This window comes from Luteibacter sp. SG786, assembly GCF_011759605.1.
In the GTDB taxonomy this organism is placed as follows: Bacteria; Pseudomonadota; Gammaproteobacteria; order Xanthomonadales; family Rhodanobacteraceae; genus Luteibacter.
Map to the genome: position 1 here is coordinate 1726957 of NZ_JAAOYX010000001.1, position 186008 is coordinate 1912964.

Below are 186008 nucleotides of genomic sequence, written 5' to 3' on the forward strand. Positions count from 1 at the left end.
CCGCCGGCGAAGAAGCGCAGTTGCGGCGGCAGCGCGCTGAAGTCGTTTGTCCAGATCTTGCCCGCGCTGCCGCGCAGGATCAGGCGGTTGCTGCCCCAGAACGAGCGAATCCATTTCACGTCGCCGATGAGCTGCGAGAAGCTCGCATCGGAGAGGAGGGGCCCCGCCGTCGTACGACCCGTGAGCGTGAGCGACCAGCCCCTGCGTACGAACGTGGGGTTGTCGCCGCTTTTCCGCGCCAGCGTGATTTCCGGATAGAGCAGCGTGCTGCGTCCGCGCTCCAGCCCTTCGGCGTTATCGCCTTCGCCGCCGCGCTTGCCCACCGTGAAGGTGCCGGACAGCGCATTGATGCCGATGGTGCGTTGCCAGCCATGCCACAGCCGCGTCTCGTTGGCGACGAGCTGCAGGGTGCGCGACTTGGACGTGACTGTATTGGCGTCGCGGAAGTTCGCGCCGAAGTTGAAGCTGCGCTGGTTCGGCCCCGGCATGGGAATCTGGTACAGCGTGGACAGCGTCTTCAGGCGTTGCGCCGCCACCAGTTCGTTCTTCCACTTGTGGCCGCGGTCGTTGACCCAGCGTTTTTCGATGCCGCCACGCAGGCCGGCACCGGTGTCGGTGCCGAAGAAGGGGCCACCGGTGTAGATCGTGCGTTTCGCCGGCGCCAGTTCCACATCGATGTCGATCGTGCCTTCCTTCGCGTTGTCGGTGTCGGGGATGACGTTGACCACGGCGAAGTAGTCGGCGCCATTCAACGCCTGCTGCAGTTCCAGCAGCTGGCCTTGCGAGAAATAGTCGCCGCTCTTGAAAGGCACGTAGCGGTCGAGGAAGCCGTCGCGGAACTGGGAGTTCTTGAAGCGTACATGCCCGTAGCGATAGCGTTGGCCCGCCTCCCATTTCAGTTTCACCGCCGCGCTGCGTTCCGCGCGGTTCACTTCCACGGTGTGCGTGACCAGGCGTGCGTCGAGGAATCCTGTGGCGGTAAGGGCGCCACTCACGGCGTCGCGCGCGGTGTCATACGCGCCGTCGTTCATCGGCTTGTCTTTCAGGTTCTCCACGCCGCGGATCGTGCGGCGCACGGCAGGCACCTTGGCGGCGTCGTCGGTCACTTCGACCTGCACCGACGTCACCTTCACGGGAATGCCCGGCACCACGTGCAAGGTCACTTCCCAGTTGGTGCCGACCTGCTTCATGTCGCCCGTGGCGGTGGCTTCGTAGTAGCCGTAGGGCCGCAGCGCGGATTGCACCTCGTCGGGTGCCTTTTCATAGAGGCGGCGAACCTGTGCGGCCGTGACGTCCCGCTGTGCGTACTGGCCCAGTTCCACACCGGCGACGACCGCGTTCCTCAGGTTCTCGTCCACGCCATCGACACGCAGCACGATGCCCGCGTGGGCGATCGAGGGAAGGAGGAACCACGGCAGAAGCAGCAGTCCATGGCGTCTGAGTCGGCGCATGAGCGTCCTGTTCCGTTCGTCATCCAAGGCCGGACGGAAGGCGTAGACAGCCTCACGCGTCAGGTCTTGGCTAACTTACCGCGCGCGGCGCGGAAGGTCGATACACGAATGTGAACGACCAGCCAGCTTCGTACCTACGTTCAGCCTGCCTCGTCGCCGGAGCGGTGCGCGATCCAGGCGCCAATCAGAGCAGAGACGTACGGAATCGACTGCGCCGCGAGGATGAACATCCACAGTTCGCTCTCGACGTAGCTCGTGCCGTAGTGCAGCGCCATGCCCACGATGGCACAGAGCAGCGCGATGGCCATGAGACCTTCCTCACGCACGGGCGCGAACGCGGCGAAACTGCTGCCGCCCATGCGGCGACTCTTGGCCGTCACCACGAACGCCGTCTTTTCCCGGGTCAGGCCGTGCAGGATGCCGCGCGCGATGGCGTGGGAAAGCCCCATGCTGGCCACCGACGCCATGATGGTGTCGTACCAGCCGCATGGAACACGCGCCCGGTACAGCACCACGCCGAAGATGGCCTTCGCGAAGAAGAAGCCGATGACGGGAATCAGGAACAGCTGCATGGGCAGGTTGAAATATTCCGGCGCATAGATCATGCCGGCGGTCCACAGCAGACCCATCATCGTGAAGATGAAGTGCAGGGCGTCGGCGAACCAGCTGAACCAGCCCGTGAGGAAGTGGAAGCGCTGGCCTGCCGAAAGCGGGCCTTTGCGCGTCATCCAGCTCCAGCGCCCCTTGAGGATCTGCATGGCACCGAACGCCCAGCGGTAGCGCTGGCTCTTGTACGCCTTGAAATCGGCCGGGGTGAGTCCCTTGCCCATGAGTTCGTCGACGTAAACCAGTTCGTAGCCCGCATGCATCAGCCGCAGGCCGAGCTCGGCATCCTCGCAGATGGTCCATTCCGACCAGCCGCCGGTGCCTTCCAGCGCCGACCGCCGCACCATGGTCATGGTGCCGTGCTGGATGATTGCGTTCCGTTCGTTGCGATGGTGCATGCCGATGCGGAAGAAGCCGTCGTACTCCCAGGCCGTCATGCGGCGGAAGCGATTCTTCTCGAAGTCGCGGTGCGCCTGCGGGCACTGCACCACGGCCACCTTCGCATCGTGGAAGTACCCCGTGAGCGCGGAGAGCCAGTCTTCGCGCACCACGTAGTCGGCGTCGATGACCGCCACGACCTCGGCGCGTTCGTCTGTGGCCGTGAGGCCGAAGTTCAGCGCGCCGGCCTTGTAGCCCGGCCAGGGTTCCAGGTGGAAGAAGCGGAACTTCGGACCCAGCTGCTTGCAGTATTCCTCCACCGGCTTCCACACCGCCGGGTCCTTGGTGTTGTTGTCCAGCACCAGGACCTCGAAGTTTTCGTAATCGAGGGCCGCCAGCGAGTCCAGGGTGATCTGCACCATCTCCGGCGGCTCGTTGTGGCACGCCAGGTGGATGGACACGAACGGCTGTTTCTCCACCGGGTCCGGCGGCAACATGCCCGCGTATCGCACCCAGCTGCGCCGCCAGAGCACCTCGGTGAACTCGAATCCGTTGATCAGCAGGATGCCGAGGATGGCGATCTGCGCAGGGAACAGCAGGATCAGCATCGCCCAGTCGAAGGGGCCGAGGTAGAAATTGAAGGGCAGGGTGGCCGACCAGACGATCAGGCCGCAGGCGAGCTGGATGAGCGCCATGAAGAACAGGCGGCCCGTCAGCTTGAAGCGGCTGAAGCGGATGCCGAACCACAGCATGGGGAAGAAGGCCAGCAGCGAGGCGGCGAACGCCTTCCAGGGCCAGCCCACGTCTTCCGTCACCGGGCCCGTGAAGGGGAACTTCAGCTGGCGATCTGCGTTGAACATGCCCCAGTAGGCACCTGTGCGGCCCTCGCCCAGGTTTTCCTTCCAGGGCTGGTCGATGGCCTCGAGGACGTAATAGTCGTCGATACCGTTGGCCTTGGCCTGGTTGAAGAAAGTGCGCAGGAAGATCGCCTCGTTCGAGACGCTGGGGTAGGCGTACTTGTAGCGATCGCCGTTCGAGGGCCAGCCGATCTCGCCGATGGCCACGTGCATGCCGGGGAACTGCGCCTTCAGGGCCTTGTAGCTCTGGACGGAGTCGTTGACGCCGGCGCGCGCCTCGATGCCGTTCCAGTAGGGGAACAGGTGGACCGTGATGAAATCGACGTGCTCGGCCAGCTCCGGGTTCTGCAGCCAGATGTGGAACGGCTCGGCGATGGACACGGGCTGGTGCACGGCGGCGCGCACGCGGTCCAGGTAGGCCATCATCTGTTCGGGCTTCAGGTCTCCGCGGAAGAGAACCTCGTTACCCACGATCACACGGCTGATGGTCTTCGGGTAGCGGTGGGCCTGCGCGATCAGCGCGGCGATCTCGCGTTCGTTGTTCTCGAGCCGCGTGTCGATCTGGGCGCCGGCCATCACGTCGAGGCCTTCCTTGTCGGCAAGGCGGATGACCTGGGGGTTCTCCAGGATCGAATAGGTGCGGATGCGCGGCGAATAGCGCTTGATCAGGCGCAGGTCGCTATCGATCTCCGGATCCGTGGAGACGTCGCCCTTGATCGGGTTCTGGTAGCGCTGGTAGGCGGTGAACGCGAAACCGGGCACGGGCCCGTGCCAATCGTCCGGGCCGTTGGGCAGGTTGGCGACGAGCCAGAGCCCGAAATTCAGCGCCGCCACGAGGATCGCGAGGATCAACGCGGCGAGGATCGGATGGCTTCGTTCGGTCGTGGCGGCAGCGCTCAAAACAGTCCCCGGACCGATCGGCCCCCGAGTGGTATCGATGAGGTAACCCGGGGAGCTTAACGAACGGGGAGAAACTGCTCAACGCAGACGAGACGGGCCGGTCAGGCTGAACTCAGCGTGGAGGGGGGAAGGGCGCCCTATGGGAGCCGCTTCAGCGGCGATGGCGGCTTGGGCCAACCGACCCGCGGCCGCGGGATCGCCGGCACAGCCGGCTCCCACAGGAATCGCTTATTTCAGGAGCGAACGCAGCATCCAGGCCGTCTTCTCGTGATCCTTCAGGCGGCCCGTGACCATGTCCGCGGTGCCCTCGTCACCCACGGCTTCGGCGGCCTTGATGGTGTCGCGCGACGTGGCGGCGGCGATTTCGTGGCCTTCCACCAGCTGGGCGACCATCTCCTTCCACTCCGGCACGCCCGCTTCTTCCTTGATCGAGGTGAGCTTGGCGAACTGGCTGTAGGAACCCGGCGCGAAGACGTCCAGGATACGGATGCGCTCGGCCACTTCGTCGGCGGCGAGCCACAGGGCGTTGTACTGGGTCTCGAACATCGTGTGCAGGCTGTTGAACTGCGGGCCGGTGACGTTCCAGTGGAAGTTGTGCGTCTTCAGGTACAGGGAGTAGGTGTCCGCGAGAAGGCGGGCAAGCTGTTTGGCGACGGCTTCCCTGTCTTTCTTGGCGATACCGATGTCGATGGCCATGGGGTGTCTCCTGTCTTCTGTCTAGGAATGAAATTCTAACGAGGCGTACGAAGGTCGTGAAATGGAACCTTCTGATGCCGTCGATAGGCACACGCTATTATTGGGGTCCCCATGAGTACCTCCACAAGCCCCTCGCGACCCGCCGCTCCCGACCCGCGCCTCCGTGAACTGCGCGACGCACTGGCGCGGGTCGCCAGCCGCGATTTCGGGCGCCTCCTCGGCCGCTGGCGCACGCTATCGCGCAAGCCGGATGCCGCCAGGCTGGCGACCCTGGCCGCGGACATCGCGGCGTCGGCCGCCCGGCGCGCCGCGCGCGTCGCCGCCAAACCGGTTGTCGCCGTCGATGCCTCATTGCCCATCGCGGCCCGGGCCGACGACATCGTGAAGCTCATCCGCGAGCACCAGGTGGTGGTGATCGCCGGCGAAACGGGTTCGGGCAAGACCACGCAGCTGCCCAAGCTCTGTCTGGCGGCAGGGCGCGGCGAGGCGGGCATGATCGGTTGCACCCAGCCGCGCCGCCTCGCCGCGCGTTCGGTGGCCACCCGTGTGGCCGAGGAACTGGGCACGCCCCTCGGCGAGAAGGTGGGTTTCCAGGTGCGTTTCACCGAGAAGGTGTCCGACCAGGCCCTGGTGAAATTCATGACCGACGGCATCCTGCTGGCGGAGACCCAGTCCGATCCCTGGCTTTCGTCCTACGACACGATCATCATCGACGAGGCGCACGAACGCAGCCTCAACATCGATTTCCTCCTGGGTTACCTGAAGCGCCTCGCGGCGCGCCGGCCGGAGCTGAAGATCGTGGTCACGTCGGCCACCATCGACACCGAGCGATTCGCCGCGCATTTCGGCGGAGCGCCCGTGGTCGCCGTCGAGGGCCGTACGTACCCGGTCGAGGTTCGCTATCGGCCGCCCGGCGAGCGCGTCGAAGGCAACGTCGCCCAGCAGGTGGCGGACACCATGGACGAGATCACGCGCGAAGACCCACGCGGCGACGTGCTGGTTTTCCTGCCCGGCGAGCGCGAGATTCGCGACGCGCACCTGCTGCTTTCGCGCCGGCAGTACCGCGAGACGGAAGTGCTTGCCCTCTACGCGCGTCTGTCGGCGGCCGAACAGGACCGCGTGTTCCGTCCGGGGCCGAAGCGACGCATCGTGCTCGCCACCAATGTGGCCGAAACCTCCCTTACTGTGCCGCGCATCCGCTACGTGGTCGATTCGGGCACGGCACGCGTGAAGCGCTACAGCCAGCGCAGCCAGCTCGAACGTCTGCACATCGAGCCGATTTCGCAGGCCGCCGCCAACCAGCGCAAGGGCCGCTGCGGCCGCGTGGGGCCGGGCATCTGCTACCGGCTCTACGAGGAGTCCGATTTCGCGTTGCGGCCGGAATACACCGATCCCGAACTGCTGCGCTCGTCGCTCGCCAACGTGATCCTGCGCATGCTGGCGCTCGACCTCGGCGAGGTCGAGGATTTTCCGTTCCTCGAGGCACCGGACCCACGCGTGGTCGCCGACGGATACCGGCGCCTGGCCGAGATCGGCGCCATCGATGACGGGCGCCGTCTCACGGACATCGGCCGCACCGTCGCGCGGCTGCCCATCGACGTGCAGTTGGCACGCATGCTGGTCGAGGCGCGGCGAATCGGCAGCCTCGGCGAGCTCATCACCATCGTCGCCTTCCTCAGCATCCAGGACCCCCGCGAGCGGCCGCCGGATGCCCGCGGGCAGGCCGATGCGGCGCATGCCCAGTTCGCCGACCCGAAATCCGACTTCGTCGGCGTGCTGAACCTGTGGCGCGCCTATCTCTCGGCGGCGGAAGAGCTCACCTCCTCGAAACTGCGCGACTGGTGCTCGCGGCACTTCCTCAGCTTCATGCGCATGCGCGAATGGCGCGAACTGCACAGGCAACTGGTGCTCGTGGCGAGGGACATCGGCTGGGAAGCATTCTCCCGCGCCGAAGCGGCGCCCGCAGGCGCGCGCCCTGCGCGAGACGGCAACGATGCGCTGTTCGAGGCCATCCACCGCAGCCTGCTGGCCGGATTGCCGACCCAGGTCGGGCACAAGGACGAGAAAGGCGTCTACCGGGGCACCCGCGAGCGACGCTTCCAGGTCTTTCCGGGCTCGGCGCTGGCGAAGGCTCCGCCGGCATGGGTGTTCGCGGCCCAGATCCTCGATATCGGCGGCCGCATCTGGGCCATGATGTGCGCCCGAGTGGAGCCCGCGTGGATCGAAAGCCAGGCCAGCCATCTCGTCCGCGCCACGGCGCGTGACGCGCACTGGTCGCGCAAGCGCGGCACCGTGGTGGCCTACGAGCAGGTCACCCTGTTCGGTCTGGTGCTGGTGGAGCGCCGCCCTGTCACGTTCCAGCGCCAGGACCCGAAGCTGGCCCACGAGATCTTCGTGCGCGAGGCCCTGGTGCGAGCCGATCTCGACAGCCGTGCCGATTTCGTGCGCGCCAATGCGCGCGTGCTCGAACAGGCGCACGATATCGAGGCCAAGCAACGCCGGGCGGGCCTGCTTCGGTCCGACGAAGACCTTGCCGCGTTCTTCGATGGAAAGCTTCCCGAGAGCATCGCCGATACCCGGGCCCTGGATGCGTGGTACCGCAAGGCGGCGCCCGCGGAGCAGGCGGCGCTGCGCTGGACGCTGGCGGATGTGATGGACACCGGGGCCGGCCTCGATCCCAAGGCCTTCCCCGCCTCGCTCGAGATCGGGCAGCACCGCTACCGCCTCGAATACCGTTTCGTGCCTGGCGACCCCGCCGACGGCGTCACGATCCACGTGCCGCTGGCCTTCCTCAACGCGCTGCCCGCCGCCCGAGGCGAATGGCTCGTCGGTGGCCTCCTGGCCGACAAGGTGGCCGAACTCATCCGCGCGTTGCCGAAGGCCCTACGCCGCAACTTCGTACCGGCGCCCGACTTTGCGCGGGCTTTCGTGGAAGCGGAGGCACCGCGCGACCAGCCCCTCGCGGCCGCGTTGGCTGCGTTCCTGAAGCGCACCACCGGCGTCGACGTGGACGCTGCGGCCTTTGCCGATGCGGAACTGCCAGCACACCTGCTCATGCGCTACCGGGTGCATGACGAAAACGGCCGCACGGTAGCCGAGGGACGCGACCTCCCCTCGATCCGCACGCAGTGGGAAGGCAAGGCGCGCGAGGCGTTCTCGCGCAAGACCGACGTCGAACTCACCCGCGAAGGCATCGTGGCGTGGGATTTCGAATCCATTCCTCGCGAGGTGCGGTCGGAGGGCGGCCTCACCGCTTACCCGGCACTGGTGGACCTCGGCGAGGCCGTGGCCCTGCGCGTCTTCGAGCGCGCCGACGAGGCCGCGGATGCGCACGTAGGAGGTGTCGAACGCCTGCTTCGGCAAGCCCTCGCGCCGGAATTCAAGCGCGCGCGGCGCCAATTGCCGATCGGGAACGCGCTCTCGCTGAAGTACGCACCGCTGGGGAGCATCGACGGGCTTCGCGCCGACCTCGTGGAAGCCGGCTTTGCCGACCTCCTGCTCGATCGCCGGTTGGATGCGCGTACCCAGGCCGACTTCGAGGCCCTGCGCACCGACCTCGCGCGTGAACTGTTCGGCGCGGCCATGGCACGGCAGAAGCTTGCCGAACCGATCATCGAGGCCCAGGCCGAACTCAAGCCGTGGATGGAGCCGCCGCTGATCGGATTCGCGAAGGCCAGCTACGACGACCTGCGCGAACAACTCGCGGCTCTGCTGCAGCCGGGCTTCCTGCGCGAATTGCCGCGTGACCGGCTGGCGCACTATCCGCGATACCTCCGCGCCATGCGCCTGCGTGCCGAACGCCTGCGGCAGGACCCCGCACGCGACCAGTCGCGCATGCTCCAGGTGCTGCCCTACTGGCGTGCCTTGCTCAACGCGAACGGCACCGCGCTCGACAACACGGTGTGGCAGGAACTGCGGTGGCTGCTTGAGGAATGGCGCGTGTCGCTGTTCGCCCAGGAACTGAAGACGGCCGAGCCGGTGTCGGCCAAACGGCTGGCGCGGGCCCTCGAAATCGCGCAGGCGGAGGACAGCCGATGAGCGAACCGCGCGTGGCCGATGCGAAGCCGCAGCCGATGCCGCTGACCGAGCGCGCGCGCGAGGCGTGCGTGCGGTTGCCCGTGGCGGCGCGCGCCGAGGGCGAGACGATCATCGAACTCTTGCGGCTGTTGGGCTGCGACGACGAAACCTGCGCCTCGGCCCTCTGGTTTTCGCTCGAGCGTGGCCTGCCCGGTGCGACCGCAGAGGCCGCCAAGACCTGGAAACCCTCACTGCGCCGGCTGATCGACGGGCAGGGCGAAGCCGAGAAAGTTTGGGCCCTGCACGCGCAGCGTGGCCCTGGCAGCGGCGCTGAAGGGCTGCGCAGGCTGCTGCTGGCGATCATTCGCGACCTGCGCGTCGTTTTCGTCTTGCTTGCGCGGCAACTCGCGGCGATGCGTACGGCGATGGCGCTGCCCGACCACGAGCGGCGCGAACTGGCCCAGCTCACTTCCGATATCCACGCTCCGCTGGCCAACCGCCTCGGTATCTGGCAGCTGAAGTGGGAATTGGAGGATCTGGCATTCCGCTACCTGGAGCCGGACACCTATCGCCGCATCGCGCGCCTGCTGGACGAACGGCGTGCCGACCGCGAGCGCTTCATCGCCACCAGCCTTGCCGAGTTGCGCGCGGTGCTCGACGGCGCCGGCATTCGCGCCGACCTGGCAGGCCGCCCGAAGCACATCTTCTCCATCTGGAAAAAGATGAAGAAGAAAGGCCTGGAATTCTCCGATCTCTACGATATCCGCGCCGTGCGCATCCTGGTCGACAACGTGGCCGACTGCTACGCGGCCCTGGGCCTCGTGCACAGCCTCTGGCCGCACCTGCCGGGCGAATTCGACGACTACGTGGCGCGGCCCAAGGGCAACGGTTACCGATCGCTGCACACGGCGGTGATCGGGCCGGAAGGAAAGGTCCTCGAAGTGCAGATCCGCACGCACGAGATGCACCGTGCGAACGAGCTGGGCGTGGCTGCGCACTGGCGATACAAGGAGGGTGGCGGCGCCGATGCGGAGTTCGAGGCGAAGATCGCCTGGATGCGCAAGCTGCTGGAGCCGCGCGGCGAAGACGAGGCCGAACTGGCTGCGGGCTTCGAGACCGAACTCATGGAAGACCGCGTGTACGTGCTCTCGCCGAAGGGCGAGGTCATCGACATGCCGCGTGGGGCCACGGTGCTCGATTTCGCGTACCACATCCACACCGAGGTGGGCCATCGCTGCCGCGGCGCAAAGGTGAACGGGCGCATCGTGCCGCTGACCACGCAGCCGCGCAGCGGCGATCGCGTGGAGATTCTCACCGCGAAGGTGTCGGAGCCCAGCCGCGACTGGCTCTCCACCCACCATGGATACCTGTACACGTCGCGGGCGCGGGAAAAGGTGCGCGCGTGGTTCCGGCGCGAGGCGCACGAGGCAAACATCCTGGCGGGCAAGGCGTCGCTGGAAAAGGAACTGCGACGGCTGGCTCTGGACGACGTGGATCTGACCAAGCTGGCCACGCACTTCCGCCTGAAGAACGTGGACGAACTCTACGTGACCGTGGCGCTGGGCGAGGTCTCGCTCGGGCAGATCGCCCGCGCGTTGCAGGAGCCCGCTGAGCCCGAGATCACGCAATCGGGCAATCCCGTGGCGTCGCGCGCTGCGCAGCACGACCGCGGGGCGTTATCGATCGAGGGCGTGGGCAACCTGCTCACGACCTTGGCGCGTTGCTGCCAGCCGCTTCCGGGCGATCCGGTGCGCGGTTTCATCACCCGCGGTCGTGGCGTGTCGGTGCACCGCGCGGACTGCGCATCGCTGGCCCGCCTGGCCCGGCGCGATCCCGACCGAGTGATAGAGGTCGGCTGGGGCAGGGTGGACGTGCAGAGTTACGAAGTGGACGTGGAACTGCGCGGTTACGACCGAAAGGGCCTGCAGAAGGACGTGGCCACCACGATCAACAACGTGGGGCCGCACATCGTGGCCTCGTCCAGCCGCGTGCATGTGCGCACGGGCGAGGTGGAGATGCGTTTCACCCTACGTGTGAAGGACTACGAGCAGCTGTCGACCCTGCTGGGGCGGCTGAGTGCACTGCCGAATGTGACGGATGCGCGGCGGCTGGGCGGAAGGTGACCTGAGACCATTGTGGGAGCCGCTTCAGCGGCGATCCCGCGGCAGCGGGCAAGCGTGCCGCGAGCACCTTATCGCCGCTGAAGCGGCTCCCACACAGACCATTCAGGCCCCGAGGAGAAGCCGCATGCCCCAGTCCGACAAGGGCTGCACGATAAGGATGCGCGCAAGGAAGAGGCCGAGCAGCACCGCGGTGGGCGAGAAATCGAGTCCGCCGATCGTGAGCCTGCCGCGCAGCGGCCGCACCAGCGGCTCCGCCAGGCTGGAGACCAGCCGCGCCACGGGGTGGTAGCGGTCGGTGGAAAGCATGCTCATCAGCGACCAGACGAAGACCAGCACGATCCAGGTCAGCAGGAAGAAGTCGAGGGTTTCGGCGATGCCGGCCACCAGGATGCCCAGTGGCGACGGAGCCACGCCCGCCAGCGCCGCCAACAGCAGCATCTTCAGGCACTCGAGTGCCAGCACGATCAGCAGCGCGGCCGTGTTCACCCGGCGGATGTTGGGCAAGGCCTTGCGCAGCGGACGTACCACCGGGTTGGTGAACCGGTAGAGGAACTGGCAGATCGGGTTATGGAAATCCGCGCGGCAAGCCTCGGCCAGCAGGCGCAGGACGAACAGGGTGACGATGGCTCCGAAAGCGAACTGGAGGATCAGTGCGCCGGCATTGGTCAGATAATTCACGTCTTGGATTCCATGTCTTCGGAAAGTTCGATTCCGCGCCGCCGGGCGGCGTCGACGGCGCGTGCGACGATCTCGTTGAAATGATCGCCGCGAAAACTGTCCAGCGCCGCCTGCGTGGTGCCGTGCGGCGAGGTAACCCGCTGCCGCAGGGTGGCGGCCGATTCGCCGCTTTCCACCAGCATGTGGCCGGCGCCGAAGGCGGTCTGCACGGCGAGGGCGCGGGCTGTTTCTCGGGACAGACCATGCGAAAACGCGGCGTTTTCCAGCGCTTCCACCATGAGGAAAAAGTAGGCGGGACCGGAGCCGGACAACGCGGTGACCACGTCGAGCTGTTCTTCTTCCGGCACCCAGACGGTGAGGCCGGCGGCATCGAGTACGTGCTGGGCCTCCGCCCGCTGCGGTGCGCTGACCCGCGCGTTGGCGTAGAGGGCGGTGGCGCCGGCCCCATACATGGCCGGCGTGTTGGGCATGCAGCGCACCACGGGCAGGGTGGTGTCCAGCCAGCGCTCGATCTGGTGGACGCGGATGCCCGCGGCGATGGATATCACCAGGGGGCGGTATTTCTGCACGGCAGGCCGGAGCCCGCGGCACACCTCGGCCAGCATCTGTGGCTTCACGGCCAGGACGAGGATGGAGGCGCCCTTGGCGGCGTCCAGGTTGTCCGTGTAGGTGGCCACCCCATATTCGCGCGAAAGCTCGTGCAGGGCTTCCGCACGCGGCTCCGCCACGGCGATGCCACCCGGCTGCGCGCCGTGGCGGATCAGCCCGGCGATCAGCGCGGTGGCCATGTTGCCTCCGCCGATGAAGGCGATCCGGTTCATGGGGTAACTCCGTAGGCGACTTCGTTCACAACGCGCAAAGCATATATGGAGATGCGCCTTGCCGCCGCCCCCCGGGCATGGTTACCTATGCCCACCAAGAAAGGGGACCCCAATGGATATCGCCGAACTCCTTGCCTTCTCCGTGAAGAACAAGGCCTCCGACCTGCACCTTTCCGCGGGTCTGCCGCCGATGATCCGCGTCGACGGCGACGTCCGGCGCATCAATATCCCGCCCCTCGAGCACAAGCAGGTGCACGCGCTGATCTACGACATCATGTCGGACAAGCAGCGGCGCGATTATGAGGAATTCCTCGAAGTCGACTTCTCCTTCGAGATTCCCGGCCTGGCCCGCTTCCGTGTCAACGCGTTCAACCACAACCGCGGCGCCGGCGGCGTGTTCCGTACCATTCCCTCGGAAGTGCTGACCCTGGAAGACCTGGGCGCGCCGAAGATCTTCCGCGAGCTGATCGAGCAGCCGCAGGGCCTGATCCTGGTCACGGGCCCCACGGGTTCCGGCAAGTCGACCACGCTGGCGGCCATGGTCGACCACGTGAACAAGAACGAATACGGGCACATCCTCACGGTCGAGGACCCGATCGAATTCGTGCACACGTCGCAGAAGTGCCTAGTGAACCAGCGCGAGGTCCATCGCGATACGCATGGCTTCAACGAGGCGTTGCGCTCGGCCCTGCGCGAAGATCCCGATTACATCCTGGTGGGCGAGCTTCGCGACCTGGAAACCATTCGCCTCGCGCTCACCGCCGCGGAAACCGGCCACCTGGTTTTCGGCACCCTGCATACCTCGTCGGCGGCTAAAACCATCGACCGCATCATCGACGTCTTTCCGGCAGGCGAGAAGCCCATGGTCCGTTCCATGCTCTCCGAATCGCTCCGTGCCGTCATCTCGCAGTCGCTGCTCAAGAAAGTTGGCGGCGGTCGTACGGCGGCACACGAGATCATGGTGGGCATCCCCGCCATCCGTAACCTGATCCGCGAAGACAAGGTGGCGCAGATGTACTCGGCCATCCAGACCGGCCAGCAGTACGGCATGCAGACCCTCGACCAGAACCTCGCCGACCTGGTGAAGCGCGGCCTCATCACCCGGCAGGAAGCCTCCACCTATGCCAAGAACAAGGAAGGGTTCCGGTAGAGGCGTGAGTCGGCCCTTCTTGCCCGTGAGTCGGCCCTTTCGGGCCTGTAAGTCGCGGCCGGTGGCCGCTGGAAAGAGTAAGCTGCGATCGGGGGAAAAGGGTTAGCGGCTTTGCTTACGGTTCACGCTTCACGCCGCCCCGGCGTAGCCGGGGCCCACTTACGCCACTTACGGTTCACGCTTCACGATAGCCCCGGCGCAGCCGGGGCCAACTTACGGACCCTCTCATGAGCGACTTCGATTTCACCTCATTTCTCAAGCTGATGGTGCACAAGCAGGCCTCCGACCTGTTCATCACCGCCGGCGTCGCGCCGTCCATGAAGGTGCAGGGGCGTATCGTGCCCATCACGCAAAGCCCGCTGTCGGCGCAGCAGTCGCGCGACATGGTGCTGAACGTGATGACGCCCGCCCAGCGCGAGGAGTTCGAGAAAACCCACGAGTGCCAGTTCGCGATCAGTGCCTCGGGCATCGGGCGGTTCCGCGTGTCGTGCTTCTACCAGCGCAACTGCGTGGGCATGGTGCTGCGCCGGATCGAATCGAAGATTCCCACGCCGGAAGAATTGAGCCTGCCGCCGATCATCAAGCAGCTGGCGATGACCAAGCGCGGCATCATCATCTTCGTCGGCGGCACGGGTACCGGTAAGTCGACCTCGCTGGCGTCGATGATCGGCTACCGCAACCAGAACTCCACGGGCCACATCATCACCATCGAGGACCCGATCGAGTACGTGCACAAGCACGAAGGTTGCATCATCACCCAGCGCGAACTCGGCATCGATACCGACAGCTGGGAAAACGCCTTGAAGAACACCCTGCGCCAAGCGCCGGACGTGATCATGATCGGCGAAGTGCGCACGCGCGAAACGATGGAACATGCCATCAACTTCTCGGAGACGGGTCACCTCTGTCTGTGCACGCTGCATGCGAACAACGCCAACCAGGCACTGGACCGCATCCTGCACTTCTTCCCCGAAGACCGCCGCCAGCAGCTCTTCATGGACCTCTCCCTCAATCTGAAGGGCATCGTGGCGCAGCAGCTCATTCCCACGCCGGACGGCAAGGCCCGGCGCGTGGCGGTGGAAGTCCTGCTCGGCACGCCGCTTGCGCAGGACTACATCCGCCAGGGCGAGATCCACAAGCTGAAGGAACTGATGCGGGACTCGAACCAGCTCGGCATGCGCACGTTCGACCAAAGCCTGGTGGAGCTCTACCACGCAGGCGAGATTTCCTATGAGGACGCATTGCGCCACGCGGACAGTTCCAACGAGGTCCGGCTGCGCATCAAGCTGGCCCAGGGCGGCGACGCGCATACGCTGTCGCAGGGTCTGGAAGGCGTGGAGATCGACAAGAGCAACGACCGCGATTCCTTCGGCGGCATGCTGCATCGTTGAAGCGGCTCCCACAAAAAAGAAAAAAAAGGGAGCCGTGAGGCTCCCTTTTCGTTCGCACTTCGAAAGTGCTTAGTTGGCAGCCGACGACACCGTCAGGCCGCTGGCGTCGACGCTCTTCACGCCCTTGACTTTCTTTGCAATGGCTTCGGCATGGCTCTTTTCCTTGGCGGTCGCCACGGTGCCCGTCAGGGTGACGACACCATCGGTAGTGCTCACCGAAATGTCCGTGGCCTTCACGCTCTTGTTGGCCGCGAATTCCGACTTGACCTTCGTGGTGATCCAGGCGTCGTCCGCCTTGCCGGCGACGGTCTGGTTGTCGCCCTTGGAGCTGGCCGCCGCGGAGTCCTGCGCATACACCTGAGCGAAGGGAACCGTGCCGAGACCGGCAACGAGAGCGGCAGCGAACAGGGCCTTACGGAGGTTGGCGTGGTTCATGGGTGACTCCTTGTTTTCGCACTGAATGGGTCTGGCGATGGCGCCACGCACTGTGGCTGCCGGTTCGCGGGGCTCATGGAAACAGTGCACCCGTGAACGATTCGTGCCGGAAAATCCGGGCCGTTCAGGATCGTCAAGGAACCTCCACAAAAACGAAGTGGGAAGCGCACTTGCATGCGAAGGGGCGCATGCTGGATGGCCCTTCGCGCGCTAGCGCGCTTCCCACATGGTGTCGCTATGAAGCCGCTTACTTGTATTCGACAGCGCCGGACATCACGAGGCCTTTCTCGTCCACGTGCGCCTCGCCCGAAACCTGCACGATGCGGGCCGCCTGTGCCTTCATGGCTTCGAACTGCATCTTCGAACGCTCGGCGGCCGATGCCTGCGCGCCCTGGTCGTCCGGTGCGCCGTCGGCGCCTGCGGCTTCCGCCATGGAACTCGCGTAGGTCTGCGCCTTGTCCGCCATGACGTCGACCCATGCGCGATACATGTCGCCATTGAGGTGCAGGCGACTGATGCGGCCGGCGTCGCCGGTGGCGCCCATGAGCATTTCGTCCAGCTTGCCGTCCTCACCCTGGCCGAGGCCCACCGCGATGGCCTGGCCGTTCATGGCCGCCCAGCCGGGCATGCCGAGCATGGTGGTGATGTTCTGCGGCAGCGGGGCGGGCTTGCCGTCGCCGGCGAGCTTGAAGTCGCCACCGAGCATGGCCTGGCCCATCGCGAGCAGGCCGGCGGGGTTGCGCGTGGCGAGCAGCACGCGGCCCGTGATGGCGGGCATCTGCTGACCGGCGGCGGCCGGCGTGAAGGAGTCCAGCACGATGCGCACGCCACGAACGTCGCCGAGCGGCGGAATGGCTGCCTGCTGCATCGTGGAGCCCAGCTTGGCGAAGCTGTCGTTCATGCCGACGAAGGCCGGGCATTCGAACGGCTTGGCAGCGACGGCATCGGCTTGCGCCGTGAAGAACGTACGGATCTGCTCGACCGGCAGCGCGAGGCTGATGTCGAACGGACCGTTGGCGTCGTTGCCCAGGCCCGGAACCTCGACCTTGAGCCCGGAGAACGCCTTGACGATATCGTCGGCCAGCGCGACGTCGACCCGCTGTTCCTGATGGTGCATGTCGAGGCGGGTGTAGCCGAAGCTGAGCGAAGGAACGCGGGAAGCGATGCGGGTGGCTTCCGGCACGCAGCTCGGTGCCGGAACCGGCACGGGCTCGCCCGTCTTGGCGGACTGCTGCTTCAGGTACGCGGCGAACAAGGGGTCCTTGCCCGTGGCGACGAGGGGCAGCAGACGGGTGAGGTCGACCTGACCCACCGCGTAATCCTTGTAACCCTTGTCCTTGGCCAGGTCGGCAAGGCGGCCGTCGTCCTGGAGGCTCTTCTCCGGCCGGTCGGCGCCGAGCGCCTGACGGATGGACGGCTGCGCGGCATCTGCCGGCAGGAGCGACACCACCGCCTGTTTGCCCACGGTGGCGATAATCAGCTGGACGCCCGAATCCGCGAGCGTGACATGGCGATAGGCCTGGCCGCCGGCGTCGCCGGTGTCCAGCTTCTTGCCGTAGGCGGCTTCGAGACGGCCCACGAAGGCGTCCCAGGCGGCGGGATCGGCGAGCGCCACACGGACGACGGGGCTGAGGCCCAGGCCGTAGATGGCCGAACCCGTCTTCACGTCGAGGCCCATGTTCTTCAGGGCCGCCTCGGCCGTCTTGCCCTCGAATTCGGCGGCGAAGGCCTTGAGCAGGCGGGCTGCCTCGGCGTTGCCCTTGCCCTCGAGGTCTTGCGCAAGGGACTTCATCTGGGCGACTTCACCCGGAAGTTCCGCATTGGCCTGCGTCAACAGCGCCTCGTAGGCGTCGTCGTCGAGCTTGTCGAGGTTCGCCAGAACGTATGGCGTGTCGGCCGGCACGAAGGCCAGCGGGGCGTCCTTGTCCTTGTGGCCGCAGGCCGCCAGCAAAACGCTGGCGAGGCCGAGCGCGATGAGTCGCTTCGTCGGTCGCATTGTGTATCCCATTGTCTGGTTTGGTCCCTTGGTCCGGCCATTATGCCGGAAGCGCGGCGCCCGCAGGCGCCGGCGCGGTGGTCTGAACGCAAGTTCCTGCGATGGCGGACGAGTCGCCGCCTAGCGGCCCATGACCTCGGCCAGCACCGCCATGCGCACGAAGACGCCGTTGCCTACCTGCTCGAGGATGCGGGACTGGGCGCCGTCCGCCACGTCCGAGGCGATCTCGATACCGCGGTTGATCGGGCCGGGGTGCATCACGAGGCAACCCTTGGCGGCCCTGGCAAGGCGCCGGCAGTCCAGGCCGTAGCGTTCGAAGTAGGCCGCTTCGTCGGGGAGATCGGTGGCCGCCATGCGCTCTTTCTGGAGGCGCAGCATGATGACCGCATGGGCCCCCTCGATCGCCTCGTCGAAGTCCTCGTGGAAGGTGACGCCGCTCAGTTCCGACTCCGCGGGCAGCAAGGCGGCCGGCCCCACGATGCGCACGTCGCGGGCGCCGAGTGCGGTGAACGCATGCACGTCGGAGCGGGCCACGCGCGAATGGCGCACGTCGCCGCAGATGACGATGCGCAGTTTGCGGAAGTCCGGGTGGTGGTTGCGAATGGTGAGCGCGTCCAGCAGGCCCTGGGTGGGGTGGGCGCGATTGCCGTCGCCGGCATTCACCACGGAGACGCCGCTCATGGCATGGCGAACCAGCGACTCGGGCGTGCCGGATTCCTTGTGCCGCACGACGATCGTGTCCAGGTGCATCGCTTCCAGCGTGTGCAGCGTGTCGAACAGTTCCTCGCCCTTGGCGGTGGAGGAAAATCCGATGTCGAAATTGACGACGTCCGCGCCAAGCCGGCGTGCGGCCAGTTCGAACGAGGTGCGTGTGCGGGTGGACGGCTCGAAGAAGAGGTTGAGCACCGTGCGGCCGGCCAGCAGGTCGAGCTTGCGGGTGCCGTGCGCCGTGGCCTCGCGCATGCTGTTCGCCCGGTCGAGGAGGCGTTCGATGGCTTCGCGGGGCAGGTTCTCGAGGGTGGTCAGGTGGCGCAGGCGTTGTGACATGACGTCCTCAGGACGAAGGAGGTGGCGAAATGGAGCAAGGCGTATCTGCCGGCATGGTACTGGCGGTGGGGTTTTCGGTCATGCCTGCACGAGATAGGACTCGAGAATGACGGCCGCCGCTTCCGCGTCGATCGACTTCGCATCGGAACGCTTGCGCGTGCCGGCGGCGCGGCCGGCGGCGAAACGGCGGGCGGCTTCCTGCGAACTCATGCGCTCGTCGGTGAGGGCGACGGGGAGGGCGTAGCGTTCGGCGACGCGCTCCGCGAAACGCCGCGCCGTACGTGTCATCGGCTGCTCTTTTCCGTCGTTGTCGAGCGGGAGGCCCACGACCAGTTCCGCAGGTAGCCATTCGCGGCGGAGCGCGTCCAGGGTTTGCCAGTCGGGTTCGCCATCGCGCACCGGCACGGCGGCAAGAGCCCGCGCGGTGCCGGTCAGGCGGTTGCCGACGGCGACGCCGACCACCTTGGTGCCGACGTCGAATCCGAACAGGCAGCTCATCGCGTGGAGGCGATCAGGCGTGGCCGGCGTAGCCGGTCAGCTGGGACGGGTCGTGCACGCCAAGCTTGCGAGCCGCGGCCAGCCAGCGCTCGTCGATGGGGGTGTCGAACACGATGTGTTCGTCCGCGCGCGTGGTGAGCCAGGCGTTGTCCATCACTTCCTGTTCGAGTTGCCCAGCGTCCCAGCCGGCATAGCCCAGCGTGACCACGGCACGACGCGGACCTTCGCCGGCGGCCATGGCCACCAGGATGTCGCGCGAGGTGGTGACGGACCAGTCGTCGTTGACGCGATAGCTGGAGTCCCAGTTGCCGGGCTCGCGATGGAGCACGAATCCGCGTTCCTGCTGCACCGGCCCGCCGATGAGCACAGGGTAGTCGGCGATCTCCGGGTCGTCGCAGGTGAGCTTCATCTGTGCGAGCACGTCGCCCAGGCGGTATTCGGAAATCTGGTTGATCAGGAGGCCGACGGCTCCGTCGTCCCCGTGCTGGCACAGGAACGCCACCCCGCGCGCAAAGGGCGATTCGGCCAGCGAGGGCATCGCGATGAGGAATTGCCCGGCGAATGAGTTGGCGGTCGTCATGGCCGCATTGTAGCCGCTACGACGATGAGTCGTGTGCGAACGTTCAGTGCACCGCCGGTAACTTCTGCACGGTTACCAGGAGGAGCGACTTATGCGCAACATGATGTTTACGAAGGTTTTTATCCTGGCCGGGGTGGCTTGCGCGACCACCGCCGGGGCGTCCACGCCGGATGCATGGAAGGACTATGACCAACGGCTGACGAAAGCCTGCATTGCCGCCAGCGGATTGAAGGACGCGAAGCCGGTTGGCGGCCCGATCCAATACGACGATCGGGTGCCGGTCACCGCGCTGGTGCTCGCCGGCCGCTATCCGCAGAAGCACATGAAGAACCGGCCGGGCCGGGAGCTGTGCGTGTGGGACCGCAAGGCCCAAAAAGCGTACGTGAGCGAGGCGGATCAGCTGCTGCCAAAGTGAGTGCTTTTGCCTTGTGTGGGAGCCGCTTCAGCGGCGATTGGTGCTCACGGCGAGGCTGCCGCTGGCGCAGAATCGCCGGCAAAGCCGGCTCCCACACATCAGGAGCCGCTCCGAGGATATTCCTCGAAGATCAGTAATTCCGCAGCACGTCCCCCGGCAGGAACTGCCAGGTGCGCGTGATGTAAAGCTCGTCCACCCGGTTCTTGTCGGCGGGGAGGGCCGGGAAGGGTGCCGCGAGGCGGACGATGCGCTGGGCGGCGTCGTCCAGTACCTTCTGCCCCGAACTCTTGATGACGTCCATGCTCTTGATGCTGCCGTCCCGGTTCAGGCCCACCGTGAGCACCAGTTCGCCGTGCAGGCCCCGGCGCCGTGCCTCGTCCGGATAGTTGAGGTTGCCCACGCGTTCCACGCGCCCGACCCAGCCCTTCATGTACGCCGCGTACGCATATTCCCGCGTGTTGGACGATATGAACTTCTTCTTCGGACGCTTGGCGTAGGCCTGCGATTGTTCCCGCACCTCGGCGGCCAGGCGGGCCATTTCCATCCGGCGCTGCACCTCTTCGTCGGATTCCGGCAGCGGCCGCGGCTTCCGCTCGGTTTGTTCGTGCGTGGTGTCCACGGCAAAGGCCGTCTCGCCGGAGGTGGTGAGGAGTTGGCTGGGGGTGGCTTCGCGTGGGGCGGGGGCCTGGGCATCCTTGGCTTCCGCGGCGAGGCTGTGCTGCGGCGTGGGAAGGAGTCCCGAGGCCTGTTCCGACGGGCGCGCCGCCTTGTCCTTGTCGCCGCCGCCGGCATTGCTGGCCTGTGCGAGGAAGTCGGCCTTGTCCGGCTGCTCGCGGTTGGCGACGTCCACGAGGGTGACGTCGAGCGTGGGCACGCTCGGGCGCGGCTTTTCCACCTCGAAGGTGATGCCGAGGATGACGATACCGTGCAGCAGCAGCGAGAACAGCAGTGTCGCGCCGAACAGGTCGGTGCCGGTGGTGCGGGTCGTCATCGGGCCTCGATCGCGTCGAACAGCAGCCCGGCGATGTTAATGCCGAAGCGGGCATCCAGTTCACGGACGCCGGTCGGAGATGTGACGTTGATCTCGGTCAGGTAGTCGCCGATCACGTCGAGGCCAACGAAGCGGAGCCCGCGCCGGACCAGTTCGGGGCCGACCTGCGAGGCGATCCAGCGGTCGCGATCGGAGAGCGGGATGCCCTCGCCATGGCCGCCGGCGGCGAGGTTGCCGCGGAATTCGTCGCCTTGCGGAATGCGGGCGAGAGCGTATGGCACCGGCTCGCCGTCGATCAGCAGGATGCGCTTGTCCCCGGCCGATATCTCGGGAATGAATTTCTGCGCGATGGTGAACCGGCGGCCGCCGTCGAGCAGCGTCTCCAGCATCGAGTTGACGTTGCTGTCGCCGGCCGAGACCTTGAAGATGCCCTGGCCGCCCATGCCGTCGAGCGGTTTGAGGATGGCCTCACGGTGCTCCGCCAGGAACGCCTTGAGTTCGCCCCGGTCGCGGGAAATCAGCGTGGGCACGATGCACTGCGGGAAGTCGAGCGAGAACACCTTCTCGTTGCAGTCGCGCAGCGCGCGCGGATCGTTCACCACCTTGCAGCCGGCCCGCTGGGCGCGCTCCAGGACCATGGTGTCGTAGATGAACTGCGCATCCACCGGTGGGTCTTTCCGGGCCAGCACGACGTCCACTTCCGCGAGGGGCCGCCATTGCGGCTCGCCGAGGGTGAACCAGCCGCTGGGGTCTTCCCTGACGGTGAGGGGGCGCAGCCGGGCCCAGGCCTGTCCGTCGCGCAGGGCCAGGTCGCCCTGTTCCATGTAGAGGAGGGCGTGACCGCGGCGGGAAGCTTCCAGCAGCATCGCGAAGGTGGTGTCCTTGGCGATCTTGATGGCGCGGATGGGGTCCATCAGGACGGCAACGGAGAGGGGCATGGAGGATTTCCGCAGGCAGGAAAGGTGCCAAGTTTAGTGAAGGCCGCCCGGCAAAGGGGCGGTCGGGGCGTGGGAACGCCCCCCTTTAAGAAGAATTCATCTTGACGGCGCTCCAGCCAACCATTAAACAGCGGTCGGGAGGAACGCCGAAGAGCGGACCGCCGGAGCGTTAAGTTCCGGACAACGACCTGGCGCACGGAATAGTCGGCCGAAATCCGGCTATCCTGCTCGGGTATTTGCGGTTTTTTTCGTGGTACGGGGGCGCAGTGAACGAAAACGGACGCGGGAACGACCTGAGCGGCTTGCGGGTCATGGTCATCGACGATTCGAAAACCATCCGACGCACGGCCGAAACCCTGCTGAAGAAGGAAGGCTGCGACGTCCTCACCGCCGTCGACGGTTTCGAGGCGCTGGCGAAAATATCCGACCAGAAGCCGAACATCATCTTCGTCGACATCATGATGCCCCGTCTGGACGGCTACCAGACCTGCGCACTCATCAAGAACAACGCCCAGTTCCGCGGAACACCGGTGATCATGCTTTCGTCGAAGGACGGCCTGTTCGACAAGGCGCGCGGCCGCATCGTCGGCGCTGAGCAATACCTCACCAAGCCATTTACCCGCGACGAGCTCCTCGGCGCGATCCACCGGTACGCGAAGGCGAGCTGACCCAACTCCACGCAAGACAACGTCCAGGGGGACGTGTGGCAAACATTCTCATCATCGACGACTCGCCCACCGACGTCCGCGTGTTTACCACGCTGCTCGAGAAGGCGGGTTTTTCCGTTTCCAGCGTCGACAACGCCGAGGCTGGCCTGGACCGTATCCGCGCGAACAAGCCGGATCTGGTGATCATGGACGTGATCATGCCGGGCATGAACGGTTTCCAGGCCACGCGCACGCTGAGCCGCGACCCGAACACGGCCGACGTGCCGGTGGTGATGATCACCACCAAGTCCATGGAGACGGACCGTGTGTGGGGCCTGCGCCAGGGAGCGAAAGCGTTCATCACCAAGCCGGTGAACGAGAAGGAACTGCTCTCGACCATCGCCAGCCTCCTGCCGAACACGACGCATTGAGGACGCCATGAGCGAGAACGCGGCACTCACGCCATTCGAACTGCTCGCCCATTACGAGCGTGCCTGCCTCGCGCACACGGCCGACGCGCCGGAGCAGGTGGAGTCGCTGGGTCTGTGGCGCGGCATCGGTTTTCGAGTGGGGCGCCGGGCTTTCGTCAGCGGCATCGAGGAGATCAACGAACTTCTCGCCGTGCCGACCCTGACCAACGTACCCGGCACCCAGCCCTGGCTGATGGGCGTGGCCAACGTGCGCGGCAACCTCGTGCCGGCGATCGACCTCGGCCGGTTCCTGTTCGATGAGCGCACGCCGGCGTCGGAGCGTGCCCGCCTGCTGCTGGTGCGCCAGCACGGCGGTACGGTGGGGCTGCTGGTGGACGAGGTCTTCGGCCAGCGTACGATGGACGACGCCCAGCGCGATTCGGGCGAGGAAGAACACGATCCGCGGCTGGCGCGTTTCGTCGCACAGAACGTTCAGATCGGCGAGCAGACGTTCGGACTTTTCAGCATGAGTCGTCTGGTTCGTGCGCCGGATTTCCGGCAGGCGGCGCTGTAGGCGCCTCCAATGGGGGAGGGGGACGGCCGGGTGGCCGGCCCCCACAGGATGAGCGGGACCGGTTCGACCGGTTTCGCGATGGGAACGGAGGGGCGGTCCTCGGGCCGCTTCGTCATGCCGGTGGCCATCGAGGCCCCGGCGGCTAGCTTTGCCAGGTTTGGGTGAGGTGGATATGAGCACGACAGCAGGCGGCGCAGGCCGGGAACGTGGCTACACGATCGTCATCGTGTTCCTGCTCCTGGCGATCGGTTTGGCGTCGGTCGACTTCTGGTGGCTGAACAACAAGAACGGCGAGGATCGCGAGGCCATCGCGCTGACGACCCAGGTGCAGGTGCTGTCGCAGCAGACCGCGAAGTACGCCCTGGAAGCGTCGGACGGCAACCGCGATTCGTTCCGTGAACTCGCTGCCACGAGGAACACGATCGACTCGGCCGTGCAGCGCCTGGTGAAGGGCGACGAGAAGACGGGCATGCCGGCCTACGCCGACGAGAACAAGACGCAGGCCGGCCGCGCCATCGGCGCGCTGTCCAACGCGTGGCACCAGCTGGACGCGGACATCGGCAAGATCCTCTCCAACAAGGATCTCGTGCTGTCCTCCGGCGAGCGCGCCGACCTCTTCGCCAAGCAGATGCCGCTGCTGAACGCCCGCACCGATGAGGTGCTGAATATCGTGCAGCAGAAGAATGCCTCGGTGGAGCAGACCTTCACGCTGGCGCGCTGGATGCTCATGGCCGACCGCATGATCCGTCGCGTGCAGGAGATCCTGCAGGGCGGCGACGGAGCACAGTCCGCGGCCGACGGCCTGTCGCGCGACGCGCAGTTGTACGGCGCGGTGCTGAAGGGACTGATCGACGGCAATCCGGACGGCGGCGTGCGCGCCATCAGCGACGGCAACGCTCGGAAGATCCTCGAAGGCATGCAGACCTCCTGGGGCGATCTGGTGGACCCGGTGAACCAGCTCGTGACCGCGTCGCCCAACCTGCAGGACGTGAAGCGCGCCGGTAACCAGGCCTCGCTCGACTCGCAGACGGTGCTGCTGCGCGCGAACGAATCCGCCGACCAGATCGCGAAGCTGCCGCTGACGCGCCTGTTCCCGAACGTGTGGTGGGGCCTGCTCGGCGCCATCGGCGCGGTGCTGTTCGCGCTGCTGCTCGTGTACAACCTCGTGCGCGATCAGCGCCGCCGCTTCGAGACCACGTCCGAACTCAACCAGCGCAACCAGACCGCGATCATGCGGTTGCTGGACGAGATGGGTACGCTCGCCGAAGGCGACCTCACCATCAAGGCCACGGTGACCGAGGACATCACCGGCGCCATCGCGGACGCCATGAACTCCGCCGTGGACGAGATGCGCAACCTCGTCACCACCATCAACGAGACCGCGGTGCGTGTCTCCGCGGCGGCGCAGGAAACCCAGGCCACCGCCATGCACCTCGCCGACGCGGCGGAGCAGCAGGCGCAGCAGATCACCTCGGCTACCTCCGCGATCAACCAGATCGCCACCTCGATGGATACGGTGTCGAAGGACTCCGCGGAATCGGCGGACGTGGCGCAGCGCTCGGTGCAGATCGCCTCGCGCGGCGCGGAAGTGGTGCGTGAGACCATTCAGGGCATGGACTCCATTCGCGACCAGATTCAGGAAACCTCCAAGCGCATCAAGCGCCTGGGCGAATCCTCGCAGGAAATCGGCTCGATCGTGGAACTCATCAACGACATTGCCGAGCAGACCAATATCCTCGCCTTGAACGCGGCCATCCAGGCGGCCTCGGCCGGCGAGGCGGGCCGAGGCTTCGCGGTGGTGGCGGACGAAGTGCAGCGCCTCGCCGAACGTTCGGCGAGCGCCACCAAGCGAATCGAAACGCTGGTCCAGACGATTCAGTCCGATACCAACGAAGCGGTGAGCTCGATGGAACAGACCACCGCGGAAGTGGTGGCCGGTGCCCGCCTGGCGGAGGACGCCGGTACGGCACTGGGCGACATCGAACGCGTTTCGAACGACCTCTCGGCGCTGATTCAAAACATCTCCGCCGCGGCACGCCAGCAGTCCGCCGCGGCGACCGATACCTCGGCCACGATGAACGTCATCCAGGAGATCACCTCGCAGACATCGCTCGGCGCCAGCCAGACGGCCGAGTCGATCGGTAACCTCGCCCAGCTCGCGAACGACCTGCGCCTGTCCGTCGCGAACTTCAAGCTGCCGGGCTAACGCAGTGAGACTTCAAGACCATACCGATTTCACCACGCTGCACTGGGTCAAGGCCGAGCTCGACGACGCCTTGTCCAAGGCGCGCCAGGCCCTCGAATCCTATGTGGAGGATTCGCGGGACGCCTATGTCATGCACACCTGCGCCGCGGACCTGCACCAGGTCCATGGCACGCTGCGTATGGTCGAGCTCTACGGCGCCGCGATGGTCGTCGGCGAGATGGAGCAACTCGTCGCCGCACTGATCGACAACCGTGTTGCACAGCGCGACGACGCCTATGCCGCGCTCATGCGCGGCATGATGCAGATGCCGGACTACCTCGAGCGCCTGCAGAGCGGCCATCGCGACGTGCCGATCGTGCTGCTGCCGTTGCTCAACGACCTGCGCGCCAGCCGCGGGGAACAGTCGCTGCACGAGTCCGCGCTGTTCACGCCGAACCTCGACACCATGTTGCCGGCCACGGCGCCGGGCGCGAGCGATCCCGCCGCGGCCGAGGCCCAGCGCGGCGAACTTGCCGAATTGCGCCTGCGCTTCCAGCAGCAGTTGCTGGCATGGTTCCGCGGCCAGGCCAGCGAACGCCAGCTGCTCGGCATGCGCGCCACGCTGGACAGCATCGCCGCCCGCTCCTACACGATCGCGGGTCGCCGCCTGTGGTGGATCGCCGCCGGAGTGCTGGAAGGTCTCGAGCGGGGTGTGCTGCGCGCGCACGAAAAAGACGTGCGCCAGTTGATCGGCCGCGTGGATCGCTCCATCCGCGAGCTCGTGGAGGGCGGCGAGGAAGCCATGCTGGGCGGCGACGCCGACGAGCTGTCGCGCAAGCTGCTTTATTACGTGGCCCAGGCAAAACCGGGCAGCGAACGCATCGAGGAACTGCGCCAGACCTACCGCCTGGAAGGCCTGCTGCCGCAAGCGTCCGAGGTGGAACATGCACGGGGCTCGATGTCGGGCCACAACCGTGCGCTGCTCGACACCGTGTCGGCGGCCATCAAGGACGACCTGCTGCGGGTGAAGGAAGCGCTCGATCTTTTCCTGCGTCGTCCTGACGGCGATCCGGCCCAGCTTGGCCAGCAGACCGAAGTACTGGACCGCGTGGGCGACACGCTGGGCATGCTGGCCCTGGGTGTACCGCGACGCGTCGTGGGCGAACAGCGCCGCATCCTCGGCGAGATCGCCACGGGTGCGCGCGAACCAGACGAGGAAGCCCTGCTCGACGTGGCTGGCGCGCTGCTCTATGTGGAAGCCTCGCTGGACGACCACATCGAAAGGCTGGGCGCCGACGGCGAGGCCCCGGCGCCTGCCGACCTCGGCCCGTCGCCGCTGCCGCGCAGCGAGGCTCGCCACATCCTTTCCACGCTGATGCGTGAGGCCACCGCCAACACCGCGAAGGTGAAGGACGCCATCGTCGGCTTCGTCGAATCGTCCTGGGACCACGACCAACTGGCCGGTGCGCCCGAGTTGATGGCCGAGATCGGGGGGGCCATGCGCATGCTGGGCGCGAACCGCCCGGCGGAACTCGCCGATGGCATCGGCCTGTTCATCCATCGCGAATTGCTCGGCGACCGCCGCGTGCCGAATGGTACGCAGATGGACCGCCTCGCCGATGCGCTGGCCGCGCTGGAGTACTACCTCGAGGCCGCACGCGAGCATCGCGGCGGCCTGGAACACATTCTTGACGTCACCCAGCAGAGCCTCGCCGAACTCGGCTACTGGCCCGTGCCGGTGGAACCGGAACAGGAATCGGAAGAAGAAAGCGACCTCCTCGGCGAAGCCGCCATCGAAGACATCGAGGCGGCGGCGATCGAACACATCGCCGTGCCCGCGACCAGCGCCGATCCGGGCGCGACGGTCGCGAGTTTCGCCGACAGCTTCGACCTGGTGGACGAGCCGCCGGCGGACGTCGAGAACGCGTCCGAAACATCCGTCGCCGCCGAGGGTGTGCCTGCCGCACCGGCGGGCGAGGAAGACTGGGTCGAGATCGAAGAAGAGATCGAGCAGGAAGTCGGTGGCCTCGGCATGGCCGAGTTCGCAGGTTTCCAGATCACCGTCGACGGCATTGACGACGAGATTCGCGAGATATTCCTCGAGGAAACCGAGGAAGAAATCGGCAACCTGCGTGCCGCCCTCGGCCATTGGCTGGCCGAACCGGAGCGCAGCGACGCGCTCGTGCCGATCCGTCGCTCGTTCCATACGCTGAAGGGTTCGGGCCGTCTTGTGGGTGCGCGCCTGCTGGGCGAGTTCTCCTGGAAGGTGGAGAACATGCTCAACCGCGTGCTGGACGGCACCATCGGTCCGCACGAAGGCGTGCAGGCCCTGGTGCGTCATGCCGTGGATGCCCTGCCGCAACTCAAGGCGGCGCTGGAAGGCGACGCCACCCCGGCGGCGCCGATCGCCGCGATCATGGAAACCGCCGACCGCCTGGCGATGGGAGACACGGCCTTCGTCGAAGACGTGGCGCGCCACTCCATCCATCGTGTACGCAGCAAGGTCAAGCGGCGCGTTCCGCGCGACACCATCGCGGCCGTGCCCACGGCCGCGTTTGCGGCCTACGGGCAGCCTCCGGCGGAGACGCCGGAAGCATCTGTACCCGTGGATGCGACAGCCGAAGAAACCGTCGCTCCGATGGAGGGCGAAGCCGCATACGCCGCACCGCCGCTGCCCCCGGTGGACGCGGTGCTGCTCGACATCCTGCGTGCCGAAGTGGCGCAGTACCTCACCGTGATCCGGGCGAACCTCGCGCGGGCCGGTGGCGACGAGCTGCCGGTGGACGATGCCTTGCTGCGTGCCGTGCATACCCTGCACGGCGCCATCGGCATGGTGGACATCCCCGTGCTGATCCAGGTGCTCGCACCGCTGGAAGGCTTGATCAAGCGTGTGCGCGCCAGCGGCCAGCCGCTGCGGCAGGAAGGCGTGCAGGCGCTCACGGACGCGGCCGACCTGGTCGACCACGTCATGGACCAGTTCGATGCGCCCGATCCGCGCGTGCCGGACGTGTCGGGGCTTGCCGCGCGCATCGCCGTGCTTCGCGACGAACAGCCGGAAGCGACGGTGGCGCACATCCTGTACGAACCCGATCCGCTGCCGCTGGACGACGAACTCGAGCTCGGCCTCGATCTGGCGGACGACACAACCGTGGCCGGGCACGAGGATGCGGAGTCCTTCCTGCCCGAACAGCCGGTGGAACCGAGTGTCCCCTCGCTGGACGAACAGCTGCTGGCGGACGAACTCGCGGACGAAGGCGGCCTCCCGGACCTGGAGCCGGTGCCGCTGGAGCCGGTCGCATCGAGCGACGAATTCAGTACGGACCTGCTGGCCTCTTTCGAAGGTTTCGACATCGAGAAGGTGGACGTCGAAAAGCCCGAAGGCGAGGTCCGTCCCATCATGGCCTACGATGCCGAAGAGGACGCCGCGTGGCGCAAGCTCCTCGGCGAGATCGAAGACGCCGCGTCGCCGGGCACCGCCGAAGAAGAGCCGTTGCCCCAACCGATGTCGCACGACGGCGAGGTGTTGCACCTCGACGATGGGCTGGCCGAGGTCGTCGCGGATGAGCCGTATGCCGCGCCGACACCGGCGGACGACGCTTCCGAGGACGTGCCAGTCGCGTCCGAGATGCTTCCGGAAGCGGAGGGCGTGGCTGCCAACGACGCGCCGGCCGACGAGCCCGTGCACATCGAGGACCAGTCGCACGAACCGCTGGCTCCGCCGGTGCACACGCCGGCCGCCGAGCCGGCGCCCGCCCTGGTACCCGAGCTTTCGCCTTACGCGGATATCGACCCCGACCTGCTCGAAGTCTTCGTGGAGGAGGGACGCGAGATCCTGGATCACGCGGACGCCGCCCTCGCGGCGTGGCGAGCGGAGCCGGAGCAGCCCGAGCACGTGGCGGCCCTGCAGCGCGACCTGCACACGTTGAAGGGCAGCGCACGCATGGCCGGCATCGCCGCCGTGGGTGATCTTTCGCACGCGATGGAAGCGCTGCTCGACGCGGTGGCCGGTGGCCAGCGCGAGAGCGACCGCCCCGCCATCGAAGCGACGGAAACGGGGTTCGATCGCCTGCACGGCATGATCCAGTCCATTGCCTTGGGCAAGCCGATCGCACTGACCGACGCCGATATCGAGCCGTTCGCCCGGTTGGCGGGTTCGCCGATCGGTCCGGACACGCTCACGGCGGAGGCCTACCGCGAAGAACGCGAGGCCGCGATCATCGAACACGCGCCCGTGTTCGAACCGCTGCCCGAACCCGAGTTGCCGCCCGAGCCTGTCTTCGATCGCGAACTTCCCGAACTGCTGCCCGAGTTCGAGGAAGAGGAACTCCAGCGCGCGTCGCAGGAGCAGATCCGCGTACGCGCGGACATGCTCGACACGCTGGTGAACCATGCCGGCGAAGTGTCGATCTATCGCTCGCGCCTGGAGCAGCAGACAGCCAGCTTCCGCTCCGCGCTGACCGAGCACGAGCAGACGGTCAGCCGCCTGCGCAGCCAGCTGCGCATGCTGGAAATCGAAACCGAAGCCCAGATCATCGCGCGCTATCACCAGGAGCACCGCGACACCGGCCTGTCGAACTTCGATCCGCTGGAACTCGACCGCTTCTCGCAGCTGCAGCAGTACTCGCGAGCCCTGGCCGAGTCGGTATCCGACCTTGTCTCGCTGCAAACCATCCTGGACGAACTGACCCGGCAGTCCGAGAACCTGCTGCTGCAACAGCAGCGGGTGAACGCGGAGCTGCAGGAAGGCCTGATGCAGACGCGCATGCTGCCGTTCGATGCGATGGTGCCGAACCTGCGGCGTACGCTGCGCCAGGCAGCCTCCGACGTCGGCAAGCGAGCGCAGCTCGTGGTGGAGGGCGCCAACGGCGAAATGGACCGCAACATGCTCGACCGCATCAAGGCGCCGTTCGAGCACATGCTGCGCAACGCCGTGGCGCACGGTATCGAGGCACCGCAAGTGCGCGAGGCCGCCGGAAAGAACCCGGAAGGCACCGTCCGCATCCAGGTGGCCCGCGAAGCCACCGAAATCGTGGTGCGCCTGTCCGACGACGGCGGCGGCATGGACCGCGACGCGATCCGCGCCAAGGCGATCGAGCGCGGCCTGCTGCGTCCCGACGCGCGCGTGTCCGACGACCAGATCTTCCAGCTGACCCAGGTGCCGGGTTTCTCCACCGCGGAGAAGGTCACCCAGGTGGCCGGACGCGGCGTGGGCATGGACGTGGTGGCCAACGAGATCAAGCAGCTTGGCGGCACGCTCGGTATCGAATCGGAGAAGGGTCGCGGCACCACCTTCGTGATGCGCCTGCCGTTCACGCTCGCCGTTACGCAGGCACTGATCGTGCGGATCGGCGAAACCAACTTCGCCATTCCGATGACCTCGGTGCACGGCGTGGCGCGCATGGCGCCGAACGAGCTTGCCCACCGCATGGCCGATGCCTCGCCCGCGTTCGACTACCTGGGCGAGGAATACGGTATCCACGATCTGCCGCAACTGCTCGGCGTGCACGTGGTGTCGTCGCCGGACGAAGGCGATATCCCGCTGCTCCTCGCCCGTTCGGGTGACCTGCGTGCCGCGATCCGCGTCGATGCCGTGCTCGGTTCGCGCGAAATCGTGGTCAAGCCGGTAGGCCCGCAGGTGAGCTCCGTGCCGGGTATCCTCGGCGCCACGATCATGGGCGACGGCTCGGTGCTCATGATTCTCGACCTCGCGCCGCTGGTCCGCCATGGCGTGGCGCGCCGCGCCTTCGAAGCGGAAGCACTGGTGCCGCATGCGCCGCGCGCGCAGGACGAGATTCGCGTGAAGCCGCTGGTGATGGTGGTGGACGATTCCATCACCATGCGCAAGGTCACCGGCCGCGTGCTGGAGCGCCACGAGTTCGAGGTGATGACGGCGAAGGACGGCATCGACGCCCTGGAGAAACTCAACGAGCGCGTGCCCGACCTGATGCTGCTCGATATCGAGATGCCGCGCATGGACGGCTACGAGTTGGCGACACAGATGAAGGCCGACGAGCGGCTGGCCGGCGTGCCGATCATCATGATCACGTCGCGCACCGGCGACAAGCATCGCCAGCGTGCCTTCGACATCGGCGTCGACCGGTACATCGGCAAGCCGTATCAGGAGAACGACCTCATCGTGCAGATCAACGACGTGCTCGGAGCCCACCATGGCTGACCGCGAGACGACGGTCGCGCTGCTGTTCGACGACGCCAGTCTCTCCGCGCACCTGCGTGAGGCACTTGTCGCCCAGGGCGCGCGGATCGTGTACGAGTCCGACCTGCATTCGTTCGCGGCGGCCGAACTCGTCGGCTCGTCGGCGGACGTGGTGGTGGTCGATCTGGACAACCCCGGCGACGACGATCTGGATCGTCTCTACGACACGGTGGAAGGTGGACATCCGCGCCTGGTGTTCAACGACGCCGACGCGAGCCGCAAGCTCGAGGGCTGGGATCGCGCCCGCTGGGCCCGGCACCTGGCCGCCAAGCTGGTGGGCGAGATGGCTCTCGATCCACCCAGGCCCGAGGACGCGCGCGCGATAGAACCGAGGGTCGCCGCGTTGGCGAGCATGGCTGCGCCGGCCGAAGAGCGCTTCGAAGAAGCACTGGTCGACGACCTCGCGATCACCGGCAGCCATGGCTACCCCGAAACGCCGATGCCCGCTTCCGATACCGCGGTGTTCGACGAAGCGCCGGCCATGGCGGATGACGTTGCCGACGAACTGAATTTCTCCACCCCGCTGTCCGAAGAGGGCGGGGAAGGCGAGGGCGTGACGTCGTCGGAACTGGCGGCCGAACTCGAGGCACTTCTCGCCGACTCGGGCCCGCTCGTCGAAGACGACCTCGAATCGCTGCCGTCCGCACCGCTGGAACTGACCGAGCTGGCGACGCTCGACCTGTCCGGATTTGAGGTTGTGGAGGAAGCGGTCGTTGCCGACGCAGTGCCGGAAGAACCGGCCCGCGGCAGCACGCTGAGTCTCGCGTCGCTCGACGACGACTCATCGGCCGGCGGCCAGGAGACGATGCGGTCGGTCGAGATCGAATCGCGCGCCACCGAATATGTTCCCCCGCCGGTACCGGAATGGGACCTGGTGGACCACGACGCCGTCGTGGTCGAACCGGTGCCGCGTCCCGCGCCGGCCGAGTTCGGCATCGAAACCATCAGTGCCGCGGAATACCTGGCGCAGGACGTCGTGGACGACGGCACGCACGGAGTGGAACCGGGGTTCACGCTCGAACTGGTGTCGATGGAAGAAGCCGTCGCACCGCGCACCGACGGCGATTTCGCGCACGAGATGTTCCTCGACGCCGCACCGCGCGCGGTGCGTCGTGTGATCGCCCTCAGCGGCACGCACGAGAGCGAGGCTTCCATCGCCGCGTTCCTCTCCGCGCTGCCCGAGCGCGTTCCCGGGGTGCTGCTGGTGGTCGCGCATCATGACGACACGGAAGGTTTCGCGGCGAGCCTGGGTGCACGGGTGGCGACCGACGGTGCGTATGCGGCGCACGGCGATCGCCTGGTCGTGCCGCGCGGCGCACACGTGCAAATCCGCCGCGACGGTAGCGTAGCGGTACGCGAGGACGGCAGCTCGGCGAACGTGGGCGGCCCGTCGATCGACGGCGTGCTGAGCACGCTCGCCGGCGGCTTCGGTGCCGATGCCCTGGCGGTCGTATTCGCCGGTCGTGGCAACGACGCGGTCGCAGGCGCGCAGGCGGTCTACGATGCCGGCGGTCGTGTCTGGGTCGAGACGGTGCCGCCGGAGACGGAAGCAGGACACATGGTGGCCGGTATTCGCGAGGAGCGGGTGGCCGACTACGCCGGCGACGTGGGCGCGCTGGCACGGAAACTGATCGAGGAATTCCCATGAGCGAGCCGTTACCGCGCGAAATCCGTTGCGTCCTGATCCCGAGCGGTGGCGTCCGCCTTTTGCTGCCCAACGCTGCAGTGGCGGAAGTGATCACGCTGGCGGGTGTCGAGCCGGTGGCCGACGCGCCGGAGTGGCTCCTGGGCCGGATCGCCTGGCGCGGCTGGAGCATTCCGTTGCTGAGCTTCGACCATGTCGCAAGCCTCCCCGAAGACGCACCGCCGCAGGCCGCCCGCGTGGCGGTGTTGAAAGCGGTGGGCCATCACCCCGCGATGCCTTACCTCGCCGTGCTCACACACGGCTTCCCGCGCCTGACCACGTTGAACGCCGAACTCCTGCTGCCCACACACGACGGACACGATCTGCCGTTTGGCGTGCGCGCCCGCGTGCTGGTGCGCGACGACACGGCGGTGATTCCGGATCTGGAGCAGTTGGAAGGTACGCTGGTGGAGATGCTGGCGGCGGCCTGAAATCGCTGCCACAGGGCGGCCCCAAGTCGAAGACGACCGTTCCGGCTGCGCACTCTGTGTGAACCCGGTCCCGTCAGGCGGCCTGCTTGAGCCAGGTTTTTGCCAGGCCGACCCTCTCGACGAACGGTAGCTCATCGATGTCGAGACCAGCACTATCGCAGATTTCCGGAAGCGCCAATTGAAAGCTTTCGTAAGCTGCAATGACTAGCTTTGGACCTGGGATGGACTTGCGGCGAGATTCTGTCAGAAGCCAATTACGGACGCTTCGGATGACATTGACCGCACTTCCGCCATGTGCCTGAAGATCCTGACCGGCAATGTCGGAGAGGCAACGCTGTGACGTGAAGCGGTCCCGTTCCAACACAAGAAATGAATGACGAGACTGAGCGCCTTTTTTTAAGCCGATGGCAAGTCCGAGTTCAAAGGGCATGTTGAATCGGGGGAGCGAATTGATCGCGTCGAGCTCCACGGCGGACAGGTCATGAACGCTGTACGAGGACTCCTGAATAATCCGCATGATCTTGTCGACGCGTACGTCTCCGCTGTTGCCAGCTTCGAGCGCTGACCGAGGTCGGAATCCGCACGCGAGCACCGTAAACACCATCGCATCCATCAGGGGACGGTAGTCCGCAGTGAAAGGGCAGTTGATGAAAACGCCTTTGGGGCTGGAGCCGGTCCCTGCGGCCATGCAAAGTTACTTTCCTTTGCGCAATTTCGCTGGGACTACCAGCGAAGCAGCGGATTTCTTACCTGCGGCCTTGCTCGTCATGGCAGAGGCCAGGGCGCTACGAACCAGCGCGTTACGCTGCGTTTGTTTGAGGACCCCACCGCGAATCGGGAAGTCCGGAACGGGGAATTTCGGCTTGATGGTCGTCATGTACCGAGTATAGGTCTTCAGAGTCGGAGAGCGGCCTGCGGTCTTGGAGCGGTTTTGCCTACTTGTCGGGTCAGTGCATCGGTGCGTCAGGTGCCGAGTCACGTCGACGCGAGGGGCCCCGCCCCCGCCGAAACCGGTGCGTCGCGGCAAACGGCACGGACACTTGACTTGCAAACGAGAATCATTATCATCAACTCCGCACCCTAACGCGGAGTCCAGACCATGCTGCTTCGATCGCTTCCTCTCACCGACAACGGCGGCCGTGATCGGGTCGTGCCGCTTCGCGCCGCCCCGGTGGCTGCCCGCCGTGTGGAAAGCAAGAACCTGCTCGACGGTTCGCGTGAACTCGTCATCGAGCACCAGGGCAGCGAATACCACCTGCGCCTGACGCGGAACGACAAGTTGATCCTCACGAAGTAAGCGTTACCTCTCTCCCCGACGCCAAGCCACGCGGGTCTCCCCAGGCCGCCCAGCCAGGCATCCTTCGACCGTCTTCTGTCCAGGGACACGCCATGTTCGGCTGGCTCGCCACCTTCGGCGTGCAATCGCGCGCCCGCTCGTCCGCCACCACACGCTGGATGGCCCTTTCGCCGCGTACGCTGTTCGAAGGCCTGGGCCAGCTGGGAGGCGTGCTTTACCTGGCGCCCGGCCATGCCGCTGCGCCTGCACTCGGTGAGCCACACGATTGCCTGGTGGAGACTGCGGAACTGGCCTCGCTCCTGGGCACGCGCTACGTGGCGGTAACCTGCACCGTCACCGCGGAGGGTCCGCGGGAGTGGATCGATTGCGTGGACGGGCAGGGCGACACGTTGGGTCGCATCTATCTCCTGCCGGACACGGACTATCTTGCCTGGGACGGCTTGTTCGCCGATGCGTCGCCTGCTCCGGCTCCGGCTCCGTCGCGGCGTGCGCCTGATCGTGGCTGGCTGCGTGCTTCCCGTCCCCGCGTACTTTGCTTCACGCGTCGGCGGATCTGCGGCTTCACGGTGCTGGGCGTCCGCGAGGCGCCGATCTCGTCGCTGGGCCGTGGCGTGGCCCGCGACATTGCCATGTCGGAATCCCTGACGACCTTCGGCTGACGCCAGGGCACACCATGCGCCTGTGGGAGCCGGCCCGCCCTGTGGGAGCCGGCTGTGCCGGCGATCCCGTGCCAGCGGGCAGGCTTGCCACGAGCACCCATCGCCGCTGAAGCGGCTCCCACACACGTCCGTCGGGTGTCCGCGACCTGGGCCTGTCCGGACACTTTGTCCGCGGACACATGTCGTTGCGCCCAAGCGCAACGGTAAACTATTGAATTAAAACGATTCCATGGCTTGGCATGGCGCTTGCTGGATATCCACGCAAGCAAGCCAGGGAATCCACCATGATCCGTGACACCTCCGCCCAGGACCGCCTCGTCGAAGTCCGTCCGAACCGCAAGCGCAAGTTCGTCCTCATCGGGGCGGGGGTCGCGGCGGCCGTGCTCGTTGCCCTTGCCGCGCCACGCATCGGAACGATGTTCTCGGCCGATACCTCGGTCAGCGCTTCCCGCTTGAGCTTCGGCACCGTGACGCGTGGCCCGTTCGTGCGCGATATCGCCGCGGAGGGCAAGGTGGTGGCGGCCGTGAGTCCCACCATGTACGCCACCTCGGCCGGCGCGGTCGTGCTCAAGGTGCACGCCGGCGACGTCGTGAAGAAGGGCCAGGTGCTGGCCGTGATCACCAGCCCCGAACTGACCAGCAAGCTGGCTCAGGAGAAATCGGCCGCCGACGGCATGGAAGTGGATTACCTGCGTGCGCAGATCGACGCCAAGAAGAAGCGCTCGGAACTGCAGAAGGCATTCGACAACGCGGTGATCGACCAGACCGCCGCGGAGCGCGACCTGAATCGCTACGAGAGCGCCTACGGCAAGGGCGCCGTGCCGCAGTCGGACGTCGACAAGGCGAAGTCGACGCTGGACAAGGCGCAGATCACCGCGAAGCACGCGAAGACCGATCTTTCCATGGACAACGACAGCCTCACCTTCGACGTGCAGGCGAAAAAGCTTGCCCACGATCGCCAGGTGTACCTGGTGCAGGACCTGGAGCGCCAGGTCGAAGACCTCAACGTGAAATCGCCCGTCGACGGTCAGGTGGGCCAGCTCTTCATCGCCGAACGCGCCACGGTCGCGAAGGACGCACAGTTGCTCAGCGTCATCGACCTGTCCGCGCTGGAAGTGGAGATGAAGGTGCCGGAAAGCTTCGCGCGCGACCTCGCCATCGGCATGCCCGGCGAGATCAGCGGCAACGGCAAGACCTGGAACGGCAAGGTCAGCGCGGTGTCGCCGGAAGTGGTGAACGGCGAAGTCGCGGCCCGCTTGCGTTTCGACGGCGAAACGCCGAAGCAACTGCGCCAGAGCCAGCGCCTGTCCGTGCGCATCCTGCTCGACAAGCGCGACAACGTACTGACGGTGCAGCGCGGCTCGTTCGTGGACGAAAGCGCAGGGCGCTACGCCTACGTGGTAAACGAGGGCATGGCCGATCGCCGCGATATCCGTGTCGGTGCGAGCAGCATCGACAAGGTCGAGATACTGGATGGCCTGAAGGAGGGCGACAAGATCGTCATCTCCGGTGCCGACACCTTCGGCGACGCCAAACACGTCGCCATCAGCCGCTGACAGAGGGAAAAACCATGCTCAAGATGACCCATCTCGCCAAGGTCTACCGCACGGAAGTCGTCGAGACCTACGCCTTGCGCGACTTCAACATCGACGTGAAGGAAGGCGAGTTCGTCGCCGTGACCGGTCCCTCGGGTTCGGGCAAGACCACCTTCCTCACCATCGCCGGCCTTCTGGAAACCTTCACCGGTGGCCACTACCACCTCGACGGGGTGGAAGTGAGCCAGCTGGACGACAACGCCCGTTCGCGCATCCGCAACGAGAAGATCGGCTTCATCTTCCAGGCCTTCAACCTCATTCCCGATCTCAACGTCTTCGACAACGTCGAGGTGCCGCTGCGTTACCGCGGCATGAAGGCCGCCGAACGCAAGCAGCGGATCATGGATGCGCTGGAGCGCGTGGGCCTGGCCTCGCGCGCGAAGCACTATCCGGCGGAACTGTCGGGCGGCCAGCAGCAGCGCGTGGCCATCGCCCGTGCGCTTGCAGGTTCCCCCCGCCTGCTCCTCGCGGACGAACCTACCGGCAACCTCGACACGCAGATGGCCCGTGGGGTGATGGAACTCCTGGAAGAGATCCATCGCGAGGGTGCCACCATCGTCATGGTCACCCATGATCCGGAACTGGCAGCACGCGCGCAGCGCAACGTGCACGTGATCGACGGCCAGGTGGTGGACCTGGCGGAAGAGCCGCGCTTCCACGCGCATGCGCATACCGCGCATTCCTGATCGAAGCTGATCCATCCTCGGGGGCTCCCATGTTCAGTTACTACCTTCAACTCGGCCTGCGCAGCCTGCGGCGCAACCCGATGCTCACCGCACTCATGGTGATGGCCATCGGCTTCGGCGTGGCGGCATCGATGACCACCTATTCGGTCTTCCGCGCCACGTCGCGCGATCCGATCCCGCAGAAGTCCGACGTGCTGTACAACGTGCAGCTCGACAATTGGGGGCCGGAGAACACCAAGGAGGGCGAGCCTCCGCCGGCACTGAGCTACAAGGACGCGACGGCGCTGCTGCGCGCGCACAAGGCGAAGCGTCAGACGGTCACCTACCCGATCGGCGTGTCGGTCATCCCCGAGGATCCTTCGCGCCTGCCCGTGCGCCAGGGGGCCTACGCCACCGGTGCGGATTTCTTCCCGATGTTCGATGTGCCCTTCCTGCAAGGGCGGGCCTGGAGCCTTGACGACGACGAGAAGCATGCCGATGTGGCCGTCATCAGCAAGTCGCTCAACGACAAGCTGTTCAACGGTGGCCAGAGCGTGGGCAAGCAGATCAACCTCGACGGGCACCTGTTCCGGATCACCGGCGTCATCGAGGACTGGGCGCCGCAGCCGCTGTTCTTCGACGTGCCGAACACCTCCGGATTCGACGAGGGGGCCTCGGTGTACGTACCCTTCAACCGGGCGGTGGACCTGAGGTTGCCGAACAACGGCAACAACAACTGCGTCAAGGATCCGGGCGAGGGTTGGGATAACTACCTGCGCTCCGAGTGCATCTGGCTGTCGTTGTGGACGGAGCTGCCCAGCAAGTCCGAGGCGCAGTCCTACCGCGAATACCTAAGCGGTTATGCGGCGGAGATGCAGCGCTCCGGTCGCTTCAGCTGGGCACCGAACGTTCGCCTGCGCAACGTCATGGACTGGTTGTCGGTGCAGAAGGTCGTGCCCCGCGAGTCACAGGTTTCGCTTCTGGTATCGCTCGGCTTCCTCGTCATCTGCCTGGTCAACACCATTGGCCTGCTGCTGGCCAAGTTCATGCGCCGCGCACCGGAAATCGGCGTGCGCCGCGCGCTGGGTGCCTCGCGTCTCGACATCTATGCACAGTTCCTCATCGAGGCGGGAACGATCGGTATCGCGGGCGGTGTGTTGGGATTGCTGCTGACCGGCCTTGGCGTCCTGGGTGTGGGGCTCGTGTTCCCCGAGGATATCGCACGGCTCGCCACGCTGGATCCGACCCTGATGCTGCTCACCCTGGTGGTGGCGATCACTGCCTCGGTCGTGGCCGCGTTCTATCCCACGTGGCGCGCCGCCCAGGTGCAGCCGGCGTGGCAGCTGAAATCAAACTGAGGGTAGCGCCATGCAAATCAGACCCATCCTCGCAGCGCTCCGCCGGCACAAGGCGGGTACCATCCTTATCGCGTTGCAGATCGCGCTGACGCTCGCCATCGTTTGCAATGCGCTGTTCATCGTGCACGAGCGCGTCGAGCGCGTGCGCCGCACCACCGGCATGAACGAGGCCAACGTCATTGCCGTACAGAACCTCTACGTAGGCTCGCCGGGCACCTATCTGCCGCTGATGAAGACCGATCTTCAGGCGCTTCGCTCCATGCCCGGCGTGGAAGACGCCTATGTGACCAATTCGTTTCCGCTTCGCCGGGGCGGCTGGTCGACGACCGCCCAACGGAATGCCGACGACGGAAAGAACGGCGTGCAGAGTGCTCTCTACTTCGGCGATGAGCATGCGCTGGCGACCCTGGGTGTGAAGCTGATTGCCGGACGCAATTTCACTCCCGGCGAGATCACGTCGTTCACTCGCGACCAGCAGCCCGCGCCACCGCAGGTCATCGTCACCAAGGCCTTCGCGGACAAGATGTTTCCGGACGGCAATGCACTCGGCAAGACCGTGTATTACATCAAGGGGCGCCCCTCCACGATCATCGGCATCGTTGAGAAGCTCACCGTCCCCTGGATCGATACAGACTTCATCGACAACGTGACCATCATGCCCCTGCTGTTCGACAGCAGCTACCAGCATTTCGTCCTGCGCACCAAGCCGGGCCAGCAGGACGCCGTGTTCAAATCCGTCGCCAGCACGCTTTACGGAGTGAACCGCATGCGCGTGCTGCCGGAGAAGAACGGCGTGCGCACGTTCGGGATGGTGCGCTCCGCCGCCTACGAGGCAGACCGGGGCATGGCCGTGCTGATGAGCATCGTCTGCGGCGTGCTGCTTGCGATCACGGCCGCCGGCATCGTGGGCCTGTCGAGTTTCTGGGTGGGCCAGCGTCGCAAGCAGATCGGCGTACGGCGTGCCCTCGGCGCCCGCAAGAGCGACATCCTCGGTTATTTCATGACCGAGAACTTCCTGATTGCGCTGGCGGGTGTCGTGGTGGGGGTGATCCTGGCGCTGGGCATGAACCAGTGGATGCTCACGCAGTTCGAGATGCAGCGTCTGTCCTTCACTTACGTGCTCGTCGGCGTGGTCGTGCTCCTGGGTTTGGGGCAGGCCGCGGTATTCGCGCCGGCCCTGCGTGCCTCGAGAGTTTCCCCCGTCGAAGCCACCCGAAGTGTCTGACGGCGGCAGTTGAGGAATCTGGATGTTCGGTTACTACGTGGAACTCGCCGTGCGGAGCCTGCGGCGAAGCAAGGCGCTCACGGCGCTCATGATTCTCGCCGTGGCGCTTGGCATTGGAGCGAGCATCACCACGCTCACCGTCTTGCACGTACTCTCGGGCGATCCGCTGCCCGGTCGCAGCGCATCGGTGTTCATGCCGCAGATGGACCCGCGCGACAAGGAACGTGACGATCATCCAGACGAATTGCCGACCCAGGTCACGTGGGCGGACGGCATGAACCTGCTTCATGCCGCACGCGCCCGCAGGCAGGCGTTGATGGCGGCGGGATCCACGCCGGTGCAGTCCGACGACCTCGCCATCGATCCGTTCATCGTGCCTGCCAGGTACACAACGGCCGACTTCTTTGCGATGTTCGGCGTGCCCTTCCGTTACGGCCAGGGCTGGACGGCGGCCGACGACGAGTCGCGTACGCGCGTGGCGGTCATCGGTGCCGAACTCAACGATCGCCTTTTCCGCGGCGAGAACAGCGTCGGGCGAACCTTGCATGTCGACGACGTGGATCTGCGCGTCGTCGGCGTGCTGGCGCCGTGGCGTGCGGTGCCGCATTTCTACGATCTGAACTCGGGCAACTACAGCGTGGGCGAAGAGGTATACGTTCCGCTGGGCACCGCTCGCGCCGCGAAGCTCAAGCGCAACGGCAGCATCGAGTGCTGGGGAAACAAGTCGTCCGACGAGGCGAACATGGAAACGGCCAACTGCGTCTGGTTGCAATTCTGGGTGCAATTGGACGATCCGGCCGCCGTCGCGTCGTATCGACGGTTCCTGGACGGCTACGTGCACCAGCAGGTGGCGCTCGGCCGCTTCGAGCGGCCGGCGGTTTCCGCGTTGCCGAACGTCATGCAGTTCCTCGACCAGCAGCGCGTGGTGCCGAGCGACGTCAAGCTCCAGGTGTGGCTTGCGTTGGGGTTCTTCGCGGTCTGCCTCGTCAACACCGTGGGCCTGATGCTGGCGAAATTCATGCGTCGCGCAGGCGAGGTGGGCGTGCGTCGTGCCCTGGGCGCGTCGCGACGCAGCGTGTTCGCGCAGTTGCTCGTCGAGGCCGCCGTCATTGGCCTGGCGGGCGGCATCGGCGGGTTGGGCCTGGCCGTGCTCGGGCTCGCGATGGTACGCATGCAGCCAGGCGCTTCGGCCGAGCTTGCGCACCTCGACCTCACCATGCTCGGTACCACTTTCGTCATTTCCATTGCCGCGGCCATCGCCGCGGGCCTGATTCCGGCCTGGCGCACCTGTCGCATCGCGCCGGCGCTGCAATTGAAGAGCCAGTGACATGCTGACAGACGTTCGTCCCATCGTTTCGACGCTGCGCAGGCATCGGCTTACCGCCACGTTGCTGGTCCTCCAGATCGCGCTGACGTGCGCCATCGTCTGCAACGCCGTCTTCCTGATCGGCGACCGCGTGAGTTGGATGCTGACACCCAGCGGCATCGCCGAGGGCGATCTGATGCGGATCATCGTGTCTGACATCGGGCCGCGCCGCGACCTGCATGCCCGGGTGGAGGCGGACCTGGCGGCGCTGCGCGCCATTCCGGGCGCGCAGGCGGTCACTGTGGGCAATTCGCTGCCGTTCGGCGGCAACGCGTGGAATTCAGGGCTGAAGCTGGACAGGTCGCAACAGTCGCCCAGCGCGACCGTGGCGATGTTCTACGGCGAATCGCTCGTGGAAACCCTGGGTACCCGTCTCGTGGGGGGGCGGCTGTTCCGCCCGCAGGAATACGCGTGGGTGGACGACCTCGTTGCCGGGAAGGCGACGAGCAGCCACGTGGCGATGATGACCAGCGACCTGGCGAACCGGCTGTTCCCGGGCGAGTCGGCGATAGGCAAGGAAGTGTTCGTCGGCGGGGAACCGGTGCGGGTCGTGGGCGTCCTGGAGCGCCTGCCGGCCGCGCGGGTGGGCGCGCGCGAGGACGTGAACAACACCCTGATGATGCCGTGGCGGATGGTTCCGGCCTATGGCGGCGGCTACTTCGTGCGCGCACGGCACGGCGAGGCGGCCCATGTGCTCAAGGACGCCGTTGCCGCGCTAAAGAGGGTGGAACCCCGGCGCGTGATCGTGGAGGCACGGCTGTATTCGGACATCCGCGGCCGTTACTTCGCCAACGACCGCGCGATGACGGTGCTGCTCGCGGCGGTGTCGGTGGCCCTGCTGGTGGTGACCGCTTTGGGCATCGTGGGATTGGCGAGCTTCTGGGTTGCCCAGCGCCGTCGCCAGATCGGCGTGCGCCGGGCCCTCGGGGCGAGCCGGACGGCGATCCTGCGCTACTTCCAGACCGAGAACTTCCTGCTGGCCAGCATGGGTATCGCCCTGGGCATGGCGCTGGCCTATGGGATCAACGTGCTGCTGATGCGCCAGTACGAATTGCCCAGGCTCCCGTGGACCTACCTGCCGGTGGGGGCGATCGTGCTTTGGGGTTTGGGGCAGGCGGCGGTGCTGGCCCCCGCCCTGCGGGCGGCCTCGGTGCCGCCTGTCGTAGCCACGCGCGGATAAATGTTCGAAGTGTCCCTAGAATGGGACGAGGTGCCGGCGGGATAGCAACCTTTTCGCCGGGGGAGGCATCCATGGCTGCATGCGAAGAAACCAGATGCGCTGCGTACTGATCATCGACGACAACCCCGCGGTGGGTGAAGCCCTTTCGCTCGCCCTGAGCCTGCGCGACATCCACCCGTTGGTGGCGCTCACGCCGGATGACGGCCTGGCGACGTTGGCCCGAGAGCGGGTGGATGTCGTCATCCAGGATATGAACTTCACCGCCGACACCACCTCCGGGGAGGAGGGCGCGGCCCTGTTCAAGGCGATCCGGGCGCGGTATTCCGACCTTCCCGTGATCCTCCTCACCGCGTGGACGCACCTCGAGGCGGCTGTGGAACTGGTGAAGGCGGGGGCGGCCGATTACCTGGCCAAACCGTGGGACGACACCAAGCTGCTTGCCACGGTGGAAAACCTGCTCGAACTCTCCGAATCCACCCGCGAGGTGACTCGCGCCCGCGTGGAGCGCCGCCGCCGCAAGGAGGCGCTGGAAAGTCGCTACGACCTCGACGGCCTGGTGTTCGCCTCCGAAGCCATGAGCCGCACGATCGAACTGGCCTGCCAGGTGGCGCGCTCGGATGTGCCCGTGCTCATCACGGGGCCGAACGGAGCCGGCAAGGAGCGCATCGCCGCCATCGTGCATGCGAACTCCGCCGTTCGGCGCGGTCCTTTCGTGGCGGTGAATTGCGGTGCCTTACCGGGCGAACTGATCGAAGCGGAGCTGTTCGGTGCCGAGGCCGGTGCCTATACCGGGGCCAACAAGGCGCGGGAAGGCCGCTTCGAAATGGCCGACGGCGGCACGCTGTTCCTGGACGAGATCGGCAACCTGCCTCTGCCGGGCCAGATGAAACTGCTGCGCGTGCTGGAAACCGGCCAGTTCGAACGCCTGGGGTCGGGGCGCACGCGCCAGGCCAAGGTGCGCGTCGTCAGCGCCACCAATGCCGATCTCAAGGCGATGATCGCCGCGGGCACCTTCCGCGAAGACCTCTATTACCGCCTCAACGTGATCGACGTGAACCTGCCGCCGCTCTCGGAGCGTACGGACGACATCCTGCCGTTGGCCGAATTCTTCCTCGACGGGAAGGCCACGCTTTCCGAAGACGCGCGCGAGGCCCTGCTGGCCCATTCCTGGCCGGGCAACGTGCGGGAACTGAAGAACGCCATCGCGCGTGCCGCGTTGCTCGCCGGCGATGGGCGCATCGAGCCGGCACACCTCGCCCTGCCGCCTCCCGCACCGCATGTAGCAAGGAACCTCGACGAACCCAGCCGCGAATCGGTCGAAGCCGCCCTCGCTTCCGCCGGTGGCGTGGTGAGCCGGGCGGCCAGCACCCTGGGCCTTTCACGACAGGCGCTTTACAGGCGCATGGAGCGCTACGGCCTGGCGGTCTGATACGTTCGGCGCCATGAAGACTCTCTCGCTCGAAGGACGGATGACCCTGATCGTCGCCTGTTCTGCCATCGTCGGCGCCCTGGTGTTCGCCGGCGTGTCGATCTGGCCGTTCCCGCAGTTGCTCGTCTGGATACGCACCGTGCCGGACAAAGCCGGGAAGCTTCCGCCGGCCCCACCGCTGGAGACTTTCGACGCAGGCACCGCCATGGTGATCTGCCTCATCGTGCTGCTGCCCCTGTCGGCATGGGTGGCGCACGCCCTGGTGGAGCCGCTGCGACGGCTGATGCGGGCTCTGGAGAGCGCGGTGGCCAGTTACCGCGACGGCGACTTCAGCATGTCCATCGGCACTACGCGGCGGGACGAACTAGGCGACCTGATCCGCATGCACAACGCCCTGGGCCAGACTCTGCGCGACCAGCGGCAGCACATCGCCCAGCGCGAACTGCTGCTGGACACCGTAGTGCAGAACACGCCCGTGGCGCTGGTCCTCACCGATCGTGCGGGCAAGGTCACCTACGCCAACATTGCCGCGCGCCACCTGTTCAACGAGGGCCGCACGCTGGCCGGGCTGGACTTCGACGAGGTGCTTGGCGACATGCCGGAAAGCCTGCGCGAGGCCGCGAAGAGTGGGGAAGACGCCCTTTTCTCGGTGGAAATGGAGGGCAGCGAGGAAACCTTCCACCTCTCCCAACGGGGGTTCCGGCTTCAGGGCAAGCCGCACCGCTTGCAGTTGTACCGGCGCATGACGCGCGAACTCTCGCGCCAGGAAGTGCATACCTGGAAGCGCGTTATCCGCGTGATCAGCCACGAACTGAACAATTCGCTGGCGCCCATCTCTTCCCTTTCCCATTCCGGCGCGGAACTGGCGCGGCGAGGCGACCTCGAACGCCTGCCGGGCGTGTTCGCCTCGATTGGCGACCGGGCGAAGCACCTGCACAGTTTCATCTCCGGCTATGCCAGCTTCGCCAAGCTACCTGCACCGCAGGCCCGGGCGATCGACTGGGAGTCCTTCCTCGATGCACTGGCGTTGCATGCCAGTTTCCGCCTCGCGGCACCGCTGCCGAAGCAGCAAGGGTGGTTCGATCCGACCCAGGTGGAGCAGGTGCTGATCAACCTGATCAAGAACGCGCACGAAGCCGGCGGCGATCCGGACGAAGTGACTCTCGCCGTGCACCACGTGGGCCGCGACATGCTGATCGAGGTGGCCGACCGCGGCCCGGGCATGAGCGAGACCGTGCTGGCCCAGGCACTGCTGCCTTTCTACTCCACCAAGCGATCGGGCACGGGCCTGGGCTTGGCCCTGGCACGCGAAATTTCGGAAGCGCATGGAGGGCGCATCGCGCTGTCCAACCGCGATGGCGGCGGCCTGCGCGTGACCCTGGTCCTCCCTGTCGTTTCGGCCTGAGCTCCATCGCCTATACTCCGGGAATCACACCGGGAGAGGGAAGCCAGCCATGGGAAGCATCGTTGCACTGGTGGTGGTCGTCGTCGCCGTCATCGTACTCGCCAAGCTCATTCGCATCGTGCCGCAAGGCTACGAATGGACGGTCGAGATGTTCGGCAAGTACACGGGCACGCTCACGCCCGGGCTGCACTTCCTCATTCCGTTCGTTTATGCGATCGGTCGCAAGATGAACATGATGGAGCAGGTGCTCGACGTCCCCTCGCAGGACGTCATCACCAAGGACAACGCGGTGGTCCGCGTCGACGGCGTGGTGTTCTACCAGGTACTCGACGCCGCCAAGGCCGCCTACGAGGTCGCGAACCTCGAGGCCGCGGCGCTCGCGCTCATCATGACGAACATCCGCACCGTCCTCGGCTCCATGGACCTCGACGAAAGCCTGAGCCAGCGCGACGCCATCAATGCGAAGCTGCTGGGCGTGGTGGACGAGGCCACGCATCCCTGGGGCGTCAAGGTCACCCGCATCGAAATCAAGGACATCTCGCCGCCGCGCGACCTCGTCGACGCCATGGCCCGGCAGATGAAAGCCGAGCGTGAGAAACGCGCGAACATCCTGGATGCCGAAGGCTTCCGCCAGGCGGCCATCCTCAAGGCCGACGGCGAGAAACAGTCCGCCATCCTCGAGGCCGAGGGCAAGAAAGAAGCCGCATTCCGCGAGGCGGAGGCACGTGAGCGCCTCGCCGAGGCCGAAGCCAAGGCCACCACCATGGTGTCGCAGGCCATCGCGGGCGGCGACGTCAACGCGTTGAACTACTTCGTCGCCAACAATTACGTGGAGGCGCTGAAGGAAATGGCGAAGTCGCCGAACCAGAAAATGCTGATGTTGCCGATGGAAGCTTCCGGCATCCTCGGCTCGCTTGCCGGCATCGCCGAACTCGCAAAGGATTCGTTCGCCGCCCAGCAGCGGCCGTCGCCCGATGCGGCTCCTTCCCGCACGCCGCCACTTCCGCGCTGACATGGAACAGGTGGCCACTCACTATCTCTGGTGGATCGTCGCGCTGCTGCTCATCGGCGGCGAAGTGATCCTGCCCGGCTACTTCATGTTGTGGATCGGCATCGCGGCCGCCGCCATGGGTGTCGTGCTCCTCATCGTGCCCGACATGGGCTCGCTGGCGCAGGCGATCGTCTTCGCCGCGTTCGCCTTCGTGTCCTGCTTTGCCTACTGGAAACTGGTGCGGCCGCGGCTGGACCGTGTGCCGCCCGGGAACGAGCGTCTCAACCGACGCGGCGAGCAATTGATCGGGCAGCGCTACGTGCTGTGCGAAGCCATCCAGAACGGCCGCGGCAAGGCGAAGGTCGGCGACGGCACCTGGCTCGTCACCGGCCCCGACCTTCCACTCGGGGCCACCGTGGAGGTCGTGGGCATCGACGGCACCACGCTGCGCGTGAAGGCGGCGGACATTGGCTGAACCCGCGCCGCTGACGGTACCGGTGAGTTTCGCCACCACGGCGATCAACACCCGTATCGCGTTCCTCACCGAGCTTGCCCGCCGGTTGCACCAGTACGGCACCACGGCGCCCCGCCTGGAAACCGCGATCGGGCGTTCAGCGCAACGGCTTGGCCTGTCCGCGGACGTATGGTCGAGCCCCACGGCCATCATCGTGTCCTTCGCCGATCTGGGGCAGGGCGAAGAGAGCGTGGCGCAGGTCACGCAGGTGATGCGCCTGCCTCCGGGCGACGTGAACCTCGCACGCCTTTGCGAAGCCGACCGCATTGCCGATGCCGTCATCGACGGCCAGATGGAACTCCGCGAAGGTTTCCACCTCCTCCGTAAGCTCGGCGCGCCGGATACGTTCCGCGCCCAGTTGGGCGTCATCGCAAGTTACGGGCTTTGCGCGGCGAGTGTCGTCGCACTGCTGCTGCACAGCGCGTGGCCCGACCTGGTTACCGCCGGCGTCATCGGTGTCGTCATCGGCCTCATCACGGTGGCATCCGCCAGCCGCCCGCAGCTGTCCGCCGCAAGTGAGGCCATCAGTGCCATGGTAGCGACCGTCATCGCCACGGTGGTCAGTGCGTACATCGTGCCGTTGGCGTTGAAGTCGGTGATCCTCGGCAGCCTCATCGTGCTCTTGCCGGGCATGGCGCTTACTACGGCGGTGCGCGAGATTTCCAGCCAGCACCTCGTCTCGGGCGTGGCTCGCATGGGGGGCGCCATTGCCACGTTGCTCAAGCTCACGTTCGGTACCGTGGCGGCAAGCCAGCTTTGCGAGGCCCTCGGGGTGGTGGCGCACAACTACGCGCTGCCGCCGTTGCCGTCGTGGGCCGACTGGCCGTCGTTGATCCTCGGCGCGTTTTCGTTCGCCATCCTGTTCCGCGCGGCTCCACGCACATGGCCGGTGGTGATGGCGTCGGTGGTGCTGGGTTACCTTGCCACCGCGTGGGGCGGCAGCATTTCGGGCTCCCTGCCGGGCGCGCCGTTCGGCGTGTTCGTTGGTGGGCTGCTGCTGAGTTCGCTGAGCAATGTCTATGCGCGTTACGCACACATGCCCGGGGCAGTGGTGCGGGAGCCGGGCATCATCCTGCTGGTGCCTGGCTCGGTAAGTTTCCGCAGCGTGTCCTACCTGCTCGACCGCGACGCATCGCTCGGCATGGACACCGGCTTGCTGGGCATCACACTGCTGGTGTCGCTCGTAGCGGGTTTGCTATTCGGCGACCTCATCGTGGCTCCGCGACGTTCCCTGTGAATGTGGGAGCCGCTGAAACGGCTCCCACAGAAACAGATCAGGCCAGCAGGTCTTTTTCTTTCTTGCCGGCCTTCAATGCATCGTTGAACCAGTTTGGGCGCTTGCCGCGGCCAGACCAGGTCTGCTCGGGATTGGCGGGATTACGGTACTTGGCGGCGAGCGCCGTGCCGCCGGTACCGACGCGGCGCGCTTTCGGCGCGCGGTTACCGAATACATCGTCGAGTGTGACGCCTTCTGCCTTGAGCAGCGCGTTGATTTTTTCGCGAACCTTGGAGACTTTCTCCTTGCGCAGTTCGTTCTGCCGGGCCTGCGCCTTGGCGATCAACTCGTTCAGTTGATTCTGGTTGAGGTTCTTGATATCGACTGCCATTGGCCACTCCGCGTGTTTCGGTAGTAATAAAATGGGTCACATCGACCCATGACTCGCTTCGTGTGAGCGAGTAGCGATTGTGCCTAATTAATCCCATTATGTCAGCCGGAAATACGCTGGTGTCGGCAATCTCCCAGCGTTGGCTATTGCCTACATTTATATAGATATTTACTTACAGGGATTAACTCGGGCACCTATTGCAATGCGTCGTTCTTCGGGATGTTGGTGACCAAACTCAATGCGGTGTGCCCGCCACTGGCGGCTACCGGGACTGAAGAAAAACCTACGCCCAACGCTACGTCGACCTCTCCAAAGGGCCGCATGAGCGGCTCAGAAGTTGGACGGATTTTTCAGATTTTTCGCGTGGATTGCGTGGCTTTCAACGTGGCACTCTCCTCAAGCGACCGTCAGTACATTGAGACGCTACGCGTCAGATCTGACTGAATCGGGTGGCACAAGTCGTCGATCTTGCGACGGCATCGAACTGCTTATAACCACATGAAGGGAGAGTCATGAGACATGTATTTTGTGCCGATGGAGAGGACGGGCGCCGGCGCCTCTGGGAGGCGCGCAAGCGTCTCGCGATGGTGATAGCGAGTGGTGTCATGGGCGTAGTCTCTGCGAGCGCCGTCGCGATGGAAGAGCGATACGCTTTCGAACCAGACGACCACCGTACAGCGCTCGGAACTTCAACGACTTCTTTGGCAAGTGCCGATTCCACGTTACGTTCTTGCCATGCCATCGCTCTCGATGGACTGGCAGCTTCTGAGGCATGTACCTATGCTGTCAGTCCATCCCAGGAGGAAATCTCTCCTGAATTCATGGAGGGAATGCCGATGGATACGCGAAAAGATGCCGGTAGCCCGGACCCTAGGTTTGGAGATAACGGTCACGTCAGGTTGTTCGTCGAAGATCACTTCAACGGTTCCTCGCAATTGCTTTCCGATGGAAAGATCCTGTCGATCGGAAGCGGCGGCTCCGCCACCGTATCACTCGTAAGACATTTGCCTGACGGTGCGCTGGATGTCGCTTTTGGCGAAAGTGGAATAAAGCGAACGGATCTTGGTGTGGATCGCGAGTGGGTCCTTCGCGATCATCTGGTACTGAGGGATGACAGGTTGCTGCTGGCGGGCGATGCGACGGGGCCCGACGGCACCAGTACGCTGATATACGCCCGCCTTCTTCCGAATGGAGACCTCGATTCTACATTCGGCAACGATGGCGTCGTCGAGATCGACCTCCCGCTGACTTCTTTCGATCAGACAAGGCGCATGGCCGTTCAGCCGGATGGAAAGATCGTTGCCGCCATCAGATCAAGCTATGGCCCCGGTAGCATGCAGTCTGATAACGGCCTGCTGCGTTTGCGGCTTGACGGCTCGTTGGACAAGACATTCGGTTCTGGTGGCGTGTCCTACGAGTTTCCGCCCGGATCGTCACTTGGGAATGTGACGGTGCTTGCCGATGGCAAGTTGTTGTTGAGTGGCCTTGGCCGCAACGGAGCCATGCTGTCGCGTTACGAGCCGAACGGTAACCCGGATCCCAGCTTTGGCGTAGGGGGGCATTTTTACTTCATGTTGCCCAGTGACCCCGATGGCAATCAGGTAAACAAGATCGGCGTGCAGGACGACGGAAAGATCGTCCTGGTCGGCTCGGTAGGGTTGATCGGCTCGCAGGTCGGACTGATTGCGCGCGTTGAGCCGGATGGTTCCGGGTTTGACATGTCTTTCAACGATGGCAAGCCTCTTCTCCTTCCGTATGAGGGGAGGGCGAACTCTGAGCAAAACGTTGCCATTCAAAAGACGGACGGGAAGATTGTATCGTTGGGAACGGTGTTCGGAACCCAAGCCCCGATCACCTTAAGGCGATTCAACGCAGATGGAACGCCTGATCGAAGCTTCGGCGAGGAAGGCCTCGTGACGGAAATGAAACCGGAAGGTGTTATCGAGATTCTGACGGGCCTCCAGATAGATGAGGATGGGCGATACCTCTTGTCTGGAAGCATTTTTGAGTTTTCCGAAGCGAGCCGGGTAGCTCTAGGTTCGAATCTCGGGGACATTGTCTGGCAGCCCGAAAATGCCATGTCAGGGGTTCACCAAGGACCCACCGTGTCGCAGTTGATCGGAATCTCCCGCTATTTGGCAAGGTGATTCCGTAGTGCTTCCCCCCACCACTTCCGAGCTTGCCGGAAGTGGTGGGGGGATCAGCCCAAGCGGGGTCAGCCCAGCAGGGCGAACAGTTCTTCGCGGGTCACGTTGCGTGCTTCGGCGTCCGTGCGGGCGCGGTATTCGAACGTGCCGGCCTCGAGGCCGCGGCTGCTCACCACAACGCGATGCGGAATGCCGATCAGCTCCATGTCCGCGAACATCGGGCCGGGGCGGAGACCACGATCGTCCAGCACCGTGTCGATTCCCGCCTGAGACAGGGCCTGGTAAAGCGATTCGGCTGCTTCGGACACCGCCGCGTCGTTCTTCGGATTGATCATGCACACAGCCACGCGCCAGGGCGCCATGGCTTCGGGCCACACGATGCCGGCATCGTCGTGGCGTTGCTCGATGGCCGCCGCGACGATACGGCTGACGCCAATGCCGTAGCAGCCCATGTACATCGTGCGCATCTTGCCCTGGTCGTCGAGTACGCCCGCACCCATGGCCTCGGCATACTTCTGGCCGAGCTGGAAAATGTGGCCCACCTCGATACCGCGGCCGAGGCGAATGGTGCCCTTGCCGTCGGGCGAGGCGTCGCCGTCCACTACCTTGCGGATATCCGCAACACGCGTGATCCGCGCGTCGCGCTGCCAGTTCGCGCCGGTGTAGTGCGTGCCGTCCTGATTGCCGCCGCACACGAAGTCCGCCAGCACCGCGGCGCTGCGGTCGACGATGACGGGAATCGATTCAGGTAAGCCCACAGGGCCGATGAAGCCGGGTCGCGTGCCGGTGGCGGCGAGGATGTCGGCTTCGCTGGCCAGTTCGGACTCGTCGGGCATCTCGGGAAGATGGGCGACCTTCACTTCGTTGATCTCGTGGTCGCCGCGCACGCAAAGCGCGACGAGGCCTTCGCGGCCGCGGACGAGGATCGTCTTCACCACCTGCGTGGCGGGCACGCCCAGGAAGGCGCTGACTTCCTCGATCGTGCGCTGCGTGGGCGTGTCGACACGGGTCAGGGCCGCCGTGGGCGCGGGACGCTCGATGGCCGGCGCAAGCGCCTCCGCCTTCTCGATGTTCGCCGCGTAGGGCGAGGCGTCGGAAAAGGCGAGGGCGTCTTCGCCCGCGTCCGCCAGCACCTGGAACTCGTGGCTGGCGCTGCCGCCGATCGCACCGGTGTCCGCATCCACCGCGCGGAATTCCAGCCCCAGACGGGTGAAGATGCGCGAATACGCCGCGTACATCACCTCATAGGTCTCGCCGAGCGATTCCGGCGTGAGGTGGAATGAGTAGGCGTCCTTCATGAGGAACTCGCGCGCGCGCATCACGCCGAAACGGGGGCGGATCTCGTCGCGGAACTTGGTCTGGATCTGGAACACGTTGAGCGGCAGCTGCTTGTAGCTTTTCAGCTCGTTGCGCGCGAAGTCGGTCACGACCTCCTCGTGCGTGGGGCCATAGCAGTAATCCTGCTCCTTGCGGTCCTTCATCTTCAGCAGTTGTCCGCCGAATTTTTCCCAGCGACCGGTTTCTTCCCATAGTTCGCGCGGCTGCACCGACGGCATCAGCATTTCCACCGCGCCGGCGCGAACCATTTCCTCGCGGACCACGTTTTCGACCTTGCGCATCACGCGCAGGCCGAGCGGTGTCCACGTGTAGAGGCCGGAGGCGAGCTTGCGGATCATGCCGGCCCGCAGCATCAGCTGGTGGCTGGCGATTTCCGCGTCGGCGGGGACTTCCTTGACGGTGGCGAGGTGGAACTTGCTGAGGCGCATCGGCGAGCGGTCCGTACGGTAAAGGCGGGATTATAGGTGGTTTTCCCCAGCCGCCCCGGTACCGAAGGAACCTATTTGCAGTACAGGGTCATCTGGGCCTGTGTGGTTTCGATCTGGCGCTTGCGGCCGGCGTCGTCGAGTGGGACCTGGCCCCCTTTGCCGTCGTCCACCGAAACCTGTTGCGGCTTCGCAAGGGTTTCCATGTTGGACTTCAGCGTGGCGCAGAGTTTGGCCCTGTTTTCCGGTGTGTCGGCGGTGGGCCCGGCAGACGCCTTTTCCGGCTCCGGCTTGGCGGGCGGCGGCGGTGGCGGGGTCTGGCCGGCCGGCGCGACGACGCTGCCGGTGGTTTTCACCTTGTCGTATTTGGTTCCCGCGGGTGGCGGCGAGTCGGCGTAATGCGTGACGCCCTGGGCGTCCTTCCACTTGTAGGCCTGGGCAAAAGCCAGCGGGCAGGCCGCGAGCAGGACGGCAAGGGTGACGATTCGGCGCATGCGAGGGCCATCCGGCGGAAGGTGTGTCGCAAACAAGTATCACCCGGCACCGGGCCGCGCAAGCGACACACGTCCCGGTTCCGCGCCGGGGGCCAGACTGACGCTTCACCGCGGCTGGGCTACACTGGCGGCCCATGTCACGGAATGGCCCATGAGCGATCCGATCCAAGTCCGGGCGCCGCGTCATCGCGGCATCTACCTGCTTCCGAACCTGTTCACGACGGGCGCGATGTTCGCCGGTTTCTACGCGATCGTCTCCGCCATCGGGGGGCATTACGCGGTGGCCGCGCTGGCGGTGTTCGTGGCGGGCATCCTCGACGGCATGGACGGACGCGTCGCGCGGCTCACGAATACCCAGAGCGAATTCGGTGTGCAGTACGACTCGCTTTCCGATCTGGTCAGCTTCGGTCTGGCGCCGGCGCTCGTCATGTACACCTGGGCCCTTTCCTCGCTGGCCGCCTACGGGCCGGTGTGGGGGAAGATCGGCTGGGCGGCGGCCTTCATCTACGCCGTTTGCGCCGCGCTGCGCCTGGCGCGCTTCAACACGCAGGTGGGCGTGGCCGACAAGCGCTATTTCCAGGGTCTGGCAAGTCCGGCGGCAGCCGGTCTTTGCATGTCGTTCGTCTGGACGATGGAAAAATTCGACATTCCCGGCCCTTCCGTGGCGTTCTTCGCCATGCCGCTGGCGGTGATCGCCGGCCTGCTGATGGTCAGCAACATACGCTACTTCAGCTTCAAGGCCTGGCCGAAGGGCGATCGCGTTCCCTTCATCTGGCTCATTGCCGCCGTGCTGATCGTGGTGTTGCTGCTCGTCGACACGGCGCGCGTGCTGTTCGCGGTGGCGGTCATCTACACGGTGTCGGGCCCCGTCATGACCCTTTGGGGGCGGGCCACACGGCGTCGCCGCGCCCGCCGCGCAAGAGTGCCGGAGTAACCCTCGTGGCTGCCGCTCCCGACCGACGCCAGCGCCTGCTCAAGGTCATGGGCATCACGCCCTGGCGGTTGCGCACCGGGCCGGTGGCGTCCGGAACGGAATCCGTTCCGGCAAACGACGCGGCGGTTACGGTACAGACTGCCTGCGTGGTGGTGCTTCCCGCGGGAGCCAGCGCGCGGGAACTGGATCTCGTGGGGCGCGCGTTGCGTGCCTATGGTCCGGTCACCGGCCGCGCCGCACGGCTGGAAGCCGGCGAACGTGGACTGGGCGACATTCCTGTGGCCAAGGCGTACATCGTCTTCGGCGAGGCGCAGGCGAAGGCGCTGGGCCGGGACCTTCCCGCAGCGGTGATGAGTGCCGCGCAGATCCTGCTGGTCGACACGCCGGCCGCGATTCTCACGGACCCGGCGGCGAAGCGCCGCCTGTGGAACGGACTGCGTACCCTCGGGCCCACCCTGCGCGGAGTCTGACCCGATGGTCGCCGTGGCACGCCCGTCCACCGAGATTCGCGCCATGCGTCGCGACGATCTCGACGCTGTGGTCGCCCTCGAACACGCCTCGTACGAATTTCCCTGGAGCGCCGGCATTTTCCGCGACTGCCTCCAGGCAGGCCATAACTGCTGGGTCATCCTGCACGAGGGCGAGATCGCTGGTTACGGCATTCTTTCGGTGGCGGCCGGCGAGGCGCACGTGCTCAACGTGTGCATCGGCAACGCCCATCGCGGATTGGGCTACGGCCGCCGCATGATGCGCCGCCTCATCGATCTTGCCCGTTGGTATGGCGCGGAGCGCATCTTCCTGGAGGTGCGCCCGTCGAATCCCGTCGCCAAGACGCTCTATGACTCGCTCGGTTTCACCGAGATCGGGCGTCGTCCCTCGTACTACCCGGCAAAGGGAGGCCGCGAGGACGCGATCGTGATGTCGCTGGAAATGCGTGCCGACGGCGCCAGCTGACTGTCCTGCGAGCCGATTCAGAGGCGCCATGTGGTCGCGGGAGTGCCCGCTGCCGCGGGATCGCCGGCATAGCCGGCTCCCACAGGGCGCGATTCTCATCCCTCGCGCAGCAATGCCATCGGCGAGGTGCGTACCACCTTACGTGTGCCGAAGAGTCCTATCGCCATGACCACGAACGCGGCCAACGCTGCGGCGCCGAGAAGCGGCCACAGGGGCGGCACGAAGTTCTCGATGCGGAACACCGCGTTGCCCAGCCACAGGCCGGCACCCAGGGCGCCAAGCGCCGCGGTCAGGCCGGCGACAAGGCCGAGCAAGGCGAATTCGCACGCGGCCGCGGCGCGAAGTTGCGCCCGCGTAGCGCCCAGCGTACGCAGCAGCGCGGCTTCCTTGCGTCGCTCCTGCGCGCTCGCCGCCAGGGCTGCGGCGAGCACGAGCGCACCCGCGAGCAGGCTGAAGCCGAGCACCCAACGAACGGCACCGCCGACGCGATCGACGATCTCGCGTACTCGGTCGAGCAGCGCGTCGACGTCGATCAGGCTCAGGTTGCCGAAGTCGCGCGACACCTTCGCCAGTTGGTCGCCGCGCCCGCGCGGAAGGTAGAAGCTCGTAAGCCAGGTGTGCGGCAACTGATCCGCATGCGCGGGATCGAGCATGAGGAAGAAGTTCACGCGGAACGAACTCCAGTCCACCTTGCGTACGCTGCTTACCTTCGCGTCCAACGTGCCTTCGCCCACTTCGAAGCTGAGCGTGTCGCCGATCTTCAACTGGTAGCGGTCGCGCCACGAGGTATCGACGGAGACCTCCGCCTGGGAAGGCGCCGGGCCCGCCCAGGTTCCCTCCACCACCTGGTTCGAAGGCGGCAACTCGGCGGCCCACGACAGGCGTAGCTGGCGGTCCGCCGAATCCTTCGCGTCATCGTTGGCAAAGGCGATGCTGTCGATGGGTTTGCCGTTGATGGCGGTGAGCTTGCCCACGGCGAGGGGCATCATGTTGGTGCGGGTGGCCCCCATCTTGCCCAGTGCCGTGGTGAATGCCTCACGCTGGTCGTCCTGCAGGTTCAGCGCGAACCAATTGGGCGTGTCGGCAGGGAGTTCGCGCCGCCAGCCTTCGAGCAGGGAAGGCGCGACGACGGCCAGGAGGAGCAGGGCGCACAACCCCAGCGAGAGCGCGGTTGCCTGCACCAGCGAAAGACCGCGCCGGCGGGCGAGGGCCGCGAGGCCGAGACGGAGCGCAGGATGCGCGCCGGGCGCCACGCGGCGCGCGATGACCAGCAGCAGCGCGGAGAGGAGTGCTGCCACCACCGCCACGCCGGCGAGCGTGGCGGCGAGAATGCCCGCCAGCTTCGCCGAATCGCTCTGCACCCACACCAGCAGCACGGCGGTGACCAGCGGCACGAGGTAGAGGGCATCGAACCGGCGCACGCGCCGCTGCATGGATTCGCGGAACACGGCCACCGGCGGCACCTCCGCGAGGCGCACGAGGGGCGGGAGGGCGAAACCGGCCAACACGGCCAGGCCCATGGCGGCCGCTGCAAATGCGGGCCCGAGCGGGAGGGTGGTGGGAATGTTGTCGAACAGCTGACGGGCGAAGTACCACGCGCCTTGCGCCAGGCCCAGCGCGATGGCCATGCCCAGCGCGGCGGCGGGCAACGCCAGTGCTGCCAGGGTCGTGACCAGCAGTGCCGCCACGCGACGGCGGGGCGTGCCCAAGGCGCGCAGCAGCGCGACTTCGCCGGCCTTGCGGCGAGCGTAGCGCGCGGCGGCAAGGGCGATGGCCACGCCGGCCAGCAAGGCGGAAAGCAGCGCGGTGAGACGGAGGAAGGCGCTGGCGCGATCGAACGCGGTACGCATCCGCTCCTGCATCTTTTCGGGCGTGATGAGTTCGGCGCCCGCGGGCAGGTCGCTGCCTTCGAGGTCGCTACGCCACGCGGTGACCGCGGCCGGCGGGCCCGATACCAGCAGGCGGTGGCGTGCGCGGCTACCCACGGACAGCAAGCCGGCGTCGTTGGCGTCGTCGAGGTTCATGAGGGCGCGCGGTGCGAGCGCGAACAACTCCCCGCCGTCGGGCTGGCGCAGGAGCTCCGCGGCCACCGCGAGATCGCGTCCGCCGATCTGGACGGTCTGGCCGGGGCGGATGCCCAGCCCCACCATGGCGCGATGGTCCAGGAACACCTGCCCCCGCGGCGGCCCGTGCGCCACGCGGTCGCGCCCGTCAGCCCCTCGCACTTCCAGCGTGCCCCTCAGGGGATAGACGCCGTCCGTGGCGAGCACGTCGAGCAGTTGGCTGTGCTCTCCGACGAAAGCCACGCTGCGGAATGCGGCGCCCCGGGTGGCCGTCAGTCCGTCGGCTTGTGCCGAGCGCAGCATGGCATCCGGCAGCGGCGCCGGGGCGCTCACACCGAGGTCGCCGCCAATGAGTTCGGCGGCGCTGGCGAGGATGCCGCGTTCGATGCGCGTGGAGAGGGTGGCGACGACGCCGAGGGCGATGACCGCCAGTACGAGCGAAGCGGCCAGGGTGCGCAGTTCGACCAGATGCCATTCGCGGCGCAGCGTACGGAGAGCGAGCCGGAGGACGTTCACGCGGGCACCCCGAGGCGTCCTTCATGCAATTCGGCTGAACGGGCGCAACGTGCCGCCAGACGGGCGTCGTGGGTCACGAGGATGAGGGTGGTCGCGTGCTGCCGGTTCATCTCGAACAGCAGGTCGCCCACGTGTTCGCCCGTGTGCTGGTCGAGGTTGCCGGTGGGCTCGTCGGCGAAAAGGATGCGTGGGCGATGCACGAACGCCCGTGCCAGCGCCACGCGTTGCTGCTCGCCGCCGGAGAGCTGGGCGGGGTAATGTCTGCGGCGGGCGCCGAGGCCCACCGCATCCAGCGCCGCGTGAGCTCGCTCGCGCGCCGTGTCGTCGCCCTCCAGCTCCATCGGCAGCATCACGTTTTCCTCCGCCGTCAGCGCCGGGAGGAGGTGGAAGGACTGGAATACGAAGCCCACCAGGCGGCGCCGTACCGCGGCCCGGGCTTCCTCGTCCATGCTCTCCAGGGCCTGCCCGTCGAGCCGGATGCTGCCGGCGGTGGGAACGTCGAGCCCGGCAAGCAATCCCAACAAGGTGGTCTTCCCCGAGCCGGAAGCGCCGACGATGGCGAAGCTCTCGCCGGCCGCCACCTGCAGGTTCACCCCGGACAGGATGTCCAGTTGCCCCTCCGGTCCGAAAACCGACTTGCTAACATCCGCCACTTCAAGAAGAACACTGGAAGAATCGCTCATGCGTCGTTGCCTGGTCCTGTTGCTGTTCGTCTGGTGCGCCATCGCCTCCGCGGCGGAGGCGCCGCGCAAGGTGCTGGTGCTCGGGGACTCGTTGTCGGCGGCGCACAACATTCCGGTGGAAGCCGGCTGGGTGCGTCTGCTGGACGCGCGCACCTCGAAGATGGCGACGCCATGGACGATGGTCAATGCCAGCATCAGCGGGGAAACCTCCCTAAGCGGCAGGAACCGCCTGCCGGCTCTGCTGGCGAAGCAGCGGCCGGGCGTCGTGGTGATCGAACTGGGGGCCAACGACGGTCTCCAGGGCCTGCCCCTGACTCAGCTGGCCGCCAACCTCGACGCCATGGTCGAGGCGGCCAAGGCCGCGGGGGCGAAGGTTCTCCTCCTGGGCATCGAGTTGCCGGTGAACTACGGGCCGCAATACCGCGACGGCCTGCGCAAGGTTTACGCGGATGCCGCGAAGAAGCACGGGGCGTCGCTCGTGCCGTTCCTGCTCGACGGCGTTGCGCTCGATGCCGCGCTCATGCAGGACGACGGCCTGCATCCGAAGGCCGCAGGCGAACCCCGGGTGGCGGAGAATGTGTGGAAAGCGCTTAGTCCGATGCTCCATTAAACGACGCTTCGTCCACGTATTCGTCCGCACAATGAATATTGTTTTCGGTCTTCACGCTGCTCTCACCGGCCCGGCCGTTAACTCTTCACATTTGTGAATCACCAGAGGAGTGGAGCAGATGAGCACACGCGACGAACAGGCTGGACTGATCCTTCTCGTCGAGGACAATCGCCAGATCGCCGAAATGGTCGGCGAATTCCTGGAGCGCCGGGGCTATTCGGTGGATTACGCCGCCGACGGCGTCAGTGGCCTGCACCTCGCCGTTTCAAACAGCTATGACGTCATCGTCCTCGATCTCATGCTTCCGGGCATGGACGGCCTGGACGTCTGCCGGAAGCTGCGCAAGGACGGCAAGAAGTCCACGCCGGTGCTCATGCTCACCGCGCGGGACACCCTGGAAGACAAGCTGGTGGGCCTGGAGGCCGGTGCCGACGACTACCTCGTGAAGCCTTTCGAAGTGCGCGAGCTGGAAGCCCGCCTGCGCGCGCTGATCCGCCGCGATCGCCGCCAGGTTTCCTCGGAAGTGCTGAACGTCGGCGACATGACCCTCGACACGGCTACCCTGCGCCTGACCCGCGGTGGCCAGGAACTTACGGTGTCGCCGATCGGCCTGAAGCTGCTCGCCATCCTCATGCGCGAATCGCCGCGGGTCGTCAGCCGCCGCGACATCGAGCGGGAGATCTGGGGCGACACGCTTCCCGACTCCGACACACTGCGCTCGCACCTGTACAACCTGCGCCGCGTAATCGACAAGCCGTTCGACCGCCCCCTGCTGCACACCATCCACTCCGCTGGATACCGTTTGGCAGACCTCGATTCCGAAGTCGCCGCGTCGCAGACGGCATGAAGCGGGAGCAGCATCGGGTCTGATCGATGGAAGGAAGGTCATCGCAGGGGTCACGGCGTCGGCGCGGTTCGTTCCGCGTACGCGTCGCCGTTGTCTTCGCTCTCCAGACGATCGTCATGATCACCGCGTCGCTCATGGCCGCAAACAATGTCGCGCCCATCGGCGCGGCGATTGCGATCATGCTTTGTTCGGGCTCGCTCGCCTGGATCGCCGTGTCGCGCGAGTGGGTCCCCGTGGCGGCGCTGGCGCGGCTCCTGGACGCATGGGACCCGGAAAAGCCGGACATGGCCGGCCTGGACCGGGAGGGCGGGAAGCATTCCGACGGCGACGTGTCGTCGCTGATCCGCGGATTGCACGGGCTGGCCAGCCGCATCGAAGGTTACAGCGAGCGCGAGCGCAACTTCACCCGCGACGCGAGCCACGAACTGCGGAGTCCGCTGACCGTCATCAAGATGTCCTCGGACATGTTGGCCGACGAGACGGAACTCTCCGACGTGGGCTATCGGTCGCTGGAGCGTATCCGCCGGTCCACACGCGAACTCGAGGCGCTGGTAGAGGCTTTCCTCATCCTCTCGCGCGAATCCGATCAGGGCCTTGCGGAAGAAGACTTCGTGGTGAACACGGTGCTTCGCCAGGAAGTGGATTACGCGCGGGAACTGATCGTGGGCCGTCCGGTCGAGCTGGTGCTCGACGAGCCGGCGAGCTTCGCCCTGCATGCGTCGCCCCGTGTGTTCGCCGTGCTTTGCGGGCAGCTGATCCGGCACGCGCTACAGCAGACCGACCAGGGCACGATCATGGTCACTGTCATGCCGGGTAGCGTCAGTGTGATCAATCCGGCGCTCGACGTGCCGGAGGCGGGCAGCCGCCGGCATGCGTCCGTGGATCGGCACGGCTTCGACCTTGCCATCGCGCGCCGCCTGTCAGACCGCTTCCAATGGCCGCTCGAACTGCGCTCGCTGCCGGGCGCGAACCGCGTCGCAAGCGTGCGTTTCCCGCATCCGCAGCCCGTCGAAGGTTAGCGCGACGGGCTTTCGCACATTCCCGTGTGGAATGAATCGCCTGATGGGCTAAGTCCGAATCGACCTATCGATAGTCCGGCGCGCCGGCGTCGCGATGACGCCGTTGGGTAATACGATCACCTCCGCACATTCACAAGGAGGTGATCCATGTCTGGTCGCATAGTGATTTCACCTACGGCTCGAGACAGCGCCCCGAAGTCCTCGCAAGCCCGCACATCGCAAGATCTGCCATTGCCGTCCATCGACGATGCCGTCAACGGCAGGGTTCCATGGTCCGTGTTGCAGCAAGGCCTCACGCTACGCGTGCCACGGGCCAATTTCAGCGAAGGTGACCGAATCCATGTATTCCTGGAATCGGAGTGGGAAGGCAGCGGATTCGGTCAAGCGACGACCTTCACCGGCTCGGGCGACGATGCGGAAGATGCAACCGTACTCGTGCCGACGGAACGGGCAATCTCGATGAGAGCGAGCCGCGTTTTTCTCTACTACCTTTGGCTCGCCGAAGGTGTGCAGTCCGGTAGGGTGGAGTATTTCGTGGAATCGCCAATCTATCCGGCGGAGGTGGTTGAAGCGGTAAATGGCGAGATACCCATCGAGGCAGCCGAGCAGGGCGTGACGGTTCGAATTCCACCCTATGAAGGTATGAGAGCTGGCGACGTCGTGTCGCTCTACTGGCTGGGCAGCATGCCAGCATGTGACTACATCGTATACCGGACCATAGGGGCGGGAGAGGTCGATAGGGACATCGAAGAGTTCATCGATTCGAGACTCGTTGCACCCTTCAAGTCTGATGAGATCGTTGTCGTTTACCGCGTCAGCCGTCTTGGGCTCCTCGACAAGACCGTCGGTCCGCCCAGGGTCGTTCGGGTAGCGGTCGAAATGTCACCGCCGACGGGCGTATATGTTTATTCCAACGAGTCTCTCCCGACTGAGTCCTGGTGGCCGGACTATGAGACTGGCGACGAAACCGGTTACCCCATGGAACTTGAACTTCCCCCCGACATAGCCGTCAACGATGTGGTGACCTGTGTAGCATGCAACACTTATTATTTAGACGGTTGCCTGATATTTCAGAAGACGTTCGACGGCACGTCGCCGGTCATGCGGTTTTATCTCCCTCTCGGGGAGGAACAAAGAAGCGGCGTGCGGCGAACCTTCATTCTGGTCGAGCGGAACGAACGGTTGCTGATGGCATCGCGGCTCAAGCGGATCCGCCTTGCCTGACCCGGCTTGCCTTCGTTCAGTGCAGGAGTTTCTCCATGCGCGCCGCGTCCAGCGCACCGCTGTACGCCCTGCGCGTACCGTCAGCCTTGATCACGAGCGTTCGCGGCGTTTCGCCGCCCCAGGCCGGGTCGATCAGGAAGTTGAGCCGGTCCGGCGTCGACTCGGCATAGGTGCGGGAAGGCACATCGTCCAGTTTGGCGGCCCTCAAGCGCGCTTCGAGGGCAGCGGACTGGCTCACCGGGTCGGTGGCGACGAAGACAAGGTCTACGTCGGCATGGTTGCGCTGGTAAGCGCGTAGCGTGGAAAGGTTCTGTTCGCAGTACGCGCAGTCCAGCGACCAGATGGCGACGAGCCGCACGCCTTTCGCCGGCACGGCCAGCAGCGCCGCGACGTCTTCCGTGCCGAGGGCTTGCGGCGTCCCTGCGAAGGAGGGCATGGCCGCTATCGCCAGCGAGAGCGCGCAGGTGATGGCGAAGCGTCGCATCACAGTGCCTCCGTCGGCACAAGCCGGAATTGGCCGTTCGGATTCCATGCGACGAAGGCGCGATGCTGCCAGAGCACCAGCTTCGGCCAGCCCGATGCGTCGTTCGTGTGTGCGATGGCCCGGGGTTCGCCGAAGCTGTCACCGCCATCGGTGGACTCGCGCAGCATGAGATCGAGGCCTTTCGCGGAAACCTGGTGGTAGGCGATCCACACCCGCTTGCCGTCCGCGATCAGGTCGGCATGCGATGCGCCGGCGCCCGCCACTTTCGCAAGGTGCGCGGGTTCGCGGCCGGGCTGGAGCTGTCCGTACCAGATGGTGGCATTCCCACCGGCCGCGCTGAACCATACCGCGTGACGCACGCCGGAGCCGTCGATGGCCAGCGATGGTCCATGATGCGGGCAGCCCTCGATATGCCATTGGGTGAACGTCGCACGCTGCACGTTCGGTGTGGCGCCGCCGACGGGCAAGGCGGCATAGGCGTGGTCGCGGATGTTGTCGCCGTAAATCGCGCGGAAGAAGGCATCGATGCGGCCGTCCGGTGCGCGTGCCAGCGCGATGCGGCAGCACTCGCAGCTCTGGTCGACGATCTTGCGCTCGGGTGCGAACGTCGCGCCGCGGTCGGTCGACCAGGTGTAGTAGGTGGCAGCCCCGAGATAGGGCTTGCCTTTGGCTTTCGCCGCTTCGAGGTCGCGCTTGTCGATCCATGCAACCAGGACGTCGCCCTTGCCGTCGACGGCAAGCGAATCGAAACGGTGGGTGATTTCCGCGGTGTCCCGATGCACCGTCTTCGGTTCGTCGAAGTGTGCGCCGCCGTCGAGCGAGCGGGAGAAACGGACGAATCCGGTCCACGGCAGCTTGCGCGGCTGCGACCAGCTCACGTAAAGCTCGCCCTTGGGGCCCAGCGCGATCTTCGGCCGGTTCTCGCCTTCGGCGTAAATCGGTTCGCCCACGGGATTGACGATGGTCGACGTGGCGAAGCTGCGGCCCATGTCGTCGGACCGACGCGCACGCACGTGCTCGCCCACTGTGTCCACCACCCACAGGTGTCCCTGCGCGTCCATGGCGGCGTCGAAGCCGAGCGGCGCCTCATGCCCCGCCATGCCGGACATGCCGTCGTGGGCCTGCGCGCCTGCCGAGGCGGCAAGCAGGGCGGCGAAGAGGAAGGGTTTGCGCAGGGTCATCGGTCGTCGGTTCGTTCGCGCACGGGGTGCTTGCTCAGCTTGCGCTGCAGGGTACGGCGATGCATGCCAAGGCGGCGTGCGGTCTCCGAAATGTTGCCTTCGCATTCGGTGAGCACGCGTTGGATGTGTTCCCACTCCAGCCTGCGCAACGGCAGGGGGGCGTCGGGGGCGTCCACGAGGTCGTCGAGGTCGCCGGGACCGCTGTCGCCGTCGAGCAGCGCCCGGACCACGGCGTCGGCGTCCACGGGCTTCGCTAGGTAATCGTGCGCGCCGCGCTTGATCGCTTCCACCGCCGTGGCGATGGAGGCGTAGCCGGTGAGCAGGAGCACCCGCATGTCGGGGACGAGGGCCTGCAGTTCCGGTATCAGCCGCAGGCCGTTCTCGTCGCCCAGCTTGAGGTCGAGCACGCAGTAGCGCGGCTGGTGCCGCCTCGCCAGTGCGCGGGCGTCGTCGGCATTGTCGCTGCTGATGACCTCGAAGCCGCGTGAGGTGAGCGCCCGGCCGAGAACGCGGGCGAACGTGGCATCGTCGTCAACGATCAGAAGGGGGCGTCCCGACGGTGGGGCGAGGTCGTTCATGCGTAGTCTCCAATGACCCTGAGGGGCAAGCGCAGGCGCATCTCGGCGCCGTGCCCGGTGTTGCTCGCGGCAAGTTCGCCGTCCAGCCGTTCCGCGGTGGCCTCGGCCAGCGCGAGACCCAGTCCCAGGCCCGTGGCCTTCTGCGACAGGCCAAGCGTACCAAGCTCGTCGAATTCGTCGAATCCGGGACCTTCGTCGGTGACCGTGAGCTCCAGCCACTGCTCCACCACGCCGATGCGCAGATGGACCGCCGTGCTCTCGTTCAGGGCCGACGCGTCGGCGGCGTTGTTGAGCAGGTTGATGAGGGCGTGGCGCAGTCCCGGCGGCGAACGCAGCGCGATGCGCCCGGCGCCCGGTTCGAGGGTGACGGTGACGTCCGCTTCGGGCCGCAGCAACTGGAAGCGCTCGAGGCACACGTGCACGAACTCGTCGAGCGTGAGGCGCTCCGGTACCTGCGAGAGCTGTGCCTGGCCGAAGGCCACCATCTCGCGCAGGATGGTGCGGCAGCGCTCCACCTGGCCTTCGAGCAGGTCCAGGTCTTCGCCCAGTGCGTTGTCCGTCGCATGTTCGCGGCGAATCTCCGGGAGCAGCGTGCGCATGGTGGAAAGGGGGGTGTTCAATTCGTGCGCGGCACCGGCCGCCTGCGTGGCGATGGCCAGGATGCCTTCGTCGCGCAGGGCGCGTTCGCGTACACGCTGCACCTCTCCCTGCTGGACGCGGATGGCCTTCGCCAGGTTGCTGATGAAGACGCCGAGGAGGATCGCCATGATGACGAAGTTGACGCCCATGCCCGCCACATAGAGATCGAAATCCTGGCTCTTGTCGCCCAGGGTCGGCAGGGGGAGGTGGTACGGCACCAGCAACACGTAGGCCACGCCGGTGAGGATCGCCACGAGCGACACGCCGGGTACGGAAAGCGCCGCCGCGGACAGGGCGATGGGTACCAGCAGCAGCGTCACGAAAGGGTTGGCGGCGCCGCCTGTGCAGTAGAGCAGGTAACCCAGCACCAGCGTATCGGCGGCGATGTGCACGATGGCTTCGCCTTCGCTCACCTTCCAGGGCATGCCCAGGCGGAAGGAGGCAGCGGCTGCGAACACGGCGAGTACGCAGACGCCGATCATGAGCGGCAGCAGCGGTACGTCCAGCTTGAGCAGCGTGACGCAGGTGAGGATCGCCACGCTCTGGCCGGCGATGGCGCAAAGGCGCAGCCAGGCGAGGGTACGGGCAAGGGCGAAGGGACCGGAGCGGGACGATGGCATATGCAGGGTGTCGCTCACGGTGGTCTCGTCGTGGCGTGAGGGCCGCGCCTCGCGGCGCGGCCCTCAGCCGTCACAGGTCTTCGTTGTGCACGGGCGGTATCGGCGGCAAGGTCGACAGCGCGTGGTTGGCGGAAAGCTTCTTCATCAGCGGCAGCATCGCCACGGCGATGACCGTGCAGCCCACGCCCACGAAGCCGAGCTTGTTGAACAGGCTGGTGTAGATCGCCAGCGATTGCAGGGGGTCGGTGATGTTGTCGGGAATGGCCGCGAAGTTGGCCACCACGCTGCCCATGTACTGGGCCACGCCGGAGGCCACGTAGTAGGCGCCCATCATGAAGCCGCCCATGCGCGCCGGCACGTAGCGGGCGATCATGGCCAGGCCCAGGCCGCTCACCAGCACTTCGCCCAGCGAGTAGAGGCCGTAACCCCACACCATGTACCAGGACGAGATCGCGCCGTTCACGGCGGTGGTGGCGCCCAGGCCATACATGAAGAAGCCGGCGGCCACGGCGGCGAAGCCGAGGGCGAACTTGGCGGCAACCGGGAAATCCTTGCCGTGCCTGCCGAGCGAGTTGTAGATCCAGACCAGGATCGGCGAGAGGATCACGATCCAGATGGCGTTGAGCGACTGGAACTGCTCCGGAATCCACCGGAAGATCTCGAAGCCGAAGATGCCGAAGGAGAGGTCGACGTTGCGCTGCGCGAACAGGTTCAGCGAGGTCGACATCTGCTGGTAGAAGATGAAGAAGAAGATGGTCTGGATCGTGAGCACCAGCGCCGCGATGAGGCCCGCGCGCTCGCCCGGTTCGCTGGAGCGGATCAGGTGCACGAAGATGCCGAGGATCACCACGCCGGCGGCGTAGACGCAAAGCTGCGCCACGCCCTGGTTCTGCAGGATGTACGCCGAGACGGCGATGATGGCGATGCCGCCGGCGATCACGCCGAGGATGTTCTTCGCCTTCGCCGGCTGGTAGTCCGGCTCCGAGCCGATATGCGCCAGGGTGCGGCGCATGAAGTAGTAATTGATCAGGCCGAGGATCAGGCCGATGGAGCAGACGCCGAACGCGGTGTGCCAGCCCAGCGCATCGCCGTAATGTTCGCCCACGTAATCGCGGATCCAGGGCGTGAGCAGCATCGAGATCGTCGAACCGACGTTCACCGCCATGTAGTAGATGGTGAACGCGCTGTCGATCTTGACCTCGTCGCCTTCGTAGATCTTGCGCACAAGGTTGCCGGCGTTGGGCTTGAACAGGCCGTTGCCGAGGATGATCACGCCAAGCGCGAGATACAGCGCATAGGCGTTGTTGGTCGGGATCCAGAGCAGGGCATAGCCCATCATCAGCACCACGGCGCCGCTGAGCATGGTGCGGCGCGAACCGAGGAATTTGTCGCCTATCCAGCCGCCGATGGCGGGAGTGGCGTAGATCAGCGCAGAAGCCGCGCCCCAGACGAGGTTGGCGTCGACGTCGGCGAAGCCGAGCTTCTTCACCATGTAGGTGACCATCAGCACCTGCATGCCGTAGAAGCCGAAGCGCTCCCACATCTCGATGAGGAAGACCGTGCTGAAGGACTTGGTCTGTGAAACGGGCGGGTTCTGGATTGCCATGTATTTTCCGGACATTTGGAAACAGCGAGCACGGACTGAGCCGGCTCCCGTCGCCGTGACCCTGAACGGAGTCACAACCGTTCAAGCGTAATACAAATGGTCGGCCCGGTTGTGCTGCGCCGCCAGAGGGGCGCGGCGATACGCCACGCCGGGGGCTCTAAGCCGGATAGAAGGCGGCCTGTGGCATCATATCCGGCCGTTCACGACCTCCCGGCCCGCCCCGATGCCGCAGCGCAACCTTTCCACCCGTCAACTCGCCGCCGGCCCGGTCCCGGCGCGGGCGGCCTGAGCGACATGGCATCCACCGAGCGGCGGGGGCCGCGGCAGATCTACGCGGCCTTCCAGTGGTCGATGCAGGGCCTCAAGGCGTGTTTCCGGCACGAGGCCTCGTTCCGGCTCGAGGTGCTGCTGGCCGTGGTCGTGGTGCCTCTCGGCCTGTGGCTGGGCAACGGGCCCATCGAGAAGATCCTGCTGATCACCTTCCCGGTGCTGGTCCTGTCGGCCGAACTGCTGAACTCGGCCATCGAGGCCGTCGTGGACAAGGTCAGCCCGGAGTTCCACGAACTGGCGGGCCGGGCCAAGGACATGGGTTCCGCGGCCGTCTTTTTGCTGTTGGTGATGGTGGTGGTGACCTGGGGCCTGATCCTCCTGCCGCGTTTTCTGTAGGAGCGCGGTTTAGGGTAAGTTGTTGCGGCACATTCCACGGAACCCGCCGCCATGAAGACCCTCGTCCGCACGTTCGCCCTCGTCCTGCTTGCCGCGTTCCTTTCCGGCTGCGGCTACAACGCCATCCAGCGCGAAGACGAAGCGGTGAAGGCCGCCTGGTCCGAGGTGCTGAACCAGTACCAGCGCCGCGCCGACCTCGTGCCCAACCTGGTCAACACCGTGAAGGGCTATGCGCAGCACGAAGAACGAGTGCTCACCGAAGTCACCAATGCCCGTGCCCGCGTCGGCCAGACGCAGATCACTCCGGAATTGCTCAACGACCCGGAAGCTCTCGCCAAGTTCCAGGCGGCCCAGGGGCAGCTCACCAGCGCGCTGTCCCGCCTGATGGTGGTCAGCGAGAACTATCCGCAGCTCAAGGCCGATGGGTCGTTCCGCGACCTCCAGGCCCAGCTCGAGGGCACCGAGAATCGCATCACGGTGGCGCGTAACCGTTATGTGGCCGCGGTGCAGAGCTACAACACCCTCATCCGCTCCTTCCCCAACAACCTCACGGCGAAGGTCATGGGTTACAAGGTGAAGCCGAATTTCAGCGTCGAGAACGAGAAGGCGATCTCCACGGCGCCCACCGTCGACTTCGGCTCCACCCCGGCACCGGCTTCCTCGGCCGGCCACTGATGCGCGGATTCGCGGCAGCGCTGCTCCTTGCCGTCGCGCTGCTCGTGCCGCCCCTCGCGGCACGGGCCGACGCGCCCGTGCCGAAGCTGACGCGCCATGTCACCGACCTCACCGGCACCCTGACCGGCGACCAGATTGCGCGCCTGGATGCGCGGCTTGTCGATCTGGAAAAGACGAAGGGCGCGCAGGTCGTCGTGCTGATGGTGCCGACCACCCAGCCCGACGATCTCGAAAGCTATTCGCTCAAGGTGGCGGAAACGAACAAGGTCGGCAGGGAAGGGCCCGACGACGGGTTGTTGCTGCTCCTTGCCAAGAACGACCGACGCGTGCGCATCGAGGTCGGCTATGGTCTGGAGGGCGCGCTGCCTGACGCCATCGCCTCACGCATCATTCGCGAATACATGGCTCCGAAACTGCGGGCCAACGACTATTACGGCGGCATCGACGAGGCCCTGAACGCGATCACGCAGATCGTGCAGGGCGAGGCGCTGCCACCACCGGTCGCGCCCGACGAAAGCCACGAGCGCCGCGGCGGCGGTCACCTGCTGGTGCCGCTCCTTTTCGCGGCCATCTTCCTGCGCGGCATTCTCGGCAGGGCACCGCTCGGCGTGCGCATGCCGCTGGGGGGTGTGATCGCCGGCGGCTTCGGCTGGCTGTTCCTGCATTCGATCCTGGGTGGCCTGCTCGGTCTCGTCGCCGGTGCCTTGTTCATGGCCATTCCACTCGGCGCTGGCCGTTCCATCGGTGGTGGCGGATGGGGCGGGTTCGGTGGCTGGGGCGGCGGAGGCGGCTTCGGTGGCGGTGGGTTCGGTGGAGGCGGTGGCGGCGGCTTCAGCGGAGGCGGCGGCAGTTTCGGTGGCGGCGGCGCGTCGGGGAACTGGTGATGGATATCGGACGAATCGCAACCAACCTGTTCGGTGCCTGGTTCCAGATGGGCAGGCAGTTTCCGCCTGCCACGCTCGATGCCATCGCGAAAACGGTGGCGGAAGGCGAGGGCCGGCATCGCGGCGAACTCCGGGTGGCCATCGAGTCGCGGCTGCCGTTCTCGGCCGTGGCAGCGGGCGCCACCGCGCGCGACCGCGCGGCCATGCTGTTTTCCCATATGCGGGTGTGGGATACCGAGGAAAACTGCGGCGTGCTGCTCTACGTGCTGCTCTCGGAACATCGCATAGAGATCGTCGCCGACCGCGGCATCGCAAAAGTTGTGGCGCCCCTCGAGTGGGAAGCCATTACCACGCACATGCGCGACCAGTTCGCGCAAGGCCGCTTCCGTGAAGCGGTGCAGACGGGCGTGGCGGAAGCCGGTGCACTTCTCGCACGGCATTTCCCCTCCAACGGCGATTCACGAAGCAACGAACTGCCCGATCGACCTTTGGTTCTCTGATAACGGGGCCGCCCTCCGGGTGGCCCCGTTTCGTCAGCCGCGTTACAGCGTGAAGTCGTATTGCACCATCAGACGCAGGGAGCGTGGGGTCTGATAGTTCTTCGGTACGCGGTATGTCGTGCCGTAGTACGTCTGGTCGGCACCGTTCTCCGCCACCTCGGAGAGGTAGGTCGGCTTCGCATTGTTGAACGCATTGAGCACATCGAGCTGCATGGTGAGGCCCTTCGCGAAGGCCGGCGTGTAGACGACGTTCGGACTCAGCGTCCAGGTCCACGGAAGGCGCTTGCCGCGTCCGCGTCCGGAGATTTTCCCTTCGCAGTAGAAGAACTCCGAGTTATAGCTCGGGATGCCGGCGACGGTTCGATCGCCGCCACCGAAGCAACTGGTCGGGCGACCCGATTCGAGCAACCCGTTCACCCCCACGGACCATTCCGGCGACAGGCTGTAGCCGCCATAGACCTTGAAGCTGTGCCGCCGATCGTTCGGAAGGTAGCCGTTGGCACCGATCATCAGCTCCGGATGGTCGAACGCACTGGTGGTACCGGTGTCGTCCTGGCCGTTGTCGGACCTCACCAGGCCCTCCGTGTTGCCGCGGTTCTTCGACCACGTATAGGACGCGTTGACGTACAGGCGCTCGCTTGTCTTTTCCGCCGAGAGCGTCACTGCCTGGTAGGTGCGCTTGGCCTTGGGCCCGAACAGGCTGCCCGGAAGGGTCACGTTGTGCAGGGTGCCGCTGCCGTCGAGATCCACGTCCACGGAAACCTTGCTGCCCGGGTTGTAGATGAAGCAGCCGGGAGTGCTGGGCGGCGGCGAGAAGCGATCGCCGTTGGTGTCCATGTCCAGGCCGATGGACTTGCCGTAGTCGTAGAACGGGCGCCAGTCGCAGGTGTCGTCGATGGCGTTGTTGAGCCTGCGATAGGTGGCCTTGGCGCCAACCACCCAGTCGTTGAGGAACGCGTTGTCGCTGACGATGCGGTGCTGGAACCCAAGGATGTACTCGTCCTGCGAATAGGGCTTGAGTCCCTTCGACGCGACCGAGCTCGGATTCGGTGTGCTGCCATTCGCACCATTGACGATGACCCGGTCGCCCGTGGCGTCGCCCAGCGTCGGCGCGCCGGTCGTCGGATCGATGCCCGAATACGAGAAGTTCTGCATCGTGTAATACGAGGCGGTGGCCGCACGCAGCGCCACGTTGGCCGCGATGGGCAGCGAATAGCGGCCGGCGGTGCCGAATACCTTCGTGGCGGAGTCGCCGAACACATCCCATGCGAAGCCCAGGCGCGGCTGCCAGATGTTGCCCTGGCGCACGAAGCGTTGCCCGGCACCGTTCTTGTTCTCGAACGAGTCGTTGCGTACGCCGATGTAGGCAAGCACGTTGTCGGTGACCTGCCAGTTGTCCTGCAGGTACCAGGATTTCTGGTCGACGGACACCGAGCCACCGGTGCGGAAGTTGTAACGGGTGACATAGTCCTCACCCGCCGAGTTCGTGCGGTAGAAGTAGAGGACGCCGCCGGCGTAGCTCTTCCCGGCTTCCGAATTCCATTTCTCGCGCGAGTAACCGCCCGCGAGGCTGTGATCGCCGATTCGCCAGTCGAGATCGATGCGATAGGCCGTACGCTGGTCTTCGCCGTCGAAGCGATCGACCTGGCTGCTGAGGTAGCAGGAGCGAATCGGGCTGGTGGCCCCCGAGAGCGTGCTGGAGCGGCGATCGATGATGTACGGACAGCCGGAGTTCCCGCCTTCGATGTTCCCGTCGTACCTCGTGACGGTGCCGTCGGCGCTGATGTATTCGGATGAGTTCTTGCTCTTCATCTTGCCCCACTGCGCGGACAAGGTGAGGTCGTCGCTGATGTAACCGGTGTACTTGAAGATGTTGGTGGCCCCGCCGGTTTTCCGTTGGCGGCGCCCCAGATAATCGTTGGTGGAGGGCTTGCCGTTCGCATCGATCGACGGGGCGAAGTAACGATTCGTCGTGTGTTGCGTGTTGTTCATCGACGTCCATTCCAGAACGTTCGCATCGTCGATGTTCCAGTCCACCTTGATCAGATGGAACGGGTTGTCACGCGTGTTGCGCTGCGCGGCGGCTGAGGACGTGGCGATGGGATAAGTAGTTTCCGTCCGGCGTTCGGACTGGAAGATGCCGTAGAAGAACAGCTTGTCCTTCACCAGCGCCCCGCCGAGCCATGCCGTATAGACGTTCCGGTTATCGCTGTCTTTCTGGTACGTACGATAGAGGTTGCCGTCTTTCGTGTGCGTGGTGGGCGACTGTTCCCGCCCCCATGCCGGTGTGTAGACCCAGCTGGCGCCGCCTTTCCATTCGTTCGTGCCGCGCTTGGTGATCACGGAGGTCACACCGCCCGTGGAGAAACCGTACTGCGCGCCATAGCCGCCGGTCTGCACGTCGAGCTGCTGGATCGCCTGGAAGGGCACTTCGGCGAACGACAGATTGTTGTAGAGGTTGGTAACGTTGAACCCGTTGACGTAGTAGCTGTTCTCCGCGACGGACGCACCGCCGAACGAGGGCAGGTTTCCGAAGGTCTCGTCGCCCTTCACGGTGCCCGGCGTCAGTGCGGCCACGTCCACCACGTTGCGCGGCACGGGCAGCCGGTTGAGCTGGTCGGCCGTGAAGCTGGTGCGCGATTCGACGGATGCCACGTCGATAGCCGCCAGGGCGGTGGCCGACACCGTGACGGTGTCCAGGGCCTGCGCGTCGCTCTGGTCCGCAGGCGCGATGAAGTTCACCTGCGCGGACTGGCCGGCCACAACGTTGATGTCGCGGCTGGCGACGGTCCGGCCGTCTTGCCGTACGTTCACGCGATAGCTGCCGACGGGCAGGGACGTGGCGCGGTAGCGCCCATCCTCGCCCACGGTCAAGGTGCGCTTCGCACCGGTGCCGAGGTTGTGGATTTCGATGCCCTGGGACGCGTCGGCGCTGCCGTAGATATCGCCGACGGTACTTTGCGCGTGAGTGGCGGTGGCGAAGAGGCCGGCGGCGAAGGCCGTGGCGAGCGCGGTTCGCTTCAACATGCTTGTCATAGGTAAAACTCTCCCTGACCCTGTTTCACAACAGGGCTGTACAGCTTCTTGGTAGCGCCAGTGGGCGCGGGGTGGGTGTGGGTCCGGGTGTGGGGACACCCGCGTCGCAATGACCCGGCGCGTGAACGCGACGTGATCGGACAGTACAGCGAAGGTTTCCCTGACGCAAGAAATCAGAGCAAAATCATAGACTTTGCGAAATTACTCAGAATCGCTGCTGATAGCCAACGTAGTAGTAGCGGTCGATGTCGAACGCCGGGTTGTAGGGCGGGCTGCCGCCGCCGGCGCTGGTGACGTTGTAGTAAAGCGGTCCCTTGCGGCCGAATACGTTGTTCACGCCGACACGGAAGTTTCCGTTCCACGGCGCCTGCCAGCGCAGTTGCAGGTCGTGGAACGCGACGCCGCCCTTGCGGCTGACGCCGGCGACACCGGTCAATGCGTTGAGTTCGTCCGGGCGATTGCATTCGACATCGCTGGACCAGCAGGAATCTTTCAGGCCGGAGAAGTAACGCGTGGTCCATGTGGCGCCGAAGCGGCGCCACGACCAATCGAGCGAGAGATTGGAGCGCACCCGATAGAGGCCCTGCACACCGTTCATGTAACCGGCAAGGTGGCGCGGGGCCGCCCCCGGCGAGCTGACCTGCGTGTAGTCCTTGAGATAAGTGCTATCCGAGAGCACGGCGAATTCGCCGTACCTGGTTTCGGGAAAACGATAATGCAGGCCGAGGTCGTAACCCTCGGTGCGCAGCGAGCCGAGGTTGGCGAGGCTTTCGTCCAGCGACGCGATACGACCGTTAGCGCCGCGCACAAAGCGTCCGCACCAGGAAGGATCGTTGCGTACGTAGCAGAAGTTGAGAATGTCGCCGGCGACGATCGGCGTGATGACGTCGGCGATGTCGACCTTGTAGTAGTCGAGCGTGAGATCGAGCCCGTCGGCGAAATACGGGCTGTACACGAGCCCCGCGGTCCGTGTGATCGACGTTTCCGGCTTCAGCGCCGGATTCGCGCCCGTCCGGAAGGCGGTCGGGTTCTGGCCGCCGGTGGCCGAGGCGATCTGCGCTCCCGATTGATCCACCTGTCGGTAGTTCCCCGGAACGCCCGCGGCGGTGCAGCGCGAGCGTACGGCGGCATCGCTCGCTGCGGCGCCATAGACGCTGTCGCACGGGTCGAGGAAGCTCTCGAAGGTTTCGCTCGATCCCGCGTAGAGATCCGCGACCGTCGGTGCGCGGAAGCCTTCGGCATACGTGGCGCGCAGCAGCAGGTCGTCGAACGGCTTCCAACGGAGGCTGTACTTGTCGTTGGTACGCCCGCCGAAGGCCGTGTAATGCGAATAGCGGGTGGACGCGTTCACCGCCAGTTCGTGCGCGAGCGGGAGGTCCGCGAGCAAGGGCACGTCGAATTCGAGGTAGGCCTCGTTGGCGATGTATCCGCCATCGGTCGGGTCGCTGGCCAGTTGCGTGGTGAGCCCCGCGGAATCCGCGGGATCCGGCTGGTAACGTCCGTGGTCGTTGCGGTGCTCGATGCCGCCGGCCACGCGCAGCGTGCCGGCCGGAAGGTCGAGCAGCCCGCCGGTGAGGTTCGCGATGATGTCGTTCGTGCGCGTGGTCTGTCGTGACGTGGTAGTAGAGCCTACGTACGACCATACGGCGTCGGGTGTGCCGCCCGGGCCGGCGAGTATGTTCCAGGGAACGCATCCCGCGGCGCGGTCCGCTGCATTCGCGCAGACGGTCCGGCCGTCGATCACCGTCGTCGGTCCGAGTGCCTTCCTCGCGGCGACGAGGCCGATGTTGCCGCTGGTGGTGCGGCTGGCCCGTGTTTCGGAATACGCGTAAGTGACGTCCCAGGTCCACGTGTGGTCGGCCCAGGAAAACGTCCCCTCGGCGCCCACGTCGCCGTGCAGCACCTTGCTCTTCGCCCATGTCATGCGCGGCATTTCGGTGGTGCGCCGGAAGAAGGGCGTGGCGTAGCCGGGAAAGGGGTTGTATGCGTTTGCCGGGTCGATGAACAGCCCGTCCGCGCGACCGGACCCGCTCTGCAGGGGGTATCCCGCGCTCTGGCTGCGCGTGTCGCGCACAGCGTAGGTGGCCATGCCGCGCAGGGCGATATCGTCGGTGAGGTTGTAACGTCCGGTGCCGAAGAGGCTGCGCAGCTTCGTGCCCGAGCGGAAGCTCATGTCTTGTGAGGTGGCGTATTTGTCGGCGTTGCTGTCGACGTCGTAAGGGTGATAGTTCGCGAGGTTCGCCGTGTCGCCCGCGACACCGCCGGGGTGGTTCACCACGTAACGGTTGGCGGACCAGCTGCCGTCCGGTGCGTAGCTGCCCGCGCCGGGTGTGCCGGGCGCGCGAGGGTCGACCACGCCGCCGTACGGCCCCATGCCGAATCCGGCGTCCGGATGTCGCGGACCATACGGGCTGCGCGTCAACGACCGCTTGCTGTCGCGCAGTTCGTCGCCGTCCTCGTACGCCGCGCCGAGGATGATCGAACTTTTCTCGTTGCTTCGGCCCCAGGTGAACGTGCCGTTCTTCTGCGTGCCGTCGCCCCGGCCGTTCACGCCGTACAGGACGTCGGCGGACGCCCCTTCGAAGCGATCGGTGGTGACGATGTTCACCACGCCGCCGATCGCGTCGGATCCATAAATCGACGAGGCCCCGTCCTTGAGCACCTCGATGCGTTCCACGATGGACAGCGGAATGGTCGAAAGGTCGGTAAGGCCGCCCAGGCTGCTCGTCCAGCGGCGTCCGTTCACGAGCACGAGGGTGCGCACGGCGCCCAGGTTGCGCAGGTTGGCGTAGCGGCCGCCCGCGTCGTTGCTGGACGAAAGCGTGTCCTGCGGGGTCACTTCGGGCGTAGCGGCCGAGGGCAGGCGGGCGAGGATGTCGCCAAGCCCGGTGAGCCCGGTGGCGCGAATCGCCTGGCGATCCATGGTGAACACGGGCTGCGCCGTCTCCACGTCGGTGCCGCGGATGCGCGAACCGGTGACCGTCACGTTCACCGGAGCGAGCATCTCTGCGGAAGGTGCGGTCTGCTGCCCATACACGGCGGTGCCGGTCAGGGCGGCCGCGAGCGCGGCCGCCAGCGCCACGCGTCGCCGCGCGACGTGGCGTCTCTGCCCCGAACTGACGTGCATACCCTGAAGCCTCCCAAGCCCCGCCATACCCCACCCGGGCCCGACGATCACGCGACCATAACGCCTGTACCCGTGGTGCGCAAGCGTCGGTATTTTCCCAAGGCAATGCCTGATTGCCGCGGGATTCTCAGAACATTCTCGCAGGAAATTAGGAGTAGGCCTCATAGCCCGAGGATCGTGCCCCTGCTTACCCTGCAGACGCCGGAGGGCACGAATTTAACAGGCAGGGAGAATCACATGTCTTTTCAACCACGCCGGATCATTCGTCCGGCTTGCGCTTTGCTTGCGCTGGCACTTGCGCCATCCGCCTTCGCTCTCGAGTACGATCCCGCATCCACTTACACAGCGAGCTGTGTCGTCAGCTGGAGGGGCGATGTCTTCCGGGCGAAATGGTGGGCCGGCCCGGGACAAGGACCGGACGAAGTCGACACCGTTGCGAATCCCTGGGACAGCCCCTGGGAGCGCGCACCGGCGGGAACCCCGACGGGACGCCCTGACCAGGAGAATCCGGGCGAGCCGGGTAACCCGGGCGAGCCCGGCAATCCCGGTACCCCTGGCACCGTTCTTCTCAGCCACTTGCTCGCCGAAGAAGAACGATTGACGTCGGCACCTTTGATGCAGCAGGTACGTTCGTCCATTCGCACGCTGGACAATGCCTGTGTCGAGGCTGTCGCTCCGTTGCGTCCGCAGAATCCGGTCAATGTGAAGCGCGTGGAATCCATCGTGGACGAGGCGCGGTTCGAGTACCTGTTCCCACTGCGGGCGCCCGAGTACTCGTATCGCGGTTTCCTCCAGGCCGTCGCCAAGTTTCCCGCCGTGTGTGGCGACTATGCCGACGGGCGCGATGCCGAGGCCATCTGTCGCAAGACATTGGCCACGATGTTCGCGCACTTTGCGCAGGAAACGGGTGCGCATGAATCCTGGCGGCCGGAAGAAGAGTACCGCCAGGCACTCTTTCACGTGCGGGAGATGGGGTGGAAGGAAGGCGACCGCAACGGTTATAACGGCGAGTGCCAGGGCAGCGGATGGATCGCCGAAACCTGGCCGTGCGGCAAGTTCTCCGATGGGAGCTTCAAGAGCTATTTTGGCCGGGGTGCGAAGCAACTCTCCTATAACTACAACTACGGTCCGTTCTCCGCAGCGATGTATGGAGACGTACGCACGCTTCTCGATGCGCCGGAACGGGTTGCGGATACCTGGCTGAATCTGGCCAGCGCCACCTTCTTCTTTACTTATCCACAACCGCCGAAGCCTTCGATGCTCCATGTCATCGACGGCACGTGGCAGCCGAACGACGCGGATCGCGCGGATGGCCTCGTTCCGGGATTCGGCGTGACCACGCTGATCATCAACGGGGGCGTGGAATGTGGCGGAGATGCGGAGCACGCCCAGTCGGCGAATCGCATGACCTACTATCGTGCTTTCGCGGCGACGCTTGGCGTGCCCGTCCCGGCGGACGAGGTCCTGGGTTGCAAGGGCATGAAGCAGTTCGGTGAAAGCGGTGCGGGTGCCCTCCCGATCTACTGGGAGAACAACTGGACCGAACAGCCCGGCTGTAAACTCGTCGGCTACCAGACGGCATTCTCGGCCCTGAAGCCGGGCGACTACGTGGGCTGCGTGCGCGTTGCGTTCCCCAACGTAGAGATCGTGGACGACACTAAGGGCTGAAGCTGACGATTGCGCCGCAGCGGCTCCGGCAAGGTGCGCAACCCTTGCCGGAGCCGTTGCATCAGCGCGCGGCGTCGCCGATGTGCTTGTCCAGGAACGCCTGCAGTCGGTTATAGAACTCCTCGACGTTTTCCGGCTTCACGAAACCGTGCCGTTCGTCCGGCTTGGTCAGCGTCTCGTAGGGCTTGTGGGCGGCATCCAGCGCGGCGCGCATGGCCTTGAACTGAGCGAAGGGTGCGCGCTGGTCGTCCTCGCCGTGAACCAGGAACACAGGCACATCGATCTTGTCGGCCAGGCGGTCCGGCGAATTGGCGGCCAGATCCGCGTCGTCCTTGCCGATTACCGTGGTCAGGTAGCTGCGGCCGCTCTTGCGATCCTTGATGTCGCCCTTGTTGTACATCATGTCGAGGTCGTAGATGCCGTCGTAGCCTACCGCGCACTTGAACATGCCCGGCGCGCGGACAGGTGTCATCATGGCGGAGTAACCGCCGAAGCTCGCGCCGAACACGCAGACGCGGTTGGCATCGGCATAGTGTTCGGCGATGGCCCACTTCACGCCGTCGATGAGGTCTTCCTGGATGCGCGTTCCCCACTTGAGGTAGCCCGCACGCTCGAAGTCGCTGCCGCGACCGCCGGATCCGCGGAAGTTCACCTGCAGCACGAGGTAGCCGCGGTTGGCCAGGAACTGGGCGTCGCCGTCGTAGAACCAGTCGTCGGCGATACCGTGTGGGCCGCCGTGCGGCATGAGCACCATCGGAAGGTTGGTTTCCGGCTTGCCCTTGGGGAATGTGAGGATGGCCTCGAGTTCCTGGCCGTCGCTTGCCTTGAAGCGCAGCGGCCGGCGCTCGGACATCTTTGCCGGATCGATCCAGGGCACCGCGTCGAACAGCTTGGTAACCTTGTATGTCTTGGTGTCGATCAGCATGTAGCGGCCGGGCTCGCGGTCGCCGGCCACCTTGAACATCAGCTGGCCTCCGTCTTCGCTGAAATCGACGAAGCTTACGAAATTACCCGGGAATTTCTGCGACAGCGCCATGTGCAGCTTCGAGATGGGCGCCTGCGGATCGATGTACGTCGCCTGGGGAATGCCCGTGGAAGACACCGTGCCGAAAGGCCGCAGCGGGGCGGGCGTCCACAGGCCGGAGGAATTCACCTCACTGAAGTCGTCCTTGCGGATCACCCGGAGGTTGCCGCCGTCTTCGTCCTGCTCGACGAACTCGCCGCCTGTGCCGTTCGGACTGAAGGTCGCGTAGATGCGGTTACTGCCCGCGACGGCGGCGATCGGAACGAAGGTTTGACGCTCCTTGTTCTCGGGAAGCTTGCTCCAGCCGCTTCCCTCGCGATGGAACACCACCCACTTGAAGTCGTCGTCGGTTCCGAAGGCGAACCGCGCGTTGCCCTGCGGATCGATCATGAAGCTCATGCCGCCAAGGCCGATGTCGGCCATCAGCTTGCGCGCGCTGGTCTTCGCGTCCACGTCGTAGAGCGTGCTCTTGTCCTGTGCGTTCCAGTCGATGGCGCGCATGTAGAAGTGGCCGTTGCTCTGCACAGGCCGGCCTTCGATGGTGCCCCAGCCGCGGTCGAGGGCACGCGTGGCCGCGCGCTTGCCGTAGCCTTCGAAACCGTAGAGGTAATCCGGATTCTTGCCGTCCACATCGATGGCCATCAGCTCGCCGGTATACCGGGCCTGGCCGATCGAGCCGTCGATCTTGCCGCGGGCCACCACGAGGCGGGTGGAACTGGCCCAGACCATGTCCGCCGGCATCTCGTAGGGCGGCATCTTGATCAAGGTCACGGGTTTGCTCATGTCGCCGACGCGATAGATCGCCAGCCCGTGGTTCTTCCCGTCGGGGTCGTGGTAGGCCATCGACACGTACTGTCCGTCCGGCGACAGGCGCGGGCCGGTCAGTGGCATGCGGCGAGCGAAATCGCTCACCGGAATGAGGTCGGCGGCCGTGGCGGCGGTCGAAGCAAGGCACAGCACGGCCAGCATGGGCCGTACGAAGCGGTGACTCATTTTATTCCCCTGTAGATCGATGGATCCGTATCGCCGTCCCCCCGGACGGTTTCCAGACGCCGATATAGCCGATCCGGGCCTTCGCCACAAGGCGACCTGCGCCATGGCGGGCGGTACACTTGGCGCCTGCTCTCGATCCAGGCACCTGCATGGCCACTCCGTTCGTCGTCGATATCGATCCCGTCGCGTTTTCCTTAGGGCCCATCCAGGTCCACTGGTACGGTCTGATGTACCTGGGAGGATTCCTGGGAGGCTGGGCGCTGGGCGAGTATCGCCGGCGCCAGGGCCGCCTGCCGGTTTCCGCCGACCGCTTCGGCGACCTCATGTTCTACGCCATGATGGGCGTCGTGCTCGGCGGCCGCGTGGGTTACATGCTGTTCTACACGGCCATCGACTGGATCTGGACCGACCCCCTCGCCATCTTCCGCGTATGGGACGGCGGCATGTCCTTCCACGGCGGCCTGCTCGGCGTGCTGGTCGCGGGGCTATGGTGGTCACGCCGCAACGGCGTGAAGTTCTTCGACACCGTCGACTTCGTGGCCCCGCTGGTGCCGCTGGGCCTGGGCCTGGGGCGCCTCGGCAATTTCATCAACGGCGAACTGTGGGGCAAGCCCACCGACCTGCCCATCGGCATGATCTTTCCGCACGCGCCAGACGCGCTGCCGCGCCACCCGAATCCGCTTTACGAGTTCGCCCTCGAAGGCGTGGTGCTGTTCGCGGTGCTGTGGGTCTTCTCGATGAAGCCGCGCCCGCGTTATGCCGTGTCCGGCCTGTTCGGGCTGCTGTACGGCCTGTTCCGCTTCACCATCGAGTTCGTCCGCGTGCCCGATCCGCAGCTCGGTTACCTCGCCTTCGGCTGGGTCACGATGGGGCAGATCCTGTCCCTGCCGCTGATCGCCGTGGGCATCGTCTTGCTCGCGATGTCACGCCGCGCTCCCTACGCTCCGGTCGCGCCTGCCGCGGCCGCCACCTGAGATCGTCCACTCGTCATGCGGCATCCCGAATTCCAGTACCTCGATCTCATGACGCGCGTCCTCGAACAGGGGGACAAGCGTATCGACCGCACCGGCGTCGGCACCCTGTCGGTCTTCGGCGCATACGCGCGCTTCGACATCGGCCGTGGCGAGTTTCCGGTACTCACGACGAAACGCGTGCACTGGAAGCTTGCCGTCAAGGAAATGCTCTGGTTCCTGAGCGGCGGAACCAATATCCGCCCGCTGCTCCTCGAAGGAGTCCGTATCTGGAGCGACTGGCCGCTGGCCAGGTTTCGCAGGGAAACCGGCGAAGAGGTCTCGCAGGAAGAGTTCGAACGCCGGGTCATCGAGGACGAGCGCTTCGCGGCCGCCTGGGGCGATCTGGGCCCCGTGTATGGAAAGCAGTGGCGACGCTGGCAGGGCGTGGACGGCGTGGTGTACGACCAGATCCAGACCCTGATCGAGACATTGCGCACGAATCCCTTCAGCAGGCGCATGCTGTTCCACGCGTGGAACGTGGCCGAGATTTCGAGCATGGCCCTCCCGCCGTGCCACATGGTCTACCAGTTCCATGTCGATACGAACGGCCGCCTGAGCCTGATGCTGTATCAGCGTAGTTGCGATCTCCTGCTGGGCGCTCCTTTCAATTGGGTAGGGGCTGTGGCGCTCATGCAGATGATCGCGCAACAGGCAGGGCTCCAGCTCGGCGACTTCGTCTGGGTCGGGGGCGATGTGCACCTGTATCTCAATCATCTCGACCAGGCCCGCTTGCAGCTTTCCCGCGAACCCCGCGCGGTTCCCACCCTGAAGCTGGTGGGGCAGGCCGAGTCCATCGACGGCTATCGCATCGACGATTTCGAGATGGTCGGTTATGCGCCGCATCCCGCGATCAAGGCGGATGTCGCCGTCTGAAGGCAGGCCGGTGAGGTGTCATGCCTGCCGTTGCCAGGCCGTCATTCTTTGACGGCATTTTGCGCCGCTTGACGCCCCCCTGTGCCGGGGACGGTGATAGCGTGTTGCGTGAAGCCTCCGCGACGTCTGCACCGGAAACGCACCCATGGCACTGAAAGACCTCCTCACCGATCCGCTCGGTTTTGGCACGGCTCCGCTGGGAAACATGTTCCGGGACATTCCGGAGGATGAAGCGAAAGCGACCGTGGAAGCCGCCTGGAACCATGGCATCCGTTATTTCGACACCGCGCCACTTTATGGCGCGGGCCTCGCCGAAATCCGCCTGGGCCGGGCGCTTCAGGGGCATGCCCGCGAGGATTACGTCATCAGCACGAAGGTGGGGCGTATCGTGCTGGACGAAGTGGAAGATGTGGAAAAACGCGATCTGGGCGAGAAGGGAGACGTGTTCCGCTACGGTCTGCCGAACAAGGTGGTGAACGACTACTCCGAAGATGCGACCCTGCGTTCCATCGAAGACAGCCTTGGCCGGCTGGGCGTCGACACCATCGAGATCGCCTGGGTGCACGATGTGGCACAGGACTTTTACGGCGACGAGTGGCTCGCCATGTTCGAGAGCGCACGGAAAGGGGCGTTTCGTGCGCTGGACCGCCTGCGCGACGAGGGCGTGATCAAGGCCTGGGGCCTTGGCGTCAACCGCGTGGAACCGATCGAGCTTCTGCTCGAACTGGACGCGCCTCGTCCGGATGGCTTCCTCCTGGCGGGCCGCTATTCATTGCTGGATCATGCCAAGGCGCTCCAGCGAGTCATGCCCGCGGTGGAGCGGGAAGGCCTCGGCATCGTTGTCGGCGGCCCGTACAGCTCCGGCGCGCTGGTCGGCGGCAAGCATTTCGAGTACGCCCCGGCAAGCGCGGAGATCCTGCACAAGGTCGCGCGTATTCGTGCGATTGCCGACGCGCACGGCATCAGCATGAAGGCTGCGGGCCTGCAGTTCTGTCTCGCGCATCCGGCCGTCGTGGCCGTCATCCCCGGTGCCAGCCATCCGGGTCGAATCGCCGAGGACAAGGAGGCCCTGCGTGAGCAGGTTCCCCGTTCGTTCTGGCTTGAGTTGCGCGAGCAGCGTCTTGTCGATCCGGGTGCGCCGCTGCCTGGCGACGACTGACGCCTGGGAACCCTAGAGCTTCAGGAAGCCGCGTTGCATGGCGAGTATCACCGCATGCGTGCGGTCGCTGGCGCCGAGTTTCCCGAGGATATTGCGCATGCGTGACTTCACCGTCTCCTCCGAGACGAAAAGCTCCGCGGCGATCATCTTGTTCCCGTGCCCCTGCGCCACGAGTTGCAGTACGGCGATCTCCCTCGGGGTCAGCATCTCGGTGCCGGCATAGGCCGCGAGGTCGTGCGCGACGTCGGGATCCACCACGTGACGGCCGGAGATGGATGCGCGGATCGTACGGATGATTTCCTCGAGCGTGGACGACTTCAGCAGGTAGGAGGTCGCGCCCAGCATCAGCGCGCGCATGATCCGTGCATCGCCCGGGAAGCTGGTAAGCACGATGATGTTGGCGTCGGGGAATTCGCCGCGGATCGCCTCGATGGCGTCAAGGCCGTCGACATCGGGCATCTGCAGGTCCATCAGCACGACCCCGGGACGGAGTTCGCGAAACTTCCGGATCGCCTCGCGGCCGTTCTCCGCCTCGCCGACCAGAACCATGTCCGCTTGCGTGGATATGGCCGCGCGCAGGCCGTGCCGCATCACCGGATGGTCGTCGCTCACCAGCACGCGAATCAGGCCGCCTGCGTTGTTCGCGTCTTCCGTCATGGCTATCCCTGGGCGTGATGACCGCCACCCTGCAACGGCGGCGATGCGCGGTCAATACCCATCGGAGTGAACGTGCTCCCCTCGTCGATGGGGAGCAGATCCGTCCCGAAAGGGGTGGGACAGCGGCATGAGGCGGCCTACGTTGTCCCAAGGAAAGCCCATGGAGCACCGCCATGCACGCCACGTCTCTCTTTGGTCCTTTTCGTCTCGAACCCGCATCGCGCACCCTGTACCGTGACGGCGAGGTGGTGAAGCTGGGAAGCCGCGCCTTCGACATCCTGGTGGTGCTCGTCGAACGGCGAGGCGACGTCGTGACACCTCGCGAGCTGATGTCGGTCGCGTGGCAAGGCCTGGTCGTCGGCGAATCGAACGTGCGCGTGCAGATTGCCAACCTGCGGCAGGCGCTAGGGAGCTACGGCGAGGGTGCCCGCTACATTGCCAGCATCCCGGGCCGTGGCTATGCCTTCCTCGCCAGCGTCGTCCGGGTCGACGAGGCAGCGCTGTCCATGAGCACCCGGCCCGTGTGGTGCGCCGGCACGTGGTCGTGGCGCTGGAACGGCACCTGATCAGCCCGGCAGTGCCCTGGCGAACCGTGGCACCAGGGGCAGGGACAGGCAGAACACCAGCAGCCCGAGCAAGGTGAACACGAAGCCAGCCCACGCGGCAGCGAGCAGGCCCATACCGGCGGCGATGACCAGGCCGCCACCCCATGCACCGATTGCATTGGCGACGTTCAGCGCCGCCAGGTTCATCGCCCCCATCAGGGTAGGAGCCTCCGGTGCGAATCGCGTGAGGCGCACCTGTACGGTCGGTATGGCGATCATCATCGTGGTGCCCACACCGAACAGCGCGACCATCAAGACCCATACGTTATTGCCCGCGGTCGCGAGCGTTGCCAGCACCAGTAATGCCGCACCATAACCCACCACCAACCCCCGGCTAGGGTAACGATCGGCCAGTTCGCCGCCTAACACGTTGCCCACGGTCATGCCGATTCCGAACAGGGCAAGGGCCAGGGGAATCCACGCACGGTCCAGGGAAACCACGTCGGTGACGAAGGCGCCGATGAACGTGTACACCGCGAAGATGCTGGCCACGCCAAGCGCAGCGACGAGCATGGTGACCCACACCGAGCCCTTGCGTAGCGCGCTCAGTTCCTGCACTACCGGCGCGCCGCGCAGGGCATCGGTGTGCGGTACCCAGGCCAGCAAGGCGAGGAAGGCGAGGCATCCGAGGCCGGCGACGGCGAGATAGGTGTTCCGCCAACCAACGTGCTGGCCGAGAAAAGTGGCGAGAGGCGCCCCCACAATGGTTGCCGCAGTGAGACCGGTCATGACGATGGCGAAGGCCTTTCCTCCCTTGCCGGGACCGACGACATAGGAAGCCACGACGGCGCCCGCTCCGAAGTAGGCGCCCTGCGGCAGGCCGGTTATGAAGCGGGCGGCAGCGAACATCCCGAGGTTGGCCGCCTGCGAGGACAGCACGTTGCCCAGCACGAACAGCACCATGAGACAAAGCAGCAAGGTTCGCCGGTTCAGCCTGGCGGCGGCCAGGGTGACCGCGGGTGCGCCGAAGACGACGCCGAAGGCGTACGCGGTGATGGCGTTGGTCGCCGTGGGCAGGCTGATGCCGAGCGACGCGGCGAACAATTGCAGCACGCCCATGCTGGCGAACTCGGACGTACCGATGCAAAAGCTGCCGAGCGCCAGGGCGAACAGGGTCAAGGAACGACGCCGGCCGTCGTTGCGTTCGTCGCAATGAACCTGCACCGACCGGCACTGTGCCTCGAATGCTTTCTCATGCATGGGGATATCGCCTCAGATCGTGTCGACCGCATCCAGGGGAATGGCATGGCGTGTGGCGAGTTCGTTGATTCGCCCGAGGTAACGCTGGTAATGCGGGCTGGCCCGGTGCGCCGCTGCGGCTTCTGCGTCGGCATACAACTCGTCGATGACGAATTCGCCGTGGCGCTCCCGCGCGCGCCAGAGGTTGTAATGGAGGTTGCCTGGTTCGGCGCGGGATGGACCGGTCATGCTCCGCAGGAGCTTTTCCAGTTCGTGTTCCTTGCCCTCTCTTGCCGTGATGACAGCCATCACCTTTACGTGTGTCGAAGCCATGCGGATGTTCCTTCAGTGGGAGGCCTCGGGATCATTCCACCTTCGCCAGCGCTTCGGCGATGGCTTTCCCGACGAGCGTGCCCGAGGCCGGGTTCTGTCCGGTGATCAGGCGCCCGTCCACGACGAGGTGGGGCTGCCATGGATCGGCGCAGCTGTACTGCGCACCTGCTTCGCGTAGCACGCCTTCGAGGTCGAACGACACGTCGCGCGCGGCATAGCCATCTTCTTCTGCTTTCGAGAAGGACGTGAGCTTGTGGCCCTTGACGAATGGCGTGCCGTCACCGAGCCGTGCGCCGAGGAACGCGACGGGGCCGTGGCATACGGCTGAAACGATTTTCCCGCCGGCCCAGGCCTGGAGCACCGCCTGTTTCACGTAGCGGTCTCTTGAAATGTCTTCCATCGGTCCGAGTCCGCCCGGAAAGAAGATGGCGTCGTAGTCGCGAACGTCCACCTCGGACAACTTGCGACTGTGCTGCAGGCGGCGGTATGCCGCGCTGTCGCGAAATTTCTTCTGAACCTGGTCGCTGGGGTCGTAGCCGTCCTCGGGAACGATGCCGCCCAGTGGCGAAGCGAACTCGACGGCGACGCCCGCTTCCTCCAACACCTCGAAAGGATGCGCAATCTCCGGAAAGAAGAACCCGACGGTTCGTTCATACGGGCCCATGACGGCCGTGTTCGTGGCGATACAGAGCACATGTTTTACGCGCATGGCGATGACTCCTAGGCTGGTTCGATGGTGGACGGATCAGAACGTCATGACCGCGCGACCCACGATGTCGCCCTTGCGCAGCAGGTCGACGTAGGTATTCAGTTCCTCGAAGGCGATGGTCTTGATGGTGTGGCGGATCTTGTCCTGCGCAGCCAGCGCCATGACTTCCATGAGATCGGCGTTGTTGCCCCAGAACGAGCCATGGAAGCTCTGTTCGCGCGACACGCGAGGGAACAGGGGAATGTCGATGCGGTCGCCGACCAGGCCGACGTCGACATAGTGGCCGCTGGTGGAGAGAAGGCTCATGCCCAACTGGATCATGGCCGGAGCGCCTGTGCAGTCGATGATGGCGTCGAGGTCGCCCTGCCCGAAAGCCTGGGTCAGGTCCTTCTTGATGTCCGCTTCCGACTTGTCCTTGACGGCGATGGTGTGGTCGACACCGTAATCGCGCGCGACTGCGAGTTTCTCTTCGCTTCGCGCCAGGGCGACCACTCGCGCTCCGCCGCCGAGCAGGCGCGCGTATTGCACCGCGTACGCTCCGAGGCCGCCCACGCCGAGCACGCCGATCACCCGGTCCGGGCCGAGTGCGCCGGCATCGCGCAGCTTGCGGATGCCGCGATAGGTGGTGAGACCTGCATCGGTGAGCGGCGCCAGTTCCGCGAACGCGAGTTGTTTGCCGACCTTGATCACATAGCGAACGGGCACCGGGATGTACTCCGCGAATCCGCCCACCGGACCGAAGCCGGGCCAGCGCACGTTCGGGCATATCTGTGTGTCGCCCACCTGGCAGTGGCGGCAGATGCCATCGCCCCAGCCCGGTGCCACTACGACGTGGTCGCCTTCGACGATGCCTGCGCCCTTCGGGACGAGCGATCCCATCTTCGCGATGACTCCGGTGATCTCATGCCCCAGGGTCAAGGGTGGCTTCAGGTCGCCATACGGGCGGAAATAGCCGTCGATCAGCTGTACGTCGGAGCGGCACATGCCGCACGCCTTGACCTGCACCAGCACCTCGTCTTCGGCGATGTCCGGAATCGGAATGTCCTCCAGGACGAGTGGTTTGCCGTACTCATGCATGCGTGCCGCTTTCATGGTCGTGTACCTCGGGATTGGGGGAGGGGGCTATGGGAGGGCCGCGATCGCCGCCTCTGCGACGGCGATGTCCTGCTCGACGGTGCCGGCGCTGGCTCCCACGGCGCCAATCACCTGGTTTTCCCGCACGACGGGAATGCCACCGCCAAAAATGACCACGTCCCCCTCGCGACTGTTCTGGATGCCATAGAGCTGGCTGCCCGGTTGAGCAAGGCCGCCGAGAAAGGCGGTGGTCTTGTCGAAGATGCGCGCGGTGAAAGCTTTATGAATCGAAAGCTCGATACTGCCGATGAGCGCACCGTCCTGACGGACAAAGGCAATCAACCGGCCACCCACGTCGACAACGGCGATGTTGTACGCGATGCCCAGCGCCGTAGCCTTCGCCTCCGCAGCGGCAAGCATGGTTTTCGCGTCGTCGAGAGTGAGTGTCTGTAGCGAACGTGGCATGGCCGCCAGTCCTCGCACGGGGTTTGTCTGGTGTAACACGGGCCCTCGACAGGTGCTCGTAAAGTGCGGTGAAGCCACGCACAAAGGCGCTTAGCGCAGTGTGTCCGAAGGGTGCGGCTGGTGTGTCGGCGTGGTCCAGGGAACAGGCCGGGGTCGCTTGAAATTCGCCAGGCCCGCCGTTGCCCAGTCGATGCCCTCGAGCTCGCGTGCGAAGCGCTCGGCATCGCGTCGTCTTACCAGGTCGGCGATAGCCTCGGCCTCGGTGGGCGTGGCGCCGAGCTGCACCAGCGCCATGCTGCCGAAGCGCAACGCGGATTCGAACGTTTCGCGTACATGCACAGGGACCCCCTGCGCGACCATGCGCAGCGCATGCTCGCGATCGTAGGTGCGGACCATCAGCGTCGCGTTTGGGAAGCTCTCCTTGCCGATATCGACGATGGTGTCGGCAACGCTGCGCGAGTCCACGCAGATGGCGATAACCTGCGCCTTGTCGGCGCCCGCCGCCTCCAGGACATCGAGTCGCGTGCCGTCGCCGTAATAGATCTTGAAGCCGAAATCCGACGCGGCCTGCACCATCTCGACATCGGTATCGATCACCGTGACGTCGATGTCCCTGGCGAGCAACGACTGGCTCACCACCTGCCCGAAGCGCCCGAAGCCGATCATCAAGATGCTGCCCGTCAGACATGGGGGCACATCGGCCGGCAGGACCGGCCTTGCCGCCTTCGGTATCAGACGATGGACCGCGGCGCTCAGCAACGGTGCCAGTGCCATGGAGAGCACGACGATCGCGGTGAAGCGGGCGTTGTCCTCCTGGCTCATCAGCCCGGAAGCCGCGGCGCCCGCGTAGAGAACGAAGGCGAATTCGCCGCCCATGGGCATCAGAAGCGCGCGATCCATGGCATCGGCGTGGCTGTCGCCAAGCGCTCGGCCGACGGCGTAGATCGCCAGCGCCTTGGCGAGCATCATCGCCACGACCCCGAGCAGCACGAACAGCAGATGTTCGCGCACCATGTGCAGGTCCAGCGCCATGCCGATGCCGAGGAAGAACAGGCCGAGAAGGAGGCCCCGGAAAGGTTCGATGTCCGCTTCGAGCTGGTGGCGGAAGCTGGATTGCGACAGCAGCACGCCGGCGAGGAATGCGCCGAGCGCCATCGACAGGCCGCCCAGTTGCATCAGCAACGCCGCGCCCAGCACCACCAGCAACGCCCCTGCGGACAGCACTTCGCGAACCCTGGACCGGGCGAGCACCCGGAACAGCGGTTCGAGCAACCAGCGGCCGGCCGCCAGCAAGGCGAGAAGGCATCCCAGTCCCGTGATGGCTGCAAGCCAGGGGATGCCGGTGGCCGAGCTCTCATGAGCCGGTGCCATCCAGGCGACCAAAGCAAGCAGCGGCACGATGATCAGGTCCTCCAGCAGGAGGATGGCCACCACCTTCTGCCCGGCCGGCCGGCTCAATTCGCCCGATTCGGACAGGAGCTGCATGACGATCGCCGTGGAGGTGAGCACGAAGCCCATGGCGCCGACGAACGCGACCCTCGGCGCGGCGCCGAGTGCCCAGGCCACGGCCGTGAGTGCGGCGCCGCAGGCCACGAGCTGGCAGAGTCCCAGCCCGTAGATGGTGCCTCGCAGTGCCCACAGGTGCGCCGGACGCATCTCCAGGCCGATGACGAACAGGAACATGACCACGCCTAGTTCGGCGAGTCCGAGGATGGCTTCGGGGTCGGTGAACCAGCCGAGTACGAACGGGCCGACCAGCACCCCGGCAAACAGATACCCGAGCACGGCTCCGAGCTTCAGAGCCCGGAATACGGGTACCACCAGCACGGCCGCACCGAGCAGGGCCACGGCCTGCAGGAGTTGGCTATTGGCGATGGCGGTCATTCCCCGATGCTAGGCTCGCGTGCGGCGGGGCTGGCGCAAAACGTCGGGAAGGCGTGTTAAGTCTTGCGCGGAATTGCGTGGACGCTCACGCTTGGGCCTCCGGCTCCTGCCACACGGGTGAGGCCTTGCCATGCGCAGCGCGAAGGTCATGGGTTTGCTGTTGCTCGTGACCAGCGGCGTGCGCGCGAACGACGAATACGTGAACCCGAGGTTCTGCTACCGCGTGATACAGCCGGCCGATGTGTCCCGGGTTGTTCCCCGCGCCGACGGTACCGGCATCGCCATGGAACTGGACGGCCCGTGTCCGGGCCCGGCGTGCATCGCCATCGATATTGGCGCGGGCTACCCGCGCCGTGCCGACGTCCTGCCCCACACGCATCGCTATTACCAGGCCTTGGGCTGGAAAGCGGGCAAGCCGGTGCGACGCACGGTTGCGGGGACGACCTGGACGGCCTATCCGATGGCCAGGCAAGGCGTGGCCATGGACGTGCACGAACACGTCCGTCGGCACGGCGAGGCGATGTACGTCATCGTGGCGCAGTACCCGCGCGAAGCCAGGCAACGTGTGCGTAGGGAAGTGACGAAATTGCTCGCATCCTGGCGCTGGATAAGCGCCTGCATCTAGGGGCGGCCGCGATGATCGTTACGGCGGCGCAGGCGGTTCAGCGGCACCGCGAGCGACACGGTCGTTCCCCGGCCCGGCGAACCGATGCAGAGGGTGGCGCCCATCGCCGCGGCGCGTTCGCGCATGCCGGACAGACCCCATTGCTCGCTCCCCGACACATCGTCGCCCGGGCCGGCCGGCATGCCCTTGCCATCGTCCGCGACGGTCAGCTCCAGGTTCCGGCGCGTGGTGACGAGCCGCACGTCGACATGCTGCGCGCCGGCATGGCGGAACACGTTGACGAGGGCCTCGCGGCATATCGCGAGAATGTCTTCGCCCACGGCCGGATCCATCTCCTGATCGTCCACGCGAACATCTGTCGTCATGACGATCGGGGAAGCCTTTTGCATGAGGCGCGCAAGCTCGTCGATGGTCGAGCCCAGCTTGCGTAGCGAAGTGATGTTCGTGCGCAGCTCGCGTACCTTGTCGCGGCCTTCGACGATGAAGTCGTTCGCCACCTTCAGCGTGCCCTCGATGCCTTCCTTCATCGGGTCGTCCTTGGGTATGGCGGAAGCGACGGCCTGGAAGCGAAGCATGATCCCGTAGATGGCCTGCAGCAACGTGTCGTGCAGTTCGCGCGCGATGCGCTCGCGTTCTTCGTGCCGTGCCTCCGAACGCAGGCGCACGCTTCGCGATACGCTGCGGATGCGCCAGGCATACACCGCGCCGGCCAGTGCAAGCACGATGAGCCCTTCGAGCGTCATGAACCACCACGACTGGTAGAAGCGTGGCGGGATGTCGATGGTGACGGATGCGCCGCGTTCGTTCCAGACGTCGTCCTCGTTCGAGGCGATGACGGTGAAGCGGTACGTGCCCGGCGCAAGGCTCGTGTAATACGCCTGGCGGCGCGTGCCCGCATCGACCCAATTCTGGTTTGCACCGTCCATGCGATAGCGGAAGCGCACACGCGAGGGCGAGGTCAGGCTTACCGCGGTGTAATCGATCTGCAGGGAATCGTCGCCCGGCTGCAGGCGAACTGGCCCGGCGGGGTCGAACAGCCGGCCGTCCGCATGCACGGCAGTCACGTAGACCGGCGGAACGCGCATGTTCCGGCGCTGCACCGATGCGTCCAGCCAGTAGAGCCCCTCGTTCGTCACGAACCAGATCCTGCCGCTGCCGTCGCGTTGCATGCTTGGAACAGGCTGTCCTTGCCGTGCGATGCCCTGGACGCCGTCGCGGAAATCGAAAGGCCCGACCTGGGGGCGGTAGCGACGGTCGGAGAACGCATTCTCCAGCTCGCCGGCGGAGAATCGGATCGCGCCATGGCCGCCGTTCATCCACACGTCGCCGTTGGCGACCTCGACCATGCCGGTGATTCCCACGAGTGCCGGGAAATCGCGATCGGTCAGGGATCGCATGACCCCGTCGGCGTGGCGGGCAACGCCGGTGCTCCCGCCGAACAACATGCCCCGGGCGCTCGGGAACATCGTCGCGAGACTGCCGATATCCAGACCGTTGTGCTGGTCGAAAACGGTTTCGCGACCGTCCTTGTCCACACGCAGCACTTCGCCGCCCGCGTAGCCGAGCCAGAGCGTCGCATCGGCGTCCATGGCGCCCGTGGTCGGGTAGCCCTTCACACGGGTCGACCTCGGTTTCCACGCTTCCCAACGGTCGTTGCGAAACCGGTACACACCCATGCCCTCGATCGATCCCCACAACTCACCCGGCTTTCCGGGGGAGAGGAATTTCAGCCTCGATGCGTAGAGACCATTCGGCAAGGCGACGGTTTCGAGCTGGTTGTCGTGGTAACGGTAAAGGTCGTGGAACCCGGCCACCCAGAGTGTCCCGTCGGCGTCGAAAAGAATGCTCAGAATGTCCGGCAGACCGTCGAGCACCGTGACGAGATGCTCGCCGTCCAGCCGGTAGACGGTGCCAAGCTTCGACAGCCAGAGTCTCCCCTGTGGATCGCGCGCCACGCTCGTGCGCAGGCGTGTGTCCGGACCGAAATTGCGCACCGTTCCCACCGGCCCATGGTGGTAACTGTCGATACCCGATGCCGTGCCCACCCAGGCATTGCCTTCGCGGTCGACGGTGACGGGCGTGGCGCTGTTCGAGGTGAGCCCCTGGGGCGCCGAGAAAATGGTCCCTACCGCATCGTCGGTGACGATGTCGGATGCGCCGATCTGCTCCGGGGAGGGCACATGGAACACCTTCCCGGTGCCGAGCCCGGTCGCCCACAACCCCCCGTCCCGGTCGAAGGCCATCCGCAGCGCGCCGTGCGCATCGGTGACGGGCAGGGTAGCTGCACCGTCGATCCTGGGATGTTCTGCCGTGAGGCCGCGCAACGGGCGCGTGCCATGCAGCCGGTCGGAGGCCCATAACGTGCCCGTCGGATCGACGGCGAGCGTGGCACCCGGCGCGAGCGCCACGTTCGTGGCCTTGAAATGCGTCGCGCTTTGCGGCAGGTACAGCAACTGGTTGATCGCCGCGACCCACAACGTGCCGCTCGCGTCGGACAGCACCCAGTCCGCACGATCCGCGGTATATCCCCAGTCGGTGCCCACCTTCACCCAGCGCGCACCGTCGAAGCGGCCGAGCCCCTGGCTGGTCGCCGCCCAGATGCTGCGGTCTGGTCTCTCCGCGAAGGCAAGCACCCATCCCGGGGGAAACCCGTCGCCCACCTCATACGCACGCAGCTTTCCATCCTCTATGCATGCGGCCCCTCCATCGTAGAAGCCCACCCACAGCGCGCCCCCTGTCGTGAACTTCAGCGCGGTGATATTGGCCGATGGCAGGTGCTTCCCGGGAGGAGGCTGGTAGCGCGAGAAGGTCACCCCGTCGAAGCGATACAGACCCGTGCCGGTGCCAAGCCACAGATATCCGTCGGGAGCCTGGGCTAGCGAGATAGTGGCCGGCGGAGCGCCTTCCCGCGTAGTCCACGCCTGGTGCACGAAGTTGCCCGGTTGCAGGGCGCTTCCATTCTCGGCACCGGCCACGAAGGAGCAGGCCAGAGCGAACGCCGCCAGCAGCAGGGGCCAGACGCGGGAGTTTGCGGACGCAAGCATCCACGGCAGTCTAGCGGCCCCGCCATGAAAAACCTTGGTGAATCTTTTCCGCCGTCAGCCCGCGCGGAAGACGATCATCTTCCGCGAGGTCATCTCTTCCATCGTGTACGGAATGCCTCCGACGCCGTGCCCGGAGACGCGCCGCCCGGCGAAGGGCATCCAGTCGACGCGGAACGCCGTGTGATCGTTGACCATCACCGCCGAGGCATCCAGCCGTTCCGCCGCGCGGAACGCTGACGACAGGTCGTTGGTGAAGATGCTCGACTGGAAGGCTTCCGGCAGCGCGTTGGCTTCCTGGAAGGCCTGGTCGAGCGTGTCGAAGCCATAGACGCAGGTAAGCGGTCCGAACACCTCCTGCGTGGATACCTTCGCATCCTTCGGCGGGTTCAACAGGACAGTCGGGTAAAGCGTCGTTTCGCTCAGCCGTCCGCCGCCGATGGGGCGAGCCCCTGCGGCCACCGCTTCATCGATCCACGCCTGCACTCGGTCGGCCTCCTTCGGTGTGATGAGCGGGCCGACCTCGGTCTCGGCCAGCAGCGGGTCGCCGGTGCGGAGGGCCTGGACGCGACGAGCGAACCGCTCGGAAAACTCCGTCTGCAGGCTTGCGTGCACATAGATCCGCTGCACCGAAACGCAGACCTGGCCGGCATGGTAGTAGCCGCCCTTGGCCATGGGCTCGATCAACCGGTCCAGGTCGGCGCTCCGGTCGACAATCACCGGGGCGACGCCTCCGTGTTCGAGGGCGCAACGCGCGCCGGGGGCGAGCTTCGAACGCAAGCGCCAGCCGACGCTCGCCGAGCCGATGAAGCTCAGGAAGGACACGCGCGGGTCCGTCACGAAGGCTTCGGCCAGTTCGCGCGATTCGGGGAGGAACGACTGCACCCAGCCTTCCGGCAGGCCGGCTTCATGCACCATCTGTACGAGGTCCAGGCAGCTCAACGGGGTTGCCGTGGCCGGCTTGATGACGATCGGGCATCCCGTGGCAACGGCTGGGGCGACCTGGTGCACGATCAGATTGAGCGGATGATTGAAGGCCGAGATGGCCGCGACCACGCCGATGGGTTCGTTGACGGTCCACGCGCGGCGGTTCTCGCTCGATGGCGTGATACCCATCGGGATCTCCTGCCCCGCGCGCGTGCGCAAGGTCTCGGCGGCGATGCGCACGCCGTCGATCGCACGTGCCGTCTCCACCATGGCGTCGGTGTACGGCTTGCCGCCTTCGCGTGCGATCTGCCGGGCAAGGTGTTCCCGTCTGCTTTCCATCAGTGTGGCAAGCGCGTGCAGCACCGCGATCCGCTGGTGGGGCTTCAGCCAGGTGGCGCGCTCGCGCGAGAGACGGTACGCCGTCGCCAGCTTTCGCTCGAGCGCCGCGGCATCGTCCGTGGGCAGCTCCGCGATGGGTTGGCGGTCGAACGCTTGCACGACGGTGAGCATGGCGAATCCCTCCGCGGCTGCGACGACAGCCGGTGGCAGAAGCTGAGGTTAGCCACACGCGAGCACGCCCTGTTGTTAAAGATCGTCAGTCCCGGCAAAGCCGGGACAATCGTGTGCGCTTAGTGGCCGTCGCCTGCCATCGCGCTCGAGCCGGAACCGCCCGGCAGCTTCTTCGCCATCTCCAGGTGCTCCTTGAGCGTCGGGAGGGTCTTCGTGGCGAAGGCCTTCAATTCCGGATCCTTGCCGCTGGTCGATTCCTTGGTGAACAACGCCACGGCCTTCTGGTGGTCGGCCACCATCTTCTTGGCGAACGCCTTGTCGAAGGCATCGCCCGACTTCTTGCTCATCGCGTCGGCCGCTTCCTTGTCGGCCGGCATCGGGGCGGGGGAGACGGTCAGGTTCTTTCCGCTGGCGATGGTCTTCAGTTCGTCATTGGCCGCGGTATGGTCTTTGACCATCTGCTCTCCGAAGGACTTGGTGGCGGCCGAGCTGCCCTGCGACGCGCCGAGCTGGCCGAGCGCCACTTCGGCCAGGCCCGAGGCGCTGGCCTTGCGCACGAACTCGGTGTCGGCAGAGGCCGCGATCTTGGACGATCCGGCAGCGGCGGAGTCCTGCGCGAGCGCGGCGGCAGGGGAGAGGACGGCAGCCGCGAGGGCGGCGACAAGGAAACGGCGATGCATGCGATTCATGGGGCACTCCGTGGTAGCCGCGCGATGCGCGTGGTCGCCAAGATGTCGCACCACGAGGATGAATGGGGCGTGCAGCGGGGATCAAGACGCCTGGGCGATGCATGGGGCCATTTATCTGACGAGCACAGGCAACCGTGTCAGGAAGTCACCCAGCGTCAGCACGATCATGATCGTGAGCCAGGCCACGCCGAAGCAGGCCGCGAAGTGAATGGCCGGCTTGCTTCGGCGTAGTTTCATGAAGAAGAACACCACGATGGCCGCCTTGGCCGCGGCGATGCCTGGGCCGGCCACGGTATTCCACGTGCCCAGGTGGATGCGCGACACGACGATGCTGAGCAGCAAGAGCAGCGCGAGCGAGGCCAGCGCGGCGACGTGCGCGAGCAGCGACGGCGGCCTTTCGCTCATGCGCGGCCCACCTGGTAATACAGCGGGAACACGAAGATCCACACGATGTCCACGAGGTGCCAGTAGAGGGCGGATGTCTCCAGCGGCGTATGGTATTCGGGTCCGAACTCAGCCCGGTGCGTGCGAACCGCCATGATGAGCAGCAACACCACGCCAATACCGACGTGCAGTCCGTGGAAGCCGGTCGTGACGTAATAGAGGAAAAAGAAAAGGCGCTCCTGCGCGGCGAGGCCGCCGACTTCTTCGTAGCGGATGCCCGGGATCACGGCCGCCTTGTAATCGTCGTAGTACTCGAGGCCATGAATCGCGAGGAACGCCAGGCCGAGCACGGCAGTACCGCAGAGCAGCGCCGCGGCCAGACGCCTTCCGCCAAGCTGCACGTCGCGAACGGCAAGGGCTACGGTGAAACTGCTGGTGAGCAGCACTGCGGTTTCGATGCCGCCCAGCGTGAGGTCGGTGTGGCGGCTGGCGGACGCGAAGGCATCGGGCCAGAGCACGCGGCAGACGGTGTATGCCGCGAACAGCACGCCGAAGAACAGCACTTCGGTGGACAGGAACGCCCACATGCCTAGCGTTGCCGCGTCGCGCTGCTGGGCGGCGTCGTCGAATTGCTCGGCGGTGTGGGTGGCGTGAGCGTTCATGGGTGCGTGTACGCGTAGGGCCCTTCGGTCACGACGGGCGGCTCCTCGAAATTGTGCGTCGGCGGAGGCGAAGAGGTTGTCCATTCCAGGCCCTCGGCGCCCCACGGGTCATTCCCCGCGCGCTCGCCGAAACGCAGCGACCAGAGGAAGTACCCGATCGGCAGGAGGTACGACGCCGCGAGCAGCACCGCCCCGGCTGAGGACAGCACGTTCAGCAGGCCGTACTCGGCAGGATACTGGTGATAGCGCCTCGGCATGCCTTCCGCGCCGGCGAGGAACTGGGGAAAGAAGGTGAGGTTGAAGCCGAGGAACATGAGGATGGCCGCGAACCGCGCCCAGGCTTCCGAAAACATGCGGCCGGTGATCTTGGGCCACCAGAAGTGGATGCCACCGAGGTAGGCCATCACCGAGCCGCCGACCATGATGTAGTGGAAGTGGGCCACCACGAAGTAGGTGTCGGTGAGGTTCACATCGAGCGCTGTCGCCGCAAGGAAAAGCCCGGTAAGGCCGCCGAGCATGAACAGGCCGACGAAGCCGAGGGCGTAGATCATGGGTGCGCCGAAGGCGATGTCGCCCTTGTAGAGGGTGGCCGTCCAGTTGAACACCTTGATGGCCGATGGCACGGCGATGATGAAGCTCAGGATCGAGAAAACGATGCTCGCGTACATCGACTGCCCGGCCACGAACATGTGGTGGCCCCACACCAGGAACCCGATGACCGCGATGCCGATGATCGAATAGACCATAAAGCGGTAGCCGAAGATCCTGCGCCGTACGCCGGCCGTGATCAACTCGCTGACGACGCCCATGGCCGGAAGCACCATGATGTACACCGCGGGGTGCGAGTAGAACCAGAAAAAGTGTTGGAACAGCAACGGATCGCCACCCAGTGCCGGATCGAAGATGCCCACGCCGAGCAGGCGTTCCGCCGCGATCAGGGCCAGGGTCATGGCCAGCACCGGCGTCGCCAGCAGCATGACCAGCGACACCCCGTACATCGACCACACGAAAAGCGGCAGGCGGAACCACGTCATGCCGGTGGTGCGCATGGTGTGGATCGTGACGATGAAGTTGAGTCCGGTAAGGATGGACGAGAAGCCGACGATAAAGACGCCCACCACGGTCAACATCACGTTCGAGTTCGAGAACATCGTGGAGAACGGCGTGTAGAAGGTCCATCCGGTATCCACGCCGCCGAGAAGGAGGCAGGCCACGGTGAAGATGCCGCCCGCCATGTACAGGTACCAGCTGAAGAGGTTGAGGCGGGGGAACGCGACATCGCGCGCGCCGATCATGAGGGGCAGGAGGAAGTTGCCGAGGGTGGTCGGAATCGACGGGATCAGGAAGAACCAGACCATCACCACGCCGTGGAAGGTGAAGGTCTTGTTGTATGTGTCCGCGCTCATCACATCGCCCGCGGGCGTGGCCAGTTCCAGCCGGATCAGCGCGGCCGCGATACCGCCGAGGAAAAAGAAGAACGTGATGGAGACCGCATAGAGAATCGCGATGCGCTTGTGGTCGTGCGTCACCAGCCAGGACCGGAGCGTGTTGCCGTCCGTGAGGTAACTGGGTGCGGCGTGTTCAGCGGGAAGCATGCGGGGTCTCCCGGTCCGTGCCACGGACCTTGAGGTAGGCGACGAGCGCGAGGATGTCGGCTTCGTCGATGCGGTCCTTGTAACTGGGCATCACGGGCGCGTAGCCGGCGGCGACCTCGCTTCCCGGCAAGGTGATGGCGTCGTGCAGGTAGCGCTCGTCGGCCAGCACCTGCCGGCCGTCCGCCAGGGGTACGGTGCTGCCGTAGAGGCCATCCAGCCGCGGAGCGTGCACCGACGAGCCGGCGTCGTGGCAACCGGCGCAGCCGTAACGGGTGAAAAGGGCGCGGCCCTGCTCGGCCAGCGACCCGCCGGCGTGGCTCGCGAGCCACCTGGCGTGTTCCGGCGGCGTCTGCACGACGGCCACGCCGCCCATGCGCGAGTGGTCGGTGCCGCAGTACTCGGCGCAGAAAAGGTCGTAGGTGCCGGGCCGGGTCGGCGTGAACCACATCTGGGTATAGCGGCCGGGCAGCACGTCCTGCTTCACGCGGAACGCGGGTATGGAAACGTCGTGGATCACGTCTTGAGAGATCATGACCAGCCGCACGGGCTGTCCGGTGGCGAGGTGCAACGTGTCGATCTCGCGCTGGCCGTCGGGATGTTCGAATTCCCACATCCATTGCTTTCCGACGACATGGATCGTCGTGGCATCGCCCGGCGGTGTGCGCATGTCGATCCAGAGGCGGATGCTCCATACGAAGATGCCGACGAACAGCGCGAAGGGAATGAGGGTCCAGGTCAGTTCGATACCGAGGTCGCGATGCGATTCCCCGCTGCGGTCCACGTTCCTGCCACGGCGGAAGCGTATGGCGAACACCAGCATCGTGGTGAACACGGCCACGACGACAAGGGCCGACAGGCCAAGCATCGCGTAGAACAGACCGTCGATTCGCGGGGCGAATCCGGACGCTTCGGGCAGGAAGGTCATGGCGTCCTCCGGCGCAGCCACAGGGCACCGAGGGCCATGGCGAGCAGGAAGGCGCAGCCCAGCGCGATCATGATGCGCGACACGAGCAGGCTGTAACGCCCGGTGGAAGGGTCGTAGCCGCAACACAGAAGCACCAGGCGGTCGATGACGGTCCCGAGGCGCCCCTTCGACGCATCGATCAGCGCGAGCCTCAGGGCGTGCGTGTCGTAATCCACGCCGAAGAAGTACTGCGTCACGCGTCCGTCCGGCGATACGATGACGATGCCGGCGGGATGCACGTATTGCCCGTCGCGTGGGTCCTTGAAGTACCGGAATCCGGTGGCGCGAGTGAGCGCCGCGACCGACTTCGGTCCGGCCGTCGTCCAGTGCCAATCCTTCGCGTGCCCACGCGGCGACATGCGTACGAGCATCTCGCGGGCTTCCCGCGCATCGTCTGTCGTTTCTTCCGTCGCGATGCTCACGAAGGTCACGGCGTAGTCGTGGCCGGCGCGCAACGGCAGAGCGGCCGCGGCCGAGGCGATGGCGTGCAGGGTGAGGTCGCAGAGATTGGGGCATCGGTAGTAACCGAATGCCAGGAGCAGCGGCTTGCCGTTCGTGATGGCCGCGAGCGAAGTCGCGCGGCCGTTCGCATCGGTCAGCGGTGCGTTCATCGGCACCGCTGCGCCGATGTGCTGCTCGAAACCGGCACGTGCATCGAGGTCTGGCGGCGGTGGGACGCCGGCATGCACCTGCGCGCAGGCGAAGACAGCGAGTACCGCGAGGAGGGCGACGGCGCGCAGGCGCCTTTCGCGGCCGGGGCCACTTCCTATGTTCTCGATCGCGAGCCATCCGTTCACGGCGTCTGTCTCCCTTCCTTGGCCATCAGCTGCATGGCTCGCTCCACCGGAATCCTTGCGATGCCATGCTCGCGATCCACCCAGCCCCACTGGTCCGCGTTCCTCTGCTCGCGGCGGAAGCGCTCCAGATCGCTCCGTGGTTGCGCCTGCAGGTTGGGCTCGCCCGGTCGATGCGCGGGCAGGGGCGCCGTAACCCACATCCGCCAGAGGAAGAAACAGACGACGAGCACGATCGCTGTCGACCCTGCGAGGATCGCCGCGATCCGTGCCAGGCGGCCGCTAGCCAGGTTCTGCGCCTCGTGGTTCATGGCATCACCATCCAGGCCACGTGACAGGCTTGGCCCAGGACGACGGAAGCCGCGGCCGCTCGTAGCACTCTGGGCATCGCCTTCGCGCGCTGCGTGAGGAGCAGCACGAAGGGAACGATCCCTTGCGCCGTGATCGCCGCGAGCGCGAGCGTGGCGGGGAGACCTTCGGTACGCGGCAGGTACCAGGCCGTTTCATAGGGAAGGTCGGCCATCCACGCCGTGAGGTAGTCGATACCGACGAGGTATAACCACCCAAGGCATATTGCGAAGAGCAGCGACGACTGATCGCGCCGCGTGCGCTCTTGAGCAGCCGGCGACCCGAGGGGCATGCGCATGAGCAGCGGCACGGCAAGTCCCAGTGACAACTGGCCGACCGCAACGACAAGCCCCATCGCCGACGAACGCCATTCGGGCGTGAGCGACACGATCCAGTCGGTCGCGAAGATGCCGCACGTGAAAAGCCACACGATCAGGCTCGCGGCCGCCGCCCGGGGTATCAGCCACCACGCCAGGGACCATGCGAGGAAGCAGCCAACGGTGCGCCAGACGAGGAATGCGTGGCTGAAATACCAAAGCCGTGCTTCTTCCACCGGCTCGTCTATCCATGGGAAAAGGTGGTGGCCGTCCAACAGCAGCGGTACCGCGGCGAGCGCCGCCAGAGGCAGCAGGGAGCACAAGCGCTTCCACCGGCTCGTGAGGTCGTCGCCCCAGGCGCCTCCGGTCAAACGATGGATGGCCTGCCAGGCGATGCCGCCGACGCTTGCACCGGTGAGCAACAACCACGCCGCAAGATAAGCGTGCAGGATCATCGGCGGCCCCCGGCATCGGAAAGATCGCGCAGTCGCGCAAGATCTTCGGGCTCGAGACGATCCACCGGCGCATGGCGGCTGAACTGCAACACGCGGATATAAGCGACGATCGCTTGCCTGTCGGCGGGCGAGACTCGGTCCGCGTACGGATACATGACGCCCCAGCCATGGGTAATGACATCGTAGATGTGGCGGTCGTCGGCATCGCGCAGTCGCTGCTCGTGGTAGCTGGGCGGCCGCGGAAAGCCCCGCCTCACCACCATGCCGTCCCCGTCGCCGCCCGCACCATGGCACGGGGCGCAGTAGATGGTGTAGCGGTCGCGCCCGCGCTCGAGCAAGGCTTCCGTGAGGGGCGGTGGCGCCGGCATCGCCTCCGGTCCCGTCGTGGCCACGCTGCCGTCGGGCGGGGTGCGGGCGGCGACCCCGTTGGCAAACAGCGGCGCTTCGTCACCCCGCTCGTAGCGTGGCTGGTCGTACATCTGGTGCATGCCGCGCTCGCATCCCGCCAGCAGGCAGAGCGACGCAAGGAGCATGTGCCCTCTCATGCAGGCACCTCCGCGTGGCGCATCGGTTCGAGGCCAGCGACGTCCTCGGCGACCCTGTGAGAATCCCAGCGAGGATCGTCGGCGCGGATCAGCAGGAGGAATCCGTCACGGCTGGCTTCCTCGAACCACTCGACATTGAATTCCGGTCGGTAGAGTGCGGGCAGGCGGCTGCTCGCGAGATAGGCCACGTATCCCGCGAGCACGGCCAGGAGGATCGTCACCTCGATCGCCGACGGCACGAAGGCTGGCCAGCTCGCGACGGGCCGGCCGCCGACGTTCAACGGGTAGTCGACGGTGGCCGCGTAGTACTGGAGCCACAGCATGCCAACGCCGCCGATGAGTCCCCCCAACAGGGCCGCGAGGGGAATGTGCCCGGGCGGTGGCCCGAGCTTTTCCACCAGTCCTTCCACGGCATAGGGCGAGAAGGCTTCGAGGCGGGTATAGCCGAGCGCATGTAGCGCGTCGACCGCCGCCGCGAGCGCATGCGCATCGCGCACCTGCAGGAGGCGTCCGTACACGCTCATGGCCGGTTGTCCACGCGCTCGGCCGCATGCCTACGCAACTCGGCGATCGACAGCACCGGCACCACGCGCACGAAGAGGAGGAACAACAGCGCGAACAGGCCGATCGAGCCGGCAAGGAAGGCGGCGTCCCAAAGGGTGGGATAGAACATGCCCCAGCTCGAAGGAAGGAAATCGCGGTAAAGGCTGGTGACGATGAGCATGAAGCGCTCCAGCCACATGCCGATCAGCACCAGCAGGGAGATGACAGCCAGCGCGGCCGGATTCGTGCGTACGCGCGACCACCATAGCGCCTGTATCGAGAGGCTGTTGCATGCGATGGTGGCCCAGAACAGCCACGCGTATGCACCTTGCTGGCGATGCCGCTGCATCGCCACCTCGTAGGGATCGCCGCCGTAATAGGCCGTGAAGATCTCCGCGACGTAGCCGTAGGTCACTACCCAGCCCACGGCGAGCATCATCTTCGCCAGCTTGTCCAGGTGCTCGTCGGTGATGAACCCGTGCAGCGCATAGGCGCGGCGCAGGAGCACGGCCAGCAGGATGACCATGGCGGCACCCGAGAACAGCGCGCCGGCCACGAAGAACGGGGGGAAGATCGTCGAGTGCCAGCCCGGCAGCAGTCCCTCGGAAAAATCCAGCGCCACCATGCTGTGCACCGAGAACACGAGTGGCACGGCCAGGCCCGCAAGGATCCTTGCCAGCGTGGCATGCCGCTCCCATTCCAACGCTTCGCCGCGCCAGCCGATGGCGAGCACGCCATAGATCAGCTGCCGGCCATGCGACCTCGCGCGATCGCGAACGGCGGCGAAGTCCGGCACGAGCCCGACGTAGAAATAGATCACCGAAACGATCACGTACGCACCGATGGCGAAGAAATCCCACACCAGTGCGCTGCGCCACTGCGGCCAGAGCCCCATGCGGTCGGGATAAGGCGCCAGCCAGTAGGCGAACCAGGGACGGCCCAGGTGCAGCACCGGGAAGATGCCGGAGACCGCCAGGGCGAACACCGTCATGGCCTCGGCGAACCGGTTGAGCGCCGAGCGCCATCCTTGCCGCGTGAGGTACAGGGCCGCCGAGATGAAGGTTCCGGCCATGCCGATGCCGATCCACCAGACATAGTTGGCGATGGCGAAGCCCCACGCCACCGGCATCGTGATGCCCCAGATACCCACGCCACGTGCCAGCAAGACGACGATGGCAGCTACGAGCAAGGCTGTAAGCAACGAAGCGATACCGGTCGCGATCTTCCACATGCGACCGCTGGGGCGCGCCAATACGAGCGCCGTCACGAGGTCGGTCACCTCCGCCGGCGTGGCGCCATGCGCGGGTTCGCGATCGCTCATGCGTCCCTCCACGCGGGGTTCGGATTTCTCAAGGCGCCGAGGTAGGCAGTGCGCGGCCGTGTGTTCAGTTCTTCGAGCAATACGTAGCGGCGCGGCGAACGATGCGCCCTGGCCACGTCACTGGCGTCGTCGCCCAGGTCGCCGAATACGATGGCGCGCGTGGGGCAGGCGTCCTGGCAGGCCGTCGTCACCTCGCCGGTGCCGATGCGCCGCCCCTCGCGATCGGCGTCGATGTGGGCGCGCTCGATGCGCTGCACGCAGTAGGTGCATTTCTCCATGACGCCACGGGACCGCACGGTGACCTCGGGATTGCGCATGGCCTTGAGGCTTTCGCTGGCCAGGTCGGCGTATTGCAGGAAGTTGAAGCGGCGCACCTTGTAGGGGCAATTGTTGGAGCAGAAGCGCGTACCGACGCAGCGGTTGTACACCTGAAGATTCAGGCCCTCGCTGTCGTGCACCGTCGCCTCGACGGGACAAACGACTTCGCAGGGGGCATGTTCGCAGTGCATGCAGGGCACCGGCTGGTGGTACGTGCGTGGCGCGGCAGCCGGGCCTTCGTGATAGCGGTCCACGCGTATCCAGTGCATGCGCCGCCCGCGCGCCACTTCTTCCTTGCCCACTACAGGGATGTTGTTCTCTGCCTGGCAGGCGATCGTGCAGGCATTGCAGCCGATGCAGGCATTGAGGTCGATGCCCATTCCCCAGCGGTACTCGCCGCGTGGCGCATCGGGATAGAAACTTGCCGGAGTCTTGTCACTCCCGTGCGGCGGATGCGCCGGCGTGCCTGCACGCACGATGTCGCGGCGGCCCATGTCCTGGTGGGTCTGCGTCCAGGCGAGCGTCGTTCGCCGGCCGAGCGGGGTCAGCTCCACACTGTGGACGTGCCAGGTGTCGTCACGTTCCCGCAACGCGTATGCGTCATAGCCGAGTCCGTCGGCGATACCGCTGCGCCGTCCGTAACCGAAGGTGACGGTGATGCTGTTGGCGGCCTGTCCCGGCACGACGAGCACGGGTGCCTCCACGTGGCGCCCGTCGATGGCGAGGCGAACCATGTCGCCGTCGCGGAGGCGGCGTTGTTCGGCAAGAGCAGGGGAGATCCAGGCGGCGTTGCCCCAGGTGAGCGACGTGACCGGGCGCGGCAGTTCCTGGAGCCACGCGTTGCCCGCGTGGCGTCCGTCCCACAGGAATTCGTCGGGGCGGAATACCAGTTCCAACGCATCCTTCCCTGTAGGAGCCGCCATGGCGGCGAGGGGCGTGGAACCGGGGCGAGATTTCCTCGCCGCCATGGCGGCTCCTACAGCGTCTGCGGGCCGTGCAACCACGCCGTCGCGCAGGGCCGCTGTCCAGGCTTCGTCGTCGAGGTCCGGCCACGTCGCACGCACACGCTTCAGCGGATCGTCCGTCATGGCTCCCGTGAGCAGGTCGAGCACGTCATGCACGGAACGGGCGTCCGCAAGAGGGGCGAGCACGGGCTGGACGATGCTCGCCACGCCATCCAACGTGCGCAGGTCGGACCACGTTTCGAAGGGGTGGAGTGCGGGAAGATGCCAATGCGCGGCTTCCGCGGTTTCGTCGCGATAGCGTCCCAGATGCACCGACCGCGGCACGGTGCGCATGGCATCCGCGAAACCGGGTGCCGTGTACACAGGGTTGGTTTCCAGGAGCACCAGGGTTTCGACGTGGCCGGCACGCATGTCTTCGAGAAGTTCGCCAAGGGGCCGGCCCGTGTCGTGGCTCGGCACATCGTGGATCGTCGTTCCCTCGTTGCCGAGCACGGCGTTCATGGCCCGAACGAGGTCGTGCACTGCGGACGGCTGGAATGGGCCCGCCAGAACGAGCGACGCGCCTGCATTCGTGTGCAGGTCCTCGGCGATCGTGGCGATCCGTTCGCGGGTGAGGGCATCGAGATCCGGCACATCGGCAGGCACGCCGAGAGCGGATGCCAGGCCGGCGGCGATCGCAGGCAGCGCGCTGGCTGCAACGGGCCATGCGTGATCGGCGTTCCGGCCCGTGAGGGATGGCGCGGGTTCGATCGCGTAAAGGCGTGGCATCGCGTTCGTGTCGCCGCGCATGGCCGCGAAGTCGCGCGCGTGGCGTACGTGGCCCGGAAAACCGCCGAGCGGATCCGCATCCAAGGCCACGATAGTCCGGGCCTTCGACAGGTCCGGCCAGACATCGGCCGGCCGGCCCCGCAACGGATCGTGCACGTGCCAGCGGGCCGCCGGATAGCGTGCAAGGAGCGCATCGCGCTGACGCGCGAGAGTGGGTGACACGACGGCACCGCTCAGGATACGCAGGCCTTCGCCGCGTTCGCCGAACTGCCTTCGCAGCGCCGCTGCGTCGTCTTCGAAGGCGGCCCAGCTCGATGGCGTGCCATTGCGGCGCGGTGCATCGGAGCGCGCCGGGTCCCACAGATCCAGCACTGCCGCCTGCATGCATGCGTCGCTGCCGCCGAGCGTGGCCGGGTGGCGCGGATTGCCGTCGACTTTCACCGGGCGTCCATCTTGCAGCGTTACGACGACCCCTACCACGTCGGCGCCCGTCGCCATGGCCGTGGCGTAACGCGCCGAACGCGGAGCCGTGCGGCCGTTGCGCCCTACCTGCGGAACGATGTGCTCGGGTGGCGGGCCCGAACAGGCCGCCAGGCCCGCGAAGGCGAGCGACGCGCCGAGCAGGCGCAGGAATCCCCGGCGGTCGAGAGCGGGCTCCAGCTCGGCAAGCGACGGCCACGCCGCAGCCAGAAGGCCGCGGCCGGCCGGATCTGCCGCAAGTTCGTCGAGCGCGCGCCAGAACCTGGGCGAACCGGGCGGCGGCAACGCGTCGCGCAAGGCGGCCTCCGGCTTCATCGGTGACATACCGAACAGTCCGTGAGGCGGCGCCGATCGATGCGATAGGCATCCACGAGGTGCATGCCGAGCGTGTCGTCGCTGCCGGGCTCGCGGTCGTCCATGGCGAACACTTCGTCGCGCGCTCGCACGAAGCGTTCCGGGTGGCGATGACAATCCAGGCACCACTCCATCGACAGCGGCGCGACCCGGCGCATCAATGGCATGCGGTCCACGCGCCCGTGGCACGACACGCAGCCAACGCCCTTCGCCACGTGGATGGAATGATCGAAATAGACGAAACCGGGAAGATCGTGCACACGCTTCCAGTGCAGGGGTATCCCGGTCCGCCAACTCTCGACGAGCGGTGCGAGCGGGGGCTGATCCGTAAAAAGTTGCGAATGGCAGGTCATGCACGTCGAGATCGGCGGCATGCTGGCAAAGGCATCGGTCTCCACGCTGGCATGGCAATAGCGGCAGTCGATGCCTACCTCGCCCACGTGGTGCTGGTGGCTGAAAGGTACCGGCTGTTCCACGGCCTCGTTTTCGCTGTCCGGTTCGGCGGTGACGCTACGCCAGGCGAACACCGCGGCCGCGATGGCCACCGCGAGTCCCAGCATCGCCAGCTTCGCGTAGAGCCCGGAACGCGGGTGGAATATCTGTGCCATCTCCCTCGGGTCCCGGCGTAACGTGTTCACGCTAGTGGTGTTCCCGTGCGCGCTTCGTGAAGTCTCGCAACGCGCGTCTTACACACGACGTGGCCGCCGGGGCGCCCAGGCTTCGCGTTGGAATGATCGAAGGAGGGCGTCATGTCCGCGCCATCGCACACCATCGTCGTCGACGGTGTTCCCCGTCTCGTTCGCGAAGGCGAACGCCTCGTCGATGCCCTCGTCCGTCACGGTATCGAGGTGCCTCGCGTCTGCTACAGCGAAGCGCTGGGGCCCATTCGAACATGCGACACGTGCTGGGTGGAAGTGGACGGCGAACTGGTGCGGAGTTGCGAGCATCCCGCGACGGGCGGGACGACGGTCGAGACGGAAGGCGCCCGGTCGCTCGCGGCGCGCGAGGAGGGCATGGACCGGCTGCTGGCCAAGCACGAGCTTTACTGCACGGTCTGCGAGCACAATCTGGGCGACTGCACGCTGCACAACACTGTTGCCGCGATGGACATGCCCATCCAGCGCTATCCCTTCGTGCGCAAACCCTACGCGAAAGACACCAGCAACCCGTTCTACACGTACGATCCCGACCAGTGCATCCTCTGCGGCCGCTGCGTCGAGGCGTGCCAGAACGTCGAGGTCAACGAAACCCTGAGCATCGACTACACGGCGGAACATCCGCGCGTGTTGTGGGACGGCGGCCGGCCCATCGACCATTCCAGCTGCGTGTCCTGTGGCCACTGCGTCACGGTGTGCCCCTGCAACGCGCTCATGGAAAAGACCATGCGGCCGGACGCAGGCCCGTTCACCGCCATGGAAGAACGCGTCAAGCGCCCGCTGATCGACCTGGTGAAAGCGCTGGAAAACACCACCGGCGCGCGACCGGTGACGGCGCTTTCCGAGATCGATGCCGCCATGCGGCAGGCCGAGATCCGTCGTACCAAGACCGTGTGCACGTATTGCGGCGTGGGCTGCTCGTTCGAGATGGTGACAAGGGACCGGCACATCCTGAAAGTGCAGCCGGTGGCCGATGCGCCGGCCAATGGCATTTCCACCTGTGTGAAGGGCAAGTTCGGCTGGGATTTCGTGAACAGTCCCGACCGCCTTACCCATCCCTTGATCCGGGAGAACGGCGCCTTCCGCGAGGCGACCTGGGACGAGGCGCTGGACCTCGTGGCGAACCGGCTTCGCGAAGTGCACGCGCAGCACGGACCGAAGGCGCTGGGGTTCATCGGATCGAGCAAGGCGAGCAACGAGGAAGCCTACCTGACGCAGAAGATCGCCCGGCTGATCTTCGGGACCAACAGCGTGGACAACTCGTCCCGCTATTGCCAGAACCCCGCCACCATGGGGCTCTTCCGCACCGTGGGGTATGGCGGCGACGCAGGGTCGATCAAGGATATCGAGAAGGCCGACCTCGTGGTGCTGGTGGGATCGAACACCGCGGAATGTCATCCCGTGATCGCCTCGCGCATCAAGCGTTCGCACAAGCTGCACGGGCAGAAGCTGCTCGTCGTCGATCCACGGCGGCACGAGATGGCAGAGCGCGCCGACATGTACCTGCCGGTGAAGTCGAGCTCCGACCTGGTATGGGCAAGCGCGACGGCACGCTACATTCTGGACGAAGGCCTTGCCGACACGGCGTTCCTCGATCGACGGGTGAATGGACTGGACGAATATCGGCGCTCCCTGGAGCCCTTCACGATGGAACTGGCCGAGTCGGTGACCGGCGTGCCGCGCGAACGGCTGGTGGAAGCGGCGCGGATGCTCGCGGGAGCAGGCAGCGTGTGCCTTCTCTGGGCCATGGGCATCACCCAGCACACGCAGGGATCGGACACGAGCACGGCCCTGTCGAACCTGTTGCTGATCACGGGCAACTACGGACGCCCAGGGACCGGCGGCTATCCCATGCGCGGGCACAACAACGTGCAGGGAGCGAGCGATTTCGGGTGCCTGAAAGACGTTTATCCCGGCTACGAGAAGGTGACCGACGAGGCCATGCGCGCGAAGTGGGCGAAGGCATGGGGCGTCCCGGCGGAGCGGCTGTCGAACGAGCCGGGCCTGGACAACTTTGGCATGGTCGTGGAAGCGGGGAAGGGCAACGTCAAGGCGATGTGGGTCATCGGCGAGGAGACGGCCATATCCGATGCGGACACCGCGAACGTCGAGAAGGCTTTCTCAAGTATCGAGTTCTTCGTCGTGCAGGACATGTTCCTGGGCCGCACGGCGCAGTTCGCCGACGTGGTGCTGCCCGCCTGCCCGAGCGTGGAGAAAGAGGGCACCTTCACGAATACGGAGCGCCGGATCCAGCGCTTCCACCAGGTGATGCCGCCGCTGGGGCAGAGCCGGCCGGATTGGTGGATCTTGAACGAGGTGGCCAAACGTCTCGGATACAACTGGGGCTATAAGGGGCCGGCGGACGTGATGCACGAATGCGCGGGCATCGCGGAGATGTTCGCCGGCGTGACCTACGAGCGGCTGGAGGGATGGCAATCGCTGCAGTGGCCGGTGGCCGCCGACGGCAAGGACACGCCGCTCCTGTACACGGAGACGTTCAAGTTCCCCGACGGCAAGGCGAAGCTCTACCCATTGGAATGGAAGGCACCGGGCGAGGCGCCTGACGAGACCTTCGACCTCATGCTGGACAATGGTCGCCTGCTGGAGCACTTCCAGTCCCGCAATCAGACGGGGCGCGGTGGCCGCATCGACCACTTGTCGCCGGACTGGTTCGTCGAGATCGGTGCCGACCTCGCGCGCGAACGGGGCATCGAGGACGGCACCTGGCTCAAGGTGACATCGCGACGCGCCAGCATCGAAGTGCGTGCCGTGGTCACGGACCGGGTGCAGGGCAACACGCTGTTCCTTCCGATCCATCATTCCAAGCCCGGTGTGAACACCCTGACCGGCGAACACCACGATCCCGACGTGAACGCACCCGGGTACAAGGAACTGGCGGTGCGCATCGAGAAGCTGGCACGACCGAAAGGCGAGCCCGCCCTGCCTTATCGCAATTTCCGCTACGGGCGACGCACGCCGAATCACGGGCCGGATGCCGAGGCCAAGTGGCGGCAGCCGGAATACGATGAGCCGCCGCGACACATCGAGCATCCGGAGACGCTGTAATGGCCGAGCCCCTGGACTTCAAGCCCACACCCGTGCGCACCGATACGACGGCGCAGGAGGAATGGGAGAAACTGCTGGAAACACTCCATCGCCATGGCGTGTTGCGCTTGGCGAACGACCTCGTCGCGAGGAACCAGGACGTTGCTGCCATCGTGGTCAAGGGCCTGCAGACCGAAGGTGCGCGCAACGTCATGCAGAACGTGTCGGCTCTGGCGATGGTGCTGGGAAAGGTGCCGCCGGGGGCCGTGTACAAGTTTGCGGAAGCGGTCCGCGAAGCCGCGGCTGTTCTCGACGAGACCCGTCGCGGTGCCGACGACGCCGCGCCCGGTGTGCGCGGCGTCTATCGTTTGCTCAACGACGACGAACTCTGGCGGACGCTCACGCCGCTCGCCCGCGCCGTGGGCACCTTCGGCCGGGCAATGTCGCAGCCGGCACCGGAGAAGCCGATCGTCGCGCACAGCGGCAAGCCTAGCGATGCCTGAGATGACCGCGGCATGCGGTTACGGACGGACCTGCTTGAACGAGGCACGCAATTCCGCGACGAACGCATCGGGCTGCTCCCAGGCCGCGAAGTGGCCGCCCTTCGGAAGCCGGTTGTAATGGATCAGCTTCGGGAAAGCCTTCTCCGCCCAGGTCTTCGGCGCGGCGTAGATCTCGTCGGGGAAGACGCTGACGGCGACCGGAATCTTCAGGTGCTTCGGCTCGAAAAAGGCCAGCTTGTTCTCCCAGTACAAACGCGCGGAGGACACCGCCGTGTTCGTGAACCAGTACAGCGTCACGTTGTCGAGCACGTCGTCGCGCGAGAGCCCTTCCTTCTTTCCGTCGAACACGCGGGCGATGAGTTCGTAGCTGCGGATGTCGTGGTCCAGCATCCAGGCCGCGAGCCCGATCGGCGAATCCTCCAGCGCGTAGAGCGTCTGTGGCTTGTTGGTCATCTCCTGGGCGTAGCCCAGCCCGTGCTTGTAGAAGAAGTCGAGCTGCTCGTAGGCGTTTCGTTCGTCGGGGGAAAGGCCTGCCGGCGCCGGTTGGCCAGCCGATAGCGCCTTTGCGATGTCGTCGGGTACGGTGGCCGGCATGTTCGTGTGGATCGCCAGCAGTTCGGGCGGAGCGATTACCGCCATCTGTTCCGATACGGCGTCGCCCCAGTCGCCGCCCTGTGCGACGAAGTGTTTGTAGCCGAGCCGCTTCATCAACACGATCCATGCCCGCGCGATGTGCACGGGGTCCCACCCCGTGGTGGTCGGCTTGCCCGAATACCCGTAGCCGGGCAGCGAGGGAATCACCACGTCGAACGCGTCGGCGGCCGAACCTCCGTGCGCGGTGGGATCGCTCAAGGGCTCGATGACCTTCAGCTGTTCCACGATCGAGCCGGGCCAACCGTGGGTGATGATGAGCGGAAGCGCGTTCCTGTTCTTCGAGCGCACGTGGATGAAATGAATGTCCACGCCGTCGATGGTTGTCACGAACTGCGGCAAGGCGTTGAGGCGCGCCTCGACCTTGCGCCAGTCGTAGCTCGACTGCCAGTACTCCGCCAGCTTGCGCATCGTGGACAGCTGCACGCCTTGCGACGTGTCGTCCACCGTTTCCTTCGAAGGCCATCGCGTCGCGGCGATGCGCCGCCTAAGGTCGGCGATGGCATCGTCGGAGACGTGAACCTTCGGGAATGGCCGTATCGAGGTGTCGTCGCTCGGCGCGGAGGCCGGTGCGGCGGCCGCCGGTAACGGCGCGGAGGCGCGTGGCTCACCTGCACCGACGGATGGTGAACTGGCTGGTGCGGGAGGCGCCGCGGCATGAACCGGCAGGGGGAGCATGACCGCGACGGCAGCGGCCAGTGCGGTGGTTGCAGCGAAAGGCCAGCGATTCGCTGGCGCGAAGTCTGACGGCATGGCGTCGCCCTCGGTAGGAATGAAATCCTGCACACACGGTTTCGTTTTTCGTCCCTGCGCGAATCAAACCCGCAAAACCTTTCGACGTCTTGGAAGATACGATCCCGCCGATGACTCCCCTTCGACGTTGCCGCGGGCATCATCGACCCGACACCGTGGGAGACCGATGCATGACACCGGAGAGCCTGTATTTTTCGCCACACGACTGGGTACCGAACCATCCGCGTCTGCCGGTGCTGCTGTATCGCGACGTGCGATCGCAAGGCGACGTGGCATCGGCGTTCGAGACGTTGTTCGCCGGCAACGGTTGGGTGCCGCGTTGGCGCGATGGGGTGTACGACTACCACCACTACCATTCGTCCGCACACGAGGTGCTCGGGTGCAGCAGGGGCTCCGCCACCCTCGTGCTCGGCGGTCCCGGCGGGCAGGAAATAACGGTAAGTCGGGGCGATGTGGTGCTGCTGCCGGCCGGAACGGGGCATCGCAGCCTGGCGGCCTCCGACGACTTCCAGATGGTGGGCGCCTATCCCGACGGACAGGAATGGGACATCTGCCGCGACGCGCCGGACACGGCCATGCTGGAGCGTATCGCCAGCCTGCCTTTTCCCGACACCGACCCGGTGACCGGCTCGGAGCCGCCGCTTACCCGGCTCTGGCCCCGCGGCTGACCCTCGCCAAACCGCAGGGAATCGCGATCCGGGCGGCCCCCGCTCGGTTTCGTCCCTGCACGCAGAGGACTACTATCTCCACCGCGGGCCCCGGGGCCCCGATTGTGCCAACTCAACGCGAAGGAAGTTCCATGGCTGTTCACCTGGTTGCCGCGCTCGACGAAAACTTTGCCATCGGCAAAAAGGGCGGCTTGCCCTGGCATCTTCCCGACGACCTGCGTTACTTCAAGAAGCTCACCAAGGACAGGGCGGTGCTGATGGGCCGCAAGACCGCCGAGTCCATCGGCAAGCCCCTTCCGGACCGCGACAACTACGTGCTCACGCGAAAGGGCGAGGCGCCGTACCCCGGCCAGGTTACCGTGCGCTCCATCCAGGAGGCGCAGGCCAGTTGCGGACATACGGGCCTGATGGTGATCGGTGGAGGCGAGGTGTTCCGCGAAGCCCTGCCGCTTGCCAGCACGCTGTACCTGACATGGGTGTATGCGGCCGTCGACGGCGCCGACGTGTTCTTCCCCGGCATCGACTTCAAGGACTGGACCGAAGTGTCCCGCGTGCGCCACAAGGCGGACAGCGAGCATCCCTACGCATTCGACATGGTCGAATACGTACGGAACCACGCTGTGGAGCGGGAACACCCCCACCCGAGCCTGGCCGGCGATTCGCATCGGACACCTTGATGCACGTGGTCGCCGGCGTCCTCGTCGACGCCAGCGGGCGCATCCTCATCGCGCAACGCCCGCCGGGCAAGCACTTGGCGGGCATGTGGGAGTTTCCCGGCGGGAAGCTTGAGCCCGGCGAAAGCGCAGGGGCGGCGCTTGTGCGCGAACTGGATGAGGAGCTCGGCATTGCGGTCGATCGGGCTGCATTCGAAGCGCTGATCCGGGTGCCGTGGCGCTACGGCGACCGCGACATGCTGCTCGAGGCTGTGCTCGTGCGCGGCTGGAAGGGCGAGCCGCAGGCGCTCGATGCGGCGGCCATTGCCTGGCGTGAACCGGTCTCCGTCGATGCGGCCCTGCTGGCACCGGCCGACCGGCCGATCCTCGCCGCGCTGCGGTTGCCGCGGCATTACGCGGTCAGCCCTGCGCAGGCCTCGCCGGACGAGGCGGCCGCCTGGGTGCATGCGGCGCTGGAGCGGGGCGAGCGCCTCCTGCAATTGCGCCTCACGGCGCAGTCTTTCGAGACGGTGCGCGGCGTGGCCGAGGCGGTCCTGCCGGACGTGCGGCGGCATGGCGCGCAGCTGTTGTTGAATCGCGACGTGGCCGGGGCGCAGGCACTCGGTATCGGCGTGCACCTGGCCTCCGGGCAATGGCGTGAGTGGGCGGAGCGGCCGCTGCCGCTGTCCGTTCCCGTTGGCGCGTCGTGCCACGACGCCGCGGAACTTGAACTGGCCTCGCGCCTCGGCTGCGACTTCGCCACGCTGTCGCCCGTGCTCGCGACGACGAGCCACCCTGGCGTGGAACCGCTTGGCTGGCCGCGCTTCGGCCGGCTGGCGGAAGCCGCCTCGCTGCCTGTCTACGCGCTGGGCGGCGTCGGCCGGAAGGACTTGCCGGAAGCGCGGCTGCATGCCGCCCAAGGCGTCGCAGGCATCACCGCCTTCCTGTAGGAGTACGGGGTTACTTCGATTTCAGCCGGGCGACGAGCGCTTTCATCACCGTTTGTGTTTCGTCGCCGAAGAAGTCGTCGATGAAGCCCGGATCGAGCAGGTCGGTGGTGTCGCCCCAGACGGCGGTCAGATCGGCACGGGCGATGGCGCGCGTGCGCAGCATGGCCTTCGTCGGCAGCTTCAGCAGGTCGTCGAGCCACTGCACGGAGCGCGTCACCACCTGTTCCACGGCGGCAAGCTCGTCGACCAGCCCGATGGCATGCGCTTGCTCCGCGTCGACCATCGCACCTGCCACGAGCAGGCGCTCGGCGCGGTAGGCGCCCACGATGCGGCGCATGGCGAACTGGATGGGCTCCGGCACCGACAGGCCCACCTGCACTTCGTTGAGTCCGATCTTGTAGACGCCGTGCGCCATCACCCGGTAATCGCAGAACAGCGAAACCACGGCGCCGCCCGCGGGGCTGTGCCCGGTGACGGCGGCGACCGTGGGCACGCTCGACGTGGCGATGGCACCGCAGAGGGCGAAGAACGCGTCCCAGAACTCCTTCACGCCGGCGCGATCGCGCTGGATCAGCGCCGGGACGTCCACGCCCGCGGAAAACATACCCTGGGCGCCGGAAAGCACGATGCCGCGGGCACCGTTGGACGGCGCGTCGACGATGGCCTCGCGCAGTGCCTGCACCAGCCCAAGGTCGAACGCGTTCACGGGTGCCCGCGCCATGCGGATCTCGTGGATGCCGCCGTCGTGAGGAAGGATGTCGAGCATGATCTTGGTCCTTGGGTGGGTTCGTCCGATTATGGTCTACCGCGTGAGGTCGGCGTCCACCCAGGTGTACTGCACCGCGTAATCCAGCGTGGCGCTGCCGTTCGCCGGCACGTCCACCTTGAACTCCAGCAGTTCGGGCGAAAACTTGGTGGGCTTCACCGACGACGACGTGAGTTTCCAGGCGCGCCAGCGGTTCGGATGCTCGTGCACGGTGACGGTGCGCGGCGTATCGCCGGCATTGGACAGGACGATGCGGAAGCCCTCGTCCATGCGGTGCGCAGCCTGGTCCACGGTGAACGTGGTCTGCTCGCGCGCGGCGGTGAGGTCGAACGCATTGCCCAGGGACACCGTGCTGTCCTGGTTCTTCGGCGTATCGTCGATGCGCCCTTCGCCCAGCAATTCGGCGTTGCCGTCGCGGTCTGTGGTGAGCACGCGCACGTATCCCGCGGGCAAACTGTCGAACGCCTTGAAGCGCAGGTTCGAGACCACTGGGACGCCGTTGGCGGGAGGCACGGTTTCTTTCTCGACGTTCGGGCGCGGCGGGAACCAGCCGCCCGCCTGCGAGTCGTAAAGCGCCTGCCGTTCGCAATCGAGCGTGCGGCGGTCGTACAGCGGGGTTTGCGTGACGCTGCCGTCCGGGAGGTCTACGGCGGCGGGGAGCGTATAGGTGCGAAGATCGCCGAGAGTCGCCTGGGAGGGCGCAGCTTCCGGTGCAGCGGCAGCCTTGAACGCGAACATGCGGTCCTGGACCTGCGGCCGCGGCGGCGCCTTCGCGCGGCGCGCCTCGCCGGCGATGAGCTTCAGTGTCACGTCCTTCCAGTCGCGGCCGCTGCGGTTGGCGATGCTGGCCGCCGAGTCGAAGGTCATGCGGCAGGCATTGCCCGGCTGGATCGTGGCCACATAGGCGCCGCGCCAGCCAAGACCGGAGGTGGGGTAGTCGAGCTGGGCGTTCGCCTTGCCGGCGTTGCCGCCGGTCACGCGCACCTGCAATGTCGAGCCGCGGGCGAAGTCGGTGCTGTCGGCTGCGCGCAGCGCGGCGTACTGGCGCACGAGGGTGGCCTGGCCGTTCGCTTCGCGCACCACGAGGGCGTCGCCGCCACGAACCAGCGTGCCGCTGGCGATGGGCTGGCCGCTTTCGCCGATCACGCTGACGTTGCGGCCGACGAGACCGGCCACCGCGCCGTCGAAGCCCTGGCCGAGCAGCAGGCGCTGCGAGACGACACGGGTTTCCTTGCCGGGAAAGCGCAGTGACAGCGCTTCGCTGTCGAGCGCGGCGGGAAGGCCGTCGATCGTCAGGTCCTGCGTGCCGCCCTTGAGGTCGAACGCGCGCCGCTCGTGCACGACGGCATAACCGTCGCCCGAGACGGCGTCACCGCCCGTGGAAAACAGCTGGTCGCCATCGGCGCGGTAGAGCGTGAGCGCGGTGCGCTCGTCCGCAGCGAAGGCGGGTAGGGCGACGGCGCAGGCGATCGCGAGGACGAGGGTGCGTTGCAGCATGATGCTCTCCATGTAGGCCCTCGCGGATCATACTGGTGGCACATGAACGAGGCGAAAGTTTTTGTGGGAGCCGGCTATGCCGGCGATTCCGTAGCAGCGGCAAGGTTGCGGCGAGCGTCCATCGCCGCTGAAGCGGCTCCCACACACAGCCAGGGCCTTTTTCGAAGCCCCGATTCCTTTCGGATTTTCAGCCCCGCTCCGCTTCCGCCACCGCGTCGCGCACTGCCTGCGGCAGCGGCACCGGACGTCCGCTGCGGGTATCGATCCACACCATGGTGATGCTGCCGTCGCAATGGATGCGCGTGGGATCGTTGCTGTCCAGGATGCGATGGCCGATGGTCATCGAGCTGTTGCCCATGCGATTGACGAAGAGCTCGATCTGGATATCCGCAGGCCACTCGATCGGCAGGCGGTAATTCAGTTCGCTATGGGCCATCACCGGTGCCGCGGCCGGGCTGTACCAGTCACCCGGAATATCCTTCAGCCACTTGAGACGTGCTTCCTGCAGGTAGACCAGGTAATTGGCGTTGTTGACATGGTTGTACGCGTCCAGGTCCTGCCAGCGCACGTCCATCGGCGTGATGAACAGCGGAACGGGCGCGGGGTTCAGGGAGGCTTCGGTGCTCATGCGGTCCTTTTCTTCTTCGCAGCGGCCGGCTTCGCGGCGGTCTTCTTGGTGGAGGCCTTGGCTGAGACCTTGGCCGGCGTCTTGGCCGCGGCCTTTGCAGCCGGGCGTGCCGGTTTCAGGTGGGGCAACAGGAATCGTCCGGTGTGCGACGCCTTCGTGGCGGCCACGGTTTCGGGTGTGCCGCTGACCAGGATACGGCCGCCGCCGGCACCACCTTCCGGGCCGAGGTCGATCAGCCAGTCCGCCGTCTTGATCACGTCGAGGTTGTGCTCGATCACGACCACGGTGTTGCCGTGTTCCACCAGCTGGTGCAGCACGTCGAGCAGTTGCTCGATGTCGTGGAAGTGCAGGCCGGTGGTCGGTTCGTCGAGGATGTAGAGCGTGCTGCCGGTGTCGCGCTTGGAGAGTTCCTTCGACAGCTTCACGCGCTGCGCCTCGCCACCGGAAAGCGTGGTGGCGCTCTGTCCGAGCTTGATGTAATCGAGACCCACCGCGCGAAGGGTTTCGAGCTTGCGCGCGATCACCGGCACGTTCTCGAACAGCTTGAACGCATCTTCCACCGTCATGTCGAGCACGTCGGCGATGGTGTGGCCCTTGTACATGACCTCCAGCGTTTCGCGGTTGTAGCGCTTGCCGTGGCACACGTCGCAGGGCACGTACACGTCGGGGAGGAAGTGCATCTCCACCTTGATCATGCCGTCGCCTTCGCAGGCCTCGCAGCGGCCGCCGCGCACATTGAAGCTGAAACGGCCGGGGGTATAGCCGCGCTGACGCGATTCCGGCACCTGCGCGTACAGCTCGCGCAGCGGTGTGAAGAGGCCGGTGTAGGTGGCCGGGTTCGAACGCGGGGTGCGGCCGATGGGCGACTGGTCGATGTCCACCACCTTGTCGAACAGTTCCAGTCCCTCGATGGATTCGTAGGGTGCCGGTTGCTCGCCCGCGCCGTTCAATTCCATCGCGGCGAGGCGATAGAAGGTGTCGTTGATGAGCGTGGACTTGCCAGAACCGGACACGCCGGTGACACAGGTGAATGTGCCGACCGGAATGCGGACGTCGACATCCTTCAGGTTGTTGCCGCTGGCACCCTTGAGTTCGATCCACTGGTCGTCGCGGGCCTGACGGCGCTTCGCGGGCACCTGGATGCCGCGTTCCCCGCTCAGGTATTTCGCCGTGACCGAGGCAGGCGAGGCGAGCACCTGTTCCAGCGTGCCTTCGGCCACCACGTGGCCGCCGTGCACGCCGGCGCCGGGGCCGATGTCGAGGATGTGGTCGGCCGCGCGGATCGCGTCCTCGTCGTGTTCCACCACGATGACCGTGTTGCCGAGGTCGCGCAGGCGGGTGAGCGTGCCGAGCAGGCGCTCGTTGTCGCGCTGGTGCAGGCCAATGGACGGCTCGTCCAGCACGTACATCACACCGACGAGGCCGGCGCCGATCTGACTGGCCAGACGGATGCGCTGCGCCTCGCCGCCGGAAAGCGAATCCGCCTGGCGGTCGAGCGTGAGGTAATTGAGGCCGACGTCGTTGAGGAAGGTGAGGCGCTCGCGGATCTCCTTCACGATCTTCACCGCGATCTCGCCGCGCCAGCCCGGGAGTTTCAGCTTCTCGAAGAAGCCGAGCGCCGAGTCGATCGCCAGCGAGGTGATCTCCGGAATCGCACGGTCGGCCACGAACACATTGCGCGCCGACGGATTCAGCCGCTGTCCTTCGCAGTCGGGGCAGGGATGGTCCGCGATGTAGCGCGACAGTTCCTCGCGTACGGCAGCCGATTCGGTCTCGCGATAGCGGCGCTCCAGGTTCGGCAGGATGCCCTCGAACTTGTGTTCGCGGGTGACCTTGCCGCCACGTTCGGTGATGTAGCGGAACGGAATCAGCTCACGGCCCGAACCGTTGAGCACGGCGTTCTGCACCGACTTCGGCAATTCGCGCCAGGGCGTTTCCGGATCGAATCCGTAATGCTTGCCCAGCGACACGATCATCTGGTGGTAGTACGGGTTGCGGCGGTCCCAGCCGCGGATGGCGCCGCCGGCGAGGCTCAGTTCCGGGTGGCCGACCACGCGCGCGGGATCGAACACCTGGGTGATGCCCAGGCCGTCGCAGGTGGGGCAGGCGCCCACGGGGGAGTTGAACGAGAACAGGCGCGGTTCCAGCTCCGGCAGCGAGTAGTCGCACATGGGGCAGGAATAGCGCGAGGAGAACAGTTGCTCCTGCGCCTTGGCATCGTCCATGTCCACGAGGATCACGATGCCGTCGCCGAGGCGCAGCGCCGTTTCGAACGATTCGGCCAGGCGCTGCTTGATGTCCTCGCGCGGACGGAAGCGGTCGATCACCGCCTCGATGGTGTGTTTCTGGCGCAGGGTGAGCGGCGGAACGGCGTCGAGGTCGTATACCTCGCCGTCCACGCGCGCACGCACGAAGCCCTGCGCGCGCAGCTGGTCGAACACCTGCACGTGCTCGCCCTTGCGCTCCCGGATCACCGGCGCCAGGAGCATCCAGCGCTTGTCGGCGTCCAGCGCCAGCGCGGTGTCCACCATCTGGCTGACGGTCTGCGCTTCGAGCGGAATGCCGTGGTTCGGGCAGCGCGGGGTGCCGACGCGCGCATAGAGCAGGCGCAGGTAGTCGTACACCTCGGTGATCGTGCCGACGGTGGAGCGGGGGTTGTGCGACGTGGACTTCTGCTCGATCGAGATGGCGGGCGAGAGCCCTTCGATCGTGTCCACGTCCGGTTTTTCCATCATCGAGAGGAACTGCCGGGCATAAGCCGACAGCGACTCGACGTAGCGCCGCTGGCCTTCGGCATAGATAGTGTCGAAGGCCAGCGACGATTTGCCGGACCCGGACAGGCCCGTGATCACGATCAGGCGATCGCGGGGCAGGTCGAGGTCGATATTCTTGAGATTGTGCGTGCGGGCGCCGCGGATGCGAATGCTGTCCATGTGCCGACGTAAATGGGGGAAGTCGGCGACTATACCAAGGGTTTTCGGCCTTCATGCCGTGTCGACTTTTGACGGTTCATCACATTTGTTATGAGGCGCCGGCAGTCGGCCGGCAAGGGTGCCCATGAACCGGCGGCGGGGCTACCATGGCCCGATCCCGGGGAGGGATCAGAGCCAATCATCCAAAGAGGAAGACACGCATGCGTAAGTGGACAGGGATCGCCGCCGGCCTGGTGCTGGCGGGTTGTGCGGGCCAGGCGCTGGCAGCCGTGCCCTCGGAGCAGCAGGTGCGGCAGCTGATGGACGCGGTGGGCATGGGGCGGATGCTCAGCCAGATGAACAGCCAGATGGCCGGCGTGATGCAGAACGCGCTGCCCTGTGTGCCGGCCAGCTACTGGCAGGGTTTCGTGGACGCCAATGCCACCAACCAGTTGATCGGCCGCATGGTGCCGGTTTACCAGAAGCATTTCACGGCCGAGGACATCGACGGCCTGCTCAAGTTCTACCGCTCGCCGCTGGGCCAGAAGGTGATCACACAGATGCCCGCGACGATGGCCGAGGGCATGCAGATCGGCAAGCAGTGGGGCCAGGAGCGGGGCAAGCAGATGATCGCCCAGTTGCAGAGCCAGGGCACCCTGAACCCGCAGGGCCAGTGCCCCGCCACGGGCGCGGCCGCCAAGCCGGCGCCGGCAGCGGCGCCGAAGAAGTAGGCCACCCACTGTGGGAGCCGACTGTGTCGGCGATCCCGCGGCGGCGGGCAAGCTTGCCGCGAGCCCCCTTCGCCGCTGAAGCGGCTCCCACAGTGTCTCGCCCGGGCCATCGTCATAAGTGATTGATTGCTAATGGATATACGGGCGCCCGGGCTACGGGGAGAATCAGGGCGCCGCTCTTAACCACCTGATTGACCTTGCCTTTTGCGTCCCGCTATAATTCTCGATTCGCAGTACCCGCAACACCCCAAAAAGAACTACATAAACAGCAACAGGAAACTCCCATGAGCTACGCAGTCATCAAGACCGGTGGCAAGCAGTATCGCGTGATGGCAGGCGAAGTCCTGCGCGTCGAGCTGCTGAACGCCGAAGTCGATTCCACCATCCAGTTCGACCAGGTTCTCCTCGTCGGCGAAGGTGAGTCGATCACCGTTGGCGCCCCGCTGGTCGCCGGTGCCACCGTCAGCGCGAAGGTTCGCGCCCACGGCCGCGCCGATAAGATCCGCATCGTCAAGTTCCGTCGTCGCAAGCACTACAAGCGCACGCAGGGACATCGTCAGCATTACACCGAAATCGAGATCACGGGCATCAACGCCTGAGTCGCCGGAGGATATAAGTCATGGCACATAAAAAAGGCGTAGGTTCCAGCCGTAACGGCCGCGATTCGAACCCGAAGTACCTCGGCGTGAAGATCTACGGTGGCCAGGCTGTCGAAGCCGGTAACATCATCGTTCGCCAGCGTGGCACCAAGTTCCACGCCGGCGTGGGCGTCGGCCTCGGCCGCGACCACACCCTGTTCGCGCTGGTCGACGGCACCGTGTCGTTCAAGACCCGCGGCGACAAGGGCCGCAAGTTCGTCGACGTCGTCCAGGCGTAAGCCTCCCGCGACGCGATAGCGAAGGCCCCGCCATAGGCGGGGCTTTTCGTTTTTGCGTAATGCGCGAACAGTGAATCGTGAACAGTAAGAGCTAGCGCCGGTAGGTTGCGGCATTCCTCGGTTCGCTTTTCACTGTTCACTGTTCACTCTTAACGGTTCACTCCCCATGAAATTCGTCGACGAAGCGCAAATCAGGGTCTCGGCCGGTGACGGCGGCAACGGCTGCGTGAGCTTCCGGCGCGAGAAGTTCATTCCCTTCGGCGGCCCGGACGGCGGCGACGGCGGAAGCGGGGGTTCCGTGTGGCTGGTGGCCGACGAAGGCCTCAACACCCTCGTCGATTTCCGTCACATGCGCTCGTTCAAGGCCCCGCGCGGGCAGGGCGGCATGGGCAGCCAGATGTACGGCAAGGGTGGCGAGGACATCGAGGTTCGCGTGCCGGTGGGCACCGTGGTTACCAACGTCGACACCGACGAGGTGATCGGCGACCTCACCGCGCACGGCCAGCGCCTGAAGGTGGCGCAGGGCGGTCGCGGCGGCCTCGGCAACATCCATTTCAAGAGCTCCGTGAACCGCGCGCCGCGCAAGTCCACCCCCGGCACGCCGGGCGAGGTGCGCGACCTCAAGCTCGAACTGCGCCTGCTGGCAGACGTGGGCCTGCTGGGCTTCCCCAACGCGGGCAAGAGCACGTTCATTCGCGCCGTTTCGGCGGCGACGCCGCGCGTGGCCGATTACCCGTTCACCACGCTGCACCCGAACTTGGGCGTGGTGCGCATCGGCACCGACCAGAGCTTCGTGATCGCCGATATCCCGGGCATCATCGAGGGTGCCGCGGAAGGCGCCGGCCTGGGCATCCAGTTCTTGCGCCATGTGTCGCGCACCAGCCTGTTGCTGCATGTGGTCGACATCCGTCCCATCGACGGTTCCGATCCGGTGGAGCAGGTGAAGGCGATCGAGCACGAGTTGCAGCAGTTCGACACCGAACTGGTCGACCGCCCCCGCTGGCTCGTGATCAACAAGTCCGACGTGATCGACGACGAGGATGAGCTGAAGCGCGTGGTCGACGATATCGTGGCGCGCCTGGAGTGGACCGCGCCGTGGTTCGTCGTCTCCGCCGCCGGCCAGGTCGGTACCTGGGACGTCTGCCTGAAAGTGCAGCAATTCTTCGACGCGGAGCGCGCGGCGCGACGCGAACGGAACGAGGCGGCGGACGACGTCCGCATGCGGGGCGAATAAGCCGCGCCCTTCACCGGGAGACCGGCTCTGTGTAGGAGCCGGCTACGCCGGCGATCCCGCGGCAGCGGGCATGCTACGGCGAGCGCCCATCGCCGCTGAAGCGGCTCCCACACAAAGCCTGTATAGGTGCAAAAAAGCCGGCTTTCGTCAGCCTGCTTTTCATAGGCGCAAAAAAGCCGGCTTTCGTCAGCCTGCTTTTCATGGGCGCAAAAAAGCCGGCTTTCGCCGGCCCGCTTTTCATAGGTGCAAAAAAAAGCCGGCTTTCGCCGGCTTTTTCCGTGAACAACGATGTCGCGCAGGCTTACGCCAGGTCGCGGATCTTCGCGTTCAGGCGGCTCTTGTGACGAGCGGCCTTGTTCTTGTGGATGAGGCCACGGGCAGCGTAACGGTCCATCACCGGCACGGCGACGGCGTAGGCGCTGACGGCGCCGGCCTTATCCTTGGCGTCGATCGCCTTGACGACCTTCTTCAGTGCGGAACGCACCATGGAACGCGCGCTGACGTTGCGCAGACGGCGCTGCTCCGACTGACGCGCACGCTTCTTCGCGGACTTGATGTTGGCCAAGGTAAAGCTCCAGAGTTCGGTTGGTTTTAAAAAAGACGCCCATTTTGCGGCCAAAGGCGGGTCGCGTCAATAGCTTAGGGCCGCTTCCCCTGTGGGAGCCGCTTCAGCGGCGATGGGTGCTTGCGGGAACCTTGCCCGCTGCCGCGGGATCGCCGGCGTAGCCGGCCCCCACAGGGGCTTCTCGCCGCCATGGCAGCTCCTACAGCCAGGCAGCCCGGGCCGCCACGGCCCGGGAATTGCCAGGAGGCGGACTGTCCTCCGGCCCACCGTGGCTGTCAAACTAGGGGTTTGCGGCAGTCTTTTTCTCCCGGATGAAAACCCCCAGTCTCCTACGCGGCGTGCTCAGCTTCAGCGGCATGACCATGGTTTCGCGCGTGCTCGGGCTGGTGCGCGACATGGCGATCAACGCCTCCTTCGGCGCCAATGCGGCGACCGACGCGTTCTGGGTGGCGTTCCGCATACCCAACTTCATGCGCCGCCTGTTCGCCGAAGGCTCGTTCTCCACCGCCTTCGTGCCGGTATTCACCGAAGTGAAGGAAACCCGGCCGCATGCCGACCTGAAACGACTGATGTCGCTCACCTCGGGCACGCTCGGCGGCGTGCTCCTGGTGGTGGTGGCGCTGGGGGTGATCTTCGCGCCGCAGGTCACGGCGCTGTTCTCGCCGGGTGCCATCGAGGCGCCCGACAAGTTCGAACTCACCGTGGACCTGCTGCGGCTGACTTTCCCGTTCCTTCTGTTCGTGTCGCTTACCGCGCTGTCGGGCGGGGCGCTCAACAGCTTCCACCGTTTCGGTCTTCCCGCCCTGACGCCCGTCATCCTCAACCTTTGCATGATCGCCGGTGCCCTGTGGCTCGCGCCGCGGCTGCATACGCCGATCATGGCCATGGGCTGGGCGATCCTGTTGGCCGGTGCCCTGCAACTGGCCTTCCAACTGCCCACGTTGCGCAGCCTCGATCTCCTGGCATTGCCGCGCTGGGGTTGGAGTTCGCCCGACGTGCGCCGGATCATGACGCTGATGGTGCCGACGCTGTTCGGCTCGTCGGTGGCCCAGATCAACCTGTTGCTGGACACGGTGATCGCCTCGCTGCTGATCGCCGGCTCGCAGAGCTGGCTGTCGCAGGCCGACCGTTTCCTCGAACTGCCCCTGGGCGTGTTCGGCGTGGCCCTGGGCACGGTGATCCTGCCGTCGCTGTCGCGCCACCACGTGGCCACGGACAAGGAGGGCTTCTCGCGGGCGCTCGACTGGGGCCTGCGTACCACGTTGCTGATCGCCGTGCCGGCGATGTTCGCCCTGATGATCCTGTCCGTGCCGCTGGTTGCCACGATCTTTCAGCACGGCCGCTTCACCGCCTTCGACACGAAGATGGCATCGCTGTCCATCTCGGCACTGAGCTTCGGCCTGCCGGCGTTCGCGCTGGTGAAGGTCGTGCTGCCTGCGTTCTATGCGCGCAAGGACACCCGGACGCCGGTGCGTGCCGGCGTGGCATCGCTGGTGGCGAACATGGTGTTCAACGTGGCCTTCCTGGCGCTGCTGTTCTTCCTCTGGGCCACCCCTGCGCAGAAGGCGGGTTCGTGGATGGAGGCGCTGGCCACGATCCCGGGCCTGCACATGGCCCTGGGCATGGCCAGTGCGCTGGCGAGTTACCTCAACCTGCTGCTGCTCTGGCGCTGGCTGGGCAAGGCGGGCGTGTATTCGCGCCAGCCGGGGTGGGGCAAGCATCTCGTTCGCCTCGCCGTCGCCTGTGGCGTGATGGTGGCGGTGCTCGTCGCCGGGTTGTACGTGTGGCCGGACTGGAGCGGCGTGGAGAAATGGGAGCGGGTGTGGCGCCTGGCGGTGCTGGTGTGTGCCGGTGGCGGCGCTTATCTCGCCACCCTGTTCGCGCTCGGCTTCCGCCTACGCGATCTGCGCGCCCACTGACGGTCCGCAGCGGGCACAGGGGCCGCTATACTGGCCCGATGGCTTTCAATCTGCATCGACTCCAGGGCGCCCCGGCATGACGTTGCGACTCCATCGCGACGTCGACGGACCTTGCCTCACGCCCGGCGGCGGCATTGTCGCCATCGGCGCTTTCGACGGGCTGCACCTGGGGCATCAGGCGATCCTTTCCGAGGTACGCCGCCGCGCCGAGGCGGCCGGGCTGGTGCCCGCGGTGATCAGCTTCGATCCGCTTCCCCGCGCCTATTTCTCGAAGGAGCCGGTCCCGCGGCTTTCCGGCATGCGCGAGAAGGCCGAGGGCATGGCGGCGGCGGGCATTCACGAACTGCTGTCGCTGCGCTTCGACCGCGCGCTCACCGAGATGTCCGCGGAAGACTTCGTGCGCAAGGTGATCGTCGGGCGCATGGCCGCCCGCGAGGTGTGGGTGGGCGAGGATTTCCGCTTCGGCCATCGTCGCGGCGGCGATTTCGCGCTGCTGCAGACGATGGGCCCCGAACTGGGCTTCACCGCCCACGCGGTACCGCCCGTGATCGTCGACGGCGAGCGTGTATCGTCGTCCCGGGTGCGCACCTTGTTGGCCGAAGGCGATTTCGCCGGCGCCACGCGCCTGCTGGGCCGGCCCTTCGTCATCGACGGCCACGTCGAGCGCGGCAAGCAGCTTGGCCGCACGCTGGGTTACCCCACGGCCAACGTGCACCTCGGCGATCGCGTCAGTCCGATCCTGGGCATCTTCGCGGTGCGGATCGGCATCGGCGACGGCCCCTGCAGCTGGCCGGGTGTGGCGAGCCTCGGCTTCCGCCCCACGGTGAACGAGGTGCGCGAGCCGCTGCTGGAAGCGCACCTGTTCGATTTTTCCGGCGATCTTTACGGCCAGCGCATCGGCGTGGAGTTCGTTCGGAAGCTGCGCAATGAAGAAAAATTCGACGGCCTCGACGCCCTGACCGCACAGATGCGCCAGGACGAGATCGCCGCCCGACAGGCCCTTGGGATGAACCCCATACTTGTCGAGTACCCCTAAGAGCCCACGGTTCCGAGCGATGACCCAGGATTACAAGAACACCATCAACCTGCCGCAGACGGATTTCCCGATGCGTGGCGACCTGCCCAAGCGCGAGCCGGGCTGGCTGGCCACGTGGGAGCGCGTGGGCCGCTATGCGCAGATCCAGGAACGCACCGCCGGGCGCGACAAGGTTTTCGTGCTGCACGACGGCCCGCCCTACGCGAACGGCGCGATCCACCTCGGCCATGCGGTCAACAAGGTGCTGAAGGACGTGGTGGTCAAGTCGAAGCTGATGGCAGGCTACCGCGCGCCTTACGTGCCGGGCTGGGATTGCCACGGCCTGCCCATCGAGATCGCCATCGAGAAGAAGTTCGGCAAGGCGGGCGACAAGCTCAATGCCGCGGAATTCCGGCAGAAGTGCCGCGAATACGCCATGGCGCAGATCGACCTCCAGCGTGCCGACTTCAAGCGCCTGGGCGTGCTCGGCGATTGGGAAAAGCCGTATCGCACGCTCGACTTCACCTATGAGGCCGACATGATCCGCGCGCTGGCGCGCATCGTGGCGAATGGCCACGTGGTGCGCGGCGCCAAGCCCGTCTACTGGTGCTTCGACTGCGGCTCGGCGCTCGCCGAGGCGGAGATCGAATACGCCGACAAGACCTCGCCGGCCGTGGATGTGGCATACGACGCCGTCGATCCGGTGTCCTTCGGGGCGCTGTTCGGCATCGCCGCCGGCGACGCGGCCATCGCCGTGCCCATCTGGACCACCACGCCGTGGACGCTGCCGTCCAGCCAGGCCGTGTCGCTCGGCGGCGAGATCGAATACGTCCTCGTGGAAGGCCCGTCGCGCAACGGCAAGCCGCTGCTGCTGGTGATCGCCGCGGCGCTCGCGGAAAAGGCGCTGGCGCGTTACGGCGTGGATGCGGTGAACGTGCTCGGCCGCGTGCAGGGCGCAGTGCTGGAGAACCAGCAACTGCGTCATCCGTTCTATGACAAGCACGTGCCCATCATCCTTGGCGACCACGTGTCGGACGAGGACGGTACCGGTGCCGTGCATACCGCGCCCGATCACGGCGCGGAAGACTTCGCCGTGGGCCAGAATTACGGTATCGGCACGCTCAATTACGTGGACGGCCGAGGTGTCTATCGCGCCGACCTGCCGCTGGCGGGCGATGTCTCCTTCGCCGGCATGCACATCTGGAAGGCCAACGACCAGATCGTCGACCTGCTCCGCGACCGCGGCGTGCTGCTCGCCTCGGCGAAGCTCACGCACAGCTATCCGCACTGCTGGCGGCACAAGACGCCGGTGATCTTCCGCGCCACGCCGCAGTGGTTCATCGGCATGGAGCAGGCCGACCTGCGCCGCACCGCGCTCACCTCGATCAAGGCCGTGCGTTGGGTGCCGGGCTGGGGCGAGGAGCGCATCGCCGGCATGGTCGAAGGCCGTCCCGACTGGTGCATCTCGCGTCAGCGCACCTGGGGCGTGCCCATCACCCTGTTCATCGACAAGGACACGCACGAGCCACATCCGGACAGCGTCGAGCTGATGGAGAAGGTGGCGCGGAAGGTGGCCCTCGAAGGCATCGACTGCTGGTTCACCCTCGATCCGCGCGAACTCCTCGGCGACGATGCCGACCGCTACGAAAAGGTGACCGACGTCCTCGACGTCTGGTTCGACTCGGGCGTCAGCCACTTTGCGGTGGTGGGCGCGCGTCCGGAGCTGCAGGCCGGCAACGCCGGCGAATACAAGGTGATGTACCTGGAAGGTTCGGACCAGCATCGCGGCTGGTTCCAGTCCTCGCTGCTCACGTCGGCCGCCATCCACGGCCGGGCGCCGTACGACCACGTGCTGACCCACGGATTCACCGTGGACGCGCAGGGCCGCAAGATGTCCAAGTCGCTGGGCAACGGCATCGAGCCGCAGGACATCATGAAGACCCTCGGCGCGGACATCCTGCGTCTGTGGATCTGCTCCACCGATTACCGCAACGAGATGTCGCTCTCGGACGAGATCCTGAAGCGCGTGGCGGATACCTACCGGCGCATCCGCAACACCACGCGTTTCCTGCTCGGCAACCTGGACGGTTTCGATCCGGACAAGCACCTGATCGCCACCGACGCCTGCCTCGACCTCGACCGCTGGGCCGTGCAGCAGGCCGCCGATGTACAGGCCGCCATCGTCGCGGCGTACGAGCGTTACGACTTCCCCGAGATCGTGCAGCGCGTGCAGAACTTCTGCACGAACGAACTGGGCGCGTTGTACCTCGACATCACGAAAGACCGCCTCTACACGATGCCGACCGACAGCCTGGGCCGGCGCAGCGCGCAGAGCGCGATGTACCGCATCCTCGAAGCGCTGCTGCGCTGGCTGGCGCCCATCGTCAGCTTCACCGCCGAGGAAGCCTGGGCGGCCATGCCGGGCCGGCGCGACGAGTCGGTGCTGTTCGAGACCTTCTACGAAGGCCTTGACGTGCGCCAGGACGGCGACACGCGTGGCTGGTGGGGCACCTTGCTCGCCATTCGCGAGACGGCATCCCGCGTGCTCGAGGGCATGCGCAAGGCGGGCCAGATCGGCGCGTCGCTCGACGCCACGCTCACCATCCACGCCGATACCGCCACCCAGGCGGCCCTGGCCGAGTCCGCTCCGGAACTGCGTTTCTTCTTCATCACGTCCGACGTGACGCTCGCGCCGCTGGACGGCCGTCCGGCCACGGCGGAGCGCGTGGAGCTCGACGGGGCGGAGGTCTACGTGTCCGCGGCGGTGAGCGAGGCGGTGAAGTGCGTGCGTTGCTGGCACCATCGCCCAGACGTCGGCGTGGACCCGGCGCATCCGGAGATCTGCGGCCGCTGCGTGGAAAACGTGACGGGGCAGGGCGAAGACCGCCGCTACTTCTGACCGGCCGATATCCGCAAGCACCCGTGCCGTTGATGGCACGGGTTTTTCGTCACCCATGGCTTTCCGAATGACCGCACGCCTGAAACCGAACGCACTCTCCTGGCTCTGGCTCGCCGCCGCCATGATCGCCCTCGACCAGCTGACCAAGTGGTGGGCGCTCACGGCCCTGCAGCCGGCGGAGACGCCGCATCCGGTGATCCCGGGCATCCTCAACTGGACACTCACCTTCAATACCGGCGCGGCCTTCAGCTTCCTCGCCGACAGTGCCGGGTGGCAGCGCTGGTTCTTCGTGCTGCTGGCCGTGGGCGTGAGCGCCACGCTCGGCGTGTGGCTGTCGCGTACCCCGCGCGCCGACTGGCGCACCGCCGCGCCCCTGGCGCTCATCCTGGGCGGCGCCCTGGGCAACGTGATCGACCGGCTGCACGCGGCCAAGGTCACCGATTTCATTCAGGTGTTCCTGGGCAGCTATCCCTTCCCGGTGTTCAACGTCGCCGATTCGGCGATCAGCGTGGGCGCCGTGGCGCTGGTGGTGTTCAGCATGTTCGGCGGCCACAAGTCCGACGCCTGATCGCTGCTGCGCGGAGTGGATGGCCGCGGCTCGTTGTGGGAGCCGGCTTTGCCGGCGATCCCGCGGCAGCGGGCACCCTCGCGACCACATATCGCCGCTGAAGCGGCTCCCACAGGCCCCGGCCGGCAGGTCGTGCGATAATCGCCCTGTTCCGCGCCCACAGGCGCCCAGCCCGCTATCACGGCCCCCAGCGGCCCCGAGGTTCCCCTTGGACATCATCCTCGCCAACCCCCGCGGATTCTGCGCCGGCGTCGACCGCGCCATCGCCATCGTGGAGCGGGCGCTCGAGTCGTACGGCGCGCCCATCTACGTGCGCCACGAAGTGGTGCACAACCGCTACGTCGTGGAGCGCCTGCGCGCCGACGGTGCGGTATTCGTCGAGGAACTGCACGAAGTGCCCGACGGCTCCACCGTGATCTTCAGCGCGCACGGCGTGCCCAAGGCCGTGCGCGAGGAGGCCGACCGCCGTGGCCTCAACGTGTTCGACGCCACCTGCCCGCTGGTGACCAAGGTGCACATGGAAGTCGCGCGCCTCGGCCGCGCCGGCCACGACGTGGTGCTGATAGGCCACGCCGGTCATCCGGAAGTGGAAGGCACCATGGGCCAGTGGAACCCCGCCAACAGCGGCAGCATCTACCTCGTGGAATCGGTGGAGGACGTCGCGGCCCTGGAGCCGAAGCAGCCCGGCAAGCTGGCCTTCGTGACCCAGACCACGCTCTCGGTGGACGACACCATCGCCATCATCGGCGCGCTGCGGACGAAGTTCGCCACTATCGAGGGGCCGCGCAAGGACGACATCTGCTACGCCACGCAGAACCGCCAGGACGCCGTGCGCCGCCTCGCCGATGCGGTGGACCTGGTGCTCGTCGTCGGTTCGGTCAACAGCTCCAACTCGAACCGTCTGAAGGAACTGGCCGAGAAGCAGGGCGTCACCTCCTACCTCATCGACGGCGCCGAGCACATCGAGCGCAGCTGGCTCGAAGGCAAGTCCCGCATCGGCGTGACCGCCGGCGCTTCCGCACCCGAGAAGCTGGTGCAGGAGGTCATCGCCCGCCTGCAATCCTGGGGCTCCGGCACCGTCCGCGAGCTGGACGGCGAGGCCGAGAACATCACCTTCGCGCTGCCGAAGGAACTGCGCATGGCCGGCTGAGGCTTGCACGCCGCCCCGGGGTTCCCCTAGAATTCCGCTTCTCGCCGGAATAGCTCAGTTGGTAGAGCGCGTCATTCGTAATGATGAGGTCGTAGGTTCGATTCCTATTTCCGGCACCATGACTCGGTACACAGTACCTCACAGAAGCCCCTAAACGTCCGCTGTAGAACGGATTTTAGGGGCTTTCTGTTTCACCGTTCCCCACCGTATTTCCGCTCTGGCCTCATCGTGTTGCACAATCCCTGCACACGCATGTGCATGGGGATGAGCGATGGCGAGCATATACAGGCTCGGGAAGAAATGGCGGGCGCAGGTGTCCATTCGCGGGGTGCGACAGACTGAGGTCTTTCCGACCAAGCAGCAGGCGGCTGCATGGGCCATGGATAAGGAGGCGGCGGGTAAGGTGGGCAAGATGCCCAACCGGACCCTAGGGGATGCGCTTAAGCGATATGCCAAAGAGGTCGCCCCAGGAAGGGCAGGAGAGACATGGGAGGTAACCCGGTGTAAAGCCATGGAGAGGCTAGACATGGCGAAGATCCTCCTGAAAGACCTAGACCGATCCGACTTAGCCAGCTGGCGAGATGATCGGCTTAAGCAGGTCAAGCCTGCGACGGTCCTGCGCGACATCAATTTGCTCCGCGGGGTCTTCAAACTGTGTGCAGGTGAATGGCAATGGATGCACACGAGCCCACTAGAAGGGCTGAAGCTGCCCAAACCACCCAAGGGTCGCCGTAGGCGTATCACCGAAGACGAAATCAAGCGCATCCGGCTGGCCGGTGGGCTCGACAAGGGCTACGCCGTCCATACCGCTACCCAGCGCACCGTGATGGCCTTCCTGCTCGCCCTGGAAACGGCCATGAGGGCAGGGGAGATACTGAGCCTGCGGTGGAAGTACGTAGACCTCAAGAAGCGCGTGGCTCACCTCCCCAAGACCAAGAACGGCGATGAGCGTGATGTACCGCTCTCTACAACCGCCGTAACCATCCTGAAGGCGTTTCCAACGGATCAGGACCCTATCTTCGCTCTAGGCGACCGTGAGCGCGACGCTCTATGGCGTAAGGTGATGAAGAAGGCGGCCGTCGATGACCTTCACTTTCACGATTCCCGGGCCGAAGCTATTTGGGCGCTCTCCAAGAAACTGGACGTGTTGCAGCTTGCCAGAGCCATCGGCCACCGCGACCTTAAAAGCCTCATGATCTACTACAACGAGTCGGCCGAGGACATGGCTAAGCGGCTCGCTTAGCCCGGTTGCGCTTCATCCAGTCCCTAATCTCGTTGGGCCACCATAAGCGGACCTTCCGGCTCAACTCAAAGGGTGCCGGGAAGTCCGGCTTACAGGCGATCCGCTCAAGGAAGTGCCTGCGGGATATTCCTCCCATGTAGTTGCGCACATCGTCCGCATTCCACATGCCTTCGTCATTCGCTGCTTTCATATCATCCCTCCCCGTATCCCCATTCGGACAGCAGTCGTCGTGCCGCCCAGTCAATCCAGTGAGTAGCGTTCGTTCCTGAAAGATGCTCAGGTAGTGTGGTCATCGCCTGTACTAGCGCATGGGCCGCTGCGGCGTCGTGAGCCATCCCGCCCGGAGATTCAGATAAAACAACATTGCCGATGACCTCAGTCTTCAGCTTCACTCCCCACCCTCCGCTCGCGCTTGGTCGATGGCATGATCTGCCGCCTCGCCGGTCCAACGTGAGCACCCCTTGCCAAACTTTCCATGGGCGATCCAGAAGCCCTCCGTGCCGGTGGCGTCACGTATGTGTTTGTACCTCTCAGCATCCCGCACAGCCTCAACGAGCGCGGGGCCATGGGTGCGGATAAGTTCGGCACAACGGTTGTAGAAGTCGCTCCAGCCGCTTCTGTAGGGTTCGCCAAGGCGCTCTAGGCGTGTAATGCACGACTGAATGTCTCTCAGCATCGCCTCAGTGGTCATTTTCTCACTCCTTCGCATTGGCAGGCGCACGTCTCAAACATCCCCGGCCCGACAAGCAGTCCATCCCAATCACGGCACCAGTGCCAGCCCTCAGCTATCTCGTCTTGCGTCAGTTCGCCTATGCCCCTCCACATGAGATCGTTGTAGCGCTCCTGTTTCATTTACCCTCCATCGCCGCGATGAGGGCGGCTTTCATTGCTTTCCGATATTCAGCGCGAGTTTCTTCCGTGCAGGTTTCCCATGGACTCAACATTCCCATCCCGCGCACCTCCATGTGCTTCTTCGCGGCCCTCTCCACCATCGCCTCATCCACCTCGCGCTCGATGTGGGAGCGTAGGACAGAGATGGCCTCAAGTGCATCCGACAGGTTATCCGGCGATATGAAGTATCTGAGTCGATCAAAAGCCTGCTCAACCGTCATGCTCATTTCGCGTCTCCGGTGCGGGTGTTCCAGGCGGCTATAGCTTGAGCCTTCTGGTCTCCGCTGTGATAGCCGAAGTTGCCAGAACATGCCCCGCAATCGCCGTTGGTGCACTCAACATATGCCTCGCATGTGTCCTGTATGAACTCTGCCTCGTGTCCGCAAAAGGGGCAGTTTAGAATCTCGCTCATTCCCCATCCTCCTTCGGCGGTTTGGGTAGGGGCTGCCAGTGTGTATATGGTGCTTCCTGAGTTGGGCCTCTGCTACCAGGAGGTGCAACGGTGCAAAAGTGCTCATATGCATTTCCATGCTCGATCCAGAATCCTTCCTCTTTGGCATCGAGCATCTGGTGAAACTCGCCGTCCTCATGCCATCCAACGAGAACCGTAGCTCCGTTAGGCGCACTATCAATCGTTCTCCACCCACAATCGCCACTTACAGACTTCGCGTGCGCTAGCCAGCCGTCAATGAAGCCAGACCTCTCTATGCGGTGGACTTGCAACCTATTAGCCGCGTGATTAGCAGCCTTTCGCTCGTCTTCAATCTTCACTACTGCACCTCGCTACCCGCATCACGGGTGTCTTCGGTTTCGTCGTCCAATTTCGCGCTGCATGGCTTTGCCCACGAAAGGATGCGGAGGTGCCGACCTTGCGCATCGCCTCGGCCTTCGATGCCGCCTCTACGGTCCAATACTCGAATCCTCGGACGGGAACGCGGACGACGTAATTACCCACGGTCCACCTCCGGTGCGGCGGCGAGCATGGCCCGGTAGATGCCGTTCACGGTTGCCTTGCCCTCGCCGACTTTATCGACGTACAGAGCAGCAGCGACGCTCATTCCGGTCACGGGCTCGACCGGCACGAGCTTCCACCCCTCCGGCACCACCGCCCCGGCGCTGGGCGAGGCGTTCAGTCGCTTGCACATCCAGTCGAAGACCGCGTCGCGCATGCCCGGTGCCGCGCACACACCGGCCTCCCAGTCTTCGCGGGCCACACGGAACGACCCATGGCACAAGAATCCGTTGCCGTGGTGCCAACGTCCAGCTAGAGGAGGCTCCGTCACCTCGGCAGGCGTGGGGACAGCCGGGCGCGGGGTGACGTCGAGCGCGCCGCACACGTCCACCAGCATCATCGCCATGTTCGCCACGTCCGCGCCGTACTCGCGGATGCGTTCCTGGTCGTCGTCCTTCGCGGCTTTCTGAAGCTTCGCGAGGTGATAGAAGATTTCCAGTAGCGCCGTCTTCCGGTCCATCGCGAGCCAGCCCGGACGGTCGCCCTTGCCGGCGTTGGCGTGTAGTTCGCGGTCCATGAGCACGAGGAACGGCCGTAGCACATCGCCGTACTTGCCAGAAAGCACTCCATCGCCCACCGCCTGCTCGGGCTTCGGCTGGGCGGCGTATAGCAATGTTCCTTCCGGCAGGACCGGCACTCCATCCAGCACAACTGCCTCCATAGCTTCACCGCTTCGTGCCAAGCCCGAGTAAGTGACATGCCGGATCACAGCCATCGGCTCGCCCCTCGGCTGCTCGGCGGGCTGGGAGGAGAGGTGGGCGTCGATGGCGTCAATCCACCGCCCATACTTACCCGAGCGCTCCGCCATCTCTGCGCGCATTTCTTGCAGCGTCATTGTCTCTTTCGTGCTCATTCGACTACCTCCGTTTTTACGGATACGGAATCAGCGAATTCAAGGAACAGGAACACATCACCCTCGGCACCCTTTCGGTCAATCTCAGCCATCTTGTGAATGTCGGTCTCACCTTCGTAGTGATCTACTACCGGCTCGTATTCCCTGACAACGGTCATGGTTAAGCGAATCTTGCTCATGTGCGGCTCCTGGCGGCGTCGATAAGGCGAACAATGGCTTGCTCGTCCTTGCCGTCGATGCTTGTCCCATTCGTGGTTTCATAGCCATCAGCGACCTTGCTCCACCAGCAGATGAGGAACTTGGCACGCGAACCACCCTTGTTGTTCTCTGCGACGAGCCAGCGCCAACGCTCTGCGTCCTCTAGGGCGGCATCTAATGCCTCTACGGCCTGATCCCATCCCTTATTAAGCCTCTCAGCATCCGCCTCAAGCTCAGCAATGCGGGCGGCGTCGGAGGCGGCTTGGCGGAGCATTTTCCCTATGACGTGAAGATCGCAAGGCAGATGCGTATCGCCATGAACCTTACGGGCCATTTCGCGTAGCTGATCGGGGGTGTAGTGCTTACTCATGACTCCCTCCGCTCAGGCGTTGTGGTGGTGTACTTGTCCAGTTGGGAGCGCTGGCGACGCGACATTGGCTTACCTTCAGCTTGTGCAACCGTAGCGATTGCCAGGTACGCAGCATCGAACCAAGCAGGTGATGGACGGCCGTCATCGCACTGACCGGTTCGGTAGTTGGCGTAGACCTTCTCCTGCACGTCAGGAGGAACCAGCCGCCAGTGGTAGGCGCACATCAGGTGCTTAGGCGGGCAACCAGCGTTGCAGTAATTCGCGTGGCATGTGTGTGACATCACTCCCCCTTAGCCCTGACTTCAAGGATGCTGCTCAATACAACCGATCCGGCATCTGTCACTGCCTCGGCGTAGAAATTCGGGCAGACGATGTAGCGAACTTCACCGATGACGATTCGGCCATTGCTACGAAAGCTGATCCAGTCACCAGCCTTCACGTCTGGAGCTACGACGTGTTTCATCCCTTCTCTCCTTCCAGTGCGCGGCGGGCGATACCCGCATAGCTCTCGGCATCAGAAGCATCTATAGGTCCTAGTTCGGAGTCCTCGACAATGCTCATGAGAGCGCTCCTATACCTATTCCGCTCGGCTTGGAGGGCTTGGAATTCTTCGTGAGGTACGTACTTCGGTTCAGGTCCCGGCCCGAAAGACTCATCGGCACTGATTTGGTGCCGGTCGAGGATCGTAGGCTTCATACACCACCCCTGAACTTGGAGAGGGCTTCGCGGGCTTCATGAATTCGCGCCCATTCGGCGGGACCGTTCGTTTCGCTTGAATCAGCGATGGGCAGAAGTTCTTCCAGCGCCTCCATCAACCCCGCAACCTGCGACTCTGTTTCCAGTGCGTCGTCATAAAGCAGCCTTGCAGTATCTCTGGCGGCCTTAAGGTCGCTCGATGGATCGTTCTCGTGCATCGCGTGGAGGTAGTTCCAGACAGCGAGTGCGTCCTTCCTTCGGTTATTCGCCGTGTACCGCCTGCCCATACTCATGCGGCACCTGTTAGGCGAGTTGGTTTGCGCTTCATGGCCTCATCAATAAGCAGGCGCCCGGCATCTGTGAGTCCGTAGTAACCTGTTTTCCAGCCAGGACGAGCTAGCTTACGTCTAACGAGGGCACGACATCCGGAAAGAAGAGGCGCTGCGCCGTAACCTGCGACCTGTCGATCCCAATGCTCGCTACGCGACAGAAAGCGAATTGCCTTCCATTGCGTAGCGCTAAGTTCGGGGATGACCACATCCACCTCACCATTCATCGTCAGGGCCTCAGTAGTAGGAGTGGGGGCGGAATGGGGCGAATGGGATCGAATCGTCCTCTAACCCTCCCGTCCCGGCATCGCCATATGACTGCTCACGCTGCCGTCTTGGAGCCTGTCGCTGCTGCGGTCGTTCCTGACTGTCTGACGCCTGCTTTCCGCCCACCAGCTTGATGTCAGCCACGCGAACCGTGAGATAGGTCTTTCCCTCATGCTCACGCGTCCCAAGCTCACCCTGCACAAGTACCTGCGCGCCCTTAATCAAGTACTGAGAGACACCCTCGTACCGCTTACCCCATGCCGAACAGTCAAGCCAGATGGTCTGCTTCTTGTCGCCATATCCGGAATCGACGGCCAGTGAGAAACCGGTGACCGGTTCACCATTTCCCGTGTACCGGGTCACGGCGTCTTTGCCGATGCGGCCAACGTCGGAGAAGTTGATGCTCATAGTTATGCGGCCTCCTGGGCTGGCTTGGACTTGGCGGCGGCGTCGGCACGCTTGAGGGCGCTCCGCTGCTTGCTGTCGAAACGGGTCCAGAGGGCGATCTTCTCGTCAGAACTCAAGTTCTGGCTCTGGATGTGGTCGTGTGCGGCCACGGCGTCTTCGGAATCGAGAAGCGCTATAGCCTGAGTGGCAATCTCCATGAGGAAAGCCTGTTCTTCCTCGCCCATGGCCTCCCAAGCTCCCTCGGTCGGCGTTCCGGCTATATGGCGAGCCTGCGGGCGACCCGTTGCCTTCACTTCGTGCGAGGACGCGTCAGCGTCGTTGTCGCCCTCGGTAGGAATGGCGAATGTCTGGAAGGCGGCGTACTTGTAGGCTGCACTCATTGCCTTGTTGGTGGCCTTGTCGCCACGGTCCATCGCTTCGCCGAACGTACGCACCGTGTGCTTGCTGCCGTCCTCGGCCGAGACGAGATCGAATTCGGCCTCAACGGTCACGTAGAACAGGGCATTGCCGCCCTTGGCCGTTCGCTCGATCACTTCGCGGTTGAGCATACGAGGAAGTACGCACAGGCCGTGCTTGGCAAGGAGCGGCGACAGAGCGTTGTAGACCGCATCAATGCCGCGGAACTTGTACTTATCGAATGTGTTCTCGCTGTCCTTGCCGATGCCGGTTGCCGCAAGGTCGCGCTGTACCGCGTTGATAGCCTGGAAAACGTTCATTTCTATCCCTCGTCTACTGCATCTTCGTCGGTAGGAAACTGCTCGGAGGCGTATTTCTCGCTCTCGGACTGCATAAGATCCTCTGCCCGTTATCGGACGGGCGACCGTGTTGGTGTTGGGTTAGCCCCAGGTGCGATGTACTTCGGCTACCGTTTCATGGCCGTCGTACTCGTCAATTTCCCACTGGATGCCATCAGGTATTTCAACGATTTTTAGGGCAGCGTATTGGCCGCTAGCCTTGTCGCCAAGCTCGCGCACCACCCGAATAAGCAGCGGGTCGTCGCGCTCGATATCTCGGTCACAGATGGTCAACTTCGTATGCAATTCGTTGCTACGAATACGCTCGGCGTCGCTGGCAGACTTCCAGTCATCCTCACCAAGAATTCCATCCCTGAAATCCTCGGGCACCGTCCAGTAGGTAGTGAAGCTGTACTCCGTCTTTTCTGGATAAAGCTTCAATCCCTTCAATTCGGCGTAACGCTTAATTCCATCCTCGGATAAGCTGAATCCGCCGAAGCACTTATTGATGACAACTTCCATCGAGTATTCCTCTCTGTGATTAAGCGGACCGGCCCGCGCTGATCTCGGGCTTTGTGACCACGATGCTCGGCCAGAGTCACTCGCCATTATTTGAGCAGTGCAGAGCGCATCAGCCTGCGCATTCGGTCCTAGTGAGGCTGCTGAACCGGCCACTCACCGCTGCATTAAGCGGGGCTCCAACTTTCCAACAGCCTCACTAGAGCTCTTATGTCCTGAAGGGCGGCAGGGCGCGTTACTGGTGTGAGGCCACGCGCGGGAACCCAGGAGTGCGGCACCAGTTACCGTGTCAGTGCTTAACCAGCCAGAACAGCACGCCCATGAATATGTGCGGCAGCAGAATGGCGGTGAGTGCTATCTCAAAATCGGTGGGCTTGGACATCCACCAGCGCAGGAGGCGGGTCATGCTGGTTCGTCCGATGCTTCGCGCGGAGAGAGCGACTGGATTACTGCCATCGCAACGGCCTTGCGTCCATCGCCATACTTGAAGAATCGTTCCACCTCATCCCTGAGAACAGAGTCCAGGACGGACTTGGCGTTCTTGCTAATGACAGCAAGAAGGTTTTCGGGAGTGCAGTATTCCTCTACAGCCGTCTTCACGTACTCATCCATCTGCGCTTGGTATTGAGTCATGGCGGCGCAAATTGCGTGCTTCATGCCCTCAACTTCTAAGCGAATAATCGGAAAGTTCACGCCGCCACCCTCATCACCATGTGCCAGTCACGCGACCATCCGTCGAAAGGACCGACGTAGGTCACCGTTTGCGGGAAGCCGTCGATGAAGCGGACAAGACGGCAGCGGAACATCTTGGGGTTCTTTGGCAGAGTCACAGTCGCCCCCTTTGCTTTGCGTCTTCGTAGTCCAGATCGGCTCGCTCGGCGATGTATGTCGGGATGTATTTGTGCATAACCGTTACTGCTTGCAGGAGGTCGCCGGCACGCATCGACTTAGCAATCTTGTAGCGAGTACGGCGGTCCGCAAGAGAGTCGGCCATGGCTTCCAAAACGATGTCATCATCGGCCTGCAAGGTGCGGACGCGATTAGCGATCCACTCCATGGCGAATTCCTTTTCGTCCTCGGCGTCCAGGCGGCGGCTTTCGCATACGCTGTCGTAGTAGCGGTAGGAGGCATTCATACAACACCAACCATCCGGCCCAACAGGCCGAGCACCAGGATTAGGAGGGAGGGTTTCATGGGTCTACCCCATTTAGACGGTTGAGTTCATTCACGAAGCGAATTGCCGTGCGCGGATAGCAAATCCACCGAACAGGCCGCCAACCACGAAGCACATACCGACGCCACAATGGATTCCACGTCACTACATACCTCGCACCGTTGGCGCTCACAGCGCACCTCCCGTGGCTTTGGCTAGAGATTCTCGGATAAGCGCGAGAGGTTCTTCGGTGTCTCCCTCGGTGCTGACGAATGCGACGCTATCCAGAAGCCTTTCGCATGCATGCAGCGCCCGAAGCATTTGCGGGATGGCGGCGATTTCGTGCGCGTCCTGCCTCGCTTGCTGCGTATACCCCTTGTTGGGAATGGTCGCGACTTTTCGGCGGCTGTCACTGGCATCCTCAAACACCACGAGAATGCCCGCCCCATATCCAACCTTGCGCTGCACATCCACATTCCCCTCACCCATGGGACACCTCCAGGCGGGCGAGTCCTTTGCGAAGTATTGAAGCGTTATCGTCGAGAATCGCGCGCTCAAAACCTGGAGTTACCGGATAATTCGCCACGTCCCGTACCCGTTCAATGAATTCGGCCAAAGCGTCGTGTGCAACGAGAAGGTCGTCGGGTATGGCTTGGTGACCGTCTCGGATGAGAAGCGAAGCCGCCTCTCGCATGATGTACAAGACATCCACCTTCCGCGTATCGGTGCTCATGACTTGTCTCCCACTTGAGTCAGCATTGCGGTAGCGATGGCGTCGGCCTCTTGTGCTACCCAGCCAGCTGTAGCAGCACTGTATTCGCCAGCGGCAAGAAGGCCCTGCATTGCAAGTCCCGCGTACCACTGGTGAAGGCTCATGCCGCCGTAGCTGTAGACGTTTGCGAAGCGGAAATCGCTGCCGTCGTGGTAATCGACATGCGTGCTGACTTCCGGAAAGGCGGAACCGCCGTTCTCGGTGCTCATGCCGTGGGCTCCTGCTTGGACTTGGACGACTCGGCGGCGTTCTTGGCGCGCAGGGCGTCGATAGCCGAGGCGAACTGAGCGACGAACTCGGCATCGCCCGGGCCAAGGTCGAACTCAAGCGGGGCCGGAAGCTCCGCGGGCTTGAAATGGTCGTGGCCGGTGATGAGATGGGCTCGGATCATGGTTCAGGCCTCCACGATCCGTCCGAAGGAGCGGCCAAGTTCGAAAACGGCGCCAACCATTTCCTCGTTGCCACTGGTGCGGAACTGACGAAGAAGCGCGAGCGTGTCTTCGTCCGTATTCCAGGTCTTACCGTTTGCTTCGAAAGCCATCATGGGTCTGCTCCCTGCCGGGTAATCCGGCTTGGAAGCTAAGGTAAGCCATACTTACATTCGGTGCAAGTAAAACTTACCTATCGATGTAAGGTGCTCTTACGTAGTTTAACTATCGTTCAGTCAGTGGGCGTCCTTAGCTCCGTCTCAGGCTAGGCGACGGGCATGGCGGACGATGGACGCCAACACAGGAGGACAGCCATGCAAGAGACCATCTACTTCGTACAGGGCTTCAAGGCTGGTAAGCGCGGCCAGTTGGTGCCGCTCGAAGCGGTGGGGTGCGCTACCGAGAGCCAAGCCATGGCCCGGGCTGAAAGGCTAGGGGATGCCCTTGCCGGCGCGCTGGCCTGGAGCCAGACAGCGGACGTGGATGCCGGGGAGTACGGGGAGCCGGTGGTGCTGGTTAGGGTGGGGCAGGTTCCCGAAATGGTCTGACAGAGGGCGGGGAGTTAGAATGCGTCTATACTGAAAAGGACTTGGCGTGGCTCTTAACTTCCATCCGGACCCTGGCACGATTCTGATCGCTGACTTCGGGCATCACAAAGTCCCAGAGATCACTAAGCGTAGGCCTGTCATCGTGATCTCCCCTAGGCTTAGGCAGCGAGATGGTTTATGTACGGTGGTTCCTTGCAGCACGACAGTACCGAGGAAGATGCAGCCCTATCACCACAAGCTGACGGTCGTTCCCGCGCTGCCTTATCCGTACGATCACGAAGAAATGTGGTTAAAGGCTGACTTGGTATACACGCTATCGTTCGAGCGACTCTTCTTGCCGTTTATCGGCAAGAACGCCAAAGGCGACCGAATCTATGACGTTCGGCACATTTCTGACAACGATCTCAATGACATACGTGACTGCGTGCGGTCAGGATTAGGACTCTAGGAGTTGACTTCTGGAACGCCCGGTTGCATATTTAAGCCGTACCCGCTCTGCATAGGCTATGCCGACGCATCGGGCAGAAGTCCCCCGAAAGGGGGCCGTCGCACATCGGAGATTGCAATCCAGTGTGGCGTCTACCGGGCCCCGTAGAAATACGGGGCCTTTGCTTATTTGGCGTCAGGAAACGAAACCCCGCCTAGGCGGGGTTTTTTATGCCTGCCGACCACTAGGAGGCAAGATCCCGCCCACATGGTGGATGGCCTCGATGTCGTCCTCGGCGATGACCAGGCGCTCGCCGGTCGAGATTGCGTTGAGCACGTACTCGCCGTCCCGGTGCCATAGGAACTCCTTCACGGTGCTCCGGCCATCCACGAGCTTGACCATAACGAACTCGCCCATCTGCGGGCTCTTGTTCGGCTCGATGACTACGTACCAGCCCGATCGGATGGCTGGGTGCATAGATCCGCCGCGGACCTGTAGGACATAGGCGTCCCTGTCCGTGGTCGGAAACTCGAAGTAGCCGTCCCCCTGGCCCTTCGGATATTCAAGATCGGTCCAGTAACCATCCATCCCCAAGCTCGCCGTACCCACCACGGGCACCCTCCTGAATGACGAGCGGGGAATATGCCCCGCGGTCGCATCAGATGGTGAGACTGGACTATCGGTCCCCTCGATCAGCCAGGAAAGAGACACCCCGAGAACTTTGGCGACGGTTCGCAGCTGATCCGTGTTCGGCTTGGTGCGATTCTCTGCGTTCGCAGTCTCCCACAACCCGACCGCCACGCGACTTAAGCCCACATGCTCGGCGAGATCGGCCTGGCTCATCTTTTTGGCTTTTCTTGCCTCTCTGAGGCGATCCCACAGCTGTGTAGTCATGGGAAAGAAGTGTAAGTGCTTCTTTCCATTTGTGATGTAAGCAGGGCTTGCGTTCATAGGTAAGTTTGGCTTACCCTCGCGACATGGACACGAAAACCATCATCCAGAAAGCAGGCGGTCCCGCAGCGGTTGCGCGGATCTTCGGCATAACTAGCCAAGCGGTTTCTCAATGGGAAGCCATCCCCGCCGACCGCTGTAAGCGAATCGAGGAAGTCACGGGCGGCAAGGTCACGTGTCACCAGATGCGCCCGGACGTCTTTGGCGCAATGCCCATTAAGACCAAGCGGACTGCCGCATGAACCTCGGCAAGGACTGTTTTCGTTTGAAGGGATGGGTTCCATCCCCTTTTTTTAACCTGACGAGTTTGTCCCACGCAGTCCCACGGCGTGGGAACAGGGGGTAACCAGTGACAAAGATCGTCTACGAAACCTACGAAGACGCAATCCGAGACGCCGTAACAGCGCTTGGTGGCTTTAAGAAGGTGGGTTCCATGCTCTGGCCTGCGATGCCTGCTGACGATGCAGGAAGGAAGCTGTCCGCCTGCCTCAACACAGAAAAGCGGGAAAAGCTTGATCTTGGCGAACTCCGCCTTATCCGCCACGCCGCCCGTGCGCAGGGCATCCATACGCTCATGTTCTACGAGGCTCGCGACTCTGGTTATGCCGAGCCCACACCCGTCACGCCGGAAGACGAGAACGCGCAGCTGATGCGTGAATTCATCGCCGCCACGAAGGTTCTGGAGTCCATCCAGAACCGTATGAAGATCCCGGGAGGCAACTAATGAACGCAGTGCTCAACCCAGGTCGTACAGGCCGAGACGTCGGCATGGCCCGCTCAACCGCCCATGCCGACGACTGTCACGCCGACTGGTCATCCATGGCCTATTTCTCGCTGCGGAACTTCATCCGTAAGCACAAGGCGAATTTCACAGCCGAGGAAGCCCGCGGATGGGCTCACACCAAGGGCTTGCCTATGCCGCCTGACGGAAGGGCCTGGGGCACTGTCTTCCAGCGCGTCGCTCGTGAGGGCTACATCCGCAAGATCGCCTACCGCCAAGCCACTGGCAAGGCATGCCACATGCACCCAGTCACGCTGTGGAAGGTGGTTGAGTAAGTATGGACTGGTTTCGCCTCTACGCCGAGTTCTCTACTGACCCCAAGGTTCAGATGATGAGCGAGGCCATGCAGCGTCGTCTCGTGATGCTGTTCTGCCTTCAGTGTGGAAACGGTATTGAAACGTTTCATGAAACGGAGCGCGAAACATCCATAGCATTTGCGATGCGTGTTTCGGCCGAAGAAATCGCCGCCACCAAGGCCGAATTTCTCCGCCGTGGATTCATCAACGATGACTGGACGCTGCGCAACTGGAGCAGCCGCCAATACGCCTCAGACTCAAGCACAGAGCGGGTTAGGAGGCATCGAGAGGCCAAGAAGCAGGGCCATGAAAGTGATGGAAACGAAGTGAAACGTTTCAGTAACGGCCTAGAACAGATACAGAACAGAACAGATACAGAACAGAAAGAGCAAAAGCTTTCTGCTCGGCACGATGCTCGCGCCAAGCCAGTCGATGAATCTCCGGTCGTGATTGGCATTCCGCTGAACGATTCATCCGAGTACCCGATCACTGAGCGTCAGGTATCCGAGTTCGCCGAGTTGTACCCGGCAGTAGATGTTCGCCAGGAATTCCGCAGTATGCGCGCGTGGTCGCTTAGTAACCCCACCAAGAGGAAGACGCGTGGCGGGTTGCTCAAGTTCGCGAATGCGTGGCTATCCAAGGCTCAGAACGAAGCGCCACAAGCCAGCCAGAGAGGTTCGCCACCTCGTGGGCCGACGAGCAAGACCGGCGAGGCAGTGATGAAACTTCAAGGGGTAATCAATGGAAACCAATTGGATCGAAACCGAGATCGCCAAGGGCTTACAGGGCCTGTTGTGCTTGAGCTTGGACCGTCAGCCGGCGCTTGAGTTGATCGAGGGAACGCTAGCGATGTGGTGCAAGGTCATCACTAACGGACGGGTGTTCGACGAGCGCCGGGATACACCTCGCTTCCGCGCCGCGTTCATGACGCTAGCCGGTCGTCGAACATGGCCCGTTCCACAGGATTTCATCGAAGCGTTGCCAAGCAATGTGACGCCCATCCACAAGCCGAAGCTTCTTGACGACGAGAGGACGAAGAAGGCGCGACTAGTCGCCTTTGACGAAATCCGCAAGACGCTAGGCATCAAGAAGCCCGAAGGAGACGACGCAGCATGAGCCCGACATCCACCACCATTTGCTCCGTACTTGAACAAGGCCCGCACACCATCGCGCAGCTTCGCGAGATCACCGGCAAGGGCTACGAATACATCCGCCAGTCACTTCAGGCGCTCGCCGAAGAAGGCAAGGTGAAGCGCGGCGAGAAGACCCGGGCCGGACGCATGGGGCCGCCAACGTACTTCTGGGAACGTGTGCCGTGATCCTCTCCCACCTCCTAACCCGAGCCCTCATCTGCGCCCGCCACGGCCACGAGTGGCTTAAGGCGCATCGCAAGGACGGCTCGTCCTACTTCCGCTGTGTTGGGTGCAATGAGGTGCGGTCGTGAAGCCGTTGACCATGAACGAAATCGCCTACCGAGTGGCTAAGTACGGTCGCGTCACTCGCGATGAGCCGCGCCAAGAGGAACTGGACGCCATCATCGCGCAGATTCGGGATCTTACCTTGCTTACGGCGATTAACCACACGCGGACATACGTCTGCTCGAACTGCTTTGGCTCGGGATTTGGGCCTGACGGCAAGCCTTGTCAGGTTTCGCATTCCTACTCGACTCCGCAAGTAGCCTCCCCATGACCTCCCAAACCGTCATCCTCCAGCCAGGCAACGCCCCTGATCGCATCAAGCGCGTATGGGCGCTGTGCAAGGAAATCCTCCAGTTCGGTAAGGCAGTGAGGGTGACCTTGGATGAGTACCAGTCGAAGCGCTCAGCGGAGCAGAACGCGCTCTTTCATGCCGTCTGCGGCGACTTGTCCAAGCAGATGCCATGGGCAGGCCACAGCATCGACACCGAAGGCTGGAAGCGACTCCTAGTGGACGCCTGGGCGCGGGCTGAGCGGAAGTCGCAGGGGCATATCGTGCCGTCTCTCGATGGCCTGTCTGTGGTGGCGCTGGGCATCCAGACCCGCCGCCTATCCGTGGGCGACATGGCCGACCTGATCGAGTTCGCAATCTGCTTCGCCACCGAGCATGGGGTGCGGCTGCACGATGACAGGAGGGCAGCGTGATCATAGACCTGATCGTTAATCATACCTTCCGATTCATTGGTATCGCTTGGGCCCTAATCATAGGCTATGAGGTCATGATCTGGGCAATGCCAAAGATGGTTAGGTATGTCCGCGCCTGGCTCTACGTCCGCTTCTTCATCCGCTACGAGATGGCTGGGTGTGCGGTTGAGGCTAAGGCTAGGGAGGGCATGAAGTGAAATGGCTCCCATTGAACACTCGGCCCAAGGCTGAGTCCCAATCCTACCTCGTTCGCCTACCTGGTAATGATGTTTGCTCCGAGCTTGCCGTTCAGGTGTCAAATTTCGAAGGGGAAATGTACGCAGACTGCCGGGACGGACTTATCGACTGGGAGGATAGGATCACTGGTGCCACGCACTGGGCATGCTTACCGAAGATGGGTCCGATATGACCACCGCAGCCGAACGCAAATGGTTCGCTGCTGTGGCCTCTCTGGAATCGTGCGTATTGTGCGGACGATTCGGGGTTCAGGTAGCACACTCCAATCAGGATCGAGGCATGGGCCAGAAGTCGCCTGCATGTGCGACCGCCGCCCTGTGCCCTGAGTGCCATCACCAGATCGACAATGGCCGAGATCTTCCTCAGGACGAGCGCCGGCGGCTGATGGATCGCGCCATCGTGAAAACCCACATCGCGCTAGCTGAGCGTGGGCTGCTGAGGCTGGCCGCATGACGCCGACCCAGCGAAGCCTTGCCCATCTCCGGAAAGAGGGCTACCGGGTCGCCATCGTGGAAAAGTGGAATCCCCACGCCCGCATCCGCCAAGACCTCTTTGGTTGCGTAGATCTTCTGGCGATCAAGGCAGGAGAGACTCTGGCCGTGCAGACAACTAGCGGAAGCAACGTTGCCGCTCGCGTGAAGAAGATCGCCGAGGCTGAGGCCATAGCCGACATACGAGCGGCTGGCTGGACATTCCACGTCCACGGCTGGCGGAAGAACGCTCAGGGTAAGTGGGTGCTTAGGGTGGAGGACGTTTCGTGAATGAGCGTCTATCTGCATCTACATCACGCCCTACGGATCATGCGCCAGGAGCCGGACTGGCGAAAATGGGGAACGCTTATCGATGCCCTGACGGCAGAACAGCAGGCCGAGGTAAGGCCATGGCTACGGGAACGAGCGGAGATCGCCAAGTATCGCGCACGGGGTACGAGAACCACTCCACCCATGGACTTCAAGAAAGCCTCAAAGCGGCGATGACGGCTATGGCTACGGCCCAGGGGCGGATCACTCGGATCAAGCGGGAGATCAAGCGGAGGCAGCGCCATGGGTGATCCCTGCCAGAAGATTGGCTATCGCTCCAAGGCCGTCGCTAAGCGGAAGCTGCGCCGACTGAAGTCGCTACGTCGCAAGCAGTTCGCCATGAAGACCGAAGACCACGCCTATCACTGCCCAAACTGTGGGCGCTTCCACTTAACCAGCCAGCCAAAGCGGTGGTGACCATGACTGACGCTCCCGACCTCGAAACGATGGGCTACATCATTGCCGCAACATGCCTTGAACCTAAGTCGCGGCGCGTTATACGTCCTCATGTGCGCCCGAATCGCACAGTCCACCGGCAGATTGACCGAAAGCCTCAACCGATCGGGCAATTCAACGAAGAAGGCGATATGGGCCCCTTGGCGAAATTCATCCTGCGAAGGATCCGGAAGAACCGACACGTCACGGGCGCCGGTAGCTACCTCATGGGCGACGAACATAAACAAGTGTACGTAGTAGCCGAGGGTTCAAGCACCGGCATGGTGTTCGTCAACCGGCATGAGTCCTGGCACATCGGCAGGTATGGCGCCGGCATCCGTGGAGCGCTCCCAATGGTTGAGCAGCTTATCGGAGATATGCAGGAACACTTTCGCATGGTCGCTGCAACTGAGGTGCAGGCATGAAACTGGTAAAGGTTGCTGAATATCAGAATCAGCCCAATGAGTATCGCTGGGGCGCGCACTACGAGTGCAGCAACGGCGAGTTGGCAAGCGCATTTTCCTCAAGCCGTGACGAGGCGATGCGACTTGCCGTGGCGGTAGGTGAAGAAATCGAGGATGAGGCGACGAAATGACCGCCCCTATGGATTTCTTCTGGCGCGACATCCAGACCGTTAAGGGTGCCATCCGTGCTGCCCTGGCGCTTCCGCATGTGGACATCGGCGAGCTTCGTCAGGTGCAGGCCAGCGGGGCGTACACCATCGATCCTGAGCCGCCGAGTATCCCAAGCCACGAGCCGCACCGCCTGACGATTAAGGATGCCCGAGCCATGCGGACCAAGGCATGGCACGACAACCCGCCGAGCATCGCGGAACTGTTTGCGCTGCCCATTCTTTCGCGGGTGGCGATGTGACAAGACTCTCTTGCCCATGGCGATTAAATCTGGCCCTGTCAAGTCAAGTTCCGGAGAACAGTGCCTACATCGTTGCCGCTCAGCCGGGGACATCATGGGAGGGAATGACGCCTGCGCAGGTGCATGCCGAGGTGATCCGTTTGATGACGGAGTTCCCAACCAAGGCACAGCGCCTTGCCATCGAAGGCTACCAACAGGTGGGGCCTTGCTGAATGGCTGAGAAGAAGGCGACCGATTGGGAACGCATCGAGGCGGACTACCGAGCCGGCCTTCTTTCCGTGCGCGAGATTGCCGCAGCCAATGGTGTGAGCCATGTGGCCGTGATGAAGCGAGCCAAGAAGGACGGGTGGGAGCGTGACCTGTCTGCCCGCATCAAGGCAAGGGCTGAGGCACTGGTTACCAGCCGCCAAGTTACCGCCGAAGTTACCGCTGAGCGTTTGGTTACCGACCGGGCGCTTGTGGAGGCCAATGCGGAGGTTATCGCTGGTGTCAGGCTCAGCCACCGGAAGGACATCAGCACGGCCAGGACTCTCGCCATGAGCCTGCTGGACGAGCTTACGCACCAGACTGGCAATGCGGACTTGTACGAGCAGCTGGCTGAACTCCTGATCGATACGGGAGATGACGAGAAGGACAGTGCAGCGGCCACGAAGCGCTGGCAGGCCTTTAATGCTGCGATGAGCCTGGGTGGTCGAACCAAGGTCATGAAGGACTTGGCAGACACGCTGCATAAGCTGATCGGTCTTGAGCGTGAGGCGTACGGACTGGTTGAGGCCAAGAAGCTTGAGGTGACAGGGAAGGATGGCAAGCCGCTGGGCAGCAAGGAACTCTCCGACGACGAACTGACGGCTATAGCAGCAGGGCAGACGGCCAATGGCTGACGGATCGATCACGCCATCGGAGGCAGCGCGGGAACTCCTGCGCCGCCGCCGTGCGCGTGAGTCGCTGGTGGGATACAGCCAGGCCATCACCATTCCAGGCGCCCCGGTCAGCGAAGATCCCGACGAGTGGTTGTTTAAGCCCATCGAGACGGCGGTAGCCAAGCACCATCAGGTGACGATGGAGGCTATCGACCGCTGCATTCGTACGGATTACGGCCGGCTGATGATCTTTGAGCCTCCGGGCTCGGCTAAGTCCACCTATGCCAGCGTCGTGGGCACGACATACGCCATGGGTAAGTACCCGGGCCTACGCTGCCTGATGACGAGCTATGCGGCCACACCGATCATCCGGCACAGCAAGCGCGCTCGCCAGATCGCCAGCAGCCCGGAGTTCAAGGGCATCTGGAATGCTCAGGTGGTGGGCGGCAGCAACGCCGCGGACGAATGGGAGTTAACCAATGGCTCCGGCATGTTTGCCGCGGGCCTTATGGGTGGTCTGACGTCCAGTCGTTGCGACCTGGGCATCATCGACGACCCGGTAGCGGGCCGAGAGGAAGCCGAGTCCGAGACGATCCGGAAGAAGACCAGGGCTGCCTACGACGATGACTTCCTGACGCGTCTCAAGCCCAAGGCGTCAATCATCATCATTCAGACGCGCTGGGCGCAGGAGGATTTGGCCGGCAGCATCTTGCCCGAGGACTACGACGGCCGTAGCGGCCCGGTGGAATGCCGTGATGGGCAGACGTGGGAAGTCCTGAACATCCCAGCACAGTGCGAGCGTGCCGACGATCCCGTGGGTCGTCAGATCGGCGAATACCTCTGGCCTGAGTGGTTCAGCGAGCGCCACTGGAACATGTACAAGGCCAACGCCCGTACGTGGTCGTCCCTGTACCAGCAGCGGCCTGTGCCGGACGAAGGCATTCATTTCAAGCGCGAGAACTTCAAGCGCTTCAGTGATAGCGAGACACCGGCAAACCTTCGTAAGTACCTGAGCAGCGACTTTGCTACCAAGGAGAACGCAGGCGACTTCACTGCTCATGTCCTGTTTGGCATGGACGAGGAAGCAGACATCTTCATCCTCGGCGGCTTCAACGATCAGGTGGAGACGGACAAGGGCGTATCTGCGGCTCTTGACCTTGTAAAGCTGCATAAGCCTCAGCTGTGGCTTGGCGAATCGGGTGTCATCGAGTCGGCCATTGGCCCCGAGGTGAAGCGCCAGATGCGCAAGCGGCAGAACTATGCCGCGCGCGAGCTTCTTCCCAGCATTGCCGACAAGGTAGCCCGTAGCCGCGGCTTCGCAGCCCGGGTAAGCGCCGGAACTGTATGGGTTAAGGAGGGTTCATTCGGTGATGCCCTCATCGAGCAACTGATTGCCTTCCCAGCTGGCCGCTATGACGACCTAGTTGACTGTTGCAGCCTGATCGGCCGCGCACTTGACCAGCTGATGGATGCCGAGCCGACGAAGAAGGACCGCGAGAAACCCATCGCGCCCTTCAGCCGGGCCCATATCGAATCCCTCGACCGCGACCGCGAGCACGAGGCACGTGAGCGTAAGAGGTACTACACCTAGTGGACATCGAGAGAATCATCACTCTGACCTTGAAATACTTTCCTGAGAGTGGGGAGATCCTGCGCAATGGCCGAAAGTGCGGCACGGTTAATGTGCATGGTTACAGGGTGATTCGACTAAGCGACAAAGGGTGTTTCAAATTCCTCTATGCGCATCGCATCGCGTGGTTCATGGCGCATGGAGCGTGGCCTATTCATGATATCGATCACATCAATGGGGATAAGTCGGATAACCGCCTCTGCAATCTTAGAGAGGCGACTCGCGCTCAGAACCTATCGAATCTTGGCAAAAGAGCCAACAACTCAACTGGGTTCAAAGGCGTATTCAAGGCAAAGATGCGATGGAAGGCGCAGATCCAGATACGAGGGAAAGCCGTTTACCTCGGACAATTTGGAACGCGTGAAGAAGCATCCGCGGCCTATAACGAGGCATCGCGGCGACTTCAGGGTGAGTTTTCATATCTTAACGGAGTAGCCGCATGAGTGTCCCGCCGAACGAACTTGGCCCGCTCAGCCTTGGAATGGCCTCTGCCGAGGCTGCCAGTCATGCCGACGCCAAGGCTAAGGCCACGGAAGAAGCCGACGTCAAAGCGTGGCTGGCCCGCATCGAGGAAGCCCGCAAGTTCGACGAGGGCGCCCGGAAGCAATACGCCATCGACCGCAAGCACGCCAAGCGGCGCCGCGGGGCCTTTGAGGTAGACGTTCCCATTGCCGGAACCTACGTCGATATCCTGAAGTCGTTCCTTTACGCGCGCGATCCTGATCTCGACGTCATGCCGGCCGAGTCCACCCAGCCGCCGCCCGAAGACGAACTCATGCGGATGGCGAAGCAGGCTGTACAAGCCGATCCGGCCACGCAGATTCAGGTTCAGCAGGCAGGACAGCAGGCGTTCGATTCATCTGCACAGAAGAAGAACGTCATCGTCCAAGCCGTCGCTCCGGCTGCGACCAGGGCGCTTACGGAAGGTGGCGGCCTGCCTAGCTCGCTCCCGCAACTTCCGGATATCGATCCTGACAGAGATGCTGAGGAAGCATCGCGATCCACCCTTGAGCGGATCATCCAGGCCAAGGTGAAGGAGCTTAGCGAGCCCTATCAGCAGCGCAGGGATGATGCCAAGCAATTCGGATCGACCCTTGAAATCGTCGTGTCCCGACTGTGGAAGAAAGCGAGGCTGAAGGATCAGGCCAAACCGCAGGTAGGTTCGGCGCTTACTGTGGGTATCGGTTGGCTCAAGGCATCCTGGCAAGAGCGTACCGGCGAAGACCCTATTGTTCGGTCGCAGATAAACGACCTTCAGGACAATCTCAAGCGTCTTGCTGCCACACAAGCCGAGCTTGCCGAGGGGGCGCCGAACCCTGACGAACTGAAGGCCGATATTGAGCGCCAGATTCAGGGCTTGCAGGCGAAGGTTGAGGTGGTCGTGGCTCGCGGCATGGCTATCGACTTCGTGCAGGCCGAGGATATCCAAGTGGCGCCATCCTGCGGCGTGCTGACGTCATACCGCGATGCGCCTTGGATCGCCCATCGAACGTTCATGGGTAAGGAAGCAGCTAAGGCGGCATTCCCGTACATCGCCGAGAAGATCAAGAGCGCGACATGCTACGGACAGGTCAAGCCGTCCGACCCGACGAACAGCGATGCGTCTAGTGGCAACAACCCGAACGTATCGGCTACCGAAGCCGACTCGTACCGTAAGGGTGGGGAAGCCACGGCCAAGATGTCAGAGGCAAACGATGTGTGCGTCTGGGAGGTGTGGGATAAGGACTCCAACACTGTTCTGACGCTGGTTGAGGGCGTTCCTTGCTATGCCCGGCCTCCGTACACACCTGACCCTGGCACGTCACGCTTCTACCCGTTCTTCCAGTACGTCATAGGCGAGGTGGACGGCGAGCGGCACCCGGAATCGCTTATCTGCCGTTCGGCGCCTCTGTTGGATGAGTACGACCGCGTTCGTTCTGGCTACGCCGAACATCGCCGCCGCATTCGCCCTAAGACAGCCTTTGATGCGACCAATCTGGCACCGGATGAGGTGGCTAAGATCGAGGGCGCCGGCACGCAGGAGATGGTTGGCCTGAAGCCGCAGCGTCCAGGCACGCCCATGTCTGACCTCCTGTATCCCGTTGCCTACGCTCAGATCGACCCGGCGCTGTACGACACTGGCGTCATTCGTGCCGAACTGGAAATGATCTGGGGCATTCAGGAGGCTTTGTCGTCCAGCATCCGCACGGCGAAGACGGCGACCGAAGCCGAGATCCAGCAGACCGGAACCAACGCCCGCACAGGCTACATGCGCGATGGCTTGGATATGCAGTTCGGTGAACTGGCCGAGTACACGGCTGAGGTGGCGATCCAGAAGCTCAGCCGAGAAGACGCGATTGCCCTGGCTGGCCCGTGGGCCTTCTGGCCCGAGGGTATGACCATCGACGACCTTGCATCCCTTGTGACGGTCGATATCAAGGCTGGGTCCAGCGGCAAGCCCGACACAACCCGCCAGCGTCAGGCGTGGGCGACCGCTATGCCCCTGCTTCAGAACGCCATTGTGCAAGTCGGCCAGCTTCGCGGTTCCTCGCCTACCGACATTGCCGACTGCATCGAGGAACTGGTTTCCGAGACGCTGGCCCGCACGGGCGACCGGATCGACGCGGCGCGCTTCCTGCCGCCTGCCCCGGATGCTGACGCTATGCCTCCGCCGCAACAGCCACCCGCTACGCCTCCCATGGCTGGGCCTCCTGCACCGATGAGCCAGCCACCTACCGACAACGCACCGACTGAGGACATCCCGAATGCTGCCTGATCAGACCGAAACCACCGAAACTGTCGTGACCGAAACGCCAGTAGCCGAGACTGCACCCGTAGAGGTAACGACTACCGAGACGCCGAAGGTAGAGACGGCTGTCGATATTGACGCGGAGGCCATTGCTGCGTTCGACAAGGGCATCACCGAATCCGTGGAAGCACCGAAGCCAGTCGAGGCCAAGACGGCTGCCGACGTTGCCGCGGCAGCAGCTGCGGAGAAGACGGCCGATCCGAAGGCCGCAGCCCCTTCGGCTGCTGGCGGTGCGCCTTTGACCGTCGATCATGCCAAGAAAGAGGGGGATGCCAAGACTCCGGCGGCCGACCCGGAGACGGATGCGGCTGTTACCGAACTTGGTCTGAAGGGAAAGGCTGAAGCGCGATTCCGCGAAATGGCTGGCACCATCAAGACCCAGGCGCAGGAGTTGGAGCCGCTTCGTCAGGAGGCTGCGCGTGCCCAGCAGTGGGAGGAAATGGTTCTTGGCACCAAATCCACCCCGGAACAGTTCGGTAACGCGTTGAGCTATCTCGCCGCGATCAACTCTGGCGAGCCAACGGCGATGAACCAGGCGTTCGATTTCCTGCTTGGTGAGCTTCAGCTGCTTGGCAAGAACCTTGGACGTGAAGTCCCTGGCTTGGTCGATCCTCTGGCCGATCACCCGGACTTGGCCCAGGAAGTGCAGTTCGGTGAGATGACCCGAGCCCGCGCGCTGGAACTTGCCCAGGCTCGCACGACGACGACTAGGGTTGCCGAACGTGACACCCGCAGTGCGGCCGAGCAGAAGCAGCAGAAGGAGTACGACGACGGTATGGAAGCGGTAAAGGGTCTAAGCGAGAAGCTGAAGGCTGAAGACCCAGACTTCATGCGAAAGCTGGAAATCGTGGCTCCTGTGCTGGATACCATACGTCAGACCACGCCGCCGTCGCAGTGGGTGGCGAAGATCACGGATGTGTACAACCGCATCGTGCTACCGCCTGTCGTGGCAGCCGCGGCTCCGACTCCCGCTGCCCGTGCACCCATCAGCGCCATGCCTCTCCGGGCCACCGGAGCAGGGCAGACGATGCAGAAGTCGATCAAGGATTTGTCCGACATAGAGGCTTTTGACGCGGGCCTTGCATCCGTATCCCGTTAACCAACCAGAGAGGGAAGCAGAATGAATATGGGCATGAAAGACAAGAAAGACGACAACTTCAATCCCGCCAACGCCAAGAGGCGCCGAACTGGCCTGGATAAGGGCTCCACTGACTGCTAGGCCTTGACAGTAACTCGCGGTGCGGCATGGTCGCACGTAGCGGCACAGCCGCACCGCGAAGCTGAAAGCCGGAGTCGCGCCCGGTAGCGCTGAATGAGAGTCGCGCCCTCGAACGCGGAGAGAACAGGCCAAAGGGCCTCCTTTCCTTCTTCGAGGATTTACTCACATGCCCGTCAACGCAGCGCAGCTTGCCGCAGGCGCGAACTACCAGATGCAGTCGTATGCGGCAAACGACCCCATCGATCAGGTCAATACCGACAAGCCGTTCATGAAGTGGCTTCTTGCCAACAAGCAAGAAGTTGTCTTCGGCAACGGCGTGTTCAACGAAAAGGTTCGGATCAGCAACGACTCGAACTACCAGAACTACAGCGGCGACGATCAAGTCACCTACAACCGAAAGGATGTGGTGCGCCAGGCGCCGTTCCAGCACTACGAGGCCCATGATGGCTTCGGGCTCAACGAAACGGAACTTGCCAATAACGGCATCATCCTCACGGATGACCGCGAGGCGGTACCGACCGACGCCGAAAAGATTCAGATTGTCAACCTCATCAAGACCAACCGTGCCGCACTCAAGGATGGTTTTCAGGAGAATTGGGACTTGGAAGTCCACCGCGACGGCTCGCAGTCGTCCAAGGCGGTTCCCGGCCTCGATCTGCTCGTCAGCACCACGCCGGCCGTGGGCACCATTGGCGGCATCGACGCGTCAACCTCTCTGTACTGGCGCAACAACGCCGATCTGAACATTTCCACCAGCACCGAGGGAAACCTCACGGCGGAGATGGAAAAGATGTGGCGTGCCTGCACGACCTACGGCGGCATGATTCCCGACTTCATCGTCTGCGGCGCGGCGTTCTACGACGCCTACCGTAAGGATGCCAACCAGCAGACGAACCGCCAGATCGTCGTCACTGGCCGATCCGGTGTGGACGCGGATGCTTCCACCGACAACGTGTACTTCAAGGGCCGCTTGGTGGTCTGGGACCCGACGTTTGAGAAGCTGGACGCGATCCTGGGCGCGATCACCTACCCTTGGACGAAGCGCTGCTACTTCCTGAACTCCAAGACGCTGAAGCTGCGTCCGTTCAAGGGACGCTGGATGATCGACCGCACCCCGGCCCGTATGTACGACCGGTACACGCATTACTTCGGCGTGACGGCTGACTACGGCCTGACCATCAACAAGCGCAACGCCAACGCGGTGCTGTCCATCGCCTAACCGACATGGCGCCCTGCTCAGGTAGGGCGCCAGGAGACTGATATGGGAACTATGACGCTTCCTCTCGCAACGGCCCTCGACATCACCGCGACTGGCATTGGTGCGGGAATCCGTTGCAATAAGACGCCGTTCCTCGGCGGCCAGGGCCGCAATGCCCTGCTCATCAACAATGCCGCCGTTGGCGGCTCCGGTGTGGTGAAGATTCAGGGTAATCCCTCGAACTCGGCGACTGCCCCGGCTAGCGGCGATTCCGGTTGGACTGACATCGTGTCTCTGACGGCTACCTCTCCATTGGAGCAGGAGATCGTTCTTCCGAACTGGATTCGCGTGAACGTGACTACCCTTGGCACGGGCACCGTGACCATCATGTTGGAGGGAGTGCAGTAATGGCTACCGAAACCACCAGCCAGGCCTCGGCCGATCAGGAAGAAGTGGTCGCCCTGACGCAGCTGACGGTGATCATCGACCGCGGCGCGGACATCAAGCTTCCGACGACCATCTACGAGTACGAGCTTCCCATCCTTCAGGCCATCTATGGCGAGGATCTGGTGGCAGTCGTGGACGAGGACGACGTGGAAGTTCCGGCTTTCACGGCCAATGAAGCCCATGATGCCCTTCGCCGGAAGTACGCTCAGAACATCGATGCTGTGCTCTCGGTATTCCCGCGCCCGTCCGCTTTAGCCAAGTCCAGCGGCTTGGATGTGGAAGAAGACGCCAGCAAGGGCAAGCTTCAGCAGTCCGCCGTGATGGACCACAAGAAGGCGACGAAGAAGACCGCCGCCAAAAAGACCGCCGCGAGCAAGTAAGCGGCTGGGCAAAAGGCGCCCCGGTGCAACGCCGGGGCGTTCCCTCATCAGGAGTCGTCATGGCCGACACAATCGAACTGAACTGCGACTGTGACGACGACTACCCGTCCGAGACGCTACAGGACATCCGCAACTTCTTGATGATCCGACTTGGGTTTGCCGCCATGCTGGCAAGCCCACCTCCGGGCATGACGGAACTTCTTAACTCCTTTGCGATCAGCGCGCAGAACCAGCTTTACCACCGGTATTCGGCACTTCGCACTCGGCGCTGGTTCACCTGGAACCTTGCTGCGGGCGTGCGGTTCTACGATTTCGACGCCAACAACGATACGTGCACGCGCAAGCTGGACCCGCGAAAGGTCGTGTGGGTTGGGGTGTCACAGGGCGATGACGTCTGGCGTCCGCTTATCCAAGGCATTGCGCCAGAGTCGTACTCAAGCCGCATCCAGAGCATTCCGGATCACTACGAAATTCGGCAATGCATCGAGATATGGCCGGCTCCCTCTGACGACACGTGGCGGCTACGTGTAAAGGGCGACTTTGGGCTCGATCCCTTTGCCGCCAACACCGATAAGACGACCATAGATCCGGAGGCCGTCAAGCTTCACGCGCTGGCCTATGCCAAGGTGCACTACGGGCAGCCAGACGCAGCCAATTATGCGACGGCTCTAACGACCTACTTGGGCGATCTGACGGCCGAGGCGCATGGGACGCGTCGCTATATCCCGGGAGCTGTCGAGATTCCGAATGCGGTCCCGCCGAAGCTGATCGGAGGTTATCAGCCGTGAGCCAGCGGCAGGTAACGCTTTCGGCAGTCAAGGCGGGCATGACGCGACTCCGCGACAAGGGCGGGGCGTCTCCCGAATCGCTCTACGAACTGACCAATGGCTATGTCGATGCATCGCGGTCACCGACGAGCCGGCCAGGCACAAGCTTGGACTTCACGCTCCCCGCAGGTACGAAGGGCCTTTGTGCCTTTCAGGGCAAGCTCCATGTGTTCGCCACAACTAGGATCGTGCCGAGTAATCCCAAGTACGTGGTCAACATCTTGAAGCACCCAGATGTGTCATTCACTGGCGGCATCAAGAAAATCCACTTTGCCAAGCCGTTCTTGGGTTACCTATACGTAGTGGCTGAGTTCGACGACGCCAGTGTCTGGCATTACTGGCTACAGGCGCCACCGATCTGGCAGCCGAACACCATCTATGGACTTGGGCAGCTTGTCAGGCCATCCACCGAGAACGGTTTCTACTACCGCTCAAACAGCGCGAGTAAGGCACCCGTATGGACGGCGAACACGCCTAAGCAGCTTGGCGATGTCGTTCAGCCCACGACAGCTAACGGCTGGGAGTATGTGGTTACCGAGGTAACCGGAACACCGACCACTGGCTCTACGGAGCCATCTTGGCCGACGCAGGAGGGCGCTCAGGTCTTCGAGGGGACCGATAGCACCACCGTGCCATCGGACGAACTATCTGGCGGCTCTGGCTCGGGCGCGAATAGCCCTGACCAGTCGGTGAAGGACCGCTATGGGGATGGTGTCTAGCCATGGCGGATAAGTGGGTAGCCGGAAAAACCTACGTTCCCGGCGCACTGGTTCGTCCAGTCACGCAGCCGAACGTTGCCAGCGGCCAGCCGACGAACCCATCGTTCGAGAATGGCGCGACCGGGTGGTCGCTTCCGAGCGGGTATTCCGTTACGACTGGTGCCCACTATGAAGGCTCCCATGCGCTTCAATACGATGGGTCTGGTCAAGCCAGTGCTGCCAGTACTGACAAGCGGCCCGTAACGCCAGGACAGAGCATCACCGCTAGTTGCATGGTGCAGCAAGGCGCTTCATCGTCCGGTAAGGCTGGTGGTGCCGTCCTTCTCCTTTGGTACGACGCGGCGAATAACCTCGTTTCCTATAAGTCTGGCAACGAGATCAACAAGGGCAGCGGTGGTTCCTGGCAGAAGTCCAGTGTGACGGACGTGGCTCCCGCCAATGCTGCCTTCGTTGCGGTAGGTATTTCGTGTGCGAAGAACAGCGGCTATTCCATGTGGGTCGATGCCGTCTCATGGGATTACAACTACTTCGTACCTTCGGCCGGTCTCGTGTACAAGGCGGTTCAGGCTGCCCCGGGAAAGAGCGGCGCCACTGAACCGGCATGGCCGCCTGTCCTTGGACAGCAGGTCATCGACAACGAGGTTATCTGGGAGGCCGTATCCGCCTCGCAGATCGTCTGGACGGCACGTCCTGTCAACAAGAGCGGGGCTACTGAGCCGGTGTGGCCTACCGCCACGGGCGGAACGGTCCATGACGGCACTATCGATTGGGAAGCCACTACGCCGCGGATCACCGATCCGAATTGTCCACAGACCAAGATTGTAGCTATCGCCGCAAGCAAGGTCTATGCGGGCGATGACGACATCATTCGCTACAGCGCCACGGTCAATCCTCTGGATTGGTCAACGACGGATGACGCCGGCTATCTGCCCTATGGCTTGCAGAACTACGGGGCTAACCCCGTCCAGGCGATGGGCCTGTATCGGTCGAATCTCGTCGCCTTCAATGCCGAAGGCTTCCAGATGTGGCAGGTGGATGAAGATCCGGCCTCGATTGCGCTACTTGATGCGCTCCCGGTGGGATCGACACAGCATCTTGCGCTTTCTCCGGTATCCAACGACTTGTTCTTCCTTTCATCGCAAGGCGTCAGGTCGATGGGCATCGCCGCGGGCTCGATGAACCTCAAGGCTGGCGATGTAGGTATTCCCATTGACCAGCTTGTTCAGGAGGCTATCAATGCAGGCATGGTTATCCCTCTGGCGACGTATGTTCCTAGCCTGGGGCAGTACTGGCTCGCCTTCTCGAACTACAACCCAGACAACCTCTTGCTGCGCCTTACCGGCACCTTGGCGAAGGGGCAGATCGGCACCCCGTATTCCTCTGGCCTGACGGCCCTTGGCGGTACGGCGCCGTATGTGCTCTGGGAGATCACCGAGGGAACACTCCCTAACGGGCTGGCGATCAACCCGGCCACGGGCCTCATTACCGGAACGCCGACGTCATGACCGACGAAAACATCCTTCGCGCCTCGATCAAGGGAAAGGTCGTTAGCTGGTATCCGCTGGACGGAAATCTGAATGACGTAGCGGGCGGGAACAATCTCAATATCGGCGTTTCGTCAGCGGGCTATGCCGCTGGTAAGCATGGGCAGATGTTGCTAAAGAACAGCCGTGCGGCGGGCCTCCTGGCATCACCGTTTCCATTGACGACGAGCAATGCTCTGTCCATTGGGGGCTGGATTTACTACGACGGAACGGCTGCGTCACTCAACCTTTTTGGCCTCTCCTTCGACTTCAGCGCCAAGAACACCGCCTTCAATATGGCTGTCACCGCCGCAGGCGCGGTGCACCCTGGGTCATATCCCAATACAACGGACGACCAGTATTTCGTGGAAACGCCCGCTTTCACGATCAGGCGATTCCCGGTGACCGTAAGGGTGACGGATAGCGCAGGGAACAAGGCCACGTCTGAGCAGGTAATAGCCATCGGAGGATTCCCTCCGACAGCCGGGTTCTACTTCGTGGTGGCTCGGTTTATCGGGCAGACCATAGACGTGTTTGTGAATGGGTCGCTTGCAGCCGCATCGGTTCCGCCCATGCCAACGCCCAGGGCGGGGCTCGTTTCCTACTTCCAGATCGGGCAGCAATTCGGCTCGGCGAACACAAACTGCGGACTGGACGAACTGTTCTTCTGCCAAGCGGCCCTTACGGAGGAGGAAATCTCTTGGCTGTATAACGACGGCGACGGCCGTAGCTACTTCGAGTTGGGGTAACCATGGACAGCACGGTCTTTGTCTACACGATGAGCCAGATTGGGAGCGTCGGGGCTTGGTCCCGGTACGTTTTTCCATTCCCCATTGACGATTTTACACAGCTGGCCGACGACCTCTACATCCGGTCAGGGGATGACGTTCTGAAGATGGACGACAACGAGGTGACCGACTATGCCGGTGATCCTAGGGAGCAGCCATTTACTGGTGTCATTCAGTGGCCGTGGCTTGACTTCGGCGCCCCTGGGGTGACCAAACAGCTTGTCGGCTTCGACATCGTTGGAAGCGGGGAGACGTCGGTCCAAGTCGGGTATGACCAGTCGGCCAAGGGCATCTTCACGGCACCGTTTACCGTGCCTGCTGATTCTGTCCCGGGAATGATGATTCCCCTGCCGATCATGGCACCAAGCATGAGCTTCAAGCTCACCTACGAAGGCGGCGAGAAATGGCAGTTCAACGCCTTGAACGTAACGGTCAACGACATGAGGCTAGGCGCATGATTTCGCCATCGCGCCCCGGCTCAAACGTCATTCCATGCACCCTTCTGCACCTTTTGTATTTGTGCGAGCGGATGCGGGAGGACGAGCGCGCGCAGTACATGGCGCTGAGTGGAGCATCCGAGTTCAGCCCGGAAACCGCGGCGGTCGGGTTCTTCAACACCCCAGGGCTGAAATTCACCGTGCTTGGCCCAGATAACTACCCAGCCGCTTCAGGTGGTGCGGAACAGATTGGGCCTGGCGTCTGGCAGACATGGATGGTCGGAAGCCCTGATGGGTGGACTAAGACATGGCGTTCGCTGACGAAGGCCGCCAGCTGGCTTGTCAACGGTCTTCTTGAGCAGGACGACGTTCGCCGGGTGCAGGCCACCTGCCTTTGCGCTCGATCCGCCGCAGCAAAGTGGTTTGAGCGGTCGCTCGGGATGCAGCTAGAGGGTATCTGGCGAAAGTACGGCCGGAACGGCGAGGACATTGCCATGTTTGCGCGCGTGGCGGAGGGCTGACGATGGGCGGCGGCGGTAACGACGCAGCAAAGCAGGCCCAGCGCGCCGAGGAACAGCGGCAGCGCAACATCCAGGCTTCGACGGGTAAGGTCAATGCCGTTTTCAATGACCCTAGCCGTACGGCTCAGTACGATCAGCTCGCTAAAGATACGACGGCGTTCTATCGAACTGACTTGGATAGGCAGAAGGCCGAGACTGATCGCAACCTCCGATTCTCTCTAGCTCGATCTGGGTTGGTGGGCGGCAGTGTTCAGGCCGATCAGAACCGAAAGGTAGGAGAGGACTACCTCAAGGGCGTGATTGAGGCCACGCGACGCGGTGCTGCCGCGGGTGCTGATCTTCGGGCCCAAGATGAGACGTCCCGGGCCAACCTCATCGCCATGGCGCAGAACGGCTTGGATGCGACGACAGCGGCAAACAACGCAGCCCAGGCGCTCCGTAGCAATCTTGAGTCGGGGAGGGCCACGGCTACGGCAAACGCCTTTGGCGATGCCTTCGGAGACTTCGCCGGCATCTACAAACAGAGCCAGGACGCCGCCGCGCTAAGGGCGGGGCAGAAGTACGCGTACAACACGCTCTATCAGCCCGGTTTCGGATACGGGGGGCGCCAGTGAACGAGTTGACCACCATCGATCTGCCGAACAAGCCAACACTTGAGCAGATCCAACAATTCGAGCGTGTTCTCGCCGAAGCGCCTCAGGCTGAGCATTTCACGGGCCATTATTTCGCCGATGGCGTCTACGGCCGTGCGTTGCTGATCAAGGCAGGTACAGCGCTTACCGGGAAGATGCACCGGCAGAGGCACCTCAATTTCTTGATGCAGGGAACCATACGGGTCTGGACCGAGGAAGGCATGAAGACCTTAGAGGCACCCCAGATCATCGTGTCAGAGCCCGGGACGAAACGTGTCGGGTACGCCATTACCGATGTGATTTGGGTAACCGTCCACGCGACCGACAAGACCGACCTTGGCGAGATCGAGGCGGAAGTCATCATCCCTGAAGATGGTAGCCCTGTGCTGCCGGAGGTTGCCTAAGTGTCGTGGTGGGCCGTAGGTACATTGGTCGTCACGACGGCGGCCAAGATCACGCAAGACCAGAAGGTCGCAAGGCGGCAGGACAAGCAACTTGCCCAACAGATCCGCACGCAATCCGCTCACCAGCAGGATGCTGACCAAGCTGTGTCCGACCTCATCACGAAGACTGCTGCGTCGAATGACCAAGGAGCGCAGCAGTCGCTTCTTGGCAACTTCATGCAGCAGATTCAGGACGCCAAGGGCAACGCAGCCGGTGGAATCACCCAGGCCGGAAATGTGTCGGACGCCTACAAGGCATCCGGTGCCGATGCAGCACTCGGGATCACTGACTACGGCAAGCGAGTGGCCGACCTGACGAGCCGGATCGATGCCCCGGGTTTACAGCGTCAGAACGAACAGGCCGACAGGCTGAGGTTTACCTCCGAGCTTGGCGGTATCAGCCGGGATGCGGCAGGGGATGATTTCCTGGCGCAGATGAAGCTACGGAACATCCGGGCCAACCCATGGCTGTCCGCGGGTATCCAGGCAGGGCAGGCCTACGCTGGCGCCCGTCTTGCCAATGGCTACGGGTCCACCTATTCGCCTAGCCAGGGTAGCGTCACGTTCGACCAAGGCTATGGCCGCAACCTACCTTTCGGGTGATCGACGATGGCAAGCGGATGGAGTGAATTGGGTGCAGCGCTCGCCGGAAACGGTGCTAGGCAGCGAGCCCTATATGAGCAGGGTGCCACTGGCGTGGCTCGCCTTGAGGGCTTGCTGTCCGAGGCAAGGCGCCGAAGGGACGAAGAAGCGGGCTATGCGGGTATCACCCCGGAAGCCATCAGTGCGGCGAATGCCAACCCATCCCAAGCAAGCGACCTTTTGGCGGCCATGTTCCACGCCGGGGTAGACCCACAGCGTCTCAGTGGATACCAGCGAGAAGCACTAGGCACGACGATCCAACAGGATGCTTACGACCGTGCGCGGAATGGCGCCCAGGTTGCTGACATTAATCCTCTACTCGCCGTGTTCAATGGTAAGCCGGTGGAAGTATCGACGGTGAAGGATGGCGTGTCATACAACGCCTACGCCACGCCGGATCAGAACACCTTCACGCCTACACAGGTTGGCTTGGCCGAAATCATGCAGAAGGGCGCCGAGGCCGATGCAGCCAAGGCTAGGGCGGCCAGCAGCTTCGCAACGGCCGCAAAGACCCGTTCAGAGATTGGCATGCCATCGTCTGGGGCCTCCACAGGCGCTCCGTCACCCACCAACTACGGAAAGCCACCGTCAGGCTACCGCTTCGACGCGGATGGCAATCTCAAGCCTATTCCAGGCGGTCCAGCTGATAAGCCAAAGGCGGACCCGAATGCCACTCGCCCGGCTGCCCCGCTATCCGCTGAGGCACGAGCCAAGCTGGGCCTGCTGGATGCGGCTCAGGAGAGCCTTGATAAGTATATTGCTGCCGCGTTTAAGATGGATGAGCAAGGAAACCTTGTTTACGATCCGACGTCGGCCGTCCTTGGACCGTCCAAGGCATTCCTCAATGACGCCATCAACGGAACACTTCGGTATGAGTCCGGTGCGGGCGTCCCTGATTACGAGTTGGCGGCTGCTCGGGACAGGTATGCGCCTTCGGTGATGAATAGGGATGCCACTAATGCCGCAAAGATCCAACTTCTGCGGGACAAGATCAAGCTACAGCGCGACACGCTGGTTAACGGTCCGCAAGGTGACCCATCCGCAGCGGCCGCCGCGCCTTCCTCCGGAAGTAGACTCCAGCCGGGTCATGTTGAGGACGGCTACCGCTTCCTCGGTGGCGAACCTTCTGATCCCAAGAATTGGGAGAAGCTGTGATGCCGGGTCCGTGGGAAAAATACCAAGCTGCGCCGGCGCCTTCATCCCCTCCCAGGCCCTGGGAAAAGTACGGAAAGACGAGTGACATCCCTTCCGCGTCGCCCCCGCCAGGGTACAGTGATGCTGATTTGATGCCGGTCGCTATGGCTCCTGACCGGGAGAAATCGATTGGCGAGCGCATTTCGCAAGTCGGTGACGAAATAGGTCGCGGCACGGCTTTAGCTGCAAGGTCTGGCCTGAAGGGATTAGCCTCGGTTGCCGACCTAGCTGTAGTCCCGGGCAGCGAATTGCTGAATCGCGGTTTCCAAGCTATAGGCATCGATCCAGGTAGGGCAACCAGCCTTAACGATTACATCGACGCTGGCTGGGCAAAGGCTGGCCTTCCTGTGCCTGAGACAACTGGCGAGCGATTTGCTGATCGGATAGGTCAGAACCTCTATGGTTCGGTGGGATCTGGTGGGGTTGGTCGTATCCTCCAGGGCGCAGAGAGCGCGATTGCCAAAGGTGTCGGGCGCGACCTTGCTAGTAACCTTGGCACTCAGGCCGCGGCGGCTATCACTAGCGGTGCCGCTTCCGAAGCGGCTAAAGAGGGTGGGCTCGGGCCGGCGGGAGAAATTGCTGCGGGCATTGCTGGCGCTGCTGTCCCTTCACTTCCTGCTGGCGCCATCGCCGCAACGCGAGGCATCTTCCGTGGGGGGGAGCAGGGACGCCGCGCTGTAGAGCAGGCCATCAATGATTTCGATGTGGCTGGGACCACACCAACGGTGGGGCAAGCGACAGGATCAAACTCCCGCTTAGCAACAGAAGCGGCGCTTGCGAAGGCCCCGGGTGCAGCGGGCGTCATGGCCGATAAGGCAGCCCAGCAGGCCGAAGAAATCCAGCGAGGTGTTGGCAATCTCGCCTCGCGCCTTTCCCCCGCCTCCGAGCCTGCGCAGGCTGGCCTTGCTATCGAGCGTGGCATAACAGGACAGGGCGGATTCGTTGATCGGTTCAAGGCCAATGCCTCAAAGCTATATGACCAGTTGGATAAGTACCTACCGGCAGGAACGCGTGTTCCCGTGACGAACACGCAGGCAGCAGCCCAGGAACTTGTTGAGCCCATAGCCGGCGCTCCGCAGCTTTCCCGCTTCTTCACCAACGGGAAGGTAGCCGACATAAAGAATGCTCTGGACGCGGACACGGTAGGCCCCATGGCTCCCCTTAACCGTCCAGACGTCTTGTCGGAGGTTCAGCGCCGTCAGTTCCAGGCAGCCGATCAGAATGCGGCTATCGAGCGACAGAACGCCATTAGAGAATCGCTGGGGCTGAAGGCGAAACCCGGCGTCGATCCGAACGCAGATATCCCCCAGCTTCTCGATGCAGCTACCGATGGGCGACTGCCCTATGAGGCTGTGAAGAAGCTCAGGACGTTAGTTGGACAGGAATTGGCTAACCCCTCCCTTGCGAGTGAGGTGAAGTCGGACGCATGGCGTAAGCTCTACGCGGGTCTGAGTGCCGATATGGAGGCAGCCGCCAACCAGGCCGGCCCCGAAGCCTCACAGGCATGGAGCAGGGCCAACAACTACTTCAGGGCCGGACAGAGCCGCATAGAGGCACTTGACCGTGTTGTGGATAAGGCAGGCGGTCCAGAGGCCGTGTTCAACGCTGCGACGAGCGGGACCAAGGATGGCGCTTTCACCATTCGCAACGTCATGCAGTCCTTGCAGCCAGATCAGCAGAAGGTCTTGTCTGCTTCGGTTCTTCGCCGTCTTGGCGCTGCTACGCCAGGCACGGCGACCGAGCAGGGCGAGTTCAGCATCAGTAGCTTCTTGACTAACTACAACCGCCTCAGCCCGCAGGCCAAGAACGTGCTTTTTGACCGCTATGGCCCAAACTTCCGCGAGGATCTGGATTCCATCGCTAAGGTGGCTGGAACTCTTAGGGGAGCTGTCAAAGTAGGCGCCAACCCATCGGGATCAGCTAGCGGCGTTGCGCACCAAGCGGCTCTGTTCGGCTTGGTGTCATCCGTCCTGTCTCAGAACTGGGGGGCTGCGGCCGCAATCGCTGGGTCCGCTGCATCAACCAATGTCCTTGCTCGTGCCATGACAAGCCCGGTTTTTGTTAAATGGCTGGCAAAGAGTTCAAGCATTCCGCGGTCCCAGTGGGCCGGATCAATTTCGGCTCTTGCACAACAGGCGAATGAAAAAGGCGACGAGAATGCTTCCGAGGCTGCATCTGAGCTTCAAAAGTCTCTAAAAGAGGCTCGCTACCAGCAAGATCAGGCAAATGGGCAGGCCCAGTAGGGCTACCAAGCCCCACGCCGTGAAGAATACGTTCTCGTACCACCGATATTCCTTCGCATACAGCTCGTCCACGGCCGGGCTGATCGTGAAGGATGCCTTGGGCTTGCTGTCTTGGATTGGCTCGGCCATGCGCCGGAGCATACCACCACGCCTTGAACGTTGCCTGCCATGGCCTAAAACGGGCAAATGAATATGAAGCCCTCAAATGCGGCCTTTACCCTGGCAAAAGCCAGCGAGGGGCTTCGACTTACAGCCTACCCTGACCCGGGGACAGGTGGCGCCCCTTGGACAATTGGCTATGGGTCCACCTCGGGGGTGAAAGAGGGTGACGTGATTACCCTCGACCAAGCCGAGGCACGACTCGACCGCGACCTCATGAACGCGGCGGCGGTGGTCAACCAGAAGGTGACCGTGCCGCTTACCCAGAATCAGTTCGATGCCCTTGTGGACTTCGTGTTCAACTTGGGCGGCAAGAACTTCTCTAGCTCGACACTACTCCGGAAGATCAACGCTGGCGACTACGAGGGCGCCGCGGCCGAGTTCCAGAAGTGGACCCTTGCCGCTGGCCGAACCCTACCCGGATTGGTCATACGGCGCGCGAACGAACGTGCACTGTTCGAGGGCAGGGCATGACCGTGGCAACGAAGCGAGTTCTTCTCCAGCATCCCGCCTATCGTTCTCTCCGCGAAGCGGCGAAAAACATCCAGTGTGCGGCGGATGTCAAGGATGTACCGGATAAGGCCATAGAGCTTTTACAGAACGCCCGTGCGAATGTGACTGGCGCCATAGATGTACTGATGGAGCGCGACCCCCTAAAGCACCGTCTAGGCATGATCTGTCTCATGCTTCAGGAGTCCACCTCCTACAAGGTCGATAAGGTGGAGGGCCAGATGGTCGAAGTGGTCGATGTGACCGACGACTACATGTTCAGTTGGGCCATTCGTGAGCTTCACCAGCTACCCGTGAAGTTCCGGTCTTGAGTATGAATCCCATGAGGGACACCCGCATCCTTAAGGCTGGCATTGCCATCCTGGTGTGGCTCCTGATGGGCTTACTTGGTGCGGCCCTGCTTAGTGTTTCCGTGCCACCCGAGAACAAGGACATGCTAAACCTCATGGTGGGCGCCCTGATAGGCAATGCCGGCGCTGTGGTGGGTGACCTGTTCGGCAACAGCCGATCCATCCGATCTTCTGGAGATGGCTCATGAACATCAAGTTCATCGCTTGCCTCGCAGCGGCCGCGGCGCTATTTGGCGCGGGCTACTACGTGGCCGATCTCTCCGGTCAGCGCGATCTAGCCAAGGCCACCAGTTCATGGGATATCGCCCGTGCTGACCTTGAAACGAAGCGCGCCGATGCCGAGAAAGCTCAGAGGCTTGCGGAGCAGGGCCAAGCCAAGGCGCTTACGGTTGCTGCTGAAAACTACGAACGAGGTAAGTCAGATGCAAACCAAGACGCTGACAAGGCCCTGGCTGATCTGCGTGCTGGCAACCGCCGGCTGCGCGACCAGTGGGCAACCTGCCAGGCCACTGCCTCCGCTCTGTCATCTTCCCCCAGTGGACAGCGCGCTGATGGAGAAGACAGACTACGTGAGGAAAGTATCGGACGAATTCTTCGTGCCGTTGGACAGTGCCAAGCCCAGCGTGACGCCCTCCAAGAAGCCTTGATCGGCGAGCGCAAGGCGCTTGGTCAATGAAGAACGTCAAGGTTCCACTGTTCGGCAACCCTGGGAAGTCGGCGACGATTGACGCCGAGGCGACCAATGGCGCTACCGTAGGAAAGAACCTATTCAACGCCGATGGCTCTCTCGTCACGACAGCGCAGCTTTCAGGTGGCGCATCCACTACTTCGTCTGGGAGCGATCTTGGCACCTCAGACGATCTGGACGAAGGCAGCTACAACCTCTATTTCACTGCGCGTAGGGCGCAGGATGCCGTTGGTAGCATCCTTGTTGACTCGGTTGATGTGGACTTTTCCTACGATCCTGGGGTGTCCATATCCGCGGCTCTTACCTCGACAGGCGTCGACTCTGGTACGTATGGCGATGCCACGCATACCGTGACTGTCACCGTAGACGGGAAAGGTCGTATCACAAGCATTGTCGAACACCCCATAGACCCTCCCATTCCACAAATATTCAACCGTATCGACGCATCTGGTGACATCAGGGTCGATGCTGATGGCAACCTGCGGGTAACCCACTAATGGCCCTGAAGCGCATATCGGACTATTCATCCGCGGCAACACCGCTCGCCGGCACTGAAATGCTGGAAATGGAGACGGTTGGCGGCACCAGCGTTAAATGTACCGCACAAGATATTGCGGACCTTAGTGGAGGTGGTGGTGCCGTATGGGGCGGCATTACCGGAACCCTATCCGCACAATCAGACCTACAAGCGGCTCTGGACGCCAAGAACAACCTAGGCGAAACCGCTGGACTGAACGCACAGTCTGGAACGACTTACACCCTAGTCATCGGCGACAAGGGGAAATTGATTGAGAATACCAACGCGTCGGCGATCACGACGACCGTTCCGCCCAATTCCTCGGTGGCATTTCCTGTAAACAGCATCGTCTACATTGCTCAGGGTGGGGCTGGACAGGTCACGGTTGCGGCTGGCGCAGGCGTCACGCTCAAACCGGCCACGGTGAAAACGCGCGCCCAGGATTCCATCATCGCCCTAGTCAAGACCGGAACCGACACCTGGCGCGCCATGGGTGACATGGCATGATGCTCGCCGGAGTCATCGCCAAGCGGCGAAACGTTGTTCCTGCGGGCAATCTTGCCATTATGCCGTTCACGTACGACGAAACGGACAAGAACAGTTTTCTTTCCTTCACACGGCAGGGAAATGGTCCGCATCAAACGCCTAGTGGCATGGAATGCGATGGATATGAGGCCCGCTATAAGGCAACAACCATCCCATCATGGATGAGCCCGAAGGCACATGCCTTTGGCTTTCAGATGACCTATACGGGCTATTGCCACGCTCGCGTGGATGCAAAGTTTACGTGTCCACTATCCACAAAGGATGCGTTGGATATCATCGCCTATATGGGTTCAGATGCCACGTCCCCATCTCCCAAGGCTCTCTTTGGTAACGTGGCCGACCCAGCCAATGCCGGAAACACAGTAGTTGCATTCCGAACGGTTGGAGCTTCGTCCACGCGAACTGTCCACATGGGGCGGACAAACTGGCGTTTTCGCCACCAGACGCCCGAATACCAGTCGGGCGGAAATACTTGGGTTCCCCAAGCCATCTTGTTTAAGGATGCAAACCACCTGTGGCTTTCTGCACACCTGAATGACACAAAGAGCAGGACTTGGGAGGTTAACCCAAGCGATGGAAGCCTCCTTCGCTTCTACGACTTCCCGTCTCCGTACAATCATGTGGCTAATTTCGCACGGCGCCCTTCAACAGGCGACGTGTGGTTTACCGACTCGCCAACGTCGAATTGCGGCATCGTTGACATGGAGGCGTCGTTTACTGCCGGAACGGCGGTCGTCACCACGGTCATGGACACGACGTCATTCAATAAGATCGGCGCCATCGACTTCATAACGGTGAGCGGAACGGAGTATTTTGTAGCCGCAGAGTACAAAACGAGCGGCACGCCGTATCTTTATGTTTTTCCTGCATCGGTGATCGGTGCGGTGACTCTTACCGCCTCGAACCGGTTCAAGCGCTGGCCGATTGGAATCCAGATCCAGGGTCTTTGTGTATCTGGGACCAAGCTCTACATTTCGGCGAACAACAGCAAGGTGGCGACACCTTCGGCTGGGTTCATCGAGCGATACGACCTAGCAAATCTCATCACGTCGGTTGCTGACGGCGCGACGATTACGCCCGAGTACGTCGAGCTTGCGGCCTCTGGATTCCCAGAGGATGCCTGCGTGCATCCGTCTACGGGAGACATATGGACACCAACGGAAGGTAATAGCTCTCCCATTTCTGATCGCGCCTACCTTTCCGTATGGAGTTCGCCTGTCAACGGCACGGGACAGGAGAACACTTATACGGCCAACTACGACGGTGCGGGGAATTTCACCATTCTCATGAATGGCCTGCCTTACTTCACCCTTTCAGATACGCCGGCTACCGACGTTTCGACCGTCTGCGTCGGCGGACCCCCGCAGGCATCCGTTGGATTCACCAACGGGTATGCCTTTGGCTTCGTAAAGAATGTGGCGATCAAGGACGCCCCCATAGATGCCACGTCCTACGCCGCCATCGTTTCAGGATCGTATGAGTCGGGATCGCTCTCGACTTACACCCTGACGCTTACCAACCCGGGAGCCGAGAGCGGCAACACAACTGGCTGGACATCCGAGAGCGGCAACCTAAACGTATTCCCGTCAACGACGTTGCCGCCGCATAATGGATCGTGGAGCTTCTACACTGGCAACCAGGCGCTATCGATAACCAGGCAGAGAGTAACTGTGCCTTCTGGCGCTCAATCGGCGATTGACGCCGGAAATGCTTGGGTAAAGGCGAGATGGTGGCAGGCCAGCAATGATGCGACATCAGATCCGGGCGGTGCTGGAATTCGCACGCTCGATGCCACGCCTACGCAGCTTACGGAAGCCTATTCCGGACAGCAGGCCACGCCACTTAGCGTTACAGGTAGCGGCCCATATCCATGGTGGCCCCGCGCGTTCGAGGCCGCCGCTCCATCTGGAACAAGGAACGTGGACATGCTGCTGAAGTCTACCCGCACCTCTGGGACCAACAACGACACTTATGCAGATGACTTTTCCATGGTGATTTACGCTAAGTAATCAGACCGTGGCGCCATGAATTTCATAGCTTTTTGATCGCTCAATGCGCCATTTCACATCGTCCATATCACTGACGAAGATTTGGTTGTACTTCGTCGCCGCCTGATCGCCGGGAGGCACCAAAGAGCGAGTGGCTGGGTCATACCAATAAGGACCGTTGAATCCCAAAGATCGGAGGCGCGTCTCTATCTCAGCGATATGGCCGCCGTATTTGGCAACGTGACCCTCATACATCTCGATTAGGACAGCTTTTAGCGAAGGATCGGAAAGGGCCATGCTGGCGCCGCCTATGACCTCGGCCTCGAAGCCCTCAACGTCGATCTTGAGCATCGTCGGGCTTCGCCCAGACAGCACATCATCAAGTGGCAAAACATCAACCTCCACCGTGTTCTCGCCACCCACCTCAACGACGTGGTTGTAGCTCCAGAGAGAAGACGTGAAATGAAGTTTCCCGGGTATCCTGCCGATGCCAATCCGCCGAGCATCCACGCGATCCGAAACGTGGTTCGCGTACACGTTCTGCATGAGCAGATCGAAGGTTGTAGGCACGGGTTCCGCGGCGACCACGTGGCACCCAACCGCTCTAGCGGCGAGGATGGTGTAGACGCCGGCATTGGCGCCAACGTCCACGAACAAGTCTTCAGGTCGGAGGAAGTGAAGGCAGAAGGCCATGTCGGCATATTCGCCAAGCCCGAAGCGAGCGCAGATCATTACGCTCCCAGCCTCCAGGGGCCAATGCAACACTGAGCCGCCGACATAGGGCACGGTCGTTTGGCGGACAGGTGAGGAAAGGACACTGGCCGTCTGGCGAGCCCAGCGGGCGAGCGTCTGGACAGGGCGACCCTTGTGCAATGGGTGGTTCAGTAGATCACGGATATTTCTCAGCGTTCTGCCGGCGCGCTTCACCAGTCCCACGGTTGCCCCCTGTATCCGTCTTGGCCTGGAAGGGTAACGCGAAGCGGGGCCCCCAGACGAGGGCCCCTTGGTATCACCCTAGGGCCTACCAAATCTTGATTGCCAGCAAAGTCGCTTGCATAGCTTTCGCGATAAGCGTCACTATTTCTGTAACGGTCTGTACGAGGCCCTTTGGGCCCTTGGTCTAGTTGGTCATTTTCGTTTCCAAATAGGTTTCGGGCAGCGCGATGCCGCTACGCTGGGGTTCGGTAGTCCTCACCCGCGGCTAGCATTGCACCATCACGGGTTTTTTGCGCAAGTGGGTTACCCTCGACCCATGCTCATCTGGACCCTCACCGGTAATCGCCTCGACGCCAAGAGCCCCTACCAGGGCGGCCCTATCGCGTCCGTGTACGAGGAAGGGGATAAGTGGTGGGTTCGGTGGTGGGTAGGCCCTGTGGGCGTCTACGGGGCATCTTCCGAGGCGACGGCTAGGCGATGGGTCGAGAGGTTCGCCGCAAGCCGTCTGGACGCGCTGGGGAAGGCTGCGGCCAGTCCCGGGGCGGGACCGAATGCCCTCGGCCGCTACGTCCCTCCGACACCCGAAGAGAAGGCCCGGTACGATGCCTTCTCGGCCAAGTACGTGCCGCCCAAGAGGCCGAACCGGAGGCGACGATGAGGTCAATCTGCACATATTTTGCACACACAGGCCAGCAAAGTACCGCCTGAAGCCAAATTCGGATTCCTATTTCCGGCACCACCGATTTCCCTCCCGAACTGCCGCCGCGCGGTCCCGGAGGAAGCAGAAAAACCCGCTCACGCGGGTTTTTTTGTGCCTGGCCACCGAACGGCTCAGCCGGCCTTGCCGGCGATGTCGGTAAAGGGCTTATGCTGCCAGGCGCGTTTCGTCTGCGAGGTAGCGCAGGCCGATCGACAGGGCCATGTCGTAGCCGGCCATCGTGTTGCCCGGGACGACCACGCTGACCAGCGAGGGATGGCCCGGGGCCAGTGCCGATGCATCCGATGCGTCGCTGTGGTCGTGCACTTCGATATACGGTACGTCGAGCACCGCCAGCGCATCGCGCAGCGGGGCCATGTCCTGCATGGGGATGTCGTTGGCGTCGACGTCCAGCAGGACCAGATCGGCGTGATCGGAGGGCGAGCGGCCGAGGTGGCGGGTCAACTCGTTGAAGTCGCTGCACGTTCGCCAGAGCAGATCGACGCCTGCCGCCTGGGCACGTTCCCAGAGGCGGAACATGGCGTCATCCGTGAAGGTGACCTGTTCCGCGCACGTGCGCGGGCCTGTGATTACGACGATCGACATCGCTGCTTCGCTCCGACGGACGGGCGCTCAGTGTCGGGCCGAAGGCTGTAAAAAAGCTGCGCGGGAAAAGCGCTTTCGCGGTAATGAAGGCGTAAAAATCGCGGAGGCCCAGCGCAGTTGCCAGCGTGTTCATCGCTGAGCAGCAGTGCCTTGAAAACCGCTCAGGCGGTTTTTCTTGTGCGCGTTACGCGAGACCCAGCGCCGCCGCGAGTTCGTCCATCGCCGGCGCCTCGGGCCAGGTGGGCACCCCGGGAGGAATGGCCAGCCAGTCCTGTTTGCGGCGTGTCCAGATATGGGCCACGCAGTCGAGTTCATTGCTGCGATCGAGCGTGCCGGCACGCAACACCGCGAAGCCGTGGCCGCTGTTGGTGTTGTAGACCCGGGTGTGGCAGGTGGGGCAGATGCGTTGCCGCGATACGCGGCCGGACGTGCCTTCCAGTTCGTAGACCACGACCTCGCCCGTGACCGTCAGGACGTTCGCGGACGGGATGCAGCTCTGGCTGAAAGCGACACCCGTCCACGTCTGACAATCCAGGCAATGACAGGCGTAACTCGGGGGCAGCGCGTCGATGGAAAGTTCGTACCTGACTTGTCCGCAGCGGCAACCGCCGGTGATGGGGCTCAAGGGTGACTCCAGGCTTGTGAGGAAATCCGATTCCGCCGAGGATATCGGAATGGACACTCCCGTATTTGCCACCATCGCCACACCGCGGCTGCAGCTCGATACCCTCGTGCCCGCCGATGCGCCTACGCTTTTCGCCTATCGCGGCGACGACACCGTCGCGCGCTTCCAGGGCTGGAAGCCAGCCGATCTCGCCGAGGCCGCATCCTTCATCGAACGACAATCCGCGCAAGTTTTCGCGGCGCCGGACAGCTGGTTCCAGCTCGCCATCCGTGAAGCGGAGACGCAGGAGCTGGTCGGCGATCTCGGCATCCACTTCCCCGCAAGCCAGCTCGATGCCATCGAATTCGGCGTCACGCTGAGGCCGGACCGGCAGGGAAGGGGCTATGCGCGGGAGGCGATGGCCGCGATGCTCGGGCTCGCCTTCGGCACGTGGGGATATCGGCGCGTCGTAGGGTCGGTGGATCCCCGTAACGTGGCCAGCATCGCGTTGCTGAGATCGCTGGGCTTCCGTCAGGAAGCACACCACGTGGAGAGCTATCTGATGCGCGGGGAGTGGACGGACGACATGGTGTTCGCCTTGCTGGCCCGCGAGTGGAATGCGGGCGGCCGGGAAAGGCCCGACGCTCTGCGGAATCCGGCCGCCTAAGCCGCGCTCAGGCGCGCCATGGCGGCGGCGGTGGGCGGCGGCAGGTGGCGGAGCGGGGCGTCCGGAATGAAGCGCCAGTCGCCAAGGCGACGCGGCACACGGGCCGACGGGTAACGATCGCGCAGGTCGCGGACGGCATCTTCCGGGAGGTCGTAGCGACCGATTTCGATATCACCGCAGAGCGCACGCCAGCGATGGCCATGACGGACGATGCGGAACGGGGCTTCGGTGGCACTGAAAACATACTGCGCGAGCACGGACTGACTCCCTATTTAGCCCGCTCATTCTCCGCGCGATTTCGTGACCGCTCCGTTATGCGGAGGCGACGCCGGTGTGTCGGTGGAACGCACGGCGTCGCGTGGTTGCATGCCGTTCAGTCTGGCGCCTTCGCCGGGACGAAAGGCGAAACCGGATCGCTGGCGGGGAAGGTCTCTTCCAGCGCCTGATCCTGGTTTTCGTCCGCGTGGTTCTTGCGCTCCTTCTTTTCCGCCTCGCTTTCCTTGTGCTTGGGCTGGCCGTGGTCGGGGTGTTTCACGTCCTGGCGGTCGTGGGTCATGACGAAGCTCCTTTACGTGGGGGATGGGGCCATGGAGCACCCGCGACCGTGAAAGCCGGGTAGCGGGCAGGTGGATGCCGCCTGTCGGCTTTTTCTGACCGCTGGTCGGGTCCGGCTTGCTTGAGTTGAGTCCTTTACCGATCCTCCAGGGTGCCGGATAGGGTCCGGCCAAGGGGCGGGGGTAAAGGGTGGATCAGCGGATATCGCGCGGGCGCATCGAAGGCGTCTCGCTCATCGAGGTCATGGTCGCGGTCCTGGTGTTCAGCGTCGGGCTGCTGGGCATTGCGATGTTGCAGATGCGCGGCGCGCAGTTCACCAAGGAATCCGGTTCCCGCACCAGCGCCATCATCCTGGCGCGCAGCCTCGCCGAATCGATGCGCGCCAACCCGAAAGGCGCCATTCCCGCCACGGGCGATAGCGATTATCTCTACGACGGATCCACCGCCTACACGGAGGCCGACTGCGCCTCCACGACACTCGACACGCCCGCCGCGGTAGCCAAGCGCGACCTGGCCTGCTGGCAACTTGCGCTGAAGAAGAGCCTGCCTGCCCCGGCCGCGGGACATAGCGTGGCCACCGTCACACGCGACGACAACCTCGGCACCCTCGTCATCAAGGTGTCCTGGGCGGGCGTCGCCGACGACGAGAACACCGACTCGACCCAGACCTACAGCTTCAGCTACCTGCAATGAGGAACGATCGAATGCCGCTTTCCGGTCGCTCCAGCCGCGGTTTCTCGCTGGTTGAACTCATGGTGTCCCTGGTGATCGGCCTGATCGTCGTCGCCGGGCTCATCAGCGTGCTCATGGCGAATCGGCAGGCCTTCACCCTGCAGCAGAGCAACAACTTCAACCAGGAAAACGTGCGGTTCGCCGCGTCGCGCCTGGCCTGGTCGCTGCGCATGGCGGACTTCTGGGGCGGCGTGAAACCCAATGCCATCGTTCCCACGGCCAACACGGCCGGCATCGGCGGCGACGGCTGCGACGCCGCCTGGGTGCTGAGCGTGGGGCCGGGGAAGCAGAACGGCATCTTCGGCTACGATGGCGGCGACACCTTTCCCATCCCCGACTGCGTCGACAACGCCAATTATGTGAAAGGGTCCGACGTCGTGGTCGTAAGGTATGCCGATACCACTGGCTACGACCCCGACAAGGGTCCCGACACCCCGGCGTTCGATTCCACCGATCCCAATGTGGTGCCCAACCAGACCAGCATCTTCGTGGTGTCCGGGTTGGGGCAGCAGGCAGCGCTCTTCCGTCGCGACGACCCGGTGCCGAAACCCACGTTGGCGACGACCACGGGCCGGTATGTGTACCCGTTCCAGCTTGAGATGTATTACCTCCGTCCCTGCGCCGATCCCGGTGCCAATGGCGTGTGCGACGCGACCGACGATGGCGGCGCGCCGTCGCCCTCCCTGGTGCGCCTGCGCCTTGACGCGGACGGCAAGCCCGTCTCCGAGGTGGTCGTGGATGGCATCGAGCAGCTGTCGTTCGAGTATTCGTGGTTGGCGGGCCCGGACGAGGAACATCTCCATCAGACACCGTTCGCCAAGGCTTCCGACACCCAGTGGGCGACCGTGACGCAGGTACGGGCCAGCTTCATTGCCCGGTCGACCACGCGAGACACGCGTGTCTCCCACGCCGACCGATTCGACGTTTCTCCGCATTGCGCTTACATCATTGCGAACGATGGGGCGGTGACGTATCCGGAAACCACGGACACGAACCTCTGCAAGGATCAGCCAGCCGGCACATACGGCGACAATCCCCAGCAGTACACCCGGACCTTGAGTTCGCAGGTGGTGCTGTTGCGCAATCGGGTGAGGGGATGAACATGCGTATCCATTCCACGCAGCGCGCACAGCGCGGCATCGCACTCTTCATCGGGCTCATCTTCCTCCTGGTGCTTTCCATCGTGGCCGTCATGGCAATGAAGGGCACGCTCGTGGAAATGCGCATGGTCACGAACTCCGCGCGACACGAAGCGGCCTTCGAGGCCTCCGAAGCCTTGCGTGCCGTGCCGATCGCACTGTTCGACGAGCACGTGTTCGCACGCGGCTGGCCTTCCTCGTTCAACGGCGACGTGCCCGACTCCGAGTTCACTTATTCGTCGGACATTCCCGCGGGCATGCTCGCCAAGGTGAAGACCGCCCTGCAGACCGATTGCTCGGGCAAGGCCTCGCTGTTCTACGGCACCCTGCAGCCGGCCTGCGGCGACCTGCCGAAGGAAACCCTCTACGACGCCAACACCTGGCATCCCGACATGGTGATCGCCATCTGCGATACGTCCAGCGAGTCCTGCAGCGCGGACGTGGACGCCAAGGTGGCCGTGGTTCCCGACGGCACCGTGATGAAGGATGGTGCAGGCGGCGCACAGGCTGCGGGTTACCGCGGGTTGGGGGTTGGTGCCGCCGCGGGCGGGGCCGAGATGTATTTCGAAGTGAAGAGCGTCGCTACCGCGCCGGGCAATGGCGCGGCGACCACGCATACGCAGTACCAGCAGACGATCCGCAACTGATCGCGTCCAGGACAGCCCGATGATCACCTTCCGCCTGAATCGCCACGGACTTTTGCTCGGCGCATTCGCCGCATTGCTGGGCGCGAGCTTCGGTACCGCCCCGATGGCGAGCGCCACGGCCATCTCGAGCTCGCTGCAACAGGCAGCGGCCTATGCCGTCGATCCGCCGCTCGGCGTCGCCGGCGCGGCGCCCCTGGTCATGCTGAACCTGTCACGCGACCACCAGTTGTTCTACAAGGCGTACAACGACTTTTCCGACCTGAATGGCGACGGTGCGCTCGACACCACGTACAACAACAACCTCACGTACGCCGGCTATTTCGATTCCACGAAGTGCTACGCGTACTCGAACAACATGTTCGTGCCGAAGGCCGTCACGACGAATCACTATTGCACGAGCCAGTGGTCGGGGAACTTCCTCAACTGGGTGACCATGACCCGCATGGACGAGGTGCGCAAGATCCTCTACGGCGGCCTTCGCTCCACCGATACCACCAGCAGCACGGTGCTCGAGCGGGCGCACCTGCCGATGGATGCGCATTCGTTCTCCAAGTTCTACAACGGCAGCGACATCGCCCAGCTTACGCCGTACAACCCCTCGGTCACGAGGCCGACCCAGACGCTGAATCCCAGCTCGAATTACGTCTACAGCAGCACGAGCACATTGGGCGAAAACAACAGGACGTACGTCATGCTGCGGCTGAAGGCGATAGGCAGCACGCTGAAGATGCAGGTGGGCGACCAGATAAGGATCTCCACGTCGACAAAGGACGGTACGCTGGTGCTCGACGCTCCGGTCCGCTTCATCAATGACGGAACGGACAAGAATTACGCGAAGGCGACGGCGGATCGCGTGGAACTACGTGTGCAGGACGGCATGTTCAGCGGCAGCCGTCTTGGCACGTCGGCATGCAACAGCACCGCGACCTGCATGGCGACACTCGTCGGTATCGCCTCGTGGAACGTGACGAACCTCACCCGTACCGGCATCAGCTTCTGCAACACCACGCCGAAGGGCAGTTCGAACAACCTGTCGCAAGGCGACGACGCAGCGCCGCAGATGCGCATGCAGACCGGCGACATGTCGTTGTGGGGATCGAACGAGAGTCTGCAGTGTCAGTGGGCTGAAGATAAATCCAATTCGCAGGGCAGCTTCGACGACGGTTTCCTGAGCAACGGCAACCGCGCTGCGTTCTCCGGGCTCGGCGCCTCGGCCGAGAATCCTCGCAAGGCCAACGGTACCAGTGGCGCGGACTGGGCCGAGTTCAATGTACGCGTGCAGGTCTGCGTGGCGGCCCTGATCGGCGGCGAGAACTGCAAGAAATATCCGAACGACCAGGCCACCAATCCCATCTACAAGCCGGTTGGGCTCCTCCAGAAGTACGGCGAGTCGGGCAACATCAAGTTCGGCCTCGTTACGCCCAGCTTCGACAAGAATGCGTCGGGCGGTGTCGTGCGCGCGGCCCTTCCCGGGCCCGACAGGAACTCCGGCGATTTCATCGATAACGAGATCGACGCGACCAACGGCATCTTCCAGACGACGACGAGCGGAAAAGGCATCATTTCCAACATCAATGCCTTGCGCATCTACGGATATCAGTACGGTTCCGGTAACAACTACGGCAATGGAAACGGCTGCACGTACCAGCAGGTAGGCATCACGTCCGATCCGTCACAGGTCGGCAAGAACGGTCTGGTGGCGGAGGGCAACTGCTCGTCCTGGGGTAACCCCATGGCCGAGAGCTACATCGAAACGCTACGTTACCTGTCCGGCGGTAAGTCGCCCAATCCCTCGTTCGTGCCGACCTCAACGGGTACCACGGAAGACGCGACGCTGGGCTTGACGGCCGTTACCAGTTGGGTCAGCCCGATCACGGAAGCGAACTTCTGCGCGGCGCTGAACGTTATCAATTTCAATGCCAGCTCGCTTTCTTACGATACCGACCAGGTATCGGGATTCGACGACCTCAACACGAAGAAGTCGGTTGGCGAGTGGACCAACCTGGTGGCGACGGGCGAAGGCATCACCGGCAAGAGCTGGTTCGTCGGCAACGCGCCAGGCGCCACGACGGGTGCCGACCTCTGTTCCGCAAAGGTGATCAGTGACCTGTCGGGCGTGCAGGGCATCTGCCCGGAAAGCCCCGCGCTGAAGGGTGGTTACCTCATGGCGGGTGCGGCTTACGGCGCCCACATCAATCGCATTCGCGATCTCGGCAACGATCCGAAAACAGGAAGCCCCATCGTGCCGGCGGAAGATCGCACCTCCTTGAAGGTCACGACGTTCGGCGTGCAGCTTGCCACCAATACGCCGCAGATCCGCGTCGCGGTGCCGGGTGGTAGCGGCAAGTTCGTCACGATCATCCCTGCCTACCGCTTGACCCTGGCTAACGGCGTGGGCGGCGGCGCGCTGGTGGATTTCAAGGTGCTCAACCAGCAGGTCACCACGATCAACGGCGTGGCGACCGCCACCGGCAGCTTCTACGCCGACTGGGAAGACAGCTTCGCCGGCGGCGACTACGACCAGGACATGTGGGGCATCATCAGCTACGCCATCACCGCTGACACGGTGAAGATCACGACCAAGCCGGTCGCAGCCTCGACGAACAACGGTCAGGGTTTCGGGTACATCGTGTCGGGTACGACGAAGGACGGCCCGCACTTCCATTCGGGCATCTACAACTTCAACTACACCGACCCGACGTCGCCGACCATCGTCGACGCCAACGGCAATACGCTCAACAGCACCGACACCAGCAAGAAGATCAACGCGAGTGGCGGCTGCCGGAACTGCATCGTCAACGATCCGGCGACCACCGGCGTCTATGCCGTCGGTAACAGCGCGGCGGGTACGCTGAAGGATCCCCTGCTCTATGCCGCGAAATGGGGCGGCTTCCGCCTGGATACGTCCAAGGACGACGGCACGGACACGCCGGCCAACGATCTCGATCCGCTGGACACCAGCAAATGGGATACGGACAAGGATGGCATCCCCGACAACTACTTCCTGGTGACGGACCCGGGCAAGCTCGAAGCCTCTCTCGATGCCCTGTTCCGCAAGATCCTGGCGAAGATCGCTTCCGGTACGGCGGCCGCCACGGTGGCCACGAGCGCCAACGGCACCGGTGTGACCTACCAGGCGTTGTATGAGGCCGAGCGAACCGACAATTCCGGCAAGCGAGCCACCTGGTCCGGTTCCTTATCTGGCCTGTGGACAGATCAGTTCGGGTTGTTGCGAGAGGACGGCAACCACAACGGACAGCTCGACGATTACGTGACCGACCCGGTCATCGAATACAGCTACCAGGCCGGCGGCCAGAAGACCGTCGCCACCCGCATCACCAGTACCGATCCCGATACATTCAAGGCCGGCACGAGCACGACGATCGAGCTGGCCGACATCCGCTCGCTCTGGAACGCCCGCAACCTCCTTTGGGATCCGGAACTCAAGACCAATCTGCTGCGCGCTTACGGCACCGCTTTCAGCGATGCCGCGGGCCGCTACATCTTCACGTGGATCGACGCAAACCGGAATGGGGTCGTCGACGATGGCGAGGTCCAGCCGTTCGCCTGGGACAGCACGGGCACCACATCCTTCAACTCGACGAACTATCGCTTCCTCAATAGCGACAATGCCGCGGAGGCGCAGAACATCGTCAACTGGATTCGCGGTACCGAAATCACCGGTCTGCGCAATCGCACCGTCGACTACGGTTCTGACAGCGGTCTTGTCGGGCGCGTATCGCGTCTGGGCGACATCGTGAACTCGACGCCCCTGGTCGTCAGCGCCCCCGCAGAAGCCTACGATCTGCTGTACAACGACACGTCGTATGCGGACTTCCGCAACACCTATCGCAACCGTCGTCAGATGGTGTATGTCGGTGCCAACGACGGCATGATTCATGCCTTCAATGGCGGTTTCTACAACACCAGCTGCCAGCGGTTCACGACGCAACCGACCAACGCCATCTGCACGAAAGACACTCCGGACGCGACGGGCACGGTCACCGCGACCCGCACGGCGCATCCGCTTGGCGCCGAGGTCTGGGCTTACGTGCCCGGCAACCTGCTGCCCCATCTGCGCTGGCTGACGGATCCGAATTACAAGCACGTCTACTACGTGGACGGCAGCCCTCTGGCGTTCGACGTGAAGACTTTCCCCAAGGATGCGGACCACGTGGAAGGGTGGGGAACCGTGCTCGTCGTGCCGTTCCGCCTCGGCGGTGGCACGATCAGCGTGAACACGTCGACCGATCCGAAGACGCCCAACACGTTCACCGGTGAATCGGCCTACGTGGTGATGGACGTGACCAATCCGGAGAAGCCTCCGCGGGTTCTCGCGGAGTTGAGCTTCCCAGGCGCGCGCACCACGTCCCAGCCGGCCATGGCGGTGATCCGCGACGTGCCGACGGGCGATCCGAACCAGTTCTACCTGGCCATCGGCTCGGGCCCGACGGACGCGAAGCGTGTAGCGTCGAGCGCCAACCTGCGCGTCAACATCTACAACATGAAGGATCTGACGGCCTCGGTTCCGGTGGTGTCGCCGACGACCATCGACCTGGGTGCCGGCAATGCCAAGGGCACGAAGAGCTTTGCGGGCGACCTCATCGCCTCGGATTTCAACCTTGACGGGAAGGCGGAAGGCATCTATTTCGGAAGCGTGTACGACCGTGGAACCAACGAATTCGGTGGACACTTCTGGAAGATCGCGATCAACGGCCAGGCCGACGCCACGAAATGGGGCGCCGCGACGGGAACCGGGATGCTACTGGACCTGACGGCCAGCGATGCGCCCGACGGCCAGCCGGTGACGATCCGCCCGACCCTGGGACGGAACGATCGCGGCGCGCCGATGGCCTTCTTCGGCACGGGGCGCGTGTTCACCACGGCCGACAAGACTACGGCCGCGCAGCAGCGCATCTACGGGATCATCGACACCTCGCTGCTCACGGGCGACGACCCGCAGGCGAAGACGGCGGTGACCATGGGCAACCTGGTCAACGTGACGAACTTCAATATCTTCGGCGACAAGTCGGTCACCGGCATTCCCGATGACAGCTCTCTGGTGCCGAAGGACACGAATACGTTCGACGCCCTGTCGGCGGTGTTCGACAGTCCGAAGGTGGCAGGTTGGTACCGCAACCTGCAGATCGATGGGCAGAACCCGTCGGAGCGGGTGGTGAGCGCCCAGGCGCTGCTGGGCGGCCTGTTGCTGACCACGACCTACGTCCCGGGCACATCGATCTGCACCGGCCTGGGCAACGCCTATCTGGTGGCGAACAACTACAAGACCGGCACGGCCGATCCGGGTGCCGCGATCTTCGGCACCGATACCGGCGGGCGCATCAACGAATCCCAGGGTCTCGGCCAGGGACTGCCGGCGCCGCCCAGCCTGCATTCGGGCAGTGCCGGCGAAGACCGGAACGGCAGCAAGAAGATCACCGCCTGTACGCAGACGTCGACAGGTGCCATCGTGTGCAAGGATGTGGCTACGCTAAAACCCGTGACCAGCGGCGAAACGTCCTGGCGCGAGCCATTGGGGAGCAAGTGATGATCGGACGTATACAGCAGCGGGATTCGCGTGGCTTCACGCTCATCGAACTGGTGATCGTGGTGCTCATCGTGGCCATCCTCGCTGCCGTCGCCATTCCTTCGTACCGGAAGTACGTCATCCGCTCGCACCGGGTCGATGCCCAGGCGGCGCTGATCGATCTGGCCGCGCGCCAAGAGAGATACTTCTATTCGAAGAACGCATATACCGACAACCTAGCCGACTTGAACGCAACGAAGACGATGGCCGGCGACAGGTATGAGGTGGATGTGGCAGTCGCGACGAGCACGGCGTTCCGCGTGGAGGCAAAGGCCTTGAACGACCAGGCGGCCCACGACCCGGAATGCCAGACGCTCACGCTGAACAACCTCGGTGCCCAGGGTTCGACGGGTACCAAGTCGAACGATGCGGTCTGCTGGAGCAAATGATGAGGACGTCGCTCGTGCCCTGTCTTGCCGTGTTCCTCCTTGCGACGACGGGCGCGGCAGGGGCGCAATCCGTGAGCGTCTACAAGTGGACCGACGCATCGGGAACCGTGCACTACACCGACCAGCCGCCGCAGGGACGCAACGCCACGCGGATGACCGTCAAGGGCGGCACCGAGGCGGCAGCCTCGCCGGTCGCTCCGCAGCCCGGTAACGAGGCCAGGCTGGATGCGGCTGAGGCGGCGACCACCACCCGGAACTGCGATTCGGCACGGGCGAATCTCGCCACATTGTCCAGCGGCTCCATGCTTGTCGACAGCACCGATCCCACGGCGTCCCGCCGCCTGCGACCGGACGAGATCGAAGCTGCTCGCCGGACGGCGCAGGCCGACGTCGACACCTATTGCGGCGCGGGGAAGAAATGATGGGCCGCCGTACCTCAACTGGATTTACGCTTATCGAGCTGGTGGTCACGGTGACGGTGTTGGCCGTGCTCGCGGGACTCGCGGCGCCGTCGTTCATCGACTTCATGCACCGCAACCAAGTGGCTTCGCAGAGCAACGAATTCCTCGGTACCCTCCGCCTCGCCAGAACCACGGCGATCACGCGCAGTGTCTTCGTATCGATCTGTCCGACGCTCGACGCGGCCGTCGACGAGCCCGAGTGCGCGGTGTCGTCGGACTACGCCACCGGCTACCTCGTATACACCTCGACGGCCCCCGACAAGGCGTTCGCGTCCGGGGACGAGTTGATCAAGGTGTCCCAGGCCACGCCCGCCGTGTCCCTGCGCGCACCGAGCGCCAACAAGATACTCACCTTCAGCCCACGCGGCGCCTCGACCGCCGGGACGCTGAGCCTGTTGCTCTGCGCGCGCCGCGGCAGTGAGGACATCGGCGAGAGCACCTTGCGTGTCTCGGGCCGACGCTTCGACATCCAGGCATCGGGCAGGGCGGGCCTGGTGGAACTCCCCACGAGCGCCAGCTCCGACGCCGCCGCCGGCTATTGCACGCCGGCCTCCTGACGGCGATTGACCGGGTCCGGAAACGCCTGTAAGATGCGCGGCTCGCGATGGGCGGTTAGCTCAGCGGTAGAGCACTGCCTTCACACGGCAGGTGTCACAAGTTCGATCCTTGTACCGCCCACCATCGTCTTTATGAAGAACCCGGCCCCGTGCCGGGTTTTTCTTTGTCGGGAAGGCTGAAAGCCGCCGGCCCGGCATAGCAGCGATCCGTCACACGGCAGGTGTCACAAGTTCGATCCTTGTACCGCCCACCATCGTCTTTATGAAGAACCCGGCCCCGTGCCGGGTTTTTCTTTGTCGGGAAGG

At 64.2% G+C, this 186008-nt stretch carries 184 protein-coding genes and 2 tRNA genes (1 of these 186 running past the window's edge); 107 read left to right on the forward strand and 79 right to left on the reverse strand.

The features are described 5' to 3' along the window. The 3 genes from FHS47_RS07885 to FHS47_RS07895 all read right to left on the reverse strand — a co-directional run. A protein-coding gene (locus FHS47_RS07885; protein ID WP_167025348.1) for an autotransporter assembly complex family protein crosses the window boundary here: on the reverse strand, window positions 1-1451 show its 5' portion. The gene continues 316 nt to the left of window position 1, outside the view; 1451 of the gene's 1767 nt are visible here — the first part of the coding sequence; its start codon is at window positions 1449-1451; the stop codon falls past the left edge of the window. 140 nt (window positions 1452-1591) lie between these two features. Beyond that, window positions 1592-4192 (reverse strand): glycosyltransferase, encoded by a 2601-nt coding sequence (locus FHS47_RS07890; RefSeq protein WP_167025351.1) that lies wholly within the window; start codon window positions 4190-4192, stop codon window positions 1592-1594. Between the two features lie 228 nt (window positions 4193-4420). After that, a complete protein-coding gene (locus FHS47_RS07895; protein WP_167025354.1) occupies window positions 4421-4888 on the reverse strand; it encodes a Dps family protein in 468 nt (155 codons plus the stop codon). A gap of 111 nt (window positions 4889-4999) precedes the next feature. Between FHS47_RS07895 and hrpA the strand changes: the two genes are divergently transcribed. Both hrpA and FHS47_RS07905 read left to right on the forward strand, forming a co-directional pair. After that, on the forward strand, window positions 5000-8926 hold the full coding sequence (hrpA, locus tag FHS47_RS07900) for an ATP-dependent RNA helicase HrpA (RefSeq protein ID WP_167025357.1): 3927 nt from the start codon (window positions 5000-5002) through the stop codon (window positions 8924-8926). After that, entirely contained in the window at window positions 8923-11028 is a 2106-nt protein-coding gene (locus FHS47_RS07905) for a bifunctional (p)ppGpp synthetase/guanosine-3',5'-bis(diphosphate) 3'-pyrophosphohydrolase (RefSeq protein ID WP_167025360.1), read from the forward strand. The genes hrpA and FHS47_RS07905 overlap by 4 nt, the downstream gene beginning before the upstream one ends. Before the next feature lie 102 nt (window positions 11029-11130). Here the strand turns inward: FHS47_RS07905 and FHS47_RS07910 are convergent, their stop codons facing one another. Both FHS47_RS07910 and proC read right to left on the reverse strand, forming a co-directional pair. Next, window positions 11131-11706 carry a YggT family protein gene (locus FHS47_RS07910; protein ID WP_167025363.1) on the reverse strand — a complete coding sequence of 192 codons (576 nt, stop codon included), beginning with the start codon at window positions 11704-11706 and terminating at the stop codon, window positions 11131-11133. Then, complete coding sequence (gene proC / locus FHS47_RS07915) at window positions 11703-12527, reverse strand: pyrroline-5-carboxylate reductase (protein WP_167025366.1); 825 nt, start codon at window positions 12525-12527, stop codon at window positions 11703-11705. Before proC ends, FHS47_RS07910 begins: the two co-directional genes overlap by 4 nt. A 112-nt stretch (window positions 12528-12639) precedes the next feature. Here proC and FHS47_RS07920 point away from each other — a divergent pair, with 112 nt between their 5' ends. Beyond that, window positions 12640-13677 (forward strand): type IV pilus twitching motility protein PilT, encoded by a 1038-nt coding sequence (locus FHS47_RS07920; protein ID WP_167025369.1) that lies wholly within the window; start codon window positions 12640-12642, stop codon window positions 13675-13677. A 227-nt stretch (window positions 13678-13904) separates the two neighbouring features. Then, window positions 13905-15068: a PilT/PilU family type 4a pilus ATPase gene (locus FHS47_RS07925; protein ID WP_167025371.1), complete on the forward strand. Its 1164-nt coding sequence runs from the start codon at window positions 13905-13907 to the stop codon at window positions 15066-15068. Between the two features lie 69 nt (window positions 15069-15137). Here FHS47_RS07925 and FHS47_RS07930 read toward each other — a convergent pair whose 3' ends face one another. The 5 genes from FHS47_RS07930 to FHS47_RS07950 all read right to left on the reverse strand — a co-directional run bounded on the left by FHS47_RS07930 (window position 15138) and on the right by FHS47_RS07950 (window position 19624). Beyond that, window positions 15138-15503, reverse strand: a complete 366-nt coding sequence (locus FHS47_RS07930) for a BON domain-containing protein (RefSeq protein WP_167025374.1) — start codon at window positions 15501-15503, stop codon at window positions 15138-15140. A 247-nt stretch (window positions 15504-15750) separates the two neighbouring features. Then, entirely contained in the window at window positions 15751-17499 is a 1749-nt protein-coding gene (locus FHS47_RS07935) for a hypothetical protein (protein ID WP_167025377.1), read from the reverse strand. A 120-nt stretch (window positions 17500-17619) separates the two neighbouring features. Beyond that, window positions 17620-18546: an aspartate carbamoyltransferase catalytic subunit gene (locus tag FHS47_RS07940; RefSeq protein ID WP_167025379.1), complete on the reverse strand. Its 927-nt coding sequence runs from the start codon at window positions 18544-18546 to the stop codon at window positions 17620-17622. A gap of 78 nt (window positions 18547-18624) precedes the next feature. After that, window positions 18625-19044, reverse strand: coding sequence for a Holliday junction resolvase RuvX (gene ruvX, locus FHS47_RS07945; protein ID WP_167025381.1), 420 nt, complete (start codon window positions 19042-19044; stop codon window positions 18625-18627). A 13-nt stretch (window positions 19045-19057) separates the two neighbouring features. Next, the gene (locus FHS47_RS07950; RefSeq protein ID WP_167025383.1) at window positions 19058-19624 is read right to left on the reverse strand and encodes a YqgE/AlgH family protein; all 567 of its coding nucleotides are present in this window, start codon (window positions 19622-19624) and stop codon (window positions 19058-19060) included. Window positions 19625-19715: 91 nt separating this feature from the next. Here FHS47_RS07950 and FHS47_RS07955 point away from each other — a divergent pair, with 91 nt between their 5' ends. Continuing rightward, window positions 19716-20039 (forward strand): hypothetical protein, encoded by a 324-nt coding sequence (locus FHS47_RS07955; RefSeq protein ID WP_208381850.1) that lies wholly within the window; start codon window positions 19716-19718, stop codon window positions 20037-20039. Window positions 20040-20169: 130 nt separating this feature from the next. On the opposite strand, the gene FHS47_RS07960 is transcribed toward FHS47_RS07955, so the two are convergent. Together FHS47_RS07960 and gshB are read right to left on the reverse strand one after the other, a co-directional pair. Continuing rightward, on the reverse strand, window positions 20170-21030 hold the full coding sequence (locus tag FHS47_RS07960; protein WP_167025385.1) for an energy transducer TonB: 861 nt from the start codon (window positions 21028-21030) through the stop codon (window positions 20170-20172). Next, window positions 21027-21968 (reverse strand): glutathione synthase, encoded by a 942-nt coding sequence (gene gshB, locus FHS47_RS07965; protein WP_167025387.1) that lies wholly within the window; start codon window positions 21966-21968, stop codon window positions 21027-21029. Before gshB ends, FHS47_RS07960 begins: the two co-directional genes overlap by 4 nt. A gap of 266 nt (window positions 21969-22234) precedes the next feature. Here gshB and pilG point away from each other — a divergent pair, with 266 nt between their 5' ends. The 7 genes from pilG (at window position 22235) to FHS47_RS08000 (ending at window position 34113) form a co-directional block, all read left to right on the forward strand. Next, window positions 22235-22636: a twitching motility response regulator PilG gene (gene pilG, locus FHS47_RS07970; RefSeq protein WP_338039696.1), complete on the forward strand. Its 402-nt coding sequence runs from the start codon at window positions 22235-22237 to the stop codon at window positions 22634-22636. A 35-nt stretch (window positions 22637-22671) separates the two neighbouring features. Then, entirely contained in the window at window positions 22672-23046 is a 375-nt protein-coding gene (locus FHS47_RS07975; RefSeq protein WP_167025388.1) for a response regulator, read from the forward strand. A 7-nt stretch (window positions 23047-23053) separates the two neighbouring features. Further along, on the forward strand, window positions 23054-23599 hold the full coding sequence (locus FHS47_RS07980) for a chemotaxis protein CheW (protein ID WP_167025390.1): 546 nt from the start codon (window positions 23054-23056) through the stop codon (window positions 23597-23599). Between the two features lie 172 nt (window positions 23600-23771). After that, window positions 23772-25805, forward strand: a complete 2034-nt coding sequence (locus FHS47_RS07985; RefSeq protein ID WP_167025392.1) for a methyl-accepting chemotaxis protein — start codon at window positions 23772-23774, stop codon at window positions 25803-25805. Between the two features lie 4 nt (window positions 25806-25809). Beyond that, window positions 25810-31959 (forward strand): Hpt domain-containing protein, encoded by a 6150-nt coding sequence (locus FHS47_RS07990; RefSeq protein WP_167025393.1) that lies wholly within the window; start codon window positions 25810-25812, stop codon window positions 31957-31959. Then, complete coding sequence (locus FHS47_RS07995; protein WP_167025396.1) at window positions 31952-33646, forward strand: chemotaxis protein CheB; 1695 nt, start codon at window positions 31952-31954, stop codon at window positions 33644-33646. Before FHS47_RS07990 ends, FHS47_RS07995 begins: the two co-directional genes overlap by 8 nt. Then, window positions 33643-34113: a chemotaxis protein CheW gene (locus tag FHS47_RS08000; protein ID WP_167025399.1), complete on the forward strand. Its 471-nt coding sequence runs from the start codon at window positions 33643-33645 to the stop codon at window positions 34111-34113. Before FHS47_RS07995 ends, FHS47_RS08000 begins: the two co-directional genes overlap by 4 nt. Before the next feature lie 73 nt (window positions 34114-34186). Here the strand turns inward: FHS47_RS08000 and FHS47_RS08005 are convergent, their stop codons facing one another. Both FHS47_RS08005 and FHS47_RS08010 read right to left on the reverse strand, forming a co-directional pair. After that, on the reverse strand, window positions 34187-34801 hold the full coding sequence (locus FHS47_RS08005; RefSeq protein WP_167025401.1) for a hypothetical protein: 615 nt from the start codon (window positions 34799-34801) through the stop codon (window positions 34187-34189). A 6-nt stretch (window positions 34802-34807) separates the two neighbouring features. Further along, window positions 34808-34990, reverse strand: coding sequence for a hypothetical protein (locus FHS47_RS08010; RefSeq protein WP_167025404.1), 183 nt, complete (start codon window positions 34988-34990; stop codon window positions 34808-34810). 222 nt (window positions 34991-35212) lie between these two features. On the opposite strand from FHS47_RS08010, the gene FHS47_RS08015 reads away from it, so the two are divergent. From FHS47_RS08015 to FHS47_RS08075, 13 genes are all read left to right on the forward strand, one after another. Beyond that, complete coding sequence (locus tag FHS47_RS08015; protein ID WP_167025406.1) at window positions 35213-35410, forward strand: hemin uptake protein HemP; 198 nt, start codon at window positions 35213-35215, stop codon at window positions 35408-35410. Between the two features lie 92 nt (window positions 35411-35502). Then, a complete protein-coding gene (locus FHS47_RS08020; RefSeq protein WP_167025409.1) occupies window positions 35503-36069 on the forward strand; it encodes a hypothetical protein in 567 nt (188 codons plus the stop codon). Between the two features lie 284 nt (window positions 36070-36353). Beyond that, window positions 36354-37625: an efflux RND transporter periplasmic adaptor subunit gene (locus FHS47_RS08025; RefSeq protein ID WP_167025412.1), complete on the forward strand. Its 1272-nt coding sequence runs from the start codon at window positions 36354-36356 to the stop codon at window positions 37623-37625. A gap of 14 nt (window positions 37626-37639) precedes the next feature. Then, the gene (locus tag FHS47_RS08030) at window positions 37640-38350 is read left to right on the forward strand and encodes an ABC transporter ATP-binding protein (protein WP_166699264.1); all 711 of its coding nucleotides are present in this window, start codon (window positions 37640-37642) and stop codon (window positions 38348-38350) included. A gap of 29 nt (window positions 38351-38379) precedes the next feature. After that, window positions 38380-39687: an ABC transporter permease gene (locus FHS47_RS08035; protein ID WP_167025415.1), complete on the forward strand. Its 1308-nt coding sequence runs from the start codon at window positions 38380-38382 to the stop codon at window positions 39685-39687. A gap of 10 nt (window positions 39688-39697) precedes the next feature. Beyond that, on the forward strand, window positions 39698-40912 hold the full coding sequence (locus FHS47_RS08040; RefSeq protein WP_167025418.1) for an FtsX-like permease family protein: 1215 nt from the start codon (window positions 39698-39700) through the stop codon (window positions 40910-40912). A gap of 22 nt (window positions 40913-40934) precedes the next feature. Next, complete coding sequence (locus FHS47_RS08045; RefSeq protein ID WP_167025421.1) at window positions 40935-42239, forward strand: ABC transporter permease; 1305 nt, start codon at window positions 40935-40937, stop codon at window positions 42237-42239. A gap of 1 nt (window position 42240) precedes the next feature. Further along, on the forward strand, window positions 42241-43458 hold the full coding sequence (locus FHS47_RS08050) for an FtsX-like permease family protein (RefSeq protein WP_167025424.1): 1218 nt from the start codon (window positions 42241-42243) through the stop codon (window positions 43456-43458). A 94-nt stretch (window positions 43459-43552) separates the two neighbouring features. Further along, complete coding sequence (locus FHS47_RS08055; protein ID WP_167027795.1) at window positions 43553-44887, forward strand: sigma-54 dependent transcriptional regulator; 1335 nt, start codon at window positions 43553-43555, stop codon at window positions 44885-44887. A gap of 13 nt (window positions 44888-44900) precedes the next feature. Next, complete coding sequence (locus FHS47_RS08060; protein WP_167025427.1) at window positions 44901-46292, forward strand: ATP-binding protein; 1392 nt, start codon at window positions 44901-44903, stop codon at window positions 46290-46292. A 49-nt stretch (window positions 46293-46341) separates the two neighbouring features. Continuing rightward, complete coding sequence (locus FHS47_RS08065; RefSeq protein ID WP_167025430.1) at window positions 46342-47304, forward strand: SPFH domain-containing protein; 963 nt, start codon at window positions 46342-46344, stop codon at window positions 47302-47304. Window position 47305: 1 nt separating this feature from the next. Continuing rightward, window positions 47306-47758 (forward strand): NfeD family protein, encoded by a 453-nt coding sequence (locus FHS47_RS08070; RefSeq protein ID WP_167025433.1) that lies wholly within the window; start codon window positions 47306-47308, stop codon window positions 47756-47758. Then, window positions 47751-49034: a threonine/serine exporter family protein gene (locus tag FHS47_RS08075; protein WP_208381852.1), complete on the forward strand. Its 1284-nt coding sequence runs from the start codon at window positions 47751-47753 to the stop codon at window positions 49032-49034. Before FHS47_RS08070 ends, FHS47_RS08075 begins: the two co-directional genes overlap by 8 nt. Before the next feature lie 37 nt (window positions 49035-49071). On the opposite strand, the gene FHS47_RS08080 is transcribed toward FHS47_RS08075, so the two are convergent. Continuing rightward, window positions 49072-49404 carry an H-NS histone family protein gene (locus FHS47_RS08080; RefSeq protein WP_167025436.1) on the reverse strand — a complete coding sequence of 111 codons (333 nt, stop codon included), beginning with the start codon at window positions 49402-49404 and terminating at the stop codon, window positions 49072-49074. 512 nt (window positions 49405-49916) lie between these two features. On the opposite strand from FHS47_RS08080, the gene FHS47_RS08085 reads away from it, so the two are divergent. Then, window positions 49917-51551 (forward strand): hypothetical protein, encoded by a 1635-nt coding sequence (locus FHS47_RS08085; RefSeq protein ID WP_167025439.1) that lies wholly within the window; start codon window positions 49917-49919, stop codon window positions 51549-51551. 68 nt (window positions 51552-51619) lie between these two features. Here the strand turns inward: FHS47_RS08085 and FHS47_RS08090 are convergent, their stop codons facing one another. Together FHS47_RS08090 and FHS47_RS08095 are read right to left on the reverse strand one after the other, a co-directional pair. After that, the gene (locus FHS47_RS08090) at window positions 51620-53317 is read right to left on the reverse strand and encodes a proline--tRNA ligase (protein WP_167025442.1); all 1698 of its coding nucleotides are present in this window, start codon (window positions 53315-53317) and stop codon (window positions 51620-51622) included. A gap of 71 nt (window positions 53318-53388) precedes the next feature. Further along, on the reverse strand, window positions 53389-53808 hold the full coding sequence (locus FHS47_RS08095; RefSeq protein ID WP_167025445.1) for a DUF4124 domain-containing protein: 420 nt from the start codon (window positions 53806-53808) through the stop codon (window positions 53389-53391). A gap of 151 nt (window positions 53809-53959) precedes the next feature. On the opposite strand from FHS47_RS08095, the gene pssA reads away from it, so the two are divergent. From pssA to rimI, 3 genes are read left to right on the forward strand one after another with little or no spacing between them, the layout of a single operon-like run. Next, entirely contained in the window at window positions 53960-54742 is a 783-nt protein-coding gene (gene pssA / locus FHS47_RS08100) for a CDP-diacylglycerol--serine O-phosphatidyltransferase (RefSeq protein ID WP_167025448.1), read from the forward strand. A 5-nt stretch (window positions 54743-54747) separates the two neighbouring features. After that, window positions 54748-55212, forward strand: a complete 465-nt coding sequence (locus FHS47_RS08105) for a hypothetical protein (RefSeq protein ID WP_208381853.1) — start codon at window positions 54748-54750, stop codon at window positions 55210-55212. A gap of 4 nt (window positions 55213-55216) precedes the next feature. Beyond that, window positions 55217-55696, forward strand: a complete 480-nt coding sequence (rimI, locus tag FHS47_RS08110; protein ID WP_167025451.1) for a ribosomal protein S18-alanine N-acetyltransferase — start codon at window positions 55217-55219, stop codon at window positions 55694-55696. Window positions 55697-55791: 95 nt separating this feature from the next. On the opposite strand, the gene FHS47_RS08115 is transcribed toward rimI, so the two are convergent. Continuing rightward, window positions 55792-58275, reverse strand: coding sequence for an FtsX-like permease family protein (locus tag FHS47_RS08115; RefSeq protein WP_167025454.1), 2484 nt, complete (start codon window positions 58273-58275; stop codon window positions 55792-55794). Then, window positions 58272-58958 carry an ATP-binding cassette domain-containing protein gene (locus FHS47_RS08120; RefSeq protein WP_167025457.1) on the reverse strand — a complete coding sequence of 229 codons (687 nt, stop codon included), beginning with the start codon at window positions 58956-58958 and terminating at the stop codon, window positions 58272-58274. The genes FHS47_RS08115 and FHS47_RS08120 overlap by 4 nt, the downstream gene beginning before the upstream one ends. Here FHS47_RS08120 and FHS47_RS08125 point away from each other — a divergent pair. The 4 genes from FHS47_RS08125 (at window position 58957) to FHS47_RS08140 (ending at window position 62658) form a co-directional block, all read left to right on the forward strand. Continuing rightward, entirely contained in the window at window positions 58957-59568 is a 612-nt protein-coding gene (locus tag FHS47_RS08125) for an arylesterase (protein WP_167025460.1), read from the forward strand. The two genes, FHS47_RS08120 and FHS47_RS08125, sit on opposite strands and share 2 nt — an antisense overlap. A gap of 118 nt (window positions 59569-59686) precedes the next feature. Beyond that, the gene (locus FHS47_RS08130) at window positions 59687-60415 is read left to right on the forward strand and encodes a response regulator transcription factor (protein WP_029213612.1); all 729 of its coding nucleotides are present in this window, start codon (window positions 59687-59689) and stop codon (window positions 60413-60415) included. Between the two features lie 116 nt (window positions 60416-60531). Continuing rightward, a complete protein-coding gene (locus tag FHS47_RS08135) occupies window positions 60532-61434 on the forward strand; it encodes a HAMP domain-containing sensor histidine kinase (protein WP_208381854.1) in 903 nt (300 codons plus the stop codon). Window positions 61435-61581: 147 nt separating this feature from the next. Beyond that, window positions 61582-62658: a hypothetical protein gene (locus FHS47_RS08140; protein WP_167025465.1), complete on the forward strand. Its 1077-nt coding sequence runs from the start codon at window positions 61582-61584 to the stop codon at window positions 62656-62658. 16 nt (window positions 62659-62674) lie between these two features. Here the strand turns inward: FHS47_RS08140 and FHS47_RS08145 are convergent, their stop codons facing one another. The 5 genes from FHS47_RS08145 to FHS47_RS08165 all read right to left on the reverse strand — a co-directional run bounded on the left by FHS47_RS08145 (window position 62675) and on the right by FHS47_RS08165 (window position 67766). Next, on the reverse strand, window positions 62675-63142 hold the full coding sequence (locus FHS47_RS08145; RefSeq protein WP_208381855.1) for a hypothetical protein: 468 nt from the start codon (window positions 63140-63142) through the stop codon (window positions 62675-62677). Next, on the reverse strand, window positions 63142-64323 hold the full coding sequence (locus tag FHS47_RS08150; protein ID WP_167025468.1) for a sialidase family protein: 1182 nt from the start codon (window positions 64321-64323) through the stop codon (window positions 63142-63144). Before FHS47_RS08150 ends, FHS47_RS08145 begins: the two co-directional genes overlap by 1 nt. Beyond that, a complete protein-coding gene (locus FHS47_RS08155; RefSeq protein ID WP_167025471.1) occupies window positions 64320-64901 on the reverse strand; it encodes a response regulator transcription factor in 582 nt (193 codons plus the stop codon). The genes FHS47_RS08150 and FHS47_RS08155 overlap by 4 nt, the downstream gene beginning before the upstream one ends. After that, the gene (locus FHS47_RS08160; protein ID WP_167027808.1) at window positions 64898-66160 is read right to left on the reverse strand and encodes an ATP-binding protein; all 1263 of its coding nucleotides are present in this window, start codon (window positions 66158-66160) and stop codon (window positions 64898-64900) included. Before FHS47_RS08160 ends, FHS47_RS08155 begins: the two co-directional genes overlap by 4 nt. A gap of 70 nt (window positions 66161-66230) precedes the next feature. Continuing rightward, window positions 66231-67766 (reverse strand): oligopeptide:H+ symporter, encoded by a 1536-nt coding sequence (locus FHS47_RS08165; RefSeq protein WP_167025474.1) that lies wholly within the window; start codon window positions 67764-67766, stop codon window positions 66231-66233. A 294-nt stretch (window positions 67767-68060) separates the two neighbouring features. Here FHS47_RS08165 and FHS47_RS08170 point away from each other — a divergent pair, with 294 nt between their 5' ends. The 4 genes from FHS47_RS08170 to FHS47_RS08185 are packed head-to-tail and all read left to right on the forward strand — an operon-like array spanning window position 68061 to window position 70491. Then, window positions 68061-68432: a diacylglycerol kinase gene (locus FHS47_RS08170; RefSeq protein WP_167025477.1), complete on the forward strand. Its 372-nt coding sequence runs from the start codon at window positions 68061-68063 to the stop codon at window positions 68430-68432. Window positions 68433-68483: 51 nt separating this feature from the next. Next, on the forward strand, window positions 68484-69107 hold the full coding sequence (locus FHS47_RS08175) for a LemA family protein (protein WP_167025480.1): 624 nt from the start codon (window positions 68484-68486) through the stop codon (window positions 69105-69107). Next, complete coding sequence (locus FHS47_RS08180) at window positions 69107-69991, forward strand: TPM domain-containing protein (protein WP_167025483.1); 885 nt, start codon at window positions 69107-69109, stop codon at window positions 69989-69991. The genes FHS47_RS08175 and FHS47_RS08180 overlap by 1 nt, the downstream gene beginning before the upstream one ends. Beyond that, a complete protein-coding gene (locus FHS47_RS08185; RefSeq protein ID WP_208381857.1) occupies window positions 69991-70491 on the forward strand; it encodes a TPM domain-containing protein in 501 nt (166 codons plus the stop codon). The genes FHS47_RS08180 and FHS47_RS08185 overlap by 1 nt, the downstream gene beginning before the upstream one ends. 42 nt (window positions 70492-70533) lie before the next feature. Here the strand turns inward: FHS47_RS08185 and FHS47_RS08190 are convergent, their stop codons facing one another. Together FHS47_RS08190 and FHS47_RS19900 are read right to left on the reverse strand one after the other, a co-directional pair. Further along, window positions 70534-73518 carry a TonB-dependent receptor gene (locus FHS47_RS08190; protein WP_208381858.1) on the reverse strand — a complete coding sequence of 995 codons (2985 nt, stop codon included), beginning with the start codon at window positions 73516-73518 and terminating at the stop codon, window positions 70534-70536. A gap of 214 nt (window positions 73519-73732) precedes the next feature. After that, window positions 73733-76654, reverse strand: coding sequence for a TonB-dependent receptor (locus tag FHS47_RS19900; RefSeq protein ID WP_208381859.1), 2922 nt, complete (start codon window positions 76652-76654; stop codon window positions 73733-73735). A gap of 237 nt (window positions 76655-76891) precedes the next feature. On the opposite strand from FHS47_RS19900, the gene FHS47_RS08200 reads away from it, so the two are divergent. Then, the gene (locus tag FHS47_RS08200) at window positions 76892-78322 is read left to right on the forward strand and encodes a glycoside hydrolase family 19 protein (protein ID WP_167025492.1); all 1431 of its coding nucleotides are present in this window, start codon (window positions 76892-76894) and stop codon (window positions 78320-78322) included. A 61-nt stretch (window positions 78323-78383) separates the two neighbouring features. Here the strand turns inward: FHS47_RS08200 and FHS47_RS08205 are convergent, their stop codons facing one another. Further along, on the reverse strand, window positions 78384-80339 hold the full coding sequence (locus FHS47_RS08205) for a prolyl oligopeptidase family serine peptidase (RefSeq protein ID WP_208381860.1): 1956 nt from the start codon (window positions 80337-80339) through the stop codon (window positions 78384-78386). Window positions 80340-80488: 149 nt separating this feature from the next. Between FHS47_RS08205 and lgt the strand changes: the two genes are divergently transcribed. The 3 genes from lgt (at window position 80489) to FHS47_RS08220 (ending at window position 83384) form a co-directional block, all read left to right on the forward strand. Beyond that, the gene (lgt, locus tag FHS47_RS08210) at window positions 80489-81313 is read left to right on the forward strand and encodes a prolipoprotein diacylglyceryl transferase (RefSeq protein ID WP_167025495.1); all 825 of its coding nucleotides are present in this window, start codon (window positions 80489-80491) and stop codon (window positions 81311-81313) included. Between the two features lie 15 nt (window positions 81314-81328). Beyond that, window positions 81329-82225 (forward strand): thymidylate synthase, encoded by an 897-nt coding sequence (gene thyA / locus FHS47_RS08215; protein ID WP_167025498.1) that lies wholly within the window; start codon window positions 81329-81331, stop codon window positions 82223-82225. Between the two features lie 145 nt (window positions 82226-82370). Beyond that, window positions 82371-83384 (forward strand): aldo/keto reductase, encoded by a 1014-nt coding sequence (locus FHS47_RS08220; RefSeq protein WP_167025501.1) that lies wholly within the window; start codon window positions 82371-82373, stop codon window positions 83382-83384. A 12-nt stretch (window positions 83385-83396) separates the two neighbouring features. Here the strand turns inward: FHS47_RS08220 and FHS47_RS08225 are convergent, their stop codons facing one another. After that, window positions 83397-84041, reverse strand: a complete 645-nt coding sequence (locus FHS47_RS08225) for a response regulator transcription factor (protein ID WP_167025504.1) — start codon at window positions 84039-84041, stop codon at window positions 83397-83399. Between the two features lie 173 nt (window positions 84042-84214). Between FHS47_RS08225 and FHS47_RS08230 the strand changes: the two genes are divergently transcribed. Continuing rightward, on the forward strand, window positions 84215-84607 hold the full coding sequence (locus FHS47_RS08230) for a transcriptional regulator (RefSeq protein ID WP_167025506.1): 393 nt from the start codon (window positions 84215-84217) through the stop codon (window positions 84605-84607). Here FHS47_RS08230 and FHS47_RS08235 read toward each other — a convergent pair whose 3' ends face one another. The 6 genes from FHS47_RS08235 to FHS47_RS08260 form a co-directional block, all read right to left on the reverse strand. Further along, on the reverse strand, window positions 84608-85846 hold the full coding sequence (locus tag FHS47_RS08235; RefSeq protein WP_167025509.1) for an MFS transporter: 1239 nt from the start codon (window positions 85844-85846) through the stop codon (window positions 84608-84610). 12 nt (window positions 85847-85858) lie between these two features. Continuing rightward, window positions 85859-86158: an antibiotic biosynthesis monooxygenase family protein gene (locus FHS47_RS08240; protein WP_167025512.1), complete on the reverse strand. Its 300-nt coding sequence runs from the start codon at window positions 86156-86158 to the stop codon at window positions 85859-85861. A gap of 31 nt (window positions 86159-86189) precedes the next feature. Further along, a complete protein-coding gene (locus FHS47_RS08245; RefSeq protein WP_167025515.1) occupies window positions 86190-86867 on the reverse strand; it encodes a type 1 glutamine amidotransferase domain-containing protein in 678 nt (225 codons plus the stop codon). A 36-nt stretch (window positions 86868-86903) separates the two neighbouring features. Then, complete coding sequence (locus tag FHS47_RS08250) at window positions 86904-87959, reverse strand: NAD(P)-dependent alcohol dehydrogenase (protein ID WP_167025518.1); 1056 nt, start codon at window positions 87957-87959, stop codon at window positions 86904-86906. A 30-nt stretch (window positions 87960-87989) separates the two neighbouring features. Next, the gene (locus tag FHS47_RS08255) at window positions 87990-88406 is read right to left on the reverse strand and encodes a heme-binding protein (RefSeq protein ID WP_167025521.1); all 417 of its coding nucleotides are present in this window, start codon (window positions 88404-88406) and stop codon (window positions 87990-87992) included. 90 nt (window positions 88407-88496) lie between these two features. Next, on the reverse strand, window positions 88497-90290 hold the full coding sequence (locus FHS47_RS08260; protein ID WP_167025524.1) for a monovalent cation:proton antiporter-2 (CPA2) family protein: 1794 nt from the start codon (window positions 90288-90290) through the stop codon (window positions 88497-88499). Window positions 90291-90420: 130 nt separating this feature from the next. On the opposite strand from FHS47_RS08260, the gene FHS47_RS08265 reads away from it, so the two are divergent. Beyond that, a complete protein-coding gene (locus FHS47_RS08265; RefSeq protein ID WP_167025527.1) occupies window positions 90421-90915 on the forward strand; it encodes a hypothetical protein in 495 nt (164 codons plus the stop codon). Here the strand turns inward: FHS47_RS08265 and FHS47_RS08270 are convergent. The 15 genes from FHS47_RS08270 to FHS47_RS08340 all read right to left on the reverse strand — a co-directional run bounded on the left by FHS47_RS08270 (window position 90912) and on the right by FHS47_RS08340 (window position 107533). Beyond that, window positions 90912-93959 carry a sensor histidine kinase gene (locus FHS47_RS08270; protein ID WP_167025530.1) on the reverse strand — a complete coding sequence of 1016 codons (3048 nt, stop codon included), beginning with the start codon at window positions 93957-93959 and terminating at the stop codon, window positions 90912-90914. The genes FHS47_RS08265 and FHS47_RS08270 overlap by 4 nt on opposite strands. Window positions 93960-94013: 54 nt before the next feature. Continuing rightward, window positions 94014-95393, reverse strand: a complete 1380-nt coding sequence (locus tag FHS47_RS08275) for an aldehyde dehydrogenase family protein (protein ID WP_167025533.1) — start codon at window positions 95391-95393, stop codon at window positions 94014-94016. Window positions 95394-95512: 119 nt separating this feature from the next. After that, entirely contained in the window at window positions 95513-96082 is a 570-nt protein-coding gene (locus FHS47_RS08280; RefSeq protein WP_208381861.1) for a DUF4142 domain-containing protein, read from the reverse strand. A 111-nt stretch (window positions 96083-96193) separates the two neighbouring features. Further along, window positions 96194-96487 carry a cytochrome C oxidase subunit IV family protein gene (locus tag FHS47_RS08285; protein WP_167025537.1) on the reverse strand — a complete coding sequence of 98 codons (294 nt, stop codon included), beginning with the start codon at window positions 96485-96487 and terminating at the stop codon, window positions 96194-96196. Beyond that, window positions 96484-97128 carry a cytochrome c oxidase subunit 3 family protein gene (locus FHS47_RS08290; RefSeq protein WP_167025540.1) on the reverse strand — a complete coding sequence of 215 codons (645 nt, stop codon included), beginning with the start codon at window positions 97126-97128 and terminating at the stop codon, window positions 96484-96486. The genes FHS47_RS08285 and FHS47_RS08290 overlap by 4 nt, the downstream gene beginning before the upstream one ends. Next, a complete protein-coding gene (gene ctaD / locus FHS47_RS08295) occupies window positions 97125-98723 on the reverse strand; it encodes a cytochrome c oxidase subunit I (protein WP_167025543.1) in 1599 nt (532 codons plus the stop codon). The genes FHS47_RS08290 and ctaD overlap by 4 nt, the downstream gene beginning before the upstream one ends. Beyond that, on the reverse strand, window positions 98710-99648 hold the full coding sequence (gene coxB, locus FHS47_RS08300) for a cytochrome c oxidase subunit II (protein WP_167025546.1): 939 nt from the start codon (window positions 99646-99648) through the stop codon (window positions 98710-98712). The genes ctaD and coxB overlap by 14 nt, the downstream gene beginning before the upstream one ends. Further along, window positions 99645-100484, reverse strand: coding sequence for an SCO family protein (locus FHS47_RS08305; RefSeq protein WP_167025549.1), 840 nt, complete (start codon window positions 100482-100484; stop codon window positions 99645-99647). The genes coxB and FHS47_RS08305 overlap by 4 nt, the downstream gene beginning before the upstream one ends. Next, entirely contained in the window at window positions 100481-100792 is a 312-nt protein-coding gene (locus FHS47_RS08310) for a hypothetical protein (RefSeq protein WP_167025552.1), read from the reverse strand. The genes FHS47_RS08305 and FHS47_RS08310 overlap by 4 nt, the downstream gene beginning before the upstream one ends. Next, on the reverse strand, window positions 100789-101601 hold the full coding sequence (locus tag FHS47_RS08315; RefSeq protein WP_167025554.1) for a hypothetical protein: 813 nt from the start codon (window positions 101599-101601) through the stop codon (window positions 100789-100791). Before FHS47_RS08315 ends, FHS47_RS08310 begins: the two co-directional genes overlap by 4 nt. Then, complete coding sequence (locus FHS47_RS08320; protein ID WP_208381862.1) at window positions 101598-102134, reverse strand: cytochrome c; 537 nt, start codon at window positions 102132-102134, stop codon at window positions 101598-101600. Before FHS47_RS08320 ends, FHS47_RS08315 begins: the two co-directional genes overlap by 4 nt. Window positions 102135-102142: 8 nt before the next feature. After that, complete coding sequence (locus FHS47_RS08325; RefSeq protein WP_167025559.1) at window positions 102143-102670, reverse strand: DUF3341 domain-containing protein; 528 nt, start codon at window positions 102668-102670, stop codon at window positions 102143-102145. Beyond that, window positions 102667-104010 (reverse strand): NrfD/PsrC family molybdoenzyme membrane anchor subunit, encoded by a 1344-nt coding sequence (nrfD, locus tag FHS47_RS08330; RefSeq protein ID WP_167025562.1) that lies wholly within the window; start codon window positions 104008-104010, stop codon window positions 102667-102669. The genes FHS47_RS08325 and nrfD overlap by 4 nt, the downstream gene beginning before the upstream one ends. After that, window positions 104007-106865: a TAT-variant-translocated molybdopterin oxidoreductase gene (locus FHS47_RS08335; protein WP_208381863.1), complete on the reverse strand. Its 2859-nt coding sequence runs from the start codon at window positions 106863-106865 to the stop codon at window positions 104007-104009. Before FHS47_RS08335 ends, nrfD begins: the two co-directional genes overlap by 4 nt. Beyond that, the gene (locus FHS47_RS08340; RefSeq protein WP_208381864.1) at window positions 106853-107533 is read right to left on the reverse strand and encodes a cytochrome c3 family protein; all 681 of its coding nucleotides are present in this window, start codon (window positions 107531-107533) and stop codon (window positions 106853-106855) included. Before FHS47_RS08340 ends, FHS47_RS08335 begins: the two co-directional genes overlap by 13 nt. A 111-nt stretch (window positions 107534-107644) precedes the next feature. Here FHS47_RS08340 and fdhF point away from each other — a divergent pair, with 111 nt between their 5' ends. Both fdhF and FHS47_RS08350 read left to right on the forward strand, forming a co-directional pair. Next, window positions 107645-110617, forward strand: coding sequence for a formate dehydrogenase subunit alpha (gene fdhF / locus FHS47_RS08345; protein ID WP_167025565.1), 2973 nt, complete (start codon window positions 107645-107647; stop codon window positions 110615-110617). Beyond that, window positions 110617-111099: a DUF1641 domain-containing protein gene (locus tag FHS47_RS08350; protein WP_167025568.1), complete on the forward strand. Its 483-nt coding sequence runs from the start codon at window positions 110617-110619 to the stop codon at window positions 111097-111099. Before fdhF ends, FHS47_RS08350 begins: the two co-directional genes overlap by 1 nt. Window positions 111100-111117: 18 nt before the next feature. Here FHS47_RS08350 and FHS47_RS08355 read toward each other — a convergent pair whose 3' ends face one another. After that, window positions 111118-112536 carry an epoxide hydrolase family protein gene (locus FHS47_RS08355; RefSeq protein ID WP_208381865.1) on the reverse strand — a complete coding sequence of 473 codons (1419 nt, stop codon included), beginning with the start codon at window positions 112534-112536 and terminating at the stop codon, window positions 111118-111120. A 137-nt stretch (window positions 112537-112673) separates the two neighbouring features. On the opposite strand from FHS47_RS08355, the gene FHS47_RS08360 reads away from it, so the two are divergent. The 3 genes from FHS47_RS08360 (at window position 112674) to FHS47_RS08370 (ending at window position 114774) form a co-directional block, all read left to right on the forward strand. Next, window positions 112674-113171: a cupin domain-containing protein gene (locus tag FHS47_RS08360; RefSeq protein WP_167025571.1), complete on the forward strand. Its 498-nt coding sequence runs from the start codon at window positions 112674-112676 to the stop codon at window positions 113169-113171. Between the two features lie 131 nt (window positions 113172-113302). Continuing rightward, complete coding sequence (locus tag FHS47_RS08365; protein WP_167025573.1) at window positions 113303-113848, forward strand: dihydrofolate reductase; 546 nt, start codon at window positions 113303-113305, stop codon at window positions 113846-113848. After that, a complete protein-coding gene (locus tag FHS47_RS08370) occupies window positions 113848-114774 on the forward strand; it encodes a Nudix family hydrolase (RefSeq protein WP_167025577.1) in 927 nt (308 codons plus the stop codon). The genes FHS47_RS08365 and FHS47_RS08370 overlap by 1 nt, the downstream gene beginning before the upstream one ends. A 10-nt stretch (window positions 114775-114784) precedes the next feature. Here the strand turns inward: FHS47_RS08370 and FHS47_RS08375 are convergent, their stop codons facing one another. The 4 genes from FHS47_RS08375 to uvrA form a co-directional block, all read right to left on the reverse strand. After that, a complete protein-coding gene (locus FHS47_RS08375) occupies window positions 114785-115540 on the reverse strand; it encodes an enoyl-CoA hydratase/isomerase family protein (protein WP_167025579.1) in 756 nt (251 codons plus the stop codon). A 36-nt stretch (window positions 115541-115576) separates the two neighbouring features. Then, window positions 115577-117037: a DUF4139 domain-containing protein gene (locus FHS47_RS08380; protein WP_167025582.1), complete on the reverse strand. Its 1461-nt coding sequence runs from the start codon at window positions 117035-117037 to the stop codon at window positions 115577-115579. A 187-nt stretch (window positions 117038-117224) separates the two neighbouring features. Then, on the reverse strand, window positions 117225-117665 hold the full coding sequence (locus FHS47_RS08385; protein ID WP_167025585.1) for a thioesterase family protein: 441 nt from the start codon (window positions 117663-117665) through the stop codon (window positions 117225-117227). Further along, window positions 117662-120598, reverse strand: coding sequence for an excinuclease ABC subunit UvrA (uvrA, locus tag FHS47_RS08390; protein WP_167025588.1), 2937 nt, complete (start codon window positions 120596-120598; stop codon window positions 117662-117664). The genes FHS47_RS08385 and uvrA overlap by 4 nt, the downstream gene beginning before the upstream one ends. A gap of 200 nt (window positions 120599-120798) precedes the next feature. Between uvrA and FHS47_RS08395 the strand changes: the two genes are divergently transcribed. The 4 genes from FHS47_RS08395 to cgtA all read left to right on the forward strand — a co-directional run bounded on the left by FHS47_RS08395 (window position 120799) and on the right by cgtA (window position 123419). Beyond that, window positions 120799-121308 carry a DUF2059 domain-containing protein gene (locus FHS47_RS08395; protein WP_167025591.1) on the forward strand — a complete coding sequence of 170 codons (510 nt, stop codon included), beginning with the start codon at window positions 120799-120801 and terminating at the stop codon, window positions 121306-121308. A gap of 284 nt (window positions 121309-121592) precedes the next feature. Continuing rightward, a complete protein-coding gene (gene rplU, locus FHS47_RS08400; protein ID WP_167025594.1) occupies window positions 121593-121907 on the forward strand; it encodes a 50S ribosomal protein L21 in 315 nt (104 codons plus the stop codon). A 20-nt stretch (window positions 121908-121927) separates the two neighbouring features. Continuing rightward, window positions 121928-122185 carry a 50S ribosomal protein L27 gene (rpmA, locus tag FHS47_RS08405; RefSeq protein WP_072321611.1) on the forward strand — a complete coding sequence of 86 codons (258 nt, stop codon included), beginning with the start codon at window positions 121928-121930 and terminating at the stop codon, window positions 122183-122185. Between the two features lie 166 nt (window positions 122186-122351). Beyond that, a complete protein-coding gene (gene cgtA / locus FHS47_RS08410; RefSeq protein WP_167025597.1) occupies window positions 122352-123419 on the forward strand; it encodes an Obg family GTPase CgtA in 1068 nt (355 codons plus the stop codon). A gap of 301 nt (window positions 123420-123720) precedes the next feature. Here cgtA and rpsT read toward each other — a convergent pair whose 3' ends face one another. Next, on the reverse strand, window positions 123721-123984 hold the full coding sequence (rpsT, locus tag FHS47_RS08415) for a 30S ribosomal protein S20 (RefSeq protein WP_072321609.1): 264 nt from the start codon (window positions 123982-123984) through the stop codon (window positions 123721-123723). A 311-nt stretch (window positions 123985-124295) separates the two neighbouring features. Between rpsT and murJ the strand changes: the two genes are divergently transcribed. From murJ to FHS47_RS08450, 7 genes are all read left to right on the forward strand, one after another. Further along, window positions 124296-125903, forward strand: a complete 1608-nt coding sequence (murJ, locus tag FHS47_RS08420) for a murein biosynthesis integral membrane protein MurJ (RefSeq protein WP_167025600.1) — start codon at window positions 124296-124298, stop codon at window positions 125901-125903. 76 nt (window positions 125904-125979) lie between these two features. Further along, window positions 125980-126939 (forward strand): bifunctional riboflavin kinase/FAD synthetase, encoded by a 960-nt coding sequence (locus FHS47_RS08425; protein WP_167025603.1) that lies wholly within the window; start codon window positions 125980-125982, stop codon window positions 126937-126939. A gap of 19 nt (window positions 126940-126958) precedes the next feature. Continuing rightward, window positions 126959-129817 (forward strand): isoleucine--tRNA ligase, encoded by a 2859-nt coding sequence (gene ileS, locus FHS47_RS08430; protein WP_167025606.1) that lies wholly within the window; start codon window positions 126959-126961, stop codon window positions 129815-129817. Window positions 129818-129884: 67 nt separating this feature from the next. Continuing rightward, complete coding sequence (gene lspA, locus FHS47_RS08435) at window positions 129885-130385, forward strand: signal peptidase II (protein WP_167025609.1); 501 nt, start codon at window positions 129885-129887, stop codon at window positions 130383-130385. A gap of 208 nt (window positions 130386-130593) precedes the next feature. After that, the gene (gene ispH / locus FHS47_RS08440) at window positions 130594-131535 is read left to right on the forward strand and encodes a 4-hydroxy-3-methylbut-2-enyl diphosphate reductase (RefSeq protein ID WP_167025611.1); all 942 of its coding nucleotides are present in this window, start codon (window positions 130594-130596) and stop codon (window positions 131533-131535) included. 43 nt (window positions 131536-131578) lie between these two features. Further along, a tRNA-Thr gene (locus FHS47_RS08445) sits at window positions 131579-131654 on the forward strand. Between the two features lie 152 nt (window positions 131655-131806). Beyond that, the gene (locus FHS47_RS08450; RefSeq protein ID WP_167025614.1) at window positions 131807-132778 is read left to right on the forward strand and encodes a site-specific integrase; all 972 of its coding nucleotides are present in this window, start codon (window positions 131807-131809) and stop codon (window positions 132776-132778) included. Between the two features lie 191 nt (window positions 132779-132969). Here FHS47_RS08450 and FHS47_RS08455 read toward each other — a convergent pair whose 3' ends face one another. The 18 genes from FHS47_RS08455 to FHS47_RS08545 all read right to left on the reverse strand — a co-directional run bounded on the left by FHS47_RS08455 (window position 132970) and on the right by FHS47_RS08545 (window position 141524). Then, a complete protein-coding gene (locus FHS47_RS08455; RefSeq protein ID WP_167025617.1) occupies window positions 132970-133170 on the reverse strand; it encodes a hypothetical protein in 201 nt (66 codons plus the stop codon). 456 nt (window positions 133171-133626) lie between these two features. Beyond that, complete coding sequence (locus FHS47_RS08460) at window positions 133627-133896, reverse strand: hypothetical protein (protein WP_167025620.1); 270 nt, start codon at window positions 133894-133896, stop codon at window positions 133627-133629. Between the two features lie 720 nt (window positions 133897-134616). Continuing rightward, window positions 134617-135534 (reverse strand): hypothetical protein, encoded by a 918-nt coding sequence (locus FHS47_RS08470; RefSeq protein WP_167025625.1) that lies wholly within the window; start codon window positions 135532-135534, stop codon window positions 134617-134619. Beyond that, on the reverse strand, window positions 135531-135713 hold the full coding sequence (locus FHS47_RS08475) for a hypothetical protein (RefSeq protein ID WP_167025628.1): 183 nt from the start codon (window positions 135711-135713) through the stop codon (window positions 135531-135533). Before FHS47_RS08475 ends, FHS47_RS08470 begins: the two co-directional genes overlap by 4 nt. Then, window positions 135710-136102, reverse strand: a complete 393-nt coding sequence (locus FHS47_RS08480; protein WP_167025631.1) for a hypothetical protein — start codon at window positions 136100-136102, stop codon at window positions 135710-135712. Before FHS47_RS08480 ends, FHS47_RS08475 begins: the two co-directional genes overlap by 4 nt. Window positions 136103-136382: 280 nt before the next feature. Beyond that, entirely contained in the window at window positions 136383-136565 is a 183-nt protein-coding gene (locus FHS47_RS08485; RefSeq protein ID WP_167025633.1) for a hypothetical protein, read from the reverse strand. A 229-nt stretch (window positions 136566-136794) separates the two neighbouring features. Further along, window positions 136795-137016, reverse strand: coding sequence for a hypothetical protein (locus FHS47_RS08490; RefSeq protein WP_167025636.1), 222 nt, complete (start codon window positions 137014-137016; stop codon window positions 136795-136797). A gap of 348 nt (window positions 137017-137364) precedes the next feature. Then, complete coding sequence (locus FHS47_RS08495; RefSeq protein WP_167025638.1) at window positions 137365-137802, reverse strand: single-stranded DNA-binding protein; 438 nt, start codon at window positions 137800-137802, stop codon at window positions 137365-137367. A 2-nt stretch (window positions 137803-137804) separates the two neighbouring features. Next, entirely contained in the window at window positions 137805-138518 is a 714-nt protein-coding gene (locus tag FHS47_RS08500) for an ERF family protein (protein WP_167025640.1), read from the reverse strand. Between the two features lie 120 nt (window positions 138519-138638). Beyond that, window positions 138639-139058 (reverse strand): hypothetical protein, encoded by a 420-nt coding sequence (locus FHS47_RS08505; RefSeq protein WP_167025643.1) that lies wholly within the window; start codon window positions 139056-139058, stop codon window positions 138639-138641. A 399-nt stretch (window positions 139059-139457) separates the two neighbouring features. Then, entirely contained in the window at window positions 139458-139748 is a 291-nt protein-coding gene (locus FHS47_RS08510) for a hypothetical protein (RefSeq protein WP_167025646.1), read from the reverse strand. Then, entirely contained in the window at window positions 139745-139885 is a 141-nt protein-coding gene (locus FHS47_RS08515) for a hypothetical protein (protein WP_167025649.1), read from the reverse strand. The genes FHS47_RS08510 and FHS47_RS08515 overlap by 4 nt, the downstream gene beginning before the upstream one ends. Further along, a complete protein-coding gene (locus FHS47_RS08520; RefSeq protein WP_167025652.1) occupies window positions 139882-140190 on the reverse strand; it encodes a hypothetical protein in 309 nt (102 codons plus the stop codon). Before FHS47_RS08520 ends, FHS47_RS08515 begins: the two co-directional genes overlap by 4 nt. Window positions 140191-140397: 207 nt before the next feature. Further along, window positions 140398-140697, reverse strand: coding sequence for a hypothetical protein (locus tag FHS47_RS08525; protein WP_167025655.1), 300 nt, complete (start codon window positions 140695-140697; stop codon window positions 140398-140400). Beyond that, window positions 140690-140941, reverse strand: a complete 252-nt coding sequence (locus FHS47_RS08530) for a hypothetical protein (protein ID WP_167025656.1) — start codon at window positions 140939-140941, stop codon at window positions 140690-140692. Before FHS47_RS08530 ends, FHS47_RS08525 begins: the two co-directional genes overlap by 8 nt. Next, window positions 140938-141189 (reverse strand): hypothetical protein, encoded by a 252-nt coding sequence (locus tag FHS47_RS08535; RefSeq protein WP_167025659.1) that lies wholly within the window; start codon window positions 141187-141189, stop codon window positions 140938-140940. The genes FHS47_RS08530 and FHS47_RS08535 overlap by 4 nt, the downstream gene beginning before the upstream one ends. Then, entirely contained in the window at window positions 141186-141371 is a 186-nt protein-coding gene (locus FHS47_RS08540) for a hypothetical protein (protein WP_167025662.1), read from the reverse strand. Before FHS47_RS08540 ends, FHS47_RS08535 begins: the two co-directional genes overlap by 4 nt. Before the next feature lie 3 nt (window positions 141372-141374). Next, window positions 141375-141524, reverse strand: coding sequence for a hypothetical protein (locus tag FHS47_RS08545; RefSeq protein ID WP_167025665.1), 150 nt, complete (start codon window positions 141522-141524; stop codon window positions 141375-141377). 198 nt (window positions 141525-141722) lie between these two features. Here FHS47_RS08545 and FHS47_RS08550 point away from each other — a divergent pair, with 198 nt between their 5' ends. Next, entirely contained in the window at window positions 141723-141956 is a 234-nt protein-coding gene (locus tag FHS47_RS08550; RefSeq protein WP_167025668.1) for a hypothetical protein, read from the forward strand. A gap of 655 nt (window positions 141957-142611) precedes the next feature. Here FHS47_RS08550 and FHS47_RS08560 read toward each other — a convergent pair. Then, window positions 142612-143334 (reverse strand): XRE family transcriptional regulator, encoded by a 723-nt coding sequence (locus FHS47_RS08560; RefSeq protein WP_343203516.1) that lies wholly within the window; start codon window positions 143332-143334, stop codon window positions 142612-142614. A 349-nt stretch (window positions 143335-143683) separates the two neighbouring features. Between FHS47_RS08560 and FHS47_RS08570 the strand changes: the two genes are divergently transcribed. The 38 genes from FHS47_RS08570 to FHS47_RS08755 all read left to right on the forward strand — a co-directional run bounded on the left by FHS47_RS08570 (window position 143684) and on the right by FHS47_RS08755 (window position 172146). Beyond that, window positions 143684-144058, forward strand: coding sequence for a hypothetical protein (locus FHS47_RS08570; protein ID WP_167025679.1), 375 nt, complete (start codon window positions 143684-143686; stop codon window positions 144056-144058). Next, window positions 144058-144390: a hypothetical protein gene (locus FHS47_RS08575; RefSeq protein WP_167025682.1), complete on the forward strand. Its 333-nt coding sequence runs from the start codon at window positions 144058-144060 to the stop codon at window positions 144388-144390. The genes FHS47_RS08570 and FHS47_RS08575 overlap by 1 nt, the downstream gene beginning before the upstream one ends. Window positions 144391-144392: 2 nt before the next feature. Continuing rightward, window positions 144393-145238 (forward strand): hypothetical protein, encoded by an 846-nt coding sequence (locus FHS47_RS08580; protein ID WP_167025685.1) that lies wholly within the window; start codon window positions 144393-144395, stop codon window positions 145236-145238. Between the two features lie 22 nt (window positions 145239-145260). Further along, a complete protein-coding gene (locus FHS47_RS08585; RefSeq protein WP_167025688.1) occupies window positions 145261-145527 on the forward strand; it encodes a hypothetical protein in 267 nt (88 codons plus the stop codon). Further along, complete coding sequence (locus tag FHS47_RS08590) at window positions 145524-145730, forward strand: hypothetical protein (protein ID WP_167025691.1); 207 nt, start codon at window positions 145524-145526, stop codon at window positions 145728-145730. The genes FHS47_RS08585 and FHS47_RS08590 overlap by 4 nt, the downstream gene beginning before the upstream one ends. A gap of 366 nt (window positions 145731-146096) precedes the next feature. Further along, the gene (locus tag FHS47_RS08595) at window positions 146097-146531 is read left to right on the forward strand and encodes a recombination protein NinB (protein ID WP_167025693.1); all 435 of its coding nucleotides are present in this window, start codon (window positions 146097-146099) and stop codon (window positions 146529-146531) included. Further along, on the forward strand, window positions 146528-146728 hold the full coding sequence (locus tag FHS47_RS08600; RefSeq protein WP_167025695.1) for a hypothetical protein: 201 nt from the start codon (window positions 146528-146530) through the stop codon (window positions 146726-146728). The genes FHS47_RS08595 and FHS47_RS08600 overlap by 4 nt, the downstream gene beginning before the upstream one ends. Before the next feature lie 319 nt (window positions 146729-147047). Beyond that, window positions 147048-147221 (forward strand): hypothetical protein, encoded by a 174-nt coding sequence (locus tag FHS47_RS19570; RefSeq protein WP_208381866.1) that lies wholly within the window; start codon window positions 147048-147050, stop codon window positions 147219-147221. Then, the gene (locus FHS47_RS08610; protein ID WP_167025701.1) at window positions 147218-147529 is read left to right on the forward strand and encodes a hypothetical protein; all 312 of its coding nucleotides are present in this window, start codon (window positions 147218-147220) and stop codon (window positions 147527-147529) included. The genes FHS47_RS19570 and FHS47_RS08610 overlap by 4 nt, the downstream gene beginning before the upstream one ends. Window positions 147530-147987: 458 nt before the next feature. Continuing rightward, window positions 147988-148428, forward strand: a complete 441-nt coding sequence (locus FHS47_RS08615) for a hypothetical protein (protein ID WP_167025704.1) — start codon at window positions 147988-147990, stop codon at window positions 148426-148428. Beyond that, window positions 148425-148598: a hypothetical protein gene (locus FHS47_RS08620; RefSeq protein WP_167025707.1), complete on the forward strand. Its 174-nt coding sequence runs from the start codon at window positions 148425-148427 to the stop codon at window positions 148596-148598. The genes FHS47_RS08615 and FHS47_RS08620 overlap by 4 nt, the downstream gene beginning before the upstream one ends. Further along, window positions 148595-148876 carry a hypothetical protein gene (locus FHS47_RS08625; RefSeq protein WP_167025709.1) on the forward strand — a complete coding sequence of 94 codons (282 nt, stop codon included), beginning with the start codon at window positions 148595-148597 and terminating at the stop codon, window positions 148874-148876. The genes FHS47_RS08620 and FHS47_RS08625 overlap by 4 nt, the downstream gene beginning before the upstream one ends. Window positions 148877-149088: 212 nt before the next feature. Beyond that, the gene (locus tag FHS47_RS08630; RefSeq protein WP_208381867.1) at window positions 149089-149757 is read left to right on the forward strand and encodes a hypothetical protein; all 669 of its coding nucleotides are present in this window, start codon (window positions 149089-149091) and stop codon (window positions 149755-149757) included. Continuing rightward, window positions 149750-151327, forward strand: coding sequence for a phage terminase large subunit (gene terL / locus FHS47_RS08635; RefSeq protein WP_167025712.1), 1578 nt, complete (start codon window positions 149750-149752; stop codon window positions 151325-151327). Before FHS47_RS08630 ends, terL begins: the two co-directional genes overlap by 8 nt. Continuing rightward, complete coding sequence (locus FHS47_RS19745) at window positions 151327-151809, forward strand: HNH endonuclease (protein ID WP_167025715.1); 483 nt, start codon at window positions 151327-151329, stop codon at window positions 151807-151809. The genes terL and FHS47_RS19745 overlap by 1 nt, the downstream gene beginning before the upstream one ends. Further along, entirely contained in the window at window positions 151806-154121 is a 2316-nt protein-coding gene (locus FHS47_RS08645; RefSeq protein ID WP_167025718.1) for a hypothetical protein, read from the forward strand. Before FHS47_RS19745 ends, FHS47_RS08645 begins: the two co-directional genes overlap by 4 nt. Next, complete coding sequence (locus tag FHS47_RS08650; protein WP_167025721.1) at window positions 154111-155253, forward strand: hypothetical protein; 1143 nt, start codon at window positions 154111-154113, stop codon at window positions 155251-155253. Before FHS47_RS08645 ends, FHS47_RS08650 begins: the two co-directional genes overlap by 11 nt. Window positions 155254-155539: 286 nt before the next feature. Beyond that, window positions 155540-156592 (forward strand): phage major capsid protein, encoded by a 1053-nt coding sequence (locus FHS47_RS08655; protein ID WP_167025723.1) that lies wholly within the window; start codon window positions 155540-155542, stop codon window positions 156590-156592. Window positions 156593-156643: 51 nt separating this feature from the next. After that, window positions 156644-156979 carry a hypothetical protein gene (locus FHS47_RS08660; RefSeq protein WP_167025726.1) on the forward strand — a complete coding sequence of 112 codons (336 nt, stop codon included), beginning with the start codon at window positions 156644-156646 and terminating at the stop codon, window positions 156977-156979. Further along, complete coding sequence (locus tag FHS47_RS08665; protein ID WP_167025729.1) at window positions 156979-157398, forward strand: hypothetical protein; 420 nt, start codon at window positions 156979-156981, stop codon at window positions 157396-157398. Before FHS47_RS08660 ends, FHS47_RS08665 begins: the two co-directional genes overlap by 1 nt. Before the next feature lie 59 nt (window positions 157399-157457). Further along, window positions 157458-158186, forward strand: coding sequence for a hypothetical protein (locus FHS47_RS08670; RefSeq protein WP_167025732.1), 729 nt, complete (start codon window positions 157458-157460; stop codon window positions 158184-158186). Continuing rightward, complete coding sequence (locus FHS47_RS08675) at window positions 158183-158944, forward strand: hypothetical protein (RefSeq protein WP_167025734.1); 762 nt, start codon at window positions 158183-158185, stop codon at window positions 158942-158944. Before FHS47_RS08670 ends, FHS47_RS08675 begins: the two co-directional genes overlap by 4 nt. 272 nt (window positions 158945-159216) lie before the next feature. Further along, a complete protein-coding gene (locus tag FHS47_RS08680) occupies window positions 159217-160449 on the forward strand; it encodes an Ig domain-containing protein (protein WP_167025737.1) in 1233 nt (410 codons plus the stop codon). Next, window positions 160446-161216, forward strand: coding sequence for a LamG domain-containing protein (locus FHS47_RS08685; protein ID WP_167025740.1), 771 nt, complete (start codon window positions 160446-160448; stop codon window positions 161214-161216). The genes FHS47_RS08680 and FHS47_RS08685 overlap by 4 nt, the downstream gene beginning before the upstream one ends. Window positions 161217-161218: 2 nt before the next feature. Next, window positions 161219-161713, forward strand: a complete 495-nt coding sequence (locus tag FHS47_RS08690) for a hypothetical protein (protein ID WP_167025743.1) — start codon at window positions 161219-161221, stop codon at window positions 161711-161713. After that, entirely contained in the window at window positions 161710-162213 is a 504-nt protein-coding gene (locus tag FHS47_RS08695; protein WP_167025746.1) for a hypothetical protein, read from the forward strand. Before FHS47_RS08690 ends, FHS47_RS08695 begins: the two co-directional genes overlap by 4 nt. Window positions 162214-162215: 2 nt before the next feature. Further along, window positions 162216-162827: a hypothetical protein gene (locus FHS47_RS08700; RefSeq protein WP_167025749.1), complete on the forward strand. Its 612-nt coding sequence runs from the start codon at window positions 162216-162218 to the stop codon at window positions 162825-162827. Further along, window positions 162824-163249 carry a hypothetical protein gene (locus FHS47_RS08705; RefSeq protein WP_167025752.1) on the forward strand — a complete coding sequence of 142 codons (426 nt, stop codon included), beginning with the start codon at window positions 162824-162826 and terminating at the stop codon, window positions 163247-163249. The genes FHS47_RS08700 and FHS47_RS08705 overlap by 4 nt, the downstream gene beginning before the upstream one ends. Next, window positions 163250-163891: a hypothetical protein gene (locus FHS47_RS08710; RefSeq protein ID WP_167025754.1), complete on the forward strand. Its 642-nt coding sequence runs from the start codon at window positions 163250-163252 to the stop codon at window positions 163889-163891. A 93-nt stretch (window positions 163892-163984) separates the two neighbouring features. Next, window positions 163985-165085 carry a hypothetical protein gene (locus tag FHS47_RS08715; RefSeq protein WP_167025757.1) on the forward strand — a complete coding sequence of 367 codons (1101 nt, stop codon included), beginning with the start codon at window positions 163985-163987 and terminating at the stop codon, window positions 165083-165085. Between the two features lie 131 nt (window positions 165086-165216). Next, on the forward strand, window positions 165217-167367 hold the full coding sequence (locus FHS47_RS08720) for a hypothetical protein (protein WP_167025760.1): 2151 nt from the start codon (window positions 165217-165219) through the stop codon (window positions 167365-167367). Window positions 167368-167559: 192 nt separating this feature from the next. After that, window positions 167560-168000 carry a lysozyme gene (locus FHS47_RS08725; RefSeq protein ID WP_167027830.1) on the forward strand — a complete coding sequence of 147 codons (441 nt, stop codon included), beginning with the start codon at window positions 167560-167562 and terminating at the stop codon, window positions 167998-168000. Beyond that, complete coding sequence (locus FHS47_RS08730; protein WP_167025763.1) at window positions 167997-168347, forward strand: hypothetical protein; 351 nt, start codon at window positions 167997-167999, stop codon at window positions 168345-168347. The genes FHS47_RS08725 and FHS47_RS08730 overlap by 4 nt, the downstream gene beginning before the upstream one ends. An 11-nt stretch (window positions 168348-168358) precedes the next feature. After that, window positions 168359-168574, forward strand: coding sequence for a hypothetical protein (locus FHS47_RS08735; protein WP_167025766.1), 216 nt, complete (start codon window positions 168359-168361; stop codon window positions 168572-168574). After that, entirely contained in the window at window positions 168571-169062 is a 492-nt protein-coding gene (locus FHS47_RS08740; RefSeq protein WP_167025769.1) for a hypothetical protein, read from the forward strand. Before FHS47_RS08735 ends, FHS47_RS08740 begins: the two co-directional genes overlap by 4 nt. Beyond that, the gene (locus FHS47_RS08745) at window positions 169059-169571 is read left to right on the forward strand and encodes a hypothetical protein (RefSeq protein WP_167025772.1); all 513 of its coding nucleotides are present in this window, start codon (window positions 169059-169061) and stop codon (window positions 169569-169571) included. The genes FHS47_RS08740 and FHS47_RS08745 overlap by 4 nt, the downstream gene beginning before the upstream one ends. Further along, complete coding sequence (locus tag FHS47_RS08750; RefSeq protein ID WP_167025775.1) at window positions 169571-170098, forward strand: hypothetical protein; 528 nt, start codon at window positions 169571-169573, stop codon at window positions 170096-170098. Before FHS47_RS08745 ends, FHS47_RS08750 begins: the two co-directional genes overlap by 1 nt. Beyond that, window positions 170095-172146, forward strand: a complete 2052-nt coding sequence (locus FHS47_RS08755) for a hypothetical protein (RefSeq protein ID WP_167025778.1) — start codon at window positions 170095-170097, stop codon at window positions 172144-172146. Before FHS47_RS08750 ends, FHS47_RS08755 begins: the two co-directional genes overlap by 4 nt. Here FHS47_RS08755 and FHS47_RS08760 read toward each other — a convergent pair whose 3' ends face one another. The 3 genes from FHS47_RS08760 to FHS47_RS08770 form a co-directional block, all read right to left on the reverse strand. Further along, on the reverse strand, window positions 172147-173061 hold the full coding sequence (locus FHS47_RS08760) for an FkbM family methyltransferase (protein ID WP_167025781.1): 915 nt from the start codon (window positions 173059-173061) through the stop codon (window positions 172147-172149). A gap of 865 nt (window positions 173062-173926) precedes the next feature. Next, window positions 173927-174364 carry a hypothetical protein gene (locus tag FHS47_RS08765; RefSeq protein WP_167025784.1) on the reverse strand — a complete coding sequence of 146 codons (438 nt, stop codon included), beginning with the start codon at window positions 174362-174364 and terminating at the stop codon, window positions 173927-173929. Window positions 174365-174548: 184 nt separating this feature from the next. Next, on the reverse strand, window positions 174549-174989 hold the full coding sequence (locus FHS47_RS08770; RefSeq protein WP_208381869.1) for a GFA family protein: 441 nt from the start codon (window positions 174987-174989) through the stop codon (window positions 174549-174551). Between FHS47_RS08770 and FHS47_RS08775 the strand changes: the two genes are divergently transcribed. Beyond that, window positions 174979-175635, forward strand: coding sequence for a GNAT family protein (locus tag FHS47_RS08775; protein ID WP_247741407.1), 657 nt, complete (start codon window positions 174979-174981; stop codon window positions 175633-175635). The genes FHS47_RS08770 and FHS47_RS08775 overlap by 11 nt on opposite strands. On the opposite strand, the gene FHS47_RS08780 is transcribed toward FHS47_RS08775, so the two are convergent. Continuing rightward, entirely contained in the window at window positions 175632-175892 is a 261-nt protein-coding gene (locus FHS47_RS08780) for a hypothetical protein (RefSeq protein WP_208381871.1), read from the reverse strand. The two genes, FHS47_RS08775 and FHS47_RS08780, sit on opposite strands and share 4 nt — an antisense overlap. Window positions 175893-176008: 116 nt before the next feature. Continuing rightward, window positions 176009-176191, reverse strand: coding sequence for a hypothetical protein (locus tag FHS47_RS08785; protein WP_167025793.1), 183 nt, complete (start codon window positions 176189-176191; stop codon window positions 176009-176011). A 188-nt stretch (window positions 176192-176379) separates the two neighbouring features. Between FHS47_RS08785 and pilV the strand changes: the two genes are divergently transcribed. From pilV to FHS47_RS08825, 8 genes are all read left to right on the forward strand, one after another. Next, on the forward strand, window positions 176380-176883 hold the full coding sequence (pilV, locus tag FHS47_RS08790) for a type IV pilus modification protein PilV (protein ID WP_167025796.1): 504 nt from the start codon (window positions 176380-176382) through the stop codon (window positions 176881-176883). Between the two features lie 11 nt (window positions 176884-176894). Beyond that, complete coding sequence (locus FHS47_RS08795; RefSeq protein ID WP_167025799.1) at window positions 176895-178022, forward strand: PilW family protein; 1128 nt, start codon at window positions 176895-176897, stop codon at window positions 178020-178022. A 2-nt stretch (window positions 178023-178024) separates the two neighbouring features. After that, on the forward strand, window positions 178025-178708 hold the full coding sequence (locus FHS47_RS08800; protein ID WP_167025802.1) for a PilX N-terminal domain-containing pilus assembly protein: 684 nt from the start codon (window positions 178025-178027) through the stop codon (window positions 178706-178708). A 19-nt stretch (window positions 178709-178727) separates the two neighbouring features. Further along, window positions 178728-184256 carry a PilC/PilY family type IV pilus protein gene (locus FHS47_RS19575; RefSeq protein ID WP_208381872.1) on the forward strand — a complete coding sequence of 1843 codons (5529 nt, stop codon included), beginning with the start codon at window positions 178728-178730 and terminating at the stop codon, window positions 184254-184256. Beyond that, window positions 184256-184684 carry a type IV pilin protein gene (locus FHS47_RS19905; RefSeq protein ID WP_167025805.1) on the forward strand — a complete coding sequence of 143 codons (429 nt, stop codon included), beginning with the start codon at window positions 184256-184258 and terminating at the stop codon, window positions 184682-184684. The genes FHS47_RS19575 and FHS47_RS19905 overlap by 1 nt, the downstream gene beginning before the upstream one ends. After that, window positions 184684-185106 carry a DUF4124 domain-containing protein gene (locus FHS47_RS08815; RefSeq protein WP_167025808.1) on the forward strand — a complete coding sequence of 141 codons (423 nt, stop codon included), beginning with the start codon at window positions 184684-184686 and terminating at the stop codon, window positions 185104-185106. Before FHS47_RS19905 ends, FHS47_RS08815 begins: the two co-directional genes overlap by 1 nt. Then, window positions 185106-185702: a GspH/FimT family pseudopilin gene (locus FHS47_RS08820; protein WP_167025811.1), complete on the forward strand. Its 597-nt coding sequence runs from the start codon at window positions 185106-185108 to the stop codon at window positions 185700-185702. Before FHS47_RS08815 ends, FHS47_RS08820 begins: the two co-directional genes overlap by 1 nt. Before the next feature lie 49 nt (window positions 185703-185751). Beyond that, a tRNA-Val gene (locus FHS47_RS08825) sits at window positions 185752-185826 on the forward strand. Window positions 185827-186008 lie beyond the last annotated feature (182 nt).

What these genes read in the sequence shown, in the direction of transcription:
- FHS47_RS08585 (WP_167025688.1), top strand. Translation starts at nt 145,261, where the DNA reads ATGTGGTGCAAGGTCATCACTAACGGACGGGTGTTCGACGAGCGCCGG.
- FHS47_RS08360 (WP_167025571.1), top strand. Translation starts at nt 112,674, where the DNA reads ATGACACCGGAGAGCCTGTATTTTTCGCCACACGACTGGGTACCGAAC.
- FHS47_RS08725 (WP_167027830.1), top strand. Translation starts at nt 167,560, where the DNA reads ATGAAGCCCTCAAATGCGGCCTTTACCCTGGCAAAAGCCAGCGAGGGG.
- ileS (WP_167025606.1), top strand. Translation starts at nt 126,959, where the DNA reads ATGACCCAGGATTACAAGAACACCATCAACCTGCCGCAGACGGATTTC.
- FHS47_RS08505 (WP_167025643.1), bottom strand. Translation starts at nt 139,058, where the DNA reads ATGGAAGTTGTCATCAATAAGTGCTTCGGCGGATTCAGCTTATCCGAG.
- FHS47_RS08560 (WP_343203516.1), bottom strand. Translation starts at nt 143,334, where the DNA reads ATGAACGCAAGCCCTGCTTACATCACAAATGGAAAGAAGCACTTACAC.
- FHS47_RS08615 (WP_167025704.1), top strand. Translation starts at nt 147,988, where the DNA reads ATGACTGACGCTCCCGACCTCGAAACGATGGGCTACATCATTGCCGCA.
- FHS47_RS07895 (WP_167025354.1), bottom strand. Translation starts at nt 4,888, where the DNA reads ATGGCCATCGACATCGGTATCGCCAAGAAAGACAGGGAAGCCGTCGCC.
- terL (WP_167025712.1), top strand. Translation starts at nt 149,750, where the DNA reads ATGGCTGACGGATCGATCACGCCATCGGAGGCAGCGCGGGAACTCCTG.
- FHS47_RS08095 (WP_167025445.1), bottom strand. Translation starts at nt 53,808, where the DNA reads ATGCGCCGAATCGTCACCCTTGCCGTCCTGCTCGCGGCCTGCCCGCTG.
- FHS47_RS08520 (WP_167025652.1), bottom strand. Translation starts at nt 140,190, where the DNA reads ATGAATGCCTCCTACCGCTACTACGACAGCGTATGCGAAAGCCGCCGC.
- FHS47_RS08325 (WP_167025559.1), bottom strand. Translation starts at nt 102,670, where the DNA reads ATGAGCGTGTACGGACGCCTCCTGCAGGTGCGCGATGCGCATGCGCTC.
- FHS47_RS08040 (WP_167025418.1), top strand. Translation starts at nt 39,698, where the DNA reads ATGCAAATCAGACCCATCCTCGCAGCGCTCCGCCGGCACAAGGCGGGT.
- FHS47_RS19905 (WP_167025805.1), top strand. Translation starts at nt 184,256, where the DNA reads ATGATCGGACGTATACAGCAGCGGGATTCGCGTGGCTTCACGCTCATC.
- FHS47_RS08755 (WP_167025778.1), top strand. Translation starts at nt 170,095, where the DNA reads ATGATGCTCGCCGGAGTCATCGCCAAGCGGCGAAACGTTGTTCCTGCG.
- FHS47_RS08625 (WP_167025709.1), top strand. Translation starts at nt 148,595, where the DNA reads ATGACCGCCCCTATGGATTTCTTCTGGCGCGACATCCAGACCGTTAAG.
- FHS47_RS19575 (WP_208381872.1), top strand. Translation starts at nt 178,728, where the DNA reads ATGATCACCTTCCGCCTGAATCGCCACGGACTTTTGCTCGGCGCATTC.
- FHS47_RS08610 (WP_167025701.1), top strand. Translation starts at nt 147,218, where the DNA reads ATGACGCCGACCCAGCGAAGCCTTGCCCATCTCCGGAAAGAGGGCTAC.
- FHS47_RS08425 (WP_167025603.1), top strand. Translation starts at nt 125,980, where the DNA reads ATGACGTTGCGACTCCATCGCGACGTCGACGGACCTTGCCTCACGCCC.
- coxB (WP_167025546.1), bottom strand. Translation starts at nt 99,648, where the DNA reads ATGACCTTCCTGCCCGAAGCGTCCGGATTCGCCCCGCGAATCGACGGT.
- FHS47_RS08025 (WP_167025412.1), top strand. Translation starts at nt 36,354, where the DNA reads ATGATCCGTGACACCTCCGCCCAGGACCGCCTCGTCGAAGTCCGTCCG.
- FHS47_RS08055 (WP_167027795.1), top strand. Translation starts at nt 43,553, where the DNA reads ATGCGCTGCGTACTGATCATCGACGACAACCCCGCGGTGGGTGAAGCC.
- FHS47_RS08380 (WP_167025582.1), bottom strand. Translation starts at nt 117,037, where the DNA reads ATGCTGCAACGCACCCTCGTCCTCGCGATCGCCTGCGCCGTCGCCCTA.
- FHS47_RS08225 (WP_167025504.1), bottom strand. Translation starts at nt 84,041, where the DNA reads ATGACGGAAGACGCGAACAACGCAGGCGGCCTGATTCGCGTGCTGGTG.
- pssA (WP_167025448.1), top strand. Translation starts at nt 53,960, where the DNA reads ATGAGCGATCCGATCCAAGTCCGGGCGCCGCGTCATCGCGGCATCTAC.
- FHS47_RS07980 (WP_167025390.1), top strand. Translation starts at nt 23,054, where the DNA reads ATGAGCGAGAACGCGGCACTCACGCCATTCGAACTGCTCGCCCATTAC.
- nrfD (WP_167025562.1), bottom strand. Translation starts at nt 104,010, where the DNA reads ATGAGCGATCGCGAACCCGCGCATGGCGCCACGCCGGCGGAGGTGACC.
- FHS47_RS08575 (WP_167025682.1), top strand. Translation starts at nt 144,058, where the DNA reads ATGAACGCAGTGCTCAACCCAGGTCGTACAGGCCGAGACGTCGGCATG.
- lgt (WP_167025495.1), top strand. Translation starts at nt 80,489, where the DNA reads ATGGCCACTCCGTTCGTCGTCGATATCGATCCCGTCGCGTTTTCCTTA.
- FHS47_RS08670 (WP_167025732.1), top strand. Translation starts at nt 157,458, where the DNA reads ATGGCCGACACAATCGAACTGAACTGCGACTGTGACGACGACTACCCG.
- FHS47_RS07935 (WP_167025377.1), bottom strand. Translation starts at nt 17,499, where the DNA reads ATGCGACCGACGAAGCGACTCATCGCGCTCGGCCTCGCCAGCGTTTTG.
- FHS47_RS07995 (WP_167025396.1), top strand. Translation starts at nt 31,952, where the DNA reads ATGGCTGACCGCGAGACGACGGTCGCGCTGCTGTTCGACGACGCCAGT.
- FHS47_RS08205 (WP_208381860.1), bottom strand. Translation starts at nt 80,339, where the DNA reads ATGAGTCACCGCTTCGTACGGCCCATGCTGGCCGTGCTGTGCCTTGCT.
- FHS47_RS08480 (WP_167025631.1), bottom strand. Translation starts at nt 136,102, where the DNA reads ATGAGTAAGCACTACACCCCCGATCAGCTACGCGAAATGGCCCGTAAG.
- FHS47_RS08165 (WP_167025474.1), bottom strand. Translation starts at nt 67,766, where the DNA reads ATGGCAATCCAGAACCCGCCCGTTTCACAGACCAAGTCCTTCAGCACG.
- FHS47_RS08385 (WP_167025585.1), bottom strand. Translation starts at nt 117,665, where the DNA reads ATGAGCACCGAAGCCTCCCTGAACCCCGCGCCCGTTCCGCTGTTCATC.
- FHS47_RS08260 (WP_167025524.1), bottom strand. Translation starts at nt 90,290, where the DNA reads ATGACCGCCATCGCCAATAGCCAACTCCTGCAGGCCGTGGCCCTGCTC.
- FHS47_RS08750 (WP_167025775.1), top strand. Translation starts at nt 169,571, where the DNA reads ATGGCCCTGAAGCGCATATCGGACTATTCATCCGCGGCAACACCGCTC.
- FHS47_RS08550 (WP_167025668.1), top strand. Translation starts at nt 141,723, where the DNA reads ATGCAAGAGACCATCTACTTCGTACAGGGCTTCAAGGCTGGTAAGCGC.
- FHS47_RS08395 (WP_167025591.1), top strand. Translation starts at nt 120,799, where the DNA reads ATGCGTAAGTGGACAGGGATCGCCGCCGGCCTGGTGCTGGCGGGTTGT.
- hrpA (WP_167025357.1), top strand. Translation starts at nt 5,000, where the DNA reads ATGAGTACCTCCACAAGCCCCTCGCGACCCGCCGCTCCCGACCCGCGC.
- ctaD (WP_167025543.1), bottom strand. Translation starts at nt 98,723, where the DNA reads ATGCTTCCCGCTGAACACGCCGCACCCAGTTACCTCACGGACGGCAAC.
- FHS47_RS08120 (WP_167025457.1), bottom strand. Translation starts at nt 58,958, where the DNA reads ATGAGCGATTCTTCCAGTGTTCTTCTTGAAGTGGCGGATGTTAGCAAG.
- FHS47_RS08280 (WP_208381861.1), bottom strand. Translation starts at nt 96,082, where the DNA reads ATGAATCGCATGCATCGCCGTTTCCTTGTCGCCGCCCTCGCGGCTGCC.
- FHS47_RS08500 (WP_167025640.1), bottom strand. Translation starts at nt 138,518, where the DNA reads ATGAACGTTTTCCAGGCTATCAACGCGGTACAGCGCGACCTTGCGGCA.
- FHS47_RS08160 (WP_167027808.1), bottom strand. Translation starts at nt 66,160, where the DNA reads ATGCCATCGTCCCGCTCCGGTCCCTTCGCCCTTGCCCGTACCCTCGCC.
- FHS47_RS08365 (WP_167025573.1), top strand. Translation starts at nt 113,303, where the DNA reads ATGGCTGTTCACCTGGTTGCCGCGCTCGACGAAAACTTTGCCATCGGC.
- FHS47_RS08035 (WP_167025415.1), top strand. Translation starts at nt 38,380, where the DNA reads ATGTTCAGTTACTACCTTCAACTCGGCCTGCGCAGCCTGCGGCGCAAC.
- rpmA (WP_072321611.1), top strand. Translation starts at nt 121,928, where the DNA reads ATGGCACATAAAAAAGGCGTAGGTTCCAGCCGTAACGGCCGCGATTCG.
- FHS47_RS08130 (WP_029213612.1), top strand. Translation starts at nt 59,687, where the DNA reads ATGAGCACACGCGACGAACAGGCTGGACTGATCCTTCTCGTCGAGGAC.
- FHS47_RS08060 (WP_167025427.1), top strand. Translation starts at nt 44,901, where the DNA reads ATGAAGACTCTCTCGCTCGAAGGACGGATGACCCTGATCGTCGCCTGT.
- FHS47_RS08525 (WP_167025655.1), bottom strand. Translation starts at nt 140,697, where the DNA reads ATGGGTGAGGGGAATGTGGATGTGCAGCGCAAGGTTGGATATGGGGCG.
- FHS47_RS07950 (WP_167025383.1), bottom strand. Translation starts at nt 19,624, where the DNA reads ATGACGACCGCCAACTCATTCGCCGGGCAATTCCTCATCGCGATGCCC.
- FHS47_RS08595 (WP_167025693.1), top strand. Translation starts at nt 146,097, where the DNA reads ATGACCTCCCAAACCGTCATCCTCCAGCCAGGCAACGCCCCTGATCGC.
- FHS47_RS07920 (WP_167025369.1), top strand. Translation starts at nt 12,640, where the DNA reads ATGGATATCGCCGAACTCCTTGCCTTCTCCGTGAAGAACAAGGCCTCC.
- FHS47_RS08485 (WP_167025633.1), bottom strand. Translation starts at nt 136,565, where the DNA reads ATGAAACACGTCGTAGCTCCAGACGTGAAGGCTGGTGACTGGATCAGC.
- FHS47_RS08000 (WP_167025399.1), top strand. Translation starts at nt 33,643, where the DNA reads ATGAGCGAGCCGTTACCGCGCGAAATCCGTTGCGTCCTGATCCCGAGC.
- FHS47_RS08450 (WP_167025614.1), top strand. Translation starts at nt 131,807, where the DNA reads ATGGCGAGCATATACAGGCTCGGGAAGAAATGGCGGGCGCAGGTGTCC.
- FHS47_RS08275 (WP_167025533.1), bottom strand. Translation starts at nt 95,393, where the DNA reads ATGCTCACCGTCGTGCAAGCGTTCGACCGCCAACCCATCGCGGAGCTG.
- FHS47_RS08145 (WP_208381855.1), bottom strand. Translation starts at nt 63,142, where the DNA reads ATGCGACGCTTCGCCATCACCTGCGCGCTCTCGCTGGCGATAGCGGCC.
- FHS47_RS08180 (WP_167025483.1), top strand. Translation starts at nt 69,107, where the DNA reads ATGCGCGGATTCGCGGCAGCGCTGCTCCTTGCCGTCGCGCTGCTCGTG.
- thyA (WP_167025498.1), top strand. Translation starts at nt 81,329, where the DNA reads ATGCGGCATCCCGAATTCCAGTACCTCGATCTCATGACGCGCGTCCTC.
- FHS47_RS08090 (WP_167025442.1), bottom strand. Translation starts at nt 53,317, where the DNA reads ATGCGCCTCAGCAAGTTCCACCTCGCCACCGTCAAGGAAGTCCCCGCC.
- FHS47_RS08020 (WP_167025409.1), top strand. Translation starts at nt 35,503, where the DNA reads ATGTTCGGCTGGCTCGCCACCTTCGGCGTGCAATCGCGCGCCCGCTCG.
- FHS47_RS08240 (WP_167025512.1), bottom strand. Translation starts at nt 86,158, where the DNA reads ATGGCTTCGACACACGTAAAGGTGATGGCTGTCATCACGGCAAGAGAG.
- FHS47_RS08290 (WP_167025540.1), bottom strand. Translation starts at nt 97,128, where the DNA reads ATGAACGCTCACGCCACCCACACCGCCGAGCAATTCGACGACGCCGCC.
- FHS47_RS08735 (WP_167025766.1), top strand. Translation starts at nt 168,359, where the DNA reads ATGAGGGACACCCGCATCCTTAAGGCTGGCATTGCCATCCTGGTGTGG.
- FHS47_RS08150 (WP_167025468.1), bottom strand. Translation starts at nt 64,323, where the DNA reads ATGACCCTGCGCAAACCCTTCCTCTTCGCCGCCCTGCTTGCCGCCTCG.
- FHS47_RS08375 (WP_167025579.1), bottom strand. Translation starts at nt 115,540, where the DNA reads ATGCTCGACATCCTTCCTCACGACGGCGGCATCCACGAGATCCGCATG.
- FHS47_RS08320 (WP_208381862.1), bottom strand. Translation starts at nt 102,134, where the DNA reads ATGCTCCTTGCGTCGCTCTGCCTGCTGGCGGGATGCGAGCGCGGCATG.
- FHS47_RS08125 (WP_167025460.1), top strand. Translation starts at nt 58,957, where the DNA reads ATGCGTCGTTGCCTGGTCCTGTTGCTGTTCGTCTGGTGCGCCATCGCC.
- FHS47_RS08030 (WP_166699264.1), top strand. Translation starts at nt 37,640, where the DNA reads ATGCTCAAGATGACCCATCTCGCCAAGGTCTACCGCACGGAAGTCGTC.
- FHS47_RS08775 (WP_247741407.1), top strand. Translation starts at nt 174,979, where the DNA reads ATGGGGCTCAAGGGTGACTCCAGGCTTGTGAGGAAATCCGATTCCGCC.
- FHS47_RS08545 (WP_167025665.1), bottom strand. Translation starts at nt 141,524, where the DNA reads ATGATGGCTTTCGAAGCAAACGGTAAGACCTGGAATACGGACGAAGAC.
- FHS47_RS08170 (WP_167025477.1), top strand. Translation starts at nt 68,061, where the DNA reads ATGGCATCCACCGAGCGGCGGGGGCCGCGGCAGATCTACGCGGCCTTC.
- FHS47_RS08285 (WP_167025537.1), bottom strand. Translation starts at nt 96,487, where the DNA reads ATGAGCGAAAGGCCGCCGTCGCTGCTCGCGCACGTCGCCGCGCTGGCC.
- FHS47_RS08665 (WP_167025729.1), top strand. Translation starts at nt 156,979, where the DNA reads ATGGCTACCGAAACCACCAGCCAGGCCTCGGCCGATCAGGAAGAAGTG.
- FHS47_RS08190 (WP_208381858.1), bottom strand. Translation starts at nt 73,518, where the DNA reads ATGTTGAAGCGAACCGCGCTCGCCACGGCCTTCGCCGCCGGCCTCTTC.
- FHS47_RS08580 (WP_167025685.1), top strand. Translation starts at nt 144,393, where the DNA reads ATGGACTGGTTTCGCCTCTACGCCGAGTTCTCTACTGACCCCAAGGTT.
- FHS47_RS08745 (WP_167025772.1), top strand. Translation starts at nt 169,059, where the DNA reads ATGAAGAACGTCAAGGTTCCACTGTTCGGCAACCCTGGGAAGTCGGCG.
- FHS47_RS08655 (WP_167025723.1), top strand. Translation starts at nt 155,540, where the DNA reads ATGCCCGTCAACGCAGCGCAGCTTGCCGCAGGCGCGAACTACCAGATG.
- FHS47_RS08650 (WP_167025721.1), top strand. Translation starts at nt 154,111, where the DNA reads ATGCTGCCTGATCAGACCGAAACCACCGAAACTGTCGTGACCGAAACG.
- FHS47_RS08470 (WP_167025625.1), bottom strand. Translation starts at nt 135,534, where the DNA reads ATGAGCACGAAAGAGACAATGACGCTGCAAGAAATGCGCGCAGAGATG.
- proC (WP_167025366.1), bottom strand. Translation starts at nt 12,527, where the DNA reads ATGAACCGGATCGCCTTCATCGGCGGAGGCAACATGGCCACCGCGCTG.
- FHS47_RS08155 (WP_167025471.1), bottom strand. Translation starts at nt 64,901, where the DNA reads ATGAACGACCTCGCCCCACCGTCGGGACGCCCCCTTCTGATCGTTGAC.
- FHS47_RS08630 (WP_208381867.1), top strand. Translation starts at nt 149,089, where the DNA reads ATGGCTGAGAAGAAGGCGACCGATTGGGAACGCATCGAGGCGGACTAC.
- FHS47_RS07930 (WP_167025374.1), bottom strand. Translation starts at nt 15,503, where the DNA reads ATGAACCACGCCAACCTCCGTAAGGCCCTGTTCGCTGCCGCTCTCGTT.
- FHS47_RS19570 (WP_208381866.1), top strand. Translation starts at nt 147,048, where the DNA reads ATGGGCCAGAAGTCGCCTGCATGTGCGACCGCCGCCCTGTGCCCTGAG.
- FHS47_RS07985 (WP_167025392.1), top strand. Translation starts at nt 23,772, where the DNA reads ATGAGCACGACAGCAGGCGGCGCAGGCCGGGAACGTGGCTACACGATC.
- FHS47_RS08070 (WP_167025433.1), top strand. Translation starts at nt 47,306, where the DNA reads ATGGAACAGGTGGCCACTCACTATCTCTGGTGGATCGTCGCGCTGCTG.
- FHS47_RS08200 (WP_167025492.1), top strand. Translation starts at nt 76,892, where the DNA reads ATGTCTTTTCAACCACGCCGGATCATTCGTCCGGCTTGCGCTTTGCTT.
- FHS47_RS08695 (WP_167025746.1), top strand. Translation starts at nt 161,710, where the DNA reads ATGATTTCGCCATCGCGCCCCGGCTCAAACGTCATTCCATGCACCCTT.
- cgtA (WP_167025597.1), top strand. Translation starts at nt 122,352, where the DNA reads ATGAAATTCGTCGACGAAGCGCAAATCAGGGTCTCGGCCGGTGACGGC.
- FHS47_RS08085 (WP_167025439.1), top strand. Translation starts at nt 49,917, where the DNA reads ATGAGACATGTATTTTGTGCCGATGGAGAGGACGGGCGCCGGCGCCTC.
- FHS47_RS08045 (WP_167025421.1), top strand. Translation starts at nt 40,935, where the DNA reads ATGTTCGGTTACTACGTGGAACTCGCCGTGCGGAGCCTGCGGCGAAGC.
- FHS47_RS07905 (WP_167025360.1), top strand. Translation starts at nt 8,923, where the DNA reads ATGAGCGAACCGCGCGTGGCCGATGCGAAGCCGCAGCCGATGCCGCTG.
- FHS47_RS08015 (WP_167025406.1), top strand. Translation starts at nt 35,213, where the DNA reads ATGCTGCTTCGATCGCTTCCTCTCACCGACAACGGCGGCCGTGATCGG.
- FHS47_RS08220 (WP_167025501.1), top strand. Translation starts at nt 82,371, where the DNA reads ATGGCACTGAAAGACCTCCTCACCGATCCGCTCGGTTTTGGCACGGCT.
- FHS47_RS08495 (WP_167025638.1), bottom strand. Translation starts at nt 137,802, where the DNA reads ATGAGCATCAACTTCTCCGACGTTGGCCGCATCGGCAAAGACGCCGTG.
- FHS47_RS07940 (WP_167025379.1), bottom strand. Translation starts at nt 18,546, where the DNA reads ATGTCACAACGCCTGCGCCACCTGACCACCCTCGAGAACCTGCCCCGC.
- gshB (WP_167025387.1), bottom strand. Translation starts at nt 21,968, where the DNA reads ATGCCCCTCTCCGTTGCCGTCCTGATGGACCCCATCCGCGCCATCAAG.
- FHS47_RS08005 (WP_167025401.1), bottom strand. Translation starts at nt 34,801, where the DNA reads ATGGCCGCAGGGACCGGCTCCAGCCCCAAAGGCGTTTTCATCAACTGC.
- FHS47_RS08235 (WP_167025509.1), bottom strand. Translation starts at nt 85,846, where the DNA reads ATGCATGAGAAAGCATTCGAGGCACAGTGCCGGTCGGTGCAGGTTCAT.
- FHS47_RS08620 (WP_167025707.1), top strand. Translation starts at nt 148,425, where the DNA reads ATGAAACTGGTAAAGGTTGCTGAATATCAGAATCAGCCCAATGAGTAT.
- FHS47_RS08245 (WP_167025515.1), bottom strand. Translation starts at nt 86,867, where the DNA reads ATGCGCGTAAAACATGTGCTCTGTATCGCCACGAACACGGCCGTCATG.
- FHS47_RS08785 (WP_167025793.1), bottom strand. Translation starts at nt 176,191, where the DNA reads ATGACCCACGACCGCCAGGACGTGAAACACCCCGACCACGGCCAGCCC.
- FHS47_RS08250 (WP_167025518.1), bottom strand. Translation starts at nt 87,959, where the DNA reads ATGAAAGCGGCACGCATGCATGAGTACGGCAAACCACTCGTCCTGGAG.
- FHS47_RS08820 (WP_167025811.1), top strand. Translation starts at nt 185,106, where the DNA reads ATGGGCCGCCGTACCTCAACTGGATTTACGCTTATCGAGCTGGTGGTC.
- ruvX (WP_167025381.1), bottom strand. Translation starts at nt 19,044, where the DNA reads ATGAGCTGCCTGTTCGGATTCGACGTCGGCACCAAGGTGGTCGGCGTC.
- FHS47_RS08490 (WP_167025636.1), bottom strand. Translation starts at nt 137,016, where the DNA reads ATGCACGAGAACGATCCATCGAGCGACCTTAAGGCCGCCAGAGATACT.
- FHS47_RS08540 (WP_167025662.1), bottom strand. Translation starts at nt 141,371, where the DNA reads ATGATCCGAGCCCATCTCATCACCGGCCACGACCATTTCAAGCCCGCG.
- FHS47_RS08800 (WP_167025802.1), top strand. Translation starts at nt 178,025, where the DNA reads ATGCGTATCCATTCCACGCAGCGCGCACAGCGCGGCATCGCACTCTTC.
- FHS47_RS08370 (WP_167025577.1), top strand. Translation starts at nt 113,848, where the DNA reads ATGCACGTGGTCGCCGGCGTCCTCGTCGACGCCAGCGGGCGCATCCTC.
- FHS47_RS08265 (WP_167025527.1), top strand. Translation starts at nt 90,421, where the DNA reads ATGCGCAGCGCGAAGGTCATGGGTTTGCTGTTGCTCGTGACCAGCGGC.
- FHS47_RS08185 (WP_208381857.1), top strand. Translation starts at nt 69,991, where the DNA reads ATGGATATCGGACGAATCGCAACCAACCTGTTCGGTGCCTGGTTCCAG.
- FHS47_RS08010 (WP_167025404.1), bottom strand. Translation starts at nt 34,990, where the DNA reads ATGACGACCATCAAGCCGAAATTCCCCGTTCCGGACTTCCCGATTCGC.
- FHS47_RS07960 (WP_167025385.1), bottom strand. Translation starts at nt 21,030, where the DNA reads ATGACGACCCGCACCACCGGCACCGACCTGTTCGGCGCGACACTGCTG.
- uvrA (WP_167025588.1), bottom strand. Translation starts at nt 120,598, where the DNA reads ATGGACAGCATTCGCATCCGCGGCGCCCGCACGCACAATCTCAAGAAT.
- FHS47_RS08080 (WP_167025436.1), bottom strand. Translation starts at nt 49,404, where the DNA reads ATGGCAGTCGATATCAAGAACCTCAACCAGAATCAACTGAACGAGTTG.
- FHS47_RS08135 (WP_208381854.1), top strand. Translation starts at nt 60,532, where the DNA reads ATGATCACCGCGTCGCTCATGGCCGCAAACAATGTCGCGCCCATCGGC.
- FHS47_RS08475 (WP_167025628.1), bottom strand. Translation starts at nt 135,713, where the DNA reads ATGAGCAAGATTCGCTTAACCATGACCGTTGTCAGGGAATACGAGCCG.
- FHS47_RS08270 (WP_167025530.1), bottom strand. Translation starts at nt 93,959, where the DNA reads ATGCTTGCGTCCGCAAACTCCCGCGTCTGGCCCCTGCTGCTGGCGGCG.
- fdhF (WP_167025565.1), top strand. Translation starts at nt 107,645, where the DNA reads ATGTCCGCGCCATCGCACACCATCGTCGTCGACGGTGTTCCCCGTCTC.
- FHS47_RS08815 (WP_167025808.1), top strand. Translation starts at nt 184,684, where the DNA reads ATGAGGACGTCGCTCGTGCCCTGTCTTGCCGTGTTCCTCCTTGCGACG.
- FHS47_RS08310 (WP_167025552.1), bottom strand. Translation starts at nt 100,792, where the DNA reads ATGAACCACGAGGCGCAGAACCTGGCTAGCGGCCGCCTGGCACGGATC.
- lspA (WP_167025609.1), top strand. Translation starts at nt 129,885, where the DNA reads ATGACCGCACGCCTGAAACCGAACGCACTCTCCTGGCTCTGGCTCGCC.
- FHS47_RS08535 (WP_167025659.1), bottom strand. Translation starts at nt 141,189, where the DNA reads ATGAGCACCGAGAACGGCGGTTCCGCCTTTCCGGAAGTCAGCACGCAT.
- FHS47_RS08645 (WP_167025718.1), top strand. Translation starts at nt 151,806, where the DNA reads ATGAGTGTCCCGCCGAACGAACTTGGCCCGCTCAGCCTTGGAATGGCC.
- FHS47_RS08050 (WP_167025424.1), top strand. Translation starts at nt 42,241, where the DNA reads ATGCTGACAGACGTTCGTCCCATCGTTTCGACGCTGCGCAGGCATCGG.
- FHS47_RS08230 (WP_167025506.1), top strand. Translation starts at nt 84,215, where the DNA reads ATGCACGCCACGTCTCTCTTTGGTCCTTTTCGTCTCGAACCCGCATCG.
- FHS47_RS08795 (WP_167025799.1), top strand. Translation starts at nt 176,895, where the DNA reads ATGCCGCTTTCCGGTCGCTCCAGCCGCGGTTTCTCGCTGGTTGAACTC.
- FHS47_RS08065 (WP_167025430.1), top strand. Translation starts at nt 46,342, where the DNA reads ATGGGAAGCATCGTTGCACTGGTGGTGGTCGTCGTCGCCGTCATCGTA.
- FHS47_RS07925 (WP_167025371.1), top strand. Translation starts at nt 13,905, where the DNA reads ATGAGCGACTTCGATTTCACCTCATTTCTCAAGCTGATGGTGCACAAG.
- FHS47_RS08720 (WP_167025760.1), top strand. Translation starts at nt 165,217, where the DNA reads ATGCCGGTCGCTATGGCTCCTGACCGGGAGAAATCGATTGGCGAGCGC.
- FHS47_RS08530 (WP_167025656.1), bottom strand. Translation starts at nt 140,941, where the DNA reads ATGAGCACCGATACGCGGAAGGTGGATGTCTTGTACATCATGCGAGAG.
- FHS47_RS08140 (WP_167025465.1), top strand. Translation starts at nt 61,582, where the DNA reads ATGTCTGGTCGCATAGTGATTTCACCTACGGCTCGAGACAGCGCCCCG.
- FHS47_RS08175 (WP_167025480.1), top strand. Translation starts at nt 68,484, where the DNA reads ATGAAGACCCTCGTCCGCACGTTCGCCCTCGTCCTGCTTGCCGCGTTC.
- FHS47_RS08460 (WP_167025620.1), bottom strand. Translation starts at nt 133,896, where the DNA reads ATGAGCATGACGGTTGAGCAGGCTTTTGATCGACTCAGATACTTCATA.
- rplU (WP_167025594.1), top strand. Translation starts at nt 121,593, where the DNA reads ATGAGCTACGCAGTCATCAAGACCGGTGGCAAGCAGTATCGCGTGATG.
- FHS47_RS08660 (WP_167025726.1), top strand. Translation starts at nt 156,644, where the DNA reads ATGACGCTTCCTCTCGCAACGGCCCTCGACATCACCGCGACTGGCATT.
- FHS47_RS08740 (WP_167025769.1), top strand. Translation starts at nt 168,571, where the DNA reads ATGAACATCAAGTTCATCGCTTGCCTCGCAGCGGCCGCGGCGCTATTT.
- FHS47_RS08335 (WP_208381863.1), bottom strand. Translation starts at nt 106,865, where the DNA reads ATGTCACCGATGAAGCCGGAGGCCGCCTTGCGCGACGCGTTGCCGCCG.
- FHS47_RS08350 (WP_167025568.1), top strand. Translation starts at nt 110,617, where the DNA reads ATGGCCGAGCCCCTGGACTTCAAGCCCACACCCGTGCGCACCGATACG.
- FHS47_RS08255 (WP_167025521.1), bottom strand. Translation starts at nt 88,406, where the DNA reads ATGCCACGTTCGCTACAGACACTCACTCTCGACGACGCGAAAACCATG.
- murJ (WP_167025600.1), top strand. Translation starts at nt 124,296, where the DNA reads ATGAAAACCCCCAGTCTCCTACGCGGCGTGCTCAGCTTCAGCGGCATG.
- FHS47_RS07955 (WP_208381850.1), top strand. Translation starts at nt 19,716, where the DNA reads ATGCGCAACATGATGTTTACGAAGGTTTTTATCCTGGCCGGGGTGGCT.
- FHS47_RS19900 (WP_208381859.1), bottom strand. Translation starts at nt 76,654, where the DNA reads ATGCACGTCAGTTCGGGGCAGAGACGCCACGTCGCGCGGCGACGCGTG.
- rimI (WP_167025451.1), top strand. Translation starts at nt 55,217, where the DNA reads ATGGTCGCCGTGGCACGCCCGTCCACCGAGATTCGCGCCATGCGTCGC.
- FHS47_RS08680 (WP_167025737.1), top strand. Translation starts at nt 159,217, where the DNA reads ATGGTGCAGCAAGGCGCTTCATCGTCCGGTAAGGCTGGTGGTGCCGTC.
- FHS47_RS08590 (WP_167025691.1), top strand. Translation starts at nt 145,524, where the DNA reads ATGAGCCCGACATCCACCACCATTTGCTCCGTACTTGAACAAGGCCCG.
- FHS47_RS08730 (WP_167025763.1), top strand. Translation starts at nt 167,997, where the DNA reads ATGACCGTGGCAACGAAGCGAGTTCTTCTCCAGCATCCCGCCTATCGT.
- FHS47_RS08765 (WP_167025784.1), bottom strand. Translation starts at nt 174,364, where the DNA reads ATGTCGATCGTCGTAATCACAGGCCCGCGCACGTGCGCGGAACAGGTC.
- FHS47_RS08690 (WP_167025743.1), top strand. Translation starts at nt 161,219, where the DNA reads ATGGACAGCACGGTCTTTGTCTACACGATGAGCCAGATTGGGAGCGTC.
- FHS47_RS08685 (WP_167025740.1), top strand. Translation starts at nt 160,446, where the DNA reads ATGACCGACGAAAACATCCTTCGCGCCTCGATCAAGGGAAAGGTCGTT.
- FHS47_RS08700 (WP_167025749.1), top strand. Translation starts at nt 162,216, where the DNA reads ATGGGCGGCGGCGGTAACGACGCAGCAAAGCAGGCCCAGCGCGCCGAG.
- FHS47_RS08315 (WP_167025554.1), bottom strand. Translation starts at nt 101,601, where the DNA reads ATGATCCTGCACGCTTATCTTGCGGCGTGGTTGTTGCTCACCGGTGCA.